Raw genomic sequence first — 230,686 nt, forward strand, 5'->3', positions numbered from 1 at the left:
CAATAGAACCCACATTGGGTAAAAAGGGTCCGTGCAGTCAACCAAATTCTTTTCGGTCCGGCGGATGAGGTGGATCATACTCCAGACGGAGTCCTTTGCAGAGGGATGTGAGCATGGCAAGCAGTAACCCCAAGCACGGCAAGGTTAAATGGTTCAACAACGCCAAAGGCTACGGATTCATTATTGAAGACGGCCATAACGAAGATCTTTTCGCTCACTACTCAGCGATAAAGATGGACGGCTACAAGACCTTGAAAGCAGGTCAATCCGTCAACTTCGACATCATTCAGGGCCCCAAAGGACTGCACGCTGTAGAGATTACAGCAGCGACCGAAACGCAGACCTTCCCCCCTGCTGATAGCGCGAGCCTGACCCATAAACCGCTGAATGTAAGCGCCTGATACGCCAGCCTTCAGGTCGCCAAACTAAAAACCAGCCGAAAAAAAACCGGCCAGCTCAATTAACTTGAGCTGGCCGGTTTTTGCTTAGCGCTGATCAGCTCACATGTGAGAGATCAGAGCATCGCCAAACGCGGAAGAAGACAGCAATTTAGCGCCGTCCATCAGACGTTCGAAGTCATAGGTCACTGTCTTGGCCGAGATTGCGCCGTTGGTGCCTTTGATGATCAGGTCAGCAGCTTCGACCCAGCCCATGTGGCGCAGCATCATTTCAGCGGACAGGATCAGCGAACCTGGGTTCACCTGGTCTTTGCCAGCGTACTTCGGTGCAGTACCGTGGGTAGCTTCGAACATGGCAATGGTGTCGGACAGGTTAGCGCCTGGAGCGATACCAATACCGCCCACTTCAGCAGCCAGGGCGTCGGACAGGTAGTCACCGTTGAGGTTCAGGGTCGCGATCACGTCGTATTCGGCCGGGCGCAGCAGGATCTGCTGAAGCATAGCGTCGGCGATGGCGTCTTTAACAACAACATTCTTGCCGGTTTTCGGGTTCTTGAACTGCATCCAAGGACCGCCATCGAGCAAGGTAGCGCCGAACTCTTCAGCAGCCACTTCGTAGGCCCATTCTTTGAAGGCACCTTCGGTGAACTTCATGATGTTGCCTTTGTGCACGATGGTCAGCGAGTCACGGTCGTTGTCGACGATGTACTGCAGAGCCTTGCGTACCAGACGCTTGGTGCCTTCCAGGGAAACCGGCTTGATGCCGATACCGCAGTTTTGGTCAAAGCGGATCTTGGTAACACCCATTTCCTCTTTGAGGAACTTGATGACTTTGATCGCTTCCGGCGAGCCGGCTTTCCACTCGATACCGGCATAAATATCTTCGGAGTTTTCACGGAAGATAGTCATGTCGACGTCGCCTGGCTTCTTGACCGGGCTAGGCACGCCTTCGAACCAACGCACTGGGCGCAGGCAAACGTACAGGTCCAACTGCTGACGCATGGCAACGTTCAGGGAACGAATGCCGCCGCCGACTGGAGTGGTCAGAGGGCCTTTGATGGAAACGACGTAGTCTTTAACGGCGTCCAGGGTTTCCTGAGGCAGCCAGGTATCCTGATCGTAGACTTGAGTGGCCTTCTCGCCAGCGTAGACTTCCATCCAGGAGATTTTGCGCTCGCCGTTGTAAGCCTTTTTAACTGCAGCATCAACAACCTTCATCATGACCGGGCTGATGTCGACGCCGATACCATCACCTTCAATGAAAGGGATGATCGGGTTGTTCGGCACATTTAGAGAATGGTCTGCGTTGACGGTGATTTTGTCGCCGACTGCTGGAACCTGAATCTTCTGGTATCCCATGCTGGACTCCGTTTCTTTCGTGGTCTGACATCTGCTGCGCGGGTAGCGCAACAGATGGATATTTGGGGCGCGAAAAGGCGCATCATTCTTGTAGCTTTTCTACAGAAAGTCACGCACTTTTCTATCGTCCGATGCCACCTTCACCCGCTACAACGCCCTGACTACAAGGCATGTAGCAAAACTACAAAGCAACTACATCAACGCTTTGGGCGAGCTGGCATCACGCCAGAACCAAACGTCGGTTCGCTGAAAAACAAGGCGAGCGACTATTATGGCTCCTCTCTCAACAAAGCGACGCCGCTTAATTGAAGGAGATTCACCTTTCATGCGTTTTACTCCGCACGTGACCGTAGCAACCGTCATCGAGGACGAGGGCCGTTTCCTGATGGTCGAGGAAGTCGCTGAGGCCCGAGCCGTATTTAATCAGCCTGCCGGGCATTTGGAAGCCGACGAAAGTCTGATTCAGGCCGCTCTGCGCGAAACACTGGAAGAAACCGGCTGGGATGTTGAGCTGACCGGGGTGATAGGTATCTACCTGTACACCGCCCCCAGCAACGGTGTGACCTACCAGCGCATCTGCTTCGCGGGCAAGCCGCTGCGGCAACGCCCTGACTACACGCTCGACGACGGCATCATTGGCCCACGCTGGCTCACCCGAGAGGAGCTTCTGCAACAGCGCGGCCGCTGGCGCAGCGAGCTGGTGATGCGCTGCATCGACGATTATTTGACCGGAGAACGGTTCGGTTTAGGCTTACTCCGTGAGACTGCATGATCACGGCCTGCTAGAATCGCGTCCTTTTTGAAGCCACTCATTGAATTCCTATGCCCCACGATCCAGTTCCTCATGATCCAGAAAGGACCCGCGTCATTGTCGGTATGTCCGGCGGCGTAGACTCTTCCGTTTCCGCCCTCCTGCTGATCGAGCAGGGCTATCAGGTGGAAGGCCTGTTCATGAAGAACTGGGAGGAAGACGATGGAACCGACTATTGCACCGCCCGAGAAGACCTGGCAGACGCGCAGGCCGTTTGCGACAAAATCGGCATCAAGCTGCACACCGCCAACTTTGCCGCTGAGTACTGGGACAACGTGTTCGAGCATTTCCTGGCTGAATACAAAGCCGGACGTACGCCCAACCCGGACATCCTTTGCAACCGTGAAATCAAGTTCAAGGCATTTCTCGATTACGCCATGATGCTCGGTGCAGACCTGATTGCTACCGGCCATTATGTGCGTCGTCGCGACATCGACGGCCGTACCGAACTACTGAAAGGCCTGGACCCGAACAAGGACCAGAGCTACTTCCTGCATGCCGTAGGCGGCGAACAGATCGCCAAGACCCTGTTCCCGGTCGGCGAACTGGAAAAACCTGCCGTACGCGCCATCGCCGAAAAACATGAACTGGCCACGGCCAAGAAAAAAGACTCCACTGGCATCTGCTTCATCGGCGAGCGTCGCTTCAGCGATTTCCTCAAACAGTATCTGCCCGCCCAACCCGGCGAGATCAAGACCACCGAAGGCGAAGTCATCGGCCACCATCACGGCCTGATGTATCACACCATCGGCCAGCGTCAGGGCCTTGGCATCGGCGGGCTGAAAGACGCGAGCGACGACCCGTGGTACGTACTGGTCAAAGACCTGGAGCATAACGAGCTGATTGTTGGCCAGGGCAATGATCATCCATGGCTATTCTCTCAGGCGCTGATCGCGTCGGAAATCTACTGGGTCAACCCGATCGACCTGAGCAGCCCACGCCAACTGACCGCGAAAGTGCGTTATCGCCAAAGCGACCAGAAGTGCACGCTGACACAAACAGCCACAGGCTACCGCGTCACGTTCGAAGCGCCCCAACGCGCAGTGACGCCTGGGCAGTCCGTGGTGTTTTACGATGGCGAAATCTGCCTGGGTGGCGGCGTCATCGAAGTGGCCGAGCCTTGGCACAGCAAGGACAAGCGTTGATGACTCCGATGCAAGAGCAACTGGTCGCCCTAGGGGGTGTATTCCAGGCGGCCGTGCTGGTCGACAAGATTGCCAAAACCGGCCAGGCCAGTGAAGCCGCGCTCGGCTGCATGCTGGGCAGCCTGCTGGTCATGGACCCCAAAGACACGTTGGAAGTCTATGGCGGCGACGATCTGAACCTGCGTGAAGGATATCGCTCACTGCTCAGCGCGCTAGAGCGGGACCCGACCAGCCTGCAACGCGAGCCGCTGCGCTACGCGCTGTCGATGCTGGGCCTGGAACGGCAGCTGGCCAAGCGTGACGACCTGCTTGAAGTGATCGGCAAACGCTTGCCGCAGATCAAGTCCCAGGTCGAACATTTCGGTCTGGTTCACGACAACGTGATTGCCGCCAGCGGTGCACTTTATCAAGACACACTGAGCACATTGCGCCAGCGAATTCAGGTTCACGGCGACATGCGCAACCTGCAACAACCCAACAATGCGTCGAAAATTCGCGCCTTGCTGCTGGCCGGCATACGCTCGGCACGATTATGGCGGCAGCTGGGCGGTCACCGCTGGCAATTGGTTTTCAGCCGTCGCAAGCTGCTGAAAGAGCTTTATCCGATGTTGCGCGGCTGATTCGCAACGCTGTACGGCTACCCCTTTGAACACCAACACTATTAACTATTGCGCGCTCTACGCTGGTCAGTCCGAATCGAACTGACCAGCATTTAATGTATGATACGCGCCCCTTTTCGTTGCCCGACTGTCCGAGATCACCCCATGCAGCTTTCTTCGCTCACTGCGGTTTCCCCTGTTGACGGCCGCTACGCCGGCAGAACCCAGGCCCTGCGCCCGATTTTCAGTGAATATGGCTTGATCCGCTTTCGCGTCATGGTTGAAGTCCGCTGGCTCCAGCGCTTGGCTGCTCACCCGCAAATCACTGAAGTTCCAGCCTTTTCAGCTGAAGCCAATGCCATCCTGAATACGCTGGCCGAGGACTTCTCCACCGTCCACGCCGAACGCGTCAAAGAGATCGAGCGCACCACCAATCACGACGTCAAAGCCATTGAATATCTCCTCAAGGAACAGGCTGCCAAGCTGCCTGAACTGGCCAATGTCAGTGAGTTCATCCACTTTGCCTGCACCAGCGAAGACATCAACAACCTGTCCCACGCGCTGATGCTGCGCGAAGGTCGCGATGGTGTGTTGCTGCCGTTGATGCGTCAGATCGCCGAGTCAATCCGCGAATTGGCCGTGCGTTTCGCTGACGTACCTATGCTGTCGCGCACCCACGGCCAACCCGCCTCCCCGACTACCTTGGGTAAAGAGCTGGCAAACGTGGTCTATCGCCTGGAGCGCCAGATCGCTCAAGTGGCTGCCGTTCCGCTGCTGGGCAAGATCAACGGCGCAGTCGGCAACTACAACGCGCACATCTCGGCCTACCCGGACATCGACTGGGAAGCCAACGCGCGCGTATTCATCGAAGACGAACTGGGCCTGGGCTTCAACCCCTACACCACGCAGATCGAACCGCACGACTACATCGCCGAGCTGTTTGACGCGATCGCTCGCTTCAATACCATCCTGATCGACTTCGACCGCGACATCTGGGGTTATATCTCCCTGGGTTATTTCAAACAGCGCACCATCGCTGGCGAAATTGGCTCCTCGACCATGCCGCACAAGGTCAACCCGATCGACTTCGAAAACTCCGAAGGCAATCTGGGTATCGCCAACGCCCTGTTCCAGCACCTGGCCAGCAAGTTGCCGATTTCCCGCTGGCAGCGCGACCTGACTGACTCTACCGTTTTGCGCAACTTGGGCGTGGGCTTCGCCCATAGCATCATCGCGTATGAAGCCAGCCTTAAAGGCATCAGCAAACTGGAACTCAACGCGCAAAAAATCGCCGCTGAGCTGGATGCATGCTGGGAAGTGCTGGCCGAACCGATTCAAACGGTCATGCGTCGCTACAACATCGAAAACCCGTACGAGAAACTGAAAGAGTTGACGCGTGGCAAGGGCATCAGCGCTGAAGCACTGCAAACTTTCATCGACGGCCTGGAAATGCCTGCGCAAGCCAAGGCTGAGCTGAAAAAACTCACCCCGGCCAATTACATCGGCAATGCCGCGGCTCAAGCCAAGCGCATCTGAGCTGTAGCAACTTTTGCACACGCCCGGCTGTGCCGGGCGTTTTCATTTCAAGGGCTTACAAATGAATCCTGATATTCCTCTTCAATTTCTGGGCGGCATGAGCGCACGTGAATTCCTGCGCGACTACTGGCAGAAGAAGCCCCTGCTGATCCGCCAGGCGCTGCCGGATTTCCAGAGCCCGATCGACCCGGATGAACTGGCCGGTCTCGCCCTGGAAGAAGAAGTCGAATCGCGCATGGTCATCGAGAATGGCGAGCGTCCATGGGAGCTGCGCCGCGGCCCGTTTACCGAAGACGAATTCAGCAAGCTGCCGGAGCGCGACTGGACCCTGCTGGTGCAAGCGGTTGATCAGTTCGTGCCGGAAGTCAGTGAGCTGCTGGAAAACTTCCGTTTTCTGTCCAGCTGGCGCGTTGATGATGTGATGATCAGCTTCGCCGTACCCGGCGGAAGCGTTGGCCCGCACTTCGATAACTACGATGTGTTCCTGCTGCAAGGTCACGGCAAACGCCACTGGCAGATCGGCCAAATGTGCGATTCCGAGAGCCCGCTACTGGCCCATGCAGACCTGCGCATTCTTTCCGACTTCCAGGCCACTGAAGAGTGGACCCTGGAGCCTGGCGACATGCTGTATCTGCCACCGCGCCTGGCCCATTGTGGCGTTGCAGTAGATGACTGCCTGACCTATTCGGTCGGCTTCCGTGCGCCAAGCGCAGCCGAGGTGCTGACCCACTTCACCGACTTCCTCAGCCAGTTCCTGCCGGACGAAGAGCGCTACACCGATGCCGACGTACAACCGGTCAGCGATCCGCACCAGATCCAGCGCGACGCCCTCGATCGCCTCAAAAGCTTGCTGGCCGAGCACATGAACGACGAGCGTTTGCTGTTGACCTGGTTCGGACAATTCATGACCGAGCCACGTTATCCCGAGCTGGTTGTCGGCCCCGAACTGGAAGAAGAAGACCTGTTCATCAGCCTGGAACAGGGTGCGGTGCTGATCCGCAACCCAAGCGCGCGCCTCGCTTGGTCTGAAGTCGACGACGACCTGCTGCTGTTTGCCAGCGGCCAAAGCCGCCTGTTGCCAGGTAATCTGCGCGAACTGCTCAAACTGATCTGCGCTGCCGACGCATTGCACAGCGACAATCTCGAGCCATGGCTGGCCGATGATCAAGCACGTAACCTGCTCTGTGAGCTGGTCAAACAAGGAAGTCTGGGGTTCGCAGATGAGTGATATCCACGTACGTGTGGCTGACTGGCAGAAAGACAACGCGCAAATCCGGCGCATCCGCGAAGCCGTGTTTATTGCCGAACAGTTAGTGCCGCCCGAGCTTGAGTGGGATGCCGAAGACGCCAGCGCCGTACACTTCCTGGCGCTGGAAGGTGATTACCCTATCGGCACCGCGCGCCTGCTGCCGGACGGCCAGATCGGCCGGGTGTCGGTGCTTAAGGATTGGCGCGGCCTGAACGTGGGCGATGCGCTAATGAACGCCGTCATTGGCGAAGCAGAACGTCGCGGCCTGAAGCAACAAATGCTCAGCGCGCAGGTCCAGGCCACACGGTTCTATGAGCGCCTGGGCTTTGTCATTGTCAGCGGCGAGTTTCTCGAAGCGGGGATTCCTCACGTCGATATGGTGCGCGGCACTGCATAAACCCCGCATCGACCTGAAACACCGCGCCGCTCCATTCGCAGGCAAGTCTGCTCCCACGGGGGGTAGATGCCTGACTCAAGGTTAAAGTCAGACTCAGCTTTGTGGGAGCAGGCAAGCCCGCTCCCACAGGGGTATATGCCTGACTCAGGATTAAAGCCAGACTCAGCACTTGTGGCAGGCTTGCCTGCGAAAGCAATCGTCCACGCCCCGCTATCCCCACCCTAGGCTGACTATGCTGGAGCGAAGATACCGGGGCGTTTTGTTGCCTGTGATTCAACTTGACCCAACCCAGGCCGACAAACTGTCAAACTCACGCCATTACACGTCCTCAACTGCGGAGATAACGGACATGTTCCTACGTACCCTGCTTACGTCGCTGCTGATGGCCTGCAGCTTTAGCGCCATGGCCGCGACGGAAGTCGTGCCCCTGAACTATCGCACCAGTGACGATCTGTTGCCGGTGGCCAGGTCTTTTCTGGGCAAGGAAGGCACCGTCAGCGCCTTTCAAAACCAACTGATCGTCAATGCCGAGCCCGAAAAAATTCAGGCGTTACGCAGCCTGATCTCGCAACTGGACAAGGCGTCCAGACGCCTACTGATCAGCGTCGACACCAGTGACAGCAACGACCAAAACGACCAGGACTACGCCACCAATGGTTCGGTGCAGACGCAAAATGGCGATGTCAACGTCCGCAGCCAGACTCAAATAATCCGTAGTGACACTGACAACCGTGAAGGCGGCGTACAACAGGTTCAAGCCAACGAAGGGACACCTGCGTTTATTCAGGTGGGCCAGGCCGTGCCCCTGACAACGAGCCAGATCGACCCCTACGGCCACGCGCAAAACCAAACTCAATACCGCAACGTCACCCAGGGCTTTTACGTCACCGCCAGCCTGACCGGAGAGACGGTGCATCTGAGCATCAGCACCAACCGTGATCGCATGAGTCAGGAACATGCCGACGTAGTGAACGTACAAAGCACCAACACTCAGGTCAGTGGCCGTCTGGGCGAATGGATTACCCTTGCTGGCGTCAGCGAACAATCCCAAGCGGATCAACGGGGATTGGTGCAGCGCCTTACCACCCAAGGTCGGAGCGATATGACTTTGCGCGTAAAAGTTGAGGCGCTGGACTGAACAACAGAACCAAAGCGCCCAGAACTGACTGATAAGTCGTATTAGACCAAAGATGTAGTGCCATAAAAAAAGCACTACAAAACATTTGACGGGTCAAAATTCACGAGGCATCATTGCCCCGCTCCCGCTTATCAGAGGCTCTGCAAAGAGCTTTCGAATCGCTGCTCTAACTTACACACCTGAGCCGATTCGTGTCTGGACCGCCCACAAGGCAGTTTGACGAGGTTGCGACTGGATTGAAGTTGTCCCGAGGGACGGAAGCGTAATACGGTAGATCGGCAATACCTCTGCGTGATCGCATCAAGGCATCCACGAGCCAAACTGCGCGCATCAGACATGCCCTTCGACCCGCACTCTTCCCCTCTCGAGCCTCTCGTTGATTCGTCGAATCCCCGCCAAACCCCAGCTCGACTGCTTAAGCTTTTGACAAGTGAATAGCCAGCAACGTGCCTTCTGAAAACCAGGGCGTTTTGGCGGAGCAGGAATTTTCCACCCGAAACCTATGCGACGAGGTTTATCTCCATGGCACTGACACGCGAACAGCAAATTGCAGCTCTTGAAAAAGATTGGGCTGAAAATCCACGCTGGAAACACGTGACCCGTAACTACTCGGCCGCTGACGTTGTCCGCCTGCGTGGCTCGGTTCAGCCTGAACACACGCTCGCCAAGCTGGGCGCTGACAAGCTATGGAATCTGGTCACCCAAGGTGCCAAGCCTTCCTTCCGTCCCGACAAAGATTTCGTCAACTGCATGGGCGCCCTGACTGGCGGCCAAGCAGTGCAACAAGTCAAGGCTGGCATCCAGGCGATTTACCTGTCCGGCTGGCAAGTAGCCGCGGACAACAACTCCGCCGAATCGATGTACCCTGACCAATCGCTGTACCCGGTGGATTCGGTTCCAACCGTGGTCAAGCGCATCAACAACTCGTTCCGTCGTGCTGACCAGATCCAATGGAAAGCCGGCAAGAACCCAGGTGACGAAGGCTACATCGACTACTTCGCACCCATCGTTGCAGACGCTGAAGCCGGTTTCGGCGGCGTACTGAACGCTTACGAGCTGATGAAAAGCATGATCGAAGCAGGCGCTGCTGGCGTTCACTTCGAAGACCAACTGGCATCCGTGAAAAAATGCGGTCACATGGGCGGCAAGGTTCTCGTGCCGACCCAGGAAGCCATTCAGAAGCTTACTGCTGCTCGTCTGGCTGCTGACGTTGCTGGCGTACCGACCATCATCCTGGCCCGTACCGACGCTAACGCTGCTGACCTGCTGACTTCCGATTGCGACCCTTACGATAAAGAATTCGTTCTCGGCGAGCGTACCCCGGAAGGCTTCTACAAGGTTCGCGCTGGTCTGGACCAGGCTATCTCCCGCGGTCTGGCCTACGCGCCATACGCCGACCTGATCTGGTGCGAAACCGCCAAGCCGGATTTGGCCGAAGCACGTCGCTTTGCCGAAGCGATCAAAAAAGAATACCCAGACCAACTGCTGTCCTACAACTGCTCGCCTTCCTTCAACTGGAAGAAAAACCTGGACGACGCGACCATCGCCAAGTTCCAGCGCGAACTGTCGGCCATGGGCTACAAGCACCAGTTCATTACCCTGGCTGGCATCCACAACATGTGGCACAGCATGTTCAACCTGGCGCACGACTACGCCCGCAACGACATGACTGCCTACGTGAAACTGCAAGAGCAAGAGTTCGCTGACGCTGCCAAGGGTTACACCTTCGTGGCTCACCAGCAGGAAGTCGGCACTGGCTACTTCGACGACGTGACCACCGTGATTCAGGGTGGCCAGTCCTCCGTGACCGCGCTGACCGGTTCGACCGAAGAAGAACAGTTCCACTGATATAGCTTAGACACCTGAGCAAGCGGCCGTTCCAGACCGTTTAAAGAGCAACTGGAATGCCGCATGACTAACGCCCCGACTGGTTCGGGGCGTTTTTTTTGCTGAAATTTTTATGGCGGACTCAGCCGAGCGCTACCCAACCCCATCGCGGTCAAAAAACACTCCCTGCGGCGTATACAAGAACAGGGCTTGCGCGCCTCAGAGCGCACCACGCTCGCTTGAGACATCGCATCCGCACCCAAACATTGATCCAGAGCGGCATTTCATGCAGCGAAAAAGATTAAAAATACCTCTCTTGCAACTTGCGCCAGAGGGCATATAACGGCATTTTCCCCGCAGTTACCTCAAGCAACAGTTTCAAAATCGCCACAAATAATACTGATTATCATTTGGACGATACAATACTCGTTACAACTCCGACAAAACACATTCAACAAAACCCCGGCTAATGCCCGCAGAGTAAGGCCTGCGCCCATTTCGAAGGCCTCAAGGTCCTAAAGTATTAGAAGAATTTCACTATAGAAAATTTACTTGCTCTCTGTTTACCCATAAAATCATCCGGATAGATTTCTCTGCGACATATCGTCACTGCGTTATTTCTTTATCAAGCTCAGAGACCTTTGCTCTCTGTCAAGGATTACCAGCATGCCCGAATCGACAGGTCTGATCGCCCATAACTGGGGTTTCGCCATTTTCCTTTTGGGTGTTGTCGGCCTTTGTGCCTTCATGCTCGGTGTATCCAGCCTCTTGGGCAGTAAAGCCTGGGGGCGAAGCAAAAACGAACCGTTCGAATCCGGCATGCTGCCCACGGGTGGCGCCCGTCTACGGCTTTCGGCAAAATTCTATCTGGTCGCGATGCTCTTCGTGATCTTCGACATTGAAGCCCTCTTTCTCTTTGCCTGGTCTGTGTCTGTCCGCGAAAGCGGCTGGACCGGATTCGTCGAAGCACTCGTTTTCATAGCAATTCTGTTGGCAGGTCTTGTCTACCTATGGCGAGTTGGGGCGCTCGATTGGGCTCCTGAAGGTCGTCGTAAACGGCAAGCGAAGCTAAAACAATGAGGCTTTGTCGATGCAATACAATCTCACCAGGATCGACCCGGATGCGCCTAACGAGGAGTATCCAATCGGCAAACGGGAAACCGTTTCCGATCCGCTAGAAGATCAAGTCCACAAAAACATCTACATGGGCAAGCTTGAAGACGTGCTGAACGGCGCGGTCAACTGGGGGCGTAAAAACTCCCTGTGGCCGTACAACTTCGGCTTGTCGTGCTGCTATGTGGAAATGACCACCGCCTTCACGGCGCCCCACGACATCGCACGCTTTGGCGCCGAGGTTATCCGGGCATCACCGCGCCAGGCGGATTTCATGGTTATTGCCGGGACCTGCTTCATCAAGATGGCGCCGATCATCCAGCGCCTCTATGAGCAAATGCTCGAGCCAAAATGGGTTATTTCCATGGGTTCGTGTGCTAACTCCGGTGGCATGTACGACATCTATTCAGTGGTTCAGGGGGTAGACAAGTTCCTCCCCGTGGATGTCTACGTACCTGGCTGCCCGCCCCGCCCCGAGGCTTTCCTGCAAGGCTTGATGCTGCTGCAGGAGTCTATTGGCCAGGAGCGTCGTCCCCTTTCCTGGGTCGTCGGTGATCAAGGCGTCTATCGCGCCGAGATGCCGTCGCAAAAGGAACAGCGCCGCGAACAGCGTATCCAGGTCACCAACCTGCGCAGCCCCGACGAAGTCTGATCCAGCTCTTTCTTTTTACAAAAGAGACAAGACTCTGGGTTCATTCTTTACGTTGACCGAAAGCGATCGAGACCATGACTGCAGGCACCGCTCTGTACATCCCGCCTTACAAGGCTGACGACCAAGACGTCGTCGTTGAATTGAATACCCGTTTTGGCCCTGAGACGTTCACCGTCCAGTCAACCCGCACCGGCATGCCCGTGTTGTGGGTTGCCCGCGCCAAACTGGTCGAAGTGCTGACCTTCCTGCGCCAGCTGCCAAAACCCTACGTCATGCTGTATGACCTGCATGGTGTCGATGAACGCTTGCGCACTCATCGCCGCGGCTTGCCGGGTGCGGACTTCAGCGTGTTCTACCACCTGCTGTCGATCGAACGTAATAGTGACGTAATGATCAAGGTGGCCTTGTCTGAGGGCGACCTCAGCTTGCCGACCATCACCGGCATCTGGCCCAACGCCAACTGGTACGAGCGTGAAGTGTGGGACATGTTCGGCATCGACTTTGCCGGCCACCCGCACCTGACCCGGATCATGATGCCGCCCACCTGGGAAGGTCACCCGCTGCGCAAGGATTTCCCCGCGCGCGCTACCGAATTCGATCCGTTCAGCCTGACCCTGGCCAAACAGCAGCTCGAAGAAGAAGCCGCACGCTTCCGTCCTGAAGACTGGGGCATGAAACGTTCGAGCGCGAATGAGGACTATATGTTCCTCAACCTCGGCCCGAACCACCCATCTGCTCACGGCGCATTCCGCATCATCCTGCAACTGGACGGTGAAGAAATCGTCGATTGCGTCCCGGACGTTGGCTACCACCACCGTGGTGCCGAGAAGATGGCCGAGCGTCAGTCCTGGCACAGTTTCATTCCGTACACCGACCGTATCGACTACCTCGGCGGCGTGATGAACAACCTGCCGTACGTGCTTGCGGTCGAGAAACTGGCCGGCATCAAGGTGCCGGAGAAGGTCGACACCATCCGCATCATGATGGCCGAGTTCTTCCGTATCACCAGCCACCTGTTGTTCCTGGGTACCTACATCCAGGACGTGGGCGCAATGACCCCGGTGTTCTTCACTTTCACCGACCGTCAACGCGCTTACACCGTGATCGAGGCCATTACCGGCTTCCGTCTGCACCCGGCCTGGTACCGCATCGGTGGTGTTGCTCACGACCTGCCACGCGGTTGGGACAAGCTGGTCAAGGACTTCGTCGACTGGTTGCCGAAACGTCTGGACGAGTATCAGAAAGCCGCACTGGATAACAGTATCCTGCGCGGCCGGACCATCGGTGTCGCCGCGTACAACACCAAAGAAGCGCTGGAATGGGGCGTCACTGGCGCTGGTTTGCGTTCCACCGGTCTGGACTTCGACCTGCGCAAGGCACGCCCTTATTCGGGCTACGAGAACTTCGAGTTCGAAATACCGCTGGCCGTCAATGGCGATGCCTATGACCGTTGCATCGTGCGCGTCGAAGAAATGCGCCAGAGCATCCGGATCATCGACCAGTGCATGCGCAACATGCCGGAAGGCCCGTACAAGGCGGATCACCCGCTGACCACGCCGCCGCCCAAAGAGCGCACCTTGCAGCACATCGAAACCCTGATCACGCACTTCCTGCAAGTTTCGTGGGGCCCGGTCATGCCGGCCAACGAATCCTTCCAGATGATCGAAGCGACCAAGGGCATCAACAGCTATTACCTGACGAGCGACGGCGGCACCATGAGCTACCGTACCCGGATTCGCACCCCAAGCTTCCCGCATCTGCAGCAGATCCCTTCGGTGATCAAAGGCAGCATGGTCGCGGACTTGATCGCGTACCTGGGTAGTATCGATTTCGTTATGGCCGACGTGGACCGCTAAGCATGAACAGCCCGCTTATCCAGACAGACCGTTTCGCATTGAGCGAAACCGAGCGCTCGGCCATCGAGCATGAGATGCACCACTACGAAGACCCGCGCGCGGCGTCTATCGAAGCGCTGAAAATCGTCCAAAAAGAACGTGGCTGGGTGCCTGATGGCGCTATTTATGCCATCGGCGAAATCCTTGGCATTCCGGCCAGCGACGTTGAAGGTGTGGCGACGTTTTATAGCCAGATCTTCCGCCAGCCTGTCGGCCGTCACATCATCCGCGTCTGCAACAGCATGGTTTGCTTCATCGGCGGCCACGAGTCAGTGCTCAGCGAAATCCAGACTTCGCTGGGTATCGGCCTGGGTCAAACCACCGCCGACAACCGTTTTACCTTGCTGCCTGTCTGCTGCCTGGGCAACTGCGACAAGGCCCCGGCCTTGATGATCGATGACGATACTTTCGGCGACGTACAGCCTGCTGGCGTAGCCAAGATGCTGGAGGGTTACCTATGACCATCACGTCTTTCGGCCCCGCCAATCGCATTGCGCGCACGGCAGAAACTCACCCGCTCACCTGGCGCTTGCGCGATGACGGCGAACCGGTTTGGCTTGATGAATATCAAACCAAAAACGGCTATGCCGCTGCCCGCAAGGCTTTCGCCCAGCAATCGCCTGACGAAATCGTTCAAGCAGTCAAGGACTCCGGTCTCAAGGGTCGTGGCGGCGCAGGCTTTCCCACGGGGGTTAAGTGGGGCCTGATGCCCAAAGATGAATCCATGAACATCCGTTATTTGCTGTGCAACGCGGATGAAATGGAACCCAACACCTGGAAAGACCGCATGCTGATGGAGCAACTGCCCCATTTGCTGGTCGAGGGCATGCTAATCAGCGCCCGGGCGTTGAAAGCCTATCGTGGCTACATCTTCCTGCGCGGCGAATACACCACCGCCGCCAAGAACCTCAGGCGCGCCGTGAAAGAGGCCGAAGCGGTCGGTTTGTTGGGCAAGAACATTCTGGGCAGCGGTTTTGATTTCGAACTGATTGTCCACACCGGCGCCGGGCGTTATATCTGCGGCGAAGAAACCGCGCTGATCAACTCCCTGGAAGGCCGTCGCGCCAACCCACGCTCCAAGCCACCCTTCCCTGCCGCCGTTGGCGTCTGGGGCAAGCCGACGTGTGTGAATAACGTCGAGACCCTGTGCAACGTGCCGGCGATCGTCGAAAACGGCAACGACTGGTACAAATCCCTGGCCCGCGCTGGCAGTGAAGACCAGGGCACCAAGCTGATGGGTTTCTCCGGCAAAGTGAAGAACCCTGGCCTGTGGGAGCTGCCTTTCGGTGTGCCCGCACGCGAGTTGTTCGAAGACTACGCCGGCGGCATGCGCGATGGTTTCAAGCTCAAGTGCTGGCAGCCAGGGGGCGCCGGTACCGGCTTCCTGTTACCTGAACACCTCGACGCACAAATGTACGCCGGTGGCATTGCCAAGGTCGGCACCCGGATGGGTACTGGTCTGGCCATGGCCGTCGACGACAGCGTCAACATGGTTTCCCTGCTGCGCAACATGGAAGAGTTCTTCGCCCAGGAGTCCTGCGGCTTCTGCACCCCCTGCCGCGATGGCCTGCCGTGGAGCGTGAAGATCCTGCGCGCCATCGAGCGTGGCGAAGGCCAACCGGGCGATATCGAAACGCTGCTGGGGTTGGTCAACTTCCTCGGCCCTGGCAAAACCTTCTGCGCCCACGCACCGGGCGCCGTGGAACCTCTGGGCAGCGCAATCAAATATTTCCGGCCGGAATTCGAAGCAGGCATCGCGCCACAGCGTGATGCCAACGCGACCCTGGCACAGCGACCGATTGTGGTTGGCGCATAACAAGACAGAAAAGGTCGGCAGCCCATAAAGCCGCCGACCTCATACCCGATGACGCCTTACAGGCTGTTTGATACGGGTAGCACCGAGATTCCATTAGCCACGCCCGCTCACAACGGGCCAACGAAGAACTTTGAACCATGGCCACTATCCACGTAGACGGCAAAGCGCTCGAGGTCGATGGCGCAGACAACCTGTTACAGGCATGTCTGTCGCTAGGCCTCGACATTCCTTATTTCTGCTGGCACCCCGCCCTTGGCAGCGTTGGCGCTTGTCGCCAATGCGCAGTCAAGCAGTACAGTGACGAGAACGACAAACGTGGTCGTATCGTCATGTCCTGCATGACCCCCGCCACTGACGGCAGCTGGATTTCCATCGACGACGAGGAGGCCAAGGTCTTCCGCGCCAGCGTCGTCGAATGGCTGATGACCAACCACCCGCACGACTGCCCTGTCTGCGAAGAAGGCGGTCATTGCCACCTGCAAGACATGACTGTGATGACCGGCCACAACGAGCGCCGTTATCGCTTCACCAAACGTACCCACCAGAACCAGGAACTCGGCCCGTTCATCGCTCACGAGATGAACCGCTGCATCGCCTGCTACCGTTGCGTACGCTTCTATAAAGACTACGCCGGCGGCACTGACCTGGGCGTGTTCGGCGCTCACGACAATGTGTACTTCGGCCGTGTCGAAGACGGCACGCTGGAAAGCGAGTTCTCCGGCAACCTCACCGAGGTCTGCCCGACCGGTGTGTTCACCGACAAAACTCACTCAGAGCGTTACAACCGCAAATGGGACATGCAGTTTTCACCGAGCATCTGCCATGGTTGCTCCAGCGGCTGCAACATCAGCCCCGGCGAGCGCTACGGTGAGATCCGTCGTATCGAAAACCGCTACAACGGCTCGGTCAACCAGTACTTCCTGTGTGACCGTGGTCGTTTCGGTTATGGCTACGTCAACCGTGAAGACCGTCCGCGCCAGCCGCTATTGGCTGATGGCAACGTCAAACTGGGCCTGGACGCTGCGCTGGACAAGGCTGCCGATTTGCTCCGTGGCCGTAACATCGTCGGTATCGGCTCACCCCGCGCCAGCCTGGAAAGCAACTTTGCCCTGCGCGAACTGGTCGGTGCCGAGCACTTCTACTCCGGTATCGAAGCCGGTGAACTGGAACGCCTGCGTCTAATCGTCAAGGTGCTCAATGAGAGCCCGCTGCCGATCCCGACAATGCGTGACATCGAAGATCACGATGCAATTTTCGTCCTCGGCGAAGACTTGACCCAAACCGCAGCACGTATGGCCCTGGGCCTGCGTCAAGCCGTCAAGGGCAAGGCCGAAGACATGGCTGCGGCGATGAAAGTCCAGCCGTGGCTCGATGCTGCAGTGAAGAACATCGGCCAGCATGAATTGAACCCGCTGTTCATCGCCAGCCTCGCCGAGACCCGTCTCGATGACATCGCCGAAGAATGCGTTCACGCGGCACCCGACGATCTGGCGCGCATCGGTTTTGCCGTCGCCCACGCCCTGGATGCCAGCGCGCCTGCGGTCGAAGGTTTGGACTCCGAAGCGCTTGGCCTGGCCCAGCGCATCGCCGCTGCCCTGCTCGCAGCCAAGCGTCCGCTGATCATCTCCGGCAGCTCCCTGGGCTCGACCGCACTGATCGAGGCTGCGGCGAACATTGCCAAAGCATTGAAGCTGCGCGACAAACAAGGATCGATCAGCCTGATCGTGCCGGAGGCCAACAGCATGGGCCTGGCAATGTTCGACGGCGGTTCCCTCGACGACGCGTTGCAGGCTGTCATTTCCGGCAAAGCTGACGCCATGGTGGTGTTGGAAAACGATCTGTATCGCCGCGTCGACGCTGCCACGGTCGATGCTGCGTTCGATGCTGCGAAAGTAGTGATCGTCGCTGACCATCAGAAAACCCCAACCAGCGATCGCGCCGATCTGGTACTGCCGGCAGCCAGCTTCGCTGAAGGCGACGGCACCCTGGTCAGCCAGGAAGGTCGCGCCCAGCGCTTCTTCCAGGTGTATGACCCGACTTACCTGGACGCCAGCATTCTGGTCCACGAAGGTTGGCGCTGGTTGCACGCCCTGCGCAGCACCCTGCTGAACAAACCGCTGGACTGGACGCTGCTCGATCACGTCACCGAAGCCTGCGCCGCCAGCACCGCGCAATTGGCCGGGATCGTCAACGCTGCGCCGTCCGCTTCGTTCCGGATCAAAGGGTTGAAACTGGCGCGTGAACCGCTGCGGTACAGCGGTCGCACGGCCATGCGCGCCAACATCAGCGTGCATGAACCGCGTACGTCGCAAGACAACGACACCGCATTTTCCTTCTCCATGGAAGGTTACTCGGGTTCGGCAGAACCTCGTCAGCAGGTGCCTTTTGCCTGGTCGCCGGGTTGGAACTCGCCACAAGCCTGGAACAAGTTTCAAGACGAAGTCGGCGGCCACCTGCGTGCGGGTGATCCGGGAACTCGCTTGATCGAAAGCAAGGGTGATGGCCTGTCCTGGTTCGCCAGCATACCGAGCGCGTTTTCCCCGGCTCGCGGTACGTGGCAAGTGGTCCCGTTCTACCACCTGTTCGGCAGCGACGAAACGTCGTCCAAAGCCGCACCGGTCCAGGAACGCATTCCAGAAGCCTACGTGGCGCTGGCCAAATCCGAAGCGGATCGTCTGGGTGTCAACGACGGCGCCATGCTCAACCTGAGCGTTGCCGGTCATACCCTGCGTCTGCCGCTGCGGATCAATGAAGAGCTGGGCGCCGGTCTCGTGGCCCTGCCTGCCGGTCTGGCTGGAATCCCACCTGCGGTGTTCGGCAAAACCGTTGATGGTCTGCAGGAGGCAGCGCTATGACCTGGTTCACCCCTGAAGTGATCGATGTGATCATCTCGGTTCTCAAAGCCATCGTGATTCTCCTGGCGGTCGTGATCTGCGGCGCATTGCTGAGCTGGGTCGAGCGTCGTTTGCTCGCCCTCTGGCAGGATCGTTATGGCCCTAACCGGGTTGGTCCCTTCGGTGCGTTCCAGATTGCTGCCGACATGATCAAGATGTTCTTCAAGGAAGACTGGACACCACCGTTCGCCGACAAGGTGATTTTCACCCTGGCACCGGTCATGGCCATGAGCTCCTTGTTGATCGCCTTCGCGATCATCCCGATCACCCCGACCTGGGGCGTGGCGGATCTGAACATCGGCGTGCTGTTCTTCTTCGCCATGGCCGGTTTGTCGGTCTACGCAGTGCTGTTTGCTGGCTGGTCGAGCAACAACAAGTTCGCCCTGCTCGGCAGCCTCCGGGCTTCAGCACAGACCGTGTCCTATGAAGTGTTCATGGGCCTGGCGCTGATGGGCATCGTGGTGCAGGTTGGCTCGTTCAACATGCGCGATATCGTCGAGTACCAGGCACAGAACCTGTGGTTCATCATTCCGCAGTTTTTCGGCTTCTGTACGTTCTTTATCGCGGGCGTTGCAGTGACTCACCGTCACCCGTTCGACCAACCGGAAGCTGAACAAGAGTTGGCCGATGGTTACCACATCGAATATGCCGGCATGAAGTGGGGCATGTTCTTCGTTGGTGAGTACATCGGTATCTTGCTGATCTCGGCGCTGCTGGTGACCTTGTTCTTCGGCGGCTGGCATGGCCCGTTCAACATCCTGCCTTCGCTGTCGTTTTTCTGGTTCGCCCTGAAGACCGCGTTTTTCATCATGCTCTTCATTCTGTTGCGCGCTGCTATTCCGCGCCCACGGTATGACCAGGTGATGGATTTCAGCTGGAAATTCTGTCTGCCGCTGACCCTGATCAATTTGCTGGTGACCGCTGCGATCGTGTTGTTGAACACGCCCGCTGGCGCGGTTCAGTGAGGATAAAGACCCATGCTCAAGTATCTGTTTGACATCGTGCATGGCACCTACACCCAGCTTCGCAGCCTGGTGATGGTGTTCTCTCATGCATTTCGCAAGCGCGACACGCTGCAGTACCCGGAAGAGCCGGTGTACCTGCCGCCGCGCTACCGTGGCCGTATCGTCCTGACCCGCGACCCTGACGGCGAAGAGCGTTGCGTAGCCTGCAATCTGTGCGCCGTGGCGTGCCCGGTAGGCTGCATCTCGTTGCAGAAAGCCGAGACCGAAGATGGTCGTTGGTACCCGGAGTTTTTCCGCATCAACTTCTCGCGCTGCATTTTCTGCGGCCTCTGCGAGGAAGCCTGCCCGACCACCGCGATCCAGCTGACACCGGATTTCGAAATGGCCGAGTTCAAACGTCAGGATCTGGTTTACGAGAAGGAAGATCTACTGATCTCCGGCCCTGGTAAAAACCCTGATTACAACTTCTATCGCGTTGCCGGTATGGCCATCGCCGGTAAGCCTAAAGGCTCCGCGCAGAATGAAGCCGAACCGATCAACGTGAAGAGCTTGCTGCCTTAAGGAAGAAAGATGGAATTCGCTTTCTATTTCGCATCTGGCGTCGCTGTTGTGGCCACCCTTCGGGTGATCACCAACACGAACCCGGTGCACGCCCTGCTCTACCTGATCATTTCACTGATTGCTGTCGCCATGACCTTTTTCAGTCTCGGTGCTCCCTTCGCCGGCGTGCTGGAAGTCATCGCTTACGCAGGCGCCATCATGGTCCTGTTCGTGTTTGTGGTGATGATGCTGAACCTGGGCCCTGCCTCGGTGCAGCAAGAACGTATCTGGCTCAAACCCGGCATCTGGATCGGCCCGGTGATTCTGGGCGTACTGCTGCTCGCCGAGCTGCTGTACGTACTGTTCGCCAACCCGACCGGCGCCGGCATCGGCCATACCACTGTGGATGCCAAAGCGGTAGGCATCAGCCTGTTTGGTCCTTATCTGCTGGTGGTGGAACTTGCCTCCATGCTGCTCCTCGCGGCAGCGGTAACGGCATTCCATCTCGGACGCAACGAGGCGAAGGAGTAAAGCCATGAATGCAATCCCTCTTGAACACGGTCTGGCGGTCGCCGGCATCCTGTTCTGCCTCGGCCTGGTCGGTCTGATGGTGCGCCGCAACATCCTCTTCGTGCTGATGAGCCTGGAGATCATGATGAACGCGTCTGCTCTGGCGTTCATCGTTGCCGGTAGCCGCTGGGCGCAGCCGGATGGACAGATCATGTTCATCCTGGTGATCAGCCTTGCAGCCGCCGAGGCCAGTATTGGCCTGGCGATCCTGATGCAGCTGTATCGCCGCTTCCACACTCTCGATATCGACGCTGCCAGCGAGATGCGCGGATGAACCTTCTCTTTCTGACTTTCGTATTCCCCCTGATTGGTTTCCTGTTGCTCGCGTTCTCTCGTGGACGCATCTCGGAAAACCTTGCCGCGCTGATCGGCGTCGGCTCCATTGGACTGTCGGCCATCGTGACGGCCTGGATCATCTGGCAATTCAACGTCGCACCCCCTGAGGGTGGCCACTACACCCAACTGCTGTGGCACTGGATGTCGGTGGACGGCTTCGAACCGAACTTCGCCCTGTACCTTGATGGTCTGTCCTTGACCATGATGGGTGTGGTGGTGGGCGTAGGCTTCCTGATCCACCTGTTCGCGTCCTGGTACATGCGCGGTGAAGCCGGTTACTCGCGCTTCTTCGCCTACACCAACCTGTTCATCGCCAGCATGCTGTTCCTGATTCTGGGCGATAACCTGTTGTTCCTGTACCTGGGTTGGGAAGGCGTTGGCCTGTGCAGCTATCTGTTGATCGGTTTCTACTACAGCAACCGCAACAACGGTAACGCCGCACTCAAGGCCTTTGTCGTCACCCGCGTCGGCGACGTGTTCATGGCCATCGGCTTGTTCATTCTGTTCCAGCAACTGGGTACGCTAAATATCCAGGAGCTTCTGGTGCGTGCACCGGAACACTTCAGCGCAGGTGATTTCTGGATCGTGCTGGCAACCTTGATGCTGCTCGGTGGTGCGGTCGGTAAATCCGCGCAACTGCCGCTGCAAACCTGGCTGGCAGATGCGATGGCAGGCCCGACGCCGGTATCGGCACTGATCCACGCCGCGACCATGGTGACCGCAGGTGTTTACCTGATCGCACGGACCCACGGCCTGTTCGAACTGGCACCAGATGTCCTGCATCTGGTCGGTATCGTCGGTGGTGTAACGTTGGTGTTGGCAGGTTTCGCGGCATTGGTGCAAACCGACATCAAACGTATCCTCGCCTACTCGACCATGAGCCAGATTGGCTACATGTTCCTGGCGCTGGGTGTGGGTGCCTGGGAAGGCGCGATTTTCCACTTGATGACCCACGCCTTTTTCAAGGCGCTGTTGTTCCTCGCGTCCGGTTCGGTGATCGTTGCCTGCCACCACGAGCAGAACATCTTCAAGATGGGCGGCCTGTGGAAAAAACTGCCACTGGCCTACGTCAGCTTCATCGTCGGTGGCGCAGCGTTGTCTGCCCTGCCTCTGCTGACCGCCGGCTTCTACTCCAAAGATGAAATTCTTTGGGAAGCCTTCGCCAGCGGTAACCACGCGCTGCTGTACGCAGGCCTGGTCGGCGCATTCATGACGTCGCTGTACACCTTCCGCCTGATCTTCATCACCTTCCACGGTGAAGCGAAGACCGAAGCGCACGCCGGTCACGGTATCGCTCACTGGCTGCCGCTGTCGGTGCTGATCATTCTGTCGACCTTTATCGGCGCGCTGATCACCCCACCCTTGGCCGGTGTCTTACCGCAGAGCATCGGCCATGCCGGCGGTGAAGCCAAGGACAGTCTGGAAATCGCGTCGGGGGCCATTGTCATCGCCGGTATCCTGCTCGCGGCCATGCTGTTTCTCGGCAAGCGTCGCTTTGTTACCGCTATCGCCAACAGCGCTCCGGGCCGTTTCCTGACGACCTGGTGGTTCGCGGCATGGGGCTTCGATTGGCTGTACGACAAGCTGTTCGTCAAACCTTACCTGATGATCAGCCAAGTACTGCGCAAAGACCCACTCGACCGCACCATTGGTTTGATCCCGCGTCTGGCCAAGGGCAGTCATAACGCCCTGAGCCGCACCGAGACTGGCCAGCTACGTTGGTACGCCGCTTCAATGGCTGCAGGCGCTGTATTGGTGCTCGGCGCCATCGTGCTGGTTGCGGTCTGACATGAACCTTGCGAATTTGCGAAAGGAATTGAGCTCGTCATGATTCTGCCTTGGCTAATCCTGATCCCCTTTATCGGCGGCCTGCTGTGCTGGCTGGGTGAGCGCTTCGGCTCTACCCTGCCACGCTGGATTGCGCTGCTGACCATGTCTCTGGAACTCGCTCTCGGCCTCTGGCTGTGGGCCCATGGAGACTTCCACTTTGCTCCGGCGCCTGGCGTCGACCCCACCTGGGCAGTCGAATTCAAGCTCCAGTGGATCCAACGCTTCGGCATCAGTGTGCACCTGGCCCTCGACGGCCTGTCGCTGCTGATGGTGTTGCTGACCGGTCTGCTCGGCGTGCTGTCGGTGTTGTGTTCGTGGAAAGAGATCCAGCGTAACGTTGGCTTCTTCCACCTCAACCTGATGTGGATTCTGGGCGGTGTGATCGGCGTGTTCCTCGCCATCGACCTGTTCATGTTCTTCTTCTTCTGGGAAATGATGCTGGTGCCGATGTACTTCCTCATCGCGCTCTGGGGTCACAGCTCATCGGACGGCAAGAAGACCCGGATCTACGCAGCGACCAAGTTCTTCATCTTCACCCAGGCCAGCGGCCTGATCATGTTGGTGGCGATCCTGGGTCTGGTGCTGGTCAACTTCAACAACACCGGTGTGATCACGTTCGACTACGCCCAGTTGCTCAAGACAAAGCTGGCACCCGGGACTGAATACATTCTGATGCTGGGCTTCTTCGTCGCCTTCGCGGTGAAACTGCCGGTGGTGCCGTTCCACTCCTGGCTGCCGGACGCTCACGCTCAAGCGCCGACCGCAGGTTCCGTCGATTTGGCCGGTATCCTGCTGAAAACCGCCGCTTATGGCTTGATACGCTTCGCCCTGCCGCTGTTCCCCAACGCGTCGGCAGAGTTCGCGCCCATTGCCATGACCCTGGGCCTGGTCGGTATCTTCTACGGCGCGTTCCTCGCGTTCGCCCAGACCGATATCAAGCGCCTGGTCGCGTACTCCAGCGTCTCGCACATGGGCTTCGTGTTGATCGGGATCTACTCCGGCAGCCAGCAAGCCATGCAAGGTGCCGTAATTCAGATGCTCGCTCACGGTATCTCGGCGGCGGCCCTCTTTATCCTCAGCGGCCAGTTGTACGAGCGTATGCATACCCGTGACATGCGGGAAATGGGAGGCTTGTGGTCACGTATCGCGTACCTACCGGCGATCAGCCTGTTCTTCGCGGCCGCATCACTCGGCTTGCCTGGCACCGGTAACTTTGTCGGCGAGTTCCTGATTCTGCTCGGCACGTTTGTCAGCGCCCCTTGGATTACCGCGATTGCAACATCCGGCCTGGTACTCGGCTCGGTCTACTCGCTGATCATGATCCACCGTGCCTACTTCGGCCCTTCCAAGTCGGATGAAGTGCTGGCCGGCATGGACACACGTGAATTGATCATGGTGCTGGGAATGGCGGCACTGCTGATCTGGATTGGCATCTACCCGCAACCGTTCCTCGATACCTCTGCGGCCACAATGCATGGCGTGCAGCAATGGCTCAGCACCGCCTTCACTCAACTTGCTTCGGCACGGTAAGAGCGCTATGGACCTGACGATTCAACACTTTATTGCGCTTGCGCCGCTGCTGATTACCAGCGCCACGATTGTCGTGGTGATGCTGGCTATCGCCTGGCGTCGCAATCATTCGCAAACCTTCCTGCTCACTGTGGCAGGACTCAACCTGGCACTGCTATCGATCTACCCGGCGCTGAAAGTCGCGCCACTGGTGGTGACCCCACTGCTGAAGATCGATAATTTCGCCTGCCTGTATATGGGGCTCATCCTTGCCTCGACCCTGGCGTGCGTCACCCTGGCACACGCCTATCTCGGAGAGAAGGCTTCAGGCTACCCCGGCAACCGCGAAGAACTTTACCTGTTGATTCTGCTGGCATCGGCAGGTGGTCTGGTACTGGTCAGCGCACAACACCTGGCGGGCCTGTTCATCGGACTGGAACTGCTGTCGGTACCCGTCTACGGTCTGGTGGCTTACGCCTTCTTCAATAAGCGTTCCCTCGAAGGCGGCATCAAGTACATGGTGCTGTCGGCTGCAGGCTCCGCGTTTCTGCTGTTCGGCATGGCATTGCTGTATGCCGAATCCGGCACGTTGAGCTTCGGCGGTATCGGCGCGGCAATGGCGGCGACTGGCCTGCCAAGCCCGATTGCTCAGCTTGGCCTGGCAATGATGCTGGTGGGCCTGGCGTTCAAGCTGTCGCTGGTGCCTTTCCACTTATGGACCCCAGACGTTTATGAGGGCGCCCCTGCCCCGGTAGCGGCTTTTCTGGCAACCGCCAGTAAAGTTGCAGTGTTTGCCGTGCTGGTGCGGCTGTTCCAGATCTCCCCGGTAGCGAGCAGTGGCGTGATGCACGATGTGCTGGCCGTCATTGCAGTGGCGTCGATCCTGATCGGTAACTTGCTGGCACTGACCCAGACCAACCTCAAACGCCTGCTCGGTTACTCGTCTATCGCCCACTTCGGCTACCTGATGATTGCCCTGGTTGCCAGCAATGGCATCGCGGTCGAGGCGATTGGCGTGTACCTGGTGACCTACGTGATCACCACCCTCGGTGCTTTCGGTGTAATCACCTTGATGTCCTCGCCTTACAGCGGGCGTGATGCGGACGCGATGTTCGAATACCGCGGCCTGTTCTGGCGTCGTCCGTACCTGACGGCGGTGATGACCTTGATGATGCTGTCCTTGGCGGGCATCCCCCTGACGGCAGGCTTCATCGGTAAGTTCTACATCATTACCACGGGCGTCGAGTCGCATCAGTGGTGGTTGGTGGGTTCGCTGGTCATCGGTAGCGCCATTGGCGTGTTCTATTACCTGCGAGTGATGGTCACGCTGTATCTGGTCGAGCCCAAGCTGCATCGTCACGATGCCCCCTTCAACTGGGCACAGCGTACCGGCGGCGTGATGCTGCTGGCGATCGCAGTTCTGGCCTTCGTTCTAGGTGTCTACCCGCAACCATTGCTGGACATGGTGCAACACGCAGGCCTGCAACTGGTCGGCTGATGCACTGATGCATAAAATAGCCCTGCTCATGCAGGGCTTTTTTATGGCGATTGAAATCTAGCCAGGCAACCGCATGGTCCTCTTGGCCCCGATAAACAAACCCCAGGTCGACATGAACAACGCGGCCACCATCGGCCCGATAACAAACCCGTTCAGGCCGAATACCGCCATCCCGCCCAGAGTAGAGATCAAAATCAGGTAGTCCGGCATTTTGGTGTCCTTGCCCACCAGAATCGGCCGCAGGACGGTGTCCACCAATCCGATCACGAACACCCCAAACAGCCCGAGCACCACGCCCTGCCAGATCATGCCGCTGAGCAGGAAGTAAGCGGCCACCGGAACCCAGACGATCCCCGCCCCCACCGCTGGCAGCAACGATAGAAAGGCCATCAATACCGCCCAGAGCAAGGCGCTGGGGATGTCTAGGAACCAGAAAATCAGACCACCCAGCACCCCTTGGACGATAGCCATCACCACATTACCTTTCACCGTCGCCCGCACCACTCGGGCGAACTTCAGTTGCAACCGGCGCTTTTGTGGTTCGGCCAGCGGCACAGCGATACGGATCGTGCGCACTAGCTCAGGGCCATCGCGCAGGAAGAAAAACAGCAGATACAGCATGATGAAAAAACTCACCACGAAATCAAACGTCCCCTGACCCACGCTGAATGCCTGGGTCGCCAGGTATTGGCTGCCTTCCATTGCCCCTTTGACGATTTTGTCGCGCAAGCCATTCAGGTTCCCCATGCCGAGATGGTCGAGCAAATGCCTGAAGTACGGCGGTAATAGTGCTTTGAATTGCGCCAAGTACTTGGCAATGTCCAACTGCCCGCTTTCGATGTTGTTGTAAAGGGTGGCGCCTTCCTGGACCAGCAATGTGCTGATGACGATGACCGGAAAAATCGCGATAACCAGACAGATCATCAAGGTGCACAGTGATGTCAGATTGCGTTGCATACCAAAGCGCAGCAGCAATCGCCGTTGCAGGGGCGCAAAGAGGATCCCCAGAATCACCGCCCAGAAAACGGCGCCAAAGAAGGGCAGAAGAATCCAGATGAAGGCGATGGTGACCAACACCAACAGCGCGAGAAAAGTTTTGTACTGCAGCGTACGTTCGTTCATGTCCTGTCCATGCCAGTTAGGCCCGGCGCTCACTCGGCCTACTATTTAGTCAGCCAAACCACAGGCGAGTGCCGTCCGCCGTGTGATCAGCTTAGATAGAGAATGAGGACATGGAGGTGCTGCCGGGATCGGACAAGAGAGATTTCAGTTCGCTCCAACAGGTCGTGGGAGCGAATTCATTCGCTATGTCTGCGTTAAGTGTTGCTAGAGGCTAAACATGCAGAGGTGGCGACATCCCTCTCAGGAGGTATGCAATGCGAGCGACAGAATTCAAAAGCTGGTTATCTGGGGCTCACGTCATGCGGGGCTTTTCTTTGTCTGGTGGGTCAGCGATATCGAGTCGCATCATTCGCAGGCAAGCCTGCTCCCACACTAGATCGCATTCCTCTGTGGGAGCAGGCTTGCCTGCGAAGGGCACAACGTGTCCACCGCTTTTAGTCACCAAATATCTGGCCAATTACCTGGGCTGGCGGCGCCTGCTTGAACGTTATGGAAACCAAATCAATCCATTGATTTTATTGAGGGAATCACTCGGGCATGACCCTATGCAACACTTAACGCAGACATAGCTAATTCATTCGCGAAGAGGCCAGCACAGCCAACATCAGCGGTGGCTGATGTTGTCCGCTTTCGCGAATGAACTCGCTCCCACAAAGACCATTGCGGCCTTACCCCGTATAGATCAGATACGGAATTGCCCGACCAATCTGCCAAGGCGTTGGCCCAGGTCTGCCAGGCTGCGCGAAGTCTGTGCGCTTTGCTGGGTTTGATCGGCGACGCTGTCCACCGATTCGGCGATCTGATGCACGCTGCGGTTGATCTCTTCGGCCACGGCGGTCTGCTCTTCGGCGGCGCTGGCAATCTGCGCGTTCATCGTGTTGATCGTGCCGATCAGTGCCGCAATGGTGTCCAGCGACATGCCCGCCTCGTTGGCCCGCGCCGAGGTACCATCGCCAGCGTCACTGGAGCGACGCATGGCCTCCACGGCCCCCTGCGTGCCCTGCTGTAAACGATCGATCATGCCCTGGATCTCTTGGGTGCTCTGCTGGGTCCGACTGGCCAGCGCTCGCACCTCGTCAGCCACCACCGCAAAGCCGCGTCCCGCATCCCCCGCACGCGCGGCTTCGATCGCCGCGTTGAGTGCCAGCAAGTTGGTCTGGTCGGCGATAGAGCGAATCACCCCAAGTACGCTCACAATTGAAGAAACGTCATTCTGCAGGCTGTCCAGGGAAGTGCCGCTGCTACGAATATCATCAACCAACGCGTGGATCTGCTTGATGCTGCCATCCACTACACGCTTGGCCGCTTGACCTTCCACATCGGTTTGCTGGGCAGCTACCGCGGCACCTTGCGCACTTCTCGCTACCTCATGGGCCGCTGCGGACATTTCATTGATCGCGGTGGCCACTTGATCGGTTTCGTGACGCTGACGCTCCATTGCATGCTCGGAGCGATGGGCCTGGTCGGACACTTCGCTGACCAATCCAGTGAGTTGCGTGGTCATTTCGGCGATTTGACGCACCAGCCCATGAATTTTATCGACGAAACGGTTGAACGAGCCCGCCAGCTCGCCCAGCTCATCCCCGCTGGTGACTGCCAGACGGCGAGTCAGGTCGCCTTCGCCGGCCGCGATGTCATCCAGATTGGCTTTCATCAAGCGCAGTGGGCGCAAAATGGTGCCCGCCAGAACCGCCCCGACGATAGCAATCAACACCAACAGCAGCAGGGCGATGCCGACAATACTCAGCAACATGTCCTGCATGCGCGCATCGACGTTCTTCTGGACTTCAACGACCTGAGCTTCAATCCCGTCAAGGTTGATCGAAGAACCGAACACCATGTCCCATTTGGGCAGGTATTCGGTGTAGCCCAGTTTGGGTAACACCTCTGATTTTCCTGGCAACGCTGAGGAGTACTGCAGATAGTGTGTGCCGGCCTTACCGACCGCGACCAGTTCGCGGTTGACATAGACACCATTGGGGTCACGGGCGTCTTTGAAGCTTTTACCAATGTCTTCTGGGCTGCTGCCCTTAAACAGGCGTACCGCTTCCGAGTCATAACCGAAGAAATAACCGTCCTTACCGTAGGCGATAGTGGAAAGCATCTTCACCACCTGCGCTTGCACGACCTTGTCTCCGGGGGCCGCAGCGTCATACAAAGGCTTGATGGTCCCTAACGCAACGGAAACGTAACTTTGCAGCGTGGCCTTGGCTTCGGTGAGCAGGCGTTGCCGCGTGTCATCGACCTCTCTTTTCGCCTGTCCCTGCAACATCAATACAGTGGTTACGCTAATCACCAGCGCGAAGATCAGCACGGGCAGGACTGCAAGCGACAGCACTTTGGCCTTCAGATTAAGACGCATAAGTTTCCACTCTTATTGGTATTCCAATGGTTAAGTCGCGGTGTTTTATTGGTTAGCGGCCGTGATCCTGAAAAATTGAGAATCGTCCGTCGGTTTTGTAGGTAAAAGCGTATTTTATTGTCGGAATAACGAAACAATGTTGAGGGACGATAACGATAGAATCTGCCGCCCTATCCGCTGAAAGGACCTCTCCATGTCGCTCAGACAGCTTTCCATTCAATGGAAAATCACCCTGCTGGCCGGCTTGTGTCTGTCGGGCATCGTTACGTTGCTCGTGGGACTTTCTCTGTACCGCATGGAGCACAGCTCCGAGTTGGTGAAAGCATCAAGCATGGAGATGCTCAACGAAGCAGCTAAATCGCGGATCGAAGCTCAAGGTGACGTACAGGCGCTGACTATTCGTCGCCAGTTCATGGATGCCTTTCAATATGGCAACGGTTTTGCCCGTCAGGTGTTGTTCCTGCGCGATCAGGCAGAGAAACGCTTTCTTGATGCTTTTGATCTGCGTGAAGACCTGACACGCCAGGTAAAGGCCGCGCTTGAGGCCAATCCAGAGTTGCTCGGAATTTCATTGGTCTTTGAATCCAATGCGCTGGACAGCAAGGATGAACTGTTCGTCGATCAAAAACATCTCGGCAGCAATGAGAAGGGCCGTTTTGCCCTGTATTGGTCGCAGCCTGTCGCTGGCAAACTGACGTCCATGTCACTGCCTGAAAGCGACATAGCCGACACCAGCGTCGGCCCCAGTGGGGAAGCGAACAACGCATGGTTCACCTGCCCGCGCACAACGCTGAAGCCCTGCGTCATCGAGCCCTATTTTTACCAGATCGATGGTCAGAATGTGTTGATGACCAGCATCGTATTCCCTCTGATCCTGGACGGAAAACTCATTGCGTCGCTGTCGGTAGACATCAACCTCAATAGCTTGCAGGCGGTCAGCCAACAGGCGAGCCAACAGCTTTATAACGGACAAACTGACGTTAGCATTATAAGCCCGGTTGGCGTGCTCGCCGGTTTCAGCCCCGACGCCAGCAAACTCAGCAAGCGTCTCGATCAGGTCGACCCGGCAAACGGCGCAGAAATCCTGCGTTTGCTGGCCAGCAGTACTCAGGTGCAAAGCCTGCGCGCCAATCAACGCCTGAAGGTGCTCGCCTCCTTTATGCCCATCCCCGGCGGTAAACCTTGGGGCGTTTTGCTGGATGTGCCCGAGAAAGCGCTTATCGGTCCCGCTGAAGCGCTTAAAACTCAACTTGATCAGCGCAGCGCTGACGGCGTGATGATCGAGTTGGGGCTCGGTCTGCTGGCCGCTGTCATTGGCTTATTATTCGTCTGGCTGATGGCTCGCAGTGTTACCCGCCCCATCCTTGGGGTTGCGCACATGCTCGAAGATATCGCCAGCGGCGAAGGCGATCTTACGCGGCGCCTGGCGTACGCCAAGCAAGATGAACTGGGCGCGCTGGCGAGTGGATTCAACCGTTTTCTAGACAAGCTGCAGCCCATCATCGGAGAGGTCAAAAACTCGGTTCAAGATGCCCGTAATACAGCTGATCAGTCAGCAGCCATTGCGGCCCAGACCAGTGCTGGCATGGAGCTGCAATATCGCCAGGTGGATCAGGTCGCAACCGCGTCCCATGAAATGAGTGCAACCGCTCAGGATGTTGCCCGCAGCGCGGCTCAGGCCGCGCATGCCGCCCGAGATGCCGATGAAGCGACTCGACAAGGACTCAACGTTATTGACCAGACCACTGACAGTATCGACAACCTGGCTGCCGATATGAGCTCCGCCATGCTTCAAGTCGAAGGCTTGGCCGTCAGCAGTGAGAAAATCGGGTCGGTGCTGGAAGTGATCAGGGCGATTGCCGAGCAGACTAACCTGCTGGCGCTCAACGCGGCGATCGAAGCGGCGCGTGCGGGTGAAGCCGGACGGGGTTTTGCCGTGGTGGCCGATGAAGTGCGTAACCTCGCTCGCCGCACCCAGGAGTCCGTCGAAGAAACTCGCCAGGTCATCGAGCACCTGCAAAGCGGCACCCAGGAAGTCGTCAGCACCATGAGCAGTAACCACCGTCAGGCGCAAAACAGTGTCGAGCACGTCAGCCAGGCGGTGACAGCGCTACGCCGGATCGGCGAGGCGGTCACGGTGATCTCGGACATGAACCTGCAAATTGCCAGTGCCGCCGAAGAACAGAGCGCCGTCGCCGAGGAGATCAACAGCAATGTGGCCACCATTCGCGACGTCACCGAGTCTCTTTCCGGGCAAGCCAATGAGTCGGCTCGGGTGAGTCAGTCCCTCAATAGCCTGGCCAATCAACAACAGCGCCTGATGGATCAGTTCCGCGTGTAACGCTCTTGCCGACTCCGGCGGCATTCGCCGGAGTCTGATTAGCGGCTGATATCCACATGATCGAGAGCCGTTCGCTCGGGAAGATCGATACGCACCTGAAGCCCGCCCAAGGGACTGGACAGCAATTGCAGACGACCGCCCCATGCATCGACAATGTCACGCACGATACCCAACCCCAGCCCATGGCCGCTGACCTGTTCATCCAGCCTTGACCCGCGGCCGAGCACCTCATTGCGACGCGCTTCAGGAATGCCAGGGCCATCATCATCGATCAACAAACAATAACGCTTCGACTGTTGCGTGATACTCAGACGCACCACGCTGTCGGCCCACTTGCAGGCGTTGTCTAACACGTTGCCCATCAACTCGAGAAGATCCTCCCTGTCCCATGGCAAACGCAGGCCGGGTGCAACCACTTTGCTCATCTCCAGGTGATCGCCATGGATCATGCCCAGCGTAGCAAACAGGCCGGGCAGCTCTACGTCGCAATCGAACTGCGCCCCAGGCAAGGCATCTCCAGACAGGCGTGCACGATTCAATTCGCGCGAAAGGCGTTGCTGAATCTGTTCCAACTGCTCACGCAAGGTGCTGCGCAAGGCTGGGTAAGCATCAAGCTTTTCGCTGGCCGCCAGACTGACCAACACCGCCAGAGGCGTTTTCAGCGCATGACCTAGATTGCCGAGCGCATTGCGTGAGCGCTTGAGACTGTCCTCGGTATGAGCAAGCAGGTGATTAATCTGCCCAACCAAAGGCACCAGTTCGACCGGCACACAATCATCAAGTTGTGAGCGCTGCCCCTGTTGCAACTGGGCGATCTGCTGACGGGCGTTTTCCAAGGGTCGCAGCGCGCGACGCACAGTGAGACGTTGCAGGACGAGGATCAGCATCAACGCTGTGCCCCCCAACCCCAGACCAATTTGCTGAACACGCTGAAAGCTGGCCTCCACCGGCGTGTAGTCTTGAGCCACAGTGATGGAAAGTGCCTGACCGAATCGACGGTAATCCGCACGTAGAACCAACAATGACTGACCGCTTTGTCCCAGCTCGAAATGGGTGTGCAGGCCAGCTGTTTCCGGACTGGGGAACTCAAGGTCCCACAGCGATCGAGAGCGCCAATGCCCGTCAGGAAAGTCGATTCGAAAATAGTGGCCCGAGTAAGGCTGTTGGTAAGCGGGTGTCAGGTGGCGCTCATCCAATTGAAGGCCTTCGGGACCCCGTGCAAGCGCTACCAACAGATTTTGGCTTTCATTGCGCAGCCCTGACTCCAGGTAACGTTGCAATCCCAACTCGAACAACCACAGACTGGTTTGAGCCAACACCAGGCCCACGATCACTAGCACGCTGATCAACCCCAGACTGAGACGAGCCTGTATGGACCTCAATCGACCTCCCCACCGAAGCGATACCCCTGACCACGACGCGTGCCGATCACCGAGCGACCGAGTTTACGCCGCAGGTGATTGACATGAACTTCGATCACATTGGAGTCGCGCTCGTTTTCACCGTCATAGAGATGCTCGGCCAAATGGCTTTTAGACAGTATTTGCTCGGGGTGCAACATGAAGTAGCGCAGCAGTCGAAACTCAGCAGCGGTCAGCTGGATTTCAACACTGTCCTGGGTCACGCATTGACGGCCTTCGTCCAGATGCAGACCCGCCGCCTCAAGCCTGGGTTGATTGGCCAGGCCATGGGATCGCCTTAACAACGCCTGAATCCGTAGCTGTAGCTCTTCGGGGTGAAAAGGCTTGCACAGATAATCATCAGCCCCCGCTTTAAGCCCTTCAATACGCTCAGCCCATGAGCCTCTAGCGGTCAGAATCAATACCGGAGTGAGCAAACCACTGGTACGCCACTGCTGAAGAACGTCGAGGCCTGGCAAACCGGGAAGCCCAAGGTCCAGGATAATCAAATCGTAGGGCTCACTGCCCCCCTGATACACCGCGTCACGTCCATCGGCAAGCCAGTCTACTGCGTAGCCCTGCCGGTTAAGCCCGGCGACCAGTTCATCTGCCAGCGGCACATGGTCTTCAACCAATAGCAGCCGCATCAATCATCGTCCTTGTCCTTTAATAATCGACTGTCGCGAGCGTCGAACTTCAGCTCCCGGACCACCCCTTCAACCGTCAACAACTCTATTTCGTAGATGTATACGCCATGTTTCTCCTCAAGATCGGCCTCCAACAGCTTTGAACCGGGGTAAAGCCCCAGAGCCTGCTCTATGAGCTGTTCAAGCGGCAGGATCACACCTTGCTGGCGTAGTCTCAGCGCTTCATCCTGATCCAGATCCCGAGCGCCAAGCCCAGAGCAGAATAGGACCAAGAACAATGCGACAAACCGGTAAGGATGCTCACTCACTCTCATTACGTGTCCTGATGATCCTTGAGGACCTGGCCGCTGGTGGCATCCACTTCCACATCCCATTCGCTGCCCTGCGGGTCACGCAGCTCGACCTGATAGACATGGTTGCCATATTCCTCTTCCAGTTCGGTATCGGTAATCCCCGAGCCAGGGTGTTTAGCCAATGCTGCAGCATTGAGCTTCTCGAACGATTGAATAGTGCCCGCATCTCGCAACCTCAATGCCTCGCCTGGGCCTAAATCCCGAGCCAGGGCAATACCTGCGGTGAGCGTAAGAGCGACGGTAGTCAGCAGCACAGTAACGGTTTTCATGTCAGGCCTCCGTAGACACAGATGCTTCGCATGGCGACAACGATAACCATCTCAACTTAATTGAAGCTGAAAAATTTATCTGGCTAGGGGCCATCAACGTTTACGTTTTCAGTGAGCATGTTTTAGCCCGCAGGCACAGCTGGCAAAGCGCTTTATGCCCCTTACCGGGCTCTGGCCAGATTTTGTTTTAGCGCAGCTGACAAACCATTGCTGCTAAACTGGGTGCCTGCTTTTATCGCCTCGGCGATTGCCACTTTCTAGAGCTGGATAAACTGTGGAAATTTTCAAAGAGTTTACGTTCGAATCTGCACACCGTCTCCCCCACGTTCCTGAGGGTCATAAATGCGGACGCCTGCACGGGCATTCATTTCGTGTGGCGATCTATTTGGCGGGCGACGTCGATCCTCATACAGGCTGGATTCGTGATTTTTCCGAAATCAAAGCGATCTTCAAGCCACTGTATGAACGCCTAGATCACAATTACTTAAACGATATTCCAGGCCTTGAAAATCCAACCAGCGAAGTCCTGGTGAAATGGATCTGGAATCAGTTGAAACCTTTGCTTCCAGAACTCTCTGCCATTCGTATTCATGAGACCTGCACAAGCGGTTGTGAATATCGCGGCGACTGAGTTCAGGGCAAAAAAAGGTCGCGGTAGGAATGGCAGTCATGCGTTCCCAATTCAGGCGGTGTCGCTGACTCCGCCGTTTAAGGGCATGCCTCCACGCTCCGATATTTTCCCGACGAAAAGCATCCAATCGCCGTGTATTACCGGGTACGTGGTAGTCATTGCAATAGCCTCTAAACAACCGACTCAACCACTACCCGATTCACTGGGACCGGCTCGTGCCTGCGCTTAGCCGTCATAAGTGAGGCAGAACGGCTCCAGATCACGCCAAGAGGCCTCTGGTACCGGCAGGTGATCTAGACGGAGGTCTGCATTGGCAATATGGGCATTTGATCCGTCAACGACGCACCGCTGGCTGCCGCAAGAACCTGGCCAGTCGGGCTGTCTTAAAGCCACGCTTCACAAAGTGTTTCGGCCTGGTTAAGAATCAGCTGAGCCGCTTCCTCGGCTTGATCCGGCGGGTACTTGTACTTGCGCAGAATTCGCCGCACCAGGATGCGCAGTTTGGCCCTCACGCTTTCACGGCTGCTCCAATCGACGCTCACGTTGGCTCGCAGGCTGGCGGTCAGTTCGTGGGCAATTTTGGCCAGGATCTCGTCGCCCAGTTCGCGCACCGAAGCTTCGTTATGACGGATCAGCCCCGATTCTATTTCGCGTTCCTGAGCGTCGAGGCCTAGGCCAAGAAAATCGAACAGGTACGGATCTTTTAGGGTTTCCTGGGCTAAAGCCGAATCAGCGGCTGGCAGGCGGGAGACAAAGTTGGTCACGTCTGAGCCTTGGCGTTGCTGCAGGCGGCTCTTAATATTCAGTTCCAGCGTGCTGCGTGATCAGCCCTGCAGGACGGTTTGTTGCGCATACCACCCGCCGGCAGGACTGTCCAGCTTGGTCAGCAAGGTCAGCACATGGAACCAGGGCAATTGGTCAGCAGCCTGCTGACCAAATTGGCGATCCGGACAATGCAGAGCGAAGAAGCGCATGTACTTGAGGTTGCTGGCTGACCAGCCCTTCATCTCCGGAAAAGCATCCTTGAGGTCGCGGGCCAGGCGCTCAATGACCTTGGCGCCCCAGCCATGGGCCTCTTAGCCGCATCGGCTTCGACCAGGGTCAATCACCAGCAAATGACATCCGCAAGTGATCGTGTGCTCGACCTGTGGCATCGCTTAGGTCCAGGCCCGGACCGTTACCGGCCGCGTCGACTGCCGCTGCCCGGCTTGTGGGGCAAAATCACTCTTCGCTTAGGCTATCGATGCAGAGTGCCGTGCTAGCCCAGTGATAGCCAGCCAAACAAAGACAGAACGAAAAGAGTGATAAGTGCTTAAAAGATATGGTGTCCCAGGGCAGGTTCGAACTGCCAACCTTCCCCTTAGGAGGGGGATGCTCTATCCAATTGAGCTACTGAGACACGCGTGCTGGCACACAGGAAAGGCACCAGCGAGGACGGCGTGCATGTTAACGGCATGGTGTGGTTTTGTCATGTCGTCCTTGGCTTTTTAAGCTGTAGTACGGCACCCATGAGCTATTTTTTGATAAGCGCCCTGTCCACCATCGTGCAAATTGCACTACTCCAAATAGCCATCATTGCAAAGTGCAAGAGTGATGCAGACGAAAATAATATCAACCTATTGATTTATATAGATTTTTTGTATAATTTCACTTGGCACAGGGTGTGCTTTACCTACCTACACAGGAAACCCCCTACAGAAAAGTTCCGCGTGGAGGCACTCGATATGAACATTGTCCTTCCGTTACTCAACGCTGCAGCCCTCGTCGTGCTGGTGACCGTTCACTTTCAGGGTAGCAGCAGTGGAAATGAACAGGTCAGTGTTCAGGTGCAGACGGACCATCCACTGCGTCAGGCGGCACAATTCGCTGTCATGACCAATCAGTACTCCAATAAAGCCATGCTCGCCAATGACAGCAACGAAAGCATGCCGATGTCGCTCAAGCGTTCTGAGCGCTGGGTGTTTTAGTCGCCTGATTTTTTCCGGGGTAAATTTCTACGAGAACAGCCATGTCAAAATCCACATTGTCATTTCTGGTTCTGGCTTTGATGGCAATCGTCATCAATATGTTGCTTCCGCTGGACGCTCATGCTGTGAGCACTTGGTTTAACATCGCTAGCGGTCTGTTTGTCACGCTCTTCATTGTGGCGCTGGTGATCGGTCGTAAAATCAAATTTGACCCGGTGCTACGCTAGCCTCCTCGCGTTCCCGCTTTAGCCTCTAAAGGCACCTGGCCAGCCATTGACCTCAGGATCGGCATCTATATAGCCGCTTCCGCGATCACCATCAGCGCATCCCCCTCTCCGCATGATTTGCCTGTCTCCACTAGTAAATCGATCAAATCCCTCTAAGCTCATAAATAGCGCACCCCACCCCACCTGACGCTAGCTAGAATTAGCCTGAGGGTGAGGTCCAGATGGCTGATAGCAGAAATACTTTGCAATGCAGCTCGCATTTCTGATAATCGGTACTGGCAAAGCGCCTTTATGAGGTTCAAGATTTGTCACAGAATTGACGCCAAGGAACTGGCAAATTGAGGCATGATGATGGCCTCTTTGACATCCGGGTTGAACATTTGGCTAAAATAGCGGTCATAACATGACACCTTGCGGCCACTTGCTAAAACCGCTCCCTCTGAACTAACCGGTTAAATATATGAGCCCTATGAAACAGGCTACTTATTCCAGCCGCACGGCTGACAAGTTCGTTGTACGACTACCTGATGGCATGCGCAATCGTGTCTATGAGGTCGCCAAGAATCATCACCGCAGCATGAATTCCGAGATCATTGCTCGTCTTGAGCAGAGTCTGATTCAGGAAGGTGCCTTGGGTGACGAGCCAAGCCTGCGCCTCGATAGCCCCGAGCTGTCCTTGCACGAACGCGAATTATTGCAACGCTTTCGCCAACTCTCTCACCGCCAGCAAAATGCGCTTGTTTCGCTGATTGCTCACGACACTGAAAACACTGCCGACGACGAGTCCTGACAGCAAGATCAACATATTCAGGCCAGCACCAAACTGGCTTTTTTATTCGTATCTTTATTCTTGGATCGCCGTAGGATTTCTCTTTTTTAAGCCAAAAAAAACCGCCCCTTCAGGCGGTTTTTTTGTTTAATTGCATTCAAAGCAAGAAGAGTGTGGCCAGCCCCAGGAAGATGAAGAACCCACCGCTGTCTGTCATAGCGGTAATCATCACGCTAGCCCCCATGGCAGGATCTCGCCCCAGGCGCACCAGCGTCATCGGGATCAATACGCCCATCAACGCCGCAAGTAACAGGTTGAGCGTCATGGCAGTGGTCATGACCACACCCAGTGACCAACTGCCATAAAGCAGATAGGCCACCACTCCGATCACCCCACCCCAGACCACGCCGTTGATCAGGCCAACGGCCAGCTCTTTGCGCACCAGGCGAGATGTGTTGCCGGTACCGACCTGATCCAGCGCCATGGCCCGAACGATCATGGTGATGGTTTGGTTGCCGGAATTACCGCCTATCCCGGCAACGATCGGCATCAAGGCTGCCAGCGCTACCAGTTTCTCGATCGACCCCTCGAACAAACCGATCACTCGCGAAGCGATAAAGGCGGTGATCAAATTGATTGCCAGCCAGGCCCAACGGTTGCGCAAAGACTTCCAGACGGAAGCGAATATGTCTTCCTCTTCACGCAGCCCCGCCATGTTGAGGACTTCATTTTCGCTTTCCTCACGAATCAGGTCGACCATTTCATCAATGGTCAAACGCCCGATCAGCTTGCCATTCTTGTCCACCACAGGCGCGGAAATAAGGTCGTAACGCTCGAAGGCTTGAGCAGCGTCATGAGCATCTTCATCCGGATGGAAACTCACCGGATCGTTGGCCATCACCGCAGCCACCTGTTTATCGGGATCATTGACCAGCAGACGCTTGAGGGGCAACACACCTTTGAGCACGCCGTCGTAATCAACCACAAACAGTTTATCGGTATGCCCTGGCAACTCTTTGAGTCGGCGCAGATAACGCAATACCACTTCAAGGCTGACATCCTCACGGATAGTCACCATCTCGAAGTCCATCAACGCACCGACCTGCTCCTCGTCGTAGGACAACGCTGACCGCACACGCTCGCGCTGCTGGGCGTCTAGAGACTCCATCAGTTCGTGGACGACGTCACGCGGCAATTCAGGTGCAAGGTCCGCCAACTCGTCGGCGTCCATCTCTCTGGCAGCAGCCAGGAGCTCGTGATCATCCATGTCGGCGATCAGTGTTTCACGGACAGAATCAGAAACTTCAAGAAGGATGTCGCCGTCGCGTTCGGCCTTGACCAACTGCCAGACCGTCAGACGCTCTGCCAGGGGCAAGGCTTCCAGGATGTGAGCGACGTCGGCGGAGTGAAGGTCATCAAGTTTGCGCTGCAACTCAACGAGGCTCTGCCGGTGAACGAGGTTTTCTACGCGGTCATGATGATGACCTTCCTGACGATGCGTCAGGTCTTCGACCACTCGCTGACGATGCAGCAGCTCAACGACTTGAGCCAGGCGGTCTTGCAGACTTTCTTGCGTTTTTTTTACTTCTATTTCGGTCATAGGCGAACTCCACTCCCAGCAGCGGAGCACGCCAGGGAGATCAATCAGTCAATTCGTGATTGGTAAACCATAATTCTGAGTAGCTACTGGGTAAGTCCATGGAGGTATTCCACAAGCCCCGGCGGGGCTGTCGGGCGCAATAATACATCGCGTGAGGGCGGCGCACGCTACAAAAACGTGGCCAGAACAGGCGCTTGCGCGACAAAATTGAATCAATACGTGTACGAGGTTACATCCTGAGAAGAAAGCACGCGCCCTATAAAACGAGCATCGACTAGCCTAAAGACAGCCGCCATGGAGGACGCTGAATGCCCGCCACTGCTCAAACGACCGTCTTGCTCGCCCTACTCTGCTTCCCCCTGTTAACGCCGGCCACAACAGTTCAACGCTGCGAGGATAGCCTAGGGAACATTACCTTCACATCCCAAGGCTGCCCAAGTGGTCATAGCATGCAATTGCAAAGCGCTTACAACGCCCCACCGGACACCGTGATTAATCTGCTGCCCGAATCCACGCACACTCCAAGACAGGCCGCAGCGCCATCGGACAATCGCCAGAAAAACAAAGAATTGGTCGTCGTCGGCCAGCGTGACGACCCGTGCGGGAATCAAATAAGCAGCGAACAACGACGGCGAGCGATCATCAATCAGCAAGCCCGCGCAGGCATGAGCGCGCAGGACGTGGAGAGCTCTCTGGGGAAGCCGGATAAAATAGCCAGCCGAAATGGAGAAACCCGTTATTACTACAGCGAAAAGAAAGGTCGCAGCAGCCAGATTGTTTTCGACGAGAAGGGATGTGTAAAAGGTAAACACTAGAAAGCAAAAAGCCCGCATTAGATGCGGGCTTCTTGGTGTTTGGTGCACTCGACAGGATTCGAACCTGTGACCGCTCGGTTCGTAGCCGAGTACTCTATCCAGCTGAGCTACGAGTGCATTTGGTATTTGATAGACCAGATCACCTCTGGTTGAAACAAGCTGCTTACATTACTGCAAACAACCCTTTAAATGGTGCACTCGACAGGATTCGAACCTGTGACCGCTCGGTTCGTAGCCGAGTACTCTATCCAGCTGAGCTACGAGTGCATTTGTTGCCGCGCATTATAGATCGTTTAATCGTTTGGTCAAGCACTTTTACGAGTAATTTCAAACACTTACCGCTCAAGCCCGATTACAACGCCCTACATAAATAATGGCGGAGAAGGGGGGATTCGAACCCCCGACACCCTTTTGAGGTGTACTCCCTTAGCAGGGGAGCGCCTTCGGCCACTCGGCCACCTCTCCGCAACGGGGCGTATAATAACCGCCTTTTCCCCGTTTGCAAAGCCAAAAATTCAATAAAAATTAATGGCTTGGTTCCTGGTCCTTCTCTTTCTTGATACGCAGGTAAATTTCCTCACGGTGAACAGCCACCTCTTTGGGGGCATTGACACCAATTCGTACTTGATTACCTTTAACGCCGAGCACGGTCACTGTGATTTCACCATCACCAATGATCAGGCTTTCTGCGCACCGACGAGTCAGAATCAACATACTTTTCTCCTCACGCATTACTTTCAGGGACAACAGTCTGCAAAGCTAAAACGGCATTGGCCTACAGCAAGATGAGCCATAGACCTACAGCCGAGTATTGACTAGCGCAAAGAAAAGAACACCTTTCCTACGCAGATCAAAAAAACGAAAGGCGCGGATCAACCGCGCCTTTCGGGCAACGCGTCACTCGCCCTGTCGGGCCGGAGCGTCCAATTCGAAAGCCGTGTGCAGCGAACGTACTGCCAGCTCCAGGTATTTCTCTTCAATGACCACTGAAACCTTGATTTCAGACGTCGAGATCATCTGGATATTGATGCTCTCTTTGGCCAGCGACTCGAACATGCGGCTGGCGACCCCCGCATGAGAACGCATGCCCACACCCACGATCGACACCTTGGCGATCTTGGTATCACCGACAACCTCACGAGCGCCAATTTCACGCGCCGTGTTTTCCAGCACCAACAAGGCTGCCTGATAGTCGTTGCGATGCACGGTGAACGTGAAATCGGTGGTGTTATCGTGCGCGACATTCTGCACGATCATGTCCACTTCAATGTTGGCGCCACTGATAGGGCCGAGGATCTTGAAGGCCACACCTGGGTTATCCGGCACGCCACGGATAGTCAGCTTTGCTTCATCACGGTTGAAGGCGATACCGGAAATGATCGGCTGTTCCATGGATTCCTCTTCATCAATGGTAATGAGGGTGCCCGGACCCTCTTGAAAACTGTGCAGTACGCGCAGCGGGACGTTGTATTTACCGGCAAACTCGACAGCACGGATTTGCAGCACCTTGGAACCGAGGCTGGCCATTTCCAGCATCTCTTCAAAAGTGATCTTGTCCAGACGCTGAGCTTGCGACACCACACGCGGGTCCGTGGTGTAAACGCCATCGACGTCGGTATAGATCTGGCATTCGTCAGCTTTCAACGCAGCAGCCAGGGCCACACCGGTCGTGTCCGAACCACCGCGACCGAGGGTGGTGATATTGCCGTGTTCGTCGACACCCTGGAAACCGGCGACAACGACTACCCTGCCCGCCTTCAGATCGGCACGAATCTTCTGATCGTCGATTTGCAGGATACGCGCCTTGTTGTGCGCGCTGTCGGTCAGGATACGCACCTGATTGCCAGTGTAGGACACCGCTGGCACGCCACGCTTGATCAAGGCCATGGCCAGCAAGGCAATGGTCACCTGCTCGCCCGTAGACACAATCACGTCCAGCTCACGCGGAACCGGTTGATCGCTGATTTGCTTGGCCAATCCGATCAGGCGATTGGTCTCGCCACTCATGGCTGACAACACAACCACCAGCTCGACGCCTGCATCGTGGAACTTTTTAACCTTGTCAGCCACCTGCTCGATTCGCTCGACAGAGCCAACGGAGGTGCCTCCAAATTTCTGTACGATCAAAGCCATCTCAAAGCAGCCTCAGCCCGTGAAGGGCGCCCATTAAACATTCAAACCCATGAAAGCGCCAAAGCCTGCCGTCAAACGGCAGGCTTGATGGACGACTTAAACACCCTGTTCGACAAAAGGTACCGCCAACGCCAGCGCCGCATCCAGCGCGCCAGCATCAACACCGCCCCCCTGAGCCATATCAGGACGACCACCGCCTTTACCGCCGACGGCAGCGGCCGCTTGCTTCATCAAATCACCGGCTTTGAGTTGGCCAGTCAGGTCCTTGGTTACGCCTGCAACCAGTACGACCTTATCTTCATGGACACTGCCTAGCAGGATCACTGCGCGGCCGAGCTTGTTCTTCAACTGATCAACCAGCGCCAACAGGGCTTTGCCATCCTGACCGTCAAGGCGTACGGCAAGGACTTTCACCCCTTTGACATCCAGCGCAGCAGAGGACAAATCGTCACCTGCGGCACTCGCTGCCTTGGCCTGCAATTGTTCGAGTTGCTTTTCCAGCTGACGATTACGTTCCAGTACAGCCGAGAGCTTGTCCAGCACGTTGTCGCGACTGCCTTTGATCAGCGTCGCGGCTTCCTTGAGTGTGTCTTCAGCCGCATTGAGGTAGGCCAGCGCCGCAGCGCCAGTGACCGCTTCGATACGCCGAACGCCTGCAGCAACGCCACTTTCACTGATGATTTTGAGCAGCGCGATGTCGCCAGTGCGAGTGGCGTGAATACCCCCACACAGTTCGACCGAGAAGTCGCCGCCCATGCTCAGCACGCGCACGTTGTCGCCGTACTTCTCGCCGAACAGCGCCATGGCGCCTTTCTTCTTGGCGGTCTCGATGTCGGTTTCTTCGGTTTCGACCGGGGAGTTTTTACGCACTTCGCGGTTGACGATGTCTTCCAGGGCTTTCAACTGCTCCGGTTTGATCGCTTCGAAGTGGCTGAAGTCAAAACGCAGGCGCTGACTGTCGACCAGCGAGCCTTTCTGCTGCACGTGCTCACCGAGCACCTGACGCAATGCAGCGTGCAACAAGTGCGTCGCCGAGTGGTTCAGGGACGTGGCGTGGCGAACGTCGGCATCAACCTCTGCATCGATTTCGACACCTGCTTTAAGGCTACCTGCCGCCAATACACCATGGTGCAGGAAAGCGCCGCCGGTTTTGGTGGTGTCACGCACGTCGAAACGCACAGCACCCGCCCTCAAATAGCCGCAGTCGCCGATCTGACCACCGGATTCGGCATAGAACGGCGTCTGATCGAGGATCACAACGCCCTCTTCGCCTTCGCTCAATTGCTCGACTGCGTGGCCGTCTTTATAGAGCGCGATCACCTTGGCGACAGCGCGAGTAGCGGTATAACCGATGAAGCGAGTGGGCTCATCAACCTTGACCAGGCTGTTGTAGTCCATACCAAATGAACTAGCCGAACGAGCGCGCACGCGTTGGGCGTCCATCTCGCGCTCAAAACCTTCCTCATCAAGGGTCAGGTTACGTTCGCGGGCGATGTCGCCCGTCAGGTCCATCGGGAAGCCGTAGGTGTCATACAGCTTGAACACCACGTCACCCGGCACCACGCTGCCTTTGAGTTCAGCCAGATCCTGCTCGAGGATCTTCAAGCCCTGCTCCAGGGTCTTGGCGAATTGTTCTTCTTCAGCCTTGAGCACGCGCTCGATATGCGCTTGCTGCTGGGTCAGCTCAGGGAAAGCGCTGCCCATTTCCGCGACCAGCGCGGCAACGATTTGATAGAAGAAACTGCCTATGGCGCCCAGTTTGTTGCCGTGGCGGCAGGCGCGACGAATGATCCGGCGCAGCACATAACCACGGCCTTCGTTGGACGGCAGTACGCCGTCGGCAATCAGGAAGCCGCAAGAACGAATGTGGTCAGCCACGACTTTAAGCGAAGGCTGCATGTCGTTGCTGCAACCGATGGCCTTGGCCGAAGCGACCAGCAGGTTCTGGAACAGGTCGATCTCGTAGTTCGAATGCACGTGTTGCAGCACGGCACTGATCCGCTCCAGGCCCATGCCGGTATCCACCGACGGCGCGGGTAGCGGGTGCAACACGCCATCGGCGGTGCGATTGAACTGCATGAACACGTTGTTCCAGATTTCGATATAACGGTCGCCGTCTTCTTCCGGCGAGCCCGGTGGGCCACCCCAGATGTCGGCGCCGTGATCGTAGAAAATCTCGGTGCAAGGGCCGCAAGGGCCGGTGTCGCCCATGGTCCAGAAGTTATCAGAGGCGTACGGCGCGCCTTTGTTGTCGCCGATACGCACCATGTGCTCGACCGGCACGCCGATTTCCTTGGTCCAGATATCGTAAGCTTCGTCATCGCTGGCGTAGACCGTGACCCAGAGCTTGTCCTTGGGCAGGTTCAATACATCGGTCAGGAAGGTCCAGGCGTAGGTGATGGCATCGCGCTTGAAATAATCACCGAAACTGAAGTTACCCAGCATTTCGAAGAACGTGTGGTGACGGGCGGTGTAGCCGACGTTTTCCAAATCGTTGTGCTTACCACCGGCACGCACACACTTCTGGCTACTGACAGCACGGGTGTAGGCGCGTTTTTCCTGACCCAGGAAGCAATCCTTGAATTGGTTCATCCCCGCGTTGGTAAACAGCAGGGTGGGGTCATTGCCCGGAATCAAAGAGCTGGAGGCTACACGGGTGTGACCTTGCTCTTCGAAGAAGCGAAGGAAGGCTTCACGGATTTCTGCGCTTTTCATAGGTTCTTCCACGGAGACGGCGGCCAGAGGCAAGTGCAAAATGTCAAAAGAGGGTGCGACTTGCAAAGGGCCGCATTATATAGGCGTTGTGCCGTCGGTACAGTGTGTTTGTACGATAGAGACAAGCAATTGGATCGTCGGCAGCATCACCTTTTAGCGAACTCGGCAAATGCCGCCACGACCTGTTCGATCTGAACCCGTGATACATCCAGGTGCGTCACCATCCGTAAACGCGCCGCAGCGCTGAGCTTTATGCCCCGTTCGGCGCAGAAGCCCTTGAGCGCTTCAGCCCGATCATCGACCTGCACATACACCATATTGGTCTGTACCGGCTCAACCTGATAGCCCAGCCCGCGCAGGCCGTCGGCCAAACAGTGAGCGTTGGCATGGTCGTCGGCCAATCGCTCGACGTGATGCTCCAACGCATACAGCCCGGCAGCAGCGAGAATCCCGGCCTGGCGCATGCCACCCCCGACCATTTTTCGCAAACGACGAGCTTTGCCGATCAGTTCGGCCGTACCGCACAACACTGACCCGACCGGTGCGCCCAAGCCTTTGGACAGGCATACCGAGACCGAATCGAAGTAGTGGGTAATTTCTTTGGCATCAACCCCCAACTTCACTGCCGCGTTATAGAGGCGCGCGCCATCCAGGTGCAGGGCCAGGCCCCGTTCATCACACAGCGTTCGCGCAGCCGCCAGGTACGACTGCGGCAAAACCTTGCCCTGCATCGTGTCTTCCAGCGCCAGAAGTCGGGTGCGAGCGAAATGGAAGTCATCAGGTTTGATCGCGGCCAGTACCTGACTCAGGTCCAGTGAACCATCCGCCTGGACTTCCAGAGGTTGCGGTTGAATAGAGCCCAATACCGCGGCCCCGCCGCCTTCATATTTATAGGTATGCGCCTGTTGACCGACGATGTACTCATCGCCGCGTCCACAATGGGCCATCAAACCGAGCAGATTACTCATGGTGCCGCTGGGTACAAACAGACCCGCCGCAAAACCCAGCTGATCGGCCAGATAAGCCTCAAGACGGTTCACTGTCGGATCTTCGCCATACACGTCATCGCCCAATGGCGCGCGCGACATGGCATCGAGCATCCCGGCCGTGGGCTGAGTCACAGTGTCGCTGCGTAGATCAATAACCGTCACGATAAAACCCCATGAGATGTTTGAAACATCGATGTTGAACGCAAGAACAATCCTGCCGTAGCTCATTACTAAGGCCATTGAGCACTTAATTCAAGGTCGCCACGTCATGAACCGACCGCTTCGATATAAGAAAAAGCGAGGACATCCGTACGAAAGTGTCCATGCGCTCTCGAGAAAACTGTGATAAAAACTCCGCGCCGGCAGAAAATTCTGTCAGCAACGTTCTCAGGGCGGGGTGCGACTCCCCACCGGCGGTAATAGCGCGCAATGCGTTTAGCCCGCGAGCGCTTGTGGTCCAGGTAGCTTCGGCCCCTGCTCCGACAAGGTCAGCAGACTCGGTGTGATTCCGGGGCCGACGGTCATAGTCCGGATGAAGAGAGAACGGGATTGGCACCAAAAAGGCCGGATCGTGAGCATTGTCATGAACACTTTTATGTTTTGACCGTGATCGCGCCGCCCCCTTGAATCCCATTCGATCCAAAACGCCCTGTTTTTTTTATAAACAGGAGTCAGAACTGATGCAACTCACCGCAATCGATAGCAAAAGCAAAAGCCACCCGAACGAGCGCATCGCTTTTATCCAGGCCTGCTGGCACAAGGATATTGTCGATCAGAGCCGTAAAGGTTTTGTCGCTGAAATGGCAAACCAGGGCTACGCCGAAAGCGATATCGATTTCTTCGAAGTCGGTGGCGCGTTTGAAATCCCCTTGCACGCCAAGCTGCTGGCCAAAACTGGTCGCTACTCAGGCATTGTCGCGGCAGGTCTGGTGGTCGACGGCGGTCTCTATCGCCACGAGTTCGTCGCTCAGTCGGTCGTCAGCGCATTGATGCAAGTGCAAATGGAAACGGAAATACCGGTATTTTCCGTGGTCCTCACGCCGCATAACTTCCATGCTGGCGATGAACACCAAAAGTTCTTCTTCGAGCATTTCGTGCTTAAAGGTGCAGAAGCAGCAGAAACATGCGCAGACACCCTGAACAAACTGCGCAGCCTGCGCCGTGGCGAAATTCAGCAGAGAGTCGCGGTTTAGTCCACGAATACCTCTTCGCTCCCGATACTGTGGGAGCGAATTTATTCGCGAAAGGGGTCTAGCAGACGCAGGGAATCCGTTAGACACCACGGATTGTTTTGCGTAAAGCTCAAGCCAACTGGTCAGCTGTTGTCGGCACGATCAGAATGCCAGCGCGCAGGCCGTTCTTGACCTTGGGATTAGGGAAGATAATACGGGCGCCCTGCTCTTCGACGACCCAACAGGTATCGGCCAGGTCATTGGCCAACAGAAAGCCTTGGTCCAGCTCCGAAAAATTCTCGATGTCAGCGGGCAAGTTCAGCTTGAACGCATCGCTGTGCTTGATGATTTCCCGGGCCACGCTGAATAGCTGCAAACCGTTGAGCGGCTGATCTTCAAGCGGTGGCTCCGTGCCTTCGATCATTTGCTTAAGGCGCTTTTCGAGTAACTGCAGATTGACCTGCTGGTTTTGCCCAAACGGCCGTGCCTTGCCCAATTCCAAGGTAAAGGACTCGGCGCCCAACTTGTCGTAGGTGTAAGAGCTGAAGACGATCGACGCCTTGTTTTGCAACAATACGGCTTCCATCCCTGCCGCCCGCAAGCGCGCCAGTTCAGGGCGCGAGTGCTGACGACCTTCCTTCCACGGGTACAGTGCAAATTGCTCGATCTTCGAGCCGCGAATAGCCGTGTGCAGGTCGTAATGCAACCGATAACGATCCGGCAGACTGAAGAAACTGGCCGCCAGACGTTCCAGCTCACAGGCCCGTAAAGCCTCGAAGCCGCTGGTCTGTTCATGGCGCCCGTTGAACAGCCGGTTCACATCCTGCTCGATATAACGCTCCCCGCGACGCATGGCCTCAGGGTTACCGAACAGAAACAGAATACGCGCCCGCGGCTTTAGATCACCGCGTGCAATGTCATGAATCAGTTGATCCAACAACTCGATAGGCGCTGTTTCATTGCCGTGTATACCGGCGGACAACAGCAGATCCATGCCGTTGTCACGCGCTTGGGGCGGACGGACTTCAAGCGCCCCTTCGCTCATCCAGCGCATACGCACGCCTTCGACAGTCAGTTGAGTCTTTTCCGCTGGTTCATGACCAGCCAGGGTCAGTTCAAGCAGCTTGCCGAGAGCGAGCATACGTCGTGCTCCTTATTGAGCGGGCGTGGTATTTCAGTGATCGTGAGCGCAGTCAGGACCGTGAACATGTTCTTCATCGTCGCCCACTTCAGCCGGCTCCATTTCCAGTTGCAAGCTGACCAGGTTGGTCGCCAATGGGCGTAACAACAGGTTAGCGTATTCGGCGTCACCCTCTTCGACATCGACGCCGATCAGCAACTGGCCACGGCCATCGTTCTGAATCCACAGCTCTTTGCCTTGCCACATGATCGCAACACGGGTGCAAGAGGTTTCCAGCTGGGTGCCGTCGGTGTCTTCAAGGATCAACTGCAGGGTGTCGCTCATAATCGGGTGCTCTTTTGAGAGGAAAATCTCGCACCCCGATATTTCAAGGGCGCGGGTTTTCAATTGATTTGGAAAGGATAGACCGAGCCTAGTTTAAGGATTTGCGTCAGTTCATCCAGTGCCGTGCGGCATTCAAGCAACAATCCTGGATCGGTCAGGTCTGTTTCGCTCATACGATCGCGATAGTGCTTGTCGACCCATTGGGTCAGCGTGGCGTACAAGGGCGCCGTCATGATAACCCCTGGATTGACCGCCGCCAGCTCGGTTTCGTTGAGTGCGACCCGCAGCCGCAGGCACGCCGGACCACCACCGTTCTGCATGCTTTGCTTGAGATCGAAGACTTTCACTTCAGCGACCGGGCCATCGTCAGCGATCAAGCGCTGCAAATACTGCCAGACGCGTTCGTTGCCACGGCACTCTTCCGGGACGATGAGCAACATCGAGCCGTCGGCGCGGGACAGCAATTGGCTGTTGAACAGGTAGGAGCGCACGGCGTCTTCGACCGCGACTTCGGCGCGCGGCACGCAGATCGCACGGAAGCGTCCGCCGCGTCGAGCCAGTTTGTCGTGGAGCTCAGCCAGCATGTGCTCGGTATTGAGGAACGCATCTTCGTGATAGAACAGCAGCTCGCCGTTACCCACCGCGATCACGTCGTTGTGAAATACCCCTTGATCGATCACCGCCGGGTTTTGCTGGGCAAAGACCACACCGTCTTCGCTCAGACCGTGCAAGCGCGCAACCGCCTGCGATGCTTCAAGGGTTTGTCGCGCCGGGTACTTTTGCGGCTCCGGGTAACGCGTGTCGAATGCACTGCGTCCAAACACGAAGAACTCAACGCCGGCTTGACCGTAGTCGTGGCAGAAACGGGTGTGGTTGGCTGCACCCTCATCGCCGAATTGTGCCACTGCGGGTAACGCCGCGTGATGGGCAAAGTGCTGCTGATTGGCGAACATCGCCCCTAACACGCGGGTTGTCGTCGGGTGTTCGATGCTGCGGTGGTACTTGCAATTAAGGTTGGCGGCAGTGAAATGCACGCGACCATCCGCGGTGTCGGCGCTCGGGCTGACCGTGGCGGCGTTAGCCACCCACATGCTTGAGGCCGAGCAACTGGCGACCAACAACGGCATGGCGTCTTTGGCGGCTTGCTGTATTACCTGCGCGTCGCTGCCACCGAAACCCAGAGCGCGCAAGGCAGCCACATCGGGGCGTTCTTGCGGAGCCAGTACGCCTTGGGTGAAGCCCATTTCCATCAGGGCTTTCATCTTCGCCAGGCCTTGCAACGCCGCTTCCCTTGGGTTGGAAGACTGCTGGCTGTTACTCTGGGACGCAACGTTGCCGTAAGACAAGCCGCCGTAGTTATGGGTCGGCCCCACTAAACCGTCAAAATTGACTTCATATGATTTCATCGGCGAGGCTCCATGTATCTGTTTTTATGGGCATAGGTTCCTGATTTTCTGTAGGAGCTGACTTGTCTGCGATCGAGTGCGAAGCGCTCGCAAAGAGGGTGAATTCACCTTCGCTTGAAAGTCCTTCGTGTCGGGCGCAACCCCGGCCTATCGCAGACAAGTCAGCTCCTACACGGGATCGGCGCTCAGGAAAGCTTTACACCCGGGGTCAACGTAGCCGGCAAACTGATACGAGGCGCTTCCAGTGAGGCCACCGGGTAGGCACAGTAATCGGCTGCGTAATACGCACTGGCGCGATGGTTGCCCGAGGCACCCACACCGCCGAATGGCGCGCTGCTGGCGGCACCGGTCAATTGCTTGTTCCAGTTGACGATACCGGCACGGCTTTCCAGCCAGAACTGCTCATAACGCTCTTCCGAGTCCGACAACAAGCCCGCTGCCAACCCATATTGGGTGGCGTTAGCTTCCGCAATGGCCGCATCAAAATCAGCATAGCGGATCACTTGCAGCAGAGGCCCGAACAGCTCCTCATCGGGGCGATCAGTGACATCGCTGACATCCAGAATCCCAGGCGTCAGCAAGGCAGCCTGTGCCTGTGGCTGGGTCATTTCCAGCAACGCCACGGCGCCATTGGCCAGCAGATGCTCCTGAGCGTCGAGCAAGGCACGCGCAGCACCCAAGGAAATCACCGAGCCCATGAAGGGCGCTGGTTGCTGATCGAACGCACCGACTTCAATAGTGGCGGTGACGGCTACCAGACGCGCAAGCAAGGCATCGCCCCACTCACCTTCAGGCACCAGCAAACGGCGGGCGCACGTACAACGCTGCCCAGCGGAGATGAACGCCGACTGAATCACGGTGTAGACCGCCGCATCGAGGTCTTCGACCTGATCGACAATCAGCGGATTGTTGCCACCCATTTCCAGGGCCAGGATCTTGTCCGGGCGCCCAGAGAATTGTTGGTGCAGCAGGTTGCCTGTACGGCTGGATCCGGTGAAAAACAAACCGTCGATTCCAGGGTTGGCCGCCAGCGCAACGCCGGTTTCGCGCGCGCCTTGCAACAGGTTCAATACACCCGCTGGCAGCCCGGCCTCAATCCAGCACTTGACCGTCAACTCAGCGACTTTCGGCGTTAGCTCGCTGGGCTTGAACAACACGGCATTGCCCGCCAGCAGCGCCGGAACGATATGCCCGTTCGGCAAATGCCCCGGAAAGTTGTAGGGACCAAAAACAGCAACCACGCCGTGAGGCTTATGACGCAGCACAGCGGTAGCGTCGCCCAATGGGCCGCTCTTCTCGCCGGTGCGCTCACGGTAGCTCTGCACTGAAATAGCGATTTTGTTGATCATGCTGGTGACTTCGGTGGCCGACTCCCAGAGCGGCTTTCCGGTTTCTTCACCAATGCAATGCGACAGTTCGTCCGCATGGCTTTTCAGGCTGGCAGCAAACGCCTCAAGCACTGCAATGCGATCATCCAGAGAGCGCTTGGCCCAGGCCGGAAATGCCTGACGCGCGGCTTGCACAGCCGCGTCAACTTGCGTGGCTGTTGCGCCCTGGCCGGTCCATAGAACGCGCTGAGTGACAGGATTCAACGATTCAATTTGCTCGCCCTGCCCTGCTTGCCAGGTGCCTGCGATATAAAGTGTGTTCATCAGATAGCCTCCCTAGCGGCGGATAAAGGCACCGCACGTACTTGATCACCTGCGCTCAACTGCAGACGTTTTGCGGTCATCGGGTCGACGACCAGCGTGCCGGCAGCGAGCCGTGCGGGTGCTGCAGTGATACGGCAGTCTTCGCGCTTGCGGTTGTGGATCAGGAACGGCGTCGCGTCATCGCCCGGCGTACCGACAGCCAGTACCAACGCCTGGCTATCGTGCACCGCACGGATCTTCGAGGTTTGACATTCCACAGCGGGGCCGGCGTCAAAAATATCGACGTAGCCCTGATAACTGAAGCCTTCGCTTTTCAGCATCGCCAATGCAGGTTCGGTGTCGGGGTGTACACGGCCGATGATGTTGCGTGCATCTTCAGAGAGGAAGCAGGTGTACAGCGGGAACTTGGGCATCAGTTCGGCGATGAACGCCTTGTTACCCACGCCCGTCAGGTAATCAGCCTGGCTAAACTCCATTTTGAAGAAGTGACGACCCAGGCTTTCCCAGAACGGCGAATGCCCCGCTGCGTCGGACATGCCGCGCATTTCAGCGATGATCTTGTTGCCGAACAATTTCGGGAACTCGGCAATGAACAGCAATCGCGCCTTGGCCAACAAGCGACCGTTAAGGCCGGTGCGAGCGTCGCCGCGCAAGAACAGTGAACACAGTTCCGAGTTTCCGGTCAGGTCGTTGGCCAGAAAAAGCGTCGGAATCTCGCGATAGATCTTCAATTCCTGCGACGCGCTGACCGTCAGGCCGACCCGGTAGTTGTACCAAGGCTCACGCAGCCCCACGGCGCCTGCGATGGCAGAAATCCCTACCACCTGGCCGTCATCGTCTTCAAGGACGAACAGATAATCCGCATCGGCGCGCTCGGCCTCGCCGCGAAAGGTTTTCTCGGCCCAGCCGACCCGATGCGCCAGGCGCTCTTCATTGGCCGGCAGCGTCGTCAGGCCAGGGCCTGTAGTGCGCGCCAGCTCAATCAGTTTCGGTAAGTCGCTGCTGCGTACGGGACGAACGATCATGCTATCTCCTCAACCGGACTCCCTCGGGAGCCCGCGAATCTCGCTAAACCTGCAAACCAGACACTGAATAGTCGGATCTGTTAAACCGCAACAATGCGCACGCTGGCGCCTTCACCAGCGCCCAGGGCCTCGGCGGCTTCCAGACTCAAGTTCACCGGTTTGCCCGGTGCCCAGTCGAGTTCCAGCAGCACGGCGCGGTAGTCCTGCAACTGGCCATTGGCAACCAGATACAGACGTCCACCCTTGCCCATTTCGCCCATTTTCACGGGCACCACTCGGCTCTGAGCAATCGAACGAATGCCGGACACTCGCGCATGCAAGGTCGGGCCACCGTCGAAGATGTCGATGTAGTGATCGGTCTCGAAACCTTCACGCATCAGGATGTCGAAAGTGATCTGCGCGCGCGGGTGAACCTGGCCCATGGCCTCTTGCGCGGCGTCGGGCAGCAGCGGTACGTAGATCGGGTAATGCGGCATCAGCTCGGCGAGGAATGTCCGGCTTTTCAGGCCGCACAGGCGCTCGGCCTCGGCATAGTTCAGGTCGAAAAAGTTGCGCCCGATGGCATCCCAGAATGGCGAGTCGCCGTGTTCATCGCTGTACCCGACGATTTCCGTTACCACCGAATCGGCGAAACGCTCCGGGTGGCTGGCGACAAACAGCAGTCGTCCACGAGAATTGAGTTCCGACCAGTTTGTACCGACCAACTCCGGCACCACATAGAAACTGGTCAGCAGGCTATTGCCGGTCAGGTCGTGACACTGCGACAGCACGTGAATCTTGTTATGGATCTTCAGTTCACGCGACGCATGAACGAAGGTCTCATTTCGGAAACTGTAGAAGGGCTCGGAATAACCCGCCGAAGCGACGATCCCGGAACAGCCGACCAGCCGCCCGGTTTCGCTGTCTTCGAGGACAAAGAAATAGCTCTCTTCGCCGTTGAAACTGACTTCAGCCGCAAACGACGCTTCCGATGCCGCGATTTTGTCAGTCAATCGACCGGCATCATCCGGCAGGGAAGTGACACCAATCGGGCTGTCTGCAGCCAGACGCTGTACTTCGCCCAGATCAGCCATTTGCGCGGGGCGCATCACCAGCATGGTGTCACTCCTTACCAGAAAAACAGGCCGACATCCGCCGGCTCAGAAAAAAACACTGCGTGGCCTATAGCCCACCCAGTACGAGAAAGAAGCCCGACGCCAGCCTTATGGCCAACGTCGGGGATACAGCGTTTTGTATCAAATGCTCATCAAGCCTGAGTCAGCTTGGCGATGGCACGCTCGAAACGGTTCAGCCCTTCGTCGATATCGGCTTCGGTCACCACCAGACTCGGTGCGAAACGAACAACATCGGGACCGGCCTGCAGGATCATCACGCCTTCTTTTTCAGCGGCGTTGAAGAAATCTTTGGCCTTGCCTTTCCAGGCATCGCTGAGGACGCAACCGAGCAACAGACCCAGGCCACGAACCTGGGTGAATACGCCGTATTGCTCACCGATTGCTTCAAGACGGGTCTTGAACAGTTCGCGCTTGGCTTTCACACCCGCCAGAGTTTCTGGCGTATTGACGATATCGATCACCGCTTCAGCCACGGCACACGCCAGCGGGTTACCGCCATAGGTGGTGCCGTGGGTGCCGACGGTCAAGTGTTTGGCCAGCGCTTCGGTGGTGAGCATCGCCGCAATCGGGAAACCGCCGCCCAGGCTCTTGGCGCTGGTGAGGATGTCCGGGGTCACGTCGTAGTGCATGTAGGCGAACAGCTCGCCTGTGCGACCCATGCCCGTCTGCACTTCGTCGAACACCAACAATGCGTTGTGTTCATCACACAGCTGGCGAGCGCCTTGCAGGTAAGCCAGTTCGGCAGGAATGACACCGCTCTCGCCCTGAACCGGTTCTAACACTACCGCACAGGTCTTGTCGGAAATGGCTGCTTTCAGCGCCTCAAGATCGTTGTACGGGACGTGGGTAATGCCCGTGATTTTCGGACCGAAGCCGTCGGAATACTTGGACTGACCACCCACGTTCACGGTGAACAACGTGCGACCGTGGAAGCTGTTGATCGCGGCAATGATTTCGTATTTTTCCGTGCCGTACAGGTCAAATGCCACCCGGCGCGCCAGCTTGAAAGCCGCTTCGTTGGCTTCGGCACCCGAGTTACAGAAGAACGCACGATCAGCGAACGTCGCGTCAACCAGCTTCTTCGCCATACGCAGGGCGGGTTCGTTGGTGAACACGTTGGAGACATGCCACAGCTTATTGGCTTGCTCGGTCAAGGCGCTGACCAATGCAGGGTGGGCATGGCCAAGCACGTTCACGGCGATCCCGCCGGTAAAATCGACCAGTTCGCGGCCCGATTGATCCCAGACTCGGGAACCCTCACCTCGCACAGGGATAAAACCCGCAGGCGCGTAGTTAGGGACCATCACCTGGTCGAAATCGGTGCGTTGCACCTGAGCATGCTCAACGGACATCGGAGTCTCCTGAAGAGGAACGCCTGCCTGAAACTGGCAAGCGATGGGAGGATTGTAAGGGCTGATTTCGGTCCGGCCTTGCCGCCAAGCGACAACTTGTTACAGCGCCAAACCGTGTTTTTCCGTGGCTTTCGGCAATGCGACATATAGCGTCGGAAAAAAGCAGTTTAAACGTTTTAATGGATTGTCTGACATGCCGCCTTCGCGAATAAACTCGCTTCAACAGAAGACCTACGCAACGTGTGTAGGCTGTGTGGGAGCGAGCTCATTCGCGAAGGGCCATCAGATACAAATCACCCGCGCTCGGAAGGCACCGATGACAATTCGAACGGGCTGCTGCTACGGCGCTGGTTGCGATCTTCGCGCGGGGTGGCGCCGAAGAAGTTGCGGTAGGCGCTGGAAAAATGCGGACCCGAGGAAAACCCGCAAGACAGGCCGATCTGGATGATCGACTTACTGGTCTGCATCAGCATTTGCCGAGCCTTGTTCAGGCGCAGTTCCAGGTAATACTGGCTTGGAACGCGATTGAGGTACTGCTTGAAAATCCGCTCCAACTGCCGACGTGACACGCACACGTGCTGGGCAATTTCGTCAGTGGTCAATGGCTCTTCGATGTTGGCTTCCATCAGCAGCACAGCCTGAGTCAGCTTCGGATGGCTGGAGCCCAAACGGTTTTGCAGCGGAATACGCTGACGCTCTCCGCCCTCTCGGATGCGTTCTACCACCAGCTCTTCCGACACAGCGCCCGCCAGCTCTGCGCCATGATCACGCGCCAGCACCGCCAACAGCAGATCAAGCACCGAAAGACCACCGCACGCGGTCAGACGATCACGGTCCCAGTCGAACAGATGACTGGTGGCGATCACTTTCGGAAAACGCTCGGCAAAGTCATCCTGCCAACGCCAGTGCACCGCTGCGCGATAGCCATCGAGCAGACCCAGCTGGGCCAGTGGATAAACGCCGGCGGACAAACCACCGATCACACACCCGGCACGCACCAATTGTTTGAGCGCACTGCTCAACACCGAGGTCATTTGCGCAGGCGGCTCATCGGCCAGCAGAAACAGTTTTTGACACCCTTCCAGACGCCCGGCCCATGGTTCACCGGGCAATTGCCAAGCACCTTCAACTGGTGGCTCGGCCTGCAAGAACAGCAATTCGTAAAGCACTTCTGGATGGACGCGCTGTGCAACACGCAAGGCTTCCTCGGCCAGCGCCAGCGTCATGGCTTTAGTGCTGGGCCAAATCAGGAAACCAATTCGATGGGCAGTCATGGCGTACAGTCCGAAACGTGTCGCGGTTGTGGGTCGAGCATCAGTGCGCTCGATCTTTATTCAGATGAAGCCAGGTCATGGATCAAAAGATACCGGAGCATGACCTGTTTTGGTGCGCAAATCTTTGTTAAAACATTTCAATTATTTCAGGCTGCCGGACAAAAACTGCTGAAGCCGTTCCGACTGCGGGTTGATCAACACTTCACGAGGATCGCCGCGCTCTTCCACCACACCCTGGTGCAAAAAGATCAACTGGTTCGACACTTCACGAGCAAAGCCCATTTCATGGGTCACCACCACCATGGTCCGGCCTTCCTGTGCCAGTGCCTGCATGACCTTGAGTACATCGCCTACCAGTTCCGGGTCAAGCGCAGAAGTCGGCTCATCGAACAGCATGACCTCTGGCTCCATCGCTAAAGCACGGGCAATCGCAACGCGCTGCTGCTCCCCACCGGACATATGCCCTGGGTAGGCATCCTTGCGGTGCGACACGCCAACCTTGGCCAGGTAATGCTCGGCCTTTTCCAGCGCATCCTTTTTAGACATACCGAGCACATGGATCGGCGCTTCGATGATGTTTTCCATGGCCGTCATGTGCGACCAGAGATTGAAGTGCTGGAACACCATCGACAGTCGCGAACGCATGCGCTGCAACTGTTTAGGGTCAGCAGCTTTCAGGGCGCCGTCCTTGTTTGCGACCAGCTTCAGCTCTTCGTTGTTCAGCAGGATTTTGCCTGCGTGGGGCTGTTCGAGCAGGTTGATGCAGCGCAGAAAGGTACTTTTACCCGAGCCGCTGGAGCCGATGATGCTGATCACATCCCCAGCCTTGGCCGTCAGGGAAACACCCTTGAGCACTTCATGACTGCCATAGCGCTTATGCAGGTCTTGGACTTCCAGTTTGTTCATGCTTTCGGTTCTCACAAAACAGTCAGTCAGTCGCTGAGCAGGCGTCCGTGACGGAGCGGTGTACGCCCTGCCACTTTGGCCAGCCAGAAACCAGGTTGGGCGTAACGTAGCCGTTCAGTTGCGTAGAGCACTCCGGACGTGCCGGCACACACTGTGCTGACCCGATCGGACAAAGGATCGATGACTTCGAACAACGGTTCGCCGACCTCAACCCATACGCCTGCACGGCGTAAATAAGTCACCACGCCGGGATGGGGCGCGAAGTGCAACTGCGTGCCTTCGAAGGGCATTGCTTCGCACGCTTCTCGCGTCGGTTGCGGCCAGTCACCGCTGATAAAGCCTTGCTCGGCGAGGAACGCCAGAATGCCCTCGGCGTAGGCCTGAGCCTCATCCCTGCCAGTGTCGGCCTGCCCACCCAATTCAAGGGTGGTCGCCATACAAGCCAACGAGATTTGCGCCTCGGGAAAAATCCGTGACAGACGCAACCACGGCAACGAGCATGCCTCGTCGAACGAACTGCCACCCGATTCTTCAGCCAGCAAGGCGACGCTGACATTCAGGTGCGCCGCCAACGAACGCCAGCGCGACCAGTGTTGCGGCAAGGCATACATGTGCAACGCGGCTTCGGCGTCGCAATGCAGGTCCAACACCACATCAGCCGTGCACGCATGACCGAGGAGCAAACGCTGCAGACCTTGCAATTCACTGCTCGGTGCTGGCAACGCAGCCAGGACGGCGGTCATTGCCTGACGGATCAACAGGGTATTGGCATGCGGATCATCGCCCAACTGGCCTTTCAACAGCTCGGCCACCGGCTCGCTCAGCTCGGAAAAATCACGGTTGAAATTCTTGCCGCTGCCAAACTCGAAACGTCCTTGATGAGCACCTTGCAACAACTGCCCCAAGCCAATGGGGTTAGCCACTGGCACCAACTCGATGACACCCTTGAGCGCGCCCTGCTCTTCAAGTTGCGCCAGGCGCTTTTTCAGTTCCCAAGCCGTACGCATGCCCGGTAATTCATCGGCGTGCAGGCTGGCCTGAATATAGGCCTTGCGCTCACCGCTGCCGAATCGGAACACGCTCAACTGGCGCTCGGTGCCGAGGCTGCTCCACGGCAATGAGTCATCGATACGCTGCATGGGTCAGGCCTTGCGTGGGGCGAGGTAGCCCAGCCAATGACGCTCGGCCATCTTGAACAGCCGAACAAGAATGAAGGTCAGGCACAGATAGAACGCGCCAGCAGTAATATAGGCCTCGAACGGCAGATAGAACTGCGCATTGACCGTACGCGCAGCGCCCGTGATGTCGATCAAGGTCACGATGGACGCCAGACTGGTGGTCTGCAACATCATGATCACTTCGTTACTGTATTGCGGCAGTGCCCGGCGCAAGGCCGATGGCAGCAGAATCCGCCGGTACATTTTCGAGCGCGACATGCCCATGGCCTTGGCCGCTTCGATCTCGCCAGCCGGTGTAGACCTTAAGCTGCCAGCGATGATTTCAGCGGTGTAGGCGCTGGTGTTGATCGCGAAGGCCAGGCAGGCGCAAAACGTCGCGCTGGACAGCCATGGCCAGAAGACGCTATCACGAACGGCCTGAAACTGGGCCAGCCCGTAGTAGATCAAAAACAGCTGCACCAGCATCGGCGTGCCCCGGATCACATAGGTGTACAGCCAGGCAGACAGGTTGACCCACGGCTGCTTCGATACCCGCATCAAGCCTAACGGCAAGGCCGCGAGCAGACCGAAGAGCAAGGAAATGGCCAGCAACTTGAGGGTGATCAGCAGTCCACCGAAGTACAGCGGCAAGCTTCCCCAAATGACGTTGTAGTCGAAGATCATAGATCAGCCGCCCTTACGCCTACCGAGTAGCGCTTCTCAAGATAACGCAGGGCAAGTAACGACACGCTGGTGATCACCAGGTACATCGCAGCCACTGCCAGAAAGAAAGTGAAAGGCTCGCGGGTGGCATCTGCCGCCTGCTTGGCCTTGAACATCATGTCTTGCAGGCCGACCACGGAAATCAACGCGGTGGCCTTGGTCAGTACCAGCCAGTTATTGGTAAACCCAGGGATCGCCAGGCGAATCATCTGTGGTACCAAAATCCGGAAAAATACTTTGAAACTGCTCATGCCATACGCCATACCGGCTTCAGCCTGACCTTTGGGGATTGCCATGAATGCACCCCGGAAGGTTTCCGACAGGTACGCACCGAAGATAAAACCCAGCGTGCCGATACCGGCCAGCAATGGGTTCAGATCAATGTAATCGTCATAGCCTAGCAACGGCGCGACACGGTTGAGCAGATCCTGGCCGCCATAAAAAATCAGCAGGATCAAGACCAGATCCGGAATTCCGCGTATCACCGTGGAGTACAGATCACCCAACCAGGCCAGCCAGCGCACCGGCGACAAACGCAATGCCACGCCAATCAAACCGAGGACGATCGCCAGGGCCATGGACGACAAGGCGAGCTGCAGCGTCAGCCATGCGCCATCGAGGATGACAGCCCCGTAACCTTTCAACATGATTCAGGTCCTCAAGCGTGAGAATGAAAAATGGCGCACATCAGACAGTCCAGAGCCACTGCTGCTAGCGCCATTGCGAGCGTTACGCGGCGTATTTACTCGCCGTAGATGTCGAAATTGAAATATTTGTCCTGAATCTGTTTGTACTTGCCGCTGGCACGAATGGCGACGATGGCCGCGTTGATCTTGTCCAGATCCGCCGTATCACCTTTACGCACAGCGATACCGATGCCGTCGCCGAAGTATTTGGTATCGGTGAATGCAGGACCTGCGAAAGCAAAACCCTTGCCCGCGTCGGTGTTGAGGAAACCGTCCTGCAACAGGGTTGCGTCGGCCAGGGTGCCATCGAGACGGCCAGCAGCGACGTCCAGGTAGATTTCGTTTTGCGAACCGTAAGGAACGATTTCAGCGCCCAACGGCTTCAGGACTTCCTGAGCGAACCGGTCGTGGATCGAACCGCGTTGTACACCGATTTTCTTGCCTTTGAGCTCAGCGAGACTTGCACCGACTACCGTGCCGTCTTTCATGACCAGACGCGCAGGGGTGTTGTAGTACTTATTGCTGAAATTAACCGATTTTTTGCGGTCTTCAGTGATAGACATCGAAGACAGAATGGCGTCGATCTTGCGCACCTTCAGTGCCGGGATCAGACCATCGAACTCCTGTTCGACCCATGTGCACTTGACCTTCATTTCGTCACACAGCGCATTGCCGATGTCGTAGTCGAAACCAACGATGCTGCCATCCGGAGCTTTCGACGCAAAGGGAGGGTAAGCAGCCTCGATACCAATTTTGAGTGGTTTTTCATCAGCGAACGTCGGCTGTGCCAACACGGACAGCGCCAAGGCGCCCAGAAGCATGAGTTTTTTCATTATTAGGTCTCCATCGGTATAGGGCGACACATGGCAGAGTGAGCGACAGCCCACTGTGCGAAGGGGTCAGCATGGGGTAGCGACGCCGGGACGGTCGTGTCGGACCTTTCACACGAAAAGTCACACAAAAAGCCTTTAGCGATTGATTGGCATTTTAACGACAGGCCCGAAGTCGATATTTCTTCAATGCGACAACTAGTTACAAAAGCACTGAGAAAGCTGACCTGGAATATTGACAGGCCCTACATACTATGTAGAGCCAAAAGACATAAAACCTTTAGATATAGCAAATTGCGGGCCCATTATTAGCAAAGGCCTCTATTTCGGCAACCTTGGCGTATCGATTTGTTTTAAGAGCACTTGAAATAGCAGCCGAACCCTACAGACCGTTCCTCTCGGCCCCGAAAATGAGCCGGCGGTTACACATTTGGTTACCAGACTGCACCTCGGTAACAGTGAAGGCTTCCTGCAATGAAGCCGATATATATCTCGTTTTGAGTTTTATTTTGTGCAGGCTGTATGGACGCGAATTTACTCGCCAATGGCTTTACGCAAAGCGCTCGACCACCCACTGACACACACAAAAACGCCCCGCCAGGTATGCACCTGGCGGGGCGTTTCTTAGGTTCTGAACCTAGCCTAGAAATCAGGCAGCGTTCATGATCCTGTGCTCATCGATCAAGTGCTGCACCACACCCGGATCGGCCAGGGTGGAGATATCACCTAAGCCGTCGTAATCCCCCGTGGCAATCTTGCGCAGAATGCGGCGCATGATTTTGCCCGAGCGGGTCTTCGGCAGCCCAGGCGCCCACTGAATGACATCGGGTGAAGCGATGGGGCCAATTTCCTTGCGCACCCAGTTTCTCAACTCCAGACGTAGCGCTTCGCTAGGCTCTTCGCCGCCATTGAGGGTGACGTAGACATAAATGCCCTGCCCTTTGAGATCATGCGGCACGCCGACCACAGCGGCTTCGGCGACTTTCGGGTGGGCAACCATCGCACTTTCGATTTCAGCAGTACCCATACGGTGCCCGGAAACGTTGAGCACGTCATCCACACGCCCGGTGATCCAGTAGTAGCCATCTTCGTCACGTCGTGCGCCGTCGCCGGTGAAGTACATGCCACGGAACGTCTTGAAGTACGTGTCGACGAAACGGTCATGATCACCGTACAACGTGCGCGCCTGACCCGGCCAAGAATCGAGAATAACCAGGTTACCTTCAGCGGCACCTTCGATGAGGTTGCCGAGGTTATCCACAAGCCCTGGCACAACGCCGAAGAACGGTCGCGCCGCCGAGCCCGGCTTGAGCGCATGCGCCCCTGGCAGCGGACTCATCAAGGCGCCGCCGGTTTCGGTCTGCCACCATGTATCGACGATCGGGCAGCGGCCCTTGCCGACGGTGTGGTAGTACCAGTTCCAGGCTTCCGGGTTGATCGGCTCACCGACCGAGCCCAACAGGCGCAGGCTTGAACCATCACCACCCTGCATCGCAGCCTCACCTTCAGCCATCATGGCGCGAATGGCAGTCGGTGCGGTGTAGAGGATATTGACCTTGTGCTTGTCGATGATCTTAGACACTCGCGTGATGTCCGGGTAGTTCGGCACCCCTTCGAACAACAACGTGGTCGCGCCATTAGCCAGTGGGCCGTAGACGATATAGGTGTGCCCCGTGACCCAGCCCACGTCGGCCGTGCACCAAAAAATCTCACCCTGTTTGTAGTCAAACACACGCTCATGGGTCAACGCGGCATACAACAGATAACCGCCCGTGGTGTGCTGCACGCCTTTGGGCTTGCCGGTGGAGCCTGAGGTGTAAAGAATGAACAGCGCCTCTTCGGCGCCCATTTCTTTGGGCGCGCAATGGCTGGAGGCAACCTTCATCAGGTCTTCGTACCAGATATCGCGATGCTGGTGCCAGGCGATGTCGCCGCCTGTGCGCTTGCAGACAATAATCTTCTGCACACTGGCGGTTTCCGGATTGGTCAGCGCCAGGTCGACGTTAGCTTTCAACGCCGTGCGCTTGCCACCCCGCAGGCCTTCGTCTGCAGTAATAACGATTTTCGATTTGCAATCGATGATCCGCCCGGCCAACGCTTCAGGCGAGAAACCACCGAACACTACCGAGTGAATCGCGCCGATCCGGGTACAGGCCAACATGGCGACCACAGCTTCGGGGATCATCGGCATATAGATAGTGACCACATCGCCGCGGTGCACATCCTGGCCGCGCAATGCGTTGGCGAACTTGCAGACTTCTTCGTGCAGCTCGCGATAGGTGATGTTGCGATGTTCGGAAGGGTCGTCGCCTTCCCAAATGATTGCGAGCTGATCACCGCGCTCGGCCAGATGACGGTCCAGACAGTTGTAAGAGACGTTCAATGTGCCGTCAGCGAACCATTTGATGTCGACGTGGTGATCGTCGAAGGAGGTCTGCTTGACGGTGGTGAAGGGCTGAATCCAATCCAGACGCTGGGCCTGCTCGCGCCAGAAGCCATCAGGATTGACCACCGACTGCTGGTACATGGCCTTGTAGGTTGCTTCATCGGTCAGGGTTGTAGCTGCTACGTCAGGGCGCACAGGATAGACGGAAGCCGCACTCATCTTTATTACCTCGGTGGATAGTTGTTATTTTATGGATCCGTTGTATCTGCCCCACCCCATTCAGGCCATTCGACAATGGTCTTACCGAACTACTACCTCCTTACGGCCCGGGCTGCACCGCTCGGCGGCCAAGGGCCAGCACTGTGGCAAAAAGTCGCGGCGCCGACCAGCGGTGGCGTGATTCGCTTTTTGAGGATTATTACAGCTTTTACCAACAGTCTTTATCAGAACACTTCATATATGAACCTGACAGGCAGGCCTATAATTATTGCTGCCAACCGGCAAACGATTAACACGTAACAGCCCCCACAACGGCATGTTAATCACTGTGTAAACTTAGTGACACGCCTGGTTCCACAAGAACCAGGCACTCCCTCGCGACAGCAATAAGGACATTAGAAATGAAAGTTGCATTGATGGTCATGGCCCTCAGTAGTTTTAGTGTTGCTGTGATGGCGGCTGAAACAACCGCCACCTCAGTCAACTCGACTCCCCCCGTAGAGGAGTACACCTATACCACTCACCTGGACATCGCCAAAGTCGTTTCGATGAGCGAAATTCCTAACGTTTGCAAGGTCGTGCCAGCCCGAATGACTTACGAAGACTCAAAAGGTGTAGAGCACGTGCTTGAGTATCGCGTTATGGGCAATGGTTGCACCAATGGTTGAATCGTCCGCACGGATCTCAGCCAACACGTCAACGCCTCCTGAAACCCTCCACAGAGGCGTTGACGGCCTCCAGGATTCATGACCGCCGCCGGATTACTCAACCCCGTACGTCACCCACTTTTTGACACTTTCCCTTAATACCCCTATACGCGCCTTACATTTATTCGCACGTTAGTTAACTCCATTATCGCCAAAAATATACCGAACTTTATAGCGTTTAATTATTACCCCTGCTCGTGTTTCCCCACCTGATAGCCACGCAATTTGTTGGCAATCGTTGTATGCGACACGCCTAAACGTTTGCCCAACTGCCTGCTGCTTGGATGTTCCGAATAGAGACGCTCCAGCACCGCTTTTTCGAAACGTCCGACAATGTCATCCAGTCCTCCCTCCAACGAAAAATCGCCCAGGGGCTGACGCACCCCATAGTCTGGAAGACGGATATGTTCAGCCTTGACCACGCCTCCCTCGCACAACGAGACCGCCTGGAACAGAACGTTTTCCAACTGCCGTACGTTACCAGGCCAATGGTAATGACTCAGGCGCTCCATAGCGGCGGGTGCCAGCTTGGGCAAAGGGCAGCCAATCTGGCGACTGGCCTGATCGAGGAAGTGATCGACTAACGGTGGCAATCCGTCCAGGCATTCGCGCAGCGGCGGGATATGCAGCGATAACACGTTGAGCCGATGGTAAAGATCCTGGCGGAACTCACCACGGGCACACAGTTCGGACAGATCGACCTGTGTAGCACAGATCACCCGTACATCCAGATAGACCTCTTCGTCGCTGCCGACCCGACGAAAGCAGCCGTCCTGAAGGAAACGCAGAAGCTTTACCTGCAAGCGCGGACTCATTTCACCGACACCATCGAGAAACAGCGTGCCGCCTGCAGTCAACTCCAACAAACCCAGCTTGCCTTCGGCCCGCGCCCCTTCAAATGCGCGGGGGTCATAACCAAACAGTTCAGTTTCGGCCATGGATTCTGGCAGCCCGGCGCAGTTAAGCGCCATCAACGGCGATTGCCCCCGCGGGCTGGCAAGATGACAAGCCCGCGCCAACAACTCTTTACCGGTCCCCGTTTCGCCTTCAATCAGCAACGGTGCATCCAGAGGCGCCATGCGTCGGGCCTCGCGGACCACCGCTGCCATGACTTTAGAGCTTTGGAAAATACTGTCGAAGCCGCGCAGCTCTTGCTTGCGCACATGATAAATGCGCTCGCCGACCCGATCTGCCCGGTGCAGGGTCAATACCGCACCGGCCATGGCTTCGCTGTCGTCGTGCTCCGATTGCAACGGTGCAATATCGGCAAGGAACACATCACCCTTGACCTTGACCCGCAGCCCGTTGATCCGCGATTTATTGGTACGAACCAGCTCCGGCAAGTCGAAATCTTCGGTATAGCGCGACAGCGCAATGCCCGGAACCTCATCGACCCGCACGCCCAGCAACTGCGCCGCCGCGCGGTTGGCGGCGACGATGGAGCCTCCCATGTCAATGGACAACACAGGGAACTCCAGCGCGCCTAGCAGTGCATTAAGCTCCATGTGTCGTCGTTCACTGGGCATCAACCCGACGCGCTTGACCCCAAACACTCCGCCAATGGCCTCGAACTTGGGCCGCATGGCCTGGAACTGCAGATTGATCAGGTTTGGGCAATGCAGATAAATCGCGTTGCCATGCTCGCCTCCCACCTCGCCCCGCGCCACGTTGACCCCGTACTCGACCAACAGATTGAGAATGTCACGAAGGATGCCGATGCGGTTTTGACAGTGCACTTTGATGCGCATGAACGATTCGATCCTGTTTACCGGGCTAATATTTTTGTGGTGCGCCTCAGTTAGTCGTCAAGATTATGTTACAGCCACCCCCTAAATAACATCATTCCGACACAAGGATTACGGCACAGCAGTGCTTTCGTAAACTTATCGTTACGAAATACGGTCTATTCTATAAGACACACCCCAGTCCACCTGCTGTCAGGACGGATCGTTTGAGTTATCTCTAGAGCCATAACAGCTCCTTTATAACAACAACGAATTGCCTACAGGAGAGCAGCATGACGCAAACGCACTACGTGGCGCGTGAGCCCGACGCGAATGGTTTTATCGACTACCCGCTTGCCGAGCATGCGGTGTGGAATACCCTGATCACTCGACAATTGAAGGTGATCGAAGGCCACGCCTGCCAGGAATACCTCGATGGCATCGAGCAACTGGGGCTGCCCCATGACCGCATCCCGCAATTGGCCGAAGTCAACAAAGTCCTTGCTGCGGCCACCGGTTGGCAAGTCGCTCGCGTCCCGGCCCTGATTCCTTTCCAGACCTTTTTCCAATTGCTGGCGAATAAGCAGTTCCCGGTGGCAACGTTCATTCGCAGCGAAGCGGAGCTGGACTACCTGCAAGAGCCGGACATCTTTCATGAGATATTCGGTCACTGCCCGCTGCTGACCAATCCGTGGTTTGCCGAATTTACCCACGCCTATGGCAAGCTCGGCTTGAGTGCGACCAAGGAGCAGCGCGTCTATCTGGCACGCCTGTACTGGATGACCATCGAGTTCGGTCTGGTAGACACCCCGCAGGGCCGCCGAATCTACGGTGGCGGCATTTTGTCCTCGCCCAAAGAAACGGTTTACAGCTTGTCATCCGCGCCCGAACATCAGACGTTCGATCCGCTGGAGACGATGCGCACCCCGTATCGAATCGATATCCTGCAGCCCTTGTATTTTGTCCTGCCAAACCTAAAACGGCTGTTCGACCTGGCCCACGAAGACATCATGGGCATAGTCCAGCAAGCCATGCAGCTGGGCCTGCACGCACCAAAATTCCCACCTAAACCCAAAGCTGCCTGATCAGGAACCCATTTATGAGCACTCTTACCCAAGCCCATTGCGTAGCCTGCCGCGCCGACGCCCCGCAGGTCAGCGATGAAGAACTGCCTGTTCTGATCAAGCAGATCCCCGATTGGAACATCGAAGTACGTGACAGCGTGATGCAGCTGGAGAAAGTCTTTCTGTTCAAGAATTTCAAGTTCGCGCTTGCGTTCACCAACGCCGTCGGCGAAATTGCCGAAGCCGAGGGCCATCACCCAGGCTTGCTCACCGAATGGGGCAAAGTGACCGTGACCTGGTGGAGCCACTCGATCAAAGGGCTGCACCGCAACGATTTCATTATGGCCGCGCGTACTGACGGAGTGGCCAAAGGCGCCGAGGGCCGCAAGTAATGCATTTCAATGATATCCAGCGAGTGCCAGGGGACCCGATTCTCGGGTTGATCGAGGCGTACGCGACTGATCCAAACCCGAACAAATTCGACCTCGGCGTAGGCGTCTATAAAGACGCGCTGGGCCTGACGCCGATCCTGCGCTCGGTCAAGCTGGCCGAGCAGCGCCTGGTGGATCAGCAGATCACCAAAACCTACATCGGTGGTCACGGCGAGCCTCGCTTTGGCACGCTGATCAGCGAGCTGGTCCTGGGCAAGGACTCGCCGTTACTGACAACCAAGCGCGTCGCCGCGACCCAGACCCCTGGCGGTACGGGCGCCCTGCGTCTGTGTGCTGATTTCATTGCTGAGTGCCTGCCTGGGCGCGGTATCTGGCTGAGCGACCCAACCTGGCCGATCCATGAAACCATTTTTGCCAAAGCCGGGCTCAAGGTCAGTCACTACCCCTATGTTGGCAGCGATAACCGGCTTAACGTCGAGGCCATGCTTGCCACCTTAAATCGGGTGCCGCGTGGCGACGTTGTGCTACTGCATGCCTGCTGCCACAACCCCACCGGCTTCGATCTGTCCCAGGATGCTTGGCGGCAGGTACTGGACGTGGTGCAGAGTCGTGATCTGTTGCCATTGATCGACTTCGCGTACCAGGGTTTTGGCGACGGTCTGGAACAGGATGCCTGGGCCGTGCGGCTGTTCGCAGACGCTTTGCCCGAGCTGCTGATCACCAGCTCCTGTTCAAAAAACTTCGGCCTGTACCGTGAGCGCACCGGCGCCCTGCTGGTGTGTGCCGGCACGACCGAAAAATTGCTGGATGTGCGCAGCCAGCTTTCTTCCATTGCGCGCAACCTGTGGTCGAACCCACCGGATCATGGCGCCGCCATTGTCGCCGAGATCCTCGGGGATCCTGAGCTGAAAAGCCTATGGGCCGATGAAGTGGAAGAGATGCGCGTGCGCATTGCGCAACTACGCGCCGGCTTGGTCGAGGCCTTGACACCACTGGGTCTGGGCGAGCGTTTCGCCCATATTGGCGTGCAGCGCGGCATGTTCTCCTACACCGGCCTGAATGATGATCAGGTTGCGCGGTTGCGCCATGAACACAGCGTTTATCTGGTCAGTGCCGGGCGCGCCAACATCGCAGGTATCGATGCCTCGCGCTTGGATGCTCTAGCGCGGGCCATCGCCGCCGTTTGCTGAAACTGATCGCTCCCCGCTTCAAACATCGCGCCCTAATAAGGGCGCGATTGCGTTAGCCCCCCTCATTCGACGTTCGTCGCAGCCGGTGTCTTTAAGTGACAAAAGGCGGTCATAAAACTCTGTTTGTCATTTCCAGTGCTGTATCCTGCCCAAGCTTTTTTAAAAGCAATGATCTTTCCAGCAACCTTCAATCAGATCTTGCGCGGAGCGACGACGATGCATGAAATCCCTAACTTCCCTTTTCCAAGCCTGCACAAACCCGAGCAGACCCCTTCGGCCCACCAAGAGCCCGGCCAGAAAACCGAGTTGAAGGCCAGTCCTGACAAAACCAGAGACAGCGACAACGCCAAACGCAAAGATTGACAGCAACCTTCAGACCGTATGCCAAACCAGTGTTCTTAACCTGTTTTCATGCGGTCTGTTATGGCCGCGCGCCCAGCCAACAGCGTCTGCAAACAAGACCGCGCCTAAAAAAACACCCCCCGAACAAAACAAGTGGAGCCTGCCATGACCGACCTCACCGACACTCAAGCCAGCGTCGTTATGAGCACCACTGAAAAAATGATCGAAATCTGGAACCGCCTCAACCCCGAAAAACAGGCGGCGCTGCTCGCGCGTTTCGGTACTCAGGAAAATGCACTCGCGGCTCTGGTCGCTTCGCAATTGCTTGCGCCCGCCAGCGGCACTGCGTCATAGCACGTTTATTTCAGCGTTTCCCCTTCACCCGCCCCACTGTGCCTCAACCGCCGCTATCATAAGCAGCCCTGAGCGCGCCTCAAGCTGAAACGTTTCGTCCTGCGCACCTTGAGCATCACCCAACGCTGCCGCAACCGTGGATTTTACCCATGCAAGAAACCCCGCCTACCCCCTCGCAACGACCGATGGCCATCACACTGCAAGTCGTTTCTATCGTCCTGTTCACGTTTATCGGTTATCTGAACATCGGCATCCCATTGGCTGTTCTGCCCGGCTATGTGCATAGCGACCTGGGGTTTGGTGCCGTGGCCGCCGGCCTGGTGATCAGCGTGCAATACCTGGCAACGCTGCTCAGTCGCCCTTATGCAAGCCGCATCATCGACAACCTTGGCAGCAAAAAAGCCGTGCTTTACGGCTTGGCAGGGTGCGGCCTCAGCGGCGTGTTCATGCTGCTCTCGGCCTGGCTGCAAAGCATGCCGGTACTGAGCCTGAGTTCGCTGTTGGTCGGTCGACTGGTGTTGGGCAGCGCGGAAAGCCTGGTGGGCTCAGGCTCGATTGGCTGGGGCATTGGCCGGGTCGGCGCACACAACACGGCCAAAGTCATTTCCTGGAACGGCATCGCCAGCTATGGCGCACTGGCAATCGGCGCACCCATGGGCGTGTTGCTGGTCCAACAGTTCGGTTTATGGAGCATGGGCGTGAGCATCATCCTGCTCGCCGGTATCGGCCTGGCACTGGCGTGGCCCAAGCAAGCCGCGCCGATTGTTCATGGCGAACGCCTGCCCTTTCTGCATGTGCTGGGCCGGGTGTTGCCTCACGGTACGGGACTGGCGCTGGGCTCAATTGGTTTTGGCACCATCGCCACGTTCATTACTCTGTATTACTCCAGCCATAGCTGGCCGAACGCGGTGCTGTGCTTGAGCCTGTTCGGCGCCTGTTTCATCGGCGCACGCTTGCTGTTCGGCAACTTGATCAACCGCTTGGGTGGTTTTCCGGTGGCGATTGCCTGCCTGTCGGTGGAAAGCCTTGGGTTGCTGCTGTTGTGGCTAGCGCCCACGCCAACATTGGCGCTGGCCGGGGCCGCACTCACCGGTTTTGGCTTCTCATTGGTGTTCCCGGCGCTGGGTGTCGAGGCAGTGAATCTGGTGCCAGCGTCCAACCGAGGAGCAGCAGTAGGCGCGTACTCGCTGTTCATTGACCTCTCGCTGGGCATTACCGGGCCAGTTGCTGGCGCGATTGCCGCCGGTTTTGGTTTTGCGTCGATCTTTCTGTTCGCCGCCCTGGCAGCCATGACTGGCCTGCTGCTCAGCGTTTATCTGTACCGGCAGGCGAAGCCCGTACAGGATTACACGGTTTAGGTATTTGTTGCTGGGGAGATCGCCTTCGCGAATAAATTCGCTCCTACAGACCGCACATGTTCTGTCGAAGCGAATTTATTTGCCTAGAAATCCACCTTGCCGCGCCCGGCCTTGATGCTGCCGCGCTGGCTTTTGCCTTCCAAACGACGCTTCTTCGAGCCCAGGGTGGGTTTGGTTGGGCGGCGTTTTTTTTCGACTTTGGCTGCATTGATGATCAACTCACTCAGGCGCTCCAGTGCATCGGCACGGTTCTGTTCCTGGGTGCGGTATTGCTGGGCCTTGATGACGATCACGCCGTCGCTGGTGATACGGCTGTCGCGCAGCGCCAGCAAACGTTCCTTATAGAACGACGGCAATGACGATGCATTGATGTCGAAGCGCAGGTGTACCGCACTCGACACCTTGTTGACGTTCTGCCCACCCGCGCCTTGAGCGCGGATGGCAGTCAACTCGATTTCGGAATCGGGCAGATGCACAGTGTTGGAAATCACCAGCATAGAAGCACTACGTCAACGCCTTCAGGCTATCCGCATCACTGCGTTTGTTTTTCACGTTGTAGCAGACCCACATCGCCAGCAACCAGACCGGAATCGCGTAGACCGAGACCTGAATGCCCGGGATCAGCAACATGATGCCAAGGATGAACACCACAAACGCCAGGCACAGATAGTTGCCGTACGGATACCACAACGCCTTGAACAGCGGCGTCTGGTGCGTATTGACCATGTGTTGGCGGAACTTCAAGTGTGAATAGCTGATCATCGCCCAGTTGATCACCAGCGTGGCCACCACCAGCGACATCAGCAATTCCAGCGCATTTTGTGGGACCAGATAGTTGAGCACCACTGCAACGAAGGTGACCAACGCCGACACCGCAATCGCCCGAACCGGCACACCACGCTTATCGACTTGAGCCAACGCTTTAGGTGCGTCGCCCTGCTCCGCCATGCCTAACAACATACGGCTGTTGCAGTAGGTGCCGCTGTTGTATACCGACAAGGCGGCTGTCAAAACCACGAAGTTGAGAATGTGCGCCGCCGTGTTGCTGCCCAGCATCGAGAACACTTGCACGAACGGGCTGCCGCTGTAGGCATCGCCGGATGCATTGAGGCTCGCGAGCAAGCTGTCCCAAGGGGTCAACGACAGCAGTACGACCAAGGCGCCGATGTAGAAAATCAGGATCCGGTAGATCACTTGATTGATTGCCTTGGGGATCACGGTTTTCGGTTGGTCGGCTTCTGCTGCGGTGAAACCGAGCATTTCCAGACCGCCAAAAGAAAACATGATGATCGCCAATGCCATCACCAGACCTTTAACGCCGTTAGGGAAAAAGCCGCCATGCTCCCATAGATTACTCACCGACGCTTGCGGGCCACCGTGGCCGCTGGCCAGCAGGTAGCTGCCCAGGGCGATCATGCCGACAATCGCCACGACCTTGATAATGGCGAACCAAAACTCGGTTTCCCCGAACACCTTGACGTTGGCCAGGTTGATCGCATTGATCATCACAAAGAACACTGCGGCCGAGGCCCATGTCGGGATCTCTGGCCACCAGTAATGCACGTACTTGCCGACCGCTGTCAGCTCCGACATGCCGACCAAAATATAAAGTACCCAGCAGTTCCAGCCGGAGAGGAAGCCCGCAAAGCCGCCCCAGTATTTGTGAGCGAAATGGCTGAAGGAACCGGCCACTGGCTCTTCGACGATCATTTCGCCAAGCTGGCGCATGATCATGAAGGCAATAAAGCCGCAGATCGCGTAGCCGAGAATCATCGACGGACCCGCCGATTTGAGCACGCCTGCCGAGCCCAGGAACAGCCCTGTACCGATGGCGCCGCCCAGTGCGATCAGCTGGATATGACGATTTTTCAGACCGCGCTTCAACTCGCCCGAATGTGAGTTTTGTTCACTCATTGATAGTCACCTGATTGTTATTGTCTGTGACGGAATCGAATCCACCGCGCTCATGACGCAGCGGAGTGCAACAAGGCGGATAGCCCTGAATGTGTTGGATGCGCAGTTACGCCGTTGAATCACAGAAAAAACGCGAGATAGTGTACACCGCCGAAAGGGCCTAGGCTTGCTGGAAAGCTATTCGGTCAGTCAGCTATCGAGGAGGGGAGCGGCGACCATCAAACAAAAAAAACGCCAATCTTTCGATTGGCGTTTTTTATTCACTGCGTGCGATTACTGCGGCTTGCGACGACCAAAGCCAGGACGCTGGCCAGAGCCTGCCGGTGGGCCATTGCGCTTGCCCGAAGGCTTGCCGTTGTCCACCAGAACAATGCCAGGACGCTGCTGTTTAGGCTTGCCCGGACGCTTGCTCACATCACTAGGACGTTCAGCCACTGGCGTGCCACGGCTGTCGGAACGACCGGCAGCAGGGCGCGGCGTGCGGGGTGCATCACCACGCGGCGCACGAGGAGAACGTTCGGCAGAATCGCTGCGCGGCGTACGCGGAGCACTGTCACCGTCTTCACGCGGCTTGCGCGCTGGACGATCGGCACCTTCGCTGCGGCCACGCAACGGACGGTTAGCAGAGTCGGTACGCCCGGTAGCAGGACGTGGACCACGGCTCGATGAGTCCGAACGCGGCCCGGCAGGACGCTGATCGCGACCTGTAGAATCCGCACGCGGACGATCACGTTCGCTGCCAGTCACCTGTGGCTGACGGGCTGGACGCTCGCCTGCCGGCGCCGGGTTGGCCGGACGCAACGTACGTACGCGCTCGCCTTTACCCAGCGGGCGGGACGATTGACGCTGCAAACGTTCCATTTTGTCTTTGACCTTGGCGTTCATCTGCGGCTGTGCGACAGGCGTCAGGCCGACTTCAGCGCTGAGAACGTCGACTTCGTACTGGCTCATTTCGCGCCAGCGGCCCATCGGCAGGTCGGAGTTGAGGAACACCGGACCGTAACGCACGCGCTTCAAGCGGCTGACCACCAGCCCCTGGGATTCCCACAGGCGACGCACTTCGCGGTTGCGACCTTCCATCACCACGCAGTGATACCAGTGGTTGAAACCTTCACCGCCTGGCGCTTGCTTGATATCGGTGAAGCGAGCCGGACCGTCTTCCAGCACCACGCCGGTTTTCAGACGCAGCAGCATGTCGTCATCAACTTCGCCACGCACACGGACGGCGTATTCACGGTCCATTTCAAACGACGGGTGCATCAAGCGGTTTGCCAATTCACCATCGGTGGTGAACATCAGCAAGCCGGTGGTGTTGATGTCCAGACGACCAATGTTGACCCAACGGCCTTCTTTAGGGCGCGGCAGGCGATCGAACACGGTCGGACGACCTTCTGGGTCATCACGGGTGCAGATTTCACCGTCTGGTTTGTTGTACATGATGACGCGGCGGACCGATTCGGCCAGCTCTTCGCGTTTGATAACGCGACCATCGACACTGATGGCATCATGCAGATCGACGCGCTGACCGAGGGTCGCGTCCTTGCCATTGACCTTGACCCGGCCTTGGCTGATCCAGGCTTCTACGTCGCGGCGAGAACCTACGCCAATACGCGCCAGAACCTTTTGCAGTTTTTCGCCTGCTGGACCGATTTCCTTGCTGTCTTGCTTGTCTTGTTCACTCATCTGGGCACCTCCCGGTGTGTCGATAACAGATCGCGCTGAGAAATGGCGCGACCTGATTGCTAAAATCTGGTGACTTGAAACTGGGCCTGATGACGAGGATAAATCGTCAAAAGGGCGCGAATCATACGCTCAAGGCGCGTGCAGCGCATTAGAGACTAGTGGAAATACCGCGCCTTACTTCTTTTTCCGCCGACCGGCGGCGTTCAACTGAATCAACCGCAGCGCTGATTCGGCCAGCACCGAGCTTTTGTCGACAAAAGTTGCAGACGCTAATGCAGGCTCAATGTGGGAGCGAATTTATTCGCGAATGCGTTGGGTCAGGCACCGATGATGCCGAATGTACCGGCCCCTTCGCGAATGAATTCGCTCCTATCAAACAAGGGGCTTCACCGTTTTGAGTGGGTAATCTATCCTCCTACCCATGAAAGATATCGATTTATACGCCCAAATCCTTGGGCTCCAGGCACCGTGGAAAGTGGTCGCAGTTAACCTTGACCGAACGTTGGGGCAAGTCGTTGTCGGCGTTGGGGTGTCTGATGCTGCTGCGTTTACCTGCCCGCAATGTGGCCTACCCGCTTCGCGTTATGACAAACGCAAGCGTCGTTGGCGGCATCTTGATACGTGTCAGTTCGTGACCATCCTTGAAGCTGAAATCCCCAGAGTGCATTGCGCCGAACATGGCGTGGTGACCGCCGAGGTTCCGTGGGCAGACGTGGGTTCAGGTTTCACCTTGATGTTTGAAGCATTGGTGATCAACTGGATCCAGGAAGCCAGTATTCAGGCGATCTCGCGTCAACTCCAGATGAGCTGGGGCAGCATTGACCGAATCATGGCTCGTGCCGTAAGGCGCGGATTGGCGCGTCGGAAACCGTTATCGCCGACCCAGATATGTGTGGACGAGACTTCGTTTCAAAAGCGTCGCGAGTACGTCACCGTGGTGACCGACCCCGCAACGGGTAAGGTCTTGCATGTGGAAGACGGCAACCTCACCCAGAGCCTGGAAGCGTTTTATACGAAGCTCAATAGCGACCAAAAGCAAGCTATTACGGGCGTTTCGATGGACATGTGGCCCGCCTTTATCAGCGCGACCCAGCGTCATATTCCGGATGCCATGCACAAAATAGCGTTCGACAAGTTCCATGTGGCCAAGCTGTTAAGTGAGGCGCTGGACAGAGTGCGTCATATGGAAAACCGCGAGCTGCTAAAGGCCGGCTCCACGGTGCTCAAGAACACGAAATACGTCTGGCTCAAGCGGGCCGAGAACCTGACCGAGCGACAACAGGCAACCTTCGAGTCGTTGCGAGAGGGTTCGTTGCGTACAGCCAAAGCGTGGGCGATCAAGGATCTGGCCATGCAGTTGTGGCGAGGTAAGGATCGGGATGAGGTCGAACAACAGTGGAACCACTGGCTGGAGTGGGCCTTGAAGAGTGGGCTGCCACCGATGTGGAAAGTCGCCAAAACGATCAAGCGACGACTTTGGGGCATCGTCAACGCCATCGTGTTGAACCTGCATAACGGGCATGCAGAAAGCATGAACGCACGCATTCAACGGCTCAAGCAACGCTCTTGCGGGTTTCGAAATCGGGAGCGTTTTCGCAATGCCATTTACTTTCATTTTGGTGGTTTGGACTTATACCCTGAACGTCTCCAAAACTCATAACACCCACTTGATCCGGTGAAGCCCCTCAAACAATCTGTAACTGATTGAAAAATAAAATATAAATGTTATTAAATTTTCAGCCAAACGCTGATCCCCTGTAGGAGCTGCCGAAGGCTGCGATCGCCCCGGGGTCGCGTCCGACGGAACCGGTCGCTTTCTTGAGACCGCTGAAGGTCGTGCCGACCTTATCGCAGCCTTCGGCATCTCCTATAAAACAGACTTTTAATCTTTTAAAAACAATGTGTTGGCGCTGTGTCTTGGGTGTATATCCGGCATTGGCGTGTGCTGGAATTACGGTTCCGCTCTTACAGCGTGTCACCTTTTACAAACGCCGGAATGCCGGACCACAAAAAGGTAACCGAATGCTTGCCCCTCCATACGGATCCTCGCTTAGGCTCGGACTTCCCTCGCTCCGGCGTTGCTCCGGGGGTCGGCCTTCTGGAAACGGGGCCTTGCCGTAATTCGATACTCAATTCACTCCAAATCCCAACAGCAGATCAAAAACCTGTGGGAGTAGGCTTGCAACTACGCGCCCCGCTGCGAAGGCGGCTTATCTGACACACCACCACCGCTCACGACACACAAATCACAACCCAGTTTGCTGCGCGACAGCGCGGCGTCGCAGACGCGGCGGGGCCTCCTACAGAAACCCGGTGTATCGGGCATATTGGGCAGTCACAGGGGATCCGCGCCCTCACTTTCATCGGCATCGGTCTCAACATCGACCCGCAGCAAATCATCAAAATCAGTCTTGAGACCCAGCTCCATCGAATCGAGTTCGACCAACAAACTGCGGAAGCTGGTTTCATCACGCGGCGGTTCCGGCTCGGCGTCGGGGTCGAGGCTGGCGTCGGCCAGGGCTTGCAGACTGGCCGGCACCGGAGCGTCGTCGAAATCGAGAATCGGATCCGGCTCCAGTTCTCGCAGATCGGCCAGTGGCGGCAAGTCGTCGAGGTTTTTCAGGTTGAAGTGATCGAGAAACGCCTTGGTGGTGGCGAACATCGCCGGTTTTCCGGGCACGTCACGGTAGCCGACGATTCTGATCCACTCGCGTTCCAGCAGGGTTTTGACGATATGGCTGTTGACCGCCACGCCACGCACATCCTCGATCTCGCCTCGCGTGATGGGCTGGCGATAGGCGATCAGCGCCATGGTCTCAAGCATTGCCCGGGAATAACGCTGCGGCCGCTCTTCCCACAGCCGACCGACCCACGGCGAAAAACGCTCGCGGATCTGTAAGCGATAGCCAGAGGCGACTTCCTTAAGCTCGAAAGCGCGGCCGTCGCACGACTTGCCCAGCAATTGCAGGGCTTTCTTGAAGACAGGCGGTTCGGGACGTTCGCCCTCCTCGAACAGCTCGAACAGACGCTCCAGCGATACCGGTTTACCGGAGGCCAACAGAAAGGCTTCGAGCAGGGGGGCCAGCTCGCGCGGTTCGTTCAAATTCATCGTTTGGCTCTTTATCAGGCTCGCCGCGCTTCAGTCATGCGCGTCTTTTATTTATTCAGCTTATCCGTTACTCGGCTCGCGCCCGGACATGGATCGCCGCAAAGGGCTCGTTCTGTACCAGCTCGACCAAGGACTCCTTGACCAGCTCGAGGATCGCCATGAAGGTCACGACAACGCCCAAACGCCCTTCTTCGGCCGTAAACAGCTCGGAAAACGGCACAAATCCGCCACCTTTGAGGCGCTCCAGCACATCGCTCATGCGCTCGCGGGTCGACAGCGTCTCACGACTGACCTGATGACTTTCGAACATATCGCCCCGGTGCAGGACCTCAGCCATGGACATCAACAGTTCTTCCAGACTGACATCCGGCAGCAACCGGCGCGCCCGTGCTTCCGGGGCGTCCAGCTTGGGCACGACCACATCACGCCCTACCCGGCTCAAACGATCGATGCCTTCAGCTGCGGCTTTGAAGCGTTCGTACTCTTGCAGACGCCGGATCAACTCGGCGCGCGGATCGTCTTCTTCCTGTTCAATTTCAGCCGAGCGCGGCAACAGCATCCGCGATTTTATTTCGGCGAGCATAGCCGCCATCACCAGGTACTCGGCCGCCAGTTCCAGACGCACGGTTTTCATCAGTTCGACGTAACCCATGTACTGACGGGTGATTTCTGCCACGGGAATATCGAGGATGTTGATGTTCTGTTTGCGAATCAGGTACAGCAGCAAGTCCAACGGGCCTTCGAACGCGTCGAGGAAGACTTCCAGCGCATCTGGCGGGATGTACAGGTCCAGCGGCATGTGCATGACCGCCTGACCATAGACCATGGCAAACGGCAGCTCCTGCTGGGCATCCGCCTGGCTGTCGACTGCCTCTACCGCTGTCATCTAGGCCTGGACCCCGAACGATCGCGGATCGCCGCAGCCCACGCGTATCACTTGCGGCTCGCCGTCGGCCAGATTGATCACGGTGGAAGCCGAGATACCGCCGATGCCGCCGTCGATGATCAGATCGACCTGATGTTCCAACACTTGACGCATCTCGTACGGATCGCTCAATGGCACGGTTTCGCCCGGCATGATCAGGCTCACGCTCATCAATGGCTCGCCCAGCTCCTCAAGCAACGCCATAGCGATGGGGTGGCTTGGCACGCGCAAACCGATGGTCCGACGCTTGGGGTGCAGGACCAACCGTGGCACTTCACGTGTGGCGTTGAGAATAAAGGTGTAAGGCCCCGGGGTGTGGGTCCTGAGCGCACGAAACGCAGCGGTGTCGACTTTGGCATAGGTCCCCAACTGCGACAGGTCGCAACACATCAGGGTGAAATTGTGCTTATCGTCCAGCTGACGCAGACGACGGATGCGCTCGATAGCACTCTTGTCGCCGATCTGGCAACCCAAGGCGTAGGACGAATCCGTAGGGTATATCACCAGGCCACCCGCCTTGATGATTTCCACTGCCTGCTTTATCAGGCGCGGCTGCGGGTTTTCCGGGTGGACCTGGAAAAATTGACTCACGGTATCTTCCTGTTCAGACGGCAGTAGGCTGGTCATGTTTGAATCGACACCAAAGTGGCGGAAGATCCTCCGGTAACGGGCGATAAACGCCAATCTCGGACCAAGCGCCAGGGGCATGAAAGTCACTGCCGGCAGTTACCAGCAGACCGAACTCGCGAGCCAGAATAGCCAAGCCACCCACCTGTTCGGCAGGTTGCAGACCATTAACCACCTCGATAGCGTGGCCACCTGCATCAATGTAGGCGGCGATCAGCTTACGACGTTTACTGCGGGTGAATTCATAGTGCCAAGGGTGCGCCAGACTGACCCAAGCCCCCGATTCGCGTAAAGTTGCGACGGTTTCTTCCAGCGTAGGCCAATGCTGTTTGACGTCGCCCAGCTTGCCAGCGCCCAGCCATTTGCGGAATGCCTCGGCGCGATCTTTGACAAAACCTGCACTCACCATGAAGTCAGCGAAGTGCGGTCGCGCCGGTGCATTACCGCTGTCACCCAGCGCTTGCTGGATCGCTCGAGCACCTTCCAGGGCACCGGGCATACCTTTGATCGCTAATTTTCGACTTATTTCTTCGGCACGCAACCAGCGTCCATGGTGCAAACGGTCAATGGCAGAGACCAATGCCGGGGCTTTCATATCAAAACCGTAGCCCAGAATGTGGATAGTTGCCCCACCCCAAGTACAGGATAATTCCACGCCGTTGACCAACTGCATATCCAGCGCAAGCGCCGCAGCACGGGCCTCTTCGAGACCTTCAAGGGTGTCGTGGTCAGTCAGTGCCAGAACCCGCACTCCGTTTTCATAAGCACGCGCAACCAGGACCGCAGGCGCGAGGGCGCCATCGGAAGCTGTGCTGTGGCAGTGCAGGTCAACATTCATAGGAGGCGCTTTCGCTGTCATTGATGTTTGTTATTATGCCGCCACATCCTGCTTCTGGCTGCCATTGTGAAACAATTCATCGACTTCATCCCGCTGCTCCTGTTTTTCATCGTCTTCAAGATCGACCCCCGCGCCGTCGACATTCTGGACCACAGCTTCATGGTAGGCGGAATTTTCAGCGCTACCGCGATGTTGATCATCAGCTCAGTCGTGGTCTACGGCATTTTGTTCATCACCCAGCGCAAACTGGAAAAAAGCCAATGGCTGACCCTGATTGCCTGCCTGGTGTTCGGCAGCCTGACCTTGGCCTTCCACAGCGAAGCCGTCCTTAAATGGAAGGCACCGGTGGTCAACTGGCTGTTTGCCCTGGCCTTTGCAGGCAGTCACTTCATCGGTGATCGCCTGTTGATCAAACGCATCATGGGCCACGCATTGACCCTGCCGCAGCCGATCTGGACCCGACTGAACATCGCCTGGATCATTTTCTTCCTGTTCTGCGGTGCGGCTAATCTGTATGTAGCCTTCACCTATCAAGCGTTCTGGGTGGATTTCAAAGTCTTCGGCAGCCTGGGCATGACCCTGCTGTTTCTGGTGGGCCAAGGGGTATTCCTTGCCCGCCACATGCACGACGCTGACCCTTCCACTCCCAAAACCAAGGACTGACCATGCTCTACGCAATTATTGCTACAGACGTCGCCAATTCGCTGGAAAAACGCCTGGCCGCGCGGCCTGAACACCTGGCGCGCCTCGTCGAGCTCAAGGATCAAGGTCGAATCGTGTTGGCAGGTCCTAACCCGGCCATCGACAGCAACGACCCCGGTGCCGCCGGCTTCACTGGCAGCCTGATCGTCGCCGAGTTTGAATCCCTGAGCGCTGCACAGGCCTGGGCCGACGCCGATCCATTTGTCGAAGCCGGCGTTTACGCCAGCGTGCTGGTCAAGCCGTTCAGGCAAACATTGCCGTAACACGCGCCTGCAAGCGCCGTGTTCAATCATGGCGCTTGCCGATGATCCTTTTCGCCTGTTCACTATTCTCGATAACCTGCCGACAACCTGCTGAACACTCAATAAAAATCTAGGAGTTCAGATGCGTTCAGGTCCGTTGTGTCTGCTGTTGGCGATGTTGACCGTTGGGGCCAGTACCCAAGCTGAAGAGTTATCCGCTCCCGGCAACTCCAAGTCTCCATCCGTGAGTGCTGACAGCCAGATTGGCGAGTTGCAGCAGCGCCTCAAAGAGAGCGAGCGTCAGCGCGAAGAACTGAGCAAAAACATACAGAGTGTCGACACCAGCAACGATAGCCCGCAACTAAGTCGCCTGCGGCTAGAGAACCAACGCCTGAAGTTGCAACTCAAAGAAGCGCAGGCCGTCTTGCCTCAGCGCTTTTTGACGGATCAGCAACAATGGTTCGTCGCAGGTGGTGGAGTTGCGTTGATCGCCCTTCTCTGCGGTATCTTTGCCAGTGGCTGGCGTAGACAGCGTCGGCAGTGGCTAAATTGAGTGAGTCATGAGCGAGCTGTTATTAATAGATGATGATCAGGAGCTCTGCGAGCTTCTGAGCAGTTGGCTAAGCCAGGAAGGTTTTCAGGTACGAGCTTGCCACGATGGCAACAGCGCCCGACGTGCGCTCGCACAATCGCCTCCTGCCGCAGTGGTACTGGATGTGATGCTGCCCGATGGCAGTGGCCTGGAACTGCTCAAGCAACTGCGCACCGATCACCCGGACCTGCCCGTGCTGATGCTGTCTGCACGGGGTGAACCGCTGGACCGAATCCTCGGCCTGGAGCTGGGCGCCGACGATTACCTGGCAAAGCCCTGCGACCCGAGGGAGTTGACCGCACGCTTGCGTGCGGTTCTTCGCCGTAGCCATCCCCCGGCGGTGTCCAGCCAGCTCGAATTGGGTGATCTTTGCTTCAGCCCAGTGCGTGGCGTGGTGATTATCAACGAACGTGAGTTCACGCTGACCATCTCGGAAAGCCGCCTGCTCGAGGCCCTCCTGCGCCAACCCGGTGAACCGCTGGACAAGCAGGATCTGGCACAACTGGCACTGGGTCGTAAATTGACGCTCTATGACCGCAGCCTGGACATGCACATCAGCAACTTGCGCAAGAAGATCGGCCCTCATGCCGACGGCCGTCCACGGATCCTAGCCCTGCGTAGCCGCGGCTATTACTACAGTGTTTGAGGGCCTGCTTCTGTCAGTTTCAGGCCAGAGGCTCTTTACTCAAGCTTTACCCAGGGTTGACCGCCGTTGACCTTGACCTCCCTACACTGGCCTCAACCGGCAACGCGCCGAATTCGAGACAAGGAGATACACCATGCGTAAGACTTTAATCGCCCTGATGTTCGCTGCTGCGCTCCCTGCTATCGCGATGGCTGCCCCGCCAGAAGGCGGCACGGGTCACGACGGCCCTGGCATGCACGGCCGTAGCCCGTACAGCCAACTGAACCTGACCCCGGACCAGCGCCAACAGATCGGCCGGATCATGTTTGAGCAAAAACGTAGCCGCGAGGAGACCACCCAGCGCTACCTGCAAATGCTCCCGCCAGCAACCCAGAAGAGCTTGCAGGATGAGCTGATGGCCAAACATGAAAAAGCTCAGAGCGACGTCCGCGCCCTGCTCAAACCTGACCAGCAGAAACAGTTCGACGTGATCCAGCAAAAAGAGGCCCAACGTCGCGCCGAGCATGCAGAGTTCCAGGCCTGGAAAGCCCAGAAGGATCAGAAAACCCAATAACGTCAAGCCGACCCCTTACCCGCCCGATACGCTGATGTGTGTCGGGCTTTTATCGTTTGAGGTACTCACGTGCGTTCATTGTTCTGGCGAATTCTGGCCAGTTTCTGGTTAGCCATCGCCCTGGTCGCGGGCCTGTCGATTTTGCTCGGGCATATGCTCAACCAGGACGCATGGATTCTCAGTCGCCATCCAGGCTTGGCCAATCTGGCGCAGAACTGGACTGAACTGTACGAAAATCAGGGTGAAGAGGCCGCTCAAGAATTCCTGCAACAGAGTAAACGACGCTATCACGTTGACGTCCAGGTGCTCAACGAAAGCGGCGAGCCCTTGGTGCGCGGCACGTTTCCGCCCCGCGCAGCGGCGTTTGAAGCACGCCAACACAACGACTCCCGCCAATTGCCGTGGCGTCGTCTGACCACCGAGTACACCAGCCCTAAAACGGCCGAAACCTATTTGCTGATCTACCGAATTCCACACCCGGAGCTGGACGCCTGGCATCGCGAAAGCCTGCTTTGGCCTCTCAGTGCCCTGGGTATTGCCTTGGTGGTGCTGACGTTGTTCAGTCTGCTGGTGACGCTGTCCATCACCCGCCCGCTCAGCCGCCTGCGCAGTGCCGTACATGATCTGGGGCAAACCACCTATCAACAAAACAGCCTGGCCCAACTGGCCAACCGCCGTGACGAGTTCGGCGTGCTGGCCACCGACTTCAACCGCATGGGTGCGCGCCTGCAAAGCCTGATTAGCAGCCAGCGTCAGTTACTGCGCGATGTGTCCCACGAGCTGCGCTCGCCGCTGACCCGGCTGCGCATCGCGTTGGCGCTGGCTGAGCGTGCCGAACCTGCTGAACGCGAGAAGCTGTGGCCGCGCCTGGCCCGTGAATGTGATCGACTGGAAGCATTGATCAGCGAGATTCTCGTGCTGGCACGCCTGGACGCTGACTTTGGCGGCGCCGAAACCGTGGATCTGGACGCGATGCTGCACCATTTGCAAAGTGATGCCCTGCTCAACGCCCCAGAGCAACACGTGCAGGTCCAGGTGCACGACGATATTGATCTCAAAGGCTGGCCAGACATGCTTGATCGGGCGCTGGATAATCTGTTGCGCAATGCCCTGCGCTTCAACCCGACAGGGCAAGCAATCGACTTGCAGGCACAGCGCGAGGGTGAGCGACTGCTCATCCGCGTACGTGACCATGGCCCCGGCGTGGCGCCGGAACATCTGCCTCAGCTAGGCGAGCCCTTTTTCCGCGCTCCTGGCCAGACTTCACCGGGCCATGGCTTGGGGCTGGCTATCGCCAAGCGGGCAGCCGAACGGCACGGCGGCTACCTGACCCTGGCCAACCATCCACAAGGCGGGTTCGTGGCGACGCTGGACTTACCGTTGGACCCCGTTATCGCAAGCGTCTGAAAGGATGCGAAGAACTCAACGCGGTGTATCAGCCCTGCCACTCACTGACAAAATCAGCCGTGTCCAGCTTAGGTGCGGTGCGCGGTGGGTGTTGTGGGGTGCCCAGGTAAAGAAAAGCGATGACCTCCTCACCCTCGGTCAATCCAAAACCTTTGGCGACCTGTGCCGAATACGACAACTCACCCGTACGCCACACCGCTCCGATGCCCTGCGCGAACGCCGCGAGCAATACCGCGTGGGCGGCGCAACCGGCACTGATCCGCTGCTCTTGCCTGGGTACTTTGGCGTGGTCCTGCAACTTGGCGATTACTACCACAACCAACGGCGCACGCATTGGCCCCTGTCGCGCCTTGTCCACCGCTTGTGGTGTCGCCTCGGCATCGCTTTGTTGCAACGCTTGCACCAGTAACTCGCCCATCTGCTCGCGCGCGTTACCTTCGACTGTCAGGAAGCGATAAGGCCGCAACTGACCGTGGTCGGGCGCACGCAGGGCCGCGCCGAACAAAATTTCCCGTTGCGCCGCGTCCGGTGCCGGGTCGATCAACCGCGGTACCGATACGCGATTGAGCAAAGCGTCAAGCGCCTCCATCGGACTGTCTCCTCTTAAAAATGATCGGGCATTCTAGGGTGTGTTTACCGTTAATAACGAGCGCGCCGAGCATTTAATTACACTCAACGCTTACACCTTGTAACAAAAGCGTGTCGGCTTACATCCCCTGAAGCGCAGGTAGAATGGCGCCTTTCCACTTCTCAAGTCAGAACCACTGCATGGCGTTGCCGACCCTTCGCATCATCGGTTTCATTATCGGCATCTTTCTGATCACCCTGGCTATCGCCATGGTCGTTCCCATGCTGACACTGGTGATCTTCGACCACACCCGTGATATCCGGTCTTTTCTCTGGGCGAGCCTGATTACGTTCCTTGCCGGCATGGCACTGGTCATCCCGGGGCGTCCCGAGCATATTCATCTGCGCCCTCGGGACATGTACCTGCTGACCGTTTCCAGTTGGGTCGTCGTCTGCATCTTCGCTGCGCTGCCGTTTTTGCTGTCCCAGCACATGAGCTATACCGATTCGTTTTTCGAGAGCATGTCGGGAATCACCGCCACCGGTTCCACCGTAATGAGTGGCCTGGACACTATGTCACCGGGGATTCTGATCTGGCGCTCACTGCTGCACTGGCTCGGCGGTATCGGTTTTATCGGCATGGCGGTGGCGATCCTGCCGCTGCTGCGCATCGGTGGTATGCGCCTGTTCCAGACTGAGTCTTCCGATCGCTCAGAGAAAGTCATGCCGCGCTCACACATGGTGGCCAAGTATATCCTGCTGACCTATGTCGGCATCACGACCCTCGGCAGCCTGGCCTTCTGGGCGGCGGGCATGAGCCTGTTCGATGCGATCAACCATGCCATGTCAGCGATCTCCACCGGCGGTTTCTCCACCTCCGATCAATCACTGGCGAAATGGCAACAACCCGCCGTGCATTGGGTCGCAATTGTGGTGATGATCCTCGGCAGCTTGCCCTTCGCCCTGTACGTGGCCACCCTGCGCGGCAACCGACGGGCACTGTTCAAGGACGAACAAGTACGCGGACTGCTCGGTCTGCTGCTGGTGACCTGGCTGGTGCTTGGCACCTGGTATTGGGCGACCACCAGCATGCATTGGCTGGACGCCTTACGTCATGTGGCGCTGAACGTGACGTCGGTCATGACCACCACCGGGTTCGCCCTGGGCGATTACAGCCTGTGGGGCAACTTCGCGCTGATGCTGTTTTTCTATCTGGGCTTCGTGGGCGGTTGTTCGGGATCGACGGCGGGCGGGATCAAGATTTTCCGCTTTCAGGTCGCTTACATCCTGCTCAGGGCTAACCTCAATCAACTGATCCACCCCCGTGCGGTGATCAAGCAGAAGTACAACGGTCACCGGCTCGACGAAGAAATTGTCCGCTCGATCCTGACCTTTTCGTTCTTCTTCGCAATCACCATTTGCGTGATTGCATTGCTCCTGTCGCTGTTGGGCGTGGACTGGATGACCGCGCTGACCGGTGCGGCAAGTACGGTCTCCGGCGTCGGTCCGGGGCTGGGTGAAACCATTGGCCCGGCGGGCAACTTCGCCGGGCTGCCGGATGCGGCCAAATGGATTCTGTCGCTGGGCATGCTGCTTGGCCGACTGGAAATCATCACGGTGCTGGTGCTCTGCGTTCCAGCCTTCTGGCGGCACTGAGATCACATCCGTGTGCGGTATTCACCCGGCGTTTCATCGAACCAACGACGGAAGGCGCGGAAGAAATTGCTAGGGTCGGCAAACCCCAACAGGTAGGCGATTTCCAGCAAGGTCATCTGCGGCTGTGCCAGGTATTGCTCGGCCAGCTCACGGCGGGTGACGTCGAGCAAGGTCTGAAAACTGGTGCCCTCCTCCTGCAAACGTCGCTGCAACGTGCGCTGTGACAGGTGCAGGGTTTGCGCAACCCTCTCACGCTTGGGCTCGCCTTGAGGCAGTAACCGGCACAGCACCTGACGGGCCTGATGGGTGACGCGACTTTCCGAGAAGCGCGCCAGGTATTCCCCGGCAAAACGATCATGCAACTGCGCCATGGCTTCATTGGCCGTCGGCAGCGGCGCCTCCATATCAGCCCGGTCGAACACCAGGGCATCATAGGGCGCGTTGAACGTCATTGGCGCATGAAAAGCTTTTTTATAGGGTTCCAGATCCTTGGGCTGGTCGCCCTGAATCAGTACCTGGCGCGGCTGCAACGTCCTGCCGGTCAACCAGCAGCAGAAGGTCAAGGCCGAGGCCAGTGATGCTTCGGCACTTTGCCGTGTCGGTGGCAGATGGTCGCCATGCACTGTCAGGATCAGCGCATAACCTTCGGGCAGCAGGCGAAAACTCAAGTCGGCGCTTTCGGCGATGATCCGTTGATAACGCACCATCCGAATGAAACCCTCTTTAAGGGTTTGACTGGACATCAGCGCGTAGCCCGCAACGCTGAACGACGCCGGACGCACGACCTTGGCCATGTTCAAACCGATCGCTGGATTGCCTGAAATCTCTACCGCACGCTGCCATAACCGCGTCATGGAGTCCTGAGGAAAGCGCGCATCGGGATTGTCCAGATCGGCATAATCAAGCCCAAGCTCCTTGAAGAGCGAACGGCAATCGAGGCCATCCAGTTCCAATGACTTGACGATCCCCATCGCCCAACTTGCAGAAGTCGTTCTTTCGCTCATGGCGGTTTCTTAATCAGGATAAGCCGCGTCCGGCAGCTACTCGACCAAGGATACTAAACTGGCGCCTAATGTCACTGGCCGGATTGATCAGCCACTTTACACTCAGGCCTTAACACAAGAACCGGAGGTACACGTCGTGGCAACCCTAAAGTCATTCACACGCTTCGCGGACTTCTACCCCTACTACCTGTCGGAGCACGGCAACAGCACCTGTCGCCGATTGCATTTCATCGGCACCAGCCTGGTGATTTTTATAGCGGCCTTCGCGGTAGGCAGTGCCCGTTGGCAATTGTTATGGGCCGTCCCCATTGCGGGTTACGCCTTTGCCTGGGTCGGGCATTTCTTTTTCGAAAAGAATCGCCCCGCCACGTTCAAGCATCCGTTTTATAGCCTGCTGGGCGACTTCGTCATGTACCGCGATATGTTAGTGGGCAAAGTACCGTTCTAGAAAGTACCGTTCTAAACAGCCTGCCTCTCCGGAAGCTGAAGCTGAACCTCGCGCAGGTGAGCATCGGCCAGTCGGAACAGCTCGATCGAGCCATCTAAATGCTCAATCAGCGCCGTACAGGATTCGACCCAATCGCCGCAATTAAGGTAGTCGACCTCGCCCACCTTGCGGATTTCAGCATGGTGGATGTGTCCGCAAACCACCCCGTCAAAACCACGTTTCACGCACTCGTGAGCAATCGCTTCTTCGAAGTCACTGATGAAGCTGACCGCCTTTTTGACCTTGTGCTTGAGGTACGCAGACAGCGACCAATAGCCGTAGCCGTAACGCGCCCGCCAGTGGTTTAGCCAGCGATTAAGGGTCAAGGTGAACTCGTAGGCCGAATCGCCAAGAAAGGCCAGCCAGCGGTGATAGCGAGTAATCACATCGAACTGATCGCCATGTATCACCAGCAGACGCCGGCCGTCAGCCGTCACGTGCTCAGCCTCGTCCACCAACTGGATATTGCCCAAAATCAATGTGGAGTAACGCCGCAGGAATTCGTCGTGGTTGCCGGTCACATAAATCACTTCAGTGCCGCGCTTGCTCATGGTCAATAGACGGCGGATCACATTGGTGTGCGCCTGGGGCCAATACATGCCGCTGCGCAGTCTCCAGCCATCGATGATATCGCCGACCAGATACACCTTGTCAGCGTGATACCGCTTGAGAAAGCTCGATAGATGTTCAGCCTGGCAATCACGGGTCCCCAGGTGTACATCTGAAATCCACAGCGTTCTCACACGTTGCTTACGGCTGGGTTTAGCAAGCTGAGCACTGCTCATGGCAACCTCCGGCAGGGTTTTAGCGAGCTTGCCCGGCGTGGGTGAATCGGACATGACACTGACGTGGCGATTAGGTGACAAATAACGCAAGCTCCGCGACAGACAACGACCAGACAAGCACTCTACACGTCGCGAACTTTCCCATGCACTGTGAAGCCTGACTGATAAGGACTGCAATGAATCACCGTTCCGCCCTTGGTGCCCTGCATATTGGTGCCCTGATGTTTGGCCTGACCGGCGTGTTCGGAAAACTGGCCGCTGCGTCACCGTCGATCATCGTGTTTGGCCGCGCAGCCTTTGCAGTCATCGCCCTGGCCTTTTTCGCCCGGTTCGCCAGCAACACCGCCTGGCAATCGCTACGCGGCAGTGATTGGCGCCGGCTGGTGTTGGGTGGGTTGCTGCTGGCTGGGCATTGGGTGAGCTTTTTTATCTCAGTGAAAGTCGCCGGTGTGGCCATTGCGACGCTAGGCTTTGCCAGCTTCCCGGCCTTTACCGTGATCCTCGAAGGGCTGATTTTCCGCGAGCGAATTCGCGGTAATGAAATCATCCTGGTGCTGCTGGTCAGCGTCGGCCTGGTGTTGGTCACCCCTGATTTCGACCTCGCCAGCCAGGCCACCCTCGGCCTGCTGTGGGCCGTGCTGTCCGGTTTACTGTTCTCGCTATTGTCACTGACCAACCGCGCCAGCTCCGGGCGAATCCCGGCGGTGCAGGCGGCGCTGTGTCAGAACCTGGTGGTCGCGGCGTGTCTGTTGCCCGCAGCGGCGCCGGGGCTGAGCAGCGTCGCGCCCCTCGATTGGTTGTGGATCGGTCTGCTCGGGGTGTTTTGCACGGGCGTAGCGCACAGTTTGTTCGTGGCCAGCCTGGCGGTGATCAAGGCGCGCACTGCAGCGATGGTGTTTGCCCTTGAGCCGGTATACGGCATCACGTTCGCCTGGGTGCTGTTCGCCGAGCAGCCCACGATGCGGATGTTATTGGGCGGCGCACTGATCATCGTTGCCATCGTGGTCTCGAGTCGGCTGGGAGCCAAAGCAATCAAACACAAAGCCCCCGCTGCTTCAGCGCACTGAAGGCTTACGCCTGCGGATGATCGTTATGCCCGAGGTCGCGCTGCGGGTCGATCTGGTCACGCACCCGCTGCTTGAGTACCTTGGCTTCCGGGAAGCCGCCATCGGCCTTGCGTTCCCAGATCTGCACACCGTTGCACGTGATTCGAAACGCCCCACCGGTCGCAGGCTCCAGCGAAACCTTGCCCAGATCGTCGGAAAACGTGCTGAGCAACTCTTGAGCGAGCCACGCGGCCCGCAGAAGCCATTGGCATTGGGTGCAATAGGTGATGACGATTTCAGGTTTGGCGGCAGACATATCCGGACTTATCCTCCTCAAGGGTTGGCGATGAAAAGGCGCTTTGTCTGAATGCGGGGCAGACACTTTAATAACCGGCGGATTGATCCCACGCGCAGCATGGGATCAATCCGTCAGAAGCGATCATTCAATCAGCTGATTTCCGCCAATAAATCCCGAGCAGTCTGCTGGTGGTCCTTGTCAGCGTCGTTGATCACGTCCAGCAGCAGCTCACGTGCACCACCCAGATCACCGTCATCAATCAGTACCTGAGCCTGGTTGATTTTACTCTGGGGCTCATCGGTCAGGTCGAGCAAATCGAAGTCCGGCGAATCGTCCATGAAACCGTCAAGAAACGCATCATCCAGCGTATCGCTGCTGGCGTGGGCAATCGGCTCAGACTCTGAGAAATCGCTGAGGAACTGCTCATCAGGCATCTCGAAAACTTCCGGCAACTGCGTGAGGTTGGAAGAGAAATTCACCTCCTCCTTCGCTGCGGGTTGCGGCGTTTTTTTGCTGCGTGTGGCCGGCGCGGTTTCAAACGGATCGACCAGGTCCCACGCGGCGTCCATCGATAAATCTTCCAGGTTCAAATGGAATTCGTCAGCAGGCTGCGAGCTAGAGGGAGAGTCGGCAGGCACATTGACGACCGCTTTCGGCAACTCTGGCTTTGGCTCTGCTTCTGGTGATACCTGGGGTACGTCCACTGGCGCAGGCGTTGCGATCAACTGGGGATGCTGGGCACGTATTTCCTGCAACTTATCCGCACTGACACCCTGTTCAAGCAACGTTTGCTCCTCACGGGCGAAACCGTCGGCGTCGCCCTGATGGGCCAGCAACTCAAGAATCTTCAGGCGCAGATCGGTGCGTTGCGGCTGTTTTTCCAGCGCGCCGCGCAAAATGCCCAGTGCTTCACCGATCCGGCCGTAGGCGATATAGATGCTCGCACCGTCCAGCGCATCGGTAGCTGCACCGCCCTGCCGCTGGGTACTCGGCGCAGGGATGGCAACCACTGGCGCTATTGGCGCGGTGACCACAGAACGTTGTTCAACCAAGGGCAGCGCAGCCGCAGCCGAAGGTCTCGGCGCGGGGGTGTCGTAGACATTTTGCGCTGGCAGAGCGATTTTCAGCCGCTTACGTCGTACTGAATACGCCAGTGCCAGCAACAACAGCAGCACCAGCACCGCCCCCAACAACATCACGTAGCTGGACACTCCCTCCTCGGTCGTCGGCGGTGTCGACACCACCGGTAACGCAACTGCCGGGACGATTGGCACTGCCGCTTTGGTTGTGGATAACTTGAGCTCGGACAGCGCGGTTTGTAGCTCGACCACCTGCTTGTCTTTACCCAGAACCTGCTGTTCAAGGCCTTGCAGCTGCCCTTTCAGATCGACAACGGTTTTGACCAGTTGCTGATTTTCAATAACGGTGACGGCCAGTTGTTCAGCGTTTTTCTGGGAGTCACTCGGGGGTGCCTCAACCGCACTTACCGACGAAGGTGTTGGCGTCGCTTGAGAGGCCGCAGCGACCGCAGGTATCTGCATCGAATGCGGCAGCACTGCGGTGTCAGGCAGCAGCAGGCTCTGTCCAACTTTCAACCGCGAGCCACTACCATTTGGAAACGATTGGGGATTGAGCGCTTGAATACCTTGGGCCAGTTCACTGGCCGAGGTTTTACTGCCCGGCCCTTGCAGACGTCTGGCAATCGCCCCCAGGTTGTCGCCGCTGGCGATCGTGTAGCGATTACCCTGCACCGCTTGCGGCGGTGCGACGGGCATGCGTGACTCAACAACGCCCCGCGCCTTGGATTCAGCCCTCCTGGAGCGTGACGCAGCTGCGCCTATCGCCGAATCTGGCGGATCGAGCAACACGGTGTAAGCGTGCTCCACATCGCCATTAGGACGAGCCAAGCGCACCAAAAAACTCAGATAAGGCTCAGTGACCGGCTTTCTCGACACCACATGCACCACGCCATGATTGCCATGGATGATGGGGGTAAAGCGCAGGTCATTTAAAAAGAACAGGCGATCAATACCGGCACGGCTAAACGCTTCCGGCGAAGCAAGGCTTGCCAGAACGTCATCCGCACTCAGCCCAGCGGTTTCCACCAGCTCAATATCGGCATCGAACGGCTGATCCAATGCCGAATGCAGCGTGATATCTCCCAGACCCAACGCTGGAGCCAGTGCCGAGTAAAACAATGATGCTACGGCTGCAGCCGCACACCATTGACGAACGAGCTGCCGCAGGGGGCGATCGGCCCGCACTAACGCGGCCTGAGAACTCTTCAGCATGAAAATCCTTATAAAAACCAAAGTAGCTTCTCAGCACAGACAATATTTGCTTACAGATAACGCAAGTACGGGGGCAAATCTAGCGCTATATTCGCGCGCGTTCAATAATACTCAATCTTATAAACATCGCCTGGGTAGCCGAACGTCGCCTTCTCAGGATTTCTCCAGGTTCGCCAGAATCCGGGCGTGAACCCGCATGCAGACTCTCAGTTCCTCCTCATCAATGCCGATGAACAGTTCATGACGCAATGCGTTAGCGATTGTCTCGATTTTATCGATCAGCGGCTGCGCCGTTGTACTTAGAACGATTTTTTTCGCCCGCCGATCCTCGACCACCGCCTGGCGCCGAACCAGACCCTGAGCTTCCAGGCTATCGAGCAAACGCGCAAGGGTCGGCCCTTCAACACCCACACTCTGCGCCAACTCGCGTTGCGTCGGCGCTTCCTCGAAGCGAGCCAGGTGCAGCAATACCAGCCAGCGCGCCTGTGACAGGCCCAGGTCCGCAAGACGCCGGTCCAGCTCGGCTCGCCAACCACGGGACATGTGCGCCAATTGCATACCGAAGCGGTGTTGATCAGTTAAAGGCATAGAAAACTCATGATTAAAGGCTTGTACTAATTATTAGCCAGCTAACCATGGCACCCGCACAGAGGCAAGTGTCACACACTGTAACCAATCGTCGCAGGGGAGTACAAAACCCTAGGAAAATCAAACTTCAAATTCAGATTGCAGCGCCGCACGCACACAATACAGCACACCTTCTGGCACCCGACCGGTGAACTGTCCGGCCACCGCTGCGACCGCAGGCAATTCCCCTTCGCCGTCAAGGAACGCATCCTGAATCTCGCTGAGCAGGTCTTCAGGCAAATCCAGCGCTTGCTCCAGTGATAGCTGCTGCTTGCCAATGGCTTCTGCGAGCATCGTGTAGACGTTTTTTTCCGTGCACTGTAACTGACCGGCGATCTGCACCGGCGTCATACCCGCGCGGGCCAGGCTGATCAATTCGTGACGCAGGTCCGCCACAACCCTTGGGGCCTCGGCCGTACCACTGAGCACCTCCAGGAAGGCCTCACCATAACGCTCCAGTTTGCGCGCACCGACCCCACTGACCTGGGCCATTTCCGGCAACGAGCCGGGCTTGCTGCGCAGCATCTCGAGCAAGGTCGAATCGGGAAAGATGACATAAGGTGGCACCCCATGCTCTTCGGCCAATTTACGCCGCAGGGCGCGCAAGGCCTCCCACTGTTCACGCTCTTCACCACGGACCAATTGGCTGGCCGGGCTGCCCGAACTGCTTTTCGAGGTGGTTTGCGGTTTCAAATCGCGGCGCAGTTCGAGGGTGACTTCGCCACGCAGGAGGGGCCGGCAAGTGTCGCTCAAGCGCAAGCCGCCGTAGCCTTCCAGATCGATATCGGCCAGGCCACGTGCGACCAACTGGCGGAACAGCGAGCGCCATTCGCCTTCGGCACGCGCCTTGCCAACGCCGAAAACGGCCAGATGTTGATGACCAAAACCCTTCACTTTGTCGTTGTCGCGCCCTAACAGCACATCCACCAGATGGCCGACGCCATAGCGCTGGCCGGTGCGATAGATGGCCGACAACGCCTGACGCGCAGGCTCGGTCGCGTCCCAGGTCTGCACGCCATCGACGCAGTTGTCGCAATGGCCGCACGGGTTGGGCATGTCTTCGTCGAAATAGGCCAGCAACGTCTGCCGACGGCAACGGGTTTCTTCGCAAAGCGACAACATGGCGTCGAGTTTGTGTTGTTCAAGGCGCTTGTGTCGCTCGTCGCCTTCGGAACTTTGCAACATCTTCTTGAGCATCAGCACGTCTTGCAGGCCGTAGGCCATCCAGGCATCGGCAGGCAAACCATCACGGCCGGAACGACCGGTCTCCTGGTAGTACGCCTCCAGGGATTTTGGCAAGTCCAAATGGGCGACGAACCGCACGTTGGATTTGTCGATGCCCATGCCGAAGGCGATGGTCGCGACCATGATCAGGCCTTCCTCATTGAGGAAGCGCTTCTGGTTGAAGGCACGGACTTCGTTGGGCAGCCCGGCATGGTACGACAAGGCCGGGTAGCCGCTTTCACACAGGAACGCGGCGACTTCATCGACCTTTTTACGTGACAGGCAATAGACAATGCCCGCGTCGCTGCGTCGCTCTGAAAGGAAGGCCAGGAGCTGTTTGCGCGGCTGCTCCTTGGGCACGATGCGATAAAAAATATTGGGCCGGTCGAAACTGGAGAGGAAACGCTCGGCGTTCTGCAAATGCAGGCGCTCGACGATCTCTTCACGGGTACGTTTATCGGCTGTTGCGGTCAGGGCGATCCGTGGCACGTCGGGGAACAACTCGGCGAGTTGCCCCAGTTTCAAGTACTCAGGACGGAAATCGTGCCCCCACTGAGATACGCAGTGCGCTTCGTCGATGGCAAACAAGGCGATTTTCAGGCTCTGCAGGAAGGCCAGCATCCGTGGCTGAACCAAACGCTCGGGCGCCAGATAAAGCATTTTGATCTCGCCCAGACGAATCCGGTTCGCCAGATCACGCTGCTGCTCTGCGCTCAGTGTGGAGTTCAGGGCGGCCGCCGATACACCCAGTTCTTCCAGGGTTGCAACCTGATCGTCCATCAAGGCAATCAGTGGGGAAACCACCACTGCCAAGCCTTCACGCAACAGGCCAGGCACCTGAAAACACAAGGATTTTCCGCCACCGGTGGGCATCAACACCAAGGCATCGCCGCCATTGGCGACACGCTCAATAATGGCACCCTGGCGACCACGGAAACTGTCGTAACCAAAGATGTCTTTAAGTAAGCGTTGAGCCTGTTCGAGCATAAAAACCCCAAAATAGTGCAGAAGCAACCCTGCTACAGCCTGTTGCAAGCGCTACTGGCATCGCAAAGCGCGGCATTATACCCGACGGTTTCCAGGCAAAGCACAAAGGCGATACCGGCGGTCGATATAAACGCCATAACAGCTTCCAAGAGCCGCTGTACTGGCGCGCAGGCCGTACACAGCCTAGAATTCAGCATCGTTTATTCCCAAGGTAGCCTGTCAATGTCCTTCGCTGAGCAACTACACCGCCTGCAAGCCTTCCTCGACGCCGACGAGCTGCATGACGAAGCGCTGGACTATGTGGCCGCCCATGGCTACCTGACCGCGCTGTCGATCTGTGCCGAAACGGTCCCTGAGCGTGAGTGGATCGATACGCTGTTCTCTGAGCCGCCGCATTACACCAATGATGCTCAGCGCGAAGAAATCGAAGCCACGCTGATCCAGCTGCAGGCGCACATCGCCCGCCAACTGGCTTCTGATGAAGAGTTCGAGTTGCCATGCGATCTCGACCTCGGTGACGAGCCGGATGACTCCGATCTGCGCGGCTGGTGCATCGGCTTCATGGAAGGCGTGTTCCTGCGCGAAAACGCATGGTTCGAAAGTGCCGAAGACGAAGTCAGCGAAATGCTCCTGCCGATCATGGTCGGTTCGGGTCTGTTCGATGAGCAGCCGGAATTTGCCGACATCGCTCAGGATGCCAACCTGATGGACGACATGATTGTGCAGATCCCTGAAGCACTGACCGCGCTGTACCTGCTTTTGCAGGCGCCGGACGAGAAACCAGCGATTCTCAAGCCTCGCCATCACTGAGTCCGCGCCTATGGCGCAAGACTCGACGCGCACAAGCAAACACTGGCTTGTGCGCGGCGTATTGCAAGGCATTGGCTGGCTGAGTGTGGCGTTGGAGTGATCTATATCCTGCGGCAAAAAAACCTGCACACACCTTAACCAAGTCCATTTGCGTTGGCTGTAATGGCCCCTTCGCAGGCAAGCCTGCTCCCACAATTTCAGCAATGGACCGAAAGTCACACGTACTCAGTGGGAGCGAATTCATTCGCGAAGACAATCTATCCGCCAGCGTTCTATTTGAACGCTTCAAACAACCCCGTCGCCCCCATCCCGCCGCCCACGCACATGGTCACAATGCCGTAGCGCAGGTTGCGTCGTTGCAGTTCGCGGACCAGATGGCCGACCTGGCGCGAGCCGGTCATGCCGAACGGGTGGCCGATGGAGATCGAACCGCCGCTGAGATTGTACTTGGCGTTGTCGATTTCCAGGCGGTCGCGGGCATACAGGCACTGCGACGCGAAAGCTTCATTGAGCTCCCAGAGGTCGATGTCGGCGACTTGCAGGCCCTTGGCCTTAAGCAGTTTTGGCACCGAAAAGACCGGTCCAATTCCCATCTCGTCCGGCTCGCACCCGGCCACCGTGAAACCACGGAAATACGCCCGAGGCTTGAGTCCCAGCTCCAATGCTTTTTCCAGGCTTATGACCAGCGTCATCGAGGCACCATCGGACAGCTGCGACGAGTTGCCTGCAGTCACCGAACCGTCTTCGGCAAATACCGGCTTCAGGCCCGCCAGGCTTTCCAGCGTGGTGTCCGGACGATTGCAGTCGTCACGATCAACGATGCCTTCAACCAGTCTTACCGCACCGGTATTTTTGTCCTCGACGCGATAGGTAACAGCCATTGGCACGATTTCATCGTCGAACAGCCCGGCAGCCTGGGCCGCGGCAGTGCGTTGCTGACTTTGCAAGGCGTAGAGGTCTTGTTGCTCGCGGCTGACATGGTAGCGGCGCGCGACGATTTCAGCGGTCTGCCCCATGGGGAAGTAGATCCCCGGCACCTGTTCCTTGAGCAACGGATTGATCAGGTTGTCGGTGTTGATGCTTTTCATGGTCAGGCTGATGGATTCGACCCCCCCCGCAACAATGATCTCGCTGCAACCGGAGGCAATCTGGTTGGCAGCGATTGCAATGGCCTGCAAGCCGGATGAGCAGTAGCGGTTGAGGGTCATCCCAGCGACCTGGATGCCCAGTTGCGACAGCACCGCCACATTGCGCCCGATGTTGTAGCCCTGCGCACCTTCGTTGGAGCCCGCACCGACGATGCAGTCTTCGACCAGCGCCGGGTCCAGGCCATTGCGCGTCAGCAACGCATTGACGCAATGGGCCGCCATGTCATCGGGACGGGTCTGGTTGAACTTGCCCCGAAACGACTTGGCCAGCCCTGTCCGCACGCTATCGACAATCACCACTTCACGCATGGCACACCTCCGCTCTTATTGTTGATGAGAAGGCATCAAGCATAGGGCCAGACAATCCGTGTCCGCGATGATCATTCACTGGCTGTATGGAAAATCATCGGCTCATTTAGAATGTTTGTCCTTTGCAAAAGCCGCTTCCAGCGCGACGTTGATTGTGCGCAACACCTTCACCCGCGCCCAGCGTTTGTCGTTGGCCTCAACCAGGGTCCACGGGGCAATTTCAGTACTGGTGCGATCGACCATGTCACCCACGGCCTCGCGATAATCTGGCCATTTCTGACGATTGCGCCAGTCGTCCTCGGTGATTTTAAAGCGCTTGAAGGGGATTTTTTCCCGCGCTTCGAAACGCTCCAATTGGGTGTGCTCATCAATGGCCAACCAGAACTTCACCACGACTGCACCGGCATCGGTCAACTGCTCTTCGAAATCGTTGATTTCGCTGTAAGCCCGCAGCCAATCTCCCGGGCTGCAAAAACCCTCAACCCGCTCCACCAGCACCCGGCCATACCAGGAGCGATCGAACACGGTGAACTTGCCACGCGCCGGAATATGCCGCCAAAAACGCCAGAGATAAGGCTGTGCACGCTCTTCCTCGGTCGGCGCGGCAATCGGCACAATGCTGTACTGCCGGGGGTCCAGCGCCGCAGCGACCCGACGGATGGCGCCGCCTTTGCCTGCCGCATCGTTGCCTTCGAACACGGCGACCAGCGAGTGCCTTTGCATGCGTTTATCGCGCATATTGCCCGCCAGGCGCGCCTGCTCGGTAATCAGTTGTTCTTCGTAATCTTCTTTTTCCAGATGCTGAGTCATGTCGAGACTGTTCAGCAAGCTGAGGTCATCAATGTTGGCCGGCAGTGGGCCCACGGTCAGTGGACCTTGAGCGGGCCGGTGATTGGCCAAGGCGACCTGCAGCCCTTCGAGCAACAGCCGCCCGGTGGTCAGGCTGCGGTAATGCGGGTCCACACCTTCGATGACATGCCAAGGGGCATAATCACGGCTGGTACGGCGCAGCACGCGCTCACCGTAGCGGACAAATTTGTCGTAGGTTTTCGATTGCTGCCAATCCAGCGGGCTGATGCGCCAGCTGTGCAAGGGGTCATCCTCAAGCGATTTCAGTCGAGCCTTCATCTGTTTTTTGGACAGATGAAACCAGAACTTGAGAATCAGTGTGCCCTCATCACAGAGCATTTTTTCCAGACGTTCAGCGCTATTGATTGCCTGATCGAGCACCGCTTCCTTGAACTCACCGTTGACCCGGCCCTGAATCATCTGGCTGTACCAATTGCCGAAGAAAATCCCCATGCGCCCATTCGCCGGCAACTGCCGCCAATAACGCCACGCCGGTGGCCGGGCCAGCTCTTCATCGGTTTGTTGATCAAAGGTACGCACTTCGATCAGTCGTGGGTCCATCCACTCATTGAGCAGCTTGATCGTCTCGCCCTTGCCCGCGCCTTCGATACCGTTGATCAATACGATCACCGAAAAACGCGACTGCTGCTTGATTTCGAATTGCGCGTCAAGCAAAGCCTCGCGCAGCGCTGGCACCTCGGCGTCATAGGTTTCTTTGTCGATGGCGTGACCGATTTCGGCAGATTCGAACATGCACAGCTCCCCTTCAAGATCGTCAAGACTAACGGATCGTATGAATCAATGCTGGTTAAGACAGTCATTCGTTGCTATGGGTCAATTGAAGAAGCTTCAGGGCGCCCTTCTGCCCCTGTGTAGCCTCGCGGGTTCGATGATTGCGTTAATATCTCGCACTCCTGCCGCTGTCGAGCCGACCATGACCCTCACATCCCACGCCCAGATAGATTGGGACGAACAGGGCAATCCCCATTCGCGGACATTCTCGGATATCTATTTCTCCACCCAATCCGGTCTGGACGAAACACGTCATGTCTTTCTGAAACAGAATGATCTGACAAACCGGTTTGCGGCTCTGGCGGCAGACGGGCGCATGGTCGTCGGTGAAACCGGCTTCGGCACCGGCTTGAATTTTCTCTGCACCTGGCAGCTGTTTGCCGAACATGCTGTCGCCGGTGCACGCCTGCATTTCGTCAGCGTCGAGAAGTTTCCACTGAGCCGCAGCGACCTGCAACGCGCCCTCGCCTTGTGGCCGGAGCTGGCCACCTGTGCAGGGCAACTGCTCGATCAGTACATCGCCGTGCATGAAGGCTTTCAGCGACTAGTGTTCGACGGCGGTCGCGTGACCTTGACCCTGATGATCGGCGATGCCCTGGAGATGTTGCCGCAACTGGATGGGCAGATTGATGCGTGGTTCCTCGACGGCTTTGCACCCGCGAAAAATCCGGAAATGTGGACACCTGAACTGTTCGCCGAACTGGCGCGGCTGGCGGCACCGGGTTCGACCATCAGCACCTTTACCAGTACTGGATGGGTACGTCGCGCACTGAATGCGGCCGGCTTCAAAATGCGCCGCACGCCGGGTATCGGCCATAAATGGGAGGTTCTGCGCGGAGCGTTTGTCGGCTGGCCTGAAGACATGCCCAAGCCTGCGGCAGTCAAACCCTGGTTTGCCCGTCCGGCACCGATCACGACCCAGCGCAAGGCGTTGGTGATCGGCGCTGGCCTCGCCGGTTGCGCAACCGCTGCCAGCCTCGCGGCTCGGGGTTGGCAGGTTAGCCTACTAGAGCGCCACGGTGATCTGGCGCAGGAAGCCTCGGGCAACCCGCAAGGGGTGCTGTACTTGAAGCTCTCCGCCCATGGCACGGCATTGTCACAGCTGATACTGAGCGGTTTTGGGTACACTCGACGCCATCTGGAGTACCTGCAACGTGGCGCCGACTGGGACAGCTGCGGCGTGTTGCAACTGGCCTTCAATAACAAGGAGGCCGAGCGTCAGGCCCAATTGGCGCAGGCCTTTTCTCCTGAGCTGCTGCAGGTTCTGGACCAGCCAACCGCTGAAGTCAAAGCAGGTGTCGCACTGACGTGCGGTGGTTTGTTTTTCCCCGAGGGCGGTTGGGTGCATCCGCCAGCGCTGTGTCAGTTTCAGGCGACACATCCCAATATTCGACTGTTGACTCATCACGATGTGCTGACGCTAAACCGCAGCGGCGAACAGTGGCAGGCCTGGGATGGCGAGCGACTGCTCGACGAAGCACCGGTGGTGATATTGGCGGGTGCGGCCGAGGTCAAGCGCTTCCCGGCCAGCGCTGAATTACCCCTCAAACGCATTCGCGGGCAAATCACCAAGCTCGCCCAGACCCCGGCGAGCGAAGCCTTGAGCACCGTGGTCTGCGCCGAAGGTTATGTGGCCCCCGCCCGGTTGGGCGAACACACGCTAGGGGCCAGTTTCGATTTCAAAAGCGATGACCTGACGCAGACCACTGCCGAGCACCAGAGCAATCTCGACCTTTTGCAGGAAATATCTGAAGACTTGCTCAAGCGGCTGGGCGCAGACGCCTTAGAGCCTGAGTACCTACAAGGCCGGGCGGCGTTCCGTTGCACCAGCCCGGACTATTTGCCTATCGTCGGCCCGTTGGCGGATAAACAGGGATTTCTGGAGGCCTACGCGGCACTGGGCAAAGACGCCCGACAGGTGCCGGATATCGCCTGCCCTTGGCTCGACGGCCTGTACGTCAACAGCGGCCATGGCTCACGCGGGTTGATTACGGCACCGCTGTCCGGTGAATTACTTGCGGCCTGGCTGGACAACGAACCCTTCCCATTGCCCCGCAGCATTACCGAAGCCTGCCACCCCAATCGGTTTGTGTTGCGGGCATTGATTCGAGGAAAAGTGTGATCTGCGGGATCTTCGGCGCTTGGTAGACCCACTTCGCGAATAAATTCACTCCTATCAACAAACCTATAACTAATTGGAAAATAAAGAATAAGTGTTATTAAATTTCCAGCAAAACACTGACCCCCTGTAGGAGTTGCCGGAGGCTGTGATCGGCTGCGTAGCAGTCGTAAACTCTGGATTGCTGAAGGTCGTGCCGACCTTTTCGCAGCCTTCGGCAGCTCCTACAGGGACCCAGTTTGCTGCGCGACAGCGCAGCGTCGAAGACGGGGCGGGGCGGGGCATCTTATCAAACTGTTTTTTAATCTTTTAAAAACAATGTGTTGGCGCTGATCTTGATGTGTATATCCGGCATTTTGGTGTGCTGGAATTACGGTTTCGCTCTTACAGCGAGGAACCTTTTTCAGACGCCGGAATACCGGACCACAAAAAGGTCCCGCCAAAAGGCTTGCCCCTCCATACGGATCCTCGCTTAGGCTCGGATTTCCCTCGCTCCGGCGTTGCTCCGGGGGTCGCCGCAAGGGGCCGTCCCTGGCCCCGTGCGGCTTACTCGGCATCCTGCCTCGTTACCCCCTGCGCAACACCTGCGCTCGGCCTCCTGGAAAAGGGGCCTAGCCGTAATTCGATACTCAATTCACACAAAATCCCAAAGGCAGATCAAAATTTCTAATGAAATGGTTACCCCCGCCTACCCAGTGGAACGCCCACTAAGCTTTCACTGGGTATTTAACGGAGATCATTTCCATGAACCACGCAGCGATTGTCAGCATTGATCTGGGAAAACAGAGCTTTCATGTAGTTGCTCACGATAACCAAGGGCGCGAGCTTCAACGCAGAAAGCTCAGCCGCGCAACCTATCCCAAATACTTTGCCAATCTTCCACCGTGCACTGTCGCGATGGAAGCGTGCGGTGGGGCTCACTTCATGGCTCGGGAGATGATCAAATTCGGGCATGAACCCAAGCTGATTGCACCGCACCATGTGCACCCCTATGTCAAAAGCAACAAAAATGACTTCGCTGATGCTGAAGGCATTTGCGACGCCGCCAGCCGGGGCAGCATGCGATTTGTCGCACCCAAGTCTGAAGCGCAGCAAGCTTTGGCCCTGCTCAATATCGTGCGCGACTCGTTACAAGGATCGCACCGCCACCGTCAACCGCATCCACGCCGCGCTTCTGGAAGTCGGTATCGGTTTGACTCCCAGTTTCAAAGCCATCAGGGAATTGCCGGTATTACTCGAAACCTGCGACTTCTCTGGGCTAATCAAAACGTTGCTAATGGACCTGCATAGCCACTTCACTTACCTGGACCAAAAGGTCAAGGCGATGGACCATCAAGTCGAACGCCAAGCCGCTGACGATGATCTGGCCCGCCGGTTAATGACGATTCCGTGCGTCGGCCCGATCACCGCCACCGTCGTGGCTGCAGAGTTGGGCGACGGTCATCAGTTCAAATGTGGGCGTGACTATGCCGCCTCGATAGGGCTTGTACCCAAGCAACACAGCACCGGCGGCAAGCAGGTATTGCTGGGGATCAGCAAGCGCGGTGATAGAAATCAAAGGCGTCTATTTGTCCAGGGTGCTCGAGTCTATTTGATAACGCTGGATCGACGGACGGGCCCACTGGCGGACTGGGTCCGCCAGTTGCTGAGCCGAAGCCATCCAAACAAGGTGGTTTGCGCCTTGGCCAACAAACTGGCACGTATCGCCTGGGCAATAGCCGCACACCACACTGAGTTCGATGCAGGGCCAAGCGCTATGGCCGCCTGACCCTGCTGTCACCCAAGCACCACCCACCTGGTTTTGCGATGCTGAATAACAGATGACATGAACGGCCAACCGGCCTGACGGAGATCCTGGGCTCCTACGCGGCTCTTGAAGCCGTTTCCCTAATGAGGACCGTCGGGCGCGATTTTCATCGAGGCGCGGGCATAAGCTCAGACGCCGAATAGATGACCGCAAGCCAACCATGCATCGGATTTAGTATTGCAGAAAAGGGGTAACCATAGATGTAGGAGCGAATTTATTCGCGAAGCGTCCAACTCGGTTCACCTGACACCACCCGCACCCGCTATCCTTTGCCCCATCCCTCTGCCAGGCGAGTACCCCCATGCTTCAGGTGCAAGGCGTGTTCAAGAGCTACGCAACACCACAAGGCCCGCTGGCGGTGTTACAGGGGGTTGATTTACAGCTCGAACACGGCAGCAGTCTGGCGCTGATGGGAGAATCGGGCAGCGGCAAAAGCACCTTGCTGCATCTGGTGGCCGGTCTGGATCAGATCGATCGTGGCAGCATCCGTGTCGACGGGCGCCGTCTGGATCAAATGAACGAAGCACAGCTTGCCCATTGGCGGCGCACCGAAATCGGCCTGGTATTTCAACAATTCAACCTGATCGGCAGCCTGCAAGTCGAAGATAATCTGGCGTTTCAGGCGCGTCTGGCCGGACGTTATGATCCGGTCTGGCAAACACAACTGGTCGAACGGCTGGGGCTGGGCGCATTGCTCAAGCGTTACCCGGAACAACTGTCCGGTGGCCAACAACAGCGAGTCGCCATCGGCCGCGCTCTGGCTTCGCGACCTGGTCTGTTGTTGGCCGATGAGCCCACCGGCAATCTGGACGAAGGCACCAGCGATGAAGTCCTGCAATTACTCCTGGACCTGCTGAAGGACAGCCCGACCAGTCTGTTGATGGTCACCCACAGCCCGCGCGTCGCCGCTCGATTAGCTATTAAAGTGGTGCTGCATGGCGGACGACTGGCCGACGCAGGCGAGCGCTAAGATGCGCGTGTTTTATTGGACGTTGCGCGCCCTGCTCAGCCATTGGCGCCAGCATCCGGTGCAGTTTTTCAGCGTGCTGACCGGGCTGTGGCTGGCGACCAGCCTCCTGACCGGCGTGCAAGCGCTGAACAGTCAGGCGCGGGAAAGCTACGCTCGGGCCAGCCAACTGATCGGCGGCGAACCCCAAGCCAGCCTGAGCGCACCCAATGGCGCGCCCTTCTCTCAGGATCTGTTTGTCAGCCTGCGTCGCACCGGCTGGCCGGTGTCTCCGGTGCTGCAAGCGCGGCTGTCACTCAAGGGGCATGAAGATCAACGCCTGCAATTGATGGGCATCGAACCGCTGTCGCTGCCGGGCGGTGCGGCGGTGGCAGGGCAAGTGCTGGACATGGCACAGATCGTTGGATTTTTCAGCCCACCAGGCAGCACCTGGATAGCCCCGCAAACCTTGCAGGCCCTGGGTTATCACGAAGGTGACCAGCCGCTGACCGAAAACGGACACGCCTTGCCACCGCTGCACAGTCAGGCCGACATGGCCCCAGGTTTACTGCTGGTGGACATCGGCTTCGCCCAACACCTTTTGGGAATGCCAAACCAACTCTCGCGGCTGTTATTGCCTAAAAACTTTGCGGCCACGCAACCGGCGTTGCCTGCGGGGTTGGTCGGGCAACTGGTGCTCAAGAGCAGCGGTGAAGAAAACAACCTGTCGCGCCTGACCGAGAGTTTTCATTTGAACCTCGATGCATTGGGCTTTCTGTCATTCGTGGTCGGTTTGTTTATCGTGCATGCGGCCATTGGCCTGGCGCTTGAGCAGCGGCGCGGACTGCTCAGAACCCTGCGCGCCTGCGGGGTCAGTGCGCGCATGTTAATCCTCAGCCTGGGTGTGGAGCTGGGGTGCCTGGCCTTGCTCGGCGGCGTTGCCGGGGTCATCAGCGGTTATTTCCTGGCCAGCCTGTTGTTACCCGATGTCGCCGCCAGCCTGCGAGGCCTGTACGGTGCCGAAGTCGCCGGGCAATTAAGCTTGAGCCCACTGTGGTGGGCCAGCGGTGTCGGTTTGAGTCTGTTCGGCGCGTTGCTGGCCGGCGCCAGCAGCTTGTTGCGTGCCGCACGCCTGCCATTGTTGGCCTTGGCCAACGCAAACGCCTGGCATCAAGCCCATACTCGCTGGTTGCGGCGCCAGGCGTGGGTAGCAGGCATCGCCGGCGTGGTGGCCGTGCTGGCCTGGTTATTCGGCAACAGCCTGGCCAGCGGTTTTGTTCTGATGGCCGCCCTGCTGCTGGGCGCTGCACTGGGTCTGCCGGTGGTGCTCAATGCGCTGCTCGACACCTTGCTCGGCCGCAGTCGTTCGGTATTGGGCCAGTGGTTTCTTGCCGATTGCCGCCAGCAGTTACCCGCGTTGAGCCTGGCGTTGATGGCACTGCTATTGGCGCTGGCCGCCAATATTGGCGCGGGCAGCATGACCTCGGGATTTCGCCAGACATTCAATAACTGGCTGGAACAACGGCTGACCGCCGAGCTGTATCTCAACCCACAAAACCCGGCCCAGGCGCGCAGCCTCCAGACGTGGCTCAACCAACAGCCACAGGTCCAGGCCGTGTTACCCAACTGGCAGGTCTCGATCCAGTTGCAAGGCTGGCCTGCAGATTTATTCGGCGTGATTGATCATCCGACCTACCGCCAGCACTGGCCGCTGCTGCATGCTCAGGCAGGCGATCCTTGGGATCAACTGGCCCAGGACGACACCCTGATGCTCAGCGAGCAGTTGGCCCGGCGACTCAAGGTTCAGGTCGGCGATCAGTTGACGATTCCCACGCCGCAAGGTCAGTGGTCGCCGCGTATCGTCGCGATCTATGCCGACTACGGCAATCCCAAGGGTCATCTGCTGGTCAACGCTCAGCACCTGCTGCGCTATTGGCCGCAGCTGTCGCCCAATCGTTTCAATCTGCGTATTGCCCCAGCGTCGGTGCCGCCGCTGGTACGCGAACTCCAGTCGCGCTTTGCCTTGGAAGACAGTCGCATCGTCGATCAAAGCCAGCTCAAGGGCTGGTCCACACAAGTCTTTGAACGCACCTTCGCTGCCACCGCCGCGCTCAACAGCCTGACGCTGGGGGTGGCGGGGGTGGCGCTGTTCATCAGCCTGTTGACCCAAAGTCAGAGTCGCCTTGGACAACTCGCACCGCTGTGGGCACTGGGCGTGACCCGGCGTCAACTGATGCTGCTCAATCTGGGGCAAACCTGGCTGCTGGCGGTGCTGACGCTGTCGCTCGCCCTGCCATTGGGGCTCCTGCTGGCCTGGTGCCTGGACGCCGTGATCAATGTGCAAGCCTTTGGCTGGCGCTTGCCGTTGCAGGTGTTCCCCGCACAACTGGCGCAGTTGATGGCGCTGGCCCTGTTGGCGACGTTGCTGGCTTCGGCATGGCCGTTGATCAAGCTGTACCGCAGCCGCCCGGCTGACCTGCTGAGGACGTTTGCCAATGAGGATTAGGTGGCTACTGCTCTTATTCGGCACCCTGCTATTGAGTGCCTGCAATGATGAGAAACCACCTGCCAAAGGTTTTGCCGGGCTGGGTAACGAGGCCGCGACGTTCGCTCAGGTCGTCCCCGGCAAGGTGTTCAGCTTCCCGCAGGATCACGGCGCCCACGACGGTTTCCGCATCGAGTGGTGGTACCTCACCGCCAACCTCAAGGATAACCAGGGCCGCACCTTCGGCGTGCAATGGACGTTGTTTCGCAATGCGCTGAAAGCCGATGCCCAGCAGCCGGGCTGGGGCAATCAAACGATCTGGATGGGCCATGCCGCTGTGACTTCGGCCAACCAGCACTATGCCGCAGAGCGCTATGCCCGTGGCGGCGTCGAGCAGGCCGGGGTTAACACGGCGCCGTTCAAGGCATGGATCGATGACTGGACGTTCGACAGCCAGTCAGGTATCGAAAACCCGCTGGCAAACATGCAGCTGCACGCCCGTGGACAGGATTTCAGCTATCAACTGCACCTGACGTCCAGCCAGCCTCTGGTGCTGCAAGGCGAGCAAGGTTTCAGTCAAAAGTCAGAACAGGGCCAAGCCTCGTATTACTACAGCCAGCCGTTTTTCCAGGCCAAGGGCACCGTCGAAATAGACGGCAAGACGTATCAGGTATCGGGCCCCGCCTGGCTGGACCGGGAATGGAGTAGCCAGCCACTGACGGCCAATCAAACCGGTTGGGACTGGTTTTCCATGCATTTGGATAACGGCGAACAGCTGATGCTGTACCGGATGCGGCAGAAAAACGGCGAGCCGTACCTGACGGGCACCTGGATCAGCGCTGATGGCCAAACACAGGTATTGAAGGGACAAGAGATTCAGCTCACGCCACTGGCCTCCAGTGACGTTGCCAGGCATACGTTGCCGACCCGCTGGGCGGTGAAAATCCCCGGCAAACACATTGATGTCACCACGACCGCGCTGAACCCCAATGCCTGGATGAACCTGCGCATCCCGTACTGGGAAGGTCCGGTGCAGGTGAGCGGAAGTCATTCAGGTACTGGGTATCTGGAGATGACCGGGTATTGAGTCGACAGTGCGGTTAAAGAATATCGCGGTGCGTACATCGACCTTCACGTTGAGCCATTCGTGCAACGCCCTGAACGCAGCGTGGGGATTGGTTGAGCGCAGAGGGCGTGCGCGGGATCAAAAAAATAGTGCCCGGCGCGTCGAGATATAGCGCCTTCGACGATCACTAGCTTTACACTTCGCCACTTATTCACTCGCAAAGACCAACGTCCATGTCTGAAGACTTCGAAGTCCCCAGTCCGCACGAACATCACCTGGAACACGTCAATAAACACGCCCATGCCAGCGGCGACAATTTCGCCGGCAAGATAGCGGTGATGACGGCGATCATGGCGACCATGGGTGCCTTGCTCAGTTATCAGGCCGGCTCCACGGAGAGCGAAGCGGCAATGGACAAAAACAACGCCGCCATCAAGAAAACCGAAGCCTCTAACCTGTGGAATTACTACCAGGCCAAATCCAGCCGGCAAAACCTCTCTGAACTGGCAATCCATATCCCCGGCCTCGATGCCGCGCATTACACCGCCGAAGCCCAGCGCTATAAAACTGAAAAAGAAGGCGTGCGCAAGAACGCTGAAGCACTTGAGGCAGAAGCTCGCGAGTGGGATGAAAAGTCAGAATTGGCACTGCATCAGCATCACCGCTGGGCGCAGGCGATGATGGCCATTCAAATCGCTATTTCGCTGGCAGCGATCACCTTGCTGACACGCAAGGAATGGCTAAAAAAGGTGGCCTACAGTGCAGCGGGTCTCAGCGTAGTGCTGGGTACGCTGGCGTGGTTACATATTTAAATCAGGTAGCACGCTCTGATGATGTGTTCGCGCCGCACACAGCGGGCGACAGATCAGAGCGTCAGGTCCGCTCAGAAACAGGGCCTGATCAGGCGCCTCCTGACGATGTTTAATACCTGTAGACGATGTATCCCGCGTGTACGACGAGCAACACCCCTCCCCCGGCGTCCTGCCGACCGACACCCCGGCAAATTTGCTACGCTCAGTCTTCTATACAGGAGACAGGAGGCCATCCATGACCCTCGAAGAAATGAATATCCCTCTATCGATCAAGACTCAAGCCGCCGATATCATCAAGCGTATCGAGCAGTCGACGGGAATGCTCGACGCGACGATGGCTGGAGGAATCGCTGAAGGCTTTGTGCTAGGTATCGTCTGCCTCAAGGCAATGTGGCCCGAGGACATTGATCAGCTTGAAACGCTGTTCAGTCAGGCGAGTGATCGGAAGATGGCGGGGCTAAAATAGCGGCTGCCATACCTTCCTGGGTATGCCATCAATCCGCCGGGCACACATTCTTCTCATGCGCCGGAACTGCTTCAAAACACCGTGAGAGGAATGTGAGCTTCGATTTGCGTCACTCCATGATGGACACTCAACACACTCCAGGAAACATCTCCCTGTCCCGGCGTAGACAACCAGGCGACCATGCCCCACACAAGGCCTAGCCAAAGCACCCCAAAAATCATCAACATCCCTATGAAGACTCGCGTGGTCATGATGGCACCCCAGTCAGATGATGTTCATCATGCATCAATCGCAGCTTTACCGTTCAATTTTGTTCAAAACAGTTCCACGCCTGGATTACCGGCACGCGGTGTGCTGTCGCGACCATTGCGTTTCATAGACAGATACCGTCGTTGCTCAGCCAGCAACGCCGTCATCGAGTCGCCGTATGTTGAGACGCCCCTTTTCCATTTTTCATGTTTTAGTTATCGGGTATGTCAGTGGGCTGTCTCAGTTTTGAAACAGAAAGTGTTAAGTAAATAATAGTGTTACAAATTATGACACTTTGTAATACCGCAAACTCATTGAACAATAACTACTATTTACAATAACCAACCCCTGCGGCGCTGGGCCTGTCTTAACATTGAAACACTCCTATGGGTATCGGAGCATACCGTGCCCTTGCCTTCTCCCCTGCTGCTCCCAGCTCCACGCTTCAGGCCGGTAATTCGGAATGAAAAACAGCGAAGTACGCCTTGGCCTCACCACCAACAAGCACCAGCATCGTAATGATTTTTAAAGGAATTTAATTACGACCAACGAACTAACTAAAAGAAAAATTAAATTCGACGGTAAAAATAAGTGCTTAAGGCACGTCTATTGCTTAGTGCAATATGCCCCACCATGATAAGTAAAACGGCATGGACAGGGCACACAAGCCAACAGGGTAAAAATGCCTTCCATCCTGAAAAAGATAGAGGCTAAAACCTGCCCTATATTATAAAAATGGGAGAACATCATGAACTTCAAAACACTGTTAGCCATTCTGGTAATGCTTTCTGCTGGTGGCGCCTATGCGGCAGACATGTCCCACGACCGTGATCACGCCAGAGGGGAGCACCACCAAAGAGACCATGAGCATGCTCGCACTCATGCTCGCGACCATGCTCGCGATCATGCTCGTGGTGGTCACCACGGTCATGAAGGTCACGGCCGCGGTCATGACCACGGCCACGAAGGTCACGCTCATCGCTAGTTGAAGAACCGCAACCTCCCAACAAGGCGCCCTTGCGCAGAATGTTCATAGCGTACGATGTGGTTGGGCAATAACACCGGATCGCTCTGTCAGGTTTTTTTAGCGACTCCAAGAACCTGTTCACTCTATTTTGAGTAGCAGAACGAGAACGTCCCGTGGACGAACTGCAAGCTGGAATTGAGTTTTCGCTCGCAGTTCTTCCACAACCCTCTGCATTTCCCCAACGAAGCGAAAGGCTGATCCATTTACTCGGGATGACGCCAACCCGTGATCGCAAAGCTGTATGAGGTGACCAGCGGTTTGCGGGTCATTTATCCAGTATCTTTTGAGTTCTCTTTCTATACCGGCATGCGCCCAAGGCAGGCGATGGCACTGCGCTGGAGCGAGGTCGACCTGCGAACGCGAACCGCCAGTCGCTGCCGGATTCAGCTCTATGGAAAGATCAAGGAAAGGACCAGAAGCAAGGCCGCTCGGGAAGTTCTATTGAACGATCGCGCGCCGCATGCACTCGAAAAACCAGACCCCTGACAGCGGCGCGCTCTGATTATGGGTGCGTGCCGCTCGGAGCAGACGACAGACCAGAGCGTTATGTCCGCTCCGAAACAGGGCCTGAAAGCTACGGGTTAAGTGCGCCACGCAACCCTGGATAATACAGCGGTACCTATTCGATCCACGCAAAACACCCGTAGCGACACACATGCCGAAAAACCAAAGGTTTAAGCCACATGTGCGGATTAGCTGGAGAGTTACGTTTCAACGATAAACCGGCGGACCTCGCCGCGATTGAACGGATCACCCATCATTTGGCCCCTCGCGGCCCAGACGCCTGGGGCTTTCATAGCCAGGGGCCTATTGCTCTCGGCCACCGTCGGCTGAAGATCATGGACCTGTCCGAAGGCTCGGCGCAGCCCATGGTCGACAATCAGCTCGGACTGGCGCTGGCGTTCAACGGTGCCATCTACAATTTCCCGGAACTGCGCGCTGAACTGGAAGCACTCGGCTACCCGTTTTATTCCGGCGGCGACACCGAAGTGCTGCTCAAGGGCTACCACGCCTGGGGCGTCGATATGTTGCCCAAACTCAATGGCATGTTCGCTTTCGCCATTTGGGAACGTGACACCCAAGCGTTGTTCATGGCGCGCGACCGACTCGGTGTAAAACCGCTTTACCTGTCACACACCGGTGAGCGCCTGCGTTTTGCGTCATCGTTGCCTGCGCTGCTCAAAGGCGGTGATATCAGCCCGATGCTCGACCCGGTCGCCTTGAACCACTACCTGAACTTTCACTCCGTGGTGCCGGCACCGCGCACCTTAGTGGCGGGTATCGAAAAACTGCCACCGGCCAGTTGGATGCGCATCGACGCCAGCGGCAAGACTGAGCAGAAAGTCTGGTGGTGTCTGCCCTATGGCCCACGCGCCGACGAAGTGAATCTAACCCTCGAAGACTGGAGTGATCGGGTGTTGGACAGCACCCGTGATGCCGTCGCGATTCGTCAACGTGCAGCGGTGGATGTCGGTGTTCTGCTGTCTGGCGGCGTCGACTCCAGCTTGCTGGTTGGCCTGCTGCGTGAAGTCGGGATCAAGGACCTATCGACCTTTTCCATTGGCTTTGAGGATGCTGGTGGCGAACGCGGTGACGAATTTCAGTATTCGGACCTGATCGCCAAACGCTACGGCACTCAACATCACCAGTTGCGCATCAACGAAAGCGAAATCATCGAGCAGTTGCCTGCGGCGTTCCGCGCCATGAGCGAACCAATGGTCAGCCACGACTGCATTGCCTTTTATCTGCTGTCACGTGAGGTGGCCAAGCACTGCAAGGTGGTGCAGAGCGGGCAAGGCGCTGATGAGCTGTTCGCCGGTTATCACTGGTACCCACAAGTAGACGGCGCCAGCGACCCTTATGTAGCCTATCGCGCCGCATTCTTCGACCGCACGTATGACGAATACGCCGCCACCGTGCAGCCCCAATGGCTGACCGCCAATGACGCGGCAGGCGACTTTGTTCGCGAGCATTTCGCCCAACCCGGCGCCGACGCCGCTGTGGATAAAGCGCTGCGTCTGGACAGCACGATAATGCTGGTCGATGACCCGGTGAAACGCGTCGACAACATGACCATGGCCTGGGGTCTGGAAGCGCGCACACCGTTTCTTGACTATCGCCTGGTCGAACTGTCGGCCCGGGTGCCGGGGCGCTTCAAGTTGCCCGATGGCGGCAAGCAGGTATTGAAAGAGGCTGCGCGGAGGGTGATCCCGTCCGAAGTAATCGACCGCAAAAAAGGCTATTTCCCGGTGCCGGGGCTCAAGCATTTGCAAGGCGACACCCTCAACTGGGTACGCGACCTGTTGCTCGACCCGAGCCAGGACCGTGGTCTGTTCAATCCGGCCATGCTCGACAAACTGCTAACGGATCCCGACGGAGGATTGACCCCGTTGCGCGGCGCCAAGCTGTGGCAGCTCGCAGCGCTGAACCTGTGGCTCAGCGAACAAGGACTTTGATCGATGAAACACAATGCTTCGGCTTTTAGCCAACGTTTGTTGCGCGGCCAGGCGCCCTCTTATGAGCGCTTGCAAGCACGCTTCGCGGAAGACGGCAGCGAGCCTGACGCCCAACCTCTGGCCCTGCATTGCGGCTGGGGTCGGCTGCTGATCGGGCACACGTATCCTGACCCCGTGACGCTGGCCAGCGATTTGCTCAACGAGAAGGCCGGCGAGCGCGACATCGCGCTGTACGTCGCAGCGCCCCAGCAAGTGTTGGCACAGTCGCCACAACAGCTATTCCTCGACCCTTCCGATACCTTGCGCCTGTGGTTCAGCGATTACCGTCCGGCACAGCGGGTGTTTCGTGGGTTTCGTATTCGCCGTGCGCAGAACGATGCGGATTGGCAGTCGATCAACACCCTGTACCTGGCGCGGGGCATGCTGCCCATCGACCCTGCCCTGCTGACCCCACGCCATCAAGGGGGCCCTGTGTACTGGATTGCCGAAGATGAGAGCAGCAATGCCGTGATCGGCAGCGTGATGGGCCTCAATCATCAAAAAGCCTTTCATGACCCGGAGAACGGCAGCAGCTTGTGGTGCCTGGCGGTTGACCCACACTGTTCCCGGCCTGGCGTAGGCGAAGTATTGGTGCGGCATTTGATCGAGCACTTCATGAGCCGTGGCTTGAGCTACCTCGATCTCTCGGTGCTGCATGACAACCTGCACGCCAAAAACCTGTACGCCAAGCTCGGTTTCCGCAACCTGCCGACCTTCGCCATAAAGCGCAAGAACGGTATCAATGAACCCTTGTTTCTCGGGCCAGGACCACAGGCGGACTTCAACCCTTATGCGCGGATCATCGTCGAAGAAGCCCATCGACGTGGTATCGACGTACAGGTCGATGATGTCGATGCTGGCCTGTTCACCCTCAGTCATGGCGGACGTCGTGTGCGCTGCCGTGAATCCCTGAGTGACCTGACCAGCGCCGTCAGCATGACCCTGTGTCAGGACAAGAGCATGACCCACCGAGCGCTCAAGGCAGCAGGCTTGAATTTACCGGCCCAGCAATTGGCGGGCAACGGCGATGACAACCTGGCGTTTCTGAACGAGCACGGGCAGATCGTGGTCAAGCCGCTCGATGGCGAGCAGGGTCATGGCGTGGCCGTGGACCTGCGCACGATTGAAGACGTGCAGAATGCCATCGAGCGCGCCCACCCGTTCGACACCCGGGTGTTACTCGAAAGCTATCACCCAGGGCTGGATCTGCGCATCGTGGTGATTGGCTTTGAGGTGGTGGCCGCCGCCATCCGCCGACCGGCCGAAGTCATCGGTGACGGTCACCATACGATTGGCGCGCTGATTGAAGCGCAAAGCCGACGCCGTGAAGCCGCGACGTTGGGGGAAAGCCGTATTCCAAAGGATGAAGAAACCCAACGCACGGTGCGCGACGCAGGATTCGACTTCAATACGGTGTTACCACCGGGCGAATGCCTGGCCGTTCGGCGTACCGCTAATTTACACACCGGCGGTTGCCTGGAGGATGTGACCGCAATTCTGCACCCGGTGCTGGCGGATGCGGCAGTACGTGCGGCTCGTGCCCTGGATATTCCGGTAGTAGGCCTGGATTTGATGGTGCCCGCCGCTGACCAACCGGAATACGTGTTTATCGAAGCCAACGAGCGGGTCGGCTTGGCCAACCATGAACCACAACCGACCGCCGAACGTTTCGTCGACCTGCTGTTTCCGCACAGCCTGCCTGCGCATAACTGATCAGAACCTTTGTAGGCGCTGCCAAGGCTGCGATTGATCGCATAGTGGTCGCAACGATTCAGACCTTATCGCAGCCTTCGGCAGTTCCTACAGCTGATCCATGTTTTTGCCTCACTTGTCTGGAGCTCCCCTCATGACCCCTGCAAAAATCCTCGAACCGGATCTGAATTACCTGCAGAAAGTCCTGCTGGAAATGCTTGCGATCCCTAGTCCCACCGGGTTCACCGACACCATCGTGCGCTACGTCGCCGAACGCCTGGAAGAGTTGGGCATTCCCTTTGAACTGACCCGGCGCGGGACCATTCGCGCCACCTTGAAGGGCAAGCAAAACAGCCCCGACCGCGCCGTCTCCGCGCACCTGGATACCATTGGCGCCAGCGTACGAGCGGTGCAGGACAACGGGCGCCTGTCCCTCGTGCCGATAGGTTGCTGGTCAAGCCGCTTCGCCGAAGGCAGCCGGGTCAGTGTCTTCACTGACACCGGCGTGATACGCGGCAGTGTCCTGCCCTTGATGGCGTCCGGGCATGCGTTCAATAAGGCAGTGGATGAAATGCCGATCAGTTGGGACCATGTCGAGTTACGCCTGGATGCCTACAGCACCACCCGTGCCGACTGCGAGTCGCTGGGTATCGGTATCGGTGACTTTGTCGCATTCGACCCACTGCCAGAGTTTACTGACAGCGGGCATATCAGCGCGCGACACCTAGACGACAAGGCTGGCGTCGCGGCGTTGCTGGCTGCACTTAAAGCGATTGTCGACAGTGGTGCCGAGCCGTTGATCGACTGCCATCCACTGTTCACCATCACCGAAGAAACCGGCACCGGTGCGGCAGGTGTGCTGCCGTGGGACGTCAGTGAATTTGTCGGGATCGATATTGCCCCGGTCGCCCCTGGTCAGCACTCCAGCGAACATGCAGTCAGTGTCGCGATGCAGGACTCCGGCGGCCCTTACGACTACCACCTGTCGCGGCATCTGTTGCGTCTGGGAGCTGAGAACGAACTGCCAGTACGCCGGGATTTATTCCGCTACTACTTCAGCGATGCCCATTCGGCAGTGACCGCCGGGCATGACATTCGCACGGCCCTGCTCGCCTTCGGCTGTGATGCGACCCATGGGTATGAACGCACCCACATCGACAGCCTCAGCGCCCTGAGCCGCCTACTGGGCGCCTACATGCTCAGCCCGCCAGTGTTTGCCAGCGATGCACAACCGGCAAAAGGGTCATTGGAGCGCTTCAGCCATCAGCTTGAGCATGATGCACAGATGGAATCCGATACCCGGGTACCCACGGTGGAGAGTCTCATCGGGCAGCGTACCGAGGAGATTTGAGACATTGGGCAGTGGGAAACCACCCGCCGCCCGGATGGAAGGGTCTTCCAGGAATGTAGCCTGCTGACCTCAACCACGCTAGGATCGGCGGGAATTCATGCGAGAACCCCATGCTGATCCCCTACGACCAACTTGAAGCCGACACCCTTACCCGTCTGATCGAAGATTTCGTCACCCGTGACGGCACCGACAATGGCGACGAGACACCGCTGGAAACCCGCGTACTTCGGGTGCGCCATGCCCTGAGCAAAGGTCAGGCGGTGATCGTCTTCGAACCGGAAAGCCAGCAGTGCCAACTGATGCTCAAGCACGACGTGCCCAAGGAATGGTTCGACTGACACCCATCAGACCGTGGGCTGCACTTGTTGCTCCGCCAGACGACTGGCCATGCGTTTGAAGACTTCCGCTCGATTGATTTTGATGTGCTTGGGTGCGGTAATGCCTAGCCGGACCTGATTGCCGCTCACGCTCAGAATCTGCACGGTGATGTCATCACCAATTGAAAAGGTTTCTCCAACTTCTCGCGTCAATACAAGCATTTTACCCGCCCTTTTTTTGTTACAAAGAGCGAAGATTGCACGGCGAAACCAGCCCCTTCAATGCATCTGAAGCAAATCAGTAATGCCCTTCATTCCGGCCAGACCCTTCCTACGGATTAAGACTACATATCGACGAAAACCATGGGAAAAGTCTGCGTCCGGGTCGAGACATAGGATGTCTCAAGCGTTAGAAAGTCGCGGGCCGAATAAAATAATGCTCGCGCCAATCACGCAGAGCGCTGCACCCAGCCAATCTGATGTTAGAGGCCGAACCCGCTCGATCAGCCCCAACCAGCCAATGGAAGCAACGATATAGATACCGCCATACGCAGCGTAGGCACGCCCGGCATAGGTGGCTTCGATTCGGGTCAGCAACAAGGCGAACAGTGTCAGGCTGAGCAGCGCCGGCACTACCCACAACACGCTCTTGCCCATGCGCAACCACATCCAGAACGCATAACAACCGGCGATCTCGAACAACGCCGCAAGGAAAAACCACAGATAGTTGAGCACGTCGGCATCTCGTCAGGGTTGCTGGGGAAGATGCCGGCAACCCTAACTGCATGCTGGAGATGGAGCAAGCCTGCGCGCGCAGGCTGTGTGCAAGCCAATTCATTCGCGAAAGCAGTGGGTCAGGCACAGAGGATGTTGAATGTGAGGGCCTCTTCGCGAATAAATTCACTCCCCTCAAACAACAGATAACTAATTGAAAAATAAAGCATAAATGTCATTATATTTTCAGCCAAACGCTGACCCCCTGTAGGAGCTGCCGAAGGCTGCGAATCGGTCCGGGGTCGCGTCCGACCGTAGCAGTCGTAAACTCTGGATTGCTGAAGGTCGTGCCGGTCGCCCGCGACCCCGGCCTATCGCAGCCTTCGGCAGCTACAGGACCCAGTTTGCTGCGCGACAGCGCGGCGTCGAAGACGGGGCGGCATCCACTATCAAACTGATTTTTAATCCTTTAAAAACAATGTGTTGGCGCTGATCTTGATGTGTATATCCGGCATTTGAGTGTGCTGGAATTACGGTTTCGCTCTTACAGCGAGGAACCTTTTTCAAACGCCAAAAAGGTCCCGCCAAAACGCTTGCCCCGCCATACGGATCCTCGCCTAGGCTCGGATTTCCCTCACTCCGGCGTCGCTCCGGGGGTCGCCGCAAGGGGCCATCCCTGGCCCCGTGCGGCTAACTCGGCGTCCTGCCTCGTTTCCCCCTGCGCAACGCCTGCGCTCAGCCTTCTGGAAACGGGGCCTTGCCGTAATTCAGCAGTCAATTCACTCCAAATCCCAACGGCAGATCAAAATCCTGTGGGAGCAGGCCTGCAACTACGCGTCCCGCTGCGAAGGCTGCGTGCCTGACACGCCACCAAACGATCACACCACGCAAATCAAAACCAGTTTGCTGCGCGACAGCGCGGCGTCGAAGACGGGGCGACATCTCCTACAGTGGCTTGTGATCTGCCTACTCGCGACCCTGCCTGGTCTTGGCGCGCATTTTGTCGGCCATAGAAGCCATCTCGTCGTAGAGCATCTGCGGATTCTTCTGTTTCAACGTCCAGGCCTCGCGTCCTTGCTCGTGGGGCAGGATCATGAACTCACCCTGGGCAACATGCTCAAAGATGTAGTCGGCAATATCGCTGGCGGTGATCGGCGAGCTTTCCAGCAATTTTCCAACCTGGGCTTTCATCGCCGGGGTCGGGCCACGGAAGGAGTCGAGCAAGTTGGTCTGGAAAAACGACGGGCACACTACATGGACGCTGACCTCCTGATGGCGTAACTCGATCAACAGGCTTTCCGACAGCGCTACCACTCCGGCCTTGGCCACGTTGTAGTTGCTCATGGCCGGGCCCTGCATCAAGGCGGCCATCGACGCGATATTGATGATCTTGCCCTTGCTCATTTCCAGTAATGGCAAAAACGCCTTGCAGCCCTTGACCACCCCCATGAGGTTGATCGCGATCTGCCAATCCCAATCCTCCAGCGACAACTCGCTGAAGAAACCACCGGAAGCAACGCCAGCGTTATTGACGATAACGTCAATGCCACCGAACTTCTCTTCGCACGCTTGGGCGAAGGCCGTCAGCTGGCTGTAATCACGCACGTCACAGCGCTGGACAAACCCGTCACCGCCAACCTCGCGTACTAACTTCAGGGTTTCCTGCAGACCAGGCTCACTGACATCCGACAGCGCCAACTGCCAGCCTTCGCGGGCCCAGCGCAGCGCAATTTCACGACCCAGGCCTGACCCGGCACCGGTGATCATCATGCGATTTTGCATAGGGAAATGCCTTGTCGTTTCGGGGAGTTGAATCGCAGTGTAGCGAAGGTCATCCTCGTAACACCCCACCATCAAGTTGCTGAATGGCAAGGGCAAACCCACGGCCTATACGGCTTTGCGCCGACGCCAATAGCGGCTTGCCAGCCAGAGATAAACCAACCCGTTGATCACCACCACCAAGACGCCTAACCACAACTGGGTGTGCGGCGTCAGCCCTACGGGGTAGATCAGCGGAATCAGATAATGCTCGATAAATCCACCGTCGTAACCTTGATCGCCTGCCTTCAGGCGCAACGCGTTTTCCAGCGGTGTCAGCGGGCAGTACAGATGAAAGAACTCGACGATCACGCCCCATGCGACAGCGGGAAAGTGCAGCACGATAAACCAGCGCCAACGTATCGCCAGCAAACCGCCGAACAAGGCAAAGAGGATAAACACCCCATGCATGAGCACAACAACGTCGGCGGCAACGCGATAAAACATACCTGTGCCTTCCCTCTAAAATATTACGACACGGCCCACGGACTTTTTTAGAGCGGCCGTAGTCGGATTATTAAAGCAGCACACACTTTACGCCGCGGGCGTTGAAGGCGTGAACTGCAGAAGCCACTTACCAACAAGAAGGAACTCGTCATGGGCATAGGCACAATTCTTATCATTATCCTGATCCTGCTGCTAATAGGCGGTCTGCCGGTATTTCCGCACTCCAGAAGCTGGGGCTATGGGCCATCGGGCATCATCGGTACTGTCTTGATCATTTTGTTGATACTGGTTCTGCTCGGCAAAATATAAGGCAGTCGCTCTATAAACTTTGCGAAACACACACCCATAAAAAAAGCAGCCCGTAGGCTGCTTTTTTTATTGCATCAACGGGCGTCAGTGAGCAACCGCGCCAGTTGCACCCAAACCTGTCTGCGAGCGAACAAACTGCGGAAGGAACAACGCACGTGCATTCTCCGCCGCTTTGGACTTGTCGGTGATAGAGAAGAACCAGATCCCTATGAATGCGATGGAGATGGAGAACAGCGCCGGGTATTCGTACGGGAAGATAGCTTTCTCATGATGCAGGATCTGCACCCAGATGGTTGGGCCAAGGATCATCAAGCCAACCGCGCTGATCAAGCCCATCCAGCCGCCGATCATGGCGCCACGGGTGGTCAGGTTTTTCCAGAACATGGAAAGCAGCAGGACCGGGAAGTTACAGCTTGCCGCGATGGAGAACGCCAGACCAACCATGAACGCAATGTTCTGATTTTCGAACAGAATGCCCAGGAAGATTGCCAGGACACCCAGTGCGAGGGTGGTGATCTTCGAAACACGAATTTCGTCTTTCTCGTTGGCTTTACCGGCCTTGATCACACTGGCATACAGGTCGTGAGACACCGCCGTTGCACCTGCCAGGGTCAAGCCTGCAACCACCGCCAGGATGGTAGCGAAAGCCACCGCTGAGATGAAGCCCAGGAACAGACTGCCACCGACCGCATCGGCCAGGTGAATCGCGGCCATGTTGTTACCGCCTAACAGCGCACCAGCAGCATCCTTGAAGACCGGATTGGTGCTTACCAACAGGATCGCGCCGAAGCCAATGATGAAGGTCAGGATGTAGAAGTAGCCGATGAAGCCAGTAGCGTAGAGCACCGATTTGCGAGCTTCTTTAGCGTCGCTCACGGTGAAGAAGCGCATCAGAATGTGTGGCAGGCCAGCGGTACCGAACATCAGTGCCAGAGCCAGAGAGAACGCCGACACAGGGTCTTTCACCAGGCCGCCCGGGCTCATGATCGCTTCACCTTTAGGGTGAACCTTGATCGCCTCGGCAAACAGGGTGTTGAAGTCGAAGTTAACGTGCTTCATGACCATGACCGCCATGAAGGTTGCGCCAGACAGCAACAACACCGCTTTGATGATCTGAACCCAGGTAGTCGCCAACATGCCGCCGAACAGGACGTACATGCACATCAGGATACCTACCAGAATCACCGCAACGTAGTAGTCCAGGCCGAACAAAAGCTGGATCAGCTTGCCGGCACCCACCATCTGCGCAATCAGGTAAAACGCCACCACTACCAGCGAACCGCAAGCGGACAGGGTGCGAATTTCTTTCTGCCCCAGGCGATAGGACGCCACGTCAGCGAAGGTGTATTTGCCCAGGTTACGCAGGCGTTCGGCGATCAGGAACAGAATGATCGGCCAACCCACCAGGAAGCCGATCGAGTAGATCAGGCCATCGTAGCCGGAGGTGAACACCAGCGCGGAAATCCCCAGGAAGGAAGCAGCCGACATATAGTCGCCAGCAATTGCCAAGCCGTTCTGGAGACCGGTAATTTTACCGCCTGCCGAGTAATAGTCTGCCGCCGACTTGGTGCGTTTGGACGCCCAGTAGGTGATGCACAGAGTGAAGCCGACAAACACCACGAACATGGCAATAGCTGAAACGTTCAGCGGTTGTTTTTGCACAGCACCGGTAAGCGCTTCAGACGCCCACAAGGTCGGTGCGAACACAGCAAGCCCAAGGGCCGTTAGTAGACGCCGGATCATTGCTGAGCCTCCTGGAGAATTGCTTTGTTCATCTTATCGAATTCACCGTTGGCACGGTATACATAGACGCCGGTGAGGATAAACGCCGAAAAAATCAGCCCGACCCCTATTGGGATCCCCCACGTGATCGATGATTCGGGGCTTATTTTAGTCCCGAGAATGTGTGGCGCATAAGCAATCAAGATGATGAAGCCCGCGTATAACCCAAGCATGATCGCCGAAAGAATCATGGCGAATCGCTCTCTTTTGGATACCAGCTCCTTGAAACGGGGGCTGTTTTGAATCGAGAGGTAAATGCTGTCGTTCATTATTTTTATCCTCGCAGCACAGAAGAAATGTAGCTCGTTACACTTTAGTCTGCTCTAGAACTCACTCCAGACGACCTTAGTATTAGAGCGACATAACCTGTCTGCGCGGACCTCTGCACGCGTATATGAATAAGGAAGGAAACGGATAAGAGAGAGGGCAAATCAATGAGTGCAATAACCGTCATGCAAAAGGCCATCTGGCAGTGATGCCAAATGGCCTTAAAAGGTGCTATCTAGACGTGTTCAAGCGGTTTTATTTGACCCACTCGGCGACACGGTCCGGGTGCTTGGCAACCCAGTCTTTCGCTGCAACTTCAGGCTTGGCACCGTCCTGGATCGCTAGCATGACTTCGCCGATTTCATCCTTGGAATTCCAGGAGAATTTTTTCAGGAAGGCCGCTACTTCAGGTGCCTTTTTCTCTAAACCCTTGCTACCGACGCTGTCCACAGTCTCGGCTGCGCCATAAACGCCCTTTGGATCTTCAAGGAAGCGCAGTTTCCACTTGGCAAACATCCAGTGCGGAACCCAGCCAGTGACCGCGATGGATTCATGCTTTTCTTCAGCACGGGTTAATTCGGCGATCATTGCAGCGCCAGAGCTGGCCTGCAATTTGTAGCCCTCCAGATCGTAGTCCTTGATGGCTTGATCGGTCTTGAGCATCACGCCTGAACCGGCATCGATACCCACGATTTTTTTCTTGAAGGAATCATCGGTTTTCAGGTCGGCAACACTTTGGGCTTTGACGTACTCGGGAACGATCAGACCGATTTTGGCATCCTTGAAGTTAGGACCGTAGTCGACAACCTTGTCTTTGTTCTTGGCCCAGTACTCGCCGTGAGTCACTGGTAGCCAGGCCGACAGCATCAAGTCAAGTTTACCGGTCGCAACGCCCTGCCACATGATCCCGGTTGCAACCGGCATCAGCTTGACGTCATAACCAAGCTTCTGTTTGATCACTTCAGCGGCCACATGGGTCGTGGCGACGCTGTCGGACCAACCGTCGACATAGCCGATGCTCAACGTTGGTTTTGTTTCTGCAATGGCCAGCGTGGAACTGATCGCAAGTACCAGAGCGGCACCTGTGCCAAGGATTCGTCGCATCTTCATTGTTACTTCCCCGAAAGTGCTGCACCCGACGACTGTCGAGCATCTTTAACGTTTTTAAGCAGACCGTGTGAAAACGTAGCGAGCGAAGGCAAGACAAGGCAAAAACAGGCGAGGAAGTGGACTGGGCTCGCACCCGAGTCTACGTGTTGTAAATGAGCATTCCGAGCCTATTTTTAACGCAGTATTGTGTGCGTAGCGCCGAAGTCACCCAGCCTGCAGTAGTTTTCACACGGCCTGTAAGGGACCGCAGTTCGTGCCCGACACTGGAGCGCTGCCGCCCCTTCACGCCTCACCTGTTCACCGGCTCACACAGCAGCACCGTGATGGCGTCCTGATAATCAACCTGCGTCGGAATACCTCCTGCTCTATTAACGACCTCAATACACCGAGTAACGACATCACTGAGCCACCCACGACAAACAGGGGGAAATAATTGGCGAAGTCCGCCCGAACTTTGCATATCCCTCTTCGGGTCAGAGCCAAAGTGCTTCTCCAGCCTTGGAAAAATACAGGTAACATGCCGCCCTCAGCCCCATTACGGCCCCATCATGCCTGCGATTTCCCGCTTCCCCGTTGCACCTTATCTGTTCGCTTGTCTGCTTGGCCTGTTCGCCCTTTGCGGCTTCTGGTATGGCATGGGGAAACCGGTGATTCTGCCGGACGCAGCCACGCCCACGCATAAATTGCAGTGCGCGTCCTACACCCCGTTCGACAAGGATCAATCACCGTTCGACCAGCCCTTCACATTGCGGCCGGAACGGATTGATGCCGACCTGGCCCTGCTCGCTACCCGTTTCGAATGCATCCGCACCTATTCAATGAGCGGGCTGGAAGCCATTCCCGCCTTGGCGCGCAAACACGGACTGAAGCTGATGCTCGGCGCTTGGGTCAACGCCAACCCGGCGGACACCGCCAAAGAAGTCGACGCACTGATCGCCTCGGCCAATGCCAACCCTGACGTGGTCACTGCAGTGATCGTCGGTAACGAAGCACTGCTGCGCAAGGAAGTGACTGGATCACAACTGGTCAAGCTGATTCTTCACGTCAAAAGCCAGGTCAAACAGCCAGTGACTTACGCCGATGTGTGGGCGCTCTGGCTGCAATACCCGGAGGTAGCGCCGGCGGTGGATTTCCTGACCATCCATTTGTTGCCGTATTGGGAAGATGAACCTAAAGGCATCGACGACGCATTGGAGCATGTGGCGCAGATCCGCCAGATATTCGGCAGCCGCTTCGCGCCCAAAGACATCATGATCGGTGAGACTGGCTGGCCCAGCGAAGGTCGTCAGCGAGAAACCGCCGTGCCAAGCAGGGCCAACGAAGCTCGGTTCATTCGTGGATTTGTCGCCATGGCTGAACAAAACGGCTGGCACTACAACCTGATCGAAGCCTTCGACCAGCCGTGGAAACGCGCGAATGAAGGGGCTGTCGGCGGATATTGGGGCTTGTTCGATGCCGACCGTCAGGAGAAAGGCGTACTCGCAGGCCCGGTTTCCAACCTGTCTTACTGGCCTTTCTGGTTAGCCGTCAGCGGGCTGCTTTTCGCGATGACCCTGGCAGTTGCCGGCCGCGTGGCCACCACACGCAGTGCATTGGTCTTGCCACTGCTGGCTGCGCTGGGTGCTTGCTGCATCGGCACGTGGGGTGAGCTGGCACGGATTACGAGTCGCTTCGCGGGCGAATGGGTCTGGGCCGTGCTGTTGGTCGGTTTGAATCTATTGGTACTGGCCCATGCCGCGCTGGCGCTGTCGGCCAAAGACGGTTGGCGCGCTCGTGCATTCCTGTGGTTCGAGGCGCGTGCCGGTTGGTGGGTAACCGCCACGGGATTCGCCGCTGCGGTAATGATGCTGGCAATGGTATTTGATCCGCGTTATCGCAGCTTTCCTACGCCAACCCTGCTACTGCCCGCAGTGTTCTACCTGTTCCGGCCAGTGCGTGTTCCACGCCGGGAAGTCGCGCTGCTGACGTTTATCGTTGGCGCCGGTATCGCACCGCAGTTGTTTCAGGAAGGGCTTGCCAGCCAACAGGCATTGGGCTGGGCATTGGTCAGCCTGCTGATGACCGCTGCATTGTGGCGTTGCTTGCGGGTCCGTCACGCCTGAACAGGCTGTGAATGCGCCCATTGTGTTACCGGCCCCACAAAGGCCGGTGCTCAATCGGGTAACACGGAAACAAATATTGGTATTTTTTATCGACCGCATGAGTGATAATTTCTTCAAGCACCTGTTTTTAAAGGACTTTTAAAAACTGGCACGGCTCCTGCTATATCTCTTGCACAACAAAAATAAAAACAAAGCAGCAACCCAATAAAAACAATACGTATCGGCTCTGACATAACAAGAACAACACGGACAGAGACGCAGCTAACAGATTTTTTTGGAGTGGAAGGGCTTTACCGGGATTTCGATTCCGCAACCGGGCAGAGAACAATAAAACTACCTCAGGTAGCTCCCGAACTGGTTGGATCGCGCAAGTGATCAAAGCAAGTCAGCGCTCAAAAAAATACGTTTGCTCTTGATCCCCGATGGGGATCGCACAAAACAGCAGTAAAGGGACAGGTCGCCAAAAACAAGAACAGACCGCCCTACAATAATAAAAAAAGAGCACGCAATACGATTAGAGGGGAGCTTCGGCTCCCCTCAGTGCTGTCTGGGGTTTGAGATTCTGGATTTTGAATCAGCGCACAGCGTGCGGCGCTCTGACCAACCGCAACCCGGCAATAACTACCGCAAACACTGCAAGACTCGCACTGTAGAGCACCAACGCCGGGATCCCGAGCAGCACAGCAAACACAGCCAGCCACCAGCCGACACGACCCGACACGCAGAAAGCGATGATCGATGTCACCAACGCCGCCTTGGCGATCGCCCCGAAATGAATCATCAACCCAAGGTTCGAGCGCATCTGGCACTCCCAGTTCAACGCCTCGCTGGCACAGATACCGACCCATCGGGCATCCTCCATCAACGAATAACGCAGACCATAGCTGGCAGCGAGCCACAGCGGCAGAACGATCAGCAGCACAATTAGTGGTAGACGGCGAGACATGCAATACTCCAAAAACCAACGCGGACGAAACCGAAAACGGCGCCCAGCATAATCGCCCGACGCCGGTATGCAAGGGAGTTCTACCCACAACAGGACTGCCCGCGCTGTCGATTACTCATGCAGAGTATGTATCGCCTCTGCCATATACACGGCGTTCGCTTAAAAGTACGGCACTTCGGTACTACACCCGTGGTCATAGCCTGCGTATCTCACTCAGCACTTTTCCCAAGGGATTTAGTCATGCTCCGTTTCCTACGCTGCGCTGTCGTTTTCGGCGGCCTCATCTTGAGTGCGTCCGCTCTGGCAGTCGATGTCGACCCGGCCAGTTATGGCTTTCCCCTGACCAACCCCTTCGAAGCGACCATTGCAACGACACCTCAGGACCTGCGTCCCAAGCTGCCAGCCGATGCCGATATCACTCAGAGCGATTACACCCTTAACCTGCACCCCGAGCGCGACTTTACGCTGCCCGACAATTTCTGGGCGGTGAAAAAGCTGCGTTATCGTCTGGCCAAGCAAGACCATCCAGCTCCCCTGGTTTTTCTGATCGCTGGCACCGGCGCGCCGTACACCAGCACCATCAACGAGTTCCTGAAAAAACTGTACTACGGCGCTGGCTATAACGTCGTGCAATTATCATCGCCCACCAGTTTCGACTTCATGAGTGCCGCCTCACGCTTTGCGACACCTGGGGTTTCCAAGGATGACGCCGAAGACTTGTATCGGGTGATGCAGGCCGTGCGTGCACAACAATCAAATTTGCAGATCACTGATTACTACCTGACCGGCTACAGCCTGGGCGCACTGGATGCGGCCTTCGTCGCCCACCTGGACGAAACCCGACGCAGTTTCAATTTCAAGCGTGTCATGCTGCTCAATCCCCCAGTCAACCTCTATACCTCAATCACCAATCTGGACAAACTGGTGCAGACTCAGGTCAAGGGCATCAATAACAGCACCACGTTCTACGAACTGGTACTGGCCAAGCTGACCCGCTACTTCAAGCAAAAAGGCTACGTCGATCTTAACGACGCATTACTTTATGACTTCCAGCAGTCCAAGCAGCACCTGACCAATGAACAAATGGCGATGCTGATCGGCACCACGTTCCGCTTCTCCGTGGCCGACATCGCCTTTACCTCCGACCTGATCAACCGCCGCGGGCTGATCACTCCGCCCAAATACCCGATCAGCGAAGGGACCAGCCTGACCCCGTTCCTCAAGCGTGCGCTGCAATGTGATTTCAACTGCTACATCACTGAGCAGGTCATCCCCATGTGGCGCGCCCGCACCGATGGCGGCAGTCTGCTGCAACTGGTCGATCAAGTGAGCCTCTACGCGCTTAAGGACTACCTGCATAACAGCCCCAAGATCGCCGTGATGCATAACGCCGACGATGTGATTCTCGGCCCTGGAGACCTCGGTTTCCTGCGCAAGACCTTTGGTGATCGCTTGACCGTTTATCCCTACGGCGGCCATTGCGGCAACATTAATTACCGCGTCAACAGCGACGCCATGCTGGAGTTCTTCCGTGGCTAAATTTCTCCTGCTTGTTGCTGCACTGATGTCCGCAAGCGTCACTTATGCGGCCGATGTCACCCCCGCCGCCCATCCAGCGACAGTCGCCAGAGCCTCCGACCCGGACGGCTTCACCGAGCCGTTGAAGTCGCTGAAATTCAACCCTGGTCTGGATCAGCGTGAGTTCGAGCGCGCAACGCTCAACGCCCTCAACGTCTACGACCCGATGGAGTCGTGGAACCGTCGGGTATACCACTTCAACTATCGTTTCGACGAATGGGTATTCCTGCCGATAGTCGACGGGTATCGCTACATCACGCCGAGTTTTTTACGCACTGGCGTCAGCAACTTCTTCAGCAACCTGGGCGACATCCCGAACCTGTTGAACAGCCTGTTCCAGTTCAAGGGCCAGCGCTCGCTGAACACCACGGGCCGGCTGCTGCTTAACACGACGGTCGGCATCGCCGGGCTGTGGGATCCGGCGACCATGATGGGCCTGCCGCGTCAAAGCGAAGATTTTGGTCAGACGCTGGGCTTCTATGGCATGCCCGGTGGACCGTACATTGTCCTCCCGCTGCTCGGGCCATCGAATCTGCGTGACACCACCGGGCTGCTCTTTGACTTCACGGCCGAGTCGCAGATCAACTTCCTCAACGTCGCCCAGGTCAGCAACGACCACCCGGAAATTTACGTCCTGCGTGCCATCGACCGGCGTTACACCAACAGCTTCCGCTATGGCCAGACGAACTCGCCGTTCGAGTACGAAAAGGTTCGCTACGTCTACACCGAAGCGCGCAAGTTGCAGATCGCTGAGTAGCTGAGCAACATCACAAAACGGCCGACCTGGATGACAGGTCGGCCGTTTTTATAGGCCACGAAGATCAACGGTGGGAGGCCCCGCCGCGTCTTCGACGCTGCGCTGTCGCGCAGCAAACTGGGTTGCTATTTGTGTGTCGTGATTGGTGGTGGCGTGTCAGATAAGACGCCTTCGCGAATAAATTCGCTCCCACCGGGGTCTTGATTTGCCTTTGATTTTCAAGTGAATTGGCTGTCGAATTACGGCCAGGCCCCTTTTCCAGAAGGCCGAGCGCAGGCGTTGCGCAGGGGGTAACGAGGCAGGACGCCGAGTTAGCCGCACGGGGCCAGGGATGGCCCCTTGCGGCGACCCCCGGAGCAACGCCGGAGATTTCGCCCCGTCTTCGACGCCGCGCTGTCGCGCAGTAAACTGGCTCCTGTAGGAGCTGCCGAAGGCTGCGATAAGGTCGGCACGACCTTCAGCGGACTCAAGAAAGCGACTCCTACAGGGGATCAGCGTTTGGCTGAAAATTTAATAAGATTTATTATTTATTTTTCAATGCGTTATTTTTTGTTTGATGGGAGCACGCATGGGGAAAACATCGGAATTGTTGATAACTGCGACGCAAAAATCGCACCCATTCGTCAACCTGACAGGCATAGCATGGTCGTCATTCCTACCTGACCAGGAGTTTCCTCAATGACTCAATTTCGCAAAGTGCTGGCGATCCAAGCCGGCCAGCCTACTTCCGACGGTGCCGGCGTGAGCCTGACCCGCGTGTTCGGCGGCCAGGGCATGGAGCTGTTTGATCCTTTCCTGATGCTCGATGAGTTCGGCTCGGACAAGCCCGACGATTACATCGCCGGTTTCCCACCGCACCCGCATCGTGGTTTCGAGACCGTCACGTACATGCTTGAAGGGCGGATGCGCCATGAGGATCATCTGGGCAACGTCGGCCTGCTTGAAGGCGGCGGTGTGCAATGGATGACGGCGGCCCGCGGGATTATCCACAGCGAAATGCCCGAGCAGGAAGAAGGCACGATGCGCGGTTTTCAGCTATGGCTGAACCTGCCAGGCAGGACCAAGCTCGACCCTGCCAGCTATCAAGATATCCAACCGCAGGACATTCCCCGGGTGACCACCCAAGCGGGCGTGGACGTGGTAGTGATCGCCGGGCAGTTCGACGATGGCCAGGTGCACCAGGCGGGTGCTGTACAACGCCCGGATACCGAACCGTTTTATTTTGACCTGCACATTCCGGCTGGCGCGAGTGTCAGCCCGCAGATTCCTCAGGGCCATCGCGTGCTGCTGTACGTTTACGAGGGCAGCCTTGAGCTTGCAGGTCAGCCGTCAGTAATCAGTACCCGCCGTTTGGCGCGCTTGTCTGAGGAGGGCGAATTGCAGCTGCACAGCGCCTCTGGGGCAAAAGTGCTGTTGATCGCGGGCAAGCCGTTGCGTGAGCCTATCGTGCAGTACGGCCCGTTCGTGATGAATACACGTGAAGAGATCGAGCAGGCGTTGCGTGACTTTCGTGATGATCGGCTGACTGCCTGATAGATCGCCTCAAGCCAATATTAAAAACCGCTTCAACTGATCACTCTGGGCCAGAGCATCGCGCCGGCCCAGCTCGATCAACTCGCTGCAATAGCCCGTCTCGAACAGCAGGTAACTCAGCACACCGGCGCCGCTGGTTTTAGTCGCGCCCGGTCCGCGCAGGAACATGCGCAAGGCGGCTGGCAGCTCGGACCGATGACGCGCAGCGATTTCGTCCAGCGGTTGGCTGGGGGAAATTACCAACACGTCCACCGGCGCCAGACCCAACGTGTGCACGGGCTGCTTCAACGACAACAAATAGCTCAGTTGATTGAGCCGTTCCAACAGTTCGATGTCGCTTTCCAGGCTGTCGATGAAGGTGCTGTTGAGCATATGCCCACCTATCTGAGCCAGACTAGGCTGTATCCCCCTCGTCGCCCGCTGCACCTGATTGCTCGTTATGTCCCCATGTGGGTTGCCGCTGACCCCGACCACCAGCACCCGATTCGCACCCAGATGCAACGCCGGGCTGATCGGCGCTGACTGGCGCATCGCACCATCACCGAAATATTCCTGCTCGATCTTGACTGGTGCGAACAGCAAGGGGATCGCTGAACTGGCGAGCAGATGATCGACCGTCAGCTGCGTCGGCAAGCCGATACGCCGATGGCGCAGCCAGGAATCAATGGTGCCCTTGCCCTGATAGAAGGTCACCGCTTGCGCCGACTCATAACCAAATGCGGTCACCGCCACGGCGCGCAGGTGCCGAGCTTCGATGGCGTGGTCGATACCGCGCAGGTCCAGACGAGTATTGAGCAGATCGCGTAACGGCGAGCTATCGAGCAACGCCACAGGCACTTGCGCGCCAATCCCCAGCAGGTGATGGCCGACAAAGCGGCTGGCCTGATGAACCACCCCCGCCCAATCGCTGCGCACCACATGATGACTGCGAAAACACTGCCAGAACTCGGTCAGTTGATGAACTGCGGCGCAAAAATGCGAAGCACCACTGGCCAGCTTGACCGCATTGATGGCGCCAGCCGAGGTCCCCACAATCACCGGGAACGGATTCGGAGCACCGGAAGGCAGCAAATCAGCTATCCCGGCCAGTACGCCGACCTGATAAGCGGCACGGGCACCGCCACCCGAAAGAATCAGCCCAGTGACCGGCTCAGCGGGACCGGTTTCAGCAGCACTCATTGCTGCTCATCTCTGACGCGTGATTGCATTTTTATTGATTAGCCTTTTTAAATATCAGTCAGGCTTCTTATACAGCTTCGGCTCGCCCGTTGGTCGGCTTTTAAAGCGGCGATGCGCCCACAAATATTGCGACGGGCACTCGATGATGGCGCGCTCGACCCACTGATTGATCCGAAGGCAATCGACCTCGTCGCTTTCACCGGGAAAATCGCTCAACGGCGGATGTATCACCAGCCGATAACCACTGCCATCGGCCAGACGCTGCTGGGTGAACGGCACCACCTGAGCGCGACCGAGCTTGGCGAACTTGCTGGTGGCGGTCACAGTCGCCGCCTGAATGCCGAACAGCGGCACGAAAATGCTCTGCTTGGCGCCGTAATCCTGATCTGGCGCGTACCAGATGGCCCGGCCGGCGCGCAGCAACTTGAGCATGCCACGCACGTCTTCACGCTCTATGGCCAGGGAATCTGGATTGTGGCGCTCACGGCCGCGGCGCTGGATGAAGTCGAACAGCGGGTTTTTGTGTTCACGGTACATTCCGTCAATCGTATGCTGCTGACCCAGCAAGGCCGCACCGATTTCCAGCGTAGTGAAGTGCAGCGCCATGAGAATCACGCCCTGCCCTTCGCTCTGTGCTTGTTTAAGGTGCTCCAGACCTTCGATATGGGCCAGTTTGGCCAGCCGCGAGGGTGTCCACCACCAACTCATGGCCATCTCGAAAAAAGCGACGCCAGTGGACGCGAAATTCTCCTTGAGCAGATGTTTTCGCTCGGCTTTCGACAGATGGGGGAAGCACAATTCCAGATTGCGCGAAGCAATGTACCGACGATCATCGGCAAACCAGTACATCACCGCACCCAGCGTCCGACCAACGGCTGTCAGCGTGCGAAACGGCAATTGAACGATCAGCCAGAGCAGCCCCAGCCCCAGCCATAGCGGCCAGAAACGCGGTTGCAGAAAACGAGCTCGAAAAGGCGGACGATCCATTACAGCTTCCGTAAAGACGTGGGCCGCGCATTCTACATCGGTTCGACTGCATCGGCTTGGCTTGCGACTCGCGAGCGTTCTCGTTATAAGTCTCGGCACTTTTAGTGACAAGCTGCTTTATGCCGACCATGAGCCAAATAGAATTGCAAGACCAGGATCCTGTGTTCCAGCTAAAGGGCAGCATGCTCGCCATTACGGTGCTTGAGCTGGCCCGAAACAACCTTGAAACCCTTGATCGCCAGTTGGCGGCGAAAGTTGCCCTGGCCCCGAACTTCTTCAGCAACACGCCCCTCGTGCTGGCCCTGGACAAACTGCCCGCTGGCGAAGGCGCCGTTGATCTGCCCGCGTTGATGCGTGTATGCCGTCAACACGGCCTGCGCACCCTGGCCATTCGCGCCAACCGCATCGAAGATATCGCCGCTGCCATTGCGATTGATCTGCCCGTACTGCCACCTTCGGGTGCCCGGGAGCGCCCGCTGGAGCCTGCCGAAGGCGAAGCCGCGAAGAAAAAGGCAGAAAAACCACCTGAGCCGACCCTCAAACCAAGCAAAATCATCACCTCTCCCGTGCGCAGCGGTCAGCAGATTTATGCCCAGGGCTGCGACCTGGTGGTCATCGCCTCGGTCAGTCCCGGTGCGGAACTTCTGGCCGATGGCAACATCCATGTGTATGGCCCTATGCGCGGAAGGGCATTGGCCGGGATCAAAGGCGACACCAAGGCGCGGATTTTTTGCCAGCAGTTGGGCGCCGAACTGGTCTCGATCGCCGGGCAATACAAAGTTTCCGAAGATCTGCGCAGAGATCCGCTGTGGGGGGCCGGAGTACAGGTTAGCCTGTCCGGCGACGTGTTGAACATCACACGTCTTTAACGGATACTGCCGCCATTTTAAAGCATCCCTGATTCGTCGCGAAAACGTAGCAAAAGAAGTCGGACGTCGAAAAAGCCGGGTTTTCAACCGGTTAAACCTCTGATTCAGGGGTTCTCGATTCCCAGCATTGCTCGACTGTTGCCGTTTCAAGGGATGCCCTTCAGGGACTAACTGTCCTTTTCCTCTAGGGGTGAAACACCTTGGCCAAGATTCTCGTGGTTACATCCGGCAAGGGTGGTGTGGGTAAGACCACCACCAGCGCCGCTATCGGTACCGGTCTCGCTTTGCGCGGCCACAGAACAGTGATCGTCGACTTTGACGTTGGCTTGCGTAATCTTGACTTGATCATGGGCTGCGAACGCCGCGTGGTTTATGACTTCGTCAACGTCGTGAACGGTGAAGCAACCCTCACCCAAGCCCTGATCAAAGACAAACGCCTGGAAAATCTTTACGTACTGGCCGCAAGCCAGACCCGCGATAAAGACGCGCTGACTCAGGACGGCGTTGAAAAGATTTTGATGGAACTCAAGGAAACCTTCGAGTACGTGGTCTGCGATTCCCCTGCGGGCATCGAGAAAGGCGCCCACCTGGCGATGTATTTCGCTGACGAAGCGATCGTTGTGACCAACCCGGAAGTGTCTTCGGTACGTGACTCGGACCGCATGCTAGGCCTGCTGGCGAGCAAGTCCCGTCGCGCCGAGAAAGGCGAAGACCCGATCAAGGAACACCTGCTGCTGACTCGCTACAATCCGGAGCGCGTCACCAAGGGCGAAATGCTTGGCGTCGAAGACGTTGAAGAAATCCTCGCAATCCGTCTGTTGGGCGTGATTCCTGAGTCTCAGGCGGTTTTGAAAGCCTCTAACCAGGGCATTCCAGTCATCCTTGACGACCAGAGCGACGCCGGTCAGGCCTATAGCGATGCTGTCGATCGTTTGCTCGGCAAGGAAGTTGCTCATCGTTTTATTGATGTGCAGAAGAAAGGATTCTTGCAGCGACTGTTTGGAGGTCGTGAATGAATATTTTTGACTTCTTTCGTGACCGCAAGAAGGAAAGCACCGCTTCAGTAGCGAAAGAGCGTCTACAGATCATCGTGGCGCACGAACGCGGCCAACGCAGCACCCCTGACTACCTGCCTGCCCTGCAAAAAGAGCTGGTGGAAGTTATCCGCAAATACGTCAACATCGAGTCCGACCAAGTGCATGTCGCTCTGGAAAGCCAGGGCAGCTGCTCGATCCTTGAACTCAATATCACCCTGCCAGATCGTTGATCCGGCCGGTGCCTGCGGCGGTATTTCAGACCTTTTGAACAGAAGGTCCGAATACCGCCGTTGGCGTTTCTAGCGTTTCGAGGCCCGTTGCACATGCCGTTGTCGAACATCCGCATCATTCATCAGGACGCTGGCGTTCTGGTAGTCGATAAACCGACCCTGCTGCTTTCCGTTCCCGGCCGTGCCGAGGACAACAAGGATTGCCTGATTACTCGCCTGCAGGAAAACGGTTACCCCGAGGCCCGTATCGTCCATCGCCTGGATTGGGAAACCTCGGGAATCATCCTGCTGGCCCGCGACGCCGACACGCACCGCGAGCTATCACGGCAGTTTCACGACCGCGAAACTGAAAAAGCCTACACCGCCTTGTGCTGGGGCCAACCAGAACTGGACAGTGGCAGTATCGATTTGCCGTTGCGCTACGACCCACCGACCAAGCCCAGGCATGTGGTCGATCACGAATTCGGCAAGCACGCGCTGACATTCTGGAAAGTGCTGGAGCGCTGCGGTGATTATTGCCGTGTCGAGTTGACGCCGATTACCGGCCGCTCGCACCAATTGCGCGTGCACATGCTGTCCATCGGTCATCCGCTCCTGGGCGACGGGTTGTATGCACACCCTCAGGCGCTGGCGGCCTACCCGCGCCTGTGCCTGCACGCCAGCATGCTCAGCTTCACTCACCCGCAAACGGGTGAGCGCATGCGCTTCGAGTGCCCTGCGCCGTTTTGAATGGGGACCGCGCCGCGGCCTTTCGCAGGCAAGCCTACTCCCACAGGTTTTGTCGCCGACTCTGTGGGAGCAGGCTTGCCTGCGAAAAGGGCATAACAAACAACCAGGTAGCCACATGACGCAATCCAATACGGTAAACTCGCGTCATTGCTGTCTGGAGTAACGTATGCGCGAAGAGTTGAACCAAGGCCTGATTGATTTCCTCAAGGCCTCTCCCACCCCCTTTCATGCCACCGCCAGCCTCGTCCAACGCTTGGAAGCGGCCGGTTACCAACGTTTGAATGAACGTGACACATGGGCCACCGAGGCCGGTGGTCGCTATTACGTCACTCGCAACGACTCATCGATCGTCGCCTTCAAGTTGGGCCGTCATTCGCCCTTGAATGGCGGTATCCGCTTGGTCGGCGCCCACACCGACAGCCCCTGTCTGCGGGTCAAGCCGCAGCCGGAACTACAACGTCAGGGTTTCTGGCAGTTGGGTGTCGAAGTCTACGGCGGTGCCCTGCTCGCGCCCTGGTTCGACCGTGACCTGTCGTTGGCCGGTCGCGTGACCTTTCGCCGTGACGGCAAGGTTGAAAGCCAGCTGATCGATTTCAAACTGCCTATCGCCGTGATCCCAAACCTGGCGATTCACTTGAACCGCACCGCCAATGAAGGCTGGGCGATCAACGCCCAGACTGAGCTGCCGCCGATTCTGGCGCAGGTGGCAGGCGATGAGCGTGTGGATTTCCGTGCCCTGCTGACCGATCAGCTGGCCCGCGAGCATGGTTTGAATGCGGATGTTGTGCTCGATTACGAGCTGAGCTTTTACGACACCCAAAGTGCTGCAATCGTTGGCCTGCACGGTGATTTCATCGCTGGCGCACGTTTGGATAACCTGCTGTCGTGCTTTGCCGGTGTACAAGCCTTGCTCACCGCCGAAACTGACGAAACCTGCCTGCTGATCTGCACTGATCACGAAGAAGTCGGCTCCAGTTCCGCCTGTGGCGCAGATGGTCCGATGCTGGAACAGATCCTTCAACGCCTGCTACCTGAAGGCGATGACTATGTGCGCACCCTGCAAAAATCGTTGCTGATCTCGGCCGACAATGCCCACGGCATACACCCGAACTACGCCGATAAGCATGACGCCAACCATGGCCCAAAACTCAACGCAGGCCCGGTCATCAAGGTCAACAGCAACCAGCGTTATGCAACCAGCAGCGAAACCGCCGGTTTCTTCCGCCATCTGTGCATGGCCGAAGAAGTCCCGGTGCAGAGCTTTGTGGTGCGCAGCGACATGGCGTGTGGCTCGACCATTGGCCCGATCACTGCCAGTCATCTGGGTGTACGCACCGTCGATATCGGCCTGCCAACCTTCGCCATGCACTCGATTCGTGAACTGGCGGGCAGCCACGATCTGGCACATTTGGTGAAAGTGCTCAATGCGTTTTACGCCAGCCACGATCTGCCTTGATCAGGTAAATATTCTTCGCAGGCTTGCCTGCGAAGAACGTCACACGGCTCATCCGCTAAAACCCACCTAGACTGACGCTATAGGATCACAAAGGCGTAGCGCTCATGGACCCGGTCCACTCAATGCTGATACCGATACTCGCCGGTATGCTGCTGTTGTGCGTGGGATTCACGTATCAGGAACGAGGTATCGGTGTGCTCCTGCTCTGGCTGGGCATGGTCTGCATCCTCGGTACGGTGGTTTACAAAATCCTCGACAAACTTGCGTAGGCCGCTCGGCGTATGGCGTGCAAAGCCGCAGGGCGCCTGCAAAATGCACTCGCCAAGCCTAAGCGCCACTCGTACACTCGCCAGTCGTTGCCTGATGACACCAGGCGTTTCAGTGCTGATTTGAGGTTCACTGCCTAGTGCCTGTTTTTGCCAGTTTGTCCGTTGTCACGCGCCTGCTTCTGATCTGTCTACTGGCCTTGCTACCGGTTGCAGAGGCCCAGGCCCTAAGCCTGCCGGGCTCGCTGAGCGGCTCGCAGAAAAGCCAACCGCAAGCGCAGGAACCTCTAGGGCAATCGCTGGATGAAGTGATCAAGTCACTGGAAAACGATCAGCAGCGCACCAAACTCCTCGACGACCTGAAAAAACTCCGCGACGCCACCAAAAAAGCCCAACCTGCCACCGAAGAAGGCGTGCTCGGGTTGATCGGCGGAACACTGGCTGGTTTCGAGAAACAGTTCACGGGTGACGACAGCCCGCTCCAACGCTGGTCAGAAGAACTGGACCTTTCGCAAGAAGAACTGCTGGCGCTGACGCTGCCCGCCAACCTATGGCTGCCAGTCATCTTCGGCTTTGCCTTGGTGATACTGATCTGGAGCCTGCTGGCTGCCGCGCTGATCTGGTTAAGCCATCGGGTGCGCCTGCGCTTTGGCCTGTCTGAAGACCTGCCACAACACCCTCGGACCTGGGACATGCTGCGTTTTGCCCTGCGCAAACTGGGGCCGTGGCTGGTGGCACTGGTTATCACCGTGTACTTGAGCTATTCCCTGCCCTCTTCGCTGGGCAAGGATTTGGCGATGGTGCTGGCGTATGCCTTGGTGGTGGGCACATTGTTCTCGGCCATTTGCGTGATTGCCTTTTCCGTTCTTGACGGCCCGCACCGTCACCGCGCCTTGTATATCCTGCGGCATCAGGCGTTTCGCCCATTGTGGCTGATCGGCAGTTTTGCCGCCTTCGGCCAGGCGTTGAGCGACCCGCGCCTGATCGCCAGTCTTGGCGAGCACCTGGCGCACATCGCCGCAACCCTGGCTAACGTGCTGGCCGCGATATCCACGGGGCTATTCATCCTGCGGTTCCGGCGACCCATCGCCCACTTGATCCGCAACCAGCCGCTGTCCCAGCGCCTGACCCGCCGCGCGTTGAGCGATACCCTCTCCATTCTCGGCTCGTTCTGGTATGTGCCCGCATTGATGCTGGTGGCGGTGTCATTGTTCGCCACGTTCTTCTCCGCTGGAGATACCAGCACTGCACTGCGTCATGCCTTGATCTGCGCGGTATTGCTGGTGCTGTGCATGGTTATCAATGGGCTGGTGCGCCGTCATGCGCTAAAACCCCACCATGGGCAAAAACGCCATGCACTGTATTCAGAGCGGCTGAGAAACTTCTTCTACACCTTGATCCATCTGCTGGTCTGGCTGCTGTTCATCGAACTGGGCCTTCGCGTGTGGGGCATGTCGCTGATTCGTTTCGCCGAGGGTGACGGCCACGACGTCAGCGTCAAGTTGTTCAGCCTGGGCGCGACGTTGTTGTTCGCCTGGCTGGTGTGGATCCTCAGTGACACCGCCGTGCATCATGCCTTGACCCGGTCACGCAAAGGCCTGGCCAATGCCCGGGCGCAAACCATGATGCCGCTGATCCGCAACGTGCTGTTCGTGGCGATTTTCATCATCGCCTTGATTGTAGCGCTGGCAAACATGGGCATGAACGTGACCCCGTTACTGGCCGGTGCTGGTGTGATCGGCCTGGCCATCGGTTTTGGCGCGCAGTCATTGGTGGCGGATTTGATCACCGGCCTGTTCATCATCATCGAGGACTCATTGGCCATCGACGATTACGTGGATGTCGGCGGCCATTTAGGCACGGTTGAAGGTTTAACCATCCGTACTGTGCGCCTGCGGGACATCGACGGCATCGTCCACACCATTCCTTTCAGCGAGATCAAAAGCATCCAGAACTACTCGCGGGAATTCGGCTACGCGATTTTCCGCATCGCTATTCCGTTCAGCATGAACATCGACGACGCGATCAAGATGATTCGTGAGGTCGGGCATAAAATGCACAATGACCCTTTGGAGCGGCGCAATATCTGGTCCCCCCTGGAGATTCAGGGGGTCGAGAGTTTCGAATCAGGTAGCGCAATACTTCGGGCTCGTTTCAAAACTGCGCCGATCAAACAATGGGAAGTTTCCCGAGCCTTCAATTTGTTGCTCAAACGCCACCTGGACGAAGCGGGCCTCGACTTGGCAACGCCGCGCTTAAGCGTGCAGGTGAATACCAGTGGCGGTAGCGTGAGTGGGGTTGGGGTCGGATCAGTGAAAAATCAGCAGTCGAGCTAGGAAATCATCTGGCATCTGCCCCCTTACCCTGGCACCACAGCACTCACATGAATCGCATCATGGCGCCAGTACTCCAGGTCGCAATCGATCAGACGGCCCTGCTGGTCGTAGTTGACCCGGGCGATACGCAGGCCAGGGCTGCCCACTGAGACTTTCAACGCTGCTGCGGCCTCGACCTGCAAGGCCGTCGGCACCATCTCGAAACGCACCTGCCCATACCGCAAGCCGTAACGGCTGGCGTATAGCTCGGTCAGCGATTGACTCAGATCGAAATCAAGTATCTGGGGGAAGTAGTCTGGGTTGAGGTAGTGCTCCACGTACAACACCAGTCGTTGATCGATGCGCCGTGCGCGACAGATCTGGATAACGCTGGATAACGCTGGCAGCTGCAACCAGGCACATACCGCAGCCGACGCGGGTTGCAGACGCGCTGAAATCACTTCAGTAGAAGGCACTCGTCCCTGGGCACTGACCATGGCGTGAAAATGACTACGACGCATCAAGTCGTAGGCCAGACGCGGCGGCGAAATAAACCAGCCACGTCGCTCCTCACGATAAACCAGCCCTTGGGCTTCCAACTGCAATAACGCTTCACGCACTGTGATCCGCGTGGTGCCGAACAACTCGCTGAGTTTGCGCTCGGCGGGCAGCTTGCTACTGGCTGGCAACAAGCCGTGCTCGATCTGTTCCTGCAAGGCCAGACCGATGGCTGTCACCGCCTTTGGTGCATCTTCGCGCATCGACGTTACCTATCTGGACTAGTCCAGCGCTGTTTATGAGCAGGACCGAGCGTGAATATCGCTCCTGTGAGTATCTATCAGCCTAGGCAAAGCACATGACTGATAGATGACAAAGCAGCTGAATGGTGGCCTGAGACGCTCGTACCAAACCAATCAAATCAATGAGTATCAATAACTTAGCTATGGTCTACGCTTACCGTGCACTGACCTGCATTGGCTGACGAATACCCCTGCAGGCGTGGTGCCGACATCAAAGTGTCATTCAGCAGGCTTAAATTGGCTCAGGTATTGCTGACCTAGACCAACCCAACCGCACTAACGTCGATAAAAACGCAGCGTTGAAAACGCCCAAAGGAGCTTCGGATGAAACATCTTTTCCTGGCATCACTGTTAGGTTCGACCATTGCACTGTGTACGGCAGCCATGGCCGCTGATACCGATTTGAAAACCCTGGAGGCCGCTGCAAAAGCCGAAGGTGCGGTCAACAGCGTGGGCATGCCCGATGACTGGGCCAACTGGAAAGGCACCTGGAGCGACCTGCTCAAGAACTACGGCATCACGCACATCGACACCGACATGAGCTCGGCCCAGGAAGTCGCTAAATTCGCTGCGGAAAAAGACAACGCCAGCGCGGATATCGGCGATGTGGGTGCAGCCTTCGGCCCGATCGCGGTAAAACAGGGCGTGACCCAGCCGTACAAACCGAGCACCTGGGCTCAGGTTCCGGATTGGGCAAAAGATAAAGACGGCAACTGGGCACTGGCCTACACAGGCACTATCGCATTCATCATCAACAAGAAATTGCTCCACGGCTCCGACGCCCCCAAAACCTGGGCTGATCTGGAGAAAGGCAAATACAAGGTCTCCATCGGTGACGTGAGCACCGCGGCCCAAGCCGCCAATGGCGTACTGGCCGCTGCCATTGCCAAAGGTGGCGATGAGAAGAATATTGAACCGGCACTGGTGATGTTCGCTGAGATCGCGAAACAGGGGCGTCTGTCGCTGTCCAACCCGACGATCGCCACGATGGAAAAAGGTGAAATCGAAGTGGGTGTGGTCTGGGACTTCAACGGTCTGAGCTATCGCGACAAGATGGTCAATCCTGGCGATTATGAAGTGCTGATCCCCTCCGACGGCTCGGTAATTTCCGGCTACACCACCATTATCAACAAATACGCCAAACACCCGAACGCCGCCAAACTGGCTCGCGAATACATCTTCAGCGATGCCGGCCAGACCAACCTGGCGCGGGGTAATGCCCGTCCGATTCGCGCCGAACACCTCACGCTGCCGGCTGACGTACAAGCCAAGCTGCTGCCTAACGAGCAGTACAAACACGTGAAGCCGATTGCTGACGCAGATGCCTGGGAAAAAACCTCCAAAAGTCTGCCGAAAAAATGGAACGAGCAAGTCATCATTGAAATGAAATAAGACTTCTGTTCGCAGGCAGGCCCGCCCCCACACTTGTAGGAGCGCGCTTGCCCGCGATGGCGGTTTGTCAGACGCAGAAGGTCTACGGCCCTTATCGCGGGCAAGCGCGCTCCTACAGAAAGCTGCATTCATGCGCCAATACACCCGCGAACCCGGAGCCTTGCCCATGAAACACAACGTCATCCTGGTGGTGCTCGACGGCCTGAGCTATCAGGTCGCCCAGCATGCCATGGGGCACCTTCAGGCTTACGTAGGCGCAGAACGCGCCGCCCTGTACACCCTGGAATGCGAACTGCCAGCCCTGTCCCGGCCGCTCTACGAATGCATCCTTACCGGCGTGACCCCGATTGACAGCGGTATCGTGCACAACAACGTCTCGCGCCTGTCAAATCAGCGCAGCGTGTTCCACTACGCCACTGATGCCGGTCTCAGTACTGCCGCTGCGGCCTATCACTGGGTCAGCGAACTGTATAACCGCTCGCCGTTCGTTGCAGCCCGCGACCGTCACACTGACGACGCACACCTGCCGATCCAGCACGGGCACTTCTACTACGCCGATCACTACCCCGATTCACACCTGTTCGCCGACGCTGAAAGCCTGCGCTTGCGTCATGCACCGAACTTCCTGTTGGTACACCCCATGAACATCGACGACGCCGGGCACAAGCACGGTCTCGATACGCCGCAATATCGCAATAGCGCACGCTCTGCCGACATCATCCTCGCCAACTACCTGCAAGGCTGGCTCGACGCCGGCTATCAGGTGCTGGTGACCGCCGACCACGGTATGAACAACGACCGCTCACACAATGGCCTGCTCCCGGAAGAACGCGAAGTGCCCCTGTTCGTTCTAGGCGATGCCTTCAGTTTCAATAACAATGCCCAACCGAAACAGACCGATCTGTGTGGCACGGTCTGCGAACTGCTCGGCGTCCCTCACGACAAGCCGGTATGCCGGGAGTTGTTGAAATGAACTCAATCACCCGAGGCAAATGGCTGGCGGCACTGTGCCTGGTGCCCTTCGCCGTGTTTTTCATCGTGTTCCAGATTGCCCCGCTGGCCTGGGTAGTTATCCACAGCCTGCAATCGGAAGATAACGGCTGGGGCCTGGCCAATTTCACTGAAGTGTTCAGCTCCAGGTTCTACCTGCAAGCGATCCAGCACAGCCTGGAGATCAGCTTCTGGTCCAGCGTCTTCGGGATCATCATTGCGGTGCTCGGCAGTTACTCCCTGCGCCGGGTCGACTCGCGACTGCGTAACTTCGTCAACGCCTTCGCCAACATGACCAGCAACTTTGCCGGTGTGCCGCTGGCCTTCGCCTTCATCATTCTGCTGGGGTTCAACGGCAGTATCACGATCATGCTCAAGCAAGCAGGGATCATTGAGGACTTCAACCTGTATTCCAAAACCGGGTTGATCATCCTCTATACCTACTTCCAGATTCCATTGGGTGTGCTGCTGCTCTACCCGGCCTTCGACGCCTTGCGCGAAGACTGGCGCGAATCCGCTGCCTTGCTAGGAGCCGACAGTTGGCAGTTCTGGCGGTATATCGGTCTGCCGGTACTGACCCCGGCGCTGATCGGTACTTTCGTCATTCTGCTGGCCAATGCCCTCGGCGCCTACGCCACGGTGTACGCCCTGACCACGGGCAACTTCAACGTGCTGCCCATCCGTATTGCCGCCATGGTCTCGGGCGACATCAGCCTCGACCCGAACATGGCCAGCGCCCTGGCGGTGGTGCTGGTGGGCCTGATGACCCTGGTGACCCTCATACACCAGTGGCTTTTGAAGAGGAGCTATCATGTCTCGCGCTGAACCCGGCTCTGCCGTCCTCTACCACCGCACAGTGGTCTACCTGCTGTTCATCATTCTGTTGCTGCCACTGGCCGGGACATTGATCTACTCCCTCGCCACCAGTTGGTCGGCGACCATTATGCCCAGCGGTTTCACCGTCAAATGGTATGTCGAACTGTGGAGCGACCCGCGCTTTCTCCATGCATTCGGTCAGTCACTGTTGGTGTGTGTCGGCTCGCTGGTGCTGTCCGTGATCCTGATCCTGCCACTGCTGTTCGTCGTGCATTACCACTTCCCCAAGCTTGATGCATTGATGAACATCCTGATCCTGCTGCCGTTCGCGGTGCCGCCCGTGGTGTCCTCAGTTGGCTTGTTGCAGCTCTATGGTTCCGGGCCCTTCGCAATGGTCGGCACCCCATGGATTCTGATCGGCTGCTACTTCACGGTGGCGCTGCCGTTTATGTACCGGGCCATTACCAATAACCTGCAAGCGATTAACCTGAGCGATCTGATGGATGCCGCGCAACTGCTCGGGGCCAGCACTTGGCAGGCCGCATTTCTGGTGGTGCTGCCAAACTTGCGCAAAGGCCTGATGGTCGCGTTGCTGCTGTCGTTCTCGTTCCTGTTCGGTGAATTCGTGTTCGCCAACATCCTGGTCGGTACGCGCTACGAAACCCTGCAGGTTTACCTGAACAATATGCGCAACAGCAGCGGTCACTTCACCAGTGCGCTGGTGGTTTCCTACTTTTTCTTTGTGCTGGTGCTGACCTGGGCGGCCAATCTAATGAACAAGGACAAAAGCCAATGAGCTTCGTCAGCGTCGAACACCTGCAAAAGCACTATGCAAGCACCGCGGTTTTCAGTGACATCAACTGCGACATCAAAAAGGGCGAGTTCGTGACGCTGCTCGGCCCGTCCGGCTGCGGCAAATCCACGCTGCTGCGCTGCATCGCCGGGCTGACCTCGGTCACCAGCGGGCGCATTCTGTTGGAAGGTCAGGACCTGGTGCCGGTCTCTCCGCAGAAGCGTGGCATCGGCATGGTGTTCCAAAGCTACGCACTGTTCCCCAACATGACCGTCGAGCAAAATGTCGCGTTTGGCCTGCGCATGCAGAAGGTCAACAGCGATGACAGCCACAAGCGCGTAGCCGAAATCCTCAAGCTGGTGGAGCTGACCGACTTCGCCAACCGCTACCCGCATCAGATGTCTGGCGGCCAGTGTCAGCGGGTAGCGCTGGCGCGTTCGCTGGTGACCCGGCCACGCCTGCTGCTGCTCGATGAACCCCTGTCCGCGCTGGATGCGCGAATTCGCAAACACCTGCGCGAACAAATTCGTCAGATCCAGCGTGAGCTGGGGCTGACGACGATTTTCGTGACCCACGATCAGGAAGAAGCGCTGACCATGTCAGACCGGATTTTCCTGATGAACCAGGGCCGGATCGTGCAAAGCGGCGATGCTGAAACGCTGTACACCGCACCGATCGACGTCTTTGCTGCCGGTTTTATCGGCAACTACAACCTGCTCGACGCCGCCAGCGCCAGCCGCCTGCTACAACGGCCGATTACCAGTCGCCTCGCGATTCGCCCGGAAGCCATCGAGCTGAGCCTGACCGGCGACCTGGACGGCGAAGTGCGTAGCCACAGCCTGTTGGGTAACGTGATCCGTTACCGGATCGAAGCCCGAGGCGTAGAGTTGGTGGTCGACGTACTGAACCGTTCTGCGGCTGATTTGCACCCAAATGGCCAACGAGTGGCCTTGGCTATCGATCCGTCGGCGCTGTGTGAAGTAGCCTGACAGACCCGGCACCTTGTAGGAGCGGGGGGGGACGCCGAGTTCTTGCCCGCGATTGGATCTGTCTGACGATAAATATTCATCGAATGACCTATCGCCATCGCGGGCAAGCGCGCTCCTACAGATACAGCATTGCAACTGCACCAAATTCAGAGGACAGCAGTAATGGCTTTAGCGATTTTTGATTTGGACGAAACCTTGATCCACGGCGACTGTGCCAGCTTGTGGAGCGAACAAATGGGTCGCCTCGGCTGGGTGGACGCTGAGTCGTTCATGCGCCGTAACAATGAACTGATGGCGGCGTATAGCGCAGGAAAACTGGCGATGGAGGATTACATGACCTTCAGCCTGGAGCCCATGGCCGGGCGCACGCCGGAAGAGGTCAAGCATCTGGTAAGCCCGTGGGTAGAGGATGTGATCGAGCCGATCATTTTCAGCGAGGCCTGCACGGCCATCGCCGCCCATCGAGCGGCCGGTGACCGGATTCTAGTAATCTCGGCGTCAGGCACGCACCTGGTCAAACCTATCGCCGAACGGCTGGGCGTTGACGAAGTGCTGGGAATCGAACTGGAGGTCAAACATGGCGTCTATAGCGGCGCGACGTTGGGCGTACTGACCTACCGCGAAGGCAAGGTCACGCGCTTGCTGGAGTGGCTGCAAAACGAAGGCGAGACGCTGGAGGGCGCCAGCTTCTACTCAGACTCACGCAATGACCTGGCGCTGCTGCTCGAGGTCCCATACCCCCACGTCGTCAACCCGGACCCGGCGCTGCGCGAACACGCAGAGAAGGCTGGTTGGCCGATTCATAGCTGGAAGTAATGGCTGAGTTCGCTGCCACAGTCGGATACCGATCCTCTGTGGCAGCGAACTTATTCGCGAATGGCTCCACCCGATCTATCAGACCAGGCTTTCGTCGATCACCAATACCACTTTGCCTGACACCTGATTGGTCGCCAGTTCAGCAAAGGCGGCTTCGGCGTCTTTGACCGGGAAGGTCTTGGCCAGTTGCGGCTTGAGGCGTCCTTCGACAAACAACGGCCACACGTGTTGATTCAGATCGCTGAGCAAATCCGCTTTGAATTGATCATCACGGCTGCGCAGGGTCGAACCCAGTATCTGCACACGTTTGACCAGCACTTGCGCCAGGTCCAGTTGCGCTTCGCGCCCGCCCATCAGACCGATCAGCACTAACCGCCCATCAACGTTCAACACTTTGATGTTCAAGGCCGCGTAGTTGGCACCCACCGGATCGAGAATGACGTCGAACGGACCGAGGTCTTTCAAGCTTTCCAGGTTGTCACTGCGCACTACTCCACCTTGGGCGCCCAGCGCTTCGCAATACGCCAGACGCTCGGCCGAACCGACGCTCACCCACACCGGGTTGCCAAACGCCTTGCAAAGCTGAATGCCAGCTGAACCAACGCCACTTGCCCCAGCGTGCAGCAAAACCTTTTCACCAGGTTTCAACGCCGCCAGCTGAAATAGATTCAGCCACGCAGTGGCGTATACCTCGGGGATGCCCGCCGCCTCCGGTAAAGACATGCCCTCGGGAACGGGCAGTACATGCCGTCCGTCGACTACTACTTCCTCAGCCATCCCGCCGCCTGCAAGCAGCGCACAGACTCGATCACCGACCTGCCAGGACGAACCCGCCCCGACTTCGCTGATCACGCCGGAGCACTCCATCCCGAGGGTTTTACTGGCTCCCGGCGGCGGCGGATACAATCCGGCCCGCTGCAATAAGTCTGCGCGATTGAGACCCGCCGCAGCGATCTGAATCCGTACTTGTCCTACATCACATGTCAGGTTGGGTTGTTCCAACCATTCCACATGTCCGTCAACGCCTTGCAATGCTTTCACAGTGCCTCCATAGTGAGTCTGGACTGAGCCGGTGCTATAGACGCACGGGCTTTTTGCATTATGCGACCGGATCCGACGGAACCGGCGACTTCAAAGACGGCCTAATATGCGTTATCAATTGTCCCCGCGTCGAATCAGCATGAAGCATTTTTTCCCAAGTACCGCACTTGCCCTTTTCATTGGCCTCAGCGTTTTGCCGCTGTCCGCCACTGCATTCGCCGCTAATAGCTGGGACAATCTCCAGCCTGATCGCGACGAGGTCATCGCCAGTCTTAACGTTGTAGAGCTGCTCAAAAGGCATCACTACAGCAAGCCGCCGCTGGACGACAAGCGCTCGGTCATCATCTACGAGAGCTATTTGAAGCTGCTCGACCCGTCCCGCAGCTATTTTCTGGCGGGTGATATTACCGAATTCGACAAATGGCGCACTCAGTTCGACAGCTTTCTCAAAAGCGGCGACCTGAATCCCGGCTTCACCATCTACAAGCGCTATCTGGATCGCGTGAAAGCCCGCCTGGACTTTGCCTTGGCCGAGCTGAACAAAGGCGTCGACACATTCGACTTCACCACCAAGGAAACCTTGCTCATCGATCGCAAGGACAGTCCGTGGGCTAAAAACGACGCCGAGCTGGACGATCTGTGGCGTAAACGCGTCAAGGATGAAGTCCTGCGCCTGAAGATTGCCGGCAAGGAACCCAAGGCGATTCAAGAGCTGCTGACCAAGCGCTACAAGAATCAGCTGTCGCGTCTGGAGCAGACCCGTAGCGAAGACGTGTTCCAGGCCTACATCAACACCTTTGCCATGTCTTACGATCCGCACACCAACTACCTGTCGCCCGACAACGCAGAAAATTTCGACATCAACATGAGCCTGTCTCTGGAAGGCATTGGCGCTGTGTTGCAGAGCGATAACGACAACGTCAAGATCGTGCGCCTGGTTCCGGCTGGCCCTGCCGCCAAAACCAAGCAAGTCGCGCCGTCGGACAAGATCATCGGCGTTGCCCAGGCCGACAAAGAGATGGTCGACGTGATCGGCTGGCGTCTGGACGAAGTGGTCAAACTGATTCGCGGGCCTAAAGGTTCGATCGTGCGCCTGGAAGTGATTCCAGCCAGCAATGCACCGAATGACCAGACCAGCAAAATCGTCGCGATCACCCGCGAAGCGGTCAAGCTCGAAGAACAGGCGGCGAAGAAGTCGATCCTCAACCTCAAGCAGGACGGCCACGACTACAAGCTCGGCGTCATCGAAATTCCAGCGTTCTATCTGGACTTCAAGGCCTATCGTGCTGGCGACCCGGAATACAAGAGCACCACGCGTGACGTGAAAAAACTGCTGACTGAGCTGCAAGCCGAAAAAGTCGATGGCGTTGTCATTGATTTGCGTAACAACGGCGGCGGTTCGTTACAGGAAGCCACGGAACTGACCAGCCTGTTCATCGACAAGGGCCCTACCGTACTGGTTCGCAACAGCGATGGTAAGGTCGATGTCCTTGAAGACGAAGCCAAAGGTGCTTTCTACAAAGGCCCTATGGCGCTGTTGGTCAACCGCCTTTCAGCCTCGGCTTCGGAGATTTTCGCCGGCGCCATGCAGGACTATCACCGCGCATTGATCATCGGCGGCCAGACCTTCGGTAAAGGCACCGTGCAGACCATTCAGCCGCTCAACCATGGCGAACTGAAACTGACGCTGGCCAAGTTCTACCGGGTTTCCGGCCAAAGCACCCAGCACCAGGGCGTACTGCCGGATATCGCGTACCCGTCGATCATCGACACCAAGGAAATCGGCGAAAGCGCGCTGCCCGAAGCAATGTCTTACGACACGATCAAACCGGCCATCAAGCCTGTCGTCGACCCGTTCAAGCCGTTTCTGGCGCAGCTGCAGGCGCGGCATGAGGCACGTTCGTCGAAAGACCCTGAGTTCGTGTTCATCGAGAACCGTCTGGACCTGGCGCAGAAGCTGATGGCAGAGAAAACGGTCAGCCTCAACGAAGCTGAACGCCGTGCTCAACACACCGATATCGAAGGCAAACAGCTGGCTCTGGAAAACACCCGCCGCAAGGCCAAAGGTGAAGAGCCGCTCAAAGAGCTGAAGAAAGAGGACGAAGACGCACTGCCGGAAGATGACAAGACCAAACCCGAGGACGACGCCTACCTGGCCGAAACCGGGCGCATCCTGCTCGACTACCTGAGCTTGAATACCGCTGTCGCAAAGAAGTAAAGGCCGGCTCATGACGGTGAAATGACGGCCATTTAATTCCGATTAGCAATAATCGGTCATCAAACAGTCATCAATCTGTCGTGAAATAGAGGGGCTGAGCGCCATGGCGCTCAGCCCCTTTTTCTTGTGCAGAGATCATCATGACCGTTACTGAACAGCTGAGCGCACTGAGTTCGATTTTGGCTCACCGCGATTTGCACAGCTTGTTCCAACCGATACTCTCGCTATCGGACCGGCGAATTCTTGGCTACGAAGCCTTGACCCGAGGCCCGTCCAATAGCTCGCTGCACTCACCTATCAGCCTGTTCGCAGTCGCCCGACAAGCCGGTCGGCTCAGTGAGCTGGAACTGGCCGCGCGCGAATGCGCCTGCCGGTGTTTCAGCGAGCAAAAACTTGAGGGCAAGCTGTTCCTCAACGTCTCGCCCGAGTCTCTCCTGGAACCGGCTCACCCACCCGGCCGCACGCTGGAGCTGCTGCAAACTTACGGCATCGCCCCCAGCCAAGTGGTCATCGAACTGACCGAGCAGACACCCACCGAAGACTTCGAGCTGCTGTATAAGGCGCTGCATCACTATCGGGACATGGGCTTTTCCATCGCTATGGACGACTTGGGTGCCGGATACTCCAGCCTGCGCCTGTGGTCAGAACTGCGCCCGGAGTACGTGAAGATCGATCGACACTTTATCGATGGCATTCATCAGGATGCGGTCAAGCGCGAGTTCGTCGGCTCCATGCTGCAAATGGCCAAGGCCTCCAGAGCGATTGTGATTGCTGAAGGCATCGAACTGCCAGAAGAGCTCGCGGTATTGATCGACATGGGCGTGGACCTGGTTCAAGGCTATCTGCTCTGCCGCCCACAAGAACATCCGCCGCGTGATGCCCGTGCTCTATTGCCCAAACTCGATCCGACGGCACCGGCGTTGAACGAAGACGCCTGTGACCTGAGCGCGCTGCTCACCGAACAACCGGCAGTCAATCAGTCCACACCTACCGCCGCCGTCCTCGAGTACTTTCGCAAACAAGCCAACCTCAACTCCCTGGCGGTGCTGGATGAGCAGTCGCAACCCTGCGGCATTGTGCATAGGCATTCGTTGTCCGAAGCCCTGTTAAAGCCGTTCGCCAAGGACCTGTTCGCCCGCAAACCGATCAGTCGCCTGATGAGCGATAACTTTCTCGCAGTCGAGCTGAATCAGTCCTTGCAGCAAGTCAGTCGCTTGCTGACCAGTCGCGCCAGGCAGCGTATCGAAGAGGATTTCATCATCACCCTCAATGGCTGCTACCTGGGGTTGGGGCGAGTGATAGACGTGCTTAAGCTGATTACGGAATTGAAAATTCAGCAGGCACGCTATGCCAACCCGCTGACATTGCTGCCTGGAAACGTGCCCATCCAGCAGTGCCTGACCCGCCTATTGCAACAAGGTCATGAGTCAATGATCTGTTACGTGGACATCGACAGTTTCAAGCCCTTCAACGATATTTATGGTTATGGGCGCGGCGACGAAGTGTTGCTATGCCTGGCCCAGTGCCTGAACGACCGGATCGATCCGAGCCGCGACTTTGTCGGGCACATAGGCGGTGATGACTTTTTGATGGTGCTGGGCACCGACGACTGGCGCAGACGCCTGAATCATCTGCTCGAAGATTTTCAGAATCAGAGTCGGCGCTTTTATCGGGCCGAACATCTGGAGTCTGGCTGTTTCACCGCACTCAATCGCCAGGGCCAGCGCCAGGACTTCCCGCTGTTGTCGCTGTCTGTAGGCGTCGTTCACCTGCACCCTGATGCTTGCGCGAATCTGGATGCCAGCCGGCTGGCAGAACTGGCGTCTCAAGCCAAGCACCACGCCAAGAACGTGGTCGGGGCCAGCGTGCATGTCATCGACACGCTGGACTTTAAAGCGTGCATCGCGAGCTAGAAACCCGATGACCTGCTCTGGGCCTCAAACGCTTTGGCGCGCTCCGGATCAGGGAGTAAACCGGGGCCGCCCTGCTGATATAGCTGCACCAGTTTGATCGTCGCCAGTGGATGCCTGGCCTTTGCTGCCATCACCCACCATTGGGCAGCATCGACAGCGTCAGGCGCCTTGCGCGTGTCACCCGCCAGGCTCAACACACCCAGTTGGTAGGCCGACTTGCCATCACCGCCCAAAGCCGCCAGACGCAGCAGACGCACGCCTTCCTCACGGGCACCCAAACCTTGGCCGCGAAACGTCAGGATATGCCCATAGAAGCTCTGAGCATCGACATCACCCAGGTTCGCCATGCGTGAGAATTGGCCTTCAAGCCATTGCCAACCTCTAGGGTGTTTAACGAACCACGACCAATGGAACAATCGCCGAGCAAGCCAGTAGCTCAATCGTGCCCGCAAACGCCACAGACTTGGCTTCACACGCTCTCCGGATAGCTGAATTCAAAGACCCGCGCCACTTCAGAAGCATGCCATGACGCTGCGGCCACGCCGTCGGAAGGCCCGGAGAATCGTCCAAGCCGTTCGACACATTCAAAGAAGCCTGTACGCGGCAAACGACTTGCACCTTGACTGATCACCAATGAGCTGCGCAATGGCTGTTCGGCCCGAGCATCCAACGCCGCCAAGTGTTCAAGTGCAGCCGTCAGGGTCAGCATCGCGGGGCTGGGAAGTTGCAGTCGTTCAAGCAGTGCACGGTAAGTTAATAGATGCCGCTGTCGGCGCGCCTGGTCCAGCTCTGTCAACAACCCGTCCCAGTGCTGACGGCTGATGCGCACGCTCATAAATCACCTCCCCAACCAGGAACACCCAATTCCCAGGCCAGGCTCCGACGAATGGCCGCATCAGGCAGGCGCTCGCCACTTTCGATCAACTCCAGGTACGACGGACTGATCCCTACTGCACGTGCCAACTGTGCAACCTCCAGGCCTTTGGCTGCGCGCAGGGCGCCCAACTGATCGAAGCCAGGATGATCGACAGGCATGGCCTCAGATGAGCTCGATGTGTGTTGAACGGGTGCGTCTGAGATGCCAGCCGCTTTGAGTAAAGCCTGGTACTGAACCCAAGGCAAAACTGCGTACTCTGGCTCTCCATCACGTGTAATTATTTGAAGATCCATACAACCCCCTGTAGGACTACAACACTTTGCGAGTAGGCTTTTTCCTTGTATCGGTATCTTAACAGCGGACAGGGGAACCTTGCGTGCACTGAATCGACACGCCATTGTATAAAGCGACAGATTACGCCAGTAAAACCGGGTGTGCTCAGGACTTGCGGTGCTCTAGTTCAAGGAGCGCTGGCGTATCGGGCAGTCGTTCAACGGCGGCGAGTTTCTCCGGCACCTGTTTCGCGCGCCATTCACGGAAGGCATTGAGCTCGGTTTCAAGGCTTTTCATGACCCAGGCCAAAACCACGATGTCATCGAGCATGCCAATCACGGGAATCCAGTCAGGGATGAGGTCGAGCGGGCTGAGAAAATACATTAACCCCGCCACCACCGACACCATCGCCTTGGGGCTGATGGCTCGATACTCACCACGCCAATAGGCGAGGCACAAGGCCTGCAGCAAGCGCAGGTCATCCTTGAGCTTGCCTAAGCGGTTGCCTTGTGTCGCGCCCTTGCGTGCTACAGCGAAGATCAAGGCCGGTAAACGCCCACGGCTGAGCAAGCGCTGAGCCATGGGTAAAAATCGAAGTACGTTCCAAGGTGTTTTCATGATCACTCCTAACGGAGGTTGGCAACAGGTATTACCACTGTGCCGCAAAAAAGGTTATCCACACAAGTTGTGGATAACCTTGTGAACAGAGCCATTTTTAAGGCCTGAAAGGCCCGCCCTGTAGGGCTTTGGCTCAAATCGGGCGTTTTTTACTCACATTAAAAATACGACAAATTCGTTGACTTGGGACCTGACTGAAGTTACCCCCATCGCATTACGGGGGGTCGCAACAAATCGTCCTACAATCTATCCAGAACTGACAGTGTGCTGACTCTACTACGACTGCGTCGAATATGATCCGTTCGTTGGCAAACCCCAGAAACAATAACGCCCCATCGAAACGGGGCGTTATGCTCAAACCGGCAATACTCGATTACTTGGTAACAGGCTCTTCAGGAGCGCTTGCGGCAGCAGCGTTGGCGTCCTTGATAGCGAGCAGCTCCAGATCGAATACAAGAACGGAGTTGGCAGGGATCGCCGGGCTTGGGCTTTGCGCGCCATAGGCCAGGTCGCTAGGGATGTACAGTTTGACTTTTTCGCCAACGTGCATCAGTTGCAGACCTTCAACCCAGCCCGGGATCACGCCGCTTACCGGCAGGTCGATCGGGCTGCCACGTTCAACGGAGCTGTCGAAGACTTTGCCGTCAATCAGTTTGCCTTCGTAGTGAACAGTCACCACGTCGGTCGGCTTAGGCTGAGCGCCATCAGCCTTTTTGACGATTTCGTATTGAAGGCCGGAAGCGGTGGTGGTCACCTCTTTACGCTTGCCGTTTTCTGCGAGGAATTTCTTGCCGGCTGCTGCCGACTCTTCGCTCATCTTGGCCATACGCTCTTCAGCGCGCTTTTGCAGGGCAGCAAAGGCTTCGACCAATTCATCATCCTTAAGCTTCTGTTCTTTTTTGCCGACGGCGTCTTCGATGCCCTGGGCTACCGCTTTGGAATCCAGATCATCCATGCCTTCCTGAGCGAGGCTTTTGCCCATGTTCAGGCCAATACCGTACGAAGCTTTTTGCGCCGGGGTTTTCAGCTCTACGTTGGTATGCGAGTCACAACCCGCGAGTACCAGACCTACCAGGGCTACCGCCGCCGCCAACCGATGCTGTTTCATACTAATTCCTTGTTCATGCGCCAATAGGGCAAACGAGTAAAGCCGCGAGCTTATCAGGCTGCCGCGATCAATGGCTACCGGCATGAGAGGCAGAAAATCCAGATAAGTTCAGGTATCCAAAGGTTTTCTTGCGCAGCGTGCATGCCGTACAGCATTGGTTCAGCTACGCAGCAAGAGCCCATTCGCCGAGACTGAATATTTTCGTGACCTAACAGCGGAAACGAAACTGTTAACCGGGGTTTGTTCATTCGGCGCTCTCTTCAAAGAAGATCAGCCCCCACTCAGCCCCGTGTCGATTCACTTCAAGAGCACAGGGGACCACGCACTATGAATGCTCACGACTTTCAGTCAGTGCTGAATAAAAAGCAATAGCACTTACATCCTGGTTTCGATGCGCCCGGACTCTTGACTCCCTACGCACAAAGAACCAACGCCATGGCGAGCACATTCAAACCCATAGTAGACAAGCCAATATTTCTTGCAAAATTTTTACTGATTTCATACCGTTAATTTTCCAGCATCCAGCGTTGCGTTCGGCGCCACGAGCGGATGCTAATGAGTGGCTTTTCTGAAATACAACCCTCAAAAGCGGCTTTATAGGCGTGATAACCCGTGCGTACAGACCTCGACTGCAAGCAAGCCTTTATATGTCAGCTCATCATTGGGGTGCTCTCACGCTACGCCTGATGAGCGGGCAAGCACTTTCAATAAAGTAAATGCAGAGTTCGACTTTCTGCGTAAGTTGTTAGTATATGAGCACAAGACACACAGCCTACATAGGGACACCATGAGCCAGAGCTTTCTCCCCTTCTCCCGTCCGAGTATCGGTGACGAAGAAATTGCCGCCGTCGAGCAGGTTTTACGCTCCGGTTGGATCACCACCGGCCCGAAAAACCAGGAGCTTGAACAGCAATTTGCCGAGCACGTGGGCGCTCGTCACGCCGTGGCCCTTTCGTCTGCCACGGGCGCGATGCATGTCACGTTGCTCGCCTTGGGCATTGGCCCGGGCGATGAGGTGATTACCCCGTCGCAAACCTGGGTGTCCACCGCGAACATGATCTGTTTGCTCGGCGCGACCCCGGTATTCGTCGACGTGGACCGCGATACCCTGATGAGCGACCTGGCCGCCATTGAAGCCGCCATCACCCCGCGCACCAAAGCCATCATCCCGGTGCATTACGCCGGGGCCTCCTTTGATCTCGATCCCCTCTACGCGTTGGCTGAGCGTCACGGCATCCCGGTGATCGAAGATGCCGCGCACGCGGCGGGCACGCTTTACCGCGGACGCGCGATCGGCGCCCAAGGCACCGCGATTTTTTCGTTCCACGCGATCAAGAACATGACCTGCGCCGAAGGCGCGATGTTCGTCAGCGATGACGAGAACCTCGCCAACCGGGTCCGCATGCTCAAGTTTCACGGGCTGGGCGTAGACGCCTACGACCGCATGACCCATGGCCGCAAACCGCAGGCGATGGTCATTGAGCCCGGCTTCAAATACAACCTGGCCGACATGAACGCCGCCATCGCCCTGGTGCAGCTCAAGCGCCTCGGCGAGATCAATGCCAAGCGCGAGGTCCTGGCCCAGGCCTACCTCAAGCGTCTGGCAGGCTTGCCGATCCAGCCGCTTCTGCTGCCAAGCTATCCGCAGCAGCATGCCTGGCACCTGTTCATCCTGCGCATCGATGCCGAGCGCTGTGGCCTGGACCGCGAGGCCTTCATGAAAGGCTTGCAGGAGCAGAATATTGGCACGGGCATTCATTTTATCGCCACCCACCTGCACACCTATTACCGCAACCGCTTCCCGTCGGTCCAGTTGCCCAACACCGAATGGAACTCCGCGCGCCTGTGCTCGATCCCGCTGTTTCCCGACATGACCCTCGACGACGTCGAGCGCGTCGCGTGCGCCATTGAAACCACTCTGGAACGAAGCCTGTGAGACCTTATCCGATTAAGTGCGTTTCGATCGTCATCCCGGTCTACAACGAAGAGCAGAGCCTGCCCGAGTTGTTGCGCCGCACCGAAGCGGCCTGCGCCCAGTTGCACCATGAATTTGAAATCGTGCTCGTCGACGACGGCAGCCGCGACGACTCCGCGCAAATCCTCCAGGACGCCGCCGAGCGTGAAGGCAGCTCGATTGTCGCGGTGATCCTCAACCGGAACTACGGTCAGCATGCGGCCATCATGGCCGGCTTCGAGCAGTGCAAGGGCGATGTGGTCATCACCCTGGACGCCGACCTGCAAAACCCGCCGGAAGAAATTCCGCGCCTGGTCGCCCAGGCCGAGCTCGGCTACGACGTGGTCGGCACCGTGCGCAGCAACCGCCAGGATTCCGCCTGGCGCCGCTGGCCGTCACGCTTGATCAATCTGGCCGTGCAACGCTCCACCGGCGTGGCCATGAGTGACTATGGCTGCATGCTGCGGGCGTATCGACGCACGATCGTCGACGCCATGCTGGCCTGCCGCGAGCGCAGTACGTTCATCCCGATTCTGGCCAACAGCTTTGCCCGCCACACCACCGAAGTGCTCGTCCCGCACGCCGAGCGTGAACACGGCGATTCGAAATACAGCACCATGCGCCTGATCAACCTGATGTTCGATTTGATCACCTGCATGACCACCACGCCCTTGCGCCTGCTGAGCATCCTGGGCTTCAGCATGGCCATTCTCGGCGTGCTGTTCGCCGTATTGCTGATCGGTTTGCGCCTGATATTCGGCGCCATCTGGGCCGGCCAAGGCACCTTCGTATTGTTTGCCGTGCTGTTCGTGTTCACCGGTGGCCAGTTCATCGGCATGGGCCTGCTGGGCGAATACCTGGGCCGCATGTACAGCGATGTCCGCGCCCGCCCGCGTTTTTTCATCGAAAAAGTGCTGCGCAGCCCGCCCGCGACGTCCGCTGTAACTGGTAACAGCTCACACCCGTCTTCATCTTCCACTCAGGTCACGTTATGAATCCTAAAGCTGTCGTCTTTGCCTATCACGATATTGGCTGTGCTGGCATCGAAGCCTTGCTCACCGCAGGCTATGAAATCGCTGCCGTGTTTACCCATGCCGATGACCCGAAGGAAAACACCTTCTACGGTTCAGTCGCGCAATTGTGTGCACGCAAAGGCATTCCGGTGCACGCGCCGGAAGATGCCAACCACCCTCTGTGGATTGAGCGGATCAGCAAACTCAACGTTGACTACCTGTTCTCCTTTTACTATCGCCACCTGCTGGGTGAGCAACTGCTGGCCTGCGCGAACAAGGGCGCCTTCAACCTGCACGGCTCCCTGCTCCCGCACTATCGCGGCCGCGCCCCGGCCAACTGGGTCCTGGTGAACGGCGAGACCGAAACCGGCGTGACCCTGCACCGCATGGTCAAGCGCGCCGATGCCGGCGCGATCCTGGCCCAACAGCGCGTGGCCATCGAACGCGCCGACACCGCCCTGACCCTGCACGGCAAGCTGCGCGAGGCCGCTGTCAGCCTGTTGCGCGACGCGTTGCCGCTGCTGGCCCAAGGCAAGTTGAGCGAAACCGCCCAGGACGATACCCAGGCGTCTTACTTCGGTCGCCGCACCCCGGCTGACGGCCTGCTGGACTGGAAGCGCCCGGCCGAACAGTTGTTCAACCTGGTGCGCGCCGTAACCCAACCCTACCCGGGGGCGTTCTGCCCGGTGGGCGAACACAAACTGATCGTCTGGAGTGCCGACGTCGTTGCCGGCAATGAAGGCATCGCCCCAGGCCGGGTGATCAGTTCCGATCCCCTGCGCATCGCCTGTGGCGAAGATTCCTTGGTGATCACCGCCGGTCAGCGCGGCGATGCCGGGCTCTACCTCAGCGGCCCGCAACTGGCCCGCGAACTGGGTCTGGTCGAAGGCTCGCGCATGGTCGGCAGCGAGTCGGCACGTGCCGTGCGTCGCACCCGCGTCCTGATCCTGGGCGTCAACGGCTTTATCGGCAACCACCTGTCCGAGCGCCTGCTGCAAGACGACCGCTATGAAATCTATGGCATGGACATCGGTTCCGACGCCATCGACCGCCTGCGCAGCCACCCGAACTTCCATTTCGTCGAAGGCGACATCAGCATCCACTCCGAGTGGATCGAATACCACATCAAAAAATGTGATGTCGTGCTGCCGCTGGTGGCCATCGCCACGCCGATCGAATACACCCGCAACCCGCTGCGCGTCTTCGAACTCGACTTCGAAGAAAACCTGAAGACCGTGCGTTACTGCGTGAAATACGACAAGCGCGTGATCTTCCCGTCGACCTCCGAAGTGTACGGGATGTGCACCGACCCGAATTTCGACGAAGACACCTCGAACCTGATCGTCGGCCCGATCAACAAGCAACGCTGGATCTACTCGGTCTCCAAGCAATTGCTCGACCGGGTGATCTGGGCTTATGGCCAGAAAGGCCTGCGCTTCACCCTGTTCCGTCCGTTCAACTGGATGGGCCCACGCCTGGACCGTCTGGACTCGGCGCGGATCGGCAGCTCGCGAGCCATCACCCAACTGATCCTGCACCTGGTGGAAGGCACCCCGATTCGTCTGGTCGACGGCGGCGCACAAAAACGCTGCTTCACCGACGTGGCTGACGGCATCGAAGCCCTGGCACGCATCATCGAAAACCGTGATGACAAGTGCAACGGCCAGATCATCAACATCGGCAACCCGGACAACGAAGCCAGCATCCGTCAGTTGGGCGAAGAACTACTGCGTCAGTTCGAAGCTCACCCACTGCGCTCGAACTTCCCGCCGTTCGCCGGCTTCCGTGACGTCGAAAGCCAGTCTTTCTATGGCACCGGCTACCAGGACGTGACCCACCGCAAGCCAAGCATCGACAACGCTCGCCGTCTGATCGACTGGGCCCCTACCATCGAACTGAGCGAAACCATCGGCAAAACCCTGGACTTCTTCCTGCAAGAAGCGATGCTCGAAATCGCGGATAAGCGCTGAGGTTATTCTTTAACGTCAAGCAAAAAAGCATGAGGCGCCATTTATGGCGCCTCATCATCATCTGAAGTGACTGGTTGGGCTATCAACGCTGGAACCTCGACTCATTCCGTCCAGCGCTGAACGTCTTCAGCCTACATCCCCAAGTACAAGGATTTCTCATGGGCGACTATTTCCGTCAATTGCTGACTGAAGCACATCAGCAAAATAGGCTTTTTCAACCTGGGAGCCGCTGGCAGGGAGCTCGCCAGCCATGACCAAACGCTGGGGAATACCTCTTCTTCTACTCGCCTTTGGCCTTTTTTATCTGCTGCCGATGCCCTTTCACGGCCTATGGATTCCGGACGAAACCCGCTATGCACAAGCCAGCCAGGAAATGCTCCTGACCGGCAACTGGGCTGCGCCACACTTTATGGGCCTGCGCTACTTTGAAAAGCCCGCCGCTGGCTACTGGATGATCGCCATCGGCCAAGCGGTATTTGGAGAAAACCTGTTCGGCGTACGCATCGCCTCGGCTCTGAGCCTGGGGCTGAGCACCCTGCTGACCTACCTGATTGCTCGCCGCCTATGGAACACCCCGCGCAAGAGCTTCACCTGCGCCGCGATATACATGAGCTTTGGCCTGATCGTCGGGCAAGCCGGCTACGCCAACTTCGATCCGCAGTTCACCCTATGGGTCAGCCTCAGTCTGGCCGCCTTGTGGTACGCCATCGACAGTACCGCACATCGCGCAAAACTGGCCGCCTGGACGGTACTCGGCCTGGCCTGCGGAATGGGCTTCATGACCAAGGGCTTCCTGGCCCTCCTGCTGCCAGTGCTGATCGCCCTGCCTTACATGATCTGGCAGCGTCGATTGACTGAAATGATGCGCTATGGCTTGCTGGCCGTGCTGGCCGCCGTACTGGTCTCGTTGCCTTGGGTGCTGACCGTGCAAATGCGCGAACCCGACTTCTGGTCTTTCTTTTTCTGGCACGAGCACATTCGCCGATTTGCCGGCGACGATGCGCAACACGCTCAACCCTGGTGGTTCTACTTGCCATTGCTGGTTGTCTCAAGCCTGCCTTGGGCGCTGCTGCTCCCCAGTACCTTCAAGCAAGCCTGGCAGACCAGAACCCAGCCAAAAATCGCGTTTCTGCTGCTCTGGCTAGTGTTGCCGCTGGCCTTTTTCAGCCTGAGCCGAGGCAAGCTACCGACCTACATCATGCCGTGCATGCTGCCCTTGGCGCTGTTGATCGGCCACACGCTGACCAGTCGGCTTGAACAGGCCAAAACGGGGATTATCCGCGCTAACGGGCTGCTAAACCTGGCCCTCGGTCTGGTTGCACTACTCGCGGTGGCTTACCTGCAATTCAGCAACCCCATCTATGACCATGAGCCGCTTAACCTGGCTGTGATGCTCATTGCACTGGGGGGCTGGGGCATCGCCAATGCCCTGCAAGTTGCCAGGCCATCGGCGCTTTCGCTGGCCCCCGCCGTGGGGATGCTGGCGCTGGTCGCCTTGCTACCTGCTGCACTGCCCAACAGCATTGTCTATAACAAGACACCCGATAGATTCATTTCCGAGCATGCTCAGGAGCTTCGCCAGGCCCGTTCGCTCCTGAGCAACGAGCTGGGTGCAGCCTCCGCTCTGGCCTGGCATACCGCACGCCCGGACATAACGCTGTATAACACTGTCGGCGAGACAAAATATGGATTCAGCTACCCTGACTCCCAGGGCCGCGCAGTGACACTAAACGATGTCCAGCAATGGATGGTCCAGGCTCGCCGGAAAGGCTCGGTCGGCGTGGTTATGCGGGTCAAAGAGGATAGCGAACTGCATGAAGTCGATCTGTTGCCTAAAGATGGAAAGCGTTATGAACAGGGCAATATCGTGATCTTTATTTTTGCACAAACGACCCCATGACCTTATTTCTTGCTGGAGGCCCACGCTGACGCCTTCAACGAACATTTCCCGGTATTAAAGACTCGCTGAATGACCTGGGTCATTCAGCGAGTGATGACTATTCAATTTCGACGCACACGCGGCAATAAGTCTTAGGAACTGCGCATGAAAATCAGTGTATTCGGTAGTGGTTATGTGGGGCTCGTGCAAGCGACTGTGCTTGCTGAGGTGGGTCATGATGTCATCTGTATGGACATTGATGAGGACAAGGTCAAGCAGCTTGCGCAAGGCAATGTGCACATCTTCGAACCAGGCCTGGCCAATCTTGTTCGGGACAATCTTGAGAGCAAGCGCCTGCACTTCACCAGCGATGAAAAGTTGGCGGTCGAACACGGCGAAGTCTTGTTTATTGCTGTCGGGACACCCTCAGGCGACGATGGCTCGGCAGACCTCCGCTATGTTTTCTCTGTCGGCGATGCCATCGCCAGGCATCGGGTCACCCCCCTGATCATCGTCGAAAAATCCACGGTCCCGGTCGGCACCGGCGACGCTTTGCGTGCTCATATCGAAAAAGCCTTGGCGGGACGCCCATTGGGGTTCGATATCGTCTCCAACCCCGAGTTCCTCAAGGAAGGCTCGGCGGTCACCGACTGCCGTAAACCAGACCGCATCGTGATCGGTTGCGAACGTGAAGAAGTCCGCGAGGTCATGCGCGATCTCTATGCACCGTTCAACCGTAACCACGACCGCATCATGTTCATGGACCTGCGCAGTGCCGAACTGACCAAGTACGCCGCCAACTGCATGCTTGCAACCAAGATAAGCTTCATCAACCAGATCGCCGAATTGGCCGAGCACCTGGGCGCAGACATTGAAGCCGTGCGTCTGGGCATTGGCGCCGACTCGCGTATTGGTTACGACTTCATCTATGCGGGCTGCGGTTATGGCGGCTCGTGCTTTCCCAAGGACATGCGCGCGCTGATCCACAGTGCCGACCAGGCCAACTGCTCCAACGACCTGTTGCAGGCAGTTGAAGCTATCAACGAACGGCAGAAACACAAACTGTTCGATCGGCTCAATGCCTTCTATAAAGGAGACCTCAACGGCAAGACCTTCGCCTTGTGGGGCCTGGCTTTCAAGCCCAATACCGATGACATGCGCGACGCCCCCAGCCGCGTCCTGCTGGAAGCCTTGTGGGCAGCCGGAGCAAATGTGCGCGCCTATGACCCGGAAGCCATGCAGCAGACCCAACTGCTCTATGGCGACCATCCTGGCCTTGCCCTGATGGGTACGCTGGAATCGGCACTCAGTGGCGCCGATGCGCTGATCATTTGCACCGAATGGCAACTGTTCAAGGCGCCGGACTTCGATGAAATCCACAAACGCCTGAAAGCGCCGGTGATCTTCGACGGCCGTAACCTGTATGACGCCGAACGTATGGCTCAGAAGGGCTTTACGTACTTCCCGATGGGCCGGGGCGAGTCATGCAACCTGCCAATCCCGCAACAGAAATGGGATTCCAGCAAAGCCCTCTGATTGACCGATCCCGATACCGGAGCCTTTATACAAAGACTCCGGTATCGATCTAACATCTATAAATGTCGGACACGATCATCAGTGTTTGATCAAGACCGAACCCATCTTTTACTGATCGCAAACGCGAACAGGCGCCGGTACAGTCCTTCCAGACTCTGCAGCAGCTGCACCTTGACTTGACCTACGTTTAGCGCCGTGGTTACAGCCCAATAGCTGGCGATGGCCACCAGAAACGCGCCAATGATGTCGAATGGGAAATGCACGCCCAGATAAACACGGGCAGCACCCACAGCGACACCCAGCAACACCAGTAACACGCCGACGTTGCGCAAGGCGCTCCAGACAAACGCCAGCCCCACCGAGAAAAACACCACGGCATGGTCGCTAGGGAAAGAGGTTTCTGCTTTATGGGCCAGGAAACTATGGCCCAACGGAATCATAAATGGCCGGGGATGCATCCAGGCCATAGCAATCAACTGATTGATAATCAGGGCAACCAACAAACTCAGCGTCGCAACCAATACCACCGCTCGGCGCTGCGGGCCTCCCCATAGCCAAAAAACCACCAGCATCAAGGGAATGCCATAAATCAGCCACTTCGCAACAGCGATGGCTATCCACAGCATCCCGGGGGCAGGGTCTGCACCGGCATTGATCATTAGAAAAAGTGAACGATTCAATGCTTCCACGTAGCGAGCCACCCTATCAACACATTATAGATAATGCCCCCGAAGGTCAGACGACTTCTAGACGCCCGCCTGAAAGGGGAACTTTAAACAGCATTATTTCATTAACATCAGCCGTACAGTTTTACACCTGTACCTGTAACAACATTGCGCTCTCGAACACAGATTTTAGCTGAATATAACCAGCGAGTTTAGATCTTCACGCGTGAAAAAAAAGTGAATGCACTGCACAGGGAAACGTCGACCCGAGCACAGGCTTCACTCTCAGCGACACCGCACCAGGAGGTGAGCCGAGATCAAATACGGACGACCCAAGAGCGCGCGCACCTTTCCCTGCCTATGATCCGAGTCGTCATTTAATCAAGGAGCGGCAACACGTCGTTCACTGATAAGAGCCAACCTGTACGTATCAAAGCTGACCGAAATACGCTTTTTTCGTCATTTCGACACCAATTTGACAACTCACCCTATACATTTAACGCGCTTTGTCGTGCCGTACGACAAAGTCTGACATTCCGGGAGGCACTCGGTCGCTGTATGGAAACTATAAGAATGAAATTCTGGAAAAGTGACAGGGGAGCACTCCTGCTATTGCTCGCGGTATCCGCACTGATGCTGCTGCTGGGGCTGGGAACAAGGGAGCTATGGGGCGCGGAAACCCGCTGGGCCAATATCGCCTTACAGATGCTACAAACAGACAACTATTTCGACCCCTACCTCAAGGGCGCACCCTATTACGACAAACCGCTGCCCACTTATTGGCTGATCACCGCCACGGCAAGCCTGATGGGCGGCCTGAACCACTGGTCACTGCGCCTGACGTCGGTGATTGGCGCCTGGCTAAGTATCTTGCTGGTCTATCTCATTGGCGAGCGACTGTTCCGCAAAGGCACTGGCCTGATCGCCGGCTGGCTGCTGGCGACGACCTTCTTTTTCATTTTCTGGGCACGGGTGGCTACGGCCGACATTCTTACCGTCTGCGGCGTGCTCGCGGCCGTCTGGTGGTATTGGCGCGGTCCAGATGACACTCGCCTGAGTCGCTACGTAGTGTTCTTCGTCCTACTGGCGCTCACCTCCCTGCTCAAAGGTCTGATTGGCTTCATCCTGCCGGGGCTGATGCTATTGCCGCACGTGCTCAGCGAGGGGCGCTGGAAGCGCCATCTCAACTGGCGCCTGTGCCTGGCGCTGTTGATCGCGGGCCTGCTCTATATGGTGCCGTTCATATTGTCGCACCAGTATGGCGCTCCCAACTACGGCGAAAGCGGCCTGGGTCTGGTCTTCCGGGAGAACGTGGTAAGGTTTTTCCACCCCTTCGACAATATCGGCCCGATCTATACCTACCTGCTCTACTTGCCGATCTATACCCTGCCTTGGGCGCCATGCTGGATACTCGGCCTGTGGTTGGCTCTGCGCAACTGGAAGCAGATCGAACCGAACACCCGCTGGCTGATATGGGGCCTGGGCCTGCTGTTTGTATTCTTCACCGCCAGTGGCAGTCGGCGCAGCTACTACGTATTACCCCTGGTGCCATTCGCACAGCTACTGTCTGCCTGGTGGATAACCCGGCGCATGGCCGAACGACGCGCTGCCGGCAAAATCAGCGGTCCAGGCTGGACCCGGGGCATCGCAGCTGCGGCGGTGACACTCCTGCTGGTGCTGGGCATTATCTATCCTTGGACCAATGGTGGCGGCGGCGTCATCCAGTTCTCCGCTGACATAAAGGCGCAAGCCAGCAAAAGCGCACCCTGGAGTCAGTGGCGCATGGTGCTGGTCGAGGTCGACAATAAACTGCCGATGTACCTGCAAAATAAAGGTGCACCTTTTTACTATGTACAGGACAGCGAGGACTTTCCACGCGACGGTAACAGCGCCGCATTCCTGGCATGGCTAGAGAAGAAAAGCGGCCAGACATGGGACCCGCAGCGCACGATCATCATCACCCAGTATCACGATATTCATCAGCTTCCTCTTGGCTACCTGGCCGCCGACCATCAGGTGATCACCACTAAGCCGAATAATGGCGCACGGCTATTCCATGCCCGCGAATCCGGCAGCGTTGCGTTTGTCCCGGGAACATCCGCCCCAGACGCACCCCTGCTGCAATCGAAAACGACTGCAAAATCGGACTCACCAAAGGAGTGAACGATCAACGCAATTAGCCCGCCGATAGATTTCGGAAGTCTACCGGCCTGGAGTGGAGGTAGACTTTTTCGACGTTGGCGCAGGGAAGCACCCTAGCTGTTGGCTCCCGATGATAATCGGGAGCCAACCCCAAGCTTCAGCGATTGGTTTTTGATATTCAGAAAGCAAAAAAGCGACCCTAAGGTCGCTTTTTTGTTGCTTCAAGGAGTTCAAGGGCCTTGAAGCTAAATATGGCGCAGCGGACGGGACTCGAACCCGCGACCCCCGGCGTGACAGGCCGGTATTCTAACCGACTGAACTACCGCTGCGCGTAACACTGAGAAGGATTGGTGGGTGATGACGGGATCGAACCGCCGACCCGCTGCTTGTAAGGCAGCTGCTCTCCCAGCTGAGCTAATCACCCTTCACTCTCGGTGTGGCGCGCATTCTATATAGCGACCCCACCTCTGGCAAGCACTTTTTTAAATAATTTTTATAATCCTGCCAAAGGCTTAGCACAGGGTTGGCCGCAGAGGCCGAGGAGCGAATAATGCCCCCACTTTGTACAAAGGAGAGATTCACCCCATGTGGTTCAAAAACCTGCTTATCTATCGCCTGACCCAAGACCTGCCTTTTGATGCCGAGGCGCTGGAAACCGCACTGGCAACCAAACAGGCGCGCCCTTGTGCCAGCCAGGAGTTGACCACTTACGGTTTCGTCGCACCGTTCGGAAAAGGTGAGGACGCTCCTCTGGTTCACGTCAGCCAGGATTTCCTGCTGATTGCTGCACGCAAGGAAGAACGTATTCTGCCTGGCAGCGTGGTGCGTGATGCAGTGAAGGAAAAGATCGAAGAGATCGAAGCCGAACAAATGCGCAAGGTCTATAAGAAGGAGCGTGATCAGATCAAGGATGAAATCATCCAGGCCTTCCTGCCCCGCGCCTTTATTCGTCGTTCGGCGACCTTTGCCGCCATTGCGCCGAAACAGGGTCTGATTCTGGTTAACGCCTCCAGCCCGAAACGCGCCGAAGACCTGCTCTCCACCCTGCGTGAAGTGATTGGCTCGCTGCCAGTGCGCCCCCTGACGGTAAAAGTCGCGCCAAGCGCAACCATGACCGAGTGGGTCAAGTCCCAGAAAGCCGCTGACCACTTCTTCGTCCTCGACGAGTGTGAGCTGCGTGACACCCATGAAGATGGCGGCATCGTGCGCTGCAAGCGCCAGGATTTGACCAGCGATGAAATCCAGCTGCACTTGAGCACCGGCAAGGTGGTCACTCAGCTGTCATTGGCCTGGCAGGACAAGCTGTCCTTCGTGCTGGACGACAAGATGGTGGTCAAACGCCTGAAATTCGAAGACCTGCTGCAAGATCAGGCCGAACAGGACGGTGGCGAGGAAGCCCTCGGCCAGCTGGACGCCAGCTTCACCTTGATGATGCTGACCTTCGGCGAGTTCCTGCCTGAGTTGTTTGAAGCGCTGGGCGGCGAAGAACTGCCACAGGGCATCTAAGCCATCAGCTGCTATGCGCTACCGGCTGCGGTAGCGCATTTCCCCTCTAATAAAAAGGAACAAGCCATGCGTGCGCTGGCTGCGTTGAGTCGCTTTGTCGGGAATACCTTCGCCTATTGGGTGCTGCTGTTTGCGGTATTGGCGTTTGCGCTGCCCGAATGGTTTATCGGTTTGAAAAGCGCCATCGTGCCGCTACTGGGCCTGGTCATGTTCGGCATGGGCCTGACCCTCAAGCTCGATGATTTTTCTGAAGTCGCTCGCCATCCATGGCGCGTGGCATTAGGGGTGGTCGCGCATTTCGTGATCATGCCCGGCGTCGCCTGGCTGCTGTGCCAGGCGTTTCATCTGCCCGCGGAAATCGCTGTGGGCGTAATTCTGGTGGGTTGCTGCCCGAGCGGCACGTCCTCCAACGTCATGACCTGGCTGGCCCGTGGTGATCTTGCGTTGTCGGTGGCTATCGCCGCAGTGACCACCCTGCTCGCCCCGCTGCTGACACCGGCACTGATCTGGTTGCTGGCCTCGGCCTGGTTGCCGGTATCTTTCATGGATATGTTCTGGTCGATTCTGCAACTGGTCTTGCTGCCCATCGTGCTCGGCGTCGTCGCACAACGCGTGCTCGGCCATCGAGCAAAAGCGGCGGTGGACGTCCTGCCACTGGTCTCAGTGGTCAGCATCGTATTGATCGTCGCGGCGGTGGTTGCCGCCAGCCAGGCGAAAATCGCCGAGTCAGGCCTATTGATCATGGCGGTAGTGATGTTGCACAACAGCTTCGGCTTTGTACTCGGCTACTTCACCGGCAGGCTGTTCAAGCTGCCGCTGGCGCAACGAAAATCCTTGTCACTGGAAGTCGGCATGCAGAACTCAGGGCTGGGGGCTGCGCTGGCCAGCGCCCACTTCTCGCCGCTGGCCGCCGTGCCCAGCGCTTTGTTCAGCGTCTGGCACAACATTTCCGGCGCGTTGCTTGCGACGTATTTCCGGCGCATGAGTGAAAAAGCGGACCGCGAACTCGCCACTCGGTCTGTTACCGACTAGCCGCGCTATCAATACCCTGACTTGCCCCCGAATCGTTTTTTGTGCACTATACTGCGCACAGCCAGGACGACCTGACTGATCCATCAGGAACAACGACTCGGGGACGACCCCTTTATAGGAGGTCATCATGTCCTGGATCATTCTGTTTTTCGCCGGCCTGTTCGAAGTCGGTTGGGCCGTCGGCCTGAAATACACCGAAGGCTTCACCCGCCCCCTGCCTACAGCCCTCACCATCGCGGCCATGCTGGTCAGCCTGGGCTTGCTCGGCCTTGCCATGAAAGAACTGCCGCTGGGCACTGCCTACGCGATCTGGACCGGTGTCGGCGCGATTGGCACCGTAATCGCCGGGATCATTCTGTTCGGTGAATCCGCAGCGCTGTTTCGCCTGGCCAGCGTGGGGTTGATTCTGTGCGGGCTGGTGGGGCTCAAGCTGAGCGCTTGAAGCCCCCCCCTGTGTGGACACGCCGCATCAAACTGATCGCGGGCAAGTGCGCTTCCATAAAATTGTTTTTTAATTCTTTAAAAACAATGACTTGGCACTTTTTTTCGTGTGAATATCCGGCATGTGCGGTTGCTGGACTTATGGTTTCGCTCTTACAGCGAGGATCCTTTTACAAGCGCCTAAAAGGTACCCCAAAACGCTTGCCGGTATGACTCACCCACATAGGTAACAATTCACTCCAAATCCCAAAGACAGATCAAAATCTGTAGGAGCGAATTCATTCGCGAAGGCGGCGTACCTGACACACCACTAAACGATCACGACACACAAATCGCAACCCAGTTTGCTGCGCGACAGCGCCGCGCCGAAGACGGGGCGCAGTTCAAAGTCTTTAAGTCTTTACCGCACCGCGCCTCTCAATTCCGCCACCCGAGCCTGCAATTCTGCTGGCAACGCCGCATCCACCGCCGGACCCGCCACCACGGTGATGCGCGACCACAGACGGCGTAAAATCCCTTTGTTCGGATCACGGCTGAAAAAACTACCCCATAAGCCCTGCAAAGCCAGTGGAATCACTGGCACCGGGGTTTCTTGCAGAATCCGGCTCAGGCCACCTTTAAACTCATTGATCTCCCCGTCAGCGGTCAGCTTGCCTTCAGGGAAGAGGCACACCAGCTCGCCATTTTTCAGGTACTCAGCAATTTTTTTGAAAGCCTGATCGTAGATAGCCATGTCTTCGTTGCGCCCGGCAATCGGGATGGTGCCGGCGGTGCGGAAGATGAAGTTGAGTACCGGCAGGTTGTAGATCTTGTAATACATCACGAACCGAATCGGCCGCCGCACAGCCCCACCAATCAACAACGCATCGACAAAGGACACATGGTTGCAGACCAGCAGCGCCGCGCCTTCGTCCGGGATCAGCTCCAGATTACGGTGCTCGACGCGGTACATGGAGTGGCTGAGCAGCCAGATCATGAACCGCATGGTGAACTCCGGCACGATCCTGAAGATATAAACGTTCACCGCGATGTTCATCAGCGATACCACCAGAAACAGCTGTGGAATCGACAGCTTGACCACGCTGAGAAGCACGATCGACACGATGGCCGACACCACCATGAACAGCGCATTGAGAATATTGTTGGACGCGATGACCCGTGAACGCTCGTTCTCGGCGGTGCGCGACTGAATCAACGCGTACAGCGGCACAATATAGAAGCCGCCAAAAACACCGATACCCAGAATATCCGCCAATACCCACCAGGCTTGACCATAAGACAGCACCGCCAGCCAGTCATTGGCCTGAACGTTTTGTGGAAACCCGCCCGAATGCCACCATAGCAGCAGCCCGAACACCGTCATCCCCATCGAGCCGAACGGCACCAGACCGATCTCCACCTTGCGCCCGGACAGACGCTCGCACAGCATCGAACCCAGCGCGATGCCTATGGAGAACACCGTGAGAATCAACGTGACGACAGTCTCGTCGCCATACAGCCACTCTTTGGCGTAGGCCGGAATCTGGGTCAGGTAAATCGCACCGACGAACCAGAACCAGGAGTTGCCCACAATCGAGCGCGAGACGGCGGGTGTCTGACCCAGACCTAAACGCAAGGTGGCCCAGGATTGACTGAAGATATTCCAGTTCAGGCGCATTTCCGACGAAGCAGCCGCCGCACGCGGAATACTGCGACTGGCGATATAGCCCAGGCACGCCACCAGCAAGATCGCCGTCGCAACGAGGGGCGCATAGTGCGCGGAGGACATCATGATTCCGGCGCCGATGGTGCCCGCCAAAATCGCCAGGAAGGTGCCCATCTCCACCAACCCGTTGCCGCCGACCAATTCATCTTCATGCAAGTGCTGCGGCAGGATCGAATACTTCACCGGCCCGAACAATGCGGAGTGAGTTCCCATGGCGAACAATGCCAGGAGCATCATCCACAGGTGGTTGAACATGAAACCCGCTGCGCCCACCAGCATGATCGCGATTTCGCCCAGTTTGATCAGGCGGATCAACGCATCCTTGGCGTATTTCTCGCCGAACTGACCTGCCAATGCCGAGAATAAAAAGAACGGCAGAATAAACAGCAGCGCACACAGGTTGACCCAAATAGAGCGATCACCGTCGATGCTCAGCTTGTAGAGGATGGCAAGGATCAGCGATTGCTTGAGGATATTATCGTTGAAGGCCCCGAGGGACTGGGTGATGAAAAACGGCAGAAACCGCCGTTTTCCCAGCAAGCTGAATTGCGATTGACTCATCGTCCATGTACTCGAATGGCGCCGGGGCCGGCTTTATTAGTTGGAGTGTCGATCTCCAATCCGAGCCACATTGGAAACGTTGCGTGAGCAGATGTCGATAGGACGCGTCTGGTTTGATCACCTCTCACGTCTTTAAAAACCACTTGCCTAAACCGGCACCTAACCCCGCAATACAGGGTGAAACGAACAGTTCTCCTCTATAGGCGCCGCGTACGGTCCGGCTCATGACGATCAGCCACAATATCGCCAGACAGAGCACCAGCGCACAACCGGCCAGCGAGAAAAACGTCAGGTGCAGCCTTGCCGCAAGCTTCAAGGTCGCCAATGCGTAGACACCCAGCGGAAAGGTGAACCCCCACCAACCGAGATTGAACGGGATGCCGGTGCGCAGGTAACGCACAGTAATCAGCACGGCGATCAGCATCCACCATAAGCCGAAGCCCCAAAGCGTAATACCTGCCACCAGACCTATGCCGTCAGCGATCTCACCGAGCCCAGGCAAACCATTGGCCGCAAAAATCGCCGGGCCGTCGGCCCCCATCAGCAACATACCCAACGCTCCGGTGCCGATCGGACCCAGCGCCAGCCAACTCGAAGCGGCCATGTTTTCGTGGGGCAATTTATGCAAGGCCATGCGCAACAACAAAATGGACAGGATGCTGAACGCTACCGGCACCGAGAACGCCCACAACACATAGCTGGTGATCAGCACACCGAATTGCGCGGAGGCATCTGCCAGATGAGGGGCGAGCAAACCACCACTGGCCGCAGCCACCTCAGCAGCGACCACCGGTAATAACCACACGGCTGTCATCTGGTCGATACTGTGTTCCTGACGCGTGAACATCATGAACGGAATGGCCACCCCGCAGGCCAGGGCCATGGCCACGTCCAGCCACCACAGGGCCTCGGCAATGGGCACGACACCCGCGCCCCATCGCGGCAGACCGAATAGCAAAAAGCCGTTGATGATGGTCGCCAATCCCATGGGGATGGTGCCGAAAAACATCGAGACCGTAGAGTGCCCGAACACCCGCCGTGCCTCATCGAAAAACAGCACCCAGCGTGCTGCGTACAGCACGCTGAAGAGTACAAACAAGCCAATATTGAACAACCATAGCCCGTGGGCAAACAGCTGCAAGCCCGGAATCTGCACCGGCAATTGCCCCAGTGTCAGGGCCAGAATGCCAGTACCCATCGTGGCGGCGAACCAATTAGGCGTGAACTGGCGAATCACTTCTCGCGGGTGACTCAACTTACTCAGCGGCAGGTTACCTTGGGGGGCAGCAGGGTGTGGCGCAGGCATAGTGGGGCAAGGCATGATTTTCTCCAGTCCTCCAGTGAGGTGGAATAATTCTATAACCAGACGATATATCTATATAACGGGTAATCTCTCTATAGGTCATCAGTTTTATCTATATGCGAGACCATTGACCTCATCCTGCGGCACCAGGCCGCGCCAAGACCTTGGTAGACACTGACGAACCCTGGGCATCATGCGAGACTGTGTGGCCGGAGCTGGATGGTTTCCGGGCGATCATCTTTTTACTGGCGCTGCTGAGCACTCTTGTGGCGCTATCTGGAGTTTTACATGTCGCTGTCCAGCGGGCTGATTGCTGCAGTCGCCCTGACCTATATGGCCGTTATGTTCGCCATTGCCTTCTATGGTGATCGGCGCAGTGCGCCTCTGTCCCCACGTTTGCGGGCTTGGGTCTACAGTCTGTCGCTGGCAGTGTATTGCACCAGCTGGACATTCTTCGGCGCCGTGGGCCAGGCGGCCGAACAACTCTGGTCGTTCCTGCCGATCTATCTGGGGCCAGTGTTGCTGCTGATGCTGGCGCCCTGGGTGCTGCAGAAGATGGTGATGATCAGCAAGCAGGAGAACATCACCTCCATCGCCGACTTCATCGCTGCGCGCTATGGCAAGTCGCAATCGCTGGCCGTTGTCATTGCATTGATCTGCCTGGTTGGCGTTTTGCCGTACATTGCCTTGCAACTCAAAGGCATTGTTTTGGGGGTGAACCTGCTGATCGGCGCTGTCGCCGAATCCACCGGCACCCGCGCCCAGGACACGGCACTCATCGTTTCGCTAATCCTGGCGCTGTTCACCATCTTGTTCGGCACCCGCAACCTCGATGCCACCGAACACCACCGCGGCATGGTGATGGCGATTGCTTTCGAAGCGCTGGTCAAGCTGTTCGCGTTTCTCGCCGTGGGCGCGTTCGTGACCTTCGGCCTATACGACGGTTTCGATGACCTGTTTAGTCAGGCGATGATCGCCCCTCGTCTGGAGGAATACTGGAAGGAAACCGTCAACTGGCCGTCCATGGTGGTGCAAACCGGCGTGGCGATGATGGCGATGGTTTGCCTGCCACGGCAGTTTCACGTCACCGTGGTGGAGAATATCGAGCCGCAGGATCTACGGCTGGCCAAGTGGGTGTTCCCGGCCTACCTGGCCCTGGCGGCGCTGTTCGTGGTGCCCATCGCCCTGGCCGGACAAATGTTGCTGCCCAGTTCGGTGCTGCCCGATTCGTTCGTGATCAGCCTCCCATTGGCGCAAGCACACCCGGCGCTGGCGCTGCTGGCCTTTATCGGCGGGGCCTCAGCGGCCACCGGCATGGTGATCGTCGCCAGCGTCGCACTGTCGACCATGGTTTCCAACGACATGTTGCTGCCATGGCTGCTGCGCCGCCAAACGGCTGAGCGTCCCTTCGAGGTGTTCCGTCACTGGATGCTGTCGGTACGTCGGATCAGCATCGTGGTGATCCTGTTGCTGGCTTACGTCTGCTACCGACTGCTCGGTTCAACAGCCAGCCTGGCAACCATCGGCCAGATCGCCTTCGCCGCCATCACTCAACTGGCCCCGGCCATGCTCGGTGCGCTGTACTGGAAACAAGCCAACCGCCGAGGCGTATTTGCAGGCCTGGCAGGGGGCACCTTTATTTGGTTTTACACCTTGGTGCTGCCGATTACCGCCAATAGCCTGGGCTGGGCGCTCAGCAGCTTTCCAGGGCTGGCCTGGCTGCACAGTAACCCCCTGCATCTGCCGATCACTCCACTGACCCAAGGTGTGGTGCTGTCTCTTGCCGGTAACTTCACCCTGTTTGCCTGGGTGTCGGTGCTGTCACGCACGCGGGTTTCCGAACACTGGCAGGCCGGGCGTTTCATTGGCCAGGAAATCAGCGTACGGCCCAGTAACCGTTCGTTACTGGCCGTGCATATCGAAGACTTGTTGAGCCTGTCTGCGCGCTTCGTCGGCGAGGAGCGTGCCCGACAAAGCTTTATTCGCTTCGCCTATCGTCAGGGCAAGGGCTTCAACCCGAACCAGAACGCCGACGGCGAGTGGATCGCCCATACCGAACGGCTGCTGGCCGGTGTGCTCGGCGCATCGTCGACCCGCGCAGTGGTCAAGGCCGCCATCGAAGGCCGGGAGATGCAACTCGAAGACGTGGTGCGCATCGCTGACGAAGCCTCCGAAGTGCTGCAATTCAACCGGGCGTTGCTGCAAGGGGCGATTGAGAACATTACCCAGGGCATCAGCGTGGTCGATCAATCGCTGAAACTGGTAGCCTGGAATCATCGTTATCTGGAGCTGTTCAATTACCCGGACGGCCTGATCCGCGTTGGCCGGCCGATCGCCGACATCATCCGCTACAACGCCGAGCGCGGCCTGTGCGGCCCCGGCGAAGCAGAAGTGCATGTGGCGCGTCGGCTGCACTGGATGCGCCAGGGACGAGCGCACACCTCTGAGCGGTTGTTCCCCAACGGACGGGTGATAGAGCTGATCGGCAACCCGATGCCCGGTGGCGGTTTCGTCATGAGTTTCACCGACATCACCGCGTTCCGCGAAGCCGAGCGGGCGCTCAAAGGCGCCAATGAAAGCCTTGAACATCGCGTCGCCGAGCGCACCCATGAACTGTCACAACTGAACGTGGCCCTGACCGAGGCCAAGGGCACTGCGGAAACCGCCAACCAGTCGAAAACCCGTTTTCTTGCGGCGGTCAGCCATGACTTGATGCAGCCGCTGAATGCGGCGCGGTTGTTCTCCGCAGCGTTGTCCCATCAGGAAGACGAGATCTCCAGCGAGGCCCAACAACTGGTGCACCATCTGGACAGCTCGCTGCGTTCCGCCGAAGACCTGATCAGCGACCTGCTGGACATCTCTCGCCTGGAAAACGGCAAGATCACGCCCAATCCCCAGCCATTCGCCCTCAGTTCACTGTTCGACACCCTCGGCGCAGAGTTCAAGGCCCTGGCCCAGGAGCAAGGCCTGAGCTTCCGGGTACGCGGCAGCAAAATGCGGATCGACAGCGACGTAAAACTGTTGCGACGCATTCTCCAGAATTTCCTCACCAACGCTTTCCGCTACGGCAAGGGCCCGGTACTCCTGGGTGTACGGCGTCGAGGCTCGCAGTTACTCCTTGAGGTCTGGGACCGCGGTCCGGGTATTCCGGAAGACAAGCGCCAAGTGATTTTCGAGGAGTTCAAACGCCTGGACAGCCATCAGACACGCGCCGAAAAAGGCCTGGGGCTGGGCTTGGCCATCGCAGACGGGCTTTGCCGGGTGCTGGGTCACGAGCTGCAAGTACGCTCCTGGCCGGGCAAAGGCAGCGTGTTCAGCATCTCCGTACCCCTGGCCAACAATCAAATGCCATTGCCTGCCATACCTGCCGAACCCAAGTGCCAACCCATGAGCGGCACTCAGGTACTGTGCGTCGACAACGAAGACAGCATTCTGATTGGCATGAACAGCCTGCTCACGCGTTGGGGATGCCAGGTGTGGACGGCTCGCAATCGCAATGAATGCGCAGCGATCTTGAGCAACGGTATTCGCCCGCAGGTAACGCTGGTGGACTATCACCTGGATGAAGGCGAAACCGGCACAGCACTGATGGCCTGGTTGCGCACGCGTCTGGGTGAGCCGGTGCCTGGCGTGGTGATCAGCGCTGACGGTCGACCCGAACTCATCGCACAGATCCACGCCGCCGGCCTCGACTACCTGTCCAAACCGGTCAAACCTGCCGCGCTGCGGGCACTGTTGAGTCGACATGTGAGCTTGAGCTGATGACAGGGGGTAACCATAGATGTAGGAGCTGCCGAAGGCTGCGATAGGCCGGGGTCGCGGGCGACCGGCACGACCTTCAGCGATCTCAAGAAAGCGACCGGTTCCCGGTCGATCGCAGCCTTCGGCAGCTCCTACAGGGATCAGCGTTTGTCTTAAAATTTTATTTATTTTTCAATTAGTTATAGGTTGTTTGATAGAAGCAGGCTTGCCTGCGAATAGCTAGATGCGGTGTGCCTGACACACCGCCCTCATACCGCCAGATCAGCTCAGCTTCTCATTTATGCGTCCTTTGCGCCGGTAGGGGAAGACGTCGATGACCTTGCCTGCTCGAATCGCGTCCTGCAGGCTTTTCCAGTAATCGGCATCGTACAACTCACCGTGGAGTTCATTGAACAGTCGGCGCTGGCCCATGTCGGCGAACAGGAACGGTGGAAACTCCTCCGGGAAAATATCCAGCGGAGCAATGGAGTACCAAGGCTCCGAGGACATTTCGTCTTCAGGCGTGCGCGGCGCCGGAATGCGGCGAAAATTGGCTTCGGTCAGGTAGCAAATTTCGTCGTAATCGTAGAACACCACCCGGCCGTGACGGGTCACACCAAAGTTCTTCAGCAGCATGTCGCCGGGGAAAATATTCGACGCAGCCAACTGCTTGATCGCCAACCCATAATCCTCCAGCGCTTCGCGCACCTGGGCTTCGTTGGCATTTTCCAGATAGAGGTTCAGCGGCGTCATACGCCGCTCGGTCCAGCAGTGACGGATCAGGACTGTTTCGCCTTCAACTTCGACCGTCGACGCCGCCACGAGCAGCAGTTCGGCGAGACACTCAGGATCGAATTTGCTCAGCGGAAAGCGAAAATCGGCGAACTCCTGGGTATCGGCCATGCGCCCTACCCGGTCGACGCTTTTTACCAGGCGATATTTTTCGATCACCGTGGCACGGTCGACGTTTTTCGACGGTGCGAAGCGGTCCTTGATGATCTTGAATACCGTATTGAACCCCGGCAGGGTGAACACGCTCATGACCATGCCGCGCACACCGGGCGCCATGATAAAGCGGTCGTCAGTGCTGGCCAGATGGTTGATCAGCGCGCGGTAGAACTCGGACTTGCCGTGTTTGTAAAAGCCAATCGAGGTGTACAGCTCGGCGATGTGCTTGCCCGGCAGAATACGCTTGAGAAAGCCAATAAACTCCGCAGGTACCGGCACGTCGACCATGAAATACGAGCGCGTGAAGGAGAAGATGATCGACACATCCGCTTCATCGGTAATCAGCGCATCAATCTGTATGCCGCTGCCCTCACGGTGCAGAAACGGGATTACCAGTGGCCATTGCTCATCTTGGGTGAAAATGCGCCCGACCAGATACGCCCCTTTGTTGCGGTACAGAATCGACGAAAACAGCTCCACGCTGAGCGCCGGATCCTTGCACACCCAGTCAGGCAGGTTTTCCCGCAATTGGCCTTCCAGCCGTTGCAGATCACCCGGCAAATCGGCAAACGGCACATCGAATTTATACTCGGCAAAAACCTGCGCAAGCATGCTCGACAGCTCGCCCTCGGGCCGATAAATGCGGGTTTGAGCCGCCTTGCCGTGGCGGCGCAGGGATGGACGCGTGGTGTGGATGAACATGCAGCCATCGCTGATCAGGTCATGACTGAACAGGCCACAGAAAATCGAGTTGAACCAGGTTTCCGCCAGCTCGTCATCAAAACGCACGTCAATCAGGTTGATGTACGCGCTTTTGATCAGTGGCCAGCAGCTCACATCCAGTAGGCTCTCGGCGTCGAACGCGAGGTGCAAGCGCTCGGTCACTTCGCTGACTTTCTCTTCGTAGAGGTTGATCCGCGCCGCCGATGCTCGTTGAGCTTCCTGCCATAACGCCTGTTCGAAACGCGCTTGAGCGCCATCGGCAATCTGCCGGAAATGCTCTCGATAATCATCGAAACCATCGAGGATCATTTTGGCGATATCGGCGGCCGGCCATTGCTGCGGCATAAAGAGAGCTCTGCGGGAATTCGGAAGCCCGAGCTTAGCCAGTGGACAGGGTAAGGAGAAGCGTATTTTTCCTCTCTCAGGTTGCGCTCAGCCCGTCACCCCAGCGACACTCTCGCCCCGACCACCGGCATGGAGCTGGATTTGAGACCCGTCGACGCCCTGCGTTTATTAGCCCTCGCCGCCATCTGGGGCGCCAGTTTTCTGTTTATGCGGATCATCGCGCCGGTGCTCGGCACCGTACCAACAGCTTTTTTTCGCGTATCCATTGCCGCTGGCGGTTTGCTGGTGATCCTGTGGCTGATGCGGATTGATTGGGATTTTCGCGGAAAATTCAAAATCTGCCTGATGCTGGGGATGATCAACTCCGGGCTACCCGCGACCTTGTATTCATTGGCCGCTCAAGTATTACCCGCCGGTTATTCATCGATCTTCAACGCAACGACGCCGCTGATGGGCGTGTTGATCGGTGGGCTGTTCTTCAGCCAAAAACTGTCCTCGGTGAAAATCGCCGGGGTCTTTCTAGGCTTGTTCGGCGTCGGCATCCTGACACGTGCGGGGCCTGTAGCTTTCGATCTGGAGCTGCTGACCGGCGCTCTGGCCTGTTTGCTGGCGACGACGAGCTACGGCTTTGCTGGCTTCCTTGCCCACCGCTGGCTCGACCAGCAAGGTGGCCTCGACCCACGGCTCGCCACCGTCGGCAGCATGCTCGGCGCCACGCTGTTATTGCTTCCACTATTCGGCTACAGCGTCATCAGCCACCCACCCGCCAGTTGGGGTGGCGTCAGCGTGTGGCTGTCGTTGCTCGGATTGGGGTTGGTGTGCACCGCGTTCGCCTACATCCTGTTCTTCAGGCTGCTTAGCGACATTGGCCCGCTCAGCTCGATGACCGTGACCTTCATGATCCCGCCCTTCGGCGTGCTGTGGGGCGCACTGTTTCTCGATGAACCGCTGTCGTGGGCGCATCTGTATGGCGGCGTGTTGATTGCGGTGGCGTTGTGGCTGGTGCTGAAGCCAGCCGCCGTGGCGAAGGCTTCAGCGAGCCAGCATTGACCCGTGTTGGACGTGCGGGCCACAACCACACGTCCGACGATGATCAGCAGCCTGCCAAGGATGCTCAACAGCGCCGGACGCTCAATGCACTGTCGTTGTATCAGCCAAACAACCAATAGCCCAGCAAGGTCAGGACGATGACCGCCAAGACCGGACGCATAGTGCGGTAGGCCTTGGGGTTACGACGCTTGAACTGTTTGATGCTGGTGCTCATGCCATTGCTGAAACGCTTGCTGTATGCATACGCCTGGTTAATCCCGCCGACACGTTCATCATCCGTGTTCTGCGGCGCAGTGGCGCTTCCCAAGACCTTGCTGACCCACCGATTGATGCGGGTCATGAGCCGAGAGCGCAGTGGGCGTTCAACATCGCAGAACAGAATCACCCGGGTTGTTTCGGTCTGGTTCTTGACCCAATGCACGTATGTTTCATCGAACATCACATCTTCGCCATCGCGCCAGGCGTAAACCTGACCATCGACGTAAATGCGGCAGTCATCGGAGTTCGGTGTCGACAGCCCCAAGTGATAACGCAGCGAACCGGCAAACGGGTCGCGATGGGGGTTGAGGTGGCTATCCCCTGGCAACAGCGCGAACATCGCGCCCTTGACGTTGGGGATGCTGTTCACCAGCTCGACAGTCTTGGGGCACAACAGCACCGCCGACGGCAAGGCGGTGTCGTACCACTTGAGGTAAAAACGCTTCCAGCCTTTTTTGAAGAATGAACCAAAACCGGCGTCATTGTCCTTCTCGGCAGCGCGGATGTATCCCTCATCAAACAGATGCATGGCTTCGTCGCGAATGACTTGCCAGTTGTCCTTGAGCACGTCCATCTCAGGAAATTTGGTGCGGTCCAGATAAGGCTTCGAAGGCACGCCGGAAAACAGATACATCAAGGCGTTATAAGGGGCAAATAACGCGGAATGGTTGACGAACTGACGTAGCAATGGCAGTCGCGCTTTACCCCGCAGATGCACATAAAGCGTGCTTCCTACGAAAAGCATCAAAATCGAGGCTTTGGCGACGAAAGAAAAGGTCATGAAACTCTCCTTGAAAATAGACAACTGACTACACGCCGCGGCACTGTTTTGATTATTTGAGATTGAAAACGGCTGCTCCAGGAACAACCGCTGAAGCATTCCATTTTTTAAAATGCATGCCCAGCAGGCTGGAAGCTGGCCATCATAAGCCTTAGCGGACCGGGTAAAAAGTGGCCTGTCACCAAAAATACATTACTGCTGATTTTCCTGATCAGTAAACAAATCACTGAACAACATGCTCGACAGGTAACGCTCACCCGAGTCTGGCAGGATCACAACAATGGTTTTACCCTGCATTTCAGGGGTTTCAGCCATACGCACCGCCGCCGCCATCGCCGCACCGCAAGAAATCCCGCACAAAATGCCCTCTTCGCGCATCAAGCGCAACGCCATGGCCTTGGACTCGTCATCGCTGACCAGTTCGACCCGATCAATGATCGACAGGTCGAGGTTTTTCGGTATAAAGCCGGCGCCGATACCCTGGATCTTGTGGGGCGCGGGTTTGATTGTTTCACCGGCCAGCGTCTGGGTGATAATCGGCGAACCAATAGGCTCGACCGCCACCGACAGAATCGGCTTGCCCGCCGTGTGTTTGATATAACGCGAAATCCCGGTAATCGTGCCACCGGTGCCGACACCCGCGACTAACACATCAATGGCGCCATCAGTGTCGTTCCAGATTTCCGGGCCAGTAGTCTTCTCATGGATCGCCGGGTTGGCCGGGTTATCGAACTGTGAGGGCATGAAGTAGTGGCTCGGGTCGCTCGCGAGCAGCTCTTCGGCCTTTTCGATAGCGCCTTTCATACCTTTGGCCGGTTCGGTCAGCACCAGTTCTGCACCCAAGGCTTTGAGAACTTTGCGCCGTTCGATGCTCATCGACGACGGCATGGTCAGCACCAGTTTGTAACCACGGGCCGCGGCCACAAAGGCCAAACCGATCCCGGTATTGCCTGAGGTCGGCTCGACGATGGTCATGCCCGGCTTAAGTTTACCGCTGCTTTCGGCGTCCCAGATCATGCTGGCGCCTATTCGGCATTTCACCGAATAACCTGGGTTACGCCCTTCGATCTTGGCCAGGATAGTGACCCCGCGCGGTGCGATACGGTTGATCTGTACCAACGGCGTGTTACCGATGGAGTGGGCATTGTCAGCATAGATACGGCTCATGGTGGTGTCCTTGTGCACATGCTTGAAAAACTCAAAGCCTATGCCGCCCGCCGGGGTGCGTCCAGTCGTAGCGAACGGATACCTTGCCGAGCAGTCAACAGTTCTATAAGCAGCAGCGGAGACCCTCTCGATGAAACGTCGCTATCGCTGGCCCCTGTGGACCTTTGCAGGAATTGTTGTCTTGCTGATTGCCGCAGACATCGCCCTGCCCTATCTGGTGCGTAACTATTTGAACGATAAGCTCGCCGACATGGGCGATTACCGTGGCCAGGTCACTGATGTCGACATGGTACTGTGGCGCGGGGCGTATCGAATCAATGGGCTCCATATCGTCAAGGTGGAAGGCAAGGTGCCCGTACCCTTCATCAATGCGCCGGTCATTGATCTGGCGGTGAGCTGGCATTCGCTGTGGCACGATCATGCTGTGGTGGCTCGGGTAGTCTTCATCAAACCCGAACTGAACTTCGTCGACGGTGGCACCAACAAGCAAGCTTCACAGACCGGTCAAGGCACTGACTGGCGCGTCCAATTGAACAAGCTGTTGCCTGTCACCCTCAACGAAGTACGAATAATTGACGGACGCATCACCTTCAATAATTTCAGCTCGACGCCCAACGTAAAAATCGAAGCCGATAAAGTCAACGCCAGCCTGTTCAACCTGACCAACGTCGCGGATGCAAAAGGCAAACACAACGCCCGATTTAAAGGCCATGCCCTATTGCAAGGGCGAGCGCCACTGGAAACCTCGGCCACCTTCGATCCGTTCAGTAACTTCGAAGACTTCGACTTCCGCCTGCGGACGACGGGTATCGAACTCAGAAGCCTCAACGACTTCGCGTCGGCCTACGGCAAGTTCGACTTCAATGCTGGCAGTGGCGACCTCGTGATCGAAGCCCAGGCCAACAAGGGCAAGCTCAGCGGCTATATCAAACCGCTACTGCGTAATGTCGAGGTGTTTAACTGGCAACAAGATGTCGAGAATAAGGACAAGAGCTTCTTCCGCTCGATCTGGGAAGCGGTGGTCGGCGCCAGCGAAACGGTCTTGAAGAACCAGGGCAAAAACCAGTTCGCCACCCGCGTTGAACTCAGTGGCAGCGTGCACCAACAAGATATCAGCGGTTTCCAGGCGTTCTTGCAGATCCTGCACAATGCCTTTATCCAGGCGTTCAATACCCAGTATGACAACGGCAAAAAACAGTAGCCAAGGTGGGCTAGCGCTTTTTCGAAGCGACTGAATAGGGAGCCGTCTGTTCAGCGGCCTGCAACCCGGGGCTCGCTTGATGCTGTAGCGCGTCCCAACCCAGGCACGCCAGGGCCAGCGTGCGCGGTGTCGCTTCACGCCCGTTGCTGTACCGCGTAATGCTGCGCGTGCTGATACCCAATGCCGCAGCCGCCTGAGTCAGTGGCAAACCGGTACGGGCGCGCCAGCCCAGAAAAATGCGGGTATTTTCATCGGTCGCGGCCTGCGCCTGCGCATCGAGGTACAGCGTGTCTGCGCCAATCTGGATATCCAGGTCAGACCACTCCACCGTCCAGCCATCGTCACCCACTTGAGCCTGCGCAAAAGCATCCGCGTCTCGCAGGGGATACAAGCCGGGGTATTTGCTCAGGTCGGCGCTCATGTCCAGCATGTACTGCTGGCCATCGATAAACGTCAGCGCCAACCGGCTATCGTCGCGGGCCTGCACAGCCAGCAAGCGGGGGCGTTTCATGGATGCCATTGGTTCCACTCCTCTATCAACTCTTCACGATGAGCCCGTACCCACTCCAGCGCTTCCTTGAGCACTACCGCCGGCGCACGCCCGCGCATGGGCTCTACAAGATGCAGACAGATCAAAACATCCACCCCTCCACCGGTAAGGTGTACATGGGGTGGCAAATGGTCCTTCTCGCGCAATTGGATGCGATATTTATCACGAAATCGGTGTTTGGTAGACATGCTCGCTACTGTATAGCTAATTTGGCGATACACAAAGGGCCGTTACACTTTAGAATCGAGTCAAACCGTGACGCTCCATTCAGAGACTGAATGGAGCGTCTGCGTTCACAGTCGCCTGGCCTGCGCGGTATAGTCGACACATTGAGCACCCCCTTATTGAGCCGTTTCCAGGCGATACCCGTTCGAGGATTTGTAGATGAAGTTCGAAGGCACCCGCGCATACGTCGCCACTGACGACCTGAAGCTCGCGGTCAACGCAGCTATCACTTTAGAGCGGCCACTGCTGGTCAAGGGCGAGCCTGGCACCGGCAAAACCATGCTGGCCGAACAACTGGCCGAATCCTTTGGTGCCCGGTTGATTACCTGGCACATCAAATCCACCACCAAGGCACATCAGGGCCTGTACGAGTACGACGCCGTCAGCCGTTTGCGTGATTCGCAGCTGGGTGTGGATAAAGTCCACGACGTACGTAACTACCTGAAAAAAGGCAAGCTGTGGGAAGCCTTCGAGGCCGAAGAGCGGGTTGTTTTGCTGATCGATGAGATCGACAAGGCTGACATCGAATTCCCCAACGACCTGCTGCAAGAACTCGACAAAATGGAGTTCTATGTCTACGAAATCGATGAAACGATCAAGGCAAAGGTACGCCCAATCATCATCATTACGTCGAACAACGAAAAAGAACTGCCGGACGCCTTCCTGCGTCGCTGCTTCTTCCATTACATCGCTTTCCCGGACCGCGTCACCCTGCAAAAAATTGTCGACGTGCACTACCCGAACATCAAAAAGGATCTAGTCAGCGAGGCCCTCGATGTGTTCTTCGACGTGCGCAAAGTCCCCGGCCTGAAGAAAAAACCATCGACCTCGGAACTGGTCGACTGGCTGAAACTGCTGATGGCCGACAACATCGGCGAAGCAGTGCTGCGCGAGCGCGACCCCACCAAGGCCATCCCGCCGCTGGCCGGCGCCCTGGTCAAGAATGAGCAGGACGTGCAATTGCTTGAGCGCCTGGCGTTCATGAGCCGTCGCGGCAACCGCTAAGCACGAATAAGGGCGATTGCCATGCTGCTCAACCTGTTCAATGAAATGCGTGCAGCCAAGGTGCCGGTGTCGGTGCGTGAGCTGCTCGATCTGATCAATGCGCTGAAACAGCGGGTCACCTTCGCTGACATGGACGAGTTCTACTTCCTCGCCCGCACCATTCTGGTCAAGGATGAACGCCACTTCGACAAGTTCGACCGCGCGTTCGGCGCCTACTTCAACGGCCTGGAAAAGCTCGATGATCATCTGCAGGCGCTGATCCCTGAAGACTGGCTGCGCAAAGAGTTCGAACGCTCCTTGTCCGACGAAGAACGTGCACAGATCCAGACCCTGGGTGGCCTGGACAAATTGATCGAAGAATTCAAGAAGCGCCTTGAAGAGCAAAAAGAACGCCACGCTGGCGGCAACAAGTGGATTGGTACTGGCGGCACCAGCCCATTTGGCTCAGGCGGTTTCAACCCGGAAGGTATCCGCGTAGGTGATGCTGGCAAGCGGCAAGGCAAGGCGGTCAAGGTCTGGGAGCAGCGCGAATACAGAAACCTCGACGATCAGGTCGAACTGGGTACGCGCAATATCAAGATTGCGCTGCGCCGCTTACGTAAATTCGCCCGTCAAGGCGCGGCTGAAGAGCTGGACATCGACGGCACCATCGACCATACCGCCCGCGATGCTGGCCTGCTGAACATCCAGATGCGCCCGGAACGGCGCAACACCATCAAGTTACTGTTGCTGTTCGATATCGGCGGCTCGATGGATGCTCACGTCAAAACCTGCGAGGAGCTGTTTTCGGCGTGCAAGACCGAGTTCAAACACCTGGAATATTTCTACTTCCACAACTTCATTTATGAATCGGTGTGGAAGAACAACATGCGCCGTGGCTCGGAGCGCACCGCCACCCAGGACTTGCTAAACAAATACGGTGCCGATTACAAAGTAATTTTTATCGGCGACGCGGCCATGGCGCCCTACGAGATCACCCAAGCGGGTGGCAGCGTGGAGCACTGGAACGAAGAACCGGGCTATCTGTGGATGCAGCGCGTCAAGGCGAAATACAAGAAACTCATCTGGATCAACCCCTACCCGAAAGACACTTGGCACTACACCGCCTCAACCAACATCGTGCGCGATCTGATCGACGACCAGATGTTCCCGCTGACCTTGCGTGGGCTGGAAGAAGGGATGCGGTTTTTGGCGAAGTGAGGTCAAGAGCCTCGCAGCGGGCTTGTTCGTGATAGCGGTATGCCTGACATATCGCGTCAAGCCCTTCGCGAATGAATTCGCTCCCACAAAAAATCACGGTCACCTGAACTGCGCCCCACTGATTCCCCGCCAACAAGTGTAGATGAAAGTTTCAAGAGAACCGACCAGAATGCTTAAACCTGAGAACACTATGAAATTGAATTTGGCTCATGTGATGGAGGACATTTCACCAGATTTGGAAACCTTTTTCAGAATTTCCCTAGCGGTGACGTGATACCTGGTCAGGGAAGTCCGATCGCTCCATACACCGATCACCTTTCTGGCCGGCCAAACGGAGAATCATTTAGTGATCACCACTTAGTCGCGCTGGCTACTGATAGAGGCCAACTTTCCATCCACAAAGCGTAGATATTGATACATGCCATTTTTAGGTCCATAAACCCAGTTTTCAATCGTTGCAGATTGATGCGGGGGTTTTCCATTACTACCCACTATGGGTTGTATTACATCGCGACTGTCTGGCTGGCCGCATTTTCTGATCACCTCTGCAGCTGTCTCCCTTCCACTTATAATTCCATTATCGCAACGCATAGATGCCTCCGCATTGGATGTTATAGAAATTAATAATGCGCCGCTAATTAGACAGGTAGCAAGTGTGTTGCGCATAACGTATAACTCCTGACATTAAAATAAGCTAAAGAAACTACCCTGCAACCTACCTTAGCCCTTTGAGCGCTCGTTAGCCAGCGATTGCAATAGCTGCAAGAAGCGTAGCTAAGGGGGCAGCATGAGCTGCATTAACGCTTATTGTGGTATTTGTACCCGCCACAGCAACTACTTGCTGAAGATTATTGCTGACAAGTTGAGCTCCGTTAAAACTTGCGCTGAAATTTTTGCTACCCGCCGTTTGGACAGCCGAGAGTAAAGTAGCAATAGGTGTGGCTTGAGCTGTGCCCACGCTGATGCTGGTATTCGCGCCTGCTACGGTGATTGCTTGTTGCAAATTGTTGCTGCTGAGTTGATCGCCATCGAAATCAGCACTGAATTTTTTGCTCCCCGCAGCCTGGATAGCTGAGAGTAAAGTAGCAATGGGTATAGCTTGAGCTGTGCCCACGCTGATGCTGGTATTCGCACCGGCCGCGGTGATTATTTGCTGTAAATTGTTGCTGCTGAGTTGATCACCGTTGAAATCAGTACTGAAATTTTTGCTGCCCGCTGCCTGGATAACCGCGAGTAAGATGGCAATAGGTACGGCTTGGGCAGTGTTTACACTAATGCTGGTGTTTGCTCCAGCGGCAGCGACGGCTTGTTGCAGATTATTGCTAACGAGCTGAGCGCCGTTAAAACTCGCGCTGAAATTTTTGCTACCCGCCTCTCGGATAATCGCGAGCAAGGTGGCAATAGGTGCAGATTGCGCAGTGTTTACGCCAATTTTGGTACCTGCTCCGGCCGCAGCGACGGCTTGTTGCAGATTATTGCTAACGAGCTGAGCGCCGTTAAAACTTGCGCTGAAATTTTTGCTGCCCATCACTTGGATAACCGCGAGCAACGTGGCAATAGGTGCCGCTTGCGCAGTATTTACGACAATACTGGCGTTTATTCCGGCCGCATCAACTATTTGTTGCAAATTATTGCCGACAAGTTGAGCGCCGTTAAAATCTAGAATTAACCTCATGAATATCGCCCTTTATTTATCACTGTCCATAGATAGCTACGGCCTAAGACTCCGGATGAGTTATTACGTATTTTAAACGTTCACGCTACCATAACGGAAAGTCTTTGTCGGGGGCTTATGAGCGATTTTCGCTCCACCCAGCCAGCGATCCTATAAACCTGTTCCATATCCGCCTCATGATAAATCGCAGCGGGATACGGATGGTTAATGACAAGCTGACAACACTTTCCAGTCACTTCTGATAACTGTGTAGGAAGTAACTTACGAGGGGCACACCTATATTTCCGCCGACCTTACGCGGACTGTGGGAGTAGGCTTGCCTGCGAAGAAGCTGATGCGGTGTTTCAGACATTCCGCGTGAAGCCATTCGCAGGCAAGCCTGCTCCCACAGGATTAATGAAACCGCTGTAGATACCCCACATGCTGCTGATGCGCCGTTGTTTGCAAAACTGGCTTGAGACGCACAGGCATACCCGGCAGGCATTGCGCCAGTCGCGCCAGTGACAACGGGGTCAAGGCCCCAAGTCTCGGGTACCCACCGATGGTTTGCCGGTCATTGAGCAGCACAATCGGCTGCCCGTCTGGCGGCACCTGGATCGCGCCCTGGGGAATGCCTTCGGAGATCATCGGTTTGCCCAGATAAATCAATTCAGGCCCCAGCAAACGAATGCCCATGCGGTCGGCGCGGCTGTCGAGGGTCCATTCGCTGTTGAAGGCATCGAACAGGCTCAGACCGCTGAACTGGCCGATCTGTGCGCCGAGCACCACCTCCAGCGGCGCATTGCCGGTGAAATCGGGAATCTGTTGATCCGGCAGCGAATGAAGCGCGAATGCAGCCCCTGAATAATTCAGGCAATCCCCTTTGGCCAGGGCCTTGCCCAGCCCATCCAGCCCGCCCAGCTCTTCACGCACAACCGTAGCGCAACTGCCAAGCACCTGCGGCGCGTCAAAACCACCTGGGGCCGCGAGATAAGCTCGCGCGCCCAGGAGGGGTTGAGTGAAGCGTAAACGCTGGCCCTTACCCATGAAAAAACTGCGCCACGGTGTCAGCGGCCGACTGTCCAGCATCGCGCCGAGATCGGCACCGGCCAGCGCCAGACAACAATCCTGTTCGGCGAGCAGCGTCAGGCCACCCAGCGTCACCTCGACCACGGCCGCGTCCAGTGGGTTGCCCAACAGTTTATTCGCCCAGGACATCGAGACCCAATCTGCCGCCCCGCCTTGGGTCACGCCCAAATGGCGAACGCCAAAACGTCCGGCGTCCTGCAATAGGCACAACGGTGTGCTCGCTTCGATCAACAACGCGCTCATACCCGTACCTCCAGTGGCGTGTCATCACCGCCCAGGCGAACAAACTCAGCATGTTCGATCGGCGTAAAACACACCGTATCGCCCGGCTGCATCAAGCTGTAACCCTCGCGTTGGCGGTCGAACAATTTGCTGGGCGTACGGCCGATCAGGTTCCAGCCTCCCGGTGACACCACCGGATAAGCCGCCGTTTGCCGTTCGGCGATGCCCACGCTACCGGCGGCAACGCGTTTACGCGGCGTGTTCAGGCGTGGCGTGGCGAGGATTTCTTCAACCAGCCCCATAAAGGCGAACCCCGGCGCGAAGCCCAAAGCGAACACCTGATATTCACGCTCGCTGTGATGCGCAATGACCTCGCTGACGCTCAAGCCGCTTCGCGCTGCCAACAAAGTCAGTTCCGGGCCGACGCTTAGGTCATACCAGACCGGTAGTACATGGCGTTTGCCAGTGGCCTGCGGATCAGGCGCAAGATCAGCCAGTGCCTGATGAATCAATTCCCGGGCCTGGTCCGGCGTCAATCGGGTCAGGTCGTAATGGACCATCAAGGTGGTGTAAGACGGCACCAGATCAATCAAGTGGCTGGCGAAGTTTTCACGCAATCGCGCACTGGCAGCGAGCATCCACGGCATATTGGCCTCGTCGATGGCATCGAACAGCCGTACCATCAAACAATCGATCGCCACCACTTCTATGCGTAATTTCATGACACCGATTGCTCACCCAGTGCTTCACGGATGCGCTGCACGGCGCTCACTGAACTGGCGTTATCGCCATGCACACAGAGAGTATCGGCCTTTAGACGCAACTCGCTGCCATCGCTGGCACGCAAGGGCTCACCACGGGACAGCGTGAGGGCTTGGGCGATGATCACTTCGGGGTCATGGTGCACGGCGCCCGGCAGTTGCCGCGAAACCAGGCGGCCAGCGCTGTCGTAGGCGCGGTCGGCAAACGCCTCGAACCACAACTGCACACCCAACTCATCACCCAGCGCTTGCGCGGCACTGTTGTCGCGAGTGGCCATCAGCATCAGTGGCAATTGCGCGTCGTAGCGGGCGATGGCCTGGATAACGGCACGCAACTGCTCAGGGTTGGCCATCATGTCGTTGTACATCGCACCATGAGGTTTGACATAACGCACGCGGCCACCTTGCGCCCGGCAAATACCGTCCAGCGCGCCGATCTGATAGTGCAGCAAGTCCTGGATTTCAGCCGGGGTACAGGCCATGGAGCGTCGACCAAAACCCACCAGATCAGGGTACGCCGGGTGCGCGCCGATCATGACGTTATGGGCCAGGGCCAGGCTCACTGTTTTACGCATGACGCTCGGATCACCGGCATGGAAGCCGCAGGCGATATTGGCGCAGTCAATAAACGGCATCACTTCAGCGTCCAGACCCATGGTCCAGGCACCGTAGCTTTCACCAATATCGCAATTCAATAACAGGCGGCCCATGGGGAATGTCCTGTGTGCGTTAAAGTTTGAGGAACTGGCCTCTGTGGAGCACATTTTTGAGTGTAATCGGACAGGGCGTCCAACGAATAAAACCAAGGTGCCGGGATAAGAAAAAGTGATGGGGTATTGCGACGCCTGTGAGATTGCTTTCGCAGGCAAGCCCGCTCCCACATCTATGCGCGGCGTGCCGGCGAACTATCGGCTATCGGCTATCGGCTAACGGGAATCCCGATCCAGCACTGGCTTGCGCCGACCGCCATAGATCACCCAGCCGATCAGCAGGAAGAAGCTCTCCACCAACAGCGCCAGCAGCAAGGCACAGACGATACCCCAGGCGATGACTTCCGGGACCAGCAGCACTTGATACGTATAGGCGTTGAAAGTTTCCCGGCGAATGTCCGGATTGGCGGCGTAGACCACATGCCATGCTTTGGCGTACCACGGGCCCTGCAGGGCTTGCCATTCGCGGTCGAGCAGTTGATCGCGGGTCAGCAACTGGCTGAGGCTGTCGGCATCACTGCGAAACACCGGGTCGTCACTGCTGCGGTAGTGCGCGACCAATGCCTGCAAATCGCCGTTGAAAAAGTGTTCGGCAGTGTCGGTGTAACCTTTCAGACCCTGCTGTGCCTCGATCAAGTGCGCTTCCACGCGCTTGCTGTAATCGCTGATGAATCCCGGGATCTGCACACCGAGTAACAGACCCGCCGTGAATAATACCAATCGCAGATAGCTTCGCAGCATAGGTCCCTCTCCTTCAGGTTCTACCTTGGCTCACGCATTCGCCGCGGCGCCACAGGCTCCACTCCCCCGGCTCGTAACGCGTCCAGGTCTCGTTTTCGGTCAGTGGTTCAGTGACGATCACCGTCACCACGTCATTGGGTGTGGTTTCTGCCTGAAAATCGACGATCACATCGACATCCTTCAAGCGAGCCGGGCCAAATGGCGCACGCCGAGTAATGTGCGCCAGCTTGCTCGAACAGAAGCAGAACAACCAATCACCATCGCTTAGCAGGCAATTGAATACACCTTTGCTGCGATATTCGGCGCAGGCATCGACCAATGACGGCAGCAATTGCTCGATCTCGACCGGTTCAGGGAAGGCTTCACGGACCCGATTGAGCAGATCACAGAAGGCCGCCTCGCTGTCGGTATCGCCTACCGGCCGGTAAAACGTTACGCGGGGATTGAACTGCGCCAATTGGCCGTTATGGGCGAAGCACCAGTTGCGGCCCCACAATTCACGGACGAAGGGATGGGTATTGGACAAGCAGACCTTACCGACATTGGCCTGACGGATATGGCCGATCACCACTTCGCTTTTGATGGGGTAGCGTTGCACCAGCAGCGCGACTTCCGATTCGCTGCTCGCTGCCGGGTCCTGAAACAGACGCAGGCCCCGCCCTTCGTAGAAGGCAATGCCCCAGCCATCACGATGTGGGCCGGTACGTCCACCGCGTTGTATCAGCCCAGTAAAGCTGAACACGATATCAGTCGGTACGTTGGCGCTCATGCCCAGTAATTCACACATGCTTAAACTCTCGCTTCAATACGTTCAGCAGTGATGGACGCGCCACTCGCAAGACCTGGCGCGCGTGCCAACGAAGCGGAATCTACAGGCGCGGTTCAACCCGTGCGCGGCTGCTGGCGCCAGGGGGTGCTGCTGGTTTGCGCCCGTAACGATCATTGTCGACTGGAGCAAAGGGTTCATCATCGGACTGCGCAGGCGTTGACTGTTCAGTCGAGGTTTTCGGCTCACGGGCTTTGCGGCGTCGCTCCAAAGGCCAGCGCACCAATGCAAAGAGAACGTACAGGCCAAAGGCGATCATTGTGTACATGGCCAGATCCGAAACCGCCCGCCAGACATTGCTGCCCACCTTGAAGGCCAGATCCAGTGCCGTGATGGCCACTGCCGGGGCAAACTTTTCCTTTACCGGGTCGATAATGGTCGGACTGAACAGCAGGACCGCCACCAGGACACGCAGCGGTTCGCGCAGCCAGCGCCACATCCAGCCGGTCAGCTTGAACGCTACCAAAAGGCAGCCAAGCGCAGCGAAGGCATAAAGGCCCCAAGCGAGCAGATAGTCGTTCTCGGTCATGACGTTCGTGGTAAGCCAGGCAAAGAGACGCTTATGATAACGGCTTTTCGCTAGTCCGGCTTCCCCGGCGTCAGTATTCGGTTGCCGCCCAGCGGCAACTCCCGGTTGAATCCACGTTTTTTATGGCCCGATTATTTTTATAGAGAGCCCAGCATGCCTTCATCCGCCACCCGTTTCACTGCGCCTATTGCTCGTCAGGACGCCGGTTCCGACCCTTATGCCTGGTTGCAGAACCGTGACACCGAAGAGGTGCTGGACTACCTCAAAGCCGAGAACGACTACCTGCAAACGCAATTGGCCGATCAAGATGCCCTGCGTGAAACCCTGTTCCAAGAGATAAAGGGCCGCATTCTCGAAACCGATCTGTCGCTGCCCTCTCCCTGGGGCCCGTTTTTGTATTACACGCGCACCACCGAGGGCGACGAATACGCACGGCACTACCGCTGCCCACGTCCGACGGATGACTCACTGCACGTCGATGAAGACCAACAACACTTGTTGCTCGACCCAAACGTGCTGGCCGCTGGCGGTTTTTTCTCGATGGGTGCGTTCAGCATCAGCCCCGATCATCAGCGTCTGGCCTACAGCCTCGATACCAGCGGCGAAGAGGTCTATCAGCTTTACGTCAAAGAGCTGAGCAGTGGCCAGGTCACCCGCCTGCCCTTCGAGGATTGCGACGGCAGCATGACGTGGGCAAACGACAGCCAGACACTGTTCTTTGGCGAACTGGATGACACCCATCGCCCGCACAAACTTTATCGTCATCACCTGGGCAACGACTCGGCGGACCTGGTGTTCAACGAACCGGACGGACGCTTCTTCCTCAATTGCTACCGCACAAGTTCCGAGCGGCAATTGGTGCTGTTGCTCAGCAGCAAAACCACCAGCGAAGCCTGGGTACTGGACGCGGAAAAGCCCGATCAGGCGTTCGTCTGCCTGGCGCCTCGTGTCGAAGGCCACGAATATTCGGCAGACCACGGTCAGATCGATGGCGTGTGGAGCTGGCTGATTCGCAGCAACCAAAGCGGTATCAACTTCGCCCTGTATCAGGCGGTAGAAAAAACCAGCGGTGCGCCGTCCCGTGAAGACTGGCAAACCCTGATCCCCCACAGCGACACGGTGATGTTCGAAGGGTTGAGCCTCAATGCCAAAGGCATGAGCCTGAGCCTGCGTGAAGGCGGTCTGCCGATCATTGAAGTGCATCCCCAAGGCCTGCCGTCTTATCGTGTGCAATTGCCCGATGCCGCGTACAGCCTGTATGTGCAGGACACGCTGGAGTTCAACAGCGACACGATTCGCCTGCGCTACCAGTCGCTAAATCGCCCGGCCCAGGTGCGCCAATTGGCGCTGGCCACCGGCGAGCAAGTGGTGCTCAAGGAAACCCCGGTGCTCGGCCCGTTCGACGCCGATGCCTACGTCAGTCAGCGGTTATGGGCTACTGCTGCCGACGGTACCCAGGTGCCGATCAGCCTGGTGGTCAAGCGTGAACTTCAGGGTCAATCGACGCCCGTGTACCTCTATGGTTACGGCGCTTATGGCGAAAGCCTTGATCCGTGGTTCTCCCATGCTCGCTTGAGCCTGCTTGATCGCGGCATCGCATTCGCCATCGCCCACGTGCGGGGTGGCGGCGAATTGGGCGAAGCCTGGTATCGCGATGGCAAGCAAGAACACAAGCAGAACACCTTCGGCGACTTCATTGCCTGCGCCGAACATTTGATCGCCAACGGCCTGACCACTGCCGGGCAATTGGTCATCAGTGGCGGCAGCGCGGGGGGGTTGTTGATCGGCGCAGTACTCAATCAGCGCCCTGAGCTGTTCAAGGCAGCGATTGCCGAAGTGCCCTTTGTCGATGTGCTGAACACCATGCTCGATCCGGACCTGCCGCTGACCGTCACGGAATACGACGAATGGGGTAACCCGGAGGAAGCAGACGTGTACGAGCGCATCAAGGGTTACGCGCCGTATGAAAACGTCAGCGCTCAGCCTTACCCGGCAACCCTGGTGATCGCCGGTTACAACGACACCCGCGTGCAGTATTGGGAAGCGGCAAAGTGGGTGGCGAAATTGCGCGCCAACAAAACTGACGATCACCTGTTGCTACTCAGGACCGAACTGGGCGCAGGGCATGGCGGCATGAGCGGGCGCTATCAGGGTCTACGTGATGTCGCGCTGGAATACGCATTCATTTTTAAAGTGCTGCAACTTGACTGAGGGAACTCCCATCAATTGATGGGTCTTAGTGATGGGTCTGCGTCGCAGGCCCTTTCCATCGCCCCCTTCTCCAACCAAAAACAAGACTGTCGAGCCATGTCAGAACCCACCGCCCTGAACAATGAAATCCGCGACATGTTGATGGACTGCGGTCTGTTCAATACCTTGCTGCCTGCCGACTTTCAGGCGGCAGCGGGCTATTTCAGCATTAGCACCACCGAGCAAGGTCAAGAAATATTCAAGGAAGGCGATGCCGGCAGCTTCATGTGCATCATCCATTCCGGCACGGTCTCGGTGCGCAAGCTCAACAGCGACGAGCAACCCATCGAAATCGCCAACCTGCGCAAAGGCCGCGCATTCGGCGAAATGGCGGTGCTTGACGGTGAACGCCGCTCAGCCAGTTGCCTCGCAGCCACCCCTTGTTGCTTACTGAATCTGGGCAAGGACTCGCTGGATAAAATGCTCAACGACGCGCCAAAGATTGCCGCAAAAATCATTCGCGCTATTGCCGTCGCGTTATCTAAACGATTGCGCATGGTCGATGGGCAGTTGCTCTCGCAGCAGGTCTGATCGCTACAGATCCTTTTGCGTGGTGTCTTTTTGCGACGAGTCGTCTTGTTGACTGTCTTTACTGTCGTCTTGCTCAATGTCCGGTACCGATTGGTCTTTGGGCGGACGCGGCATTTCGATTTTTGGCAGCAGCGGCGCATTGCCTTCGCCCCCACTCGCGCGAGGGGTGCTGGGCGGCATCACCTGCGGATAAGGCGTCGGCGTTGCTGTACCGGGCGAACCGGGGGTCGGTGTCGTGGGAACAGGTTGCAGATTGTCTGCATAAACGGCAGTTACCGAGAGCGCTGCCAGGACAATCGCCGTTAGAATAGAGCGCTTCATCAATGGCCTCCGATGCCAAGCAATTTTTGTCCGGCTCAGGCTACTCCTTGCGCGACAAAGTTGCCCTCTCAAAAGCTACCTTTCAATGAGTTCTCAATGAAACGTTTCGTTCTGCTCGACACCACTCCGATTCCCGATAACGGCGGTGCCTTGTGCCTGTTCGAGTATGGCGAAGATTTCGTGATCAAAATTCAGGGCGGCGATGGCGGCCAGTTGATGAACACACGCATGCACGGGTCCGAAGACGCGCTTGCCGAAATCCCCTGTAAAAAAGTCACCCATCGTGTGCTTCCACGCGTGTTGATTGGCGGATTGGGCATGGGCTTCACCCTGGCCTCTGCGCTCAAGCACCTGGGTAAAAACGCTGAGGTCGTGGTCGCCGAGTTGGTGCCTGGCGTGGTCGAGTGGAATCGCGGCCCGTTGGGAGAGAAGTCGGGCAATCCATTGCTCGATCCCCGGGCTAAAATTGTCGTTCAGGATGTCGCTCAGGTGCTCAAGAGCGAGCCCCAAGGCTTCGACGCGATCATGCTTGACGTCGATAACGGCCCTGAAGGGTTGACGCAGAAGTCCAACAGCTGGCTCTATTCGTCTGGCGGTCTCAGCGCCTGCGCCCAGGCGCTGCGCCCCAAAGGCATCCTGGCCGTGTGGTCCGCCGGCGCCGATCAGAAGTTTTCCGACAAGCTGCGCAAAGCCGGTTTCAAGGCAGAAGAGGTTCAGGTGTTCGCCCACGGCAACAAGGGCACCCGGCATACCATCTGGATCGCGGAAAAACTCAAAGGCTGATCGCGCAGCAAAGCGCTAAACTTGCATTCATTACCGATCAGTAAAACAGGTGAAACCCATGAGTTCGGCCACCCCACCCTCCCACACCGCCAAGCTGGACCGCATTCTGGCCGACAACCAGCGCGACCGTGAGATGGGTTACCGCGACAAAGCGTTAAAAATGTACCCCCATGTCTGCGGCCGCTGTGCCCGTGAGTTCGCAGGCAAGCGCTTGAGCGAATTGACCGTGCACCACCGCGATCACAACCACGACAACAACCCGCAGGATGGCTCCAACTGGGAGCTGCTGTGCCTGTACTGCCACGACAATGAACACTCTCGGTACACCGATCAGCAGTACTTCGCTGAAGGCTCGACCAGCAGCCCGAAAATTGCCAAAGCGACCCACAACCCTTTTGCCGCCTTGGCGGGGTTGATGAAGAAAGACGAGTAGCCGGTAAATGATGATCGCGCCCACCCTCTGCGTGGGAACGATCATCTATGCCGTATAATCGCTGCCTTTCCTTCAAGAGCACCGGCACGTGGCGAATAAACGGTACAGCTGCATTGGTTTGTATAACCCTAAATCCCCGGAAAACGTCGGTTCGGTGATGCGTGCGGCTGGTTGCTATGGCGTGGCGTCGGTGTTCTACACCGGCAAACGTTACGAGCGCGCCCGTGATTTCATCACTGACACCAAAAAAGTCCATCAAGACATTCCACTGATCGGCATCGACGACCTGAAGAAGATTCTTCCTCTAGGCTGCGTCCCGGTCGCCGTGGAGCTGGTCGAGGGCGCCCGCTCGCTGCCTGAATACACCCACCCGGATCGCGCTATCTACATCTTCGGCCCTGAAGACGGCACGCTGGATAAAAGCATCCGTGACTGGTGCGAAGACGTTGTGTACATCCCCACCACGGGCTGCATGAACCTGGCAGCGACCGTCAATGTCGTGCTGTACGACCGCATGGCCAAAGGCAACAACACCCGGTCCGGTCCCAAGTTCTGAAATTCCACGGCGACCGATGATGACGATCCCGATTGAACAGTTTTGTGCGGGGGCAGTCAGCTTTACTGAACTCACCTCATCTCATCATGGAGAACGATCATGAGCGACATCCCAGCCGTTGAACGCATTGACTCTACCCCTTTCCAGACTCATCCCCAGCAAAACGTACACGGCTGGGAGCGCGCAGCCTCTTTGGCAGGCGGCGTACTGATGATGGGCAAAGGTCTGCGCCGTGGCGGCTTTTTGGGTCTGATCCAGTTGGCCATTGGCGGTGCGGTGCTGGCACGCGGGATCACCGGGCACTGCGGGGCTAAAAGCGTGATCGAACAGAGCCGCAGCAATATGAACAAGGCCCGTTCACGCATCGAACGCGTCGGCGCGGAGCTGAGCGCATTGAAAACCAATGCAGAAGTCGCCACCGAAACGGCGACGGTGACTGGCAATGATTCGTTGAAGAGCTCGAAAGCAGGGGTTTGATTCAAACCTTGCGGCGCCTGACATGGCGCTATCGCGAATGAATTAGCTCCCACAGCCTTCTTTGTGGGGGCGCCTGACATTCGCGAAGAGACCTACCGCAACAACCCGCTTGCCAACACCTTCGACGGGCCGCCGATCACGCTTTCACTGAGCTGGATAAATTCTTTAGTGCTCACGGTGTCCAGGCGCATCAAGCCCTGACTGATGTCATCGAGCGACTTTTTGTTGCCGGTCTGCTGGCGGATTTCACGGTCCAGGTCCTGCAATAACAACACGGCCCGAGCGACAGTCGCAGCATTGATCCCCACCCCACGCAACGTCGTCACCTTGCCACTGACCTTGGTCAGGTTTGCCTGCACGTTTTGATAGCGCTCTTCACTCATGCCACCCGCACGGCGCACCAACTCGATGGCGTAATACTCGGCCAGCCCATCGCTGATCCAGTCGCTGTGATGATTGCCATTGATCCGGCTGAACACATGGACCAATTCGCGCACCAACGGGCTGGTGCCGGCTTCGCTGATCAACGGCCGAGCGCTATTGAGGTAAATCGAATTATTGGCCGCCACCGCGCCGCGCCACATCGGGTCAGCCGCCCCCACCACCAGTAACTTGGGTGGGTTACGCGGAAACACCTGTTGCAGCTGCGGCCAAACGAACGTCAGCAGGGTCAACACGTCCATCCGGCGCATGCCCTGGCCTTGCGGGGCTGTCACGGTGACATCGGTTTCGCCCAAGCGGGTACGACGGCTGCCAAGCGTACCGGCCAACATCCAGCCTTTCGGACGATCGAACAGGCGCGAGATATTATTTATTCGAAAGCGATTTTTGCCAATACGCGGCCAAGCGGTTTCGACACTGCTCCAGCCGTTTGGCAGTTCGAACTCAAGACGCGAGACCAATTCGGTACCGTCCTGCTGATCCAGTCGGGCTGGAGGCACCAGATCCTCACCGCGCATCAACGCCCAATTCGGGGTCATCCGCGTGTCGAAACTCGCGGCCTTGTTTGAGGCTACATTTGCAGGCGCGTGTGCATGGCTGATACGCACACGATAGGTCAGGCTTGCCTTGCCGCTGGCCGGTCGCCAAATCCCGCGCTGACTTCCCACCGCTTGCCCTGCAGTGATCTGCCACTCGCCATCAGCCTTGAAATTGCTGTAGCCGTTGTTGTTACCCAGATCGAAATCGAAACTGCGCACCGCCGACCCCTTCGCCAGGGTCAGGCGGACTTCGGCCTGATCGCTCTGTGGCAACAGTTTTACGTGGTAATCCAGATCGACTTTTTTCGCCGCCAGCAACGGCGTACATATCAGTAACAGCAGCAAGGACAATGGCAGTGGGGAACGCACAGGCTTACGACTCCTTGTAGAACATGACGACTTTAGCCCGCCCGAAAAATCAGATGCTCTTCCCAGTCGTCTTCAGGCACGCTGTTCTCACTGAGCATGCGCCCGGACTGAGAGATGCGCTCATGGTGGACCGCGTCGCGATCACCGCACACCAAATGGTGCCAGAGCGGTAGATCCTTGCCTTCGCTGACCAAGCGGTAGCCGCAGGTAGGTGGCAGCCATTTGAATTCATCGGCCTGGCCTGGCGTCAATTGAATACAGTCCGGCACTGTCGCGCGGCGATTGCTGTAATCGGTGCATTGGCAAGTTTTCAGGTCCAGCAGCTTGCAGGCGATGCGCGTGTAATAAACGCTGTTGTCGTCTTCATCTTCGAGTTTTTGCAGACAGCACAGACCGCAGCCATCGCACAGCGACTCCCACTCGTCCTGATCGAGTTGATAGAGGGTTTTGCGTATCCAGAAAGGTTCGACTTTAGCGGCCATGGGTTTGGGCAATCAGCATCAAAGAATGAAAGGCCGCCAGTCTAGTGGCACGAGAGGCGCGGGCCAAGCATTGGCGACTGTCGGTAAGGCCAGACTTGTCAGATGTCGGCCGGCAACGTAGCTTTATCAGCCCGATTTCGACGATGCCTGCCGCCCACGGCCCATCTCGGCGCACCCGGCAAGGCCTGATGAGCGCCCTGCTGAACTGTCTACCTTTTGTCATTTGGTCAGGATATTCATGAGCATTAACCCCCGCATCGCCGATTACCCGATCGACCCGCAATTCACTGATCGCTGGTCGCCACGCGCCTTCACCGCAGAGGCCATTACCGAGGAAACCCTGCTGAGCTTTTTTGAAGCCGCACGCTGGGCGCCGTCGGCCTATAACTCGCAGCCTTGGCGCTTTCTGTACGCTCGCCGCGACACGCCGAACTGGGAACGCTTCCTCGGCCTGCTCAATGAATTCAACCGCGGTTGGGCGCAGCACGCATCGGCGCTGGTGATCGTGATCTCGAAAACCACCTTCACAGCCCCCGGCGCCACCGAAGAAACCCCGGCCCTGTGGCACACCTTCGACACCGGGTCGGCCTGGGGCCATCTCGCCCTGCAAGCAAGCCTGAGCGGCTGGCACACCCATGGCATGGCCGGTTTCGATCAGGAACTGACCCGTAAAGAACTGAAGATCCCAGAAGGCTATGACCTGCACGCAGCGGTTGCCATTGGCAAGCTCGGCGACAAAGCAACCCTGGCTGAATACCTGCAAGCCAAGGAAACCCCAAGCCCACGCCGCCCGCTGTCAGAGCTGGCAGCCGAAGGCGATTTCAGTTTGTAAGCCGATTGCAGATACTTGTGCAGGCTGTGTGGGAGCGAATTCATTCGCGAAGGCGTTGTGCCAGACAACGATGATGTTGAATGTGCCGACCTCTTCGCGAATAAATTCGCTCCCACAGAATTTCGCAGGGCTTCAATAACCCCGCGAAAAGTCCACTTCTCCGCGTAACGCCTCTCCCGCCTGAAACGCCCGCAAGTTATCGACAAACAACTGGACCATCGCTACTGGCGAAGTAGGGGCCGAACTGTGCCCGGTCAACAGCAAACCCCACGCTGTCCAGAAGGGATGACGTTGCGGCAAGGGTTCCTGACGGCAGACATCGATCACTGCGCCCGCCAAGTGCCCTTCCTTCAGCGCTTCGACCAGATCCGCATCAACCACCGCCACACCACGCCCGACGTTGATGAACACGCCGGTAGGCTTGAATTTAGCGAACAGTTTCGCATCGTACAGATCATGGGTTTCCGGGGTATTGGGCAGCAGATTGATGACGTAATCTACTTCGCCGACCAGACGATCCAGATCCGCCAGAACGCCCACTTCGACGAACGGCGCCTGAGTGCGCGGTGACGAGGCAATGCCATACAGCTCAACGCCGAACGGCAGCAGAAACTGCGCGACGCTCAAGCCGATATCACCGGCACCGACAATCAACGCCTTGCGCCCGGCCAGGCTCTGACCCCGTCGGTTGTCCCATTTGCGTTCGACCTGGCTGACCAGCCGCGCCAGTACTTCACGCTCATGGCCCAGCATGTAGGTCAGCACAAACTCCGCCATGACCTGACCGAAGATACCCACGGCACGAGTCAGTCGGTATTCACGGGGCAGACCTTCAGCCAGTAACGGGGTGACCCCGGCCCAGGTCGATTGCAGCCACTGCGGGGTATGCCCCTGGCGTAACAGAGTGGCCAACAGATCCGGCTGACCCAGCCAGACCGGGCAGTCTGCAGCCATTCGGGACAGCTCGGCCGAATCACCGGTACTCATGACCTGCACATCGGGTGCAAGCTGACCCAGCAATTGGGTGTAAAGGGGGTAATCGTGCTCAGCAATCAGAACGCGCATGGCTCAAAACCTTTAAAAACAAAACATGCGTCTATCAATGGGGGCCGGCCCCCATCGATGTCAGTCGCGCTCAAGAAGCAGTCCGTTACGCCAACGTATCGGGCAAGCGCCCTTTACAGAGGATCGTTGCGGCGCAGCAGCTCTTCGGGCAGATGCTCGATGTACTCGTCTTCTGCCGGCGGCATTTGCAGGTGATAGCCCTGCTTGTCGAGATTCTCAAGCACCTGATTAATGTCCTCGCGGGACAACTTGCGCTCCGGGCTAAGCACCAGATCGAAGGTATGGGTCGGTGGCCCGAAAGCGATCAGCAAGTCTGCTGGCACCTTTTTGAGCGCATCGCTTTTGAGCACGTACAAGTACATCTCGTTTTTACGCGGGCTTTTATAAATGGAGCAAATACGTTTCAAGGCTGTTCTCCAGCAGAGGCAAGGCTGTCGAGCAGCGCTTGGCCCATCAGTTCGCGGCGCCAGCCACGCAGCGAATCAGGCAATTGATAGGGACCATTGGGATAGCCGCTTTTCAGCAGCGCTTCGAGGGTCTTTTTGCGCAGCATCAGTTCAGGGGCCATGTTCAGCCGTTCCGCTTGTTGCTGGCCGATAACGCGCAACGTCTTCAGGACCGCGGCGGCTTCGATAGGCAATGGCTCGGGCAACGCTTGTGGCCACTGCTCTGGAGGCAGGCTGGCGGACTTCTTGATCAGATCGATCAGAAACTCTCCGTCCTGACGCACGGTTTTGGGATGAATATCTTCAATTTTCGCCAACGCGGCAAGGTTGTCCGGCTGGGTTTTGGCCAAAGGCCAGAGTGAATGTTCGCGGACAACCCGGTTACGCGGCAAGTTACGGGCCCGCGCCTCGCGCTCGCGCCAGGCACACAGCTCGCGCAGCACCGCCAACTGGGCGCGGGACAATTTCCACGCCAGTTTGGCTTCACGGTAAAGCTCGTCGGGATCGGTTTCGCGGCGCAGATTGGCGACCAGCTCGGCACCGTCATCAAGCAACCAGGCGTGCTTATCTTCAGACAGCTTGGGCTGCAGAACGCTGTAGACCTCGGCCAAATGCACCGCATCTTCTGCGGCATAACTGATCTGAGTCTCGGACAACGGACGCTGCAACCAGTCGGAACGGGTTTCGCCCTTAGGCAGGTCGATCCCCAGCACTTCCTGAACCAGGCGCGAGTACCCCATGGAAAACCCGAGGTTCAAGTACGCGGCAGCCAACTGCGTGTCGAACAGTGGCGCAGGCAGGCTGCCGGTCAAGCGCAGCAATACCTCCAGGTCTTCACTGCAGGCGTGAACCACTTTTATCACCGCAGGGTTTTCGAGCAGCGCGCACAGGGGTCGCCAGTCGTTGATCAGCAACGGATCGATCAGGTAGGCACGCGCACCATCACCGATCTGCAACAGCGCGGCAATCGGGTAAAAAGTGTCGACCCGCATGAATTCGGTGTCGAGGGCGACAAAGGGCAATGACTGCCACTCGGCGCAATGTTGGGCGAGGCTGGCGTCGTCGCGAATCCAGTGAATATCGATGGCCACACGGCTCTCCCTTGAAGAATGGCGCGCAGTATATATCGCCCTCACCGATTACCGCGCATCCGCGCTGCAAGTCTTGAACAACTTCGTGCGATCCACCGGGAGGAACCCGACCGACTATCGGATTAAAGCTTATGATTTACGCAACACGTAGACCCGCCACATCGCATAGCCGGGCAAAAAATCATGATGGCCGATGATCTGGAAACCGGCCTGCTCGAACTCGGCTTCTATGGCGGCCTTGCCCACCACAAAGCGATTCATCCTTGCAGCCGTCGGTTCAGCGCTCGCACGGTAGCGTTCCAGGCGTTTGCGACGCCAGGCTTTGATATTGCCATCCACCCACAGAGATACGATGACGGTGTCGCGGGTCACTCGATGGAACTCGCGCAGGATAGCCGAACGACGATCACCCTCTGCGACGTGATGGAAAAGACGCATGCAGAAAATGCAGTCGACAGCATTGGCCGACAGATCGATGGAGAACGGCGAAGCCTGGAAGGTCTTGATCCGCTTGAGCTTTTCAACGGAAAAGTTGGCCTTGGCGATGGCAAGCATCTCCGATGAGTCGTCCGCCGCAAGGACCACCCGGTTGGCATGTTCGGTCAGCACCGGCCAAAAATGGCCCGCGCCGCTGGGCAAGGCCAGGACCAACCCCGGGTCGCCAGCCACCTTCAAGGCACGTCGAGCCAACTGCTCGTCACGCCAGTGGCCCAGTCGTCCTGAAAGCCCAAGAGAGTGCTTTTCCAGAGAGCGCTGAGCGTGTTTCTGCTCGCACTGCCTGGAAATATCATGATCAATCGGTGAGGGTGGTTGCGCGGACATGGCCAGCAGACTCTTTTTAGATGATCAGCAGATAAACGGCTAAAAGCCAAAACCCTGGGTATAAACCTCAACGCTACTGCTTGACCAACACACCATCGCTTTTGACTCCACGACAGCCGGCGAACATATCCAGGCTGGGGTTGTAGACGCTGCTGTTGACCTGCAACAAACCGATCATCGAGTGAAATAAGTTATCTTGGCTCAAGGGTGCATTTCGTTCCTGCTGTAAGCAGTGAGTATTGAGCGAAAATGCTTGCTGATAGGTGTCAGAAAACCAGGCCACCATCGGCACATGTTTCTGCTGGTCCGGCGCCAGCATGTAAGGCGTGCCATGCAGGAACAAATTGTACTCCCCCAACGACTCGCCATGATCGGACAAGTACAGCATGGCGGTATCGACCTTACCCTGATTACTGCGCAAAATATCGATTAAACTGGCCAGTACATGGTCGGTGTACAGCAAGGTATTGTCATAACCGTTGACGATGCTGTCCTTGCTGCAATTATTCAGGGCATTGCTTCGACACACTGGGGTGAACTTTTCAAATTCCTTGGGGTAGCGCTTGTAATACTCAGGACCGTGGCTGCCCATTTGATGCAGCACCATGACAGTGTCCTGATTCAGGTTATCAATGAAACCCTGCAGGCCCTTCAACAAGATCTCGTCGCGGCATTCGCTATTGGCGCACAGCACGGGGTCCTTGAGGAGGCTCATGTCCTGAACGGTGACACGGTCGCACGTGCCCTTGCAGCCCGACTGGTTATCACGCCAGATCACATTCAGCCCGGCATGCTTGAGCACGTCGAGCATGCCCTCTTCATTCTTGGCCTTGCTGGCGCTGTAGTCTTTGCGCCCCATGTTGGAAAACATGCAGGGAACAGACACGGCCGTTTGTGTGCCACAGGAATGCACATCGCTGAACGCGATCACGCCCGACTCTTTACTGAGCTGTGGCGTGGTATTACGAGCGTAGCCCAGGATCCCGAAATTCTCGGCCCGTGCGCTTTCGCCAACGACTAACACCGTCAATGATTTTCGTGTATGCGAGTCCCAGCCAGATGATCGTTTGGCGTCTTCGCCAATTGCCAGAAACGGCTGTTGTGCCGACACGACCTGTTCGCGCATGTAACCTACTGACGCGCCAATATAGTTGCTCGGCACCACCATCAAACGCAGCTCATGGTGATTGCGAAACAATGATGAGAGGCCTTGGTAGTTCGACAGCGCGACCACACCAATAAGGCTGGCACAGACAGCACTGACCAGCGTTTTGCTGATTATCTCATGGTGCCAGCGACGGTAATTTACCGGGGTTTTCCAGAGCAGCCAGGACGGCAAAATACCCAGCAACAGGATGTACAGGCCCATCTTCAACGAGAGTAAATCACGCACTTCGGTCGCATTGGTCTCGGCAAAATTCCGGAACATTCCGGCATCAATAATGACGCCATATTGACTCATGAAATAAGCGACGCCTGCACTGATCAAAAACAACAAGGTCAGTACCGGTTTCAAGACACGATTGAATGCCAGTAAGGTCAAGACAATATTAAAAATGCAAAATACCATGACGCCGAAGGCAACCCGCATGGCGATGCCTTTCCAGTCGGAGTCTGTGATTGCGAAAAGGTGTTGCCACAGCGCGACGTTGAACCCGAACAGCAAAAAACAGCTGGCAAGCAAGGTGACAAGCTCTGGGCGTATAGCTTTTACGTTCAGCATGACTGCCTGCTTAATAAAATTAAAAAAACGCCGAAACAGGTCTATTCTGAAACGTCCTCCGACGTAGCAAATCTTAATCAACGCAGCATCAATTTTTTGTGAAAAGGATGCGAATAAAAGATCTGACAGGGTTTATTTTCCCATGGAAAAACAAACCTCAGGAGGCCAGAACCCTTGTCCGCTATGCCTATCGGCTGAACCAGGCCGCTAGTTCAGCTGTTGATTCCAGCGCAAATCTTGCTCGCCTACCGACCCCGCGAACGGTTGATATTCAGCACGCTTGACGGCTTTTTTGACACCGCCTGCGGCTCACGGACTAAAGACCAGGGCACGTCATTCAGGCACGGATCAGCGTTTTGGCGTAAGACTCACCCCCAGATCCACCGCATCAACGCGATCACGCCTCCTGAACAGACGCTGATCGTGTTTCAATATTCGCCGAATAAACGAGGGTCAATGATGGGCAGTGAATTGCAGGTGGTAGACATTCAACTCGGCGACGGCAAGGCCGCAGTCAAAGGCGCCTTGATCACCACCCAGTACAACGGCTTTCTGGAGGACGGAACCACGTTCGACTCCTCCTATGATCGCGGCAAGCCTTTCCAGTGCGTCATTGGAACCGGACGCGTGATCAAAGGCTGGGATCAAGGACTAATGGGCATGAAAGTGGGCGGCAAACGCAAACTCTTTGTGCCGGCCCACCTCGCTTATGGCGAAAGACAGGTAGGCACACACATCAAGCCGAACTCAAACCTGATCTTCGATATCGAGTTGCTGGAAGTGCTGACACGGGACGATTGATGAGGTGGCGCTCAGACCATCGCTGACAGCCTGACATCCGCAGCCAGCACCCGCAGGAGCTGACCATCGGCTGCGAATATCGGCACTGAGATGGTAAAACAGAATGCGTCGGTCGCTGAGGAGCGGTAGACCGGGGTGATATAGCTGCTCATACGCTCGGCAACTGCTCTGAACCAGGAGCGCTATGACCAGTTGCTGCCCTTGCAGCTTTTACTTTGAACGCGCTGGTCGGCAAAAATGTTTTCGCTGACCTGCACACCGGTATGCGTCAAGAAAACCCACTGGGCGGCTGACGCCTTTATTTGGGGTCGTATTGCATCTCACCGTTGCCGAACGACCAGTCTTCACGATTGACCTCGACCAGGCCCCCATACGGGGCTGAATATCCTACAAAAGTTCTACGTGTTTCCCGCCTCAGGCATAGGCATTTGCATCGGCAATAATCATCTCGGCGGCCTTCTCGGCGATCATCAGGGTTGGCGAGCAGGTATTGCCCGACACAATTGTCGGCATGATCGACGCATCCACTACCCGCAAGCCGGCGATACCCCGCACCCGCAGACGCTCATCGACAACCGCATCACTGCCCTGCCCCATCTTGCAGGTACCGACAGGATGGAAAATCGTCGTGCCGATGCTACTGGCGGCCTGGCGTAGTTGCTCCTCGCTTTGCAGGCTCGCACCGGGCAGATACTCCACCGGCTGAAAGCTCGCCAATGCCGGGGCGGCGACAATCCGTCGGGTCAGGCGTATCGCATCGGCCGCCACCTTGAGGTCGGCTTCATTGCTCAAATAGTTGGGGCGAATCGAGGGTGCCTCATCCACGCGGGCAGAGCGAATCTCAACCGTGCCACGGCTCTGCGGACGCAAATTGCAGACCGAAGCCGTGAATGCCGCAAAGGTGTGCAGCGGCTCACCGAAGCGTTCCAACGACAACGGTTGCACGTGATATTCAAGATTGGCCGAGTGCTGTACGGGGTCCGAGCGGGCGAAGGCGCCCAATTGGCTTGGCGCCATGGCCAACGGACCGCTGCGATTGATCGCGTAACGCAACCCCATGTTCATCTTGCCCCAAAGGCTGCTGACCATCTGGTTGAGTGTCTGGCCGTTACTGATCTGATAGATCAACCGCAGTTGCAGGTGATCCTGCAGATTGCTTCCTACACCTGGCAACTCATGGCGTACGCCGATGCCGAGTTTCTCAAGCAGGGGTCGCGGGCCGATACCGGAGCGCTGCAACAGCGTCGGCGAACCGATGGCCCCGCAACACAGGATGATCTCCCGCCGAGCGCGCAGGTGTTGTTCGCGCTGTTGGACACGCGCAACGACGGCACTCGCGCGGCCATTTTCAAACTCGATACGTGACGCCTCCACACCGGTGAGGATTGTCAGATTTTTACGCTGTGCGATAGGCCGCAAAAATGCTTTAGACGCATTCCAGCGCACCCCTCGCCGTTGATTGACCTGGAAGTAACTGCAACCCTCATTGTCGCCGCCATTGAAGTCGTCGATGGACGCGATGCCCGTTTGCGCCGCTGCCTGGCGAAAGGCGTCGAGAATGCCCCACGACAGCCGTTGCTGCTCCACCCGCCATTCACCCCCCGCGCCGTGCATGGCTGAGTCGCCGCCGTAGTGATTTTCTGAGCGCTTAAATAAGGGTAATACCTCTTTCCAGCCCCAACCCACATTGCCTTGAGCGGCCCAGTCATCGTAATCACGGGCCTGACCGCGCATATAAATCATGCCGTTGATGGAGGAGCTGCCGCCCAGCACTTTGCCCCGGGGGTAATTAAGCGAACGCCCATTGAGCCCAGGCTCGGCTTCGGTTTTGAAACACCAGTCAGTACGTGGGTTGCCGATGCAGTAAAGGTAGCCCACCGGAATATGGATCCAGGGGTAGTTGTCCAGGCCGCCGGCTTCGAGCAACAGCACACGGTGCGCAGGGTTTTGCGAAAGCCGATTGGCCAGCAAACAGCCCGCAGGTCCGGCACCGACAATCACATAGTCATACAGCTCACTCGTCGCTTGCATGCAGCCCTCGCTGGTCTTTTTATTTTGTTGTCCCGGGCCATCCTATGCTTTCTCCAAGAAAACGAAAGGCCGCTGCAAGTTGCCTTGCAGCGGCCTTTATCAACGGTTTTTAGGCCGGGTGACGATCAAACAGACTTGCGACGATAATCCCGGTAGTCAGGTATCCAGAAGTTGCGCTCGATGGCCGCGAGCAAAATCTCTTCCGACGTTTCCAGCGCCATGCCATCAGCCTGAGCCTGCTTGGCGACGGCCAAGGCTATTTTTTTGCTGACTTCCTGAATGTCCTTGAGCGGCGGCAGTACCGCATCACCCAGACCGGTCACCATCGGCGAGCACTCTGCCAAAGCGTTGGACGCGGCCATCAACATCTTATCGGTGATTCTCGAGGCTTTGCTTGCGATGACGCCCAAGCCAATCCCGGGAAAAATATAAGAGTTGTTGCATTGGGCGATATGGACCGTGCGGCCGTTGATCGATACCGGAGCAAACGGGCTGCCCGTAGCAACCAAGGCATTGCCATCGGTCCAGCGCAGGATTTCCTCAGGCGTAGCCTCGACCTTCGAGGTTGGGTTCGACATCGGCATCACCAATGGCTTGGCGCAATGCTTGTGCATTTCGCGGATTACCTGCTCGGTAAACAAGCCCCGCTGCCCTGACACACCAATCATGACGGTGGCGTTGGCATGGGCAACAACGTCCAGCAATTGCGGGAATGCTTCGCTGCCTGCCCAACCCGCTACATCTCCGTTTTTTTGCGCCAGGCGCTGTTGGAAACCCAGCAGGCCGGTCATGTCTTCGGTCAGCAAACCGTAGCGATCGACCATGAATATGCGCTTGCGTGCTTCGCTCTCGCTCAGCCCTTGTATCTGCATCGCGGCGATAATGTGTTCGGCAATACCGCAACCTGCGGAACCGGCACCCACAAACACCACTACCTGCTCGCCAAGCGTCTCATTCTTGGCCTTGCATGCCGCGAGCAACGTGCCCACCGCGACCGAAGCGGTGCCCTGGATATCATCGTTGAAGCAGCACAGTTGATCCCTGTACTTCTCCAGCAACGGCATGGCATTGGATTGGGCGAAGTCCTCGAACTGCAACAGCACATCAGGCCAGCGACGCTGCACCGCCTCGATGAACATCGCGACGAAATCTTCGTACTGCTGACCTGTTACCCGCTCATGGCGCCACCCCATGTACATCGGGTCATCCAGCAACTCGCGGTTGTTGGTACCGACGTCGAGCACAATCGGCAGCGTGTAGGCCGGACTGATCCCGCCGCACGCGGTGTAAAGCGACAATTTGCCGATCGGGATACCCATGCCGCCAATACCTTGGTCACCCAGACCCAGAATTCGCTCGCTGTCAGTCACCACGATGATCTTGATCTGGTCCTTGGTCGCACTGCGCAGGATGTCGTCGATACGGTCGCGTTCCGGATACGAGATAAACAGTCCCCGGTGCGTGCGATAGATTTTCGAGAACTCCTGACACGCCTGGCCGACCGTGGGCGTGTAGATGATCGGCAGCATTTCATCCAGGTGCGAGTCGAGCAGACGGAAGAACAACGTCTCGTTGTTGTCCTGAATCGAGCGCAAATAAATGTGCTTGTCGAGATCGCTGACGCATTGGTTGTACTGATTGAAGACCCTAGCCACTTGCTCTTCGATCGTCTCCACGTTCTGCGGCAACAGCCCGATCAAGTTGAACTCAATCCTTTCTTGCGGCGTGAAAGCACTGCCCTTGTTCAGCAGCGGCATCTCCAGCAGGGAAGGTCCAGCGTAGGAAATATATAAAGGACGCGAGGTTTTGCTCATTTTCAGTGATCGCCTTTTTCTGTTTACTCTGAAATTTCGATACGAACCAAGGCGGACAGCCGGAGCCTGACAGCTCTCTATTCAACCCACCTCAGCAAACTCAAGGAACGAGATTGCGGTGCTTATCTTACTCGCGGTCAAGCCATTGCAGGAGCGTGATCATCGTACAACTTGATGACGGTGGAGGTTGCAGCGCTGGTATAGGCTCAAGTCACCTTCACAATCTAGTGTACGGGCCGCTCATCGCTGGAGTAGTATCGCAACGGAAAGACGAATCAATCTCCTTCTCAACAATGGGTACTCTCCGAGATTGCAATGAAAGCCCTCAATGACACGCCAACTGCCACCCTGAACATTGATGAGGAGAAGCCTTATTCCGCGCCTCGTATCTACCTGCATTGGGTGTCCGCAGTGGTCATCATTTGGGCCACCCTCAGCGGGTTCGGCGTGACGTTACTGCCACCGAGCTCTCCATTTCGGCAGTGGGTCGAAAGCGTCAATCCTCAGGTCGCGACACTCTTTATCCCTGTTTTCATATGGCGCGTATGGCTGTACATAAAAGCCTTGCCCGAATCAACTGACCGCAAAGGGCGCACCCAGAAAAAAATCGCGGCGCTGACACACGGCATGATCTATCTGTCTGTTACGGGCGTGCTGGTGACCGGCGTTTTAATGATGAACCACCCCATCGTTTTGCTCGCCACTCTGCCCTTCCCGCAGCTTGTGCATTCACCGACTGCATTGGCAGACCTGAAGGTTTTACATCATGCATCGTGCGTTCTGCTTGCAGGACTGTTGGTGCTGCATATAGCCGCGGTTATCCAACACCAGATCAGAGGACGGTCGGTGCTGCGTCGTATGCGTAGGCAGCGATAGCTGGCCATCTACTCCCGGGTCCAGGAAAGGATCAGACACCTCCTGACCCTGCTGCATGCCAACCGAGCAAAACTTTAAATTCCCGCCCCGTTAAGCCCCGGAAATAAGTTCCGGAAACGCCCCCAGGATTTCGGCCAACTCACGCCATGGCTGTTGATCTGGGTGACAGCTCTTTGCGCAGTGTGGATCATGCGAAAACGGTTTCTTGGCCTCATCTACATCCTGCGCCATCATGCATTGAGCGCATATTACTTGGCGACCGAACAGGTCCCAGCGCTTGCTCCAGCCTATCAATCGATCACCAATCGCCACGGTCAAACTCCTTTTTGAATGGGCGCCTGACTGCAAATACCCAGACGTGAGTAATGAGGGTAGACCAGCTTTGTGAAGCCCTGTCTAAAAGTTCATAGCGCCCAACGCTCATGGACCAACGAAGTGTCTTACTTGCTTTAGCACCCACAATAGTTCGTTATCACTCGGTCACCGCTGCCACCATTTTTGTATCAGCGCCGCCACAAACATACACCCAAATAGCTATCTATTTACAGTAAATACATCCAATCGAATGCACACCCATACCATTTGTAAACTCCCCCTATGAACCCTTGATATTTCTGCCATTGCGCTACACTGTAAATCGATCATAGAAATTAAGAGAGGTTAGCTTTCCGAGCGAACGTCTTATAAAAACTCTAAACACTGCCTGTCACACCATTTTATTCTGCCCTAAGCAGTCGCCGGCACGGATAACGTCTTGGCTGGGCGGTAGCATCGTGCATCAAAATTGTTGTCGTCCGCGAGGGACAACGCTCTATCTGCGCAGGATTAGTGCAGATTTATTACTCTCGACTACAGGGTGTAAGCGTATGAATCATACAATTGCAATGATGCAACCTTATCTATTCCCTTACCTGGGTTATTTTCAACTGATCGCTGCCGCAGATATTTTTGTTTTGGGGGACGATCTTCAATACGTAAAGGATGGCTGGATCAATAGAAACCGCATTCTAAATAATGGGGAATCCAGACTTATTACCTTCCCCTTAAAAAAAGATCATCATGGCTTGAATATCAATGAGCGCTACCTGAGCGATAATTTCCAGGATGAAATCACTCCTTTACTCAAGACCATCGGGATGACTTACTCCCATGCACCGTTCCGCGACGATGTGCTTCCGCTGCTTGAGAAAATCATGCGCTACCCACAAAAAAATCTGGCGCTGTATTCGGAAAACTCTATTCGCGAAATATGTGCCTACTTGAGATTAACCACTCCGATCGTCATTTCATCAAAACTACAACTACCGGCCCCAACGGACCATCAGGATCGTGTGATTCTAACCATGAAGGCGCTGGGTGGAGCGACGTATATTAATCCCACCGGAGGACGGGACTTGTATTGCTCTAAATATTTCTCACAAAAAAGCTTAAAATTGAAATTTCACCGCATGCATGCCATCTCCTACTCACAGCTAAAGTCATCTTTCGTCCCTAACCTGTCTATCATTGATGTCATGATGTTCAATAGCGTTGAAGGCATAGGCCAACACCTGAAAAAATTCTCACTTGAAGCCGGTACTCCTCATGTCAAAGAGGCGAATTTCATTGACTTAGTTTCTTCAGAGACCACCTCCTATCGATGAAGTCGTTTGCTTTGCTGCGCGACTCCGCCAACGACCTTCCTCACAGGCTCCTGCAATGTCTTCAAGGCTAACGGGGGGGCAACAGCTCCCGCGCGGGTGTCGAAAATAGCGTGTCCAGTTTCTGGAGTAAATTCGACGATCCATACAGTGCCCATGCCGGTGGTGCTGGCGATACCGCTCCTGAAAAACCAAAATATCGCAAAGGAAGACGCTCTCAAGTAGCGCAAAAAGTGCGAGCTAGAGCTGCGGAAACCACCTATCGCAGAGCTGGCGAGAACCATTCAATTTTGTTTAATTCAGTGTAAAAATGATCGCCTATGGACGTCGCTTAGGAGCGAATTGTCGTCTTTACCAGGAAGATTCAGAAGGTGAAATTTTTCACCCAACGAAGGGTTAAATCCGAGACAGAACGACCCTTCGAGATTGAAAAAAGGAGCTCAGAATGATTCACGATAAATTTAAGAAAGCTACCGGTGTGACGTGGGAAGAAGCAGCAATCAGGAGCAATCAACTTTTTTTTGAGGCCGATCAGCTCGATGATCATGCCTATTCACTGCTTAAGAAAGAAACGTTAAGCCCAGAAGTCTGGAACGAATTTTCAACAGCAAAAAGAAAGGCCGAAAACAAATACGTCGAAGCGCGCGTGGAGTGGCAACGAATAAAAAGCATCCTGAGTTCTATCGATAAAACCGCTGAAAAATCAGCAAAACAGTCTTTACACTAGAGGCGCTCAGAGTGGAAAGGCTTTAATAGGGATGCCTGCCGTTCCACCCACCTTATTTCCAGCGCCGGCACGGGAATGTGCCGGCCTTGCTTAGTCCCCTCTCGCCACCCCCACCCTCACCCACTGCGCTGTAAGCGTTGGCGGGTCGATAAACCTACAGCCGGTCGGCCTGATCAATCATATTGGTCGCCAACTTGATGCCTTGTTTTCTTGCATCCTCGAAGCTCTTATAAATCGCTTTTTCATGAAAATTATGAATATTGTCCTCGGCGTACTTCACGGTAATACGAAGCCCTTTGGGGATCGGATCACCTGGATCGCCCCATTCGAAATCAATCATTGCCTCTCTGCCGTCTGGATGGACGTAATCAATTGGGTGCGGCCTATCTACTGATCCCATTTCGCTCTCCCTGATACCCGGTGATGTTCTCAACCTTAATCATTAGCCCAAAAATTCAAATCACGCCAACCGGCAAGGCCCTATGAAGGCTCACGTACTGAAAAATCGAGAGAATCGAACGTGCGGCGCTGGTGGGAGGGAGTAAAAGAGATCAATGAGCCCGATGCGCGTGTGCTGAAGCAGCCGTTGGCCAGATGTAGTGGTCTAATGAAACCGGACACCCATTTAGACAAATGGAGTTGTGGTCACCCGCCTACCACCCTGTTTCCTGCCGACTAGTTCAAGGTGGGGCCGAGCAACATCGTTTTATCAAAGCACGCTTTACCGGTCTAATATTTTTTCGTCCTACCTTTATCAGCTTAGGTGCTATACCCGGACCACGTCCGACGAGATCCCGTCGTCAGCCAGATTATGTTCATGGCAATAGCACGGTGCTTCCCACGCTCGCCTCAAAGGAGAAGGACAAGTGCTCAGCGGGCCGCCTACAGCGGCTCGCTGAGCGACCCTCATCCCCATGTCTTCCCGAGTTCCTCCAGTCCAGCCTTTTGCAGATCCTGTGGGGTCATCACAAGGCGGAACCTGCAGTTAGCCTGGAAGTTGAGAAAAAAGGGTTCCGCAAAAGCAGGAACGTCGGATGGATCTTGTACATTGATCACGAAGATCCCACCCCGCTTTCCGTCGTTCTCAGTAAAGTACGCCGCCTCCGGCTTGATGCTTTCCAGGATACGCCCAATAATCTCGCCCACCTTTCCGGCCCTGACGAGGGAGTTGAAGGGCTCATGAGGGAACTCGACCGTCAGTAGCATCTTCATCGTTCAGTTCTCCTTTCAACGTGCTGCCGTGCTCTCATGCCGCCTGACATGCATTCAACAGCGCCAGCGGTCCGTATCCCTAAGAATAGCCAAACGCGAGCTACTGCCCTTGTAGGGTTACGGGCGGTCATGAAGACGATGAGGCGGTGCTTGGAGATTACGAAGTATCAGCCAGCCATCTTGGACGACTTCAGCTCCTCAGTGAAGCGCTGCGAGCGGACACCTTTGATGTCGTAATACTCTTCAACTGCCTTTACAAAGCGCTTTTCGGATGGCACATACCAGAAGGCTTTGTACAGGCGGCCACTAATAGCGCGTGGCGCTATACGTTGAGCATTTGAGACCGTTGTTACCCTACCCGGTGTCGCCACGGCCTGCACACCGCCTACCGCAACGGGCGCCAGCACCGCCGACCACTGACCTTCGGATTCGATCTTCAGCGCCATGAACTTGCCCGCTGGCACCTGGACATATTCCCAACCCGTTACGACGAAGTCGTTATGAAAGGTCTCGCTAGAGCGCAGCGGGTTAGGGTTTAGTTCGGTGTATTCGACCGTCCATTTCTTGCCTTGGCTCAAGGGAAACTCGAACGGGCGATTGATCACTTGCTGCTTACCGTTGATATCACGGGAGCGACTCCAGTCCAGGCCCACCATGCTTTCAACCGGTGCCTGGTTAGACCCGTCCTGCTTGGCGCTGATCAGCACGTTGTGGCTGTCAACGCGTTCGACCGTAATCAGTGTGTTCTTGCTCGAGAAACCTTGTGGCCCAGTTTCCACTGTTTCGGCATAGACCCAGCTATCACCAGCCGTTAAGGGCGGCGCATCGACCGATTGGGCATACGCCGAACAGCACATCAAACCAAGCACAGCGGCAGATAGTTTTTTAAGCATCACATTTTCCCTGAATATCTGACTTGGCAAGTCCATTTGAGACTAACCGAACGAGTGAAGCGGGTGACTCTTGCCGATGGCAGTACGATCATCGTAAATAACTGCTAACCCCAACATGCCGTGTACGGCTTGGGGTTTGTAAGCTCACTTCAACCTGCGCAATGGAGCCCATGAACCGCCATTAGAGACAAAACAGGCAAGCATTCGAAGGCTCATGTCATTGTGCCATTTGAGAATGGGCTCAAGTGAGCTCATGATTTCGTCGACGTCATAATGTGAAGACCGTTCAGCAGAGCGACAGCATCTGACCTGGCCCAGGCTCGTCGTTCAAGCCAATAACTGGCAGACGATTGACCATGCGACCAGGAGAGCTTGCGCGCTAAGTTTTCCTCCCACCCGTCGAACGCAGGCAAAAAGAGGAAGATGGATACGGGGGACGCCGAGAGCATGGCGGGTATTGTTTCGAAAATGCTGAGGTTTAAGCGGACTAGAGCAGCATGCAGGGCACCGTTTATGCCCTAAAAATGCCCTAATCAATATGACAGAAACGAAAAAGCCCCTGTAATCTTCAACGATTACAGGGGCTTTGTCTTATTCAATAATGGCGGAGAGATAGGGATTCGAACCCTAGGTACTGTCGCCAGTACAACGGATTTCGAATCCGTCCCATTCGGCCACTCTGGCATCTCTCCAACGGCGCGCATGATAACAGCTCAGGTGCAGAAGGCGAACCCCCTGCGAAGGAAATTTTCGCGTGCTATCAGGCGCTTGCGTAACTTTTTTGCGTTAAAGCGGTACGCCGAGGCGTTTTGCGACTTCTTCGTAGGCTTCGATGACATCACCGAGACCTTGGCGGAAGCGGTCTTTGTCCATTTTCTTGCGGGTTTCTTTGTCCCACAGGCGGCAGCCGTCCGGGCTAAATTCGTCGCCGAGGACGATTTGGCCGTGGAATACGCCGAATTCGAGTTTGAAGTCGACCAGCAGCAGGCCAGCGGCGTCGAACAATTTGCTCAGGACTTCGTTGACCTGGAGAGACAGTTCCTTCATGCGAACCAGTTGTTCGGCGGTGCCCCAACCGAACGCCACGACATGGGATTCGTTGATGAACGGATCGCCCTTGGCATCGTCCTTGAGGAACAACTCGAAGGTGTAAGGATTGAGCTTGGTGCCCTCTTCGATACCCAAGCGTTTGACCAGGCTGCCTGCAGCGTAGTTACGCACGACGCATTCGACCGGGATCATGTCGAGTTTCTTGACCAGGCATTCGTTATCACCCAGCAGCGCGTCGAATTGGGTTGGAATACCCGCTTCTTCGAGCTTTTGCATGATGAAGGCATTGAACTTGTTGTTCACCATGCCTTTGCGGTCGAGCTGTTCAATACGCTTGCCGTCGAACGCCGAGGTGTCGTTGCGAAACAGCAGGATCAAGCGGTCAGCGTCGTCGGTGGCGTACACCGATTTGGCTTTGCCGCGGTAGAGTTCTGCACGTTTTTCCATGATGGCTCCGCTTGCTAAGTTGTTGGGCCAGACGCCCCGTTTGGGACACTAGGCGATATGTCGCCAGTCGAGCCCTGAATCTTGATCGGCCACTTGCAGCCAGTCCGGGTCGCACCCAAGGGTGTCGACAAAACATTGCCGGGCCAGCTGCGGCAGGTTGTTCTTGCTACTGAGATGGGCCAGCACCAGATGCTGTAGATCTTGCCATCCCAACTCGCTCACCAGATTGGCAGCCTGATGATTGTTCAAATGTCCCAGTTCGCCGCCCACCCGCTCCTTCAAAAAGTACGGGTAACGACCTCTGGCCAGCATATCGCGGCAGTGGTTCGCTTCAATCATCAAAGCATCCAGGCCGCCGTAACTCTGTAGCACCGAGGAGCCGTAAGAGCCAAGGTCGGTCAGCAGACCGAATCGGCGCTGACCGTCACTGAACACAAACTGCGTCGGCTCAAGGGCATCGTGAGCTACCGACACCACATCGATGCTTAGCGCCCCCAACTGCAACGCCTGACCGCCCGACAGAAACCCCGTAGCCTCTATAGGCTTGCGCATCCCGCGAAGGGTGCCGCTGCTGAGGTAGACAGGCAGATTGTAACGCCGTGAGAGTAAACCCACGCCATGCACGTGGTCGGCATGTTCGTGGGTCACCAGAATGGCGCTCAACTGATCAGGGCGGACACCCAGACGTGCCAGGCGCCGCTCGGTTTCTCGTAAAGAAAAACCGCAATCTACCAGCACATACGTGTCATTGCTTGCTACCAGCGTGCCATTCCCTCGGCTACCACTGCCTAGAACAGCAAAGCGCACTTAACCGAGGTTATCTTGAATGACACCCAATATGCGGCGCGCTACATCGGCAGGCGCTACGGTATTGATGTTCTTCTCGACAGTCACCTGTACGCTTTCACCCACTTTGCTCAAGCGAACCTGATAACGATCAGCACGGGCTTCGATTTCTTCCTTGGCTGGCTTGCTACCAAACAGACGACCGAAGAAACCAGGTTCGTTTTCAGGCTTCTGTGCCTTTTCTGCGAGGTTGATGTAGTAAAGGCCCAAGCTACGGTTGATGTCTTCGACGCGCCACTCACCACGATCCAGCGCGCGACCAACACTGGACCATGCACGGTCCAGATCAGTACCGACGTTGAGTACCGGGTTACCACTACCGTCGACGCTCAAAGCAACGCGGCTCGGGGTATCGAAGTCGCGCGCTGCCAGCAGGGAAACCGACCCGCCCTTCGCAGCGCTGCGGCTCATGTTGGCGAGCAAGTCATCGGTCAGAGCCGAATCGAGACCCAGATTGGTGGTACGCGCCGGGAAATCGGTATTGGCTGTGCTGCCAGCAGGACGATCGACGCTGACGACATAAATCTCACTGGTGTTGCGCTGCACGCCGGGCTCGATACGAACACGCACACGCGTTTCCGAGTCAGCAGATGCACCGCTGGCGCTCAGGCGCTGGGCCATTGTGGCGGAAAGCTCGTTGATACGCTGCCAGCCGGTGTTGAATTCACCCGTCTGCGGACGATCTTCGGCAACCCGGAAACCATTGTCTTCGAAATACTGATGCGCTATCGGCCAAACTTCAGCAGGCGCACGCTGTGCCAGAATCCAACGAGAATCACCGCTTTTTTGCAGACTGAAATCGCTGGAATTGGCAGTAGCAGACAATGCCTGCGGACGAGGGACTACATATTCGCCTTTGACCTTCTCGTCAGCCACGTTGCGAGGAATCGGCAGCAGTGGGTCGAGATGCTTGCTGACTGCTACGTCAGGAGGCACTTGCATAGGCGCCACCTGGGTCGAATCCAGATAATCACTGCCGCGATCACGGAAGTAACCATCTTGACCCCACAGCCAACCGCAACCGCTGGTGCTGGAGATAATCAAGGCAAGTGCGGAAAGTCCGGCCATTCGCTTCATTGCGTAATACTTCCTCATTAAACCAATACGCCGGACTGGCGCAGGGCCTGTCGCAGCGTTTCGTGGCAAGGCTCGCTGAGCCAGGTGAGCGGCAGACGGATACCGTCTGGTATCAAGCCCATCTCATGCAGCGCCCATTTCACGGGAATAGGGTTAGATTCAATAAACAGGGTTTTATTGAGCGGCATCAGCTTTTCGTGAATCGCCCGTGCCGTGACTGCATCGCCACGCATGGCCGCAGCACACAGATCGCTCATGGCACGCGGGGCCACGTTTGCGGTCACCGAGATATTGCCTTTACCACCCAACAACATCAGTTCGACTGCAGTGGCGTCATCACCGGAATACACCAGGAAGTCACTGCTTACGCGCGAGAGGATGTCTTTGGCGCGTTGCAAATCACCCGTGGCTTCCTTGATGCCGATGATGTTCGGCACTATGGACAAACGCACGGCGGTATCCGCCAACATGTCGCACGCCGTACGGCCTGGCACATTGTAAAGAATCTGCGGAATATCGACTGCTTCGGCGATGAACTTGAAGTGCTGATACAGCCCTTCCTGCGTCGGCTTATTGTAATAAGGCGTAACCAGCAGGCACGCGTCAGCGCCGGCGTTTTTCGCATTGGTGGTCAGCTCGACCGCTTCGCGAGTGGAATTCGCGCCTGTACCCGCTATAACCGGGATACGCCCTGCAACTTGAGCTACCACGCGACGAATCACTTCGATGTGCTCGCTGACGTCGAGTGTGGCCGACTCACCAGTGGTGCCGACCGCAACAATGGCGTTGGTGCCCTCTTGCAGGTGGAAGTCCACCAGTTTGCTCAGGCTGTCCCAGTCAAGACGACCTTTTGCATCCATAGGTGTGACCAGTGCCACCATGCTGCCCGCAATCATGCAACCGCTCCTGCCGGAAAAAGAGAGCGGTAATGGTACTGGCGCCATCAGGCTTGTACAAGCGAAGTACCACGCTACGAGCATTCCCCTGAGCGATGCTTTTCGCTACCCTCCTATCTTTGGTCCGTACTGGTCACCTGCGCAGCTCGTTAAATCGGTCAATTTTGTCGCCAGAACCCATGCGCCAACGTCGTCGCAACCCATCATGGCCCTGCCATGCAGGCAAGCAGCGTCGGGGCTCGGGTTGAGGTCGGAGGCGAAGAGATTGTCAAATCGGCCGCGCATGCCAATATACGTACTGACCGCTCATCGCTTAGGAATGCTGCATGTCGTCCATCCCCACAGTTCGCGAACAATTCCTTGTCATCAGTGCCCTTGGCGCCAACCCAATGGAGCTGACCAACGTGCTGTGCCGCGCCAGTCATGAAAACCGCTGTTCAGTGGTGAGCTCACGTCTGACTCGTCATGGCGAATACAGTGCGCTGATTCTTCAGGTTTCAGGCAGCTGGGATGCCCTGGCTCGCCTGGAAACAGGCTTGCCCAACCTGTCGAAAAAGCATGCATTCACCGTCAGTGTCGTGCGAAGCGCCAGCCCCGAAAGCCGTCCTGAGGCGCTGCCTTATGTGGCTTACGTCAGTTCGGCTTACCGTCCGGATATCATCAATGAGCTTTGCCAGTTCTTCATCGACCACAACGTCGAGCTGGAAAACCTCATCTGCGATACCTATCAGGCGCCTCAGACAGGCGGCACGATGCTCAATGCGACCTTCACCGTCACCTTGCCTGCCGGTGTCCAGATCAGCTGGTTGCGTGATCAGTTCCTCGATTTCGCTGATGCTTTGAATCTTGATGCACTGATCGAACCTTGGCGCCCACAGGCTCCCATGTAAGGAAACATCAATGGCCGTAGTTTTAGACCAACCTGTCGCCGACTTTCAGGCGCAGGCCACCAGCGGACAGACCATCAGCCTGACCGGGCTCAAGGGCCGGCAGGTGGTGATTTACTTTTACCCCAAAGACAGCACGCCGGGCTGCACCACTGAGGGTCAGGGGTTTCGTGATCAACAGGCTGCGTTCGAAGCGGCCAACACCACCGTGTTCGGCGTGTCACGCGACAGCTTGAAATCTCACGAAAACTTCAAGCTCAAGCAGGCGTTCTCGTTCGAATTGATTTCGGACAAGGACGAGGCCCTGTGCCAGTTGTTCGACGTGATCAAACTGAAAAAACTCTATGGCAAGGAATACCTTGGCGTTGATCGCAGTACGTTTCTGATCGACAAGGAGGGTGTATTACGTCAAGAGTGGCGTGGCGTAAAAGTGCCCGGCCATGTGGCTGCCGTGCTTGAACACGCTCAGCGTTTGAATAACGGCTGATTGCCGTAGAAGAAATTCGCTGCCAGCACACATTGAAGTAGCTTGCAGCGAAAGCGTCACGATGCTTACAGCAAGGGCGACACAGTGGGCTCATTGCGCGGCCAGGCATCGAGCACGGCCTTGAACAGGGTAGCGAGCGGAATCGCGAAGAACACGCCCCAGAAGCCCCACAGCCCGCCAAACAGCAACACTGCGCAGATGATCGCGACCGGATGCAGATTGACTGCCTCCGAAAACAGCAGCGGCACCAGCACATTGCCATCAAGCGTCTGGATCACACCGTAGACCGCCATCAAATAAATGAACTGGTCACTCCAGCCCCATTGAAATAGGGCGATCAACATTACCGGCACTGTAACAACCACCGCACCGACATACGGCACGACCACCGATAAGCCGACCAGCATCGCCAATAAAGCCGCGTAATTGAGCCCCAGCGCGACGAACGCTATATACGTAACGCCTCCGCAGACGAATATCTCGATAACCTTTCCGCGAATGTAATTAGCGATCTGCCGGTTCATTTCCTGAGCCACGCGGGTGATAAGGGCGCGCTCACGCGGCAGGTAACCGCGAAACCATTGGCCGATCATGTTGCGGTCTTTGAGGAAGAAGAACACCAGGATCGGTACCAGTACCAGGTAGATCATGATGTTGGCCAACAGTGGCAGGCTAGACAGTGAAAACGTAAGCGCCCATTGGCCGAATTTGCCGATTTCCCCGCGCGCAGCCTCAATGGCCTGGAGCACCTGCTCATCTGAAACAATATGCGGGTAGCGCTCGGGCAGCAGCAACAACAGCGATTGCCACTTGGCAAGCATGCCCGGCAGCTCGTTGAACAGGGTGATCAATTGATGCCAGAGCAACGGCACCAACACCAGCAAAATCACCAGCAACGCACCCATGAACAAGGTGAACACCAACCCGACCGCGCCCACTTCCGGCACATGCAGACGCTCCAGGAAGCTGACCACGCCCTGCATGAGGAATGCCAGCACCAACCCCGCCAACACGGGCGCAAGCATGCCACCCAGCGTCAAGACAACCGTGAACGCCAGAACCAGCAATACCGCCAACACCACCGCCTCCTCATCGGAGAAGTAGCGCTGAATCCAGTCGCGTAGCACTTTGAACATCAAGAATCCTTCAGGCGGTCATTATTGGTAACAATCAATATTGAAAAAATTACTGCGGACAGTACTCAGGCTTTGCGTAACCAATAACGATAAACACCGTCTTCAACCTCTTCATGGAGCAAGGTATGGCCCGCAAGCTTGGCAAACGTTCGGAAATCGCGCTGAGAACCTGCATCTGTAGCGATGACTTTGAGGATCGCGCCACTGGCCAGACGATTGAGCTCCAGCTTGGCTTTGAGCAGCGGTAGCGGACAATTCAGGCCGCTGGCATCAAGCTCCGCGTCACAGGCTTCGGACCGCTCTACAGCATCAGACATCGTTTCTCTCCGGACAGGCACATCGAATCACGCGAAAGCCGTCAAACAGCTGCGACGGAAGTTTCATACAGAATTGCAAGAATACCCCACTCTGGTCAGCAAGCCATTGAGCCAGCTACAGTAAGGGCTCTTTGATTGCCGAGAGCTCCATGCATGAAATTTCTGCGCCCTACCCTGCTGACGCTCGCTTGCCTGCTCGCCTCGCCGAGTTTCGCCGACGATCTGCCGTCACTCGGCGACGCCAGTTCTGCCATCGTCTCCCCGCAACAAGAACACCAACTGGGTCGCGCTTGGCTGAGCATGCTGCGTGGTCAAGTCGCGCAACTGTCCGATCCGCAGCTTAAGGACTTCGTCGAAACCACGGTGTATCGCTTGGCTGAAACCAGTCAGCTACAGGATCGGCGCCTGGAGTTCATCCTGATCAACAGCAAGGAGCTGAACGCATTCGCCGCACCCGGTGGGATAGTTGGGGTCAATGGCGGGCTGTTTCTCAACGCCCAGACCGAGGCTGAATGGGCTGCGGTTCTGGCTCACGAACTGGCTCACCTGTCTCAACGCCACTTCGCTCGCGGCCTCGAAGCACAACAACACATGCAGGTTCCCGTCCTGGCCGCCATGCTGGCCGGGATCGTTATCGCGGCAGCAGGCGCAGGTGACGCAGGCATCGCGACGATCATGGGTTCTCAAGCGGCGGCGATCCAGGAGCAACAGCGCTTCTCGCGGCAAAATGAACAAGAAGCAGACCGTATCGGCGTCATCAATCTGGAGAAGGCTGGCTACGACCCTCGAGCAATGCCCAACATGTTCGAGCGACTGATGCGCCAGTACCGCTTTGACGCCAGGCCACCAGAATTTCTTTTGGACCACCCGGTCACCGAATCGCGTATTGCCGATACCCGCAACCGCGCCGAACAGGAAAAAGTCGGCGGCAAAGAGGACAGCATTCGTTATCAACTGATGCGCGCACGTGCCGCGCTTTTTTATGAAGAAACACCCGGAATCGCCGCAAAACGCTTTCGTGCCCAGCTCGACGAAAATCCAAAATCCGAGGCCGCGCGCTACGGCCTGGCCATCGCCCAGATCAAAAGCGGGCAACTCAACGAGGCGCGGGAAAATCTCAAGCCGCTGCTGGCTAAAGACCCGAACGACATCACATACAACCTGGCGCAGATCGAGCTGGATGCCGCAAACAACCGAATGGCCGACGCCAGGCAGCGGGGCGACCGGATGCTGACGCTGTACCAGGACAATTATCCACTGAACCAGAACCACGTGGATTTGCTGCTCAAGCAAAACCGCCCTGCCGAAGCCGAAAAAGCGCTTGAAGTGCTATTGAAGGCCCGTCCCGCAGACCCGGACATCTGGAGTCTCGTTGCGGACACCCGCGGCCTGTCCGGCGATATGGTTGGCTCGAATCAGGCGCGCGCAGAATTCTTTGCACTGACCGGCGACTACAAACAAGCTCAGCAACAACTGGAGTTCGCCAAGCGCCGCTCGAACAACAACTTCCAGCTAGCCTCACGCATTGATGCGCGGCAGAAGGAACTGATCGAACAAGAGCGCATGCTCAAGGAAATGATGAATTAAGTACGATTTCCCGCACAAATCAAGCCCGACTCAATGGTCGGGCTTTTTTCACGTTTGAATCAGGCATTACCTGACAATTTCATACGTGCCGCGTGCGTGAAGTCCAGCATGCGCTGCAGTGGTCGCAAGGCCCGAGGAATCAGTGCCGGGTCGACGAAAACCTCGTTACTGCCCTCACGAAGGCACTGCAAGGTGCGCTCAAGGGTATTCATCGCCATCCAGGGGCAATGCGCGCAACTGCGGCATGCTGCGCCGTTACCCGCCGTTGGCGCTTCAATGAAAATCTTATCAGGGCACAGTTGCTGCATTTTGTAAAAAATGCCGCGATCAGTCGCCACAATAAACATTTTGTTCGGCAAGGTTTGCGCAGCATTGATCAACTGGCTGGTCGAACCGACAGCATCAGCCAGATCGATCACTGATTCCGGGGATTCGGGGTGAACCAGAATCGCAGCATCCGGGTAAAGGGCCTTCATATCTTCCAGCTGCTTGGACTTGAACTCTTCATGAACGATGCAGGCACCGTCCCAAAGCAGCATGTCGGCGCCGGTTTCGCGTTGAATGTAACGGCCCAGGTGCTTGTCTGGGGCCCAAATGATTTTTTCGCCGTTATCCATCAGGCTTTCGACGATTTCCAATGCGCAACTTGAGGTCACGACCCAATCTGCACGGGCTTTGACCGCCGCCGAAGTATTGGCATACACCACCACAGTGCGCTCAGGGTGCTGATCGCAAAACGCCGAAAACTCATCGACCGGGCAGCCCAGATCCAGGGAGCACGTTGCTTCCAAAGTCGGCATCAATACCCGCTTTTCCGGGTTGAGAATTTTTGCCGTCTCCCCCATGAAACGCACCCCCGCGACCAGCACAGTCTTTGCCGAATGCTGATTACTAAAACGCGCCATCTCCAATGAGTCGGACACACAGCCGCCAGTCTCCTCAGCCAAGGCCTGGATAACGGGGTCACAGTAGTAGTGGGCGACCAGCACCGCGTCTTGCACCTTTAGCTCGGCAGCAATCGCAGCGCGGTAATGGGCTTCTTCTTCGACGCTCAGCACTTTAGGCTGCTTGGCATCGAGATGGGCCTGGACCAGAAGGCGTTCTGAAATCTGCGTCATGTTCGCTGGACCTCAATGCGCTTGTGCGCGGATGTCGAGTGTACACCTGAAAAAGACGCAAAAAAAAAGCCGGAAATCCTCATTTTCATGGGCCTTCCAGCTTTATAAATACGTCGACATAAAAAGTGGTGGGTCGTGTGGGATTCGAACCTACGACCAATTGGTTAAAAGCCAACTGCTCTACCAACTGAGCTAACGACCCGACGTGGTGCGTATATTACTGATTTCTATGATTAATTCAACACTAATATGAAATTAAATTAAAAATAGCGAGTTGGGTCGGCTACACCGGCCGTTGCAAAGCCGTCTGCGCGCAGGCGGCAGCTGTCACATTTACCGCATGCACGGCCCTGATCATCGGCCTGATAGCAGGAAACGGTCAGCCCGTAATCGACACCCAGACGCATACCCGCCTTGACGATGTCGGCCTTGCTCAAGTTTTGCAGCGGCGCCTGAATAGTAAAGCCCTGCCCTTCCACGCCAGCCTTGGTCGCGAGATTGGCCATGCGTTCAAATGCTTCGATAAATTCGGGACGACAGTCTGGATAACCGGAATAATCCACAGCGTTGACGCCGATAAAGATATCCCGAGCACCCAACACTTCAGCCCAACCCAACGCCAGAGAGAGAAAGACAGTATTGCGTGCCGGCACGTAAGTCACCGGAATGCCTTCGCCAAGCGACTCAGGGACGGCGATGGAGCTGTCCGTCAACGCCGAACCACCTATACCGTTCAGGTTAAGGCCAATGACCTTGTGCTCTACCACGCCAAGATCACGAGCAACGCGTGCCGCCGCGTCCAGCTCGGAACGATGACGCTGACCGTAGTCGAAACTCATGGTGTAACAGGTGTAGCCATCGGCACGGGCCATCGCCACCACCGTCGCCGAATCCAGACCACCAGATAGCAGGATTACCGCTCTTTTTTCAGTCATCTGTAAATCACTCATATCAGCGCCCCGGCTCATCGTCCCAGAGGATTTTATGCAACTGCATTTGCAGACGTACCGGCAGGTTATCGGCAACGATCCAGTCAGCCAGGTCCCGCGCCTTCAAATCATGATGACTCGGAGAGAACAATACTTCGCCAGCACGCCGGTCCAGGCCGTACTGAATCAGCTTGGACACTGCCCAGTCGTAGTCTTCACGCGAGCAAATCACGAATTTGACCTGATCGTTAGCCGTCAGCAGCTCGATGTTCTCGTAGCGATTGCGCCCGACTTCTTTGGAGCCCGGCGTCTTGAGATCGACAACACGACTGACGCGCGGATCGACCGCTGAGATATCCAGAGCGCCGCTGGTTTCCACCGACACATTGTAACCAGCATCACAAAGGCGCTTGAGCAGAGGGATTGCATTGGGCTGGGCCAAGGGCTCGCCGCCCGTCACGCAGACATAGCGAGGACGGTAACCGGCCACTTGCTCGAGGATTGCATCGAGGGTCTGGACGCTGCCGCCGCTGAAAGCGTAGGCGCTGTCGCAATACTGACAACGCAACGGGCAGCCGGTGAGACGCACAAAGACAGTAGGCAAGCCCGCTGTGCGTGTTTCACCCTGCAACGAGTAAAAAACTTCGGTGATTCGTAATGTGTCTTGCATATGAGCCACGGGCATAACAGCTAAACAGGCCGTCCGCCTCCGTTAGGCACTTCAACGAACCTGCATCCGCATGATTCAGAGAAGCGTAGGTATTACCGGAATTTCGGGTGCGAGATTCTAACAAAAAAGCCGCGACAAGCGCGGCTTTCTTTAATCAGCGATCAGCTTCATCGGCGAGCAGCACATCACATGTGCTGCAGATCACGCTGTGCCAACTGTGCAGCCGAAGTGCCAGGGTATTGAGAGACAACCTGTTGCAAGATGCCTTTGACCTTGTCGGTATGACCGAGGCGTCGCTCAACATCTGCAAGCTTGTAGAGCGAGTCCGGCACTTTGGCATGCTTGGGATACAGTTGACTCACTTTGGCAAAGGCCTGACCTGCACCTTGCAGATCGCCTTTAGCCAGATTCACTTCACCCAACCAGTATTGAGCGTTGCCCGCATATTGGCTGTTCGGGTATTTGCGCAAAAAAGCCGAGAAAGCCTGACTGGCTTTGTCGAAATCCTTGGCTTTGATCAGATCGAAGGCAGCGTCGTAATAGATCTTTTCCTTCGCCGGATCACCCGGTTCCGAACTTGCTGCAGGTGCCTGACTTGCAGGCGCCGCAGGCGTACCACCGGCATTCACATCGCCACTGGTTTGGGAATTATTGGTAGCTGCCGCAGCGGGTGCACCGCCTGCTCCAGCTCCAGCGTTAATGCGCTGGTCGAGCTCCTGATAACGCTCCAGTGCTTCCTGCTTCATGCGCTGGATATCGTTTTGCTGAACCTCAACCACACCACGCAACCGTGCGATTTCGTCCTGCATTTGTTGCAACTGCATGAACAGCTGACCCTGTGCCGAGGCAGGGGTCGTAACCCCTCCCCCGGCATAGGCGCCGGACGTGCCATAACCCGCTGGCGGATAACTGTTGCTGCTACCGGAGCCAGAATTATCATCTACCACAGGAACCGCACCCCACGCAAAAAGCGGAAGGGTGAGGGCCAAAGCGGTTAAAGCACGTCGGCACGTTCGCATGTCAAATTACTTACGCAGTTCGACGCGACGGTTTTGAGCCCAGGACTGCTCGTCGTTGCCGGTAGCAACTGGACGCTCTTCGCCGTAGGAAACCAATTCCAGCTGGGCTGGGGAAACACCTTGCAGTACCAGGTAACGCTGAACGGCTTTCGCACGACGCTCGCCCAGTGCCATGTTGTACTCACGAGTACCACGTTCGTCGGTGTTGCCTTCCAGAACGACGCGAGCGCCGTTGGATTTCAGGTCTTTAGCGTGAACATCCAGAGCGCGCATGGCTTCTGGCTTCAGGTCCGAGCTATCGTATTCGAAGTAGAAGGTGGTGATTGCACGCAGAGCAGCTTCTTCGCTCAGGCTGCCGTCAACAGCACCAGTGTTAGCGCCGTAACCAGCGTTTGGATCTACAGCAGCGCCTGTACCGGCATTGTCGCCGCCTTTAGACGAGCAACCTACAGCTACAGCCATGGCCAGAGCCAGCGCAGCAAATTTACCAAACTTCAGCATTTCCATCTTGAAACTCCTAATGAACCCCAGTGTGTTAAGTAAAACGTGTAGCGCCGCGTCAGTTCAGGTAAGGGGACCAGGAAGGTTCTCTGACTTCGCCTTGAGCGGTAGGAAGCGGGAGCCTTACGCGTCCATTAATGGACACGAGCATCAAGACTCCCCGGCCCTGCTGGCGGGTGGCGTAGATTACCATGGTGCCGTTGGGTGCGACAGTAGGCGACTCATCAAGGTTGCTATCTGTGAGGGTTTTTACCGTACCGCGCTGCAAATCCTGCACTGCTACCTTGAAGTTTGTGAAGCCATCCTGACGGTGAATCATTACCAACGTCTTTTCATCGGCCGACAGTTTAGGGTTGGCATTGTAGTTACCGATGAAGGTCACACGCTCGGCGCCGCCGCCGTTGACGCTAGTTTTGTATATCTGTGGCTTGCCACCACGGTCAGACGTGAAGTAGATCGTCGAACCATCCTTGCCGAAGAACGGTTCGGTATCGATCGCTGGATCATTGGTCACGCGAGTCAATTGACGCGAGGCCAGGTTCATCACGTAAATTTCCGGGTTACCGTCTTTGGAAAGCACGAATGCCAGCTTGCTGCCATCCGGAGACCACGCAGGCGCACCGTTCAGGCCTTCGAAGTTGGTGATCTGTTCACGGCGACCCGTGTCGATGTGCTGGACGAAAATACGCGGACGCTTCTGTTCGAACGACACATAGGCGATACGCTTGCCATCCGGAGCAAAACGCGGCGACAGGATCGGCTCACGCGATTGCAGCAGAGTCACAGCACGTGCGCCGTCGTAATCCGAACGCTGCAGGGTGAAACGCGTATTGTTTTCCGAGAAGCGCTCGGCAGTGACGTACAGCATGCGCGTCGAGAAAGCACCCTTGATACCGGTGAGTTTCTCGAACGATTGGTCAGCGATGTAGTGCGCCATGTCGCGCAATTGATCGGTCGTGCCAGAGACATTACCGGTCAGCACTTGCTGCTCAGTCGCAACGTTGAACAGTGCGTACTGGATCTGCAGGCGACCGCCCGAGGGAACGATGCTGCCTACCATCAAGTACTGAGCACCGAGCGCCTTCCAATCGCGATAGATGACCTCACTGGCCGAGGTCGGCAAGCTGATCATGTTCTGCTTGGGGATCGGCGAGTAATAGCCTGAGTTGCGCAGGTCATTACTGATGATTTCCGACATATCCTCAGGCAGCACGTTGCCGCCCTGCCAGCCAAAAGGCACAACGGCAATCGGAGTGGCACGGTCACTACCGCTTGTGACCATGATGTTTTTTTCATCTGCGGCAACCATTCCCGCTGCACAGCAGAGAACGACAAGCAGTCCTCGAAGAAAGTTAATCACGGGGCTAGATCCTCTGGTGTGAATGTCATCTTGAATGAACGATAGGGTTGGAAATCGGCCGGTTTCAGACCCTGCATCTCTGTCAAACGACCAATATTCTTGACCGCCGCCACTGCCGAGTTATCGAAAGGCGCGTCACCACTACCCTTGAGAACAGTGGCCGAAGTCAGCGTACCATCCGGCAACATATTGATCTGTAGCACCACTTTCATACCCTTGCGCGCCGACGGTGGACGAGCCCAACCCTCAGCAGCACGCTCACGAATCAGATCGTCAAAGCTGCCCGCCGTCTGATCGCCCTGCTCATCTGCCAGCGCCTGTTGCCGCTCCGTTTTATCGGAGAGCAATTCAGCCAAGGCTTGCGCCTTCTTGTCTTCCGCAGATTTGCGTGCAGCCTCTGTTGCCTTTTTGGCGGCATCGGCAGTCGCTTTTTTCTTGGCGTCGTCGGTGGCTTTCTTCTTCGCGTCGTCAGTGGCTTTTTTCTTGGCGTCTTCCGCGACTTTCTTTTTCGCGTCATCGGCAGCCTGTTTCTTGGCATCTTCAGCCGCGGCTTTCTTCGCGTCTTCTTCGGCCTTTTTCTTTGCGTCTTCCTCGGCTTTCTTCTTGGCTACATCAGCCAGGTTTTTCTCTTCGACCTTTTTAGCATCAGCGGTCTTTTTAGCCTCGTCAGCTTTCTTGGCACTATCGGCTTTTTTGGCCTCATCTGCCTTCTGCGCTTCTTCAGCTTTTTGTTCTTCGGCTTTTTGAGCCTCGTCTTCTTTCTTTTGTTCCGCAGCTTTCACAGCTTCCTGCTTTTGCTGCTCGATTTTTTTCGTTTCCATCTGCTCGACTTCAGTCTGCCGAGCAGCCGTTTTCTTCGCCTCACCGGCAATTTTCTGATTGGTCTGAGTCGTCGCCTGGCTCTTGGACTTCAACTGGTACAGGGTCGCCTGAACGATAGGCTTGGCTTCCGGCAGATCTGGGGTCATGGCAAAGCTGACAAAGAGCATGCCAAATACCAGGATGTGCAGCGCCACAGCCCAGATGCTAGGCCAGAAGTAGCTTTCCGAGGCGGACGGCTCTCGCTGTTGGTGCATCAGGGCGCCTCGGTAATCAAGCCAACATTCCCGACCCCTGCTTTCTGCAGCCCGCCCATTGCGCCCATTACTGAGCCGTAATCAACGGTTTTGTCGCCACGGATAAAGACCTGGGTCTGCTTGCCACCTTCACGACCGGCGCTAATGATTTTGGTCACCGCACTGGTCATCTGTGCCAACGTCATGGCTTTGTCCATCTGCTTGTCGGTATCGACTTCACTGCCAAGATTCCAGTAATAGGTCTTGTCAGCTTTGATCGAAATGGTCAGAACCTGGGTGTTATTGTCCTGCGGCAAAGCCTCGCTGGAGACTTTGGGCAGGTCGACTTTCACGCCCTGATTGAGCATTGGCGCGGTGACCATGAAAATGACCAGCAGCACCAACATCACGTCGATGTAAGGCACCACGTTCATTTCGGCAACCGGCTTGCGGCGTTTGCGGCGAACTCGAGCGATTAAAGCCATTAGGGATTACCTGCTCACTCTTCGCTGGTGTGCACTTTACGGTGCAGGATCGCCTGGAACTCATCGGCGAACGTGTAGTAACGGCTAATCAACAGCTCACCGCGAGCAGCAAAACGGTTGTAGGCGATTACTGCCGGGATAGCGGCGAATAGACCAATAGCGGTCGCAACCAGGGCTTCGGAAATACCCGGAGCAACGGTCGCCAAGGTAGCTTGCTGGACGGTAGCCAGGCCACGGAAGGAGTTCATGATCCCCCAAACGGTACCGAACAACCCGATATAGGGGCTGGTGGAGCCAACGGTCGCCAGGAAGGGCAAGCTTTGCTCCAGCTTCTCTTCCTCACGGGAAATCGCCACACGCATGGCTCGCGCCACGCCTTCCATGACTGCGTCTGGATCGACGCCTGCCTGCTGACGCAGACGGGAGAATTCCTTGAAGCCGGCGCGAAAAATTTGCTCAACGCCCGAATCGGGGTCTGGATTACTGCCTGCCTGACGGTACAACTTGGACAGATCGATACCCGACCAGAAGCGCTCTTCAAAGCTCTCCAGTGCACGACGAGCCGCACGCAGCAGATTGCTGCGCTGAAAAATCATGATCCATGAGGTGATTGAAGCACCCATCAGGATCAACATTACCAACTGAACAACGATGCTGGCATTGCTGACCATACTCCACATGGAGGAATGGTCGACGACGTTAGCTTCCACGCTTTATCTCCTGCTCTAAATGTGTACCCACGCCGCCCTGGTCGGCAAAGGCCGCACGCAAAGCTTCGGGAATGGCCCGGGGTTTCAAACTATCGGCGCGTACACACGCCACCAGGAACTGCCCCTCACAGAGCAGCGTTTCATCCGCAGCCAGCCTGACCTGCTGTCGAAATCGCAGGCTGGCACGGTTCAATTCAATGACCTCTGCGCTTATCAAAAGCTCGTCGTCCAATCGCGCCGGCTTGTGATAGCGCGCCTCGCAGGAGTGAACGACGAACAGCAGGTTCTCCCCAGCAAGCTGCGACTGGGCAAAGCCCAGCTCCCGTAGCCGCTCGGTTCGAGCCCGCTCCATGAACTTTAAATAGTTGACGTAGTAAACGATGCCGCCAGCATCGGTGTCCTCGTAATAAACGCGACAGCGATGTGCGAACGACTGAACCGTGTTTTGCGCGCGCATACTCTAGTGCTTACTCCTCAGATTGCCAATCCGCCAGGCAACTGTTTTTCATTGTTTTTCAGCTAATTGCCAACCAGATCGGCGCATCAGCCTGTCAGACCACCAAAAACCGAAATAAATCGG

Annotated in this window: 211 protein-coding genes, 8 tRNA genes, 8 pseudogenes and 1 riboswitch; of the genes and pseudogenes, 110 read left to right on the top strand and 117 right to left on the bottom strand. The window is 57.0% G+C overall.

Translation table 11 applies throughout. The features are described from left to right. Positions 1-113 precede the first annotated feature (113 nt). Complete coding sequence (gene cspD, locus AC1ME2_RS05095; protein WP_480439713.1) at positions 114-401, top strand: cold shock domain-containing protein CspD; 288 nt, start codon at positions 114-116, stop codon at positions 399-401. A 99-nt stretch (positions 402-500) separates the two neighbouring features. On the opposite strand, the gene icd is transcribed toward cspD, so the two are convergent. Continuing rightward, positions 501-1,757, bottom strand: coding sequence for an NADP-dependent isocitrate dehydrogenase (gene icd, locus AC1ME2_RS05100; RefSeq protein ID WP_480439714.1), 1,257 nt, complete (start codon positions 1,755-1,757; stop codon positions 501-503). Between the two features lie 325 nt (positions 1,758-2,082). On the opposite strand from icd, the gene AC1ME2_RS05105 reads away from it, so the two are divergent. The 21 genes from AC1ME2_RS05105 (at position 2,083) to nuoN (ending at position 26,077) form a co-directional block, all read left to right on the top strand. Next, the gene (locus tag AC1ME2_RS05105) at positions 2,083-2,529 is read left to right on the top strand and encodes an NUDIX hydrolase (RefSeq protein WP_480439715.1); all 447 of its coding nucleotides are present in this window, start codon (positions 2,083-2,085) and stop codon (positions 2,527-2,529) included. A gap of 50 nt (positions 2,530-2,579) precedes the next feature. Then, the gene (gene mnmA, locus AC1ME2_RS05110; RefSeq protein ID WP_480439716.1) at positions 2,580-3,713 is read left to right on the top strand and encodes a tRNA 2-thiouridine(34) synthase MnmA; all 1,134 of its coding nucleotides are present in this window, start codon (positions 2,580-2,582) and stop codon (positions 3,711-3,713) included. Further along, positions 3,713-4,333 carry a high frequency lysogenization protein HflD gene (gene hflD, locus AC1ME2_RS05115; RefSeq protein ID WP_480439718.1) on the top strand — a complete coding sequence of 207 codons (621 nt, stop codon included), beginning with the start codon at positions 3,713-3,715 and terminating at the stop codon, positions 4,331-4,333. Before mnmA ends, hflD begins: the two co-directional genes overlap by 1 nt. Positions 4,334-4,477: 144 nt before the next feature. Next, positions 4,478-5,848: an adenylosuccinate lyase gene (gene purB, locus AC1ME2_RS05120; protein WP_480439719.1), complete on the top strand. Its 1,371-nt coding sequence runs from the start codon at positions 4,478-4,480 to the stop codon at positions 5,846-5,848. 61 nt (positions 5,849-5,909) lie between these two features. Next, entirely contained in the window at positions 5,910-7,076 is a 1,167-nt protein-coding gene (locus AC1ME2_RS05125) for a ribosomal protein uL16 3-hydroxylase (protein ID WP_480439720.1), read from the top strand. Next, positions 7,069-7,494 carry a GNAT family N-acetyltransferase gene (locus AC1ME2_RS05130; RefSeq protein ID WP_480439721.1) on the top strand — a complete coding sequence of 142 codons (426 nt, stop codon included), beginning with the start codon at positions 7,069-7,071 and terminating at the stop codon, positions 7,492-7,494. Before AC1ME2_RS05125 ends, AC1ME2_RS05130 begins: the two co-directional genes overlap by 8 nt. 349 nt (positions 7,495-7,843) lie before the next feature. Further along, positions 7,844-8,632 (top strand): secretin N-terminal domain-containing protein, encoded by a 789-nt coding sequence (locus AC1ME2_RS05135; protein ID WP_480439722.1) that lies wholly within the window; start codon positions 7,844-7,846, stop codon positions 8,630-8,632. A 522-nt stretch (positions 8,633-9,154) separates the two neighbouring features. After that, complete coding sequence (gene aceA, locus AC1ME2_RS05140) at positions 9,155-10,480, top strand: isocitrate lyase (RefSeq protein ID WP_480439723.1); 1,326 nt, start codon at positions 9,155-9,157, stop codon at positions 10,478-10,480. Between the two features lie 645 nt (positions 10,481-11,125). Then, the gene (locus AC1ME2_RS05145; protein WP_219064414.1) at positions 11,126-11,539 is read left to right on the top strand and encodes an NADH-quinone oxidoreductase subunit A; all 414 of its coding nucleotides are present in this window, start codon (positions 11,126-11,128) and stop codon (positions 11,537-11,539) included. A gap of 10 nt (positions 11,540-11,549) precedes the next feature. Next, complete coding sequence (locus AC1ME2_RS05150; RefSeq protein ID WP_397452470.1) at positions 11,550-12,224, top strand: NuoB/complex I 20 kDa subunit family protein; 675 nt, start codon at positions 11,550-11,552, stop codon at positions 12,222-12,224. Positions 12,225-12,298: 74 nt separating this feature from the next. Then, positions 12,299-14,080: an NADH-quinone oxidoreductase subunit C/D gene (gene nuoC, locus AC1ME2_RS05155; RefSeq protein ID WP_480439724.1), complete on the top strand. Its 1,782-nt coding sequence runs from the start codon at positions 12,299-12,301 to the stop codon at positions 14,078-14,080. A 2-nt stretch (positions 14,081-14,082) separates the two neighbouring features. Beyond that, the gene (gene nuoE, locus AC1ME2_RS05160; protein ID WP_480439725.1) at positions 14,083-14,580 is read left to right on the top strand and encodes an NADH-quinone oxidoreductase subunit NuoE; all 498 of its coding nucleotides are present in this window, start codon (positions 14,083-14,085) and stop codon (positions 14,578-14,580) included. After that, on the top strand, positions 14,577-15,935 hold the full coding sequence (nuoF, locus tag AC1ME2_RS05165) for an NADH-quinone oxidoreductase subunit NuoF (protein ID WP_480439726.1): 1,359 nt from the start codon (positions 14,577-14,579) through the stop codon (positions 15,933-15,935). Before nuoE ends, nuoF begins: the two co-directional genes overlap by 4 nt. 137 nt (positions 15,936-16,072) lie before the next feature. Next, positions 16,073-18,790, top strand: coding sequence for an NADH-quinone oxidoreductase subunit NuoG (gene nuoG / locus AC1ME2_RS05170; protein ID WP_480439727.1), 2,718 nt, complete (start codon positions 16,073-16,075; stop codon positions 18,788-18,790). Further along, positions 18,787-19,794, top strand: a complete 1,008-nt coding sequence (gene nuoH, locus AC1ME2_RS05175) for an NADH-quinone oxidoreductase subunit NuoH (protein ID WP_480439728.1) — start codon at positions 18,787-18,789, stop codon at positions 19,792-19,794. Before nuoG ends, nuoH begins: the two co-directional genes overlap by 4 nt. A gap of 12 nt (positions 19,795-19,806) precedes the next feature. Then, entirely contained in the window at positions 19,807-20,355 is a 549-nt protein-coding gene (gene nuoI / locus AC1ME2_RS05180; protein ID WP_480439729.1) for an NADH-quinone oxidoreductase subunit NuoI, read from the top strand. A 9-nt stretch (positions 20,356-20,364) separates the two neighbouring features. After that, positions 20,365-20,865: an NADH-quinone oxidoreductase subunit J gene (gene nuoJ, locus AC1ME2_RS05185; protein WP_480439730.1), complete on the top strand. Its 501-nt coding sequence runs from the start codon at positions 20,365-20,367 to the stop codon at positions 20,863-20,865. A 4-nt stretch (positions 20,866-20,869) separates the two neighbouring features. Next, a complete protein-coding gene (nuoK, locus tag AC1ME2_RS05190; protein ID WP_449636070.1) occupies positions 20,870-21,178 on the top strand; it encodes an NADH-quinone oxidoreductase subunit NuoK in 309 nt (102 codons plus the stop codon). Continuing rightward, positions 21,175-23,028, top strand: coding sequence for an NADH-quinone oxidoreductase subunit L (gene nuoL / locus AC1ME2_RS05195; RefSeq protein ID WP_480439732.1), 1,854 nt, complete (start codon positions 21,175-21,177; stop codon positions 23,026-23,028). Before nuoK ends, nuoL begins: the two co-directional genes overlap by 4 nt. 39 nt (positions 23,029-23,067) lie before the next feature. Continuing rightward, positions 23,068-24,600 (top strand): NADH-quinone oxidoreductase subunit M, encoded by a 1,533-nt coding sequence (nuoM, locus tag AC1ME2_RS05200; protein WP_480439733.1) that lies wholly within the window; start codon positions 23,068-23,070, stop codon positions 24,598-24,600. 7 nt (positions 24,601-24,607) lie between these two features. Next, positions 24,608-26,077, top strand: a complete 1,470-nt coding sequence (nuoN, locus tag AC1ME2_RS05205) for an NADH-quinone oxidoreductase subunit NuoN (protein ID WP_480439735.1) — start codon at positions 24,608-24,610, stop codon at positions 26,075-26,077. Between the two features lie 57 nt (positions 26,078-26,134). On the opposite strand, the gene AC1ME2_RS05210 is transcribed toward nuoN, so the two are convergent. Beyond that, complete coding sequence (locus tag AC1ME2_RS05210; RefSeq protein ID WP_480439736.1) at positions 26,135-27,199, bottom strand: AI-2E family transporter; 1,065 nt, start codon at positions 27,197-27,199, stop codon at positions 26,135-26,137. 434 nt (positions 27,200-27,633) lie between these two features. Here AC1ME2_RS05210 and AC1ME2_RS05215 point away from each other — a divergent pair. Beyond that, positions 27,634-27,768, top strand: a pseudogene (locus tag AC1ME2_RS05215) (IS1595 family transposase); the annotation flags it as partial. 113 nt (positions 27,769-27,881) lie between these two features. Here the strand turns inward: AC1ME2_RS05215 and AC1ME2_RS05220 are convergent. Both AC1ME2_RS05220 and AC1ME2_RS05225 read right to left on the bottom strand, forming a co-directional pair. Further along, entirely contained in the window at positions 27,882-28,703 is an 822-nt protein-coding gene (locus AC1ME2_RS05220) for a methyl-accepting chemotaxis protein (protein ID WP_480442008.1), read from the bottom strand. 36 nt (positions 28,704-28,739) lie between these two features. Continuing rightward, positions 28,740-29,561: pseudogene (locus AC1ME2_RS05225) on the bottom strand (cache domain-containing protein); the annotation flags it as partial. A gap of 412 nt (positions 29,562-29,973) precedes the next feature. Between AC1ME2_RS05225 and AC1ME2_RS05230 the strand changes: the two are divergent. Continuing rightward, positions 29,974-31,044 (top strand): annotated as a pseudogene (locus AC1ME2_RS05230) (cache domain-containing protein); the annotation flags it as partial. 261 nt (positions 31,045-31,305) lie between these two features. Further along, positions 31,306-31,902 (top strand): annotated as a pseudogene (locus AC1ME2_RS05235) (methyl-accepting chemotaxis protein); the annotation flags it as partial. A 38-nt stretch (positions 31,903-31,940) separates the two neighbouring features. Here the strand turns inward: AC1ME2_RS05235 and AC1ME2_RS05240 are convergent. The 4 genes from AC1ME2_RS05240 to AC1ME2_RS05255 are packed head-to-tail and all read right to left on the bottom strand — an operon-like array spanning position 31,941 to position 34,571. Beyond that, complete coding sequence (locus tag AC1ME2_RS05240; protein ID WP_480439737.1) at positions 31,941-33,284, bottom strand: ATP-binding protein; 1,344 nt, start codon at positions 33,282-33,284, stop codon at positions 31,941-31,943. Beyond that, a complete protein-coding gene (locus AC1ME2_RS05245) occupies positions 33,281-33,949 on the bottom strand; it encodes a response regulator transcription factor (RefSeq protein ID WP_480439739.1) in 669 nt (222 codons plus the stop codon). The genes AC1ME2_RS05240 and AC1ME2_RS05245 overlap by 4 nt, the downstream gene beginning before the upstream one ends. Further along, positions 33,949-34,263, bottom strand: a complete 315-nt coding sequence (locus AC1ME2_RS05250) for a PepSY domain-containing protein (RefSeq protein ID WP_480439741.1) — start codon at positions 34,261-34,263, stop codon at positions 33,949-33,951. Before AC1ME2_RS05250 ends, AC1ME2_RS05245 begins: the two co-directional genes overlap by 1 nt. After that, entirely contained in the window at positions 34,263-34,571 is a 309-nt protein-coding gene (locus AC1ME2_RS05255; RefSeq protein WP_480439743.1) for a PepSY domain-containing protein, read from the bottom strand. Before AC1ME2_RS05255 ends, AC1ME2_RS05250 begins: the two co-directional genes overlap by 1 nt. A 274-nt stretch (positions 34,572-34,845) precedes the next feature. Between AC1ME2_RS05255 and queD the strand changes: the two genes are divergently transcribed. Further along, entirely contained in the window at positions 34,846-35,202 is a 357-nt protein-coding gene (gene queD, locus AC1ME2_RS05260) for a 6-carboxytetrahydropterin synthase QueD (RefSeq protein ID WP_480439745.1), read from the top strand. 383 nt (positions 35,203-35,585) lie between these two features. Here the strand turns inward: queD and AC1ME2_RS05265 are convergent. The 3 genes and pseudogenes from AC1ME2_RS05265 to AC1ME2_RS05275 form a co-directional block, all read right to left on the bottom strand. Then, positions 35,586-35,831 (bottom strand): annotated as a pseudogene (locus AC1ME2_RS05265) (type I restriction enzyme endonuclease domain-containing protein); the annotation flags it as partial. A gap of 195 nt (positions 35,832-36,026) precedes the next feature. Beyond that, positions 36,027-36,263 (bottom strand): annotated as a pseudogene (locus AC1ME2_RS05270) (DUF1016 N-terminal domain-containing protein); the annotation flags it as partial. 261 nt (positions 36,264-36,524) lie between these two features. Beyond that, positions 36,525-36,601, bottom strand: a tRNA-Arg gene (locus AC1ME2_RS05275). A gap of 325 nt (positions 36,602-36,926) precedes the next feature. Here AC1ME2_RS05275 and AC1ME2_RS05280 point away from each other — a divergent pair. The 3 genes from AC1ME2_RS05280 (at position 36,927) to AC1ME2_RS05290 (ending at position 38,186) form a co-directional block, all read left to right on the top strand. Next, positions 36,927-37,169, top strand: coding sequence for a hypothetical protein (locus AC1ME2_RS05280; RefSeq protein ID WP_480439747.1), 243 nt, complete (start codon positions 36,927-36,929; stop codon positions 37,167-37,169). Between the two features lie 41 nt (positions 37,170-37,210). After that, a complete protein-coding gene (locus AC1ME2_RS05285) occupies positions 37,211-37,396 on the top strand; it encodes a PA3371 family protein (RefSeq protein WP_480439749.1) in 186 nt (61 codons plus the stop codon). Between the two features lie 460 nt (positions 37,397-37,856). Then, the gene (locus AC1ME2_RS05290) at positions 37,857-38,186 is read left to right on the top strand and encodes an Arc family DNA-binding protein (protein ID WP_480439751.1); all 330 of its coding nucleotides are present in this window, start codon (positions 37,857-37,859) and stop codon (positions 38,184-38,186) included. Positions 38,187-38,322: 136 nt separating this feature from the next. Here AC1ME2_RS05290 and mgtE read toward each other — a convergent pair whose 3' ends face one another. Then, positions 38,323-39,765 (bottom strand): magnesium transporter, encoded by a 1,443-nt coding sequence (mgtE, locus tag AC1ME2_RS05295; protein WP_480439753.1) that lies wholly within the window; start codon positions 39,763-39,765, stop codon positions 38,323-38,325. Positions 39,766-40,073: 308 nt separating this feature from the next. Between mgtE and AC1ME2_RS05300 the strand changes: the two genes are divergently transcribed. Continuing rightward, positions 40,074-40,580: a cell envelope protein SmpA gene (locus AC1ME2_RS05300; protein ID WP_480439755.1), complete on the top strand. Its 507-nt coding sequence runs from the start codon at positions 40,074-40,076 to the stop codon at positions 40,578-40,580. A 40-nt stretch (positions 40,581-40,620) separates the two neighbouring features. Here the strand turns inward: AC1ME2_RS05300 and AC1ME2_RS05305 are convergent. From AC1ME2_RS05305 to ltaE, 7 genes are all read right to left on the bottom strand, one after another. Next, positions 40,621-40,697, bottom strand: a tRNA-Arg gene (locus tag AC1ME2_RS05305). A 73-nt stretch (positions 40,698-40,770) separates the two neighbouring features. Beyond that, a tRNA-Arg gene (locus tag AC1ME2_RS05310) sits at positions 40,771-40,847 on the bottom strand. 107 nt (positions 40,848-40,954) lie between these two features. After that, positions 40,955-41,045, bottom strand: a tRNA-Ser gene (locus AC1ME2_RS05315). A 60-nt stretch (positions 41,046-41,105) separates the two neighbouring features. After that, the gene (gene csrA, locus AC1ME2_RS05320; protein WP_020290522.1) at positions 41,106-41,294 is read right to left on the bottom strand and encodes a carbon storage regulator CsrA; all 189 of its coding nucleotides are present in this window, start codon (positions 41,292-41,294) and stop codon (positions 41,106-41,108) included. Positions 41,295-41,477: 183 nt separating this feature from the next. Further along, a complete protein-coding gene (locus AC1ME2_RS05325) occupies positions 41,478-42,713 on the bottom strand; it encodes an aspartate kinase (protein WP_480439757.1) in 1,236 nt (411 codons plus the stop codon). A 96-nt stretch (positions 42,714-42,809) separates the two neighbouring features. Next, positions 42,810-45,428 (bottom strand): alanine--tRNA ligase, encoded by a 2,619-nt coding sequence (alaS, locus tag AC1ME2_RS05330; RefSeq protein ID WP_480439759.1) that lies wholly within the window; start codon positions 45,426-45,428, stop codon positions 42,810-42,812. Positions 45,429-45,574: 146 nt separating this feature from the next. Further along, positions 45,575-46,579, bottom strand: coding sequence for a low-specificity L-threonine aldolase (ltaE, locus tag AC1ME2_RS05335; protein WP_480442010.1), 1,005 nt, complete (start codon positions 46,577-46,579; stop codon positions 45,575-45,577). A 217-nt stretch (positions 46,580-46,796) separates the two neighbouring features. After that, positions 46,797-46,966, top strand: a riboswitch (FMN riboswitch). Positions 46,967-47,097: 131 nt separating this feature from the next. Here ltaE and AC1ME2_RS05340 point away from each other — a divergent pair. Further along, a complete protein-coding gene (locus AC1ME2_RS05340; RefSeq protein ID WP_480439761.1) occupies positions 47,098-47,610 on the top strand; it encodes a 6,7-dimethyl-8-ribityllumazine synthase in 513 nt (170 codons plus the stop codon). Between the two features lie 109 nt (positions 47,611-47,719). Here the strand turns inward: AC1ME2_RS05340 and astE are convergent, their stop codons facing one another. From astE to acs, 14 genes are all read right to left on the bottom strand, one after another. Next, positions 47,720-48,730: a succinylglutamate desuccinylase gene (gene astE, locus AC1ME2_RS05345; protein WP_480439762.1), complete on the bottom strand. Its 1,011-nt coding sequence runs from the start codon at positions 48,728-48,730 to the stop codon at positions 47,720-47,722. A gap of 33 nt (positions 48,731-48,763) precedes the next feature. Continuing rightward, positions 48,764-49,054, bottom strand: coding sequence for a topoisomerase II (locus AC1ME2_RS05350; protein WP_480439763.1), 291 nt, complete (start codon positions 49,052-49,054; stop codon positions 48,764-48,766). Between the two features lie 59 nt (positions 49,055-49,113). Next, a complete protein-coding gene (gene astB, locus AC1ME2_RS05355) occupies positions 49,114-50,460 on the bottom strand; it encodes an N-succinylarginine dihydrolase (protein ID WP_480439764.1) in 1,347 nt (448 codons plus the stop codon). Between the two features lie 185 nt (positions 50,461-50,645). After that, positions 50,646-52,115 (bottom strand): succinylglutamate-semialdehyde dehydrogenase, encoded by a 1,470-nt coding sequence (astD, locus tag AC1ME2_RS05360; protein WP_480442012.1) that lies wholly within the window; start codon positions 52,113-52,115, stop codon positions 50,646-50,648. Next, on the bottom strand, positions 52,112-53,137 hold the full coding sequence (gene astA, locus AC1ME2_RS05365) for an arginine N-succinyltransferase (protein ID WP_480439765.1): 1,026 nt from the start codon (positions 53,135-53,137) through the stop codon (positions 52,112-52,114). Before astA ends, astD begins: the two co-directional genes overlap by 4 nt. An 80-nt stretch (positions 53,138-53,217) precedes the next feature. Further along, a complete protein-coding gene (gene aruF, locus AC1ME2_RS05370; RefSeq protein WP_480439766.1) occupies positions 53,218-54,234 on the bottom strand; it encodes an arginine/ornithine succinyltransferase subunit alpha in 1,017 nt (338 codons plus the stop codon). Positions 54,235-54,383: 149 nt separating this feature from the next. Beyond that, positions 54,384-55,604 carry an aspartate aminotransferase family protein gene (locus tag AC1ME2_RS05375; protein WP_480439767.1) on the bottom strand — a complete coding sequence of 407 codons (1,221 nt, stop codon included), beginning with the start codon at positions 55,602-55,604 and terminating at the stop codon, positions 54,384-54,386. Between the two features lie 293 nt (positions 55,605-55,897). Then, entirely contained in the window at positions 55,898-56,878 is a 981-nt protein-coding gene (argR, locus tag AC1ME2_RS05380; protein ID WP_219064512.1) for a transcriptional regulator ArgR, read from the bottom strand. A gap of 141 nt (positions 56,879-57,019) precedes the next feature. Then, entirely contained in the window at positions 57,020-57,784 is a 765-nt protein-coding gene (locus AC1ME2_RS05385; protein ID WP_480439768.1) for an ABC transporter ATP-binding protein, read from the bottom strand. A 26-nt stretch (positions 57,785-57,810) separates the two neighbouring features. Then, positions 57,811-58,923: a succinylglutamate desuccinylase/aspartoacylase family protein gene (locus AC1ME2_RS05390; RefSeq protein ID WP_480439769.1), complete on the bottom strand. Its 1,113-nt coding sequence runs from the start codon at positions 58,921-58,923 to the stop codon at positions 57,811-57,813. A 3-nt stretch (positions 58,924-58,926) separates the two neighbouring features. Beyond that, positions 58,927-59,625 (bottom strand): ABC transporter permease, encoded by a 699-nt coding sequence (locus tag AC1ME2_RS05395; RefSeq protein WP_480439770.1) that lies wholly within the window; start codon positions 59,623-59,625, stop codon positions 58,927-58,929. Beyond that, the gene (locus tag AC1ME2_RS05400) at positions 59,622-60,311 is read right to left on the bottom strand and encodes an ABC transporter permease (protein ID WP_480439771.1); all 690 of its coding nucleotides are present in this window, start codon (positions 60,309-60,311) and stop codon (positions 59,622-59,624) included. The genes AC1ME2_RS05395 and AC1ME2_RS05400 overlap by 4 nt, the downstream gene beginning before the upstream one ends. A 95-nt stretch (positions 60,312-60,406) precedes the next feature. Beyond that, positions 60,407-61,183, bottom strand: coding sequence for an ABC transporter substrate-binding protein (locus AC1ME2_RS05405; protein ID WP_480439772.1), 777 nt, complete (start codon positions 61,181-61,183; stop codon positions 60,407-60,409). 646 nt (positions 61,184-61,829) lie between these two features. Beyond that, a complete protein-coding gene (acs, locus tag AC1ME2_RS05410; RefSeq protein ID WP_480439773.1) occupies positions 61,830-63,785 on the bottom strand; it encodes an acetate--CoA ligase in 1,956 nt (651 codons plus the stop codon). 401 nt (positions 63,786-64,186) lie between these two features. On the opposite strand from acs, the gene AC1ME2_RS05415 reads away from it, so the two are divergent. Beyond that, positions 64,187-64,453, top strand: coding sequence for a DUF2790 domain-containing protein (locus tag AC1ME2_RS05415; protein ID WP_480439774.1), 267 nt, complete (start codon positions 64,187-64,189; stop codon positions 64,451-64,453). Between the two features lie 224 nt (positions 64,454-64,677). On the opposite strand, the gene AC1ME2_RS05420 is transcribed toward AC1ME2_RS05415, so the two are convergent. Further along, the gene (locus tag AC1ME2_RS05420) at positions 64,678-66,240 is read right to left on the bottom strand and encodes a sigma-54-dependent transcriptional regulator (RefSeq protein WP_480439775.1); all 1,563 of its coding nucleotides are present in this window, start codon (positions 66,238-66,240) and stop codon (positions 64,678-64,680) included. Between the two features lie 269 nt (positions 66,241-66,509). Here AC1ME2_RS05420 and phhA point away from each other — a divergent pair, with 269 nt between their 5' ends. The 6 genes from phhA to AC1ME2_RS05450 all read left to right on the top strand — a co-directional run bounded on the left by phhA (position 66,510) and on the right by AC1ME2_RS05450 (position 70,916). Beyond that, entirely contained in the window at positions 66,510-67,301 is a 792-nt protein-coding gene (gene phhA / locus AC1ME2_RS05425) for a phenylalanine 4-monooxygenase (protein ID WP_480439776.1), read from the top strand. 14 nt (positions 67,302-67,315) lie between these two features. Further along, entirely contained in the window at positions 67,316-67,672 is a 357-nt protein-coding gene (locus tag AC1ME2_RS05430; RefSeq protein WP_480439777.1) for a 4a-hydroxytetrahydrobiopterin dehydratase, read from the top strand. Beyond that, positions 67,672-68,862 carry an amino acid aminotransferase gene (locus tag AC1ME2_RS05435; RefSeq protein ID WP_480439778.1) on the top strand — a complete coding sequence of 397 codons (1,191 nt, stop codon included), beginning with the start codon at positions 67,672-67,674 and terminating at the stop codon, positions 68,860-68,862. Before AC1ME2_RS05430 ends, AC1ME2_RS05435 begins: the two co-directional genes overlap by 1 nt. Before the next feature lie 216 nt (positions 68,863-69,078). Beyond that, positions 69,079-69,225 (top strand): hypothetical protein, encoded by a 147-nt coding sequence (locus AC1ME2_RS05440; RefSeq protein WP_480439779.1) that lies wholly within the window; start codon positions 69,079-69,081, stop codon positions 69,223-69,225. Positions 69,226-69,369: 144 nt separating this feature from the next. Beyond that, positions 69,370-69,558, top strand: a complete 189-nt coding sequence (locus AC1ME2_RS05445; protein ID WP_480439780.1) for a hypothetical protein — start codon at positions 69,370-69,372, stop codon at positions 69,556-69,558. A gap of 149 nt (positions 69,559-69,707) precedes the next feature. Beyond that, positions 69,708-70,916: an MFS transporter gene (locus AC1ME2_RS05450; protein WP_480439781.1), complete on the top strand. Its 1,209-nt coding sequence runs from the start codon at positions 69,708-69,710 to the stop codon at positions 70,914-70,916. An 83-nt stretch (positions 70,917-70,999) separates the two neighbouring features. Here the strand turns inward: AC1ME2_RS05450 and arfB are convergent, their stop codons facing one another. From arfB to rluB, 3 genes are all read right to left on the bottom strand, one after another. Next, positions 71,000-71,413, bottom strand: a complete 414-nt coding sequence (gene arfB / locus AC1ME2_RS05455; protein WP_480439782.1) for an alternative ribosome rescue aminoacyl-tRNA hydrolase ArfB — start codon at positions 71,411-71,413, stop codon at positions 71,000-71,002. A gap of 7 nt (positions 71,414-71,420) precedes the next feature. Next, positions 71,421-72,830: an amino acid permease gene (locus AC1ME2_RS05460; RefSeq protein WP_480439783.1), complete on the bottom strand. Its 1,410-nt coding sequence runs from the start codon at positions 72,828-72,830 to the stop codon at positions 71,421-71,423. 273 nt (positions 72,831-73,103) lie between these two features. Beyond that, on the bottom strand, positions 73,104-74,513 hold the full coding sequence (rluB, locus tag AC1ME2_RS05465; protein WP_480439784.1) for a 23S rRNA pseudouridine(2605) synthase RluB: 1,410 nt from the start codon (positions 74,511-74,513) through the stop codon (positions 73,104-73,106). Positions 74,514-74,934: 421 nt separating this feature from the next. Between rluB and AC1ME2_RS05470 the strand changes: the two genes are divergently transcribed. Then, positions 74,935-76,173 carry an ISL3 family transposase gene (locus AC1ME2_RS05470; protein WP_480437575.1) on the top strand — a complete coding sequence of 413 codons (1,239 nt, stop codon included), beginning with the start codon at positions 74,935-74,937 and terminating at the stop codon, positions 76,171-76,173. A 675-nt stretch (positions 76,174-76,848) separates the two neighbouring features. Here AC1ME2_RS05470 and scpB read toward each other — a convergent pair. The 4 genes from scpB to AC1ME2_RS05490 all read right to left on the bottom strand — a co-directional run bounded on the left by scpB (position 76,849) and on the right by AC1ME2_RS05490 (position 80,012). After that, positions 76,849-77,622, bottom strand: coding sequence for an SMC-Scp complex subunit ScpB (gene scpB / locus AC1ME2_RS05475; protein ID WP_480439785.1), 774 nt, complete (start codon positions 77,620-77,622; stop codon positions 76,849-76,851). Between the two features lie 67 nt (positions 77,623-77,689). Next, entirely contained in the window at positions 77,690-78,388 is a 699-nt protein-coding gene (locus AC1ME2_RS05480) for a segregation and condensation protein A (protein ID WP_480442014.1), read from the bottom strand. Positions 78,389-78,508: 120 nt separating this feature from the next. Beyond that, positions 78,509-79,138, bottom strand: coding sequence for an L-threonylcarbamoyladenylate synthase (locus AC1ME2_RS05485; protein WP_480439786.1), 630 nt, complete (start codon positions 79,136-79,138; stop codon positions 78,509-78,511). A gap of 13 nt (positions 79,139-79,151) precedes the next feature. Beyond that, on the bottom strand, positions 79,152-80,012 hold the full coding sequence (locus tag AC1ME2_RS05490) for a PHP domain-containing protein (protein WP_480439787.1): 861 nt from the start codon (positions 80,010-80,012) through the stop codon (positions 79,152-79,154). A gap of 66 nt (positions 80,013-80,078) precedes the next feature. Between AC1ME2_RS05490 and AC1ME2_RS05495 the strand changes: the two genes are divergently transcribed. From AC1ME2_RS05495 to AC1ME2_RS05520, 6 genes are all read left to right on the top strand, one after another. Next, complete coding sequence (locus tag AC1ME2_RS05495; RefSeq protein ID WP_480439788.1) at positions 80,079-80,675, top strand: septation protein A; 597 nt, start codon at positions 80,079-80,081, stop codon at positions 80,673-80,675. 2 nt (positions 80,676-80,677) lie between these two features. Then, entirely contained in the window at positions 80,678-80,977 is a 300-nt protein-coding gene (locus tag AC1ME2_RS05500; RefSeq protein ID WP_480439789.1) for a YciI family protein, read from the top strand. A 121-nt stretch (positions 80,978-81,098) separates the two neighbouring features. Continuing rightward, positions 81,099-81,509, top strand: coding sequence for an SH3 domain-containing protein (locus AC1ME2_RS05505; RefSeq protein ID WP_480439790.1), 411 nt, complete (start codon positions 81,099-81,101; stop codon positions 81,507-81,509). Positions 81,510-81,516: 7 nt separating this feature from the next. Beyond that, complete coding sequence (locus AC1ME2_RS05510; protein WP_480439791.1) at positions 81,517-82,194, top strand: response regulator transcription factor; 678 nt, start codon at positions 81,517-81,519, stop codon at positions 82,192-82,194. A gap of 133 nt (positions 82,195-82,327) precedes the next feature. After that, positions 82,328-82,747, top strand: a complete 420-nt coding sequence (locus tag AC1ME2_RS05515) for a Spy/CpxP family protein refolding chaperone (RefSeq protein WP_480439792.1) — start codon at positions 82,328-82,330, stop codon at positions 82,745-82,747. 69 nt (positions 82,748-82,816) lie between these two features. After that, complete coding sequence (locus tag AC1ME2_RS05520) at positions 82,817-84,154, top strand: sensor histidine kinase (RefSeq protein ID WP_480439793.1); 1,338 nt, start codon at positions 82,817-82,819, stop codon at positions 84,152-84,154. Positions 84,155-84,182: 28 nt separating this feature from the next. On the opposite strand, the gene AC1ME2_RS05525 is transcribed toward AC1ME2_RS05520, so the two are convergent. Then, positions 84,183-84,743, bottom strand: a complete 561-nt coding sequence (locus AC1ME2_RS05525; protein ID WP_480439794.1) for an NAD(P)H nitroreductase — start codon at positions 84,741-84,743, stop codon at positions 84,183-84,185. Between the two features lie 179 nt (positions 84,744-84,922). On the opposite strand from AC1ME2_RS05525, the gene AC1ME2_RS05530 reads away from it, so the two are divergent. Beyond that, positions 84,923-86,377 carry a TrkH family potassium uptake protein gene (locus AC1ME2_RS05530; RefSeq protein WP_480439795.1) on the top strand — a complete coding sequence of 485 codons (1,455 nt, stop codon included), beginning with the start codon at positions 84,923-84,925 and terminating at the stop codon, positions 86,375-86,377. 2 nt (positions 86,378-86,379) lie between these two features. Here the strand turns inward: AC1ME2_RS05530 and AC1ME2_RS05535 are convergent, their stop codons facing one another. After that, complete coding sequence (locus AC1ME2_RS05535; RefSeq protein WP_480439796.1) at positions 86,380-87,381, bottom strand: AraC family transcriptional regulator; 1,002 nt, start codon at positions 87,379-87,381, stop codon at positions 86,380-86,382. A gap of 136 nt (positions 87,382-87,517) precedes the next feature. Between AC1ME2_RS05535 and AC1ME2_RS05540 the strand changes: the two genes are divergently transcribed. Next, the gene (locus AC1ME2_RS05540) at positions 87,518-87,829 is read left to right on the top strand and encodes an Mpo1-like protein (protein WP_480439797.1); all 312 of its coding nucleotides are present in this window, start codon (positions 87,518-87,520) and stop codon (positions 87,827-87,829) included. 11 nt (positions 87,830-87,840) lie between these two features. On the opposite strand, the gene AC1ME2_RS05545 is transcribed toward AC1ME2_RS05540, so the two are convergent. Further along, positions 87,841-88,653 (bottom strand): UDP-2,3-diacylglucosamine diphosphatase, encoded by an 813-nt coding sequence (locus AC1ME2_RS05545; RefSeq protein ID WP_480442016.1) that lies wholly within the window; start codon positions 88,651-88,653, stop codon positions 87,841-87,843. A 176-nt stretch (positions 88,654-88,829) separates the two neighbouring features. On the opposite strand from AC1ME2_RS05545, the gene AC1ME2_RS05550 reads away from it, so the two are divergent. Beyond that, positions 88,830-89,720 (top strand): DMT family transporter, encoded by an 891-nt coding sequence (locus AC1ME2_RS05550; protein WP_480439798.1) that lies wholly within the window; start codon positions 88,830-88,832, stop codon positions 89,718-89,720. A 4-nt stretch (positions 89,721-89,724) separates the two neighbouring features. On the opposite strand, the gene AC1ME2_RS05555 is transcribed toward AC1ME2_RS05550, so the two are convergent. The 4 genes from AC1ME2_RS05555 to recQ all read right to left on the bottom strand — a co-directional run bounded on the left by AC1ME2_RS05555 (position 89,725) and on the right by recQ (position 95,126). After that, positions 89,725-90,015 carry an Rdx family protein gene (locus AC1ME2_RS05555; RefSeq protein WP_480439799.1) on the bottom strand — a complete coding sequence of 97 codons (291 nt, stop codon included), beginning with the start codon at positions 90,013-90,015 and terminating at the stop codon, positions 89,725-89,727. A gap of 131 nt (positions 90,016-90,146) precedes the next feature. Then, entirely contained in the window at positions 90,147-92,288 is a 2,142-nt protein-coding gene (locus tag AC1ME2_RS05560; RefSeq protein ID WP_480439800.1) for a motility hub landmark protein FimV, read from the bottom strand. A 153-nt stretch (positions 92,289-92,441) separates the two neighbouring features. Continuing rightward, positions 92,442-92,876, bottom strand: a complete 435-nt coding sequence (locus tag AC1ME2_RS05565; protein ID WP_480439801.1) for a MarR family transcriptional regulator — start codon at positions 92,874-92,876, stop codon at positions 92,442-92,444. 120 nt (positions 92,877-92,996) lie between these two features. Continuing rightward, entirely contained in the window at positions 92,997-95,126 is a 2,130-nt protein-coding gene (gene recQ, locus AC1ME2_RS05570; RefSeq protein ID WP_480439802.1) for a DNA helicase RecQ, read from the bottom strand. A gap of 222 nt (positions 95,127-95,348) precedes the next feature. Here recQ and AC1ME2_RS05575 point away from each other — a divergent pair, with 222 nt between their 5' ends. Further along, positions 95,349-95,936 (top strand): UPF0149 family protein, encoded by a 588-nt coding sequence (locus AC1ME2_RS05575; RefSeq protein WP_480439803.1) that lies wholly within the window; start codon positions 95,349-95,351, stop codon positions 95,934-95,936. A 272-nt stretch (positions 95,937-96,208) separates the two neighbouring features. Here the strand turns inward: AC1ME2_RS05575 and AC1ME2_RS05580 are convergent, their stop codons facing one another. Beyond that, on the bottom strand, positions 96,209-97,393 hold the full coding sequence (locus AC1ME2_RS05580; protein ID WP_480439804.1) for a thiolase family protein: 1,185 nt from the start codon (positions 97,391-97,393) through the stop codon (positions 96,209-96,211). A gap of 102 nt (positions 97,394-97,495) precedes the next feature. Then, a complete protein-coding gene (gene pap / locus AC1ME2_RS05585) occupies positions 97,496-98,995 on the bottom strand; it encodes a polyphosphate:AMP phosphotransferase (RefSeq protein WP_480439805.1) in 1,500 nt (499 codons plus the stop codon). 181 nt (positions 98,996-99,176) lie between these two features. Between pap and mnmC the strand changes: the two genes are divergently transcribed. From mnmC to AC1ME2_RS05645, 12 genes and pseudogenes are all read left to right on the top strand, one after another. Continuing rightward, entirely contained in the window at positions 99,177-101,156 is a 1,980-nt protein-coding gene (gene mnmC / locus AC1ME2_RS05590; protein ID WP_480439806.1) for a bifunctional tRNA (5-methylaminomethyl-2-thiouridine)(34)-methyltransferase MnmC2/FAD-dependent 5-carboxymethylaminomethyl-2-thiouridine(34) oxidoreductase MnmC1, read from the top strand. A 741-nt stretch (positions 101,157-101,897) separates the two neighbouring features. Continuing rightward, positions 101,898-102,921 (top strand): annotated as a pseudogene (locus tag AC1ME2_RS05595) (IS110 family RNA-guided transposase). 340 nt (positions 102,922-103,261) lie between these two features. After that, complete coding sequence (locus tag AC1ME2_RS05600; protein WP_480439807.1) at positions 103,262-103,930, top strand: ABC transporter ATP-binding protein; 669 nt, start codon at positions 103,262-103,264, stop codon at positions 103,928-103,930. A gap of 1 nt (position 103,931) precedes the next feature. Beyond that, a complete protein-coding gene (locus tag AC1ME2_RS05605) occupies positions 103,932-106,412 on the top strand; it encodes an ABC transporter permease (RefSeq protein ID WP_480439808.1) in 2,481 nt (826 codons plus the stop codon). Then, positions 106,402-107,478: a lipocalin-like domain-containing protein gene (locus AC1ME2_RS05610; protein ID WP_480439809.1), complete on the top strand. Its 1,077-nt coding sequence runs from the start codon at positions 106,402-106,404 to the stop codon at positions 107,476-107,478. Before AC1ME2_RS05605 ends, AC1ME2_RS05610 begins: the two co-directional genes overlap by 11 nt. 212 nt (positions 107,479-107,690) lie before the next feature. Next, positions 107,691-108,269: a DUF4337 domain-containing protein gene (locus AC1ME2_RS05615; protein WP_480439810.1), complete on the top strand. Its 579-nt coding sequence runs from the start codon at positions 107,691-107,693 to the stop codon at positions 108,267-108,269. A 235-nt stretch (positions 108,270-108,504) separates the two neighbouring features. Continuing rightward, a complete protein-coding gene (locus AC1ME2_RS05620; protein ID WP_480439811.1) occupies positions 108,505-108,735 on the top strand; it encodes a hypothetical protein in 231 nt (76 codons plus the stop codon). Between the two features lie 1,501 nt (positions 108,736-110,236). Further along, positions 110,237-110,497 carry a site-specific integrase gene (locus AC1ME2_RS05625; RefSeq protein WP_480439812.1) on the top strand — a complete coding sequence of 87 codons (261 nt, stop codon included), beginning with the start codon at positions 110,237-110,239 and terminating at the stop codon, positions 110,495-110,497. A 197-nt stretch (positions 110,498-110,694) separates the two neighbouring features. After that, a complete protein-coding gene (locus AC1ME2_RS05630; protein WP_480439813.1) occupies positions 110,695-112,467 on the top strand; it encodes an N-acetylglutaminylglutamine amidotransferase in 1,773 nt (590 codons plus the stop codon). A 3-nt stretch (positions 112,468-112,470) separates the two neighbouring features. Then, positions 112,471-114,219 carry an N-acetylglutaminylglutamine synthetase gene (gene ngg, locus AC1ME2_RS05635; protein ID WP_480439814.1) on the top strand — a complete coding sequence of 583 codons (1,749 nt, stop codon included), beginning with the start codon at positions 112,471-112,473 and terminating at the stop codon, positions 114,217-114,219. Positions 114,220-114,352: 133 nt separating this feature from the next. Further along, complete coding sequence (locus AC1ME2_RS05640; protein ID WP_480439815.1) at positions 114,353-115,549, top strand: osmoprotectant NAGGN system M42 family peptidase; 1,197 nt, start codon at positions 114,353-114,355, stop codon at positions 115,547-115,549. A 110-nt stretch (positions 115,550-115,659) separates the two neighbouring features. Next, the gene (locus AC1ME2_RS05645; RefSeq protein ID WP_480410856.1) at positions 115,660-115,887 is read left to right on the top strand and encodes a YheU family protein; all 228 of its coding nucleotides are present in this window, start codon (positions 115,660-115,662) and stop codon (positions 115,885-115,887) included. 6 nt (positions 115,888-115,893) lie between these two features. Here AC1ME2_RS05645 and csrA (AC1ME2_RS05650) read toward each other — a convergent pair whose 3' ends face one another. The 4 genes from csrA (AC1ME2_RS05650) to AC1ME2_RS05665 all read right to left on the bottom strand — a co-directional run bounded on the left by csrA (AC1ME2_RS05650) (position 115,894) and on the right by AC1ME2_RS05665 (position 118,845). Next, positions 115,894-116,088 carry a carbon storage regulator CsrA gene (gene csrA, locus AC1ME2_RS05650; RefSeq protein WP_480439816.1) on the bottom strand — a complete coding sequence of 65 codons (195 nt, stop codon included), beginning with the start codon at positions 116,086-116,088 and terminating at the stop codon, positions 115,894-115,896. Positions 116,089-116,268: 180 nt separating this feature from the next. Continuing rightward, positions 116,269-116,601, bottom strand: a complete 333-nt coding sequence (locus tag AC1ME2_RS05655) for a YnfA family protein (RefSeq protein WP_480439817.1) — start codon at positions 116,599-116,601, stop codon at positions 116,269-116,271. A 945-nt stretch (positions 116,602-117,546) separates the two neighbouring features. After that, positions 117,547-118,362, bottom strand: a complete 816-nt coding sequence (locus AC1ME2_RS05660) for an SDR family oxidoreductase (RefSeq protein WP_480439818.1) — start codon at positions 118,360-118,362, stop codon at positions 117,547-117,549. A 105-nt stretch (positions 118,363-118,467) separates the two neighbouring features. Beyond that, positions 118,468-118,845: a DUF2784 domain-containing protein gene (locus tag AC1ME2_RS05665; protein ID WP_480439819.1), complete on the bottom strand. Its 378-nt coding sequence runs from the start codon at positions 118,843-118,845 to the stop codon at positions 118,468-118,470. Between the two features lie 150 nt (positions 118,846-118,995). On the opposite strand from AC1ME2_RS05665, the gene AC1ME2_RS05670 reads away from it, so the two are divergent. Further along, positions 118,996-119,154 (top strand): DUF3309 family protein, encoded by a 159-nt coding sequence (locus AC1ME2_RS05670; RefSeq protein WP_480439820.1) that lies wholly within the window; start codon positions 118,996-118,998, stop codon positions 119,152-119,154. Positions 119,155-119,238: 84 nt separating this feature from the next. Here AC1ME2_RS05670 and AC1ME2_RS05675 read toward each other — a convergent pair whose 3' ends face one another. The 3 genes from AC1ME2_RS05675 to AC1ME2_RS05685 form a co-directional block, all read right to left on the bottom strand. After that, positions 119,239-120,897 (bottom strand): cation acetate symporter, encoded by a 1,659-nt coding sequence (locus tag AC1ME2_RS05675; protein WP_480439821.1) that lies wholly within the window; start codon positions 120,895-120,897, stop codon positions 119,239-119,241. Further along, positions 120,894-121,205, bottom strand: a complete 312-nt coding sequence (locus AC1ME2_RS05680) for a DUF485 domain-containing protein (RefSeq protein ID WP_480439822.1) — start codon at positions 121,203-121,205, stop codon at positions 120,894-120,896. The genes AC1ME2_RS05675 and AC1ME2_RS05680 overlap by 4 nt, the downstream gene beginning before the upstream one ends. Before the next feature lie 253 nt (positions 121,206-121,458). Beyond that, entirely contained in the window at positions 121,459-122,313 is an 855-nt protein-coding gene (locus AC1ME2_RS05685; protein ID WP_480439823.1) for a glycine betaine ABC transporter substrate-binding protein, read from the bottom strand. 548 nt (positions 122,314-122,861) lie between these two features. Between AC1ME2_RS05685 and AC1ME2_RS05690 the strand changes: the two genes are divergently transcribed. Beyond that, the gene (locus AC1ME2_RS05690; RefSeq protein WP_480439824.1) at positions 122,862-124,415 is read left to right on the top strand and encodes a glycoside hydrolase family 17 protein; all 1,554 of its coding nucleotides are present in this window, start codon (positions 122,862-122,864) and stop codon (positions 124,413-124,415) included. A gap of 574 nt (positions 124,416-124,989) precedes the next feature. Here AC1ME2_RS05690 and AC1ME2_RS05695 read toward each other — a convergent pair. Further along, positions 124,990-125,361, bottom strand: coding sequence for a hypothetical protein (locus AC1ME2_RS05695; RefSeq protein ID WP_480439825.1), 372 nt, complete (start codon positions 125,359-125,361; stop codon positions 124,990-124,992). Positions 125,362-125,601: 240 nt separating this feature from the next. Here AC1ME2_RS05695 and AC1ME2_RS05700 point away from each other — a divergent pair, with 240 nt between their 5' ends. From AC1ME2_RS05700 to AC1ME2_RS05715, 4 genes are all read left to right on the top strand, one after another. Next, on the top strand, positions 125,602-126,900 hold the full coding sequence (locus tag AC1ME2_RS05700) for an alpha/beta fold hydrolase (protein ID WP_480439826.1): 1,299 nt from the start codon (positions 125,602-125,604) through the stop codon (positions 126,898-126,900). Beyond that, positions 126,893-127,696, top strand: coding sequence for an MlaA family lipoprotein (locus tag AC1ME2_RS05705; protein WP_480439827.1), 804 nt, complete (start codon positions 126,893-126,895; stop codon positions 127,694-127,696). Before AC1ME2_RS05700 ends, AC1ME2_RS05705 begins: the two co-directional genes overlap by 8 nt. A 339-nt stretch (positions 127,697-128,035) precedes the next feature. Then, complete coding sequence (locus AC1ME2_RS05710) at positions 128,036-128,359, top strand: hypothetical protein (RefSeq protein WP_480439828.1); 324 nt, start codon at positions 128,036-128,038, stop codon at positions 128,357-128,359. Positions 128,360-128,374: 15 nt separating this feature from the next. Next, positions 128,375-129,229 carry a pirin family protein gene (locus AC1ME2_RS05715; RefSeq protein ID WP_480439829.1) on the top strand — a complete coding sequence of 285 codons (855 nt, stop codon included), beginning with the start codon at positions 128,375-128,377 and terminating at the stop codon, positions 129,227-129,229. A gap of 9 nt (positions 129,230-129,238) precedes the next feature. On the opposite strand, the gene AC1ME2_RS05720 is transcribed toward AC1ME2_RS05715, so the two are convergent. Together AC1ME2_RS05720 and AC1ME2_RS05725 are read right to left on the bottom strand one after the other, a co-directional pair. Next, a complete protein-coding gene (locus tag AC1ME2_RS05720) occupies positions 129,239-130,408 on the bottom strand; it encodes a patatin-like phospholipase family protein (RefSeq protein WP_480439830.1) in 1,170 nt (389 codons plus the stop codon). Between the two features lie 54 nt (positions 130,409-130,462). Next, complete coding sequence (locus tag AC1ME2_RS05725) at positions 130,463-131,395, bottom strand: lipid A biosynthesis lauroyl acyltransferase (RefSeq protein WP_480439831.1); 933 nt, start codon at positions 131,393-131,395, stop codon at positions 130,463-130,465. Between the two features lie 128 nt (positions 131,396-131,523). On the opposite strand from AC1ME2_RS05725, the gene minC reads away from it, so the two are divergent. The 7 genes from minC (at position 131,524) to AC1ME2_RS05760 (ending at position 138,318) form a co-directional block, all read left to right on the top strand. Then, complete coding sequence (gene minC / locus AC1ME2_RS05730; RefSeq protein WP_480439832.1) at positions 131,524-132,264, top strand: septum site-determining protein MinC; 741 nt, start codon at positions 131,524-131,526, stop codon at positions 132,262-132,264. A 200-nt stretch (positions 132,265-132,464) separates the two neighbouring features. Beyond that, a complete protein-coding gene (gene minD / locus AC1ME2_RS05735) occupies positions 132,465-133,280 on the top strand; it encodes a septum site-determining protein MinD (RefSeq protein ID WP_480439833.1) in 816 nt (271 codons plus the stop codon). Continuing rightward, positions 133,277-133,531, top strand: a complete 255-nt coding sequence (gene minE / locus AC1ME2_RS05740; RefSeq protein WP_322168238.1) for a cell division topological specificity factor MinE — start codon at positions 133,277-133,279, stop codon at positions 133,529-133,531. The genes minD and minE overlap by 4 nt, the downstream gene beginning before the upstream one ends. A gap of 93 nt (positions 133,532-133,624) precedes the next feature. Further along, positions 133,625-134,260: an RluA family pseudouridine synthase gene (locus AC1ME2_RS05745; protein ID WP_480439834.1), complete on the top strand. Its 636-nt coding sequence runs from the start codon at positions 133,625-133,627 to the stop codon at positions 134,258-134,260. A 166-nt stretch (positions 134,261-134,426) separates the two neighbouring features. After that, on the top strand, positions 134,427-135,716 hold the full coding sequence (locus AC1ME2_RS05750; RefSeq protein ID WP_480439835.1) for a M18 family aminopeptidase: 1,290 nt from the start codon (positions 134,427-134,429) through the stop codon (positions 135,714-135,716). Between the two features lie 104 nt (positions 135,717-135,820). Continuing rightward, entirely contained in the window at positions 135,821-135,985 is a 165-nt protein-coding gene (locus tag AC1ME2_RS05755) for a hypothetical protein (protein WP_480439836.1), read from the top strand. 137 nt (positions 135,986-136,122) lie between these two features. Further along, the gene (locus AC1ME2_RS05760) at positions 136,123-138,318 is read left to right on the top strand and encodes a mechanosensitive ion channel domain-containing protein (protein WP_480439837.1); all 2,196 of its coding nucleotides are present in this window, start codon (positions 136,123-136,125) and stop codon (positions 138,316-138,318) included. A gap of 23 nt (positions 138,319-138,341) precedes the next feature. Here the strand turns inward: AC1ME2_RS05760 and AC1ME2_RS05765 are convergent, their stop codons facing one another. Continuing rightward, a complete protein-coding gene (locus AC1ME2_RS05765) occupies positions 138,342-139,058 on the bottom strand; it encodes a UTRA domain-containing protein (protein WP_480439838.1) in 717 nt (238 codons plus the stop codon). A gap of 363 nt (positions 139,059-139,421) precedes the next feature. Between AC1ME2_RS05765 and AC1ME2_RS05770 the strand changes: the two genes are divergently transcribed. The 6 genes from AC1ME2_RS05770 to AC1ME2_RS05795 all read left to right on the top strand — a co-directional run bounded on the left by AC1ME2_RS05770 (position 139,422) and on the right by AC1ME2_RS05795 (position 144,893). Further along, positions 139,422-140,489, top strand: a complete 1,068-nt coding sequence (locus tag AC1ME2_RS05770; RefSeq protein ID WP_480439839.1) for an ABC transporter substrate-binding protein — start codon at positions 139,422-139,424, stop codon at positions 140,487-140,489. A 166-nt stretch (positions 140,490-140,655) separates the two neighbouring features. Then, positions 140,656-141,462 (top strand): alkaline phosphatase family protein, encoded by an 807-nt coding sequence (locus AC1ME2_RS05775; protein ID WP_480439840.1) that lies wholly within the window; start codon positions 140,656-140,658, stop codon positions 141,460-141,462. Then, the gene (locus tag AC1ME2_RS05780) at positions 141,459-142,304 is read left to right on the top strand and encodes an ABC transporter permease (RefSeq protein WP_480439841.1); all 846 of its coding nucleotides are present in this window, start codon (positions 141,459-141,461) and stop codon (positions 142,302-142,304) included. Before AC1ME2_RS05775 ends, AC1ME2_RS05780 begins: the two co-directional genes overlap by 4 nt. After that, the gene (locus AC1ME2_RS05785) at positions 142,291-143,091 is read left to right on the top strand and encodes an ABC transporter permease (protein ID WP_480439842.1); all 801 of its coding nucleotides are present in this window, start codon (positions 142,291-142,293) and stop codon (positions 143,089-143,091) included. Before AC1ME2_RS05780 ends, AC1ME2_RS05785 begins: the two co-directional genes overlap by 14 nt. Continuing rightward, positions 143,088-144,077 (top strand): ABC transporter ATP-binding protein, encoded by a 990-nt coding sequence (locus AC1ME2_RS05790; protein WP_480439843.1) that lies wholly within the window; start codon positions 143,088-143,090, stop codon positions 144,075-144,077. The genes AC1ME2_RS05785 and AC1ME2_RS05790 overlap by 4 nt, the downstream gene beginning before the upstream one ends. Before the next feature lie 162 nt (positions 144,078-144,239). Further along, positions 144,240-144,893 (top strand): HAD family hydrolase, encoded by a 654-nt coding sequence (locus tag AC1ME2_RS05795; protein WP_480439844.1) that lies wholly within the window; start codon positions 144,240-144,242, stop codon positions 144,891-144,893. A gap of 78 nt (positions 144,894-144,971) precedes the next feature. On the opposite strand, the gene AC1ME2_RS05800 is transcribed toward AC1ME2_RS05795, so the two are convergent. Then, positions 144,972-145,934, bottom strand: a complete 963-nt coding sequence (locus AC1ME2_RS05800) for a zinc-binding dehydrogenase (protein ID WP_480439845.1) — start codon at positions 145,932-145,934, stop codon at positions 144,972-144,974. A 139-nt stretch (positions 145,935-146,073) separates the two neighbouring features. Between AC1ME2_RS05800 and AC1ME2_RS05805 the strand changes: the two genes are divergently transcribed. Further along, positions 146,074-148,152 carry a carboxy terminal-processing peptidase gene (locus tag AC1ME2_RS05805; RefSeq protein WP_480439846.1) on the top strand — a complete coding sequence of 693 codons (2,079 nt, stop codon included), beginning with the start codon at positions 146,074-146,076 and terminating at the stop codon, positions 148,150-148,152. Between the two features lie 140 nt (positions 148,153-148,292). Next, the gene (locus tag AC1ME2_RS05810; RefSeq protein WP_480439847.1) at positions 148,293-150,065 is read left to right on the top strand and encodes a bifunctional diguanylate cyclase/phosphodiesterase; all 1,773 of its coding nucleotides are present in this window, start codon (positions 148,293-148,295) and stop codon (positions 150,063-150,065) included. On the opposite strand, the gene AC1ME2_RS05815 is transcribed toward AC1ME2_RS05810, so the two are convergent. The 5 genes from AC1ME2_RS05815 to bamJ all read right to left on the bottom strand — a co-directional run bounded on the left by AC1ME2_RS05815 (position 150,062) and on the right by bamJ (position 152,941). Beyond that, complete coding sequence (locus AC1ME2_RS05815; RefSeq protein WP_480442017.1) at positions 150,062-150,526, bottom strand: SEL1-like repeat protein; 465 nt, start codon at positions 150,524-150,526, stop codon at positions 150,062-150,064. The genes AC1ME2_RS05810 and AC1ME2_RS05815 overlap by 4 nt on opposite strands. Positions 150,527-150,534: 8 nt before the next feature. Then, positions 150,535-150,900, bottom strand: coding sequence for a hypothetical protein (locus AC1ME2_RS05820; protein ID WP_480439848.1), 366 nt, complete (start codon positions 150,898-150,900; stop codon positions 150,535-150,537). Then, a complete protein-coding gene (locus tag AC1ME2_RS05825; protein ID WP_480439849.1) occupies positions 150,897-151,235 on the bottom strand; it encodes a helix-turn-helix domain-containing protein in 339 nt (112 codons plus the stop codon). Before AC1ME2_RS05825 ends, AC1ME2_RS05820 begins: the two co-directional genes overlap by 4 nt. Positions 151,236-151,380: 145 nt before the next feature. Continuing rightward, positions 151,381-151,833: a YkvA family protein gene (locus tag AC1ME2_RS05830; protein WP_480439850.1), complete on the bottom strand. Its 453-nt coding sequence runs from the start codon at positions 151,831-151,833 to the stop codon at positions 151,381-151,383. Between the two features lie 373 nt (positions 151,834-152,206). Next, positions 152,207-152,941, bottom strand: coding sequence for a BamJ family beta-barrel-assembly machinery protein (gene bamJ, locus AC1ME2_RS05835; RefSeq protein ID WP_480439851.1), 735 nt, complete (start codon positions 152,939-152,941; stop codon positions 152,207-152,209). 787 nt (positions 152,942-153,728) lie between these two features. Here bamJ and arnB point away from each other — a divergent pair. The 5 genes from arnB to AC1ME2_RS05860 all read left to right on the top strand — a co-directional run bounded on the left by arnB (position 153,729) and on the right by AC1ME2_RS05860 (position 161,293). Further along, a complete protein-coding gene (gene arnB, locus AC1ME2_RS05840) occupies positions 153,729-154,877 on the top strand; it encodes a UDP-4-amino-4-deoxy-L-arabinose aminotransferase (protein WP_480439852.1) in 1,149 nt (382 codons plus the stop codon). Beyond that, on the top strand, positions 154,874-155,890 hold the full coding sequence (gene arnC / locus AC1ME2_RS05845) for an undecaprenyl-phosphate 4-deoxy-4-formamido-L-arabinose transferase (RefSeq protein ID WP_480439853.1): 1,017 nt from the start codon (positions 154,874-154,876) through the stop codon (positions 155,888-155,890). Before arnB ends, arnC begins: the two co-directional genes overlap by 4 nt. Next, the gene (gene arnA, locus AC1ME2_RS05850) at positions 155,887-157,878 is read left to right on the top strand and encodes a bifunctional UDP-4-amino-4-deoxy-L-arabinose formyltransferase/UDP-glucuronic acid oxidase ArnA (protein WP_480439854.1); all 1,992 of its coding nucleotides are present in this window, start codon (positions 155,887-155,889) and stop codon (positions 157,876-157,878) included. The genes arnC and arnA overlap by 4 nt, the downstream gene beginning before the upstream one ends. Before the next feature lie 250 nt (positions 157,879-158,128). After that, positions 158,129-159,778 (top strand): lipid IV(A) 4-amino-4-deoxy-L-arabinosyltransferase, encoded by a 1,650-nt coding sequence (gene arnT, locus AC1ME2_RS05855; RefSeq protein ID WP_480439855.1) that lies wholly within the window; start codon positions 158,129-158,131, stop codon positions 159,776-159,778. A gap of 144 nt (positions 159,779-159,922) precedes the next feature. Beyond that, positions 159,923-161,293: a UDP-glucose dehydrogenase family protein gene (locus AC1ME2_RS05860; RefSeq protein ID WP_480439856.1), complete on the top strand. Its 1,371-nt coding sequence runs from the start codon at positions 159,923-159,925 to the stop codon at positions 161,291-161,293. Positions 161,294-161,382: 89 nt separating this feature from the next. Here AC1ME2_RS05860 and AC1ME2_RS05865 read toward each other — a convergent pair whose 3' ends face one another. Continuing rightward, positions 161,383-161,982, bottom strand: a complete 600-nt coding sequence (locus AC1ME2_RS05865) for a phosphatase PAP2 family protein (protein WP_480439857.1) — start codon at positions 161,980-161,982, stop codon at positions 161,383-161,385. 549 nt (positions 161,983-162,531) lie between these two features. On the opposite strand from AC1ME2_RS05865, the gene AC1ME2_RS05870 reads away from it, so the two are divergent. After that, entirely contained in the window at positions 162,532-164,121 is a 1,590-nt protein-coding gene (locus AC1ME2_RS05870) for an ArnT family glycosyltransferase (RefSeq protein ID WP_480439858.1), read from the top strand. 231 nt (positions 164,122-164,352) lie between these two features. Here the strand turns inward: AC1ME2_RS05870 and AC1ME2_RS05875 are convergent. Beyond that, positions 164,353-164,429 (bottom strand) — tRNA-Asp (locus tag AC1ME2_RS05875). Positions 164,430-164,448: 19 nt separating this feature from the next. Then, positions 164,449-164,524, bottom strand: a tRNA-Val gene (locus AC1ME2_RS05880). 161 nt (positions 164,525-164,685) lie between these two features. Between AC1ME2_RS05880 and rdgC the strand changes: the two genes are divergently transcribed. The 3 genes from rdgC (at position 164,686) to sugE (ending at position 167,080) form a co-directional block, all read left to right on the top strand. Continuing rightward, the gene (gene rdgC, locus AC1ME2_RS05885; RefSeq protein WP_480439859.1) at positions 164,686-165,606 is read left to right on the top strand and encodes a recombination-associated protein RdgC; all 921 of its coding nucleotides are present in this window, start codon (positions 164,686-164,688) and stop codon (positions 165,604-165,606) included. Positions 165,607-165,672: 66 nt separating this feature from the next. Further along, positions 165,673-166,638, top strand: a complete 966-nt coding sequence (locus AC1ME2_RS05890) for a bile acid:sodium symporter family protein (RefSeq protein ID WP_480439860.1) — start codon at positions 165,673-165,675, stop codon at positions 166,636-166,638. Positions 166,639-166,765: 127 nt separating this feature from the next. Beyond that, the gene (sugE, locus tag AC1ME2_RS05895; protein ID WP_480439861.1) at positions 166,766-167,080 is read left to right on the top strand and encodes a quaternary ammonium compound efflux SMR transporter SugE; all 315 of its coding nucleotides are present in this window, start codon (positions 166,766-166,768) and stop codon (positions 167,078-167,080) included. Positions 167,081-167,479: 399 nt separating this feature from the next. On the opposite strand, the gene AC1ME2_RS05900 is transcribed toward sugE, so the two are convergent. Next, positions 167,480-169,345 carry an MFS transporter gene (locus AC1ME2_RS05900; protein ID WP_480439862.1) on the bottom strand — a complete coding sequence of 622 codons (1,866 nt, stop codon included), beginning with the start codon at positions 169,343-169,345 and terminating at the stop codon, positions 167,480-167,482. 124 nt (positions 169,346-169,469) lie between these two features. Continuing rightward, on the bottom strand, positions 169,470-170,666 hold the full coding sequence (locus AC1ME2_RS05905; protein ID WP_480439863.1) for a TDT family transporter: 1,197 nt from the start codon (positions 170,664-170,666) through the stop codon (positions 169,470-169,472). 270 nt (positions 170,667-170,936) lie between these two features. Here AC1ME2_RS05905 and AC1ME2_RS05910 point away from each other — a divergent pair, with 270 nt between their 5' ends. Then, positions 170,937-174,410 (top strand): hybrid sensor histidine kinase/response regulator, encoded by a 3,474-nt coding sequence (locus tag AC1ME2_RS05910; RefSeq protein ID WP_480439864.1) that lies wholly within the window; start codon positions 170,937-170,939, stop codon positions 174,408-174,410. Between the two features lie 261 nt (positions 174,411-174,671). Here AC1ME2_RS05910 and aceK read toward each other — a convergent pair whose 3' ends face one another. Then, complete coding sequence (gene aceK / locus AC1ME2_RS05915; RefSeq protein WP_480439865.1) at positions 174,672-176,405, bottom strand: bifunctional isocitrate dehydrogenase kinase/phosphatase; 1,734 nt, start codon at positions 176,403-176,405, stop codon at positions 174,672-174,674. Positions 176,406-176,546: 141 nt separating this feature from the next. Between aceK and AC1ME2_RS05920 the strand changes: the two genes are divergently transcribed. After that, on the top strand, positions 176,547-177,455 hold the full coding sequence (locus AC1ME2_RS05920; RefSeq protein WP_480439866.1) for a DMT family transporter: 909 nt from the start codon (positions 176,547-176,549) through the stop codon (positions 177,453-177,455). Positions 177,456-177,555: 100 nt separating this feature from the next. On the opposite strand, the gene AC1ME2_RS05925 is transcribed toward AC1ME2_RS05920, so the two are convergent. Further along, positions 177,556-178,494, bottom strand: coding sequence for an aspartyl/asparaginyl beta-hydroxylase domain-containing protein (locus AC1ME2_RS05925; protein ID WP_480439867.1), 939 nt, complete (start codon positions 178,492-178,494; stop codon positions 177,556-177,558). A gap of 192 nt (positions 178,495-178,686) precedes the next feature. Further along, entirely contained in the window at positions 178,687-179,661 is a 975-nt protein-coding gene (cysK, locus tag AC1ME2_RS05930; RefSeq protein WP_480439868.1) for a cysteine synthase A, read from the bottom strand. Between the two features lie 130 nt (positions 179,662-179,791). Here cysK and AC1ME2_RS05935 point away from each other — a divergent pair, with 130 nt between their 5' ends. Further along, a complete protein-coding gene (locus AC1ME2_RS05935) occupies positions 179,792-180,862 on the top strand; it encodes an AsmA family protein (protein WP_480439869.1) in 1,071 nt (356 codons plus the stop codon). 10 nt (positions 180,863-180,872) lie between these two features. On the opposite strand, the gene AC1ME2_RS05940 is transcribed toward AC1ME2_RS05935, so the two are convergent. Together AC1ME2_RS05940 and AC1ME2_RS05945 are read right to left on the bottom strand one after the other, a co-directional pair. Beyond that, the gene (locus tag AC1ME2_RS05940) at positions 180,873-181,373 is read right to left on the bottom strand and encodes a DUF2442 domain-containing protein (RefSeq protein WP_480442019.1); all 501 of its coding nucleotides are present in this window, start codon (positions 181,371-181,373) and stop codon (positions 180,873-180,875) included. Beyond that, positions 181,370-181,600, bottom strand: a complete 231-nt coding sequence (locus tag AC1ME2_RS05945) for a DUF4160 domain-containing protein (RefSeq protein ID WP_480439870.1) — start codon at positions 181,598-181,600, stop codon at positions 181,370-181,372. The genes AC1ME2_RS05940 and AC1ME2_RS05945 overlap by 4 nt, the downstream gene beginning before the upstream one ends. Before the next feature lie 196 nt (positions 181,601-181,796). Between AC1ME2_RS05945 and AC1ME2_RS05950 the strand changes: the two genes are divergently transcribed. Continuing rightward, positions 181,797-182,642, top strand: a complete 846-nt coding sequence (locus tag AC1ME2_RS05950; RefSeq protein ID WP_480439871.1) for an AAA family ATPase — start codon at positions 181,797-181,799, stop codon at positions 182,640-182,642. A 21-nt stretch (positions 182,643-182,663) separates the two neighbouring features. Continuing rightward, entirely contained in the window at positions 182,664-183,842 is a 1,179-nt protein-coding gene (locus AC1ME2_RS05955; RefSeq protein WP_480439872.1) for a vWA domain-containing protein, read from the top strand. 357 nt (positions 183,843-184,199) lie between these two features. On the opposite strand, the gene AC1ME2_RS05960 is transcribed toward AC1ME2_RS05955, so the two are convergent. From AC1ME2_RS05960 to AC1ME2_RS05995, 8 genes are all read right to left on the bottom strand, one after another. Beyond that, entirely contained in the window at positions 184,200-184,508 is a 309-nt protein-coding gene (locus AC1ME2_RS05960) for a DUF2845 domain-containing protein (RefSeq protein WP_480439873.1), read from the bottom strand. Positions 184,509-184,581: 73 nt separating this feature from the next. Then, positions 184,582-185,517 (bottom strand): hypothetical protein, encoded by a 936-nt coding sequence (locus AC1ME2_RS05965; RefSeq protein WP_480439874.1) that lies wholly within the window; start codon positions 185,515-185,517, stop codon positions 184,582-184,584. 393 nt (positions 185,518-185,910) lie between these two features. Continuing rightward, the gene (locus AC1ME2_RS05970) at positions 185,911-186,828 is read right to left on the bottom strand and encodes a 5-oxoprolinase subunit C family protein (protein WP_480439875.1); all 918 of its coding nucleotides are present in this window, start codon (positions 186,826-186,828) and stop codon (positions 185,911-185,913) included. Then, positions 186,825-187,529, bottom strand: a complete 705-nt coding sequence (gene pxpB / locus AC1ME2_RS05975) for a 5-oxoprolinase subunit PxpB (RefSeq protein ID WP_480439876.1) — start codon at positions 187,527-187,529, stop codon at positions 186,825-186,827. Before pxpB ends, AC1ME2_RS05970 begins: the two co-directional genes overlap by 4 nt. Next, positions 187,526-188,278: a 5-oxoprolinase subunit PxpA gene (locus AC1ME2_RS05980; RefSeq protein ID WP_480439877.1), complete on the bottom strand. Its 753-nt coding sequence runs from the start codon at positions 188,276-188,278 to the stop codon at positions 187,526-187,528. Before AC1ME2_RS05980 ends, pxpB begins: the two co-directional genes overlap by 4 nt. 216 nt (positions 188,279-188,494) lie before the next feature. Beyond that, positions 188,495-189,019 (bottom strand): DUF2937 family protein, encoded by a 525-nt coding sequence (locus AC1ME2_RS05985; RefSeq protein WP_480439878.1) that lies wholly within the window; start codon positions 189,017-189,019, stop codon positions 188,495-188,497. 13 nt (positions 189,020-189,032) lie between these two features. Further along, positions 189,033-189,806: a class II glutamine amidotransferase gene (locus AC1ME2_RS05990; protein ID WP_480439879.1), complete on the bottom strand. Its 774-nt coding sequence runs from the start codon at positions 189,804-189,806 to the stop codon at positions 189,033-189,035. A gap of 82 nt (positions 189,807-189,888) precedes the next feature. After that, positions 189,889-190,374, bottom strand: coding sequence for an MFS transporter (locus AC1ME2_RS05995; protein ID WP_480439880.1), 486 nt, complete (start codon positions 190,372-190,374; stop codon positions 189,889-189,891). Between the two features lie 153 nt (positions 190,375-190,527). On the opposite strand from AC1ME2_RS05995, the gene AC1ME2_RS06000 reads away from it, so the two are divergent. Both AC1ME2_RS06000 and AC1ME2_RS06005 read left to right on the top strand, forming a co-directional pair. Continuing rightward, positions 190,528-192,585, top strand: coding sequence for a S9 family peptidase (locus AC1ME2_RS06000; protein ID WP_480439881.1), 2,058 nt, complete (start codon positions 190,528-190,530; stop codon positions 192,583-192,585). A gap of 96 nt (positions 192,586-192,681) precedes the next feature. Then, positions 192,682-193,155 carry a cyclic nucleotide-binding domain-containing protein gene (locus tag AC1ME2_RS06005; protein ID WP_480439882.1) on the top strand — a complete coding sequence of 158 codons (474 nt, stop codon included), beginning with the start codon at positions 192,682-192,684 and terminating at the stop codon, positions 193,153-193,155. Positions 193,156-193,158: 3 nt separating this feature from the next. Here AC1ME2_RS06005 and AC1ME2_RS06010 read toward each other — a convergent pair whose 3' ends face one another. After that, complete coding sequence (locus AC1ME2_RS06010; protein WP_480439883.1) at positions 193,159-193,476, bottom strand: hypothetical protein; 318 nt, start codon at positions 193,474-193,476, stop codon at positions 193,159-193,161. A gap of 96 nt (positions 193,477-193,572) precedes the next feature. On the opposite strand from AC1ME2_RS06010, the gene AC1ME2_RS06015 reads away from it, so the two are divergent. The 4 genes from AC1ME2_RS06015 (at position 193,573) to AC1ME2_RS06030 (ending at position 195,725) form a co-directional block, all read left to right on the top strand. Then, a complete protein-coding gene (locus AC1ME2_RS06015) occupies positions 193,573-194,259 on the top strand; it encodes a spermidine synthase (RefSeq protein WP_480439884.1) in 687 nt (228 codons plus the stop codon). Positions 194,260-194,317: 58 nt separating this feature from the next. After that, positions 194,318-194,692, top strand: coding sequence for a YajD family HNH nuclease (locus AC1ME2_RS06020; protein WP_480439885.1), 375 nt, complete (start codon positions 194,318-194,320; stop codon positions 194,690-194,692). Between the two features lie 88 nt (positions 194,693-194,780). After that, entirely contained in the window at positions 194,781-195,248 is a 468-nt protein-coding gene (locus tag AC1ME2_RS06025) for an RNA methyltransferase (RefSeq protein ID WP_219064228.1), read from the top strand. A gap of 99 nt (positions 195,249-195,347) precedes the next feature. Next, on the top strand, positions 195,348-195,725 hold the full coding sequence (locus AC1ME2_RS06030) for a YgaP family membrane protein (RefSeq protein WP_480439886.1): 378 nt from the start codon (positions 195,348-195,350) through the stop codon (positions 195,723-195,725). A 92-nt stretch (positions 195,726-195,817) separates the two neighbouring features. Here the strand turns inward: AC1ME2_RS06030 and AC1ME2_RS06035 are convergent, their stop codons facing one another. Together AC1ME2_RS06035 and AC1ME2_RS06040 are read right to left on the bottom strand one after the other, a co-directional pair. Further along, positions 195,818-197,074: a hypothetical protein gene (locus AC1ME2_RS06035; protein ID WP_480439887.1), complete on the bottom strand. Its 1,257-nt coding sequence runs from the start codon at positions 197,072-197,074 to the stop codon at positions 195,818-195,820. A 32-nt stretch (positions 197,075-197,106) separates the two neighbouring features. Then, the gene (locus AC1ME2_RS06040) at positions 197,107-197,556 is read right to left on the bottom strand and encodes a YcgN family cysteine cluster protein (protein ID WP_480439888.1); all 450 of its coding nucleotides are present in this window, start codon (positions 197,554-197,556) and stop codon (positions 197,107-197,109) included. A 238-nt stretch (positions 197,557-197,794) separates the two neighbouring features. Between AC1ME2_RS06040 and AC1ME2_RS06045 the strand changes: the two genes are divergently transcribed. After that, positions 197,795-198,388, top strand: a complete 594-nt coding sequence (locus AC1ME2_RS06045) for a nitroreductase family protein (RefSeq protein WP_480439889.1) — start codon at positions 197,795-197,797, stop codon at positions 198,386-198,388. Positions 198,389-198,520: 132 nt separating this feature from the next. Here the strand turns inward: AC1ME2_RS06045 and AC1ME2_RS06050 are convergent, their stop codons facing one another. From AC1ME2_RS06050 to AC1ME2_RS06070, 5 genes are all read right to left on the bottom strand, one after another. Beyond that, positions 198,521-199,453, bottom strand: coding sequence for a D-2-hydroxyacid dehydrogenase (locus tag AC1ME2_RS06050; protein WP_480439890.1), 933 nt, complete (start codon positions 199,451-199,453; stop codon positions 198,521-198,523). Between the two features lie 113 nt (positions 199,454-199,566). Further along, positions 199,567-199,860, bottom strand: a complete 294-nt coding sequence (locus AC1ME2_RS06055; RefSeq protein ID WP_480439891.1) for a YcgL domain-containing protein — start codon at positions 199,858-199,860, stop codon at positions 199,567-199,569. Continuing rightward, positions 199,857-200,990, bottom strand: coding sequence for a ribonuclease D (gene rnd / locus AC1ME2_RS06060; protein WP_480439892.1), 1,134 nt, complete (start codon positions 200,988-200,990; stop codon positions 199,857-199,859). Before rnd ends, AC1ME2_RS06055 begins: the two co-directional genes overlap by 4 nt. A 129-nt stretch (positions 200,991-201,119) precedes the next feature. Next, positions 201,120-201,812, bottom strand: a complete 693-nt coding sequence (locus AC1ME2_RS06065; protein ID WP_480439893.1) for a class I SAM-dependent methyltransferase — start codon at positions 201,810-201,812, stop codon at positions 201,120-201,122. Positions 201,813-201,885: 73 nt separating this feature from the next. Next, entirely contained in the window at positions 201,886-203,535 is a 1,650-nt protein-coding gene (locus AC1ME2_RS06070) for a phosphoethanolamine transferase (RefSeq protein ID WP_480439894.1), read from the bottom strand. 459 nt (positions 203,536-203,994) lie between these two features. Between AC1ME2_RS06070 and AC1ME2_RS06075 the strand changes: the two genes are divergently transcribed. Beyond that, positions 203,995-204,336: an FKBP-type peptidyl-prolyl cis-trans isomerase gene (locus AC1ME2_RS06075; protein ID WP_480442020.1), complete on the top strand. Its 342-nt coding sequence runs from the start codon at positions 203,995-203,997 to the stop codon at positions 204,334-204,336. A gap of 11 nt (positions 204,337-204,347) precedes the next feature. On the opposite strand, the pseudogene AC1ME2_RS06080 reads toward AC1ME2_RS06075, so the two are convergent. From AC1ME2_RS06080 to AC1ME2_RS06090, 3 genes and pseudogenes are all read right to left on the bottom strand, one after another. Then, positions 204,348-204,503, bottom strand: a pseudogene (locus AC1ME2_RS06080) (PDC sensor domain-containing protein); the annotation flags it as partial. 247 nt (positions 204,504-204,750) lie between these two features. After that, complete coding sequence (locus tag AC1ME2_RS06085; RefSeq protein ID WP_480439895.1) at positions 204,751-206,367, bottom strand: GMC family oxidoreductase; 1,617 nt, start codon at positions 206,365-206,367, stop codon at positions 204,751-204,753. Positions 206,368-206,492: 125 nt separating this feature from the next. Next, a complete protein-coding gene (locus AC1ME2_RS06090; RefSeq protein ID WP_480439896.1) occupies positions 206,493-208,181 on the bottom strand; it encodes an NAD-dependent malic enzyme in 1,689 nt (562 codons plus the stop codon). Between the two features lie 315 nt (positions 208,182-208,496). Between AC1ME2_RS06090 and AC1ME2_RS06095 the strand changes: the two genes are divergently transcribed. The 3 genes from AC1ME2_RS06095 to AC1ME2_RS06105 all read left to right on the top strand — a co-directional run bounded on the left by AC1ME2_RS06095 (position 208,497) and on the right by AC1ME2_RS06105 (position 211,424). Continuing rightward, positions 208,497-209,057, top strand: coding sequence for a cytochrome b/b6 domain-containing protein (locus AC1ME2_RS06095; RefSeq protein ID WP_480439897.1), 561 nt, complete (start codon positions 208,497-208,499; stop codon positions 209,055-209,057). Between the two features lie 866 nt (positions 209,058-209,923). Continuing rightward, positions 209,924-210,700, top strand: a complete 777-nt coding sequence (locus AC1ME2_RS06100; protein ID WP_480439898.1) for a WbqC family protein — start codon at positions 209,924-209,926, stop codon at positions 210,698-210,700. 442 nt (positions 210,701-211,142) lie between these two features. Then, positions 211,143-211,424: a hypothetical protein gene (locus AC1ME2_RS06105; protein WP_480439899.1), complete on the top strand. Its 282-nt coding sequence runs from the start codon at positions 211,143-211,145 to the stop codon at positions 211,422-211,424. A 154-nt stretch (positions 211,425-211,578) separates the two neighbouring features. Here AC1ME2_RS06105 and AC1ME2_RS06110 read toward each other — a convergent pair whose 3' ends face one another. From AC1ME2_RS06110 to dapA, 8 genes are all read right to left on the bottom strand, one after another. Beyond that, on the bottom strand, positions 211,579-211,824 hold the full coding sequence (locus tag AC1ME2_RS06110; RefSeq protein WP_480439900.1) for a hypothetical protein: 246 nt from the start codon (positions 211,822-211,824) through the stop codon (positions 211,579-211,581). Positions 211,825-212,330: 506 nt separating this feature from the next. Then, a complete protein-coding gene (locus AC1ME2_RS06115) occupies positions 212,331-212,636 on the bottom strand; it encodes a panthothenate synthetase (protein WP_480439901.1) in 306 nt (101 codons plus the stop codon). Positions 212,637-212,803: 167 nt separating this feature from the next. Next, positions 212,804-213,529, bottom strand: coding sequence for a hypothetical protein (locus tag AC1ME2_RS06120; RefSeq protein WP_480439902.1), 726 nt, complete (start codon positions 213,527-213,529; stop codon positions 212,804-212,806). Between the two features lie 602 nt (positions 213,530-214,131). Then, positions 214,132-214,221, bottom strand: a tRNA-Ser gene (locus AC1ME2_RS06125). A 94-nt stretch (positions 214,222-214,315) separates the two neighbouring features. Next, complete coding sequence (gene purC, locus AC1ME2_RS06130) at positions 214,316-215,026, bottom strand: phosphoribosylaminoimidazolesuccinocarboxamide synthase (protein ID WP_480439903.1); 711 nt, start codon at positions 215,024-215,026, stop codon at positions 214,316-214,318. A 48-nt stretch (positions 215,027-215,074) separates the two neighbouring features. After that, positions 215,075-215,833: an MBL fold metallo-hydrolase gene (locus tag AC1ME2_RS06135; RefSeq protein ID WP_480439904.1), complete on the bottom strand. Its 759-nt coding sequence runs from the start codon at positions 215,831-215,833 to the stop codon at positions 215,075-215,077. Beyond that, positions 215,834-216,949: an outer membrane protein assembly factor BamC gene (gene bamC / locus AC1ME2_RS06140; protein ID WP_480439905.1), complete on the bottom strand. Its 1,116-nt coding sequence runs from the start codon at positions 216,947-216,949 to the stop codon at positions 215,834-215,836. A gap of 17 nt (positions 216,950-216,966) precedes the next feature. Continuing rightward, complete coding sequence (gene dapA / locus AC1ME2_RS06145; RefSeq protein WP_480439906.1) at positions 216,967-217,845, bottom strand: 4-hydroxy-tetrahydrodipicolinate synthase; 879 nt, start codon at positions 217,843-217,845, stop codon at positions 216,967-216,969. 326 nt (positions 217,846-218,171) lie between these two features. Here dapA and AC1ME2_RS06150 point away from each other — a divergent pair, with 326 nt between their 5' ends. Both AC1ME2_RS06150 and AC1ME2_RS06155 read left to right on the top strand, forming a co-directional pair. Then, complete coding sequence (locus AC1ME2_RS06150; protein ID WP_480439907.1) at positions 218,172-218,735, top strand: glycine cleavage system transcriptional repressor; 564 nt, start codon at positions 218,172-218,174, stop codon at positions 218,733-218,735. A 10-nt stretch (positions 218,736-218,745) separates the two neighbouring features. Next, complete coding sequence (locus tag AC1ME2_RS06155; protein WP_480439908.1) at positions 218,746-219,219, top strand: peroxiredoxin; 474 nt, start codon at positions 218,746-218,748, stop codon at positions 219,217-219,219. A 65-nt stretch (positions 219,220-219,284) separates the two neighbouring features. Here the strand turns inward: AC1ME2_RS06155 and AC1ME2_RS06160 are convergent, their stop codons facing one another. Together AC1ME2_RS06160 and AC1ME2_RS06165 are read right to left on the bottom strand one after the other, a co-directional pair. Continuing rightward, positions 219,285-220,355, bottom strand: coding sequence for an AI-2E family transporter (locus AC1ME2_RS06160; RefSeq protein WP_480439909.1), 1,071 nt, complete (start codon positions 220,353-220,355; stop codon positions 219,285-219,287). Between the two features lie 65 nt (positions 220,356-220,420). Further along, entirely contained in the window at positions 220,421-220,672 is a 252-nt protein-coding gene (locus AC1ME2_RS06165) for a sulfurtransferase TusA family protein (protein ID WP_480439910.1), read from the bottom strand. Between the two features lie 153 nt (positions 220,673-220,825). Here AC1ME2_RS06165 and AC1ME2_RS06170 point away from each other — a divergent pair, with 153 nt between their 5' ends. Then, positions 220,826-222,259 (top strand): M48 family metallopeptidase, encoded by a 1,434-nt coding sequence (locus AC1ME2_RS06170; protein WP_480439911.1) that lies wholly within the window; start codon positions 220,826-220,828, stop codon positions 222,257-222,259. Positions 222,260-222,318: 59 nt separating this feature from the next. Here AC1ME2_RS06170 and nadA read toward each other — a convergent pair whose 3' ends face one another. From nadA to ybgC, 11 genes are all read right to left on the bottom strand, one after another. Next, positions 222,319-223,377, bottom strand: a complete 1,059-nt coding sequence (gene nadA, locus AC1ME2_RS06175; RefSeq protein ID WP_480439912.1) for a quinolinate synthase NadA — start codon at positions 223,375-223,377, stop codon at positions 222,319-222,321. A 126-nt stretch (positions 223,378-223,503) separates the two neighbouring features. Then, positions 223,504-223,579 (bottom strand) — tRNA-Lys (locus AC1ME2_RS06180). A gap of 58 nt (positions 223,580-223,637) precedes the next feature. Further along, positions 223,638-224,312, bottom strand: a complete 675-nt coding sequence (queC, locus tag AC1ME2_RS06185) for a 7-cyano-7-deazaguanine synthase QueC (RefSeq protein ID WP_480442022.1) — start codon at positions 224,310-224,312, stop codon at positions 223,638-223,640. A gap of 16 nt (positions 224,313-224,328) precedes the next feature. Continuing rightward, complete coding sequence (gene queE, locus AC1ME2_RS06190) at positions 224,329-224,976, bottom strand: 7-carboxy-7-deazaguanine synthase QueE (RefSeq protein WP_480439913.1); 648 nt, start codon at positions 224,974-224,976, stop codon at positions 224,329-224,331. Between the two features lie 185 nt (positions 224,977-225,161). Continuing rightward, the gene (gene ybgF / locus AC1ME2_RS06195) at positions 225,162-225,995 is read right to left on the bottom strand and encodes a tol-pal system protein YbgF (RefSeq protein WP_480439914.1); all 834 of its coding nucleotides are present in this window, start codon (positions 225,993-225,995) and stop codon (positions 225,162-225,164) included. Positions 225,996-226,001: 6 nt separating this feature from the next. Next, positions 226,002-226,502: a peptidoglycan-associated lipoprotein Pal gene (pal, locus tag AC1ME2_RS06200; RefSeq protein ID WP_480439915.1), complete on the bottom strand. Its 501-nt coding sequence runs from the start codon at positions 226,500-226,502 to the stop codon at positions 226,002-226,004. Positions 226,503-226,554: 52 nt separating this feature from the next. After that, entirely contained in the window at positions 226,555-227,805 is a 1,251-nt protein-coding gene (gene tolB / locus AC1ME2_RS06205; RefSeq protein WP_480439916.1) for a Tol-Pal system beta propeller repeat protein TolB, read from the bottom strand. 47 nt (positions 227,806-227,852) lie between these two features. Then, positions 227,853-228,932, bottom strand: a complete 1,080-nt coding sequence (gene tolA / locus AC1ME2_RS06210; protein WP_480439917.1) for a cell envelope integrity protein TolA — start codon at positions 228,930-228,932, stop codon at positions 227,853-227,855. Next, positions 228,932-229,387: a protein TolR gene (gene tolR, locus AC1ME2_RS06215; RefSeq protein WP_480442024.1), complete on the bottom strand. Its 456-nt coding sequence runs from the start codon at positions 229,385-229,387 to the stop codon at positions 228,932-228,934. The genes tolA and tolR overlap by 1 nt, the downstream gene beginning before the upstream one ends. A gap of 23 nt (positions 229,388-229,410) precedes the next feature. Further along, positions 229,411-230,106 (bottom strand): protein TolQ, encoded by a 696-nt coding sequence (gene tolQ / locus AC1ME2_RS06220; RefSeq protein WP_480439918.1) that lies wholly within the window; start codon positions 230,104-230,106, stop codon positions 229,411-229,413. Then, positions 230,096-230,563: a tol-pal system-associated acyl-CoA thioesterase gene (gene ybgC / locus AC1ME2_RS06225; protein WP_480439919.1), complete on the bottom strand. Its 468-nt coding sequence runs from the start codon at positions 230,561-230,563 to the stop codon at positions 230,096-230,098. The genes tolQ and ybgC overlap by 11 nt, the downstream gene beginning before the upstream one ends. Positions 230,564-230,686: the final 123 nt, after the last annotated feature.

The organism is Pseudomonas sp. ASL9 (assembly GCF_056680335.1).

Coding starts and splice junctions, on each gene's coding strand:
- nuoM (WP_480439733.1), top strand. CDS start 23,068: ATGATTCTGCCTTGGCTAATCCTGATCCCCTTTATCGGCGGCCTGCTG.
- AC1ME2_RS05610 (WP_480439809.1), top strand. CDS start 106,402: ATGAGGATTAGGTGGCTACTGCTCTTATTCGGCACCCTGCTATTGAGT.
- nuoI (WP_480439729.1), top strand. CDS start 19,807: ATGCTCAAGTATCTGTTTGACATCGTGCATGGCACCTACACCCAGCTT.
- AC1ME2_RS05300 (WP_480439755.1), top strand. CDS start 40,074: ATGCCCGCCACTGCTCAAACGACCGTCTTGCTCGCCCTACTCTGCTTC.
- ybgC (WP_480439919.1), bottom strand. CDS start 230,563: ATGCGCGCGCAAAACACGGTTCAGTCGTTCGCACATCGCTGTCGCGTT.
- AC1ME2_RS05420 (WP_480439775.1), bottom strand. CDS start 66,240: ATGCGCATCAAAGTGCACTGTCAAAACCGCATCGGCATCCTTCGTGAC.
- AC1ME2_RS05125 (WP_480439720.1), top strand. CDS start 5,910: ATGAATCCTGATATTCCTCTTCAATTTCTGGGCGGCATGAGCGCACGT.
- AC1ME2_RS05685 (WP_480439823.1), bottom strand. CDS start 122,313: ATGAAGATGCGACGAATCCTTGGCACAGGTGCCGCTCTGGTACTTGCG.
- nuoF (WP_480439726.1), top strand. CDS start 14,577: ATGACCATCACGTCTTTCGGCCCCGCCAATCGCATTGCGCGCACGGCA.
- AC1ME2_RS05950 (WP_480439871.1), top strand. CDS start 181,797: ATGAAGTTCGAAGGCACCCGCGCATACGTCGCCACTGACGACCTGAAG.
- alaS (WP_480439759.1), bottom strand. CDS start 45,428: ATGAAAAGCGCAGAAATCCGTGAAGCCTTCCTTCGCTTCTTCGAAGAG.
- AC1ME2_RS06015 (WP_480439884.1), top strand. CDS start 193,573: ATGAAACGTTTCGTTCTGCTCGACACCACTCCGATTCCCGATAACGGC.
- AC1ME2_RS06115 (WP_480439901.1), bottom strand. CDS start 212,636: ATGAAGATGCTACTGACGGTCGAGTTCCCTCATGAGCCCTTCAACTCC.
- AC1ME2_RS05375 (WP_480439767.1), bottom strand. CDS start 55,604: ATGTCCGTTGAGCATGCTCAGGTGCAACGCACCGATTTCGACCAGGTG.
- AC1ME2_RS05970 (WP_480439875.1), bottom strand. CDS start 186,828: ATGAGCGCGTTGTTGATCGAAGCGAGCACACCGTTGTGCCTATTGCAG.
- aceA (WP_480439723.1), top strand. CDS start 9,155: ATGGCACTGACACGCGAACAGCAAATTGCAGCTCTTGAAAAAGATTGG.
- argR (WP_219064512.1), bottom strand. CDS start 56,878: ATGACTGCCCATCGAATTGGTTTCCTGATTTGGCCCAGCACTAAAGCC.
- AC1ME2_RS05690 (WP_480439824.1), top strand. CDS start 122,862: ATGCCTGCGATTTCCCGCTTCCCCGTTGCACCTTATCTGTTCGCTTGT.
- rluB (WP_480439784.1), bottom strand. CDS start 74,513: ATGAGTGAACAAGACAAGCAAGACAGCAAGGAAATCGGTCCAGCAGGC.
- AC1ME2_RS05860 (WP_480439856.1), top strand. CDS start 159,923: ATGAAAATCAGTGTATTCGGTAGTGGTTATGTGGGGCTCGTGCAAGCG.
- ngg (WP_480439814.1), top strand. CDS start 112,471: ATGAAACACAATGCTTCGGCTTTTAGCCAACGTTTGTTGCGCGGCCAG.
- queC (WP_480442022.1), bottom strand. CDS start 224,312: ATGACTGAAAAAAGAGCGGTAATCCTGCTATCTGGTGGTCTGGATTCG.
- AC1ME2_RS05285 (WP_480439749.1), top strand. CDS start 37,211: ATGTCAAAATCCACATTGTCATTTCTGGTTCTGGCTTTGATGGCAATC.
- AC1ME2_RS05775 (WP_480439840.1), top strand. CDS start 140,656: ATGAAACACAACGTCATCCTGGTGGTGCTCGACGGCCTGAGCTATCAG.
- AC1ME2_RS05935 (WP_480439869.1), top strand. CDS start 179,792: ATGAAACGTCGCTATCGCTGGCCCCTGTGGACCTTTGCAGGAATTGTT.
- ybgF (WP_480439914.1), bottom strand. CDS start 225,995: ATGCGAACGTGCCGACGTGCTTTAACCGCTTTGGCCCTCACCCTTCCG.
- AC1ME2_RS05715 (WP_480439829.1), top strand. CDS start 128,375: ATGACTCAATTTCGCAAAGTGCTGGCGATCCAAGCCGGCCAGCCTACT.
- AC1ME2_RS05795 (WP_480439844.1), top strand. CDS start 144,240: ATGGCTTTAGCGATTTTTGATTTGGACGAAACCTTGATCCACGGCGAC.
- AC1ME2_RS05290 (WP_480439751.1), top strand. CDS start 37,857: ATGAGCCCTATGAAACAGGCTACTTATTCCAGCCGCACGGCTGACAAG.
- icd (WP_480439714.1), bottom strand. CDS start 1,757: ATGGGATACCAGAAGATTCAGGTTCCAGCAGTCGGCGACAAAATCACC.
- AC1ME2_RS05150 (WP_397452470.1), top strand. CDS start 11,550: ATGCAATACAATCTCACCAGGATCGACCCGGATGCGCCTAACGAGGAG.
- AC1ME2_RS06095 (WP_480439897.1), top strand. CDS start 208,497: ATGAAAGCCCTCAATGACACGCCAACTGCCACCCTGAACATTGATGAG.
- AC1ME2_RS05725 (WP_480439831.1), bottom strand. CDS start 131,395: ATGGATCGTCCGCCTTTTCGAGCTCGTTTTCTGCAACCGCGTTTCTGG.
- AC1ME2_RS05965 (WP_480439874.1), bottom strand. CDS start 185,517: ATGAGGTTAATTCTAGATTTTAACGGCGCTCAACTTGTCGGCAATAAT.
- AC1ME2_RS05245 (WP_480439739.1), bottom strand. CDS start 33,949: ATGCGGCTGCTATTGGTTGAAGACCATGTGCCGCTGGCAGATGAACTG.
- cysK (WP_480439868.1), bottom strand. CDS start 179,661: ATGAGCCGTATCTATGCTGACAATGCCCACTCCATCGGTAACACGCCG.
- AC1ME2_RS05555 (WP_480439799.1), bottom strand. CDS start 90,015: ATGTCTGCCGCCAAACCTGAAATCGTCATCACCTATTGCACCCAATGC.
- AC1ME2_RS06050 (WP_480439890.1), bottom strand. CDS start 199,453: ATGCGCGTTCTGATTGCTGAGCACGATTACCCCCTTTACACCCAATTG.
- hflD (WP_480439718.1), top strand. CDS start 3,713: ATGACTCCGATGCAAGAGCAACTGGTCGCCCTAGGGGGTGTATTCCAG.
- AC1ME2_RS05790 (WP_480439843.1), top strand. CDS start 143,088: ATGAGCTTCGTCAGCGTCGAACACCTGCAAAAGCACTATGCAAGCACC.
- AC1ME2_RS06090 (WP_480439896.1), bottom strand. CDS start 208,181: ATGAGCAAAACCTCGCGTCCTTTATATATTTCCTACGCTGGACCTTCC.
- AC1ME2_RS05535 (WP_480439796.1), bottom strand. CDS start 87,381: ATGAGCGAAAGAACGACTTCTGCAAGTTGGGCGATGGGGATCGTCAAG.
- AC1ME2_RS06045 (WP_480439889.1), top strand. CDS start 197,795: ATGAGCATTAACCCCCGCATCGCCGATTACCCGATCGACCCGCAATTC.
- AC1ME2_RS06040 (WP_480439888.1), bottom strand. CDS start 197,556: ATGGCCGCTAAAGTCGAACCTTTCTGGATACGCAAAACCCTCTATCAA.
- AC1ME2_RS06165 (WP_480439910.1), bottom strand. CDS start 220,672: ATGTCTGATGCTGTAGAGCGGTCCGAAGCCTGTGACGCGGAGCTTGAT.
- AC1ME2_RS06005 (WP_480439882.1), top strand. CDS start 192,682: ATGTCAGAACCCACCGCCCTGAACAATGAAATCCGCGACATGTTGATG.
- rdgC (WP_480439859.1), top strand. CDS start 164,686: ATGTGGTTCAAAAACCTGCTTATCTATCGCCTGACCCAAGACCTGCCT.
- AC1ME2_RS05440 (WP_480439779.1), top strand. CDS start 69,079: ATGCATGAAATCCCTAACTTCCCTTTTCCAAGCCTGCACAAACCCGAG.
- AC1ME2_RS05430 (WP_480439777.1), top strand. CDS start 67,316: ATGAGCACTCTTACCCAAGCCCATTGCGTAGCCTGCCGCGCCGACGCC.
- recQ (WP_480439802.1), bottom strand. CDS start 95,126: ATGCTCGAACAGGCTCAACGCTTACTTAAAGACATCTTTGGTTACGAC.
- pal (WP_480439915.1), bottom strand. CDS start 226,502: ATGGAAATGCTGAAGTTTGGTAAATTTGCTGCGCTGGCTCTGGCCATG.
- AC1ME2_RS05830 (WP_480439850.1), bottom strand. CDS start 151,833: ATGAAAACACCTTGGAACGTACTTCGATTTTTACCCATGGCTCAGCGC.
- AC1ME2_RS05745 (WP_480439834.1), top strand. CDS start 133,625: ATGCCGTTGTCGAACATCCGCATCATTCATCAGGACGCTGGCGTTCTG.
- pap (WP_480439805.1), bottom strand. CDS start 98,995: ATGTTCGAATCTGCCGAAATCGGTCACGCCATCGACAAAGAAACCTAT.
- queE (WP_480439913.1), bottom strand. CDS start 224,976: ATGCAAGACACATTACGAATCACCGAAGTTTTTTACTCGTTGCAGGGT.
- AC1ME2_RS05640 (WP_480439815.1), top strand. CDS start 114,353: ATGACCCCTGCAAAAATCCTCGAACCGGATCTGAATTACCTGCAGAAA.
- minC (WP_480439832.1), top strand. CDS start 131,524: ATGAGCCAAATAGAATTGCAAGACCAGGATCCTGTGTTCCAGCTAAAG.
- AC1ME2_RS05945 (WP_480439870.1), bottom strand. CDS start 181,600: ATGTCTACCAAACACCGATTTCGTGATAAATATCGCATCCAATTGCGC.
- AC1ME2_RS05955 (WP_480439872.1), top strand. CDS start 182,664: ATGCTGCTCAACCTGTTCAATGAAATGCGTGCAGCCAAGGTGCCGGTG.
- AC1ME2_RS05985 (WP_480439878.1), bottom strand. CDS start 189,019: ATGCTGCGAAGCTATCTGCGATTGGTATTATTCACGGCGGGTCTGTTA.
- bamC (WP_480439905.1), bottom strand. CDS start 216,949: ATGAAGCGAATGGCCGGACTTTCCGCACTTGCCTTGATTATCTCCAGC.
- AC1ME2_RS05890 (WP_480439860.1), top strand. CDS start 165,673: ATGCGTGCGCTGGCTGCGTTGAGTCGCTTTGTCGGGAATACCTTCGCC.
- AC1ME2_RS06105 (WP_480439899.1), top strand. CDS start 211,143: ATGATTCACGATAAATTTAAGAAAGCTACCGGTGTGACGTGGGAAGAA.
- nadA (WP_480439912.1), bottom strand. CDS start 223,377: ATGACGCAGATTTCAGAACGCCTTCTGGTCCAGGCCCATCTCGATGCC.
- AC1ME2_RS05820 (WP_480439848.1), bottom strand. CDS start 150,900: ATGAGCGTGCGCATCAGCCGTCAGCACTGGGACGGGTTGTTGACAGAG.
- AC1ME2_RS05620 (WP_480439811.1), top strand. CDS start 108,505: ATGACCCTCGAAGAAATGAATATCCCTCTATCGATCAAGACTCAAGCC.
- AC1ME2_RS05785 (WP_480439842.1), top strand. CDS start 142,291: ATGTCTCGCGCTGAACCCGGCTCTGCCGTCCTCTACCACCGCACAGTG.
- AC1ME2_RS06065 (WP_480439893.1), bottom strand. CDS start 201,812: ATGTCCGCGCAACCACCCTCACCGATTGATCATGATATTTCCAGGCAG.
- AC1ME2_RS06075 (WP_480442020.1), top strand. CDS start 203,995: ATGGGCAGTGAATTGCAGGTGGTAGACATTCAACTCGGCGACGGCAAG.
- nuoN (WP_480439735.1), top strand. CDS start 24,608: ATGGACCTGACGATTCAACACTTTATTGCGCTTGCGCCGCTGCTGATT.
- arfB (WP_480439782.1), bottom strand. CDS start 71,413: ATGCTGGTGATTTCCAACACTGTGCATCTGCCCGATTCCGAAATCGAG.
- AC1ME2_RS05405 (WP_480439772.1), bottom strand. CDS start 61,183: ATGAAAAAACTCATGCTTCTGGGCGCCTTGGCGCTGTCCGTGTTGGCA.
- AC1ME2_RS05460 (WP_480439783.1), bottom strand. CDS start 72,830: ATGAGTGAACAAAACTCACATTCGGGCGAGTTGAAGCGCGGTCTGAAA.
- nuoJ (WP_480439730.1), top strand. CDS start 20,365: ATGGAATTCGCTTTCTATTTCGCATCTGGCGTCGCTGTTGTGGCCACC.
- nuoL (WP_480439732.1), top strand. CDS start 21,175: ATGAACCTTCTCTTTCTGACTTTCGTATTCCCCCTGATTGGTTTCCTG.
- AC1ME2_RS05765 (WP_480439838.1), bottom strand. CDS start 139,058: ATGCGCGAAGATGCACCAAAGGCGGTGACAGCCATCGGTCTGGCCTTG.
- AC1ME2_RS06100 (WP_480439898.1), top strand. CDS start 209,924: ATGAATCATACAATTGCAATGATGCAACCTTATCTATTCCCTTACCTG.
- tolA (WP_480439917.1), bottom strand. CDS start 228,932: ATGCACCAACAGCGAGAGCCGTCCGCCTCGGAAAGCTACTTCTGGCCT.
- AC1ME2_RS05605 (WP_480439808.1), top strand. CDS start 103,932: ATGCGCGTGTTTTATTGGACGTTGCGCGCCCTGCTCAGCCATTGGCGC.
- AC1ME2_RS06155 (WP_480439908.1), top strand. CDS start 218,746: ATGGCCGTAGTTTTAGACCAACCTGTCGCCGACTTTCAGGCGCAGGCC.
- AC1ME2_RS05340 (WP_480439761.1), top strand. CDS start 47,098: ATGCAACTCACCGCAATCGATAGCAAAAGCAAAAGCCACCCGAACGAG.
- AC1ME2_RS05220 (WP_480442008.1), bottom strand. CDS start 28,703: ATGACCACGCAACTCACTGGATTGGTCAGCGAAGTGTCCGACCAGGCC.
- pxpB (WP_480439876.1), bottom strand. CDS start 187,529: ATGAAATTACGCATAGAAGTGGTGGCGATCGATTGTTTGATGGTACGG.
- phhA (WP_480439776.1), top strand. CDS start 66,510: ATGACGCAAACGCACTACGTGGCGCGTGAGCCCGACGCGAATGGTTTT.
- AC1ME2_RS05550 (WP_480439798.1), top strand. CDS start 88,830: ATGAATCACCGTTCCGCCCTTGGTGCCCTGCATATTGGTGCCCTGATG.
- AC1ME2_RS05545 (WP_480442016.1), bottom strand. CDS start 88,653: ATGAGCAGTGCTCAGCTTGCTAAACCCAGCCGTAAGCAACGTGTGAGA.
- scpB (WP_480439785.1), bottom strand. CDS start 77,622: ATGAATTTGAACGAACCGCGCGAGCTGGCCCCCCTGCTCGAAGCCTTT.
- AC1ME2_RS05805 (WP_480439846.1), top strand. CDS start 146,074: ATGAAGCATTTTTTCCCAAGTACCGCACTTGCCCTTTTCATTGGCCTC.
- acs (WP_480439773.1), bottom strand. CDS start 63,785: ATGAGTGCGGCTTCCGTCTATCCTGTGCGCCCTGACGTAGCAGCTACA.
- AC1ME2_RS06085 (WP_480439895.1), bottom strand. CDS start 206,367: ATGCAAGCGACGAGTGAGCTGTATGACTATGTGATTGTCGGTGCCGGA.
- AC1ME2_RS05350 (WP_480439763.1), bottom strand. CDS start 49,054: ATGAGCGACACCCTGCAGTTGATCCTTGAAGACACCGACGGCACCCAG.
- AC1ME2_RS05135 (WP_480439722.1), top strand. CDS start 7,844: ATGTTCCTACGTACCCTGCTTACGTCGCTGCTGATGGCCTGCAGCTTT.
- astB (WP_480439764.1), bottom strand. CDS start 50,460: ATGAAATCATATGAAGTCAATTTTGACGGTTTAGTGGGGCCGACCCAT.
- nuoE (WP_480439725.1), top strand. CDS start 14,083: ATGAACAGCCCGCTTATCCAGACAGACCGTTTCGCATTGAGCGAAACC.
- AC1ME2_RS05250 (WP_480439741.1), bottom strand. CDS start 34,263: ATGAGAGTGAGTGAGCATCCTTACCGGTTTGTCGCATTGTTCTTGGTC.
- arnB (WP_480439852.1), top strand. CDS start 153,729: ATGAGCCAGAGCTTTCTCCCCTTCTCCCGTCCGAGTATCGGTGACGAA.
- AC1ME2_RS06110 (WP_480439900.1), bottom strand. CDS start 211,824: ATGGGATCAGTAGATAGGCCGCACCCAATTGATTACGTCCATCCAGAC.
- AC1ME2_RS06150 (WP_480439907.1), top strand. CDS start 218,172: ATGTCGTCCATCCCCACAGTTCGCGAACAATTCCTTGTCATCAGTGCC.
- AC1ME2_RS05700 (WP_480439826.1), top strand. CDS start 125,602: ATGCTCCGTTTCCTACGCTGCGCTGTCGTTTTCGGCGGCCTCATCTTG.
- AC1ME2_RS06020 (WP_480439885.1), top strand. CDS start 194,318: ATGAGTTCGGCCACCCCACCCTCCCACACCGCCAAGCTGGACCGCATT.
- AC1ME2_RS05665 (WP_480439819.1), bottom strand. CDS start 118,845: ATGTTTTATCGCGTTGCCGCCGACGTTGTTGTGCTCATGCATGGGGTG.
- bamJ (WP_480439851.1), bottom strand. CDS start 152,941: ATGAAACAGCATCGGTTGGCGGCGGCGGTAGCCCTGGTAGGTCTGGTA.
- AC1ME2_RS05255 (WP_480439743.1), bottom strand. CDS start 34,571: ATGAAAACCGTTACTGTGCTGCTGACTACCGTCGCTCTTACGCTCACC.
- AC1ME2_RS05385 (WP_480439768.1), bottom strand. CDS start 57,784: ATGAACAAACTGGAAGTCCAAGACCTGCATAAGCGCTATGGCAGTCAT.
- AC1ME2_RS05660 (WP_480439818.1), bottom strand. CDS start 118,362: ATGCAAAATCGCATGATGATCACCGGTGCCGGGTCAGGCCTGGGTCGT.
- dapA (WP_480439906.1), bottom strand. CDS start 217,845: ATGATTGCGGGCAGCATGGTGGCACTGGTCACACCTATGGATGCAAAA.
- aceK (WP_480439865.1), bottom strand. CDS start 176,405: ATGCCGCAGCAATGGCCGGCCGCCGATATCGCCAAAATGATCCTCGAT.
- AC1ME2_RS05910 (WP_480439864.1), top strand. CDS start 170,937: ATGTCGCTGTCCAGCGGGCTGATTGCTGCAGTCGCCCTGACCTATATG.
- AC1ME2_RS05450 (WP_480439781.1), top strand. CDS start 69,708: ATGCAAGAAACCCCGCCTACCCCCTCGCAACGACCGATGGCCATCACA.
- tolB (WP_480439916.1), bottom strand. CDS start 227,805: ATGGTTGCCGCAGATGAAAAAAACATCATGGTCACAAGCGGTAGTGAC.
- AC1ME2_RS05780 (WP_480439841.1), top strand. CDS start 141,459: ATGAACTCAATCACCCGAGGCAAATGGCTGGCGGCACTGTGCCTGGTG.
- nuoH (WP_480439728.1), top strand. CDS start 18,787: ATGACCTGGTTCACCCCTGAAGTGATCGATGTGATCATCTCGGTTCTC.
- nuoC (WP_480439724.1), top strand. CDS start 12,299: ATGACTGCAGGCACCGCTCTGTACATCCCGCCTTACAAGGCTGACGAC.
- nuoK (WP_449636070.1), top strand. CDS start 20,870: ATGAATGCAATCCCTCTTGAACACGGTCTGGCGGTCGCCGGCATCCTG.
- AC1ME2_RS05900 (WP_480439862.1), bottom strand. CDS start 169,345: ATGAGTCAATCGCAATTCAGCTTGCTGGGAAAACGGCGGTTTCTGCCG.
- AC1ME2_RS05925 (WP_480439867.1), bottom strand. CDS start 178,494: ATGACCTTTTCTTTCGTCGCCAAAGCCTCGATTTTGATGCTTTTCGTA.
- cspD (WP_480439713.1), top strand. CDS start 114: ATGGCAAGCAGTAACCCCAAGCACGGCAAGGTTAAATGGTTCAACAAC.
- AC1ME2_RS05530 (WP_480439795.1), top strand. CDS start 84,923: ATGGCGTTGCCGACCCTTCGCATCATCGGTTTCATTATCGGCATCTTT.
- AC1ME2_RS05810 (WP_480439847.1), top strand. CDS start 148,293: ATGACCGTTACTGAACAGCTGAGCGCACTGAGTTCGATTTTGGCTCAC.
- AC1ME2_RS06070 (WP_480439894.1), bottom strand. CDS start 203,535: ATGCTGAACGTAAAAGCTATACGCCCAGAGCTTGTCACCTTGCTTGCC.
- mnmC (WP_480439806.1), top strand. CDS start 99,177: ATGACCCTCACATCCCACGCCCAGATAGATTGGGACGAACAGGGCAAT.
- purB (WP_480439719.1), top strand. CDS start 4,478: ATGCAGCTTTCTTCGCTCACTGCGGTTTCCCCTGTTGACGGCCGCTAC.
- AC1ME2_RS05515 (WP_480439792.1), top strand. CDS start 82,328: ATGCGTAAGACTTTAATCGCCCTGATGTTCGCTGCTGCGCTCCCTGCT.
- AC1ME2_RS05960 (WP_480439873.1), bottom strand. CDS start 184,508: ATGCGCAACACACTTGCTACCTGTCTAATTAGCGGCGCATTATTAATT.
- csrA (WP_020290522.1), bottom strand. CDS start 41,294: ATGTTGATTCTGACTCGTCGGTGCGCAGAAAGCCTGATCATTGGTGAT.
- AC1ME2_RS06120 (WP_480439902.1), bottom strand. CDS start 213,529: ATGCTTAAAAAACTATCTGCCGCTGTGCTTGGTTTGATGTGCTGTTCG.
- AC1ME2_RS05670 (WP_480439820.1), top strand. CDS start 118,996: ATGGGCATAGGCACAATTCTTATCATTATCCTGATCCTGCTGCTAATA.
- AC1ME2_RS05435 (WP_480439778.1), top strand. CDS start 67,672: ATGCATTTCAATGATATCCAGCGAGTGCCAGGGGACCCGATTCTCGGG.
- AC1ME2_RS05525 (WP_480439794.1), bottom strand. CDS start 84,743: ATGGAGGCGCTTGACGCTTTGCTCAATCGCGTATCGGTACCGCGGTTG.
- astE (WP_480439762.1), bottom strand. CDS start 48,730: ATGCTCGCTCTCGGCAAGCTGCTTGAACTGACCCTGGCTGGTCATGAA.
- AC1ME2_RS05325 (WP_480439757.1), bottom strand. CDS start 42,713: ATGGCTTTGATCGTACAGAAATTTGGAGGCACCTCCGTTGGCTCTGTC.
- AC1ME2_RS05615 (WP_480439810.1), top strand. CDS start 107,691: ATGTCTGAAGACTTCGAAGTCCCCAGTCCGCACGAACATCACCTGGAA.
- AC1ME2_RS05870 (WP_480439858.1), top strand. CDS start 162,532: ATGAAATTCTGGAAAAGTGACAGGGGAGCACTCCTGCTATTGCTCGCG.
- csrA (WP_480439816.1), bottom strand. CDS start 116,088: ATGCTTGTATTGACGCGAGAAGTTGGAGAAACCTTTTCAATTGGTGAT.
- AC1ME2_RS06030 (WP_480439886.1), top strand. CDS start 195,348: ATGAGCGACATCCCAGCCGTTGAACGCATTGACTCTACCCCTTTCCAG.
- arnA (WP_480439854.1), top strand. CDS start 155,887: ATGAATCCTAAAGCTGTCGTCTTTGCCTATCACGATATTGGCTGTGCT.
- AC1ME2_RS05990 (WP_480439879.1), bottom strand. CDS start 189,806: ATGTGTGAATTACTGGGCATGAGCGCCAACGTACCGACTGATATCGTG.
- AC1ME2_RS05415 (WP_480439774.1), top strand. CDS start 64,187: ATGAAAGTTGCATTGATGGTCATGGCCCTCAGTAGTTTTAGTGTTGCT.
- AC1ME2_RS05510 (WP_480439791.1), top strand. CDS start 81,517: ATGAGCGAGCTGTTATTAATAGATGATGATCAGGAGCTCTGCGAGCTT.
- AC1ME2_RS06010 (WP_480439883.1), bottom strand. CDS start 193,476: ATGAAGCGCTCTATTCTAACGGCGATTGTCCTGGCAGCGCTCTCGGTA.
- mgtE (WP_480439753.1), bottom strand. CDS start 39,765: ATGACCGAAATAGAAGTAAAAAAAACGCAAGAAAGTCTGCAAGACCGC.
- mnmA (WP_480439716.1), top strand. CDS start 2,580: ATGCCCCACGATCCAGTTCCTCATGATCCAGAAAGGACCCGCGTCATT.
- AC1ME2_RS05750 (WP_480439835.1), top strand. CDS start 134,427: ATGCGCGAAGAGTTGAACCAAGGCCTGATTGATTTCCTCAAGGCCTCT.
- AC1ME2_RS06170 (WP_480439911.1), top strand. CDS start 220,826: ATGAAATTTCTGCGCCCTACCCTGCTGACGCTCGCTTGCCTGCTCGCC.
- AC1ME2_RS05145 (WP_219064414.1), top strand. CDS start 11,126: ATGCCCGAATCGACAGGTCTGATCGCCCATAACTGGGGTTTCGCCATT.
- AC1ME2_RS05470 (WP_480437575.1), top strand. CDS start 74,935: ATGAAAGATATCGATTTATACGCCCAAATCCTTGGGCTCCAGGCACCG.
- AC1ME2_RS05505 (WP_480439790.1), top strand. CDS start 81,099: ATGCGTTCAGGTCCGTTGTGTCTGCTGTTGGCGATGTTGACCGTTGGG.
- AC1ME2_RS05630 (WP_480439813.1), top strand. CDS start 110,695: ATGTGCGGATTAGCTGGAGAGTTACGTTTCAACGATAAACCGGCGGAC.
- AC1ME2_RS05770 (WP_480439839.1), top strand. CDS start 139,422: ATGAAACATCTTTTCCTGGCATCACTGTTAGGTTCGACCATTGCACTG.
- AC1ME2_RS05400 (WP_480439771.1), bottom strand. CDS start 60,311: ATGTTGAAAGGTTACGGGGCTGTCATCCTCGATGGCGCATGGCTGACG.
- AC1ME2_RS06000 (WP_480439881.1), top strand. CDS start 190,528: ATGCCTTCATCCGCCACCCGTTTCACTGCGCCTATTGCTCGTCAGGAC.
- sugE (WP_480439861.1), top strand. CDS start 166,766: ATGTCCTGGATCATTCTGTTTTTCGCCGGCCTGTTCGAAGTCGGTTGG.
- AC1ME2_RS05500 (WP_480439789.1), top strand. CDS start 80,678: ATGCTCTACGCAATTATTGCTACAGACGTCGCCAATTCGCTGGAAAAA.
- AC1ME2_RS05580 (WP_480439804.1), bottom strand. CDS start 97,393: ATGCGTGAAGTGGTGATTGTCGATAGCGTGCGGACAGGGCTGGCCAAG.
- AC1ME2_RS05755 (WP_480439836.1), top strand. CDS start 135,821: ATGGACCCGGTCCACTCAATGCTGATACCGATACTCGCCGGTATGCTG.
- AC1ME2_RS05560 (WP_480439800.1), bottom strand. CDS start 92,288: ATGCTGAAGAGTTCTCAGGCCGCGTTAGTGCGGGCCGATCGCCCCCTG.
- AC1ME2_RS05680 (WP_480439822.1), bottom strand. CDS start 121,205: ATGAACGACAGCATTTACCTCTCGATTCAAAACAGCCCCCGTTTCAAG.
- AC1ME2_RS05600 (WP_480439807.1), top strand. CDS start 103,262: ATGCTTCAGGTGCAAGGCGTGTTCAAGAGCTACGCAACACCACAAGGC.
- AC1ME2_RS05995 (WP_480439880.1), bottom strand. CDS start 190,374: ATGACCGAGAACGACTATCTGCTCGCTTGGGGCCTTTATGCCTTCGCT.
- arnT (WP_480439855.1), top strand. CDS start 158,129: ATGACCAAACGCTGGGGAATACCTCTTCTTCTACTCGCCTTTGGCCTT.
- purC (WP_480439903.1), bottom strand. CDS start 215,026: ATGGAAAAACGTGCAGAACTCTACCGCGGCAAAGCCAAATCGGTGTAC.
- AC1ME2_RS05210 (WP_480439736.1), bottom strand. CDS start 27,199: ATGAACGAACGTACGCTGCAGTACAAAACTTTTCTCGCGCTGTTGGTG.
- AC1ME2_RS05695 (WP_480439825.1), bottom strand. CDS start 125,361: ATGTCTCGCCGTCTACCACTAATTGTGCTGCTGATCGTTCTGCCGCTG.
- AC1ME2_RS05130 (WP_480439721.1), top strand. CDS start 7,069: ATGAGTGATATCCACGTACGTGTGGCTGACTGGCAGAAAGACAACGCG.
- AC1ME2_RS05445 (WP_480439780.1), top strand. CDS start 69,370: ATGACCGACCTCACCGACACTCAAGCCAGCGTCGTTATGAGCACCACT.
- AC1ME2_RS06160 (WP_480439909.1), bottom strand. CDS start 220,355: ATGTTCAAAGTGCTACGCGACTGGATTCAGCGCTACTTCTCCGATGAG.
- AC1ME2_RS05490 (WP_480439787.1), bottom strand. CDS start 80,012: ATGAATGTTGACCTGCACTGCCACAGCACAGCTTCCGATGGCGCCCTC.
- nuoG (WP_480439727.1), top strand. CDS start 16,073: ATGGCCACTATCCACGTAGACGGCAAAGCGCTCGAGGTCGATGGCGCA.
- AC1ME2_RS05980 (WP_480439877.1), bottom strand. CDS start 188,278: ATGGGCCGCCTGTTATTGAATTGCGATATTGGTGAAAGCTACGGTGCC.
- minE (WP_322168238.1), top strand. CDS start 133,277: ATGAATATTTTTGACTTCTTTCGTGACCGCAAGAAGGAAAGCACCGCT.
- AC1ME2_RS05565 (WP_480439801.1), bottom strand. CDS start 92,876: ATGCCTTTAACTGATCAACACCGCTTCGGTATGCAATTGGCGCACATG.
- AC1ME2_RS05825 (WP_480439849.1), bottom strand. CDS start 151,235: ATGGATCTTCAAATAATTACACGTGATGGAGAGCCAGAGTACGCAGTT.
- AC1ME2_RS05940 (WP_480442019.1), bottom strand. CDS start 181,373: ATGAAACGCCCCCGCTTGCTGGCTGTGCAGGCCCGCGACGATAGCCGG.
- AC1ME2_RS05575 (WP_480439803.1), top strand. CDS start 95,349: ATGTCCTTCGCTGAGCAACTACACCGCCTGCAAGCCTTCCTCGACGCC.
- AC1ME2_RS05720 (WP_480439830.1), bottom strand. CDS start 130,408: ATGAGTGCTGCTGAAACCGGTCCCGCTGAGCCGGTCACTGGGCTGATT.
- AC1ME2_RS05105 (WP_480439715.1), top strand. CDS start 2,083: ATGCGTTTTACTCCGCACGTGACCGTAGCAACCGTCATCGAGGACGAG.
- AC1ME2_RS05280 (WP_480439747.1), top strand. CDS start 36,927: ATGAACATTGTCCTTCCGTTACTCAACGCTGCAGCCCTCGTCGTGCTG.
- AC1ME2_RS05395 (WP_480439770.1), bottom strand. CDS start 59,625: ATGATCTTCGACTACAACGTCATTTGGGGAAGCTTGCCGCTGTACTTC.
- AC1ME2_RS05905 (WP_480439863.1), bottom strand. CDS start 170,666: ATGCCTTGCCCCACTATGCCTGCGCCACACCCTGCTGCCCCCCAAGGT.
- AC1ME2_RS05390 (WP_480439769.1), bottom strand. CDS start 58,923: ATGCAGCGTATCGATGACTCATTGCCGTGGAGCAGCCTCGGCACCGAG.
- AC1ME2_RS05675 (WP_480439821.1), bottom strand. CDS start 120,897: ATGATCCGGCGTCTACTAACGGCCCTTGGGCTTGCTGTGTTCGCACCG.
- astA (WP_480439765.1), bottom strand. CDS start 53,137: ATGATCGTTCGTCCCGTACGCAGCAGCGACTTACCGAAACTGATTGAG.
- aruF (WP_480439766.1), bottom strand. CDS start 54,234: ATGCTGGTGATGCGCCCCGCGCAAATGGCTGATCTGGGCGAAGTACAG.
- AC1ME2_RS05645 (WP_480410856.1), top strand. CDS start 115,660: ATGCTGATCCCCTACGACCAACTTGAAGCCGACACCCTTACCCGTCTG.